At 63.5% G+C, this 226,096-nt stretch carries 227 protein-coding genes, 2 tRNA genes and 1 pseudogene (2 of these 230 running past the window's edge); 120 read left to right on the top strand and 110 right to left on the bottom strand.

Features of this window, described 5'->3' with window-relative positions; translation table 11 throughout:
• From IM737_RS11110 to IM737_RS11120, 3 genes are all read left to right on the top strand, one after another.
• Positions 1 to 540, top strand: partial view of an ABC transporter ATP-binding protein gene (locus IM737_RS11110; protein ID WP_236893952.1) — the 3' portion only. 198 nt of this gene lie to the left of the window's left edge; only the last 540 of its 738 coding nucleotides appear in the window; its start codon lies beyond the left edge, outside the window; the stop codon is at positions 538 to 540.
• 96 nt (positions 541 to 636) lie between these two features.
• Positions 637 to 1,464 (top strand): DUF72 domain-containing protein, encoded by an 828-nt coding sequence (locus IM737_RS11115; RefSeq protein WP_236893953.1) that lies wholly within the window; start codon positions 637 to 639, stop codon positions 1,462 to 1,464.
• Between the two features lie 81 nt (positions 1,465 to 1,545).
• Positions 1,546 to 2,055, top strand: coding sequence for a disulfide bond formation protein B (locus IM737_RS11120; RefSeq protein WP_236893954.1), 510 nt, complete (start codon positions 1,546 to 1,548; stop codon positions 2,053 to 2,055).
• A 1-nt stretch (position 2,056) separates the two neighbouring features.
• On the opposite strand, the gene IM737_RS11125 is transcribed toward IM737_RS11120, so the two are convergent.
• The 5 genes from IM737_RS11125 to IM737_RS11145 all read right to left on the bottom strand — a co-directional run bounded on the left by IM737_RS11125 (position 2,057) and on the right by IM737_RS11145 (position 4,669).
• The gene (locus IM737_RS11125) at positions 2,057 to 2,377 is read right to left on the bottom strand and encodes a type II toxin-antitoxin system RelE/ParE family toxin (RefSeq protein ID WP_236893955.1); all 321 of its coding nucleotides are present in this window, start codon (positions 2,375 to 2,377) and stop codon (positions 2,057 to 2,059) included.
• Positions 2,346 to 2,618, bottom strand: a complete 273-nt coding sequence (locus IM737_RS11130) for a type II toxin-antitoxin system ParD family antitoxin (RefSeq protein ID WP_236893956.1) — start codon at positions 2,616 to 2,618, stop codon at positions 2,346 to 2,348. Before IM737_RS11130 ends, IM737_RS11125 begins: the two co-directional genes overlap by 32 nt.
• Positions 2,619 to 2,675: 57 nt before the next feature.
• Positions 2,676 to 3,233, bottom strand: coding sequence for an HNH endonuclease (locus IM737_RS11135; protein WP_236893957.1), 558 nt, complete (start codon positions 3,231 to 3,233; stop codon positions 2,676 to 2,678).
• Between the two features lie 90 nt (positions 3,234 to 3,323).
• Entirely contained in the window at positions 3,324 to 3,983 is a 660-nt protein-coding gene (locus tag IM737_RS11140; protein WP_236893958.1) for an alpha/beta hydrolase, read from the bottom strand.
• Positions 3,980 to 4,669, bottom strand: a complete 690-nt coding sequence (locus IM737_RS11145; RefSeq protein WP_236893959.1) for a DNA-3-methyladenine glycosylase family protein — start codon at positions 4,667 to 4,669, stop codon at positions 3,980 to 3,982. The genes IM737_RS11140 and IM737_RS11145 overlap by 4 nt, the downstream gene beginning before the upstream one ends.
• On the opposite strand from IM737_RS11145, the gene gluQRS reads away from it, so the two are divergent.
• Positions 4,654 to 5,511, top strand: a complete 858-nt coding sequence (gene gluQRS, locus IM737_RS11150) for a tRNA glutamyl-Q(34) synthetase GluQRS (protein WP_236893960.1) — start codon at positions 4,654 to 4,656, stop codon at positions 5,509 to 5,511. The genes IM737_RS11145 and gluQRS overlap by 16 nt on opposite strands.
• On the opposite strand, the gene IM737_RS11155 is transcribed toward gluQRS, so the two are convergent.
• Entirely contained in the window at positions 5,508 to 6,455 is a 948-nt protein-coding gene (locus tag IM737_RS11155) for an NAD-dependent epimerase/dehydratase family protein (RefSeq protein WP_236893961.1), read from the bottom strand. The genes gluQRS and IM737_RS11155 overlap by 4 nt on opposite strands.
• Positions 6,456 to 6,540: 85 nt before the next feature.
• On the opposite strand from IM737_RS11155, the gene IM737_RS11160 reads away from it, so the two are divergent.
• Genes IM737_RS11160 through IM737_RS11170 form a run of 3 tightly spaced genes read left to right on the top strand, consistent with a single transcriptional unit; the run spans position 6,541 to position 8,260 of the window.
• Positions 6,541 to 7,431: a LysR family transcriptional regulator gene (locus IM737_RS11160; RefSeq protein WP_236893962.1), complete on the top strand. Its 891-nt coding sequence runs from the start codon at positions 6,541 to 6,543 to the stop codon at positions 7,429 to 7,431.
• Positions 7,432 to 7,451: 20 nt separating this feature from the next.
• Positions 7,452 to 7,655 (top strand): twin transmembrane helix small protein, encoded by a 204-nt coding sequence (locus IM737_RS11165; RefSeq protein WP_236893963.1) that lies wholly within the window; start codon positions 7,452 to 7,454, stop codon positions 7,653 to 7,655.
• 8 nt (positions 7,656 to 7,663) lie between these two features.
• A complete protein-coding gene (locus tag IM737_RS11170; RefSeq protein WP_236893964.1) occupies positions 7,664 to 8,260 on the top strand; it encodes a cob(I)yrinic acid a,c-diamide adenosyltransferase in 597 nt (198 codons plus the stop codon).
• Between the two features lie 69 nt (positions 8,261 to 8,329).
• On the opposite strand, the gene IM737_RS11175 is transcribed toward IM737_RS11170, so the two are convergent.
• Positions 8,330 to 8,818 carry a hypothetical protein gene (locus IM737_RS11175; RefSeq protein ID WP_236893965.1) on the bottom strand — a complete coding sequence of 163 codons (489 nt, stop codon included), beginning with the start codon at positions 8,816 to 8,818 and terminating at the stop codon, positions 8,330 to 8,332.
• Between the two features lie 96 nt (positions 8,819 to 8,914).
• Entirely contained in the window at positions 8,915 to 10,057 is a 1,143-nt protein-coding gene (locus IM737_RS11180; RefSeq protein WP_236893966.1) for a GGDEF domain-containing protein, read from the bottom strand.
• Between the two features lie 218 nt (positions 10,058 to 10,275).
• Between IM737_RS11180 and IM737_RS11185 the strand changes: the two genes are divergently transcribed.
• Together IM737_RS11185 and IM737_RS11190 are read left to right on the top strand one after the other, a co-directional pair.
• Positions 10,276 to 10,458 carry a putative motility protein gene (locus tag IM737_RS11185; RefSeq protein WP_236893967.1) on the top strand — a complete coding sequence of 61 codons (183 nt, stop codon included), beginning with the start codon at positions 10,276 to 10,278 and terminating at the stop codon, positions 10,456 to 10,458.
• Between the two features lie 17 nt (positions 10,459 to 10,475).
• On the top strand, positions 10,476 to 10,697 hold the full coding sequence (locus tag IM737_RS11190; protein ID WP_236893968.1) for a hypothetical protein: 222 nt from the start codon (positions 10,476 to 10,478) through the stop codon (positions 10,695 to 10,697).
• Here IM737_RS11190 and IM737_RS11195 read toward each other — a convergent pair.
• Positions 10,694 to 11,347: a TlpA disulfide reductase family protein gene (locus tag IM737_RS11195; protein WP_236899911.1), complete on the bottom strand. Its 654-nt coding sequence runs from the start codon at positions 11,345 to 11,347 to the stop codon at positions 10,694 to 10,696. The two genes, IM737_RS11190 and IM737_RS11195, sit on opposite strands and share 4 nt — an antisense overlap.
• A gap of 24 nt (positions 11,348 to 11,371) precedes the next feature.
• Between IM737_RS11195 and argH the strand changes: the two genes are divergently transcribed.
• The 4 genes from argH (at position 11,372) to IM737_RS11215 (ending at position 16,206) form a co-directional block, all read left to right on the top strand.
• Positions 11,372 to 12,820 carry an argininosuccinate lyase gene (gene argH / locus IM737_RS11200; RefSeq protein ID WP_236893969.1) on the top strand — a complete coding sequence of 483 codons (1,449 nt, stop codon included), beginning with the start codon at positions 11,372 to 11,374 and terminating at the stop codon, positions 12,818 to 12,820.
• 53 nt (positions 12,821 to 12,873) lie between these two features.
• Entirely contained in the window at positions 12,874 to 13,593 is a 720-nt protein-coding gene (locus IM737_RS11205) for a gamma-glutamylcyclotransferase (protein ID WP_236893970.1), read from the top strand.
• A 189-nt stretch (positions 13,594 to 13,782) separates the two neighbouring features.
• Positions 13,783 to 15,042, top strand: coding sequence for a diaminopimelate decarboxylase (lysA, locus tag IM737_RS11210; protein WP_236893971.1), 1,260 nt, complete (start codon positions 13,783 to 13,785; stop codon positions 15,040 to 15,042).
• A 63-nt stretch (positions 15,043 to 15,105) separates the two neighbouring features.
• Positions 15,106 to 16,206 (top strand): winged helix DNA-binding domain-containing protein, encoded by a 1,101-nt coding sequence (locus IM737_RS11215; protein WP_236893972.1) that lies wholly within the window; start codon positions 15,106 to 15,108, stop codon positions 16,204 to 16,206.
• A gap of 139 nt (positions 16,207 to 16,345) precedes the next feature.
• Here IM737_RS11215 and IM737_RS11220 read toward each other — a convergent pair whose 3' ends face one another.
• Together IM737_RS11220 and IM737_RS11225 are read right to left on the bottom strand one after the other, a co-directional pair.
• On the bottom strand, positions 16,346 to 16,756 hold the full coding sequence (locus tag IM737_RS11220; protein WP_236893973.1) for a response regulator: 411 nt from the start codon (positions 16,754 to 16,756) through the stop codon (positions 16,346 to 16,348).
• Entirely contained in the window at positions 16,756 to 17,727 is a 972-nt protein-coding gene (locus IM737_RS11225) for a zinc-ribbon domain-containing protein (protein ID WP_236893974.1), read from the bottom strand. The genes IM737_RS11220 and IM737_RS11225 overlap by 1 nt, the downstream gene beginning before the upstream one ends.
• Before the next feature lie 219 nt (positions 17,728 to 17,946).
• Here IM737_RS11225 and ftsE point away from each other — a divergent pair, with 219 nt between their 5' ends.
• The 5 genes from ftsE (at position 17,947) to IM737_RS11250 (ending at position 21,416) form a co-directional block, all read left to right on the top strand.
• Entirely contained in the window at positions 17,947 to 18,609 is a 663-nt protein-coding gene (gene ftsE / locus IM737_RS11230) for a cell division ATP-binding protein FtsE (RefSeq protein ID WP_236893975.1), read from the top strand.
• Positions 18,602 to 19,531: a cell division protein FtsX gene (locus tag IM737_RS11235; protein WP_236893976.1), complete on the top strand. Its 930-nt coding sequence runs from the start codon at positions 18,602 to 18,604 to the stop codon at positions 19,529 to 19,531. The genes ftsE and IM737_RS11235 overlap by 8 nt, the downstream gene beginning before the upstream one ends.
• On the top strand, positions 19,528 to 20,043 hold the full coding sequence (locus IM737_RS11240) for a YcxB family protein (protein ID WP_236893977.1): 516 nt from the start codon (positions 19,528 to 19,530) through the stop codon (positions 20,041 to 20,043). The genes IM737_RS11235 and IM737_RS11240 overlap by 4 nt, the downstream gene beginning before the upstream one ends.
• A 77-nt stretch (positions 20,044 to 20,120) precedes the next feature.
• The gene (locus IM737_RS11245) at positions 20,121 to 20,930 is read left to right on the top strand and encodes a lysophospholipid acyltransferase family protein (RefSeq protein ID WP_236893978.1); all 810 of its coding nucleotides are present in this window, start codon (positions 20,121 to 20,123) and stop codon (positions 20,928 to 20,930) included.
• Positions 20,931 to 21,059: 129 nt separating this feature from the next.
• On the top strand, positions 21,060 to 21,416 hold the full coding sequence (locus IM737_RS11250) for a hypothetical protein (protein WP_236893979.1): 357 nt from the start codon (positions 21,060 to 21,062) through the stop codon (positions 21,414 to 21,416).
• Between the two features lies 1 nt (position 21,417).
• On the opposite strand, the gene IM737_RS11255 is transcribed toward IM737_RS11250, so the two are convergent.
• Positions 21,418 to 21,978, bottom strand: a complete 561-nt coding sequence (locus tag IM737_RS11255) for a gamma-glutamylcyclotransferase (RefSeq protein WP_236893980.1) — start codon at positions 21,976 to 21,978, stop codon at positions 21,418 to 21,420.
• A 156-nt stretch (positions 21,979 to 22,134) separates the two neighbouring features.
• Between IM737_RS11255 and IM737_RS11260 the strand changes: the two genes are divergently transcribed.
• Positions 22,135 to 23,106, top strand: coding sequence for a DUF2125 domain-containing protein (locus IM737_RS11260; RefSeq protein ID WP_236893981.1), 972 nt, complete (start codon positions 22,135 to 22,137; stop codon positions 23,104 to 23,106).
• Here the strand turns inward: IM737_RS11260 and IM737_RS11265 are convergent.
• Positions 23,103 to 24,074 (bottom strand): prephenate/arogenate dehydrogenase family protein, encoded by a 972-nt coding sequence (locus tag IM737_RS11265; RefSeq protein ID WP_236893982.1) that lies wholly within the window; start codon positions 24,072 to 24,074, stop codon positions 23,103 to 23,105. The two genes, IM737_RS11260 and IM737_RS11265, sit on opposite strands and share 4 nt — an antisense overlap.
• A complete protein-coding gene (hisC, locus tag IM737_RS11270; RefSeq protein ID WP_236893983.1) occupies positions 24,071 to 25,165 on the bottom strand; it encodes a histidinol-phosphate transaminase in 1,095 nt (364 codons plus the stop codon). Before hisC ends, IM737_RS11265 begins: the two co-directional genes overlap by 4 nt.
• Before the next feature lie 673 nt (positions 25,166 to 25,838).
• Between hisC and IM737_RS11275 the strand changes: the two genes are divergently transcribed.
• The 4 genes from IM737_RS11275 to fdxA all read left to right on the top strand — a co-directional run bounded on the left by IM737_RS11275 (position 25,839) and on the right by fdxA (position 30,463).
• A complete protein-coding gene (locus IM737_RS11275) occupies positions 25,839 to 28,880 on the top strand; it encodes a helicase-related protein (protein WP_236893984.1) in 3,042 nt (1,013 codons plus the stop codon).
• 3 nt (positions 28,881 to 28,883) lie between these two features.
• The gene (locus IM737_RS11280) at positions 28,884 to 29,291 is read left to right on the top strand and encodes an RNA-binding S4 domain-containing protein (protein ID WP_236893985.1); all 408 of its coding nucleotides are present in this window, start codon (positions 28,884 to 28,886) and stop codon (positions 29,289 to 29,291) included.
• Between the two features lie 144 nt (positions 29,292 to 29,435).
• On the top strand, positions 29,436 to 30,008 hold the full coding sequence (locus IM737_RS11285) for a GNAT family N-acetyltransferase (RefSeq protein WP_236893986.1): 573 nt from the start codon (positions 29,436 to 29,438) through the stop codon (positions 30,006 to 30,008).
• Positions 30,009 to 30,124: 116 nt separating this feature from the next.
• Positions 30,125 to 30,463: a ferredoxin FdxA gene (fdxA, locus tag IM737_RS11290; RefSeq protein ID WP_236893987.1), complete on the top strand. Its 339-nt coding sequence runs from the start codon at positions 30,125 to 30,127 to the stop codon at positions 30,461 to 30,463.
• A 40-nt stretch (positions 30,464 to 30,503) separates the two neighbouring features.
• On the opposite strand, the gene IM737_RS11295 is transcribed toward fdxA, so the two are convergent.
• Both IM737_RS11295 and rpmB read right to left on the bottom strand, forming a co-directional pair.
• On the bottom strand, positions 30,504 to 31,190 hold the full coding sequence (locus tag IM737_RS11295) for a queuosine precursor transporter (RefSeq protein ID WP_236893988.1): 687 nt from the start codon (positions 31,188 to 31,190) through the stop codon (positions 30,504 to 30,506).
• Positions 31,191 to 31,316: 126 nt separating this feature from the next.
• A complete protein-coding gene (rpmB, locus tag IM737_RS11300) occupies positions 31,317 to 31,601 on the bottom strand; it encodes a 50S ribosomal protein L28 (RefSeq protein WP_236893989.1) in 285 nt (94 codons plus the stop codon).
• Between the two features lie 205 nt (positions 31,602 to 31,806).
• On the opposite strand from rpmB, the gene IM737_RS11305 reads away from it, so the two are divergent.
• Positions 31,807 to 32,589 carry a DUF3108 domain-containing protein gene (locus IM737_RS11305; protein WP_236893990.1) on the top strand — a complete coding sequence of 261 codons (783 nt, stop codon included), beginning with the start codon at positions 31,807 to 31,809 and terminating at the stop codon, positions 32,587 to 32,589.
• A gap of 383 nt (positions 32,590 to 32,972) precedes the next feature.
• On the opposite strand, the gene IM737_RS11310 is transcribed toward IM737_RS11305, so the two are convergent.
• Positions 32,973 to 33,704, bottom strand: coding sequence for a class I SAM-dependent methyltransferase (locus tag IM737_RS11310; protein ID WP_236893991.1), 732 nt, complete (start codon positions 33,702 to 33,704; stop codon positions 32,973 to 32,975).
• Positions 33,705 to 33,811: 107 nt separating this feature from the next.
• On the opposite strand from IM737_RS11310, the gene gloB reads away from it, so the two are divergent.
• The 3 genes from gloB to IM737_RS11325 all read left to right on the top strand — a co-directional run bounded on the left by gloB (position 33,812) and on the right by IM737_RS11325 (position 35,524).
• Complete coding sequence (gloB, locus tag IM737_RS11315; protein ID WP_236893992.1) at positions 33,812 to 34,579, top strand: hydroxyacylglutathione hydrolase; 768 nt, start codon at positions 33,812 to 33,814, stop codon at positions 34,577 to 34,579.
• Between the two features lie 2 nt (positions 34,580 to 34,581).
• On the top strand, positions 34,582 to 35,133 hold the full coding sequence (locus IM737_RS11320; RefSeq protein WP_236893994.1) for a GNAT family N-acetyltransferase: 552 nt from the start codon (positions 34,582 to 34,584) through the stop codon (positions 35,131 to 35,133).
• 139 nt (positions 35,134 to 35,272) lie between these two features.
• Positions 35,273 to 35,524, top strand: a complete 252-nt coding sequence (locus IM737_RS11325) for a hypothetical protein (RefSeq protein ID WP_236893996.1) — start codon at positions 35,273 to 35,275, stop codon at positions 35,522 to 35,524.
• A gap of 21 nt (positions 35,525 to 35,545) precedes the next feature.
• On the opposite strand, the gene IM737_RS11330 is transcribed toward IM737_RS11325, so the two are convergent.
• The 5 genes from IM737_RS11330 to IM737_RS11350 all read right to left on the bottom strand — a co-directional run bounded on the left by IM737_RS11330 (position 35,546) and on the right by IM737_RS11350 (position 39,533).
• Entirely contained in the window at positions 35,546 to 36,004 is a 459-nt protein-coding gene (locus IM737_RS11330) for a hypothetical protein (RefSeq protein ID WP_236893998.1), read from the bottom strand.
• Positions 36,005 to 36,119: 115 nt separating this feature from the next.
• Complete coding sequence (locus IM737_RS11335; protein ID WP_236894002.1) at positions 36,120 to 36,779, bottom strand: L,D-transpeptidase; 660 nt, start codon at positions 36,777 to 36,779, stop codon at positions 36,120 to 36,122.
• 208 nt (positions 36,780 to 36,987) lie between these two features.
• Positions 36,988 to 38,388: a class II fumarate hydratase gene (fumC, locus tag IM737_RS11340; protein ID WP_236894004.1), complete on the bottom strand. Its 1,401-nt coding sequence runs from the start codon at positions 38,386 to 38,388 to the stop codon at positions 36,988 to 36,990.
• 119 nt (positions 38,389 to 38,507) lie between these two features.
• A complete protein-coding gene (gene rpmF, locus IM737_RS11345) occupies positions 38,508 to 38,687 on the bottom strand; it encodes a 50S ribosomal protein L32 (RefSeq protein ID WP_236894005.1) in 180 nt (59 codons plus the stop codon).
• Between the two features lie 129 nt (positions 38,688 to 38,816).
• Complete coding sequence (locus tag IM737_RS11350) at positions 38,817 to 39,533, bottom strand: transglycosylase domain-containing protein (RefSeq protein ID WP_236894006.1); 717 nt, start codon at positions 39,531 to 39,533, stop codon at positions 38,817 to 38,819.
• Positions 39,534 to 39,778: 245 nt separating this feature from the next.
• Between IM737_RS11350 and IM737_RS11355 the strand changes: the two genes are divergently transcribed.
• The 5 genes from IM737_RS11355 to IM737_RS11375 all read left to right on the top strand — a co-directional run bounded on the left by IM737_RS11355 (position 39,779) and on the right by IM737_RS11375 (position 42,819).
• Positions 39,779 to 40,681 (top strand): polyprenyl synthetase family protein, encoded by a 903-nt coding sequence (locus IM737_RS11355; RefSeq protein WP_236894007.1) that lies wholly within the window; start codon positions 39,779 to 39,781, stop codon positions 40,679 to 40,681.
• A gap of 2 nt (positions 40,682 to 40,683) precedes the next feature.
• The gene (locus IM737_RS11360) at positions 40,684 to 41,316 is read left to right on the top strand and encodes an MOSC domain-containing protein (protein ID WP_236894009.1); all 633 of its coding nucleotides are present in this window, start codon (positions 40,684 to 40,686) and stop codon (positions 41,314 to 41,316) included.
• An 8-nt stretch (positions 41,317 to 41,324) separates the two neighbouring features.
• Positions 41,325 to 41,810 (top strand): YbaK/EbsC family protein, encoded by a 486-nt coding sequence (locus IM737_RS11365; protein WP_236894011.1) that lies wholly within the window; start codon positions 41,325 to 41,327, stop codon positions 41,808 to 41,810.
• 147 nt (positions 41,811 to 41,957) lie between these two features.
• Positions 41,958 to 42,314: a hypothetical protein gene (locus IM737_RS11370; protein WP_236894013.1), complete on the top strand. Its 357-nt coding sequence runs from the start codon at positions 41,958 to 41,960 to the stop codon at positions 42,312 to 42,314.
• 1 nt (position 42,315) lies between these two features.
• The gene (locus IM737_RS11375) at positions 42,316 to 42,819 is read left to right on the top strand and encodes a GNAT family N-acetyltransferase (protein ID WP_236894014.1); all 504 of its coding nucleotides are present in this window, start codon (positions 42,316 to 42,318) and stop codon (positions 42,817 to 42,819) included.
• Position 42,820: 1 nt separating this feature from the next.
• Here the strand turns inward: IM737_RS11375 and IM737_RS11380 are convergent, their stop codons facing one another.
• Positions 42,821 to 43,198, bottom strand: a complete 378-nt coding sequence (locus tag IM737_RS11380; RefSeq protein ID WP_236894016.1) for a hypothetical protein — start codon at positions 43,196 to 43,198, stop codon at positions 42,821 to 42,823.
• The gene (gene ispG / locus IM737_RS11385; protein ID WP_442874126.1) at positions 43,198 to 44,472 is read right to left on the bottom strand and encodes a flavodoxin-dependent (E)-4-hydroxy-3-methylbut-2-enyl-diphosphate synthase; all 1,275 of its coding nucleotides are present in this window, start codon (positions 44,470 to 44,472) and stop codon (positions 43,198 to 43,200) included. The genes IM737_RS11380 and ispG overlap by 1 nt, the downstream gene beginning before the upstream one ends.
• Before the next feature lie 93 nt (positions 44,473 to 44,565).
• Between ispG and IM737_RS11390 the strand changes: the two genes are divergently transcribed.
• From IM737_RS11390 to IM737_RS11400, 3 genes are read left to right on the top strand one after another with little or no spacing between them, the layout of a single operon-like run.
• Entirely contained in the window at positions 44,566 to 44,775 is a 210-nt protein-coding gene (locus tag IM737_RS11390) for a DUF4287 domain-containing protein (protein ID WP_236894020.1), read from the top strand.
• A complete protein-coding gene (locus IM737_RS11395) occupies positions 44,772 to 45,740 on the top strand; it encodes an arabinan endo-1,5-alpha-L-arabinosidase (protein WP_236894022.1) in 969 nt (322 codons plus the stop codon). The genes IM737_RS11390 and IM737_RS11395 overlap by 4 nt, the downstream gene beginning before the upstream one ends.
• 50 nt (positions 45,741 to 45,790) lie before the next feature.
• Positions 45,791 to 46,093, top strand: a complete 303-nt coding sequence (locus tag IM737_RS11400; protein ID WP_236894024.1) for a YkvA family protein — start codon at positions 45,791 to 45,793, stop codon at positions 46,091 to 46,093.
• 208 nt (positions 46,094 to 46,301) lie between these two features.
• Here IM737_RS11400 and pyc read toward each other — a convergent pair whose 3' ends face one another.
• From pyc to IM737_RS11415, 3 genes are all read right to left on the bottom strand, one after another.
• Complete coding sequence (gene pyc / locus IM737_RS11405) at positions 46,302 to 49,742, bottom strand: pyruvate carboxylase (protein ID WP_236894026.1); 3,441 nt, start codon at positions 49,740 to 49,742, stop codon at positions 46,302 to 46,304.
• Positions 49,743 to 49,844: 102 nt separating this feature from the next.
• Positions 49,845 to 50,258: a TIGR01244 family sulfur transferase gene (locus IM737_RS11410; protein ID WP_236894028.1), complete on the bottom strand. Its 414-nt coding sequence runs from the start codon at positions 50,256 to 50,258 to the stop codon at positions 49,845 to 49,847.
• Positions 50,259 to 50,370: 112 nt separating this feature from the next.
• Positions 50,371 to 51,435, bottom strand: coding sequence for a glycine betaine ABC transporter substrate-binding protein (locus IM737_RS11415; protein WP_236894030.1), 1,065 nt, complete (start codon positions 51,433 to 51,435; stop codon positions 50,371 to 50,373).
• Positions 51,436 to 51,665: 230 nt separating this feature from the next.
• Here IM737_RS11415 and IM737_RS11420 point away from each other — a divergent pair, with 230 nt between their 5' ends.
• Complete coding sequence (locus IM737_RS11420; protein WP_236894032.1) at positions 51,666 to 52,868, top strand: ABC transporter substrate-binding protein; 1,203 nt, start codon at positions 51,666 to 51,668, stop codon at positions 52,866 to 52,868.
• A 66-nt stretch (positions 52,869 to 52,934) separates the two neighbouring features.
• Positions 52,935 to 53,528 (top strand): class I SAM-dependent methyltransferase, encoded by a 594-nt coding sequence (locus tag IM737_RS11425; protein WP_236894034.1) that lies wholly within the window; start codon positions 52,935 to 52,937, stop codon positions 53,526 to 53,528.
• Between the two features lie 10 nt (positions 53,529 to 53,538).
• Here the strand turns inward: IM737_RS11425 and IM737_RS11430 are convergent, their stop codons facing one another.
• The 18 genes from IM737_RS11430 to IM737_RS11515 form a co-directional block, all read right to left on the bottom strand.
• A complete protein-coding gene (locus tag IM737_RS11430) occupies positions 53,539 to 54,822 on the bottom strand; it encodes a branched-chain amino acid ABC transporter permease (RefSeq protein ID WP_236894035.1) in 1,284 nt (427 codons plus the stop codon).
• Positions 54,819 to 55,823, bottom strand: coding sequence for a branched-chain amino acid ABC transporter permease (locus tag IM737_RS11435; RefSeq protein ID WP_236894036.1), 1,005 nt, complete (start codon positions 55,821 to 55,823; stop codon positions 54,819 to 54,821). Before IM737_RS11435 ends, IM737_RS11430 begins: the two co-directional genes overlap by 4 nt.
• Positions 55,824 to 55,826: 3 nt before the next feature.
• On the bottom strand, positions 55,827 to 56,531 hold the full coding sequence (locus IM737_RS11440) for an ABC transporter ATP-binding protein (RefSeq protein WP_236894037.1): 705 nt from the start codon (positions 56,529 to 56,531) through the stop codon (positions 55,827 to 55,829).
• Positions 56,531 to 57,301 carry an ABC transporter ATP-binding protein gene (locus IM737_RS11445; RefSeq protein WP_236894038.1) on the bottom strand — a complete coding sequence of 257 codons (771 nt, stop codon included), beginning with the start codon at positions 57,299 to 57,301 and terminating at the stop codon, positions 56,531 to 56,533. Before IM737_RS11445 ends, IM737_RS11440 begins: the two co-directional genes overlap by 1 nt.
• Positions 57,302 to 57,421: 120 nt before the next feature.
• On the bottom strand, positions 57,422 to 57,796 hold the full coding sequence (locus IM737_RS11450; RefSeq protein WP_442874203.1) for a methylglyoxal synthase: 375 nt from the start codon (positions 57,794 to 57,796) through the stop codon (positions 57,422 to 57,424).
• 24 nt (positions 57,797 to 57,820) lie between these two features.
• On the bottom strand, positions 57,821 to 58,201 hold the full coding sequence (locus IM737_RS11455; RefSeq protein WP_236894040.1) for a DUF1801 domain-containing protein: 381 nt from the start codon (positions 58,199 to 58,201) through the stop codon (positions 57,821 to 57,823).
• 74 nt (positions 58,202 to 58,275) lie between these two features.
• Entirely contained in the window at positions 58,276 to 60,525 is a 2,250-nt protein-coding gene (locus IM737_RS11460; RefSeq protein WP_236894042.1) for a methyl-accepting chemotaxis protein, read from the bottom strand.
• Between the two features lie 275 nt (positions 60,526 to 60,800).
• Entirely contained in the window at positions 60,801 to 62,519 is a 1,719-nt protein-coding gene (locus tag IM737_RS11465) for a methyl-accepting chemotaxis protein (RefSeq protein WP_236894045.1), read from the bottom strand.
• Positions 62,520 to 62,615: 96 nt separating this feature from the next.
• Positions 62,616 to 62,765: a hypothetical protein gene (locus tag IM737_RS11470; protein WP_236894046.1), complete on the bottom strand. Its 150-nt coding sequence runs from the start codon at positions 62,763 to 62,765 to the stop codon at positions 62,616 to 62,618.
• A 126-nt stretch (positions 62,766 to 62,891) separates the two neighbouring features.
• The gene (locus IM737_RS11475) at positions 62,892 to 65,306 is read right to left on the bottom strand and encodes a methyl-accepting chemotaxis protein (protein ID WP_236894048.1); all 2,415 of its coding nucleotides are present in this window, start codon (positions 65,304 to 65,306) and stop codon (positions 62,892 to 62,894) included.
• Positions 65,307 to 65,458: 152 nt separating this feature from the next.
• Entirely contained in the window at positions 65,459 to 67,543 is a 2,085-nt protein-coding gene (locus IM737_RS11480) for a methyl-accepting chemotaxis protein (protein ID WP_236894049.1), read from the bottom strand.
• A 215-nt stretch (positions 67,544 to 67,758) separates the two neighbouring features.
• Positions 67,759 to 69,831, bottom strand: a complete 2,073-nt coding sequence (locus IM737_RS11485) for a methyl-accepting chemotaxis protein (protein ID WP_236894051.1) — start codon at positions 69,829 to 69,831, stop codon at positions 67,759 to 67,761.
• Positions 69,832 to 70,096: 265 nt separating this feature from the next.
• Positions 70,097 to 72,637, bottom strand: a complete 2,541-nt coding sequence (locus tag IM737_RS11490) for a methyl-accepting chemotaxis protein (protein ID WP_236894053.1) — start codon at positions 72,635 to 72,637, stop codon at positions 70,097 to 70,099.
• A 304-nt stretch (positions 72,638 to 72,941) separates the two neighbouring features.
• Positions 72,942 to 73,331 (bottom strand): response regulator, encoded by a 390-nt coding sequence (locus IM737_RS11495; RefSeq protein ID WP_236894054.1) that lies wholly within the window; start codon positions 73,329 to 73,331, stop codon positions 72,942 to 72,944.
• A gap of 115 nt (positions 73,332 to 73,446) precedes the next feature.
• Positions 73,447 to 74,496, bottom strand: a complete 1,050-nt coding sequence (locus tag IM737_RS11500) for a protein-glutamate methylesterase/protein-glutamine glutaminase (RefSeq protein WP_236894056.1) — start codon at positions 74,494 to 74,496, stop codon at positions 73,447 to 73,449.
• Positions 74,493 to 75,341, bottom strand: a complete 849-nt coding sequence (locus tag IM737_RS11505; protein WP_236894058.1) for a CheR family methyltransferase — start codon at positions 75,339 to 75,341, stop codon at positions 74,493 to 74,495. Before IM737_RS11505 ends, IM737_RS11500 begins: the two co-directional genes overlap by 4 nt.
• A gap of 44 nt (positions 75,342 to 75,385) precedes the next feature.
• Positions 75,386 to 76,903: a methyl-accepting chemotaxis protein gene (locus tag IM737_RS11510; protein WP_236894060.1), complete on the bottom strand. Its 1,518-nt coding sequence runs from the start codon at positions 76,901 to 76,903 to the stop codon at positions 75,386 to 75,388.
• Between the two features lie 301 nt (positions 76,904 to 77,204).
• Positions 77,205 to 77,795, bottom strand: a complete 591-nt coding sequence (locus IM737_RS11515; RefSeq protein ID WP_236894062.1) for a chemotaxis protein CheD — start codon at positions 77,793 to 77,795, stop codon at positions 77,205 to 77,207.
• Positions 77,796 to 77,960: 165 nt separating this feature from the next.
• On the opposite strand from IM737_RS11515, the gene IM737_RS11520 reads away from it, so the two are divergent.
• A complete protein-coding gene (locus IM737_RS11520) occupies positions 77,961 to 78,314 on the top strand; it encodes a hypothetical protein (RefSeq protein WP_236894064.1) in 354 nt (117 codons plus the stop codon).
• A 193-nt stretch (positions 78,315 to 78,507) separates the two neighbouring features.
• Here the strand turns inward: IM737_RS11520 and IM737_RS11525 are convergent, their stop codons facing one another.
• Together IM737_RS11525 and IM737_RS11530 are read right to left on the bottom strand one after the other, a co-directional pair.
• Entirely contained in the window at positions 78,508 to 80,130 is a 1,623-nt protein-coding gene (locus tag IM737_RS11525; protein ID WP_236894066.1) for an ABC-F family ATP-binding cassette domain-containing protein, read from the bottom strand.
• 137 nt (positions 80,131 to 80,267) lie between these two features.
• Complete coding sequence (locus IM737_RS11530; protein WP_236894068.1) at positions 80,268 to 80,669, bottom strand: winged helix-turn-helix transcriptional regulator; 402 nt, start codon at positions 80,667 to 80,669, stop codon at positions 80,268 to 80,270.
• A 105-nt stretch (positions 80,670 to 80,774) separates the two neighbouring features.
• Here IM737_RS11530 and IM737_RS11535 point away from each other — a divergent pair, with 105 nt between their 5' ends.
• The gene (locus tag IM737_RS11535; protein WP_236894071.1) at positions 80,775 to 81,788 is read left to right on the top strand and encodes a zinc-binding alcohol dehydrogenase family protein; all 1,014 of its coding nucleotides are present in this window, start codon (positions 80,775 to 80,777) and stop codon (positions 81,786 to 81,788) included.
• A gap of 85 nt (positions 81,789 to 81,873) precedes the next feature.
• On the opposite strand, the gene IM737_RS11540 is transcribed toward IM737_RS11535, so the two are convergent.
• The 5 genes from IM737_RS11540 to IM737_RS11560 form a co-directional block, all read right to left on the bottom strand.
• Positions 81,874 to 82,914 carry a L,D-transpeptidase family protein gene (locus IM737_RS11540; protein ID WP_236894073.1) on the bottom strand — a complete coding sequence of 347 codons (1,041 nt, stop codon included), beginning with the start codon at positions 82,912 to 82,914 and terminating at the stop codon, positions 81,874 to 81,876.
• Positions 82,915 to 83,041: 127 nt separating this feature from the next.
• Entirely contained in the window at positions 83,042 to 83,530 is a 489-nt protein-coding gene (locus tag IM737_RS11545; protein WP_236894074.1) for a chemotaxis protein CheW, read from the bottom strand.
• A gap of 52 nt (positions 83,531 to 83,582) precedes the next feature.
• Positions 83,583 to 85,910, bottom strand: coding sequence for a chemotaxis protein CheA (locus tag IM737_RS11550; protein WP_236894075.1), 2,328 nt, complete (start codon positions 85,908 to 85,910; stop codon positions 83,583 to 83,585).
• Between the two features lie 33 nt (positions 85,911 to 85,943).
• Positions 85,944 to 86,312, bottom strand: coding sequence for a response regulator (locus IM737_RS11555; protein WP_236894076.1), 369 nt, complete (start codon positions 86,310 to 86,312; stop codon positions 85,944 to 85,946).
• Positions 86,309 to 86,599, bottom strand: coding sequence for an STAS domain-containing protein (locus IM737_RS11560; RefSeq protein ID WP_236894077.1), 291 nt, complete (start codon positions 86,597 to 86,599; stop codon positions 86,309 to 86,311). Before IM737_RS11560 ends, IM737_RS11555 begins: the two co-directional genes overlap by 4 nt.
• 151 nt (positions 86,600 to 86,750) lie before the next feature.
• Here IM737_RS11560 and IM737_RS11565 point away from each other — a divergent pair, with 151 nt between their 5' ends.
• The gene (locus IM737_RS11565; protein ID WP_236894079.1) at positions 86,751 to 88,067 is read left to right on the top strand and encodes an NAD(P)H-dependent oxidoreductase; all 1,317 of its coding nucleotides are present in this window, start codon (positions 86,751 to 86,753) and stop codon (positions 88,065 to 88,067) included.
• Here the strand turns inward: IM737_RS11565 and IM737_RS11570 are convergent.
• The gene (locus IM737_RS11570) at positions 88,064 to 89,032 is read right to left on the bottom strand and encodes a zinc-binding dehydrogenase (protein ID WP_236894082.1); all 969 of its coding nucleotides are present in this window, start codon (positions 89,030 to 89,032) and stop codon (positions 88,064 to 88,066) included. The two genes, IM737_RS11565 and IM737_RS11570, sit on opposite strands and share 4 nt — an antisense overlap.
• 147 nt (positions 89,033 to 89,179) lie before the next feature.
• On the opposite strand from IM737_RS11570, the gene IM737_RS11575 reads away from it, so the two are divergent.
• The 4 genes from IM737_RS11575 to IM737_RS11590 all read left to right on the top strand — a co-directional run bounded on the left by IM737_RS11575 (position 89,180) and on the right by IM737_RS11590 (position 91,634).
• Complete coding sequence (locus tag IM737_RS11575) at positions 89,180 to 89,983, top strand: siderophore-interacting protein (protein WP_236894084.1); 804 nt, start codon at positions 89,180 to 89,182, stop codon at positions 89,981 to 89,983.
• 495 nt (positions 89,984 to 90,478) lie between these two features.
• Positions 90,479 to 91,039: a hypothetical protein gene (locus IM737_RS11580; protein WP_236894085.1), complete on the top strand. Its 561-nt coding sequence runs from the start codon at positions 90,479 to 90,481 to the stop codon at positions 91,037 to 91,039.
• On the top strand, positions 91,036 to 91,440 hold the full coding sequence (locus tag IM737_RS11585; protein ID WP_236894087.1) for a DUF1304 domain-containing protein: 405 nt from the start codon (positions 91,036 to 91,038) through the stop codon (positions 91,438 to 91,440). The genes IM737_RS11580 and IM737_RS11585 overlap by 4 nt, the downstream gene beginning before the upstream one ends.
• Positions 91,440 to 91,634, top strand: coding sequence for a hypothetical protein (locus tag IM737_RS11590; RefSeq protein WP_236894088.1), 195 nt, complete (start codon positions 91,440 to 91,442; stop codon positions 91,632 to 91,634). The genes IM737_RS11585 and IM737_RS11590 overlap by 1 nt, the downstream gene beginning before the upstream one ends.
• Here the strand turns inward: IM737_RS11590 and IM737_RS11595 are convergent.
• Positions 91,631 to 93,025, bottom strand: coding sequence for a M20/M25/M40 family metallo-hydrolase (locus IM737_RS11595; protein WP_236894089.1), 1,395 nt, complete (start codon positions 93,023 to 93,025; stop codon positions 91,631 to 91,633). The genes IM737_RS11590 and IM737_RS11595 overlap by 4 nt on opposite strands.
• A gap of 113 nt (positions 93,026 to 93,138) precedes the next feature.
• On the opposite strand from IM737_RS11595, the gene IM737_RS11600 reads away from it, so the two are divergent.
• Positions 93,139 to 93,906 (top strand): FadR/GntR family transcriptional regulator, encoded by a 768-nt coding sequence (locus IM737_RS11600; RefSeq protein WP_236894090.1) that lies wholly within the window; start codon positions 93,139 to 93,141, stop codon positions 93,904 to 93,906.
• 12 nt (positions 93,907 to 93,918) lie between these two features.
• Here the strand turns inward: IM737_RS11600 and IM737_RS11605 are convergent.
• The 6 genes from IM737_RS11605 to IM737_RS11630 all read right to left on the bottom strand — a co-directional run bounded on the left by IM737_RS11605 (position 93,919) and on the right by IM737_RS11630 (position 98,745).
• Positions 93,919 to 93,994 (bottom strand) — tRNA-Ala (locus IM737_RS11605).
• A 76-nt stretch (positions 93,995 to 94,070) separates the two neighbouring features.
• The gene (locus tag IM737_RS11610) at positions 94,071 to 95,084 is read right to left on the bottom strand and encodes an SDR family oxidoreductase (protein WP_236894091.1); all 1,014 of its coding nucleotides are present in this window, start codon (positions 95,082 to 95,084) and stop codon (positions 94,071 to 94,073) included.
• A gap of 69 nt (positions 95,085 to 95,153) precedes the next feature.
• On the bottom strand, positions 95,154 to 96,158 hold the full coding sequence (locus tag IM737_RS11615; protein WP_236894092.1) for a Gfo/Idh/MocA family protein: 1,005 nt from the start codon (positions 96,156 to 96,158) through the stop codon (positions 95,154 to 95,156).
• 426 nt (positions 96,159 to 96,584) lie between these two features.
• Positions 96,585 to 96,881 (bottom strand): hypothetical protein, encoded by a 297-nt coding sequence (locus IM737_RS11620; RefSeq protein ID WP_236894093.1) that lies wholly within the window; start codon positions 96,879 to 96,881, stop codon positions 96,585 to 96,587.
• Between the two features lie 35 nt (positions 96,882 to 96,916).
• Positions 96,917 to 97,768 carry a carbohydrate kinase family protein gene (locus tag IM737_RS11625; RefSeq protein ID WP_236894094.1) on the bottom strand — a complete coding sequence of 284 codons (852 nt, stop codon included), beginning with the start codon at positions 97,766 to 97,768 and terminating at the stop codon, positions 96,917 to 96,919.
• A 29-nt stretch (positions 97,769 to 97,797) separates the two neighbouring features.
• Positions 97,798 to 98,745: a pseudouridine-5'-phosphate glycosidase gene (locus IM737_RS11630; protein ID WP_236894095.1), complete on the bottom strand. Its 948-nt coding sequence runs from the start codon at positions 98,743 to 98,745 to the stop codon at positions 97,798 to 97,800.
• Between the two features lie 446 nt (positions 98,746 to 99,191).
• On the opposite strand from IM737_RS11630, the gene IM737_RS11635 reads away from it, so the two are divergent.
• From IM737_RS11635 to purU, 6 genes are all read left to right on the top strand, one after another.
• A complete protein-coding gene (locus tag IM737_RS11635) occupies positions 99,192 to 100,283 on the top strand; it encodes a polyamine ABC transporter substrate-binding protein (RefSeq protein ID WP_236894096.1) in 1,092 nt (363 codons plus the stop codon).
• Positions 100,284 to 100,338: 55 nt separating this feature from the next.
• Positions 100,339 to 101,487, top strand: coding sequence for an ABC transporter ATP-binding protein (locus IM737_RS11640; protein WP_236894097.1), 1,149 nt, complete (start codon positions 100,339 to 100,341; stop codon positions 101,485 to 101,487).
• The gene (locus IM737_RS11645; RefSeq protein WP_236894098.1) at positions 101,484 to 102,443 is read left to right on the top strand and encodes an ABC transporter permease subunit; all 960 of its coding nucleotides are present in this window, start codon (positions 101,484 to 101,486) and stop codon (positions 102,441 to 102,443) included. Before IM737_RS11640 ends, IM737_RS11645 begins: the two co-directional genes overlap by 4 nt.
• Positions 102,444 to 103,253: an ABC transporter permease subunit gene (locus IM737_RS11650; protein WP_236894099.1), complete on the top strand. Its 810-nt coding sequence runs from the start codon at positions 102,444 to 102,446 to the stop codon at positions 103,251 to 103,253.
• 13 nt (positions 103,254 to 103,266) lie between these two features.
• Positions 103,267 to 103,662: a hypothetical protein gene (locus IM737_RS11655; RefSeq protein ID WP_236894100.1), complete on the top strand. Its 396-nt coding sequence runs from the start codon at positions 103,267 to 103,269 to the stop codon at positions 103,660 to 103,662.
• A 322-nt stretch (positions 103,663 to 103,984) separates the two neighbouring features.
• The gene (gene purU / locus IM737_RS11660; RefSeq protein WP_236894101.1) at positions 103,985 to 104,839 is read left to right on the top strand and encodes a formyltetrahydrofolate deformylase; all 855 of its coding nucleotides are present in this window, start codon (positions 103,985 to 103,987) and stop codon (positions 104,837 to 104,839) included.
• Between the two features lie 146 nt (positions 104,840 to 104,985).
• On the opposite strand, the gene IM737_RS11665 is transcribed toward purU, so the two are convergent.
• On the bottom strand, positions 104,986 to 105,414 hold the full coding sequence (locus IM737_RS11665) for an RrF2 family transcriptional regulator (RefSeq protein ID WP_236894102.1): 429 nt from the start codon (positions 105,412 to 105,414) through the stop codon (positions 104,986 to 104,988).
• An 804-nt stretch (positions 105,415 to 106,218) separates the two neighbouring features.
• Positions 106,219 to 108,075: pseudogene (locus IM737_RS11670) on the bottom strand (cation:proton antiporter domain-containing protein); the annotation flags it as partial.
• A 243-nt stretch (positions 108,076 to 108,318) separates the two neighbouring features.
• On the opposite strand from IM737_RS11670, the gene IM737_RS11675 reads away from it, so the two are divergent.
• A complete protein-coding gene (locus IM737_RS11675) occupies positions 108,319 to 109,155 on the top strand; it encodes a transglutaminase-like domain-containing protein (protein ID WP_236894103.1) in 837 nt (278 codons plus the stop codon).
• Here the strand turns inward: IM737_RS11675 and IM737_RS11680 are convergent.
• The 4 genes from IM737_RS11680 to IM737_RS11695 are packed head-to-tail and all read right to left on the bottom strand — an operon-like array spanning position 109,152 to position 112,864.
• Positions 109,152 to 110,042, bottom strand: coding sequence for a transglutaminase family protein (locus tag IM737_RS11680; protein WP_236894104.1), 891 nt, complete (start codon positions 110,040 to 110,042; stop codon positions 109,152 to 109,154). The genes IM737_RS11675 and IM737_RS11680 overlap by 4 nt on opposite strands.
• A complete protein-coding gene (locus IM737_RS11685; protein WP_236894105.1) occupies positions 110,039 to 111,127 on the bottom strand; it encodes an ATP-dependent DNA helicase in 1,089 nt (362 codons plus the stop codon). The genes IM737_RS11680 and IM737_RS11685 overlap by 4 nt, the downstream gene beginning before the upstream one ends.
• A complete protein-coding gene (locus IM737_RS11690; protein WP_236894106.1) occupies positions 111,127 to 111,810 on the bottom strand; it encodes a fumarylacetoacetate hydrolase family protein in 684 nt (227 codons plus the stop codon). Before IM737_RS11690 ends, IM737_RS11685 begins: the two co-directional genes overlap by 1 nt.
• On the bottom strand, positions 111,803 to 112,864 hold the full coding sequence (locus IM737_RS11695; RefSeq protein ID WP_236894107.1) for an aldo/keto reductase: 1,062 nt from the start codon (positions 112,862 to 112,864) through the stop codon (positions 111,803 to 111,805). The genes IM737_RS11690 and IM737_RS11695 overlap by 8 nt, the downstream gene beginning before the upstream one ends.
• A gap of 251 nt (positions 112,865 to 113,115) precedes the next feature.
• Here IM737_RS11695 and IM737_RS11700 point away from each other — a divergent pair, with 251 nt between their 5' ends.
• The 15 genes from IM737_RS11700 (at position 113,116) to IM737_RS11770 (ending at position 134,872) form a co-directional block, all read left to right on the top strand.
• Positions 113,116 to 113,979, top strand: a complete 864-nt coding sequence (locus tag IM737_RS11700; protein WP_236894108.1) for an EamA family transporter — start codon at positions 113,116 to 113,118, stop codon at positions 113,977 to 113,979.
• 208 nt (positions 113,980 to 114,187) lie between these two features.
• Positions 114,188 to 114,559, top strand: a complete 372-nt coding sequence (locus IM737_RS11705) for a YciI family protein (protein WP_236894109.1) — start codon at positions 114,188 to 114,190, stop codon at positions 114,557 to 114,559.
• On the top strand, positions 114,559 to 115,827 hold the full coding sequence (locus tag IM737_RS11710) for an RNA polymerase sigma factor (RefSeq protein ID WP_236894110.1): 1,269 nt from the start codon (positions 114,559 to 114,561) through the stop codon (positions 115,825 to 115,827). Before IM737_RS11705 ends, IM737_RS11710 begins: the two co-directional genes overlap by 1 nt.
• A 171-nt stretch (positions 115,828 to 115,998) precedes the next feature.
• Positions 115,999 to 121,494, top strand: coding sequence for an alpha-2-macroglobulin family protein (locus IM737_RS11715; RefSeq protein ID WP_236894111.1), 5,496 nt, complete (start codon positions 115,999 to 116,001; stop codon positions 121,492 to 121,494).
• A gap of 403 nt (positions 121,495 to 121,897) precedes the next feature.
• Positions 121,898 to 124,072 (top strand): penicillin-binding protein 1C, encoded by a 2,175-nt coding sequence (gene pbpC / locus IM737_RS11720; RefSeq protein ID WP_236894112.1) that lies wholly within the window; start codon positions 121,898 to 121,900, stop codon positions 124,070 to 124,072.
• Between the two features lie 298 nt (positions 124,073 to 124,370).
• Entirely contained in the window at positions 124,371 to 125,297 is a 927-nt protein-coding gene (ytfQ, locus tag IM737_RS11725) for a galactofuranose ABC transporter, galactofuranose-binding protein YtfQ (protein WP_236899912.1), read from the top strand.
• A gap of 167 nt (positions 125,298 to 125,464) precedes the next feature.
• Positions 125,465 to 126,982: a sugar ABC transporter ATP-binding protein gene (locus IM737_RS11730; protein ID WP_236894113.1), complete on the top strand. Its 1,518-nt coding sequence runs from the start codon at positions 125,465 to 125,467 to the stop codon at positions 126,980 to 126,982.
• A complete protein-coding gene (locus IM737_RS11735) occupies positions 126,979 to 127,983 on the top strand; it encodes an ABC transporter permease (protein WP_236894114.1) in 1,005 nt (334 codons plus the stop codon). Before IM737_RS11730 ends, IM737_RS11735 begins: the two co-directional genes overlap by 4 nt.
• Complete coding sequence (yjfF, locus tag IM737_RS11740) at positions 127,980 to 128,954, top strand: galactofuranose ABC transporter, permease protein YjfF (RefSeq protein WP_236894115.1); 975 nt, start codon at positions 127,980 to 127,982, stop codon at positions 128,952 to 128,954. The genes IM737_RS11735 and yjfF overlap by 4 nt, the downstream gene beginning before the upstream one ends.
• A gap of 1 nt (position 128,955) precedes the next feature.
• Complete coding sequence (locus tag IM737_RS11745) at positions 128,956 to 129,693, top strand: FadR/GntR family transcriptional regulator (RefSeq protein ID WP_236894116.1); 738 nt, start codon at positions 128,956 to 128,958, stop codon at positions 129,691 to 129,693.
• A 75-nt stretch (positions 129,694 to 129,768) separates the two neighbouring features.
• Positions 129,769 to 130,725 (top strand): hypothetical protein, encoded by a 957-nt coding sequence (locus IM737_RS11750; RefSeq protein WP_236894117.1) that lies wholly within the window; start codon positions 129,769 to 129,771, stop codon positions 130,723 to 130,725.
• Positions 130,722 to 131,597, top strand: coding sequence for a HesA/MoeB/ThiF family protein (locus IM737_RS11755; RefSeq protein ID WP_236894118.1), 876 nt, complete (start codon positions 130,722 to 130,724; stop codon positions 131,595 to 131,597). The genes IM737_RS11750 and IM737_RS11755 overlap by 4 nt, the downstream gene beginning before the upstream one ends.
• On the top strand, positions 131,594 to 132,799 hold the full coding sequence (locus IM737_RS11760) for a hypothetical protein (protein ID WP_236894119.1): 1,206 nt from the start codon (positions 131,594 to 131,596) through the stop codon (positions 132,797 to 132,799). Before IM737_RS11755 ends, IM737_RS11760 begins: the two co-directional genes overlap by 4 nt.
• A complete protein-coding gene (locus IM737_RS11765; protein ID WP_236894120.1) occupies positions 132,786 to 133,892 on the top strand; it encodes a GNAT family N-acetyltransferase in 1,107 nt (368 codons plus the stop codon). The genes IM737_RS11760 and IM737_RS11765 overlap by 14 nt, the downstream gene beginning before the upstream one ends.
• Positions 133,889 to 134,872, top strand: coding sequence for a hypothetical protein (locus IM737_RS11770; protein ID WP_236894121.1), 984 nt, complete (start codon positions 133,889 to 133,891; stop codon positions 134,870 to 134,872). The genes IM737_RS11765 and IM737_RS11770 overlap by 4 nt, the downstream gene beginning before the upstream one ends.
• On the opposite strand, the gene IM737_RS11775 is transcribed toward IM737_RS11770, so the two are convergent.
• From IM737_RS11775 to IM737_RS11790, 4 genes are all read right to left on the bottom strand, one after another.
• A complete protein-coding gene (locus tag IM737_RS11775) occupies positions 134,859 to 136,544 on the bottom strand; it encodes a c-type cytochrome (RefSeq protein WP_236894122.1) in 1,686 nt (561 codons plus the stop codon). The genes IM737_RS11770 and IM737_RS11775 overlap by 14 nt on opposite strands.
• Before the next feature lie 7 nt (positions 136,545 to 136,551).
• Positions 136,552 to 137,538: an SDR family oxidoreductase gene (locus tag IM737_RS11780; protein ID WP_236894123.1), complete on the bottom strand. Its 987-nt coding sequence runs from the start codon at positions 137,536 to 137,538 to the stop codon at positions 136,552 to 136,554.
• Between the two features lie 104 nt (positions 137,539 to 137,642).
• The gene (locus tag IM737_RS11785; RefSeq protein ID WP_236894124.1) at positions 137,643 to 138,629 is read right to left on the bottom strand and encodes a phosphoribosylaminoimidazolesuccinocarboxamide synthase; all 987 of its coding nucleotides are present in this window, start codon (positions 138,627 to 138,629) and stop codon (positions 137,643 to 137,645) included.
• Positions 138,630 to 138,778: 149 nt separating this feature from the next.
• Positions 138,779 to 140,662, bottom strand: a complete 1,884-nt coding sequence (locus tag IM737_RS11790; protein ID WP_236894125.1) for an alpha/beta fold hydrolase — start codon at positions 140,660 to 140,662, stop codon at positions 138,779 to 138,781.
• A 246-nt stretch (positions 140,663 to 140,908) separates the two neighbouring features.
• On the opposite strand from IM737_RS11790, the gene hisD (IM737_RS11795) reads away from it, so the two are divergent.
• Positions 140,909 to 142,189, top strand: a complete 1,281-nt coding sequence (hisD, locus tag IM737_RS11795; protein WP_236894126.1) for a histidinol dehydrogenase — start codon at positions 140,909 to 140,911, stop codon at positions 142,187 to 142,189.
• A gap of 60 nt (positions 142,190 to 142,249) precedes the next feature.
• Here the strand turns inward: hisD (IM737_RS11795) and IM737_RS11800 are convergent, their stop codons facing one another.
• From IM737_RS11800 to IM737_RS11850, 11 genes are all read right to left on the bottom strand, one after another.
• Positions 142,250 to 142,951: an RraA family protein gene (locus IM737_RS11800; RefSeq protein WP_236894127.1), complete on the bottom strand. Its 702-nt coding sequence runs from the start codon at positions 142,949 to 142,951 to the stop codon at positions 142,250 to 142,252.
• A 151-nt stretch (positions 142,952 to 143,102) separates the two neighbouring features.
• Positions 143,103 to 144,140, bottom strand: a complete 1,038-nt coding sequence (locus IM737_RS11805) for a cupin domain-containing protein (RefSeq protein ID WP_236894128.1) — start codon at positions 144,138 to 144,140, stop codon at positions 143,103 to 143,105.
• A gap of 133 nt (positions 144,141 to 144,273) precedes the next feature.
• The gene (locus IM737_RS11810) at positions 144,274 to 145,344 is read right to left on the bottom strand and encodes a LacI family DNA-binding transcriptional regulator (RefSeq protein ID WP_236894129.1); all 1,071 of its coding nucleotides are present in this window, start codon (positions 145,342 to 145,344) and stop codon (positions 144,274 to 144,276) included.
• Positions 145,329 to 146,093, bottom strand: a complete 765-nt coding sequence (locus IM737_RS11815; RefSeq protein ID WP_236894130.1) for an SDR family NAD(P)-dependent oxidoreductase — start codon at positions 146,091 to 146,093, stop codon at positions 145,329 to 145,331. Before IM737_RS11815 ends, IM737_RS11810 begins: the two co-directional genes overlap by 16 nt.
• A 4-nt stretch (positions 146,094 to 146,097) precedes the next feature.
• Positions 146,098 to 147,426, bottom strand: a complete 1,329-nt coding sequence (gene hisD / locus IM737_RS11820) for a histidinol dehydrogenase (RefSeq protein WP_236894131.1) — start codon at positions 147,424 to 147,426, stop codon at positions 146,098 to 146,100.
• 94 nt (positions 147,427 to 147,520) lie between these two features.
• A complete protein-coding gene (locus IM737_RS11825; protein ID WP_236894132.1) occupies positions 147,521 to 149,062 on the bottom strand; it encodes an amidase in 1,542 nt (513 codons plus the stop codon).
• Between the two features lies 1 nt (position 149,063).
• Positions 149,064 to 150,122, bottom strand: a complete 1,059-nt coding sequence (locus tag IM737_RS11830; protein ID WP_236894133.1) for an ABC transporter ATP-binding protein — start codon at positions 150,120 to 150,122, stop codon at positions 149,064 to 149,066.
• 8 nt (positions 150,123 to 150,130) lie between these two features.
• A complete protein-coding gene (locus tag IM737_RS11835) occupies positions 150,131 to 151,018 on the bottom strand; it encodes a carbohydrate ABC transporter permease (protein WP_236894134.1) in 888 nt (295 codons plus the stop codon).
• Position 151,019: 1 nt separating this feature from the next.
• Positions 151,020 to 152,051, bottom strand: a complete 1,032-nt coding sequence (locus tag IM737_RS11840) for a carbohydrate ABC transporter permease (RefSeq protein ID WP_236894135.1) — start codon at positions 152,049 to 152,051, stop codon at positions 151,020 to 151,022.
• Positions 152,052 to 152,266: 215 nt separating this feature from the next.
• Complete coding sequence (locus tag IM737_RS11845; protein WP_236894136.1) at positions 152,267 to 153,505, bottom strand: ABC transporter substrate-binding protein; 1,239 nt, start codon at positions 153,503 to 153,505, stop codon at positions 152,267 to 152,269.
• A gap of 269 nt (positions 153,506 to 153,774) precedes the next feature.
• On the bottom strand, positions 153,775 to 154,290 hold the full coding sequence (locus IM737_RS11850) for a DUF6428 family protein (protein ID WP_236894137.1): 516 nt from the start codon (positions 154,288 to 154,290) through the stop codon (positions 153,775 to 153,777).
• Positions 154,291 to 154,337: 47 nt separating this feature from the next.
• On the opposite strand from IM737_RS11850, the gene IM737_RS11855 reads away from it, so the two are divergent.
• From IM737_RS11855 to arsK, 5 genes are all read left to right on the top strand, one after another.
• The gene (locus IM737_RS11855; RefSeq protein WP_236899913.1) at positions 154,338 to 154,700 is read left to right on the top strand and encodes an ArsR/SmtB family transcription factor; all 363 of its coding nucleotides are present in this window, start codon (positions 154,338 to 154,340) and stop codon (positions 154,698 to 154,700) included.
• Positions 154,690 to 155,223, top strand: a complete 534-nt coding sequence (locus tag IM737_RS11860) for an arsenate reductase ArsC (RefSeq protein ID WP_236894138.1) — start codon at positions 154,690 to 154,692, stop codon at positions 155,221 to 155,223. The genes IM737_RS11855 and IM737_RS11860 overlap by 11 nt, the downstream gene beginning before the upstream one ends.
• A gap of 78 nt (positions 155,224 to 155,301) precedes the next feature.
• Positions 155,302 to 156,000: an aquaporin gene (locus IM737_RS11865; RefSeq protein ID WP_442874127.1), complete on the top strand. Its 699-nt coding sequence runs from the start codon at positions 155,302 to 155,304 to the stop codon at positions 155,998 to 156,000.
• Positions 155,997 to 156,419, top strand: a complete 423-nt coding sequence (gene arsC / locus IM737_RS11870; protein WP_236894140.1) for an arsenate reductase (glutaredoxin) — start codon at positions 155,997 to 155,999, stop codon at positions 156,417 to 156,419. Before IM737_RS11865 ends, arsC begins: the two co-directional genes overlap by 4 nt.
• 112 nt (positions 156,420 to 156,531) lie before the next feature.
• Positions 156,532 to 157,746 (top strand): arsenite efflux MFS transporter ArsK, encoded by a 1,215-nt coding sequence (arsK, locus tag IM737_RS11875; protein WP_236894141.1) that lies wholly within the window; start codon positions 156,532 to 156,534, stop codon positions 157,744 to 157,746.
• A gap of 24 nt (positions 157,747 to 157,770) precedes the next feature.
• On the opposite strand, the gene IM737_RS11880 is transcribed toward arsK, so the two are convergent.
• Positions 157,771 to 157,860, bottom strand: a tRNA-Ser gene (locus IM737_RS11880).
• A gap of 290 nt (positions 157,861 to 158,150) precedes the next feature.
• On the opposite strand from IM737_RS11880, the gene IM737_RS11885 reads away from it, so the two are divergent.
• The 18 genes from IM737_RS11885 (at position 158,151) to IM737_RS11970 (ending at position 173,006) form a co-directional block, all read left to right on the top strand.
• Complete coding sequence (locus tag IM737_RS11885; RefSeq protein ID WP_236894142.1) at positions 158,151 to 158,930, top strand: MBL fold metallo-hydrolase; 780 nt, start codon at positions 158,151 to 158,153, stop codon at positions 158,928 to 158,930.
• Positions 158,931 to 159,143: 213 nt separating this feature from the next.
• Positions 159,144 to 159,740 carry a 50S ribosomal protein L21 gene (gene rplU / locus IM737_RS11890; protein WP_236894143.1) on the top strand — a complete coding sequence of 199 codons (597 nt, stop codon included), beginning with the start codon at positions 159,144 to 159,146 and terminating at the stop codon, positions 159,738 to 159,740.
• A gap of 12 nt (positions 159,741 to 159,752) precedes the next feature.
• Complete coding sequence (gene rpmA, locus IM737_RS11895) at positions 159,753 to 160,019, top strand: 50S ribosomal protein L27 (RefSeq protein WP_236894144.1); 267 nt, start codon at positions 159,753 to 159,755, stop codon at positions 160,017 to 160,019.
• A 117-nt stretch (positions 160,020 to 160,136) separates the two neighbouring features.
• Positions 160,137 to 160,667, top strand: coding sequence for a GNAT family N-acetyltransferase (locus IM737_RS11900; protein ID WP_236894145.1), 531 nt, complete (start codon positions 160,137 to 160,139; stop codon positions 160,665 to 160,667).
• The gene (locus IM737_RS11905) at positions 160,664 to 161,182 is read left to right on the top strand and encodes a GNAT family N-acetyltransferase (protein WP_236894146.1); all 519 of its coding nucleotides are present in this window, start codon (positions 160,664 to 160,666) and stop codon (positions 161,180 to 161,182) included. Before IM737_RS11900 ends, IM737_RS11905 begins: the two co-directional genes overlap by 4 nt.
• A complete protein-coding gene (locus IM737_RS11910; RefSeq protein WP_236894147.1) occupies positions 161,179 to 161,706 on the top strand; it encodes a GNAT family N-acetyltransferase in 528 nt (175 codons plus the stop codon). Before IM737_RS11905 ends, IM737_RS11910 begins: the two co-directional genes overlap by 4 nt.
• A complete protein-coding gene (locus IM737_RS11915) occupies positions 161,703 to 162,239 on the top strand; it encodes a GNAT family N-acetyltransferase (protein WP_236894148.1) in 537 nt (178 codons plus the stop codon). The genes IM737_RS11910 and IM737_RS11915 overlap by 4 nt, the downstream gene beginning before the upstream one ends.
• Positions 162,236 to 163,279 (top strand): GTPase ObgE, encoded by a 1,044-nt coding sequence (gene obgE / locus IM737_RS11920; RefSeq protein WP_236894149.1) that lies wholly within the window; start codon positions 162,236 to 162,238, stop codon positions 163,277 to 163,279. The genes IM737_RS11915 and obgE overlap by 4 nt, the downstream gene beginning before the upstream one ends.
• Positions 163,279 to 164,424, top strand: a complete 1,146-nt coding sequence (proB, locus tag IM737_RS11925) for a glutamate 5-kinase (RefSeq protein WP_236894150.1) — start codon at positions 163,279 to 163,281, stop codon at positions 164,422 to 164,424. Before obgE ends, proB begins: the two co-directional genes overlap by 1 nt.
• On the top strand, positions 164,411 to 165,691 hold the full coding sequence (locus IM737_RS11930; protein ID WP_236894151.1) for a glutamate-5-semialdehyde dehydrogenase: 1,281 nt from the start codon (positions 164,411 to 164,413) through the stop codon (positions 165,689 to 165,691). Before proB ends, IM737_RS11930 begins: the two co-directional genes overlap by 14 nt.
• Before the next feature lie 48 nt (positions 165,692 to 165,739).
• Positions 165,740 to 166,339, top strand: a complete 600-nt coding sequence (locus tag IM737_RS11935) for a nicotinate-nucleotide adenylyltransferase (protein WP_236894152.1) — start codon at positions 165,740 to 165,742, stop codon at positions 166,337 to 166,339.
• Positions 166,340 to 166,516: 177 nt separating this feature from the next.
• Positions 166,517 to 166,909: a ribosome silencing factor gene (gene rsfS, locus IM737_RS11940; RefSeq protein ID WP_236894153.1), complete on the top strand. Its 393-nt coding sequence runs from the start codon at positions 166,517 to 166,519 to the stop codon at positions 166,907 to 166,909.
• A gap of 9 nt (positions 166,910 to 166,918) precedes the next feature.
• Entirely contained in the window at positions 166,919 to 167,401 is a 483-nt protein-coding gene (rlmH, locus tag IM737_RS11945) for a 23S rRNA (pseudouridine(1915)-N(3))-methyltransferase RlmH (RefSeq protein ID WP_236894154.1), read from the top strand.
• Between the two features lie 109 nt (positions 167,402 to 167,510).
• Entirely contained in the window at positions 167,511 to 168,959 is a 1,449-nt protein-coding gene (locus tag IM737_RS11950) for a murein hydrolase activator EnvC family protein (RefSeq protein WP_236894155.1), read from the top strand.
• Positions 168,960 to 168,966: 7 nt separating this feature from the next.
• The gene (locus IM737_RS11955; RefSeq protein WP_236894156.1) at positions 168,967 to 170,424 is read left to right on the top strand and encodes a S41 family peptidase; all 1,458 of its coding nucleotides are present in this window, start codon (positions 168,967 to 168,969) and stop codon (positions 170,422 to 170,424) included.
• A 78-nt stretch (positions 170,425 to 170,502) separates the two neighbouring features.
• Entirely contained in the window at positions 170,503 to 171,627 is a 1,125-nt protein-coding gene (locus tag IM737_RS11960) for a divergent polysaccharide deacetylase family protein (protein ID WP_236894157.1), read from the top strand.
• Positions 171,628 to 171,634: 7 nt separating this feature from the next.
• On the top strand, positions 171,635 to 172,174 hold the full coding sequence (locus IM737_RS11965; RefSeq protein WP_236894158.1) for an RNA pyrophosphohydrolase: 540 nt from the start codon (positions 171,635 to 171,637) through the stop codon (positions 172,172 to 172,174).
• Between the two features lie 145 nt (positions 172,175 to 172,319).
• Positions 172,320 to 173,006 (top strand): aspartate/glutamate racemase family protein, encoded by a 687-nt coding sequence (locus IM737_RS11970; protein WP_236894159.1) that lies wholly within the window; start codon positions 172,320 to 172,322, stop codon positions 173,004 to 173,006.
• Here the strand turns inward: IM737_RS11970 and IM737_RS11975 are convergent.
• The 9 genes from IM737_RS11975 to IM737_RS12015 form a co-directional block, all read right to left on the bottom strand.
• Positions 173,003 to 174,910, bottom strand: a complete 1,908-nt coding sequence (locus IM737_RS11975) for a methyl-accepting chemotaxis protein (RefSeq protein ID WP_236894160.1) — start codon at positions 174,908 to 174,910, stop codon at positions 173,003 to 173,005. The two genes, IM737_RS11970 and IM737_RS11975, sit on opposite strands and share 4 nt — an antisense overlap.
• A gap of 67 nt (positions 174,911 to 174,977) precedes the next feature.
• Positions 174,978 to 176,846, bottom strand: a complete 1,869-nt coding sequence (locus tag IM737_RS11980; RefSeq protein WP_236894161.1) for a methyl-accepting chemotaxis protein — start codon at positions 176,844 to 176,846, stop codon at positions 174,978 to 174,980.
• 59 nt (positions 176,847 to 176,905) lie between these two features.
• Positions 176,906 to 177,502 carry a hypothetical protein gene (locus IM737_RS11985; RefSeq protein ID WP_236894162.1) on the bottom strand — a complete coding sequence of 199 codons (597 nt, stop codon included), beginning with the start codon at positions 177,500 to 177,502 and terminating at the stop codon, positions 176,906 to 176,908.
• Between the two features lie 105 nt (positions 177,503 to 177,607).
• The gene (locus tag IM737_RS11990) at positions 177,608 to 179,779 is read right to left on the bottom strand and encodes a methyl-accepting chemotaxis protein (RefSeq protein ID WP_236894163.1); all 2,172 of its coding nucleotides are present in this window, start codon (positions 179,777 to 179,779) and stop codon (positions 177,608 to 177,610) included.
• A 688-nt stretch (positions 179,780 to 180,467) separates the two neighbouring features.
• Entirely contained in the window at positions 180,468 to 180,893 is a 426-nt protein-coding gene (locus IM737_RS11995) for a F0F1 ATP synthase subunit epsilon (RefSeq protein WP_236894164.1), read from the bottom strand.
• Between the two features lie 58 nt (positions 180,894 to 180,951).
• Positions 180,952 to 182,391, bottom strand: coding sequence for a F0F1 ATP synthase subunit beta (gene atpD / locus IM737_RS12000; RefSeq protein ID WP_236894165.1), 1,440 nt, complete (start codon positions 182,389 to 182,391; stop codon positions 180,952 to 180,954).
• Between the two features lie 21 nt (positions 182,392 to 182,412).
• Complete coding sequence (locus tag IM737_RS12005) at positions 182,413 to 183,297, bottom strand: F0F1 ATP synthase subunit gamma (RefSeq protein WP_236894166.1); 885 nt, start codon at positions 183,295 to 183,297, stop codon at positions 182,413 to 182,415.
• A gap of 23 nt (positions 183,298 to 183,320) precedes the next feature.
• Positions 183,321 to 184,856, bottom strand: a complete 1,536-nt coding sequence (gene atpA / locus IM737_RS12010) for a F0F1 ATP synthase subunit alpha (protein ID WP_236894167.1) — start codon at positions 184,854 to 184,856, stop codon at positions 183,321 to 183,323.
• Entirely contained in the window at positions 184,857 to 185,399 is a 543-nt protein-coding gene (locus IM737_RS12015) for a F0F1 ATP synthase subunit delta (RefSeq protein WP_236894168.1), read from the bottom strand.
• Positions 185,400 to 185,680: 281 nt separating this feature from the next.
• Here IM737_RS12015 and IM737_RS12020 point away from each other — a divergent pair, with 281 nt between their 5' ends.
• Both IM737_RS12020 and IM737_RS12025 read left to right on the top strand, forming a co-directional pair.
• A complete protein-coding gene (locus tag IM737_RS12020; RefSeq protein ID WP_236894169.1) occupies positions 185,681 to 186,139 on the top strand; it encodes a DUF4189 domain-containing protein in 459 nt (152 codons plus the stop codon).
• Positions 186,140 to 186,273: 134 nt separating this feature from the next.
• Positions 186,274 to 186,639, top strand: a complete 366-nt coding sequence (locus IM737_RS12025) for a hypothetical protein (RefSeq protein WP_236894170.1) — start codon at positions 186,274 to 186,276, stop codon at positions 186,637 to 186,639.
• Here the strand turns inward: IM737_RS12025 and IM737_RS12030 are convergent.
• Positions 186,632 to 188,800, bottom strand: a complete 2,169-nt coding sequence (locus tag IM737_RS12030; RefSeq protein ID WP_236894171.1) for a primosomal protein N' — start codon at positions 188,798 to 188,800, stop codon at positions 186,632 to 186,634. The genes IM737_RS12025 and IM737_RS12030 overlap by 8 nt on opposite strands.
• 123 nt (positions 188,801 to 188,923) lie before the next feature.
• Between IM737_RS12030 and IM737_RS12035 the strand changes: the two genes are divergently transcribed.
• The 5 genes from IM737_RS12035 to IM737_RS12055 all read left to right on the top strand — a co-directional run bounded on the left by IM737_RS12035 (position 188,924) and on the right by IM737_RS12055 (position 193,727).
• Positions 188,924 to 189,115, top strand: coding sequence for a hypothetical protein (locus tag IM737_RS12035; protein ID WP_236894172.1), 192 nt, complete (start codon positions 188,924 to 188,926; stop codon positions 189,113 to 189,115).
• A gap of 41 nt (positions 189,116 to 189,156) precedes the next feature.
• A complete protein-coding gene (locus IM737_RS12040; RefSeq protein WP_236894173.1) occupies positions 189,157 to 190,086 on the top strand; it encodes a tyrosine recombinase XerC in 930 nt (309 codons plus the stop codon).
• A gap of 341 nt (positions 190,087 to 190,427) precedes the next feature.
• Entirely contained in the window at positions 190,428 to 191,369 is a 942-nt protein-coding gene (locus IM737_RS12045) for a DMT family transporter (RefSeq protein ID WP_236894174.1), read from the top strand.
• 121 nt (positions 191,370 to 191,490) lie between these two features.
• Positions 191,491 to 193,119 (top strand): hypothetical protein, encoded by a 1,629-nt coding sequence (locus IM737_RS12050; protein ID WP_236894175.1) that lies wholly within the window; start codon positions 191,491 to 191,493, stop codon positions 193,117 to 193,119.
• 182 nt (positions 193,120 to 193,301) lie between these two features.
• Positions 193,302 to 193,727, top strand: a complete 426-nt coding sequence (locus IM737_RS12055; protein ID WP_236894176.1) for a PACE efflux transporter — start codon at positions 193,302 to 193,304, stop codon at positions 193,725 to 193,727.
• Here IM737_RS12055 and IM737_RS12060 read toward each other — a convergent pair.
• Positions 193,724 to 193,969, bottom strand: a complete 246-nt coding sequence (locus IM737_RS12060) for a hypothetical protein (protein WP_236894177.1) — start codon at positions 193,967 to 193,969, stop codon at positions 193,724 to 193,726. The genes IM737_RS12055 and IM737_RS12060 overlap by 4 nt on opposite strands.
• 3 nt (positions 193,970 to 193,972) lie before the next feature.
• Positions 193,973 to 194,518 (bottom strand): hypothetical protein, encoded by a 546-nt coding sequence (locus IM737_RS12065; protein WP_236894178.1) that lies wholly within the window; start codon positions 194,516 to 194,518, stop codon positions 193,973 to 193,975.
• Between the two features lie 125 nt (positions 194,519 to 194,643).
• Between IM737_RS12065 and ppa the strand changes: the two genes are divergently transcribed.
• Positions 194,644 to 195,177 carry an inorganic diphosphatase gene (gene ppa, locus IM737_RS12070; RefSeq protein WP_236894179.1) on the top strand — a complete coding sequence of 178 codons (534 nt, stop codon included), beginning with the start codon at positions 194,644 to 194,646 and terminating at the stop codon, positions 195,175 to 195,177.
• A 38-nt stretch (positions 195,178 to 195,215) separates the two neighbouring features.
• Here the strand turns inward: ppa and IM737_RS12075 are convergent, their stop codons facing one another.
• The gene (locus IM737_RS12075) at positions 195,216 to 195,752 is read right to left on the bottom strand and encodes a cytochrome b (RefSeq protein WP_236894180.1); all 537 of its coding nucleotides are present in this window, start codon (positions 195,750 to 195,752) and stop codon (positions 195,216 to 195,218) included.
• Between the two features lie 74 nt (positions 195,753 to 195,826).
• On the opposite strand from IM737_RS12075, the gene IM737_RS12080 reads away from it, so the two are divergent.
• Together IM737_RS12080 and IM737_RS12085 are read left to right on the top strand one after the other, a co-directional pair.
• Positions 195,827 to 196,276: a MarR family winged helix-turn-helix transcriptional regulator gene (locus IM737_RS12080; RefSeq protein ID WP_236894181.1), complete on the top strand. Its 450-nt coding sequence runs from the start codon at positions 195,827 to 195,829 to the stop codon at positions 196,274 to 196,276.
• Positions 196,273 to 197,154, top strand: a complete 882-nt coding sequence (locus tag IM737_RS12085; RefSeq protein ID WP_236894182.1) for a heme-dependent oxidative N-demethylase family protein — start codon at positions 196,273 to 196,275, stop codon at positions 197,152 to 197,154. Before IM737_RS12080 ends, IM737_RS12085 begins: the two co-directional genes overlap by 4 nt.
• On the opposite strand, the gene IM737_RS12090 is transcribed toward IM737_RS12085, so the two are convergent.
• Both IM737_RS12090 and IM737_RS12095 read right to left on the bottom strand, forming a co-directional pair.
• Positions 197,151 to 197,705: a dihydrofolate reductase family protein gene (locus IM737_RS12090; protein ID WP_236894183.1), complete on the bottom strand. Its 555-nt coding sequence runs from the start codon at positions 197,703 to 197,705 to the stop codon at positions 197,151 to 197,153. The two genes, IM737_RS12085 and IM737_RS12090, sit on opposite strands and share 4 nt — an antisense overlap.
• 712 nt (positions 197,706 to 198,417) lie before the next feature.
• Entirely contained in the window at positions 198,418 to 198,993 is a 576-nt protein-coding gene (locus tag IM737_RS12095; RefSeq protein WP_236894184.1) for a dienelactone hydrolase family protein, read from the bottom strand.
• A 220-nt stretch (positions 198,994 to 199,213) separates the two neighbouring features.
• Here IM737_RS12095 and IM737_RS12100 point away from each other — a divergent pair, with 220 nt between their 5' ends.
• Entirely contained in the window at positions 199,214 to 200,209 is a 996-nt protein-coding gene (locus IM737_RS12100) for a P63C domain-containing protein (protein WP_236894185.1), read from the top strand.
• Positions 200,210 to 200,316: 107 nt separating this feature from the next.
• Here the strand turns inward: IM737_RS12100 and IM737_RS12105 are convergent, their stop codons facing one another.
• From IM737_RS12105 to argC, 4 genes are all read right to left on the bottom strand, one after another.
• Entirely contained in the window at positions 200,317 to 202,458 is a 2,142-nt protein-coding gene (locus IM737_RS12105) for a sodium-translocating pyrophosphatase (RefSeq protein ID WP_236894186.1), read from the bottom strand.
• 293 nt (positions 202,459 to 202,751) lie between these two features.
• Positions 202,752 to 203,066 (bottom strand): DUF167 family protein, encoded by a 315-nt coding sequence (locus tag IM737_RS12110; RefSeq protein ID WP_236894187.1) that lies wholly within the window; start codon positions 203,064 to 203,066, stop codon positions 202,752 to 202,754.
• A 5-nt stretch (positions 203,067 to 203,071) separates the two neighbouring features.
• Complete coding sequence (locus tag IM737_RS12115; RefSeq protein WP_236894188.1) at positions 203,072 to 203,362, bottom strand: YggT family protein; 291 nt, start codon at positions 203,360 to 203,362, stop codon at positions 203,072 to 203,074.
• Between the two features lie 528 nt (positions 203,363 to 203,890).
• The gene (gene argC, locus IM737_RS12120) at positions 203,891 to 204,844 is read right to left on the bottom strand and encodes an N-acetyl-gamma-glutamyl-phosphate reductase (protein ID WP_236894189.1); all 954 of its coding nucleotides are present in this window, start codon (positions 204,842 to 204,844) and stop codon (positions 203,891 to 203,893) included.
• 135 nt (positions 204,845 to 204,979) lie between these two features.
• Here argC and deoD point away from each other — a divergent pair, with 135 nt between their 5' ends.
• The 5 genes from deoD to IM737_RS12145 all read left to right on the top strand — a co-directional run bounded on the left by deoD (position 204,980) and on the right by IM737_RS12145 (position 209,163).
• Positions 204,980 to 205,690: a purine-nucleoside phosphorylase gene (deoD, locus tag IM737_RS12125; protein ID WP_236894190.1), complete on the top strand. Its 711-nt coding sequence runs from the start codon at positions 204,980 to 204,982 to the stop codon at positions 205,688 to 205,690.
• A 77-nt stretch (positions 205,691 to 205,767) separates the two neighbouring features.
• On the top strand, positions 205,768 to 206,391 hold the full coding sequence (locus IM737_RS12130) for a hypothetical protein (RefSeq protein WP_236894191.1): 624 nt from the start codon (positions 205,768 to 205,770) through the stop codon (positions 206,389 to 206,391).
• A gap of 234 nt (positions 206,392 to 206,625) precedes the next feature.
• On the top strand, positions 206,626 to 207,978 hold the full coding sequence (locus IM737_RS12135) for a hypothetical protein (RefSeq protein ID WP_236894192.1): 1,353 nt from the start codon (positions 206,626 to 206,628) through the stop codon (positions 207,976 to 207,978).
• The gene (locus tag IM737_RS12140; protein WP_236894193.1) at positions 207,975 to 208,787 is read left to right on the top strand and encodes a hypothetical protein; all 813 of its coding nucleotides are present in this window, start codon (positions 207,975 to 207,977) and stop codon (positions 208,785 to 208,787) included. Before IM737_RS12135 ends, IM737_RS12140 begins: the two co-directional genes overlap by 4 nt.
• Positions 208,788 to 208,872: 85 nt before the next feature.
• Complete coding sequence (locus tag IM737_RS12145; RefSeq protein WP_236894194.1) at positions 208,873 to 209,163, top strand: hypothetical protein; 291 nt, start codon at positions 208,873 to 208,875, stop codon at positions 209,161 to 209,163.
• A 51-nt stretch (positions 209,164 to 209,214) separates the two neighbouring features.
• Here IM737_RS12145 and IM737_RS12150 read toward each other — a convergent pair whose 3' ends face one another.
• Complete coding sequence (locus IM737_RS12150; RefSeq protein WP_236894195.1) at positions 209,215 to 210,225, bottom strand: LLM class flavin-dependent oxidoreductase; 1,011 nt, start codon at positions 210,223 to 210,225, stop codon at positions 209,215 to 209,217.
• Positions 210,226 to 210,411: 186 nt separating this feature from the next.
• Here IM737_RS12150 and IM737_RS12155 point away from each other — a divergent pair, with 186 nt between their 5' ends.
• Both IM737_RS12155 and IM737_RS12160 read left to right on the top strand, forming a co-directional pair.
• Positions 210,412 to 211,008 (top strand): acyloxyacyl hydrolase, encoded by a 597-nt coding sequence (locus IM737_RS12155; protein ID WP_236894196.1) that lies wholly within the window; start codon positions 210,412 to 210,414, stop codon positions 211,006 to 211,008.
• A 99-nt stretch (positions 211,009 to 211,107) separates the two neighbouring features.
• Positions 211,108 to 211,668 (top strand): hypothetical protein, encoded by a 561-nt coding sequence (locus tag IM737_RS12160; protein WP_236894197.1) that lies wholly within the window; start codon positions 211,108 to 211,110, stop codon positions 211,666 to 211,668.
• Here the strand turns inward: IM737_RS12160 and IM737_RS12165 are convergent.
• A complete protein-coding gene (locus IM737_RS12165) occupies positions 211,665 to 212,855 on the bottom strand; it encodes an NAD(P)/FAD-dependent oxidoreductase (protein ID WP_236894198.1) in 1,191 nt (396 codons plus the stop codon). The genes IM737_RS12160 and IM737_RS12165 overlap by 4 nt on opposite strands.
• Before the next feature lie 457 nt (positions 212,856 to 213,312).
• On the opposite strand from IM737_RS12165, the gene IM737_RS12170 reads away from it, so the two are divergent.
• The 4 genes from IM737_RS12170 to IM737_RS12185 are packed head-to-tail and all read left to right on the top strand — an operon-like array spanning position 213,313 to position 216,596.
• Positions 213,313 to 214,359 (top strand): aspartate-semialdehyde dehydrogenase, encoded by a 1,047-nt coding sequence (locus IM737_RS12170; RefSeq protein WP_236894199.1) that lies wholly within the window; start codon positions 213,313 to 213,315, stop codon positions 214,357 to 214,359.
• 22 nt (positions 214,360 to 214,381) lie between these two features.
• Complete coding sequence (locus IM737_RS12175; RefSeq protein WP_236894200.1) at positions 214,382 to 214,828, top strand: GNAT family N-acetyltransferase; 447 nt, start codon at positions 214,382 to 214,384, stop codon at positions 214,826 to 214,828.
• A gap of 17 nt (positions 214,829 to 214,845) precedes the next feature.
• Positions 214,846 to 215,721, top strand: a complete 876-nt coding sequence (locus tag IM737_RS12180; protein WP_236894201.1) for an EamA family transporter — start codon at positions 214,846 to 214,848, stop codon at positions 215,719 to 215,721.
• Positions 215,721 to 216,596, top strand: a complete 876-nt coding sequence (locus IM737_RS12185; protein ID WP_236894202.1) for an EamA family transporter — start codon at positions 215,721 to 215,723, stop codon at positions 216,594 to 216,596. The genes IM737_RS12180 and IM737_RS12185 overlap by 1 nt, the downstream gene beginning before the upstream one ends.
• Before the next feature lie 51 nt (positions 216,597 to 216,647).
• Here IM737_RS12185 and IM737_RS12190 read toward each other — a convergent pair whose 3' ends face one another.
• The 4 genes from IM737_RS12190 to IM737_RS12205 form a co-directional block, all read right to left on the bottom strand.
• Entirely contained in the window at positions 216,648 to 217,025 is a 378-nt protein-coding gene (locus IM737_RS12190; protein WP_236894203.1) for a hypothetical protein, read from the bottom strand.
• 152 nt (positions 217,026 to 217,177) lie between these two features.
• A complete protein-coding gene (locus IM737_RS12195) occupies positions 217,178 to 217,471 on the bottom strand; it encodes a hypothetical protein (protein ID WP_236894204.1) in 294 nt (97 codons plus the stop codon).
• Between the two features lie 110 nt (positions 217,472 to 217,581).
• A complete protein-coding gene (locus IM737_RS12200; RefSeq protein ID WP_236894205.1) occupies positions 217,582 to 217,821 on the bottom strand; it encodes a hypothetical protein in 240 nt (79 codons plus the stop codon).
• 389 nt (positions 217,822 to 218,210) lie between these two features.
• Positions 218,211 to 218,855, bottom strand: coding sequence for a carbonic anhydrase (locus IM737_RS12205; protein ID WP_236894206.1), 645 nt, complete (start codon positions 218,853 to 218,855; stop codon positions 218,211 to 218,213).
• Between the two features lie 72 nt (positions 218,856 to 218,927).
• Here IM737_RS12205 and IM737_RS12210 point away from each other — a divergent pair, with 72 nt between their 5' ends.
• Positions 218,928 to 219,134 carry a DUF1737 domain-containing protein gene (locus IM737_RS12210; protein WP_236894207.1) on the top strand — a complete coding sequence of 69 codons (207 nt, stop codon included), beginning with the start codon at positions 218,928 to 218,930 and terminating at the stop codon, positions 219,132 to 219,134.
• 71 nt (positions 219,135 to 219,205) lie between these two features.
• Here the strand turns inward: IM737_RS12210 and IM737_RS12215 are convergent, their stop codons facing one another.
• Both IM737_RS12215 and pobA read right to left on the bottom strand, forming a co-directional pair.
• Complete coding sequence (locus IM737_RS12215; protein ID WP_236894208.1) at positions 219,206 to 219,793, bottom strand: NUDIX domain-containing protein; 588 nt, start codon at positions 219,791 to 219,793, stop codon at positions 219,206 to 219,208.
• 86 nt (positions 219,794 to 219,879) lie between these two features.
• Positions 219,880 to 221,037 (bottom strand): 4-hydroxybenzoate 3-monooxygenase, encoded by a 1,158-nt coding sequence (gene pobA / locus IM737_RS12220; RefSeq protein ID WP_236894209.1) that lies wholly within the window; start codon positions 221,035 to 221,037, stop codon positions 219,880 to 219,882.
• A gap of 85 nt (positions 221,038 to 221,122) precedes the next feature.
• On the opposite strand from pobA, the gene IM737_RS12225 reads away from it, so the two are divergent.
• Positions 221,123 to 221,968: a helix-turn-helix domain-containing protein gene (locus IM737_RS12225; protein WP_236894210.1), complete on the top strand. Its 846-nt coding sequence runs from the start codon at positions 221,123 to 221,125 to the stop codon at positions 221,966 to 221,968.
• Here the strand turns inward: IM737_RS12225 and pcaQ are convergent.
• Complete coding sequence (gene pcaQ, locus IM737_RS12230) at positions 221,965 to 222,888, bottom strand: pca operon transcription factor PcaQ (RefSeq protein WP_236894211.1); 924 nt, start codon at positions 222,886 to 222,888, stop codon at positions 221,965 to 221,967. The genes IM737_RS12225 and pcaQ overlap by 4 nt on opposite strands.
• Before the next feature lie 148 nt (positions 222,889 to 223,036).
• Here pcaQ and pcaD point away from each other — a divergent pair, with 148 nt between their 5' ends.
• The 5 genes in view from pcaD to IM737_RS12255 are tightly spaced (at most 15 nt apart) and all read left to right on the top strand, a layout consistent with a single transcriptional unit that may run on beyond the window.
• Positions 223,037 to 223,834: a 3-oxoadipate enol-lactonase gene (pcaD, locus tag IM737_RS12235; RefSeq protein ID WP_236894212.1), complete on the top strand. Its 798-nt coding sequence runs from the start codon at positions 223,037 to 223,039 to the stop codon at positions 223,832 to 223,834.
• Positions 223,824 to 224,207 carry a 4-carboxymuconolactone decarboxylase gene (pcaC, locus tag IM737_RS12240; RefSeq protein ID WP_236894213.1) on the top strand — a complete coding sequence of 128 codons (384 nt, stop codon included), beginning with the start codon at positions 223,824 to 223,826 and terminating at the stop codon, positions 224,205 to 224,207. The genes pcaD and pcaC overlap by 11 nt, the downstream gene beginning before the upstream one ends.
• Positions 224,204 to 224,950 carry a protocatechuate 3,4-dioxygenase subunit beta gene (pcaH, locus tag IM737_RS12245; RefSeq protein WP_236894214.1) on the top strand — a complete coding sequence of 249 codons (747 nt, stop codon included), beginning with the start codon at positions 224,204 to 224,206 and terminating at the stop codon, positions 224,948 to 224,950. Before pcaC ends, pcaH begins: the two co-directional genes overlap by 4 nt.
• Positions 224,950 to 225,570, top strand: coding sequence for a protocatechuate 3,4-dioxygenase subunit alpha (gene pcaG / locus IM737_RS12250; RefSeq protein ID WP_236894215.1), 621 nt, complete (start codon positions 224,950 to 224,952; stop codon positions 225,568 to 225,570). The genes pcaH and pcaG overlap by 1 nt, the downstream gene beginning before the upstream one ends.
• Before the next feature lie 15 nt (positions 225,571 to 225,585).
• Positions 225,586 to 226,096, top strand: the 5' portion of a protein-coding gene (locus IM737_RS12255; protein ID WP_236894216.1) for a 3-oxoacid CoA-transferase subunit A. 209 nt of this gene lie beyond the right edge of the window; only the first 511 of its 720 coding nucleotides appear in the window; it begins with the start codon at positions 225,586 to 225,588; its stop codon lies off the right edge, out of view.

Below are 226,096 nucleotides of genomic sequence, written 5' to 3' on the forward strand. Positions count from 1 at the left end.
CAACCGGTAGATCGCGATCGCACACGCGACCAGCTGCTGTTGGCACAAATGGTCTTCCAGGACCCGTATGGCTCGATCCATCCCCGCCATCGGATCGCCCGCGTCTTGGCCGAGCCCCCGCGCGCCATGAAGACCGGCGATGGCTGGAGCGGCGTCGGGCCAGCGCTCGAGCTTGTCGGTCTGCCCGCCGCATTTGCCGAGCGATTCCCGCACGAGCTATCCGGCGGACAGCGTCAACGTGTGGCCATTGCCCGGGCCCTGACGCTTCAGCCGCAAATCCTGTTGCTGGACGAGCCCACTTCGGCTCTGGATGTGTCGGTTCAAGCCGAAGTTTTGAACCTACTGTCAGACCTGCGCGAGCAACGAAACCTGACCTATGTACTGGTCAGCCACGACCTCGCCGTCATCGCCCATATGTGCGACCGCGTGCTGGTGATGAAGGATGGGGTATTCGTCGACGAGCTGGACAGGTTGGCGCTGCAGACCGGCCGCACCAATCACGACTATTCGCGTCAGCTCTTCGAAGCGAGCTTCGTATAGGCGAAAAACCTGGCTTGGCACCTGCCGGCAACGACCCCATGGGCAGGCGCCGCACTATCCGCTATCAACTGAGGACAGATGATGGCGGAGGCAGGCATGGTGGGGATTGCGCGCACCGGAACGGCGGGGTGGGTCTATGAGCCCTGGCGCGGTGTGTTTTTTCCCGAGGGCCTGGTGCAGAAAAAGGAGCTGGCCTATGCCAGCTCGCGCCTCGGTACGATCGAGATCAATGCCACCTTCCGCGCTAACCAGAAGCCGGAAAGCTTTGCCAAATGGGCCGGCGAGGCCCGTACCGGCTTCGTCTTCTCGATCAAGGGTCCGCAGTTGGTCACCCATATCAAGCGGCTCAAGAACTGCGAACAGGAGCTGGCCAACTTCTTTGCCTCGGGCCCATTGGCGTTGGGTGCCAAACTCGGGCCGTTCGTGTGGCAGCTGCCGCCCAATACCAGCTACAACAGGGATGTGCTGAGCGCCTTCCTGGCGCTGCTGCCCAAGACGACGGCGGACTATGTGGCGCTTGCTGGCAAGGCCGACGAGCGGCTGAAGTCCACGCCCTATCTCGCCACTAACGGCGTCGGCGCGATCCGGCACGCCATCGAAATGCGCAATGCCAGTTTCGATGTGCCTGAGGTCAATGCGCTGCTTGCCGAGCACAATGTTGCCCGCGTCATCGCCGACACCGCCGAAAACCCGGCACGCGCGCTGACAGCCGACTTCGCATATTGCCGCCTGCAAGGGCCTGCTCGCGGTGACGCCGAGGGCTACAAAGCGGCCGATATCGCTGACTGGGCCGGTACCGTCAAAGCCTGGACCGATGCAGGCAAGGACGTCTTTGCCTACTTCGTGCACGAGGACAAACTGCACGCCCCGGCCAATGCCATCGCCTTGCGCCAGGCGCTCGGCATTGCCTTGCCCGACGACTGATCACAAGCCTGTTTCCCGCTGGAAATCGCCGCAATCGCGGTCTATCCACCCATCACTTCAGCGTCACCGAAAGTCCCCAGCATGGCCGCATCGATCCTCCACCCGCTCGACAAGAAATCGGCGGGGCTCGCTTTTGTGCTCGGACTGGCGACCATCCTCGGCGCCCTGGGATCGCAGGTGTTTGGCGGGCTGCAGCCCTGCGAGCTCTGCCTCGAACAGCGCCTGGCTTACTACTACGGCCTGCCCATTCTGCTGGTGGTCCTGATCACCTGGAACCGTCTGCCGCTGGCGGTCTGGTATATCGCCATGGCCATCGTGACCGCCATCTTCGTCTGGGGCACCTATATGGGCGCCTTCCATGCCGGCGTCGAATGGGGCTTCTGGCCGGGCCCCACCGCCTGCACCGGCGTTGGCGGCGGGATGAACTTCGACGACCTCAACAACCTCACCCCCGTCATCGGCTGCGACGTGGTGCAGTTCAGGTTCCTGGGCATTTCGCTGGCGGGGTATAACGCGCTGGTGTCGCTGGCGATCGTGGTGCTGCTGGGGGTGTCGATCCTGGCGCAGATGGGGCGGGGCAAGCGGGGCTAATTCAGCCAAGCACCGTACTAAGGTCCATCGCATTCGATACGACACGCAGAACTTGGATAGTGTCAGCATCGATGCGGTAGATAATGGAATAGCGGCCGTGGACACGCCGACGCAGGGCGCTTGTCTCAAATCCGGGCAGCAACGGAAAGCGCAGAGGCCGATCCGCTAGGCCGTTGCAGGCCTCTTGCAGTTCATCCGCAAAGCTGAGAGCCCGATCCGGGTTGTCCTCCGCAATGTAAAGCGCAATATCAAGCAAGTCAGCTTCGGCAAATGCTGAAAGCGCGACTGCATTACGACGCCTTGGACGCTTTTCGCGCGGCAACCTCTGCTATCCGGTCTCTGATGCGATCGAACACCTCATCGGCCGGAGACACGCGGCCTGCTGCAATATCATCCATACCGGCTTGTAGCTTGGCCTCAAGTGCCTTGAACTGCGCCTCGCGCTCCTGAACCAGCCGGACGCCTTCGCGCAACACTTCGCTCTTGGAATTGTAGCGGCCGTTCTCGACGAGATCCGCTACGACCTTTTCTAGATTTTCACCCAGTTCCGCGCTGATGGCCATGGCCGTGCTCCCAGAGGACAATCCAATAATAGTTATTGGCCACCCCTTCGGCAAGTCCTACGGCTCCAGCTCGATGTCCCAGTACAAATAATCCAGCCAGCTCTGGTGCAGGTGGTTGGGGGGGAAGGCGCGGCCGTTATTGTGCAGGTCATGCACCGTCGGATGATAGGGCGCCTGGTGCGGGAACATGCGGATTTCGCTCGGCATCCGGTTGGCCTTGCGCAGGTTGCATGGCGCGCAGGCCGCGACGACGTTTTCCCAGGTGGTCTGACCACCCTTGGAGCGGGGAATGACGTGGTCGAAGGTCAGATCGTCCTTGCTGCCGCAATACTGGCACTGGAAGCGGTCGCGCAGGAACACGTTGAAGCGGGTAAAGGCGGGATGCCGCGCCGGCTTCACATAGTCCTTGAGCGAGACCACGCTGGGCAGCTTCATCTCGAAGCTGGGCGAGTGGATGACCGTGTCATATTGCGAGACAATGTTCACCCGATCCAGGCACACCGCCTTGATCGCATCCTGCCAAGACCAGAGCGACAGAGGGTAATAGCTGAGCGGCCTGAAATCGGCGTTCAGCACAAGCGCGGGACAGGCCTCAGGCGACACGTGGATGGTCACTTGAGTCTCCCGGAACGGGAATCGAGTAAGTCCATAGCTCCCTTATACTAAGCCGTTTGTGTCACGGCTGTGAAGCGGGGAGCTGCGGGATTATTTACCTGCAACGCGAGCGATGAATTGCGTCGCGAAATCGAGGCCATCTGGGGCTATGCCGTGCCCGACACCTTCGCTGACGTGATAGCTCACGTCACAGCCCGCCAGTCGCAAAGCCAGTTCGGCATCGGCGCTGAGGTCTGGATCGACCACCTGGTCCATGTCGCCGTGGATCAGGCAGACCGGCGGTTGTGCGAAGGCTGTCGAGCCAAAACCTTCCGGTGGCACGAAGGCCCCGGAAAATGCGATGATGCCCATCAGCCGTTGCGGCAGCGACAGGCCCACATGCAGCGCCATCATCGCGCCCTGGCTGAAGCCGGCCAGAAGAGTGTTTTCGGGCGTGACGCCGGTTTGGCTCCACAGATCGTCGAGAAATTCCACCAGCACGGGTCGCGCCTTGAGCACCCCCATCTGGCGGCTCGCCAACCGGTCGCCGTCAAAGCTGACATCGAACCACTGGAAGCCGGAGGCCAGCTGCCGGCATTGCTCCGGCGCATTGGGCGAGATGAACACTGCATCGGGCAGCACATCCTGCCAATGCGGCGCCAGCCCAATGAGGTCGGCACCATCGGAGCCATAGCCATGCAGCAGGATTACGGCCTGCCTGGGTTCGCCACCAGAGGCGGGCGGCAACATGGGGCCCGATAGCTTGGTCACAGAAGAATTCCTTCCCGGTCGCGCATGACGGCGAAATAGCGCCAGAACAACAAGGCCGCCGCCGAGCGATGGGGCGCCCAGCCAGCAGCGATGGCGATCATCTCCCTGATGGTTGGCCGAGCGTCAAGCCCGAGACCATGCTGTACCGCCTTGAGCAGCGCCAGGTCACCAGCCGGAAACACGTCCGGATGTTGCGCGCAGAACATGAGATAGACCTCGGCGGTCCAGGGACCGATGCCCTTGTGGGCGACGAGATAGGCCACGGCCTCCTCGGCAGAAAGGGTTTCGAGATGATCGAAATCCAGCGTTCCCGCCACCACGGCCTCGGCAATGGCCCGCACCGTGCGGAACTTGCCACCGGAAAACCCGGTGGCTCGAACCGCTTCTTCGCTCAGTGAGAGGTAGGTCACGGGATCCAGCGCGCCCGACAGCAGTTCGAACCGGCTCCAGATTGCCCGGGCGCTGGCCACCGACAATTGCTGGCCGCAAATGACCTTGGCGATACCAACAAAACCGGGTGGGTTGACGCGCGGCTGCACCTCGCCGGCAAAGCCGCGCACAGCAGCAAGGCGCGGATCGATGCCGACCAGCGCCTCGATATGGCTGGCGATCGTGCCGACGGTGTCGAGCCGCGGTGACGGCGCAAGCTGGCTCGTGTTAGGAAGCCCTGGTGCCGCAGAATTCATCCAAACCCATCCTTCGTTTCGCCCCCAGCCCCAATGGCCGGCTGCATCTAGGGCATGCCTATTCGGCAGTGCTGACCTGGCGCGCCGCCGCGCAACTTGGCGGCACGGCGCTGCTGCGGATCGAAGACATCGACACCGAGCGCTGTAAACCCGAATTTGTCGACGGCATCTATGAGGACCTGCATTGGCTGGGCCTGAACTGGCCTGAGCCGGTGATGGTGCAGTCGGACCGTTTCGATATCTATGCCCGGGCCGGTAACAGGCTACGGCACCTGAATTTGCTCTACCCCTGCTTCTGCTCCCGCGCCGAGATCGCTGCGGCAGCCGACGGCACCGACCCGGACGGCGCGCCGCTCTACCCGGGCACCTGCAAGCATCTGCATCGCGGCGAGCAGATCGAGCGGCTGCAACGCGGCGATCCCGTGCAGTTCCGGCTCGATATCGAAGCGGCCAAGGCGCGGGTCGGCATGCTGACCTTCACTGTGGTCGGACCTGTTGTCACCGACCGCCCGCAGATTCGCTACGCCCGGCCGGAGCGTTGGGGTGATGTGGTGCTGCAGCGCAAAGGCACGCCGACCAGTTATCACCTCAGCGTGGTGGTCGATGACGCGGCGCAGGGCATAACCCACGTGACGCGCGGCCGCGACATGGAGGCCGCGACCGATATCCATGTCCTGCTGCAGATGCTGCTCAGCCTGCCCTCGCCGATCTACCATTTCCACCGGTTGATCCTGGATGATGAGGGCCGCAAACTGGCCAAGTCCAAGGGATCGGAAAGCCTGGCAGACCTGCGGGCCAAGGGGTGGACGCCTGACGATGTCAGGCGGGCCGTCGGACCCTAAGCTGCGGCCTTCTGCGCGAGAAACGGCTGCACGGTGGCCGCTACCGCCACCTCGAACGGCGTGCCGAAATCCGGCCCCAGGATCGAATCGAGCCGAGGATCGACCAGTTCCATGGCGCTGTTCCAGAGGTAGCGCATCTTCACCACCTCGCGCAGCACGCCATTGGCCAAACCCATGGCCTGGAGGAAAATCCACGGCAGCGGCGCCACCTTGAGTGGCACTGGCGATGCCTTGACGACGGCATCCATCAGCGCGCCGTGGGTGACATAGTGCCCGGAGAAGTGGAAATTCTCGAAGCTGCCGAACTCACCACGCTTTTCACCCAACACGGCAAAGGCGCGACCCAGATCGGGCAGGTAGGCCCAGGCGTGACCGAGCTTTAGATCGGCCATGTGGTAGATCTTGCCCTTGCGGGCTTCCATCATCATGGCCTGGTCGTACCAGTCGCCGGTATTGTTGGGGGCATAGAAGTCGCCCGCGCGGATGATGATGGTCTGGAACTTGCCGGCTTTCGAGGCCGCCGCCAGCATCTCTTCCTGCCTGACCCGGATAGCGCCGCGCGGGGTTTGCGGGCGCTGTGGCGTCGATGGCGAGATACGACGGTCGCTGGCCGAATAGTTGTAGATATTGCCCGGGAACATCAATGTCTTGCCGCTATCGCCCATGGCGGCGATGACCGTGGCAAGCTGGGCCTCGGCGCGGCCCTTGTCCCATTTGTCATAGGGCAGGTTCAGCGCGTTGACGACGATGTCGGCGTCGGTGATGGCCGCCTTGATGTCATCGAGGCTGGCGGCATCGCCCTGGATGAACTTAATCCCCGCGATCGGGTGGCGGTTAGTGCGGCCAAAACCCGTCACCGAAAACCCAGCATGCTGGAAGGCTTGCGCTGCGTGATGGCCGATATGGCCGTTGATCCCCAGAACCGTGACGTTACCCTTGCTCATGTCGCTCTCCATTGTCGATGGACACAACATCATCCATTCACTAGCGTGGCGACAGCCCAAGAGTTCGGAGGTTGACCATTCAATAATGAATAGAGAACCTGATTGGGCGCTATGGCGCAGTTTTTCGGCCGTGGTCGCCAATGGCTCGCTGTCAGCAGCTGCCCGAGAGCTGGGAATCAGCCAGCCGACGGTCGGGCGGCATATCGAAACCCTGGAATACGACCTGGGCCTGACCCTGTTCGAGCGCACGCTCAACGGCCTCAAGCCCAATACGACAGCCCTGCGGCTTTACGAACCTGTCGCCCAAGCCCAGGCTTCGTTGGCCGAGGCCGCCATCATGGCCGAGGGCGCGCAGGCCGATTACGGCGGTACGGTTCGGATCACCGCCAGCACCGTCATGTCCAACTATGTGCTGCCTGGCCTGCTCGTGCCGATCCGCGAGCGCTACCCCAACATCGCTATCGAGACCGTGCCCTCGGACTCAGCCGAGAACCTGCTGCTGCGCGAGGCCGACATCGCCATCCGTATGTTCAGGCCGACGCAGCTCGAACTGGTGACCAAGCATCTGGGCGACCTGGATATCGTACCGGCGGCGCATCAGCGCTATCTCGACAGGCGCGGGACGCCGGCCAGCGTCAACGACCTGTTCGGCCATGACTTGATCGGGCTCGACCGCTCTGATCTCATCATCGCCCATGCGCAGAAGTTGGGCCTGCCGCTGCGGCGCGAGCATTTCACCATTCGCTCCGATGACCAGACCCAATTGTGGGAGCTGATGCGCGCCGGACTGGGCATCGGTTTTGCCCAGGCGAGCCTGGTGAAGCACGCGCCCGGCATGGTGGCTTTGCCGATCGATCTCTCGATTCCTCCGCTGCAGGTGTGGCTCACCACACACAGGGAATTGTTCACGTCCCACCGGATTCGTGCCATCTATGACGCACTGTCCGAGGGGCTGAGTTCGTATATAGAGGGCTAGCAACCTCTACGGGGAATCCCATGCAGACCGCCCTCAATATCGCCATCGCCCTTGCCCTGCTCTTTGTTGTCGTGGTGCTGGGCATGGGCCTGTGGAACATGCTCAAGGGCGGCCCGGGCAATACCAGCCAGAAGCTGATGCGCCTGCGTGTCATCGGTCAGGCGGTTGCGCTGGTGCTGCTGATGGGCGCCCTGTTCTTCTTCGGCAGCGGCGGCAGGGGCTGATCGGCGCCATGGTCAAGCTCAACCGCATCTACACCAAGACCGGTGACGACGGCACGACGGGCCTGGTGCGCGGCCCCCGCCGGCCCAAATTCGACCTGCGGGTCGAGGCCTATGGCACGGTGGACGAGGCCAATGCCACCATCGGCCAGGCCCGGCTGCATACTGGCTCGATGCCCAAGGTCGACATGATCCTGAGCCGGATCCAGAACGACCTCTTCGATGTCGGTTCCGATCTGGCCACACCGGGCGCCGACGATCCGGCCGCCGAATATCCGTCGCTGCGCGTTCGCCCGGTGCAGACCGAAGCGCTGGAAAAGCAGATCGACCAGTTCAATGCGGGCCTGGCGCCGCTGACCAGCTTCGTTCTGCCGGGCGGCAGCCCACTGGCCGCGGCTTTGCATGTCGCGCGCACCGTCACCCGCCGCGCCGAACGCATCACGGTGGAACTGACGGCGGCCGAGCCCGACACAAATCCGGAAGCCGTGCGCTATCTCAACCGGCTATCCGACCTGTTATTCGTGCTGGCACGCGTCGCCAATGGCAATGGCACCAAGGACGTGCTCTGGGTGCCGGGCAACAACGGTGATGTGAAGAAGGGTGGATAAGAACCCTGCCAGCGCTACAGACCGCAGCTCGTCTCCGGCAGGTCCCGCGGACCCTGACTTCCAAGTCATTCAGCAACGGGTGAGATGCATCATTTCAAAGTTGTCCTTCTCCTGCTTTGGAACAATAGAGATTGGAACAAGCCTGCCCTCGTTGCTGGCATCCCAAACGATGTGATCACCGTTGGAAAAGGTCAACGTCACAGGATTGCTGCCGCTGACCGTATATGGGCCGATGGGCAACGTGCCGAGGATTGACACGCTGCTGATGTTGGAGCCGTCAAACTGGATCTTCATTTTCGCCGCGTCGCAAGATTGGCCGTTAGCTGCCCAAATGCCGGTTAGCAGGTACCCGCCCGAGGACACGGCATCTGCGGTGGTCGAAACCGGCGGGACCCCTGGCGATCGAGTAAGGATCAACGCTCCTCCGATCAGCGCGATTGCAAATCCAGCAACAAGCACCGCCACCACGGGAAAAGCCGTGCCACGCGCCGAAACCGGCGCTGGCGCTGCCGGACTCGCACCCCTCTTGCCAAACGCGACTTGCTTCGCTGCGGGCATCAATGAACCTCCGTGTTCGGAAATGGCTTGCCTGACTTCGGCCTTAGAAAGCGTAAATGAAAAGGTTGCAAACGGCCGACGATGGGCACGACGCTGCTAGGCGGCGCGTGAGGGCGGCACCGCCATTTGCACCGAGCCGATGCCCATCGATGGCCGCAGCAGCATTTCGCCCGACGAAACGACGCGATTGCGACCGCCGCGCTTGGCGGCATAGAGCGCCGCATCGGCCTGCACGAACAGCTGCTCAGCCGGCAGAGCGCCCGACGCCACGGCGACGCCGATGCTGGCAGTGATGGCGATATCCCGACCCTCCCAATGAATGGTCAGTGCTTCGACAGCCGCCCGCAGCCGCTCGGCAATCTGCTGCGCCTTGAACGAATCCGTATCGGGCAGCAGCACCGCCAGCTCCTCGCCGCCCAGCCGTGAGGCGAGGTCGCGGTTGCGCATATTGGCGCGCAGGATCATCGAAACTTGCTGCAGCACATAATCGCCAGCCGCGTGGCCATAGGTGTCGTTGACCACCTTGAAGTGGTCGAGATCAAGGATCAGCAAGGCGGCGTCTTTATCATCCGGACGCAGGCCGGCAATACCACGCTCGAAGGCGCGTCGATTGGGCAGGCCCGTCAGCGGATCGGTGAGGGCACGCGCCTTCCAGCTTTCTTCGCGGTCAATCTGGTTCAGCTCGCGATCGACGAACAGCCCGAGCAGGACCGAGGCGAAGACCGAAGCCGAAACCATATAGGGCGCGATCATGCTGAGCAGCGACCACATGCTCGCATAGCCCAGGACGATGCCGCTCAACAGGTAACAGGAGATGACGAGGCCCAGCACCACCAGGTGGCGCGCCTTGATCCGGGTGCGCGGGCGCAGGAAATAGCGCCAGCCCAGACCGAGCAAGGCGGCGACAGCGATGCCGGCTGCGCCGGGAAATGCGCCCATACCGCCCAGCCACAGCCGGTAGCCACCACCGATCGCCACAGCGATCAGGGCCGCCGGCCAGCCACCGAAAGCGGCGGCAAAACCAATGATGATTGCGCGGGCATCCACCATCACGCCGGTGCCGATGTGCGCAGGGGCCATCATGGCGATGATGGCGCCGAGCCCGAAGATTGCGCCCTGCACCAATGACCGCACCGGCCGCGGCCAGTCCTGCCGCTCGACCATGCCGAAGCTGATCGCCAACAGCGCCAGCAGGCTGACGCCATGGATCAGAGCGAGAAACAGTTCCTGTAGCAGCATGGGGTTCCGAGGGCAGCTGGTTTGGCCCATCTGGCAGGACAATCGTAAGGGATGCGTGAAAACACGGTGGTCATGGCACCAACACTGACCGTCGCCGTTAATGGCCGGTAAACGGCCGGAAGCAGCCAAGTTTCATAAAGTTGCCACGATTGGCCAAGGCTTTGTTTACGTCTCGTTGATAGTTTTGGTCTTGGACATCAAGCGAAAGGAGGTCCGGAATGAACACCGATCTCTCGATGCAGATGCTCACGATGAACTCGGCCAAGCTGCAGAACAGCGTGCAGGTCGCCGTGTTCAAGAAGGCCCACGAGATGCAGTCGGACCTGCTCAATTCCCTGATGCAGACCGCCCTCTCGGCACCCCCGCCGGGACAAGGCCTTCGGGTCGACAAGCAGGCCTGAACGAAGGGAGACCACGATTGAGCAATGCTCTCGGAATCGGCCCAGCTGTCATGATCAACCGCATCGCCGACCGCCAGGGCACGCCAGCCGGCGCGCTACTGGGCAAGGTCGCCGAATTGCGCATGGACCTTCAGGTCGCGCTTGAAGACGAGCAGGCCAAGGCCGCCGATCTGAGCCCGACGGGCGAGGCTGATGCCACCGTCGTCAGCTCTGGCGCCGTGGTCGATCGCCTGATCTAGGCGCCCAGTTCCAGTAATTTCTCGATCACCGCCTCGCCATCGGGCGTGTCCCAGTGGGCCGGTCCCTGCAGAACCGCCAACTCGCAACCGTTTTCGTCCAGCACCAGTGTCGCCGGCAGGCCCACCGCCACCGCCTGCTGCTTGAGCCGATCGAAGGCCGCAAAGGTATTGTCGGCATAGAGCGGCAGGTTGGCGAAGCTGTTTTCGTCGAGGAAGTCCTGCGCCTTCTCGAGTCCGCCCTCGCCTATGTCGAGATTGATGGGAAGGACCATGAAGGCATCGGAATTATACTTGGTCGCCAGCGCATCGAGCGCGGGCATTTCCTCGCGGCAGGGCATGCACCAGCTGGCCCAGAAATTGACCAGCAAGGCCTTGCCCTTGAAATCGGCAATGGTCATGGCCGTGCCGGCGGCGTCCTTGAACGCCAGGGTCGCGTAACCGCGCCCTTCCCCGGTGCCGTTGAGCGCCGCCAGCTCCCCCACCGCCGCATCGCCGATGGCCGCCGCGTCTTCTGCCTGCACTGGGCATTCGCGCGCCTGCCCGGCATTGCCGAGCCAGACCCACGCGGCTATAGCTACCGCCAATCCCGTCAAGCCCAGGATGACCCACAGCCGGACCCGGCTCGTCGCTCCCGGGCGTGGCGCTTGCATATCGGTCAATTGAGGTCTCCGGAAATGAGCAACAAGATGTGGGGCGGCCGCTTCGCCACCGGCCCCGACGCCATCATGGAAGAAATCAACGCCTCGATCGGTTTCGACCAGCGCCTGTTCCGCCAGGATATTGCCGGCTCGATCGCCCACGCCACCATGCTCGCCGAGACGGGCATTCTGACAGGGGAAGATCGCGACAGCATCATTGCCGGTCTAACCGAGGTGCTGGCGGAAATCGAGGGCGGCAGTTTCACGTTCTCGCGGGCACTGGAAGACATTCACATGAATGTCGAAAGCCGGCTGCGCGAAAAGATCGGCGATGCTGCCGGCCGACTGCACACCGCCCGCTCGCGCAACGACCAGGTGGCGACCGATTTCAAGCTCTATGTCCGCGACACCATCGATACGCTGGTGGTGCAGGTGAACACTCTGCAACTGGCTTTGGTCACCAAGGCCGAGGACGAAGCCGAGACCATCATGCCCGGCTTCACCCACCTGCAGAGTGCCCAGCCGGTGACGTTTGGCCATCACCTGCTGGCCTATGTCGAAATGCTTGGCCGCGATGCCGGCCGGCTGCTCGATGCGAGGAAGCGCCTCAATGAATCGCCTTTGGGCTCGGCGGCCCTTGCCGGCACGCCCTACCCGATCGACCGGCACATGACGGCGGAAAAACTGGGCTTTGACCGGCCGACGGCCAATAGCCTCGACGCCGTCTCCGACCGCGACTTCATCCTCGAAACACTGGCCGCCGCCTCGATCTGCGCCATGCATCTGTCGCGCCTTGCCGAGGAAATGGTGATCTGGTCCTCCGCCCAGTTCGGCTTCGTGCGGCTGAGCGACAAGTTCACCACCGGCTCCTCGATCATGCCGCAGAAGCGCAATCCGGATGCCGCCGAGCTGGTGCGCGCCAAGATCGGCCGCATCCTGGGCGCGCTGACCGCCTTGCTGGTGGTGATGAAGGGCCTGCCGCTGGCCTATTCCAAGGACATGCAGGAAGACAAGGAAGTCGCCTTCGACGCGCTGGATTCGCTCAGCCTGTCGTTGGCGGCGATGACCGGCATGGTCAGCGACATGGTGCCCAATCGCGAGCGCATGCGGGTCTCGGCGGCGGCCGGTTTCTCGACGGCAACCGATATCGCCGACTGGCTGGTGCGGCAGGTCAACATTCCCTTCCGCGACGCCCATCACATTACCGGGCAGATCGTGGCGCTGGCCGAACAGAAGGGCTGCGGGCTGGAAGGGCTGACTATCGAGGACTTCAAGTTCATAGACCAGCGGATCGACAGCCGCATCCACAAGGTGCTGACGGTCGAGGCTTCGGTGGCTGCCCGCCAGAGCTATGGCGGCACGGCACCGGCCAATGTGCTTGTTCAGGCCGCCCGGTGGAAAACCGAACTCACCGGCCAGCCACATGAGCCACGGCCGCTGGGCAAGAAGAAGCATGGCGGCCATGGCGATGGCGGGGTTGAATAAAACTTGCTGAGGCATACCGTATTGGCACCCCTTGCTGATTTGGACACGCGCTGATGGCCGGCAGACTTCGACAGATGCGTCTCACCGAGCGTCATGTCGGCTATTTGCAACCGGTCGATACCTCCGACGTGCTGCCGCCTCCGCCCGAGGGCATGCGCGAGGCGACCCAGGACGATTACGCCAGGATCCTGGATGAGCTGCTGGGGCCCGAGCGCGGCGAAGACGAGGTCTGGATCTTTGCCTACGGCTCGTTGATCTGGAAGCCAGCCTGCGACTTCGTAGAAATGCGCACTGGGCTGGTCCGCGGCTGGCATCGCGCCTTTTGCCTGGGCTGGAACAATCGCTGGCGCGGCTCGGACGAAAATCCCGGACTGATGCTGGCACTCGATCGCGGTGGCGCTTGTAACGGCGTGCTGTACCGGCTGCCACCCGGCCAGATCGACGACAACATGACCAAGCTCTTGCAACGCGAAATGGGCTGGCTGCCGTCGTCGTTTCCGCCGCGCTGGGTCAATGTCAAATCCGGCGACCGTACCATCCGCGCCATCACCTTCTGCATCGATCGCCATTCGGGGCGCTATGTCTCGGGCCTGACGGTAGAACGCGTTGCCGAAGTGCTGGCCAAGGCCGTCGGCTCGCGCGGCTCGATGGCCGAGTATCTCTACGCCACCGTGCGTCACCTAGAAGACATGGGTATCCACGATCCCCATCTCTGGCGGCTGCAATCGCTGGTAGCCGCCGAGATCGAGGCCGCTTATGAGGCCAATCGATAAGTCTTGCTTTTGTTTTCCGGCGCGCTGCATTAGGGCATTACCCAATATTTCCACACCCACGGTGTCATTCCGGCGCAGGCCGGAATCCATGCGCTGAACCAGCCGCATCCTCGATGTGTGGCGATGCGGACCTGGATCCCGGCCTTCGCCGGGATGACATCGAGGATAGGCCAACACCAGGATAAGACTGTGGTCCATCATTTCCACCACCGCGACGAAACCCTTTACGCCGAGGACGTCAATCTCAACGACCTCGCCGCCAAGGTGGGCACGCCCTTCTATGTCTATTCGAGCGCGACATTGCGCCGGCATGTGCGGGTGGTGAAGCAGGCTTTCGAGGGCATTCCGACGCTGCTCGCCTATGCGATGAAGGCCAATTCCAACCAGGCTGTGCTCAAGCTGATGGCATCGGAAGGCGCCGGCGCCGACGTGGTGTCGCTGGGCGAACTGGAGCGGGCGCTGGCCGCCGGCATCAAGCCCGACATGATCGTCTTTTCCGGCGTCGCCAAGACCATTGCCGAGATGCGTCGCGGGCTTGCGGCCGGCATCAAGTGCTTCAATGTTGAGAGCGAGCCCGAGCTTGAGCGGCTATCCATGGTCGCCTCGGATATGGGCGTGACGGCCCGAGTTTCGGTGCGCATCAACCCCGATGTCGATGCCCGTACCCATGCCAAGATTTCCACCGGCAAGGCCGAGAACAAGTTCGGCATTCCCTATGTCAGAGCCCGCGAGGTCTACCGCCGCATCGCCGATTTGCCCAATGTCGAGGCTGTCGGCGTCGACATGCATATCGGCAGCCAGCTGACCGATCTCGAACCCTTCAGCACCGCCTTTGGCCTATTGGCCGAACTGGTGATGGCCCTGCGTGCCGATGGCCATGATATCCACCACGTCGATGTCGGCGGCGGCTTGGGCATTCCCTATCACCACGACCAGGAGGCGCCGCCGGCGCCGGAAGCCTATGCCGCCGTGGTGCGCGACAAGATCGGGCAGCTCGGCTGCACGCTGGTGATCGAGCCGGGGCGCCTGCTGGTGGGCAATGCCGGCATCCTCGTCACCAAGGTCGAATATGTGAAGGAGGGCAGCACCAATTTCGTCATCGTCGACGCGGCGATGAATGATCTGATCCGCCCCACGCTATACGAAGCCCATCACGACGTGGTGCCGGTCAACCATTCCAACCTGGCGCCGATCACGGCCGATATCGTCGGCCCTGTCTGCGAGACCGGCGATTACCTGGCCAAGGCCCGCACCATGCCTGGCGTCAAGGAGGGCGACCTGCTCGCCGTGATGAGCGCCGGTGCCTATGGCGCGGTGATGGCCTCGACCTACAATTCTCGGGCGCTAATCCCCGAAGTACTGGTGGATGGCGACCGGTTTCACGTGATCCGCCCGCGCAAGTCGCTCGAGGATCTGATCGCGCTCGACAGCGTGCCGGACTGGGTTTGATCGCGTCCTGACACCCCTTGTCATGGTGATCGAAGCATATTCTCCTGACGCAAGGAGATCGCCATGCCGCAGATGTTGACCAATCGCCAGCTCAACCGCGCGACGCTGGCCCGGCAATGGATGCTGGAGCGCGCCGATATCGCCATTCCCGATGCCATCGCCTTCCTGCTGGGCCTGCAGGCGCAAACCAGCGGCGGGCCGTATCAGGCCTTATGGAACCGGCTGCGCGGCTTCCGACATGAAGATCTCACCACGCTGATTGTGGACAAGTCACTGCTGCGGGCCACCTCGATGCGCACCACGCTGCACCTGCATACCGCGGCCGATATGCGCGCGATCCGGCCGGTCATGCAGCCGGTGCTGGATCGCACATGGCAGACCACCTTCGGCAAGAAAATCGGCGGGGCCGACCGGGCCGAGGTGCATCGGCACGGCGTTGAACTGCTCGACCAGTCGCCGCTGACCAGCGGCGAGCTCGGCAAGCGCCTCGCCGAAACCTGGCCCGCTGCCGAGCCACTGGCTTTGGCGCAGGTGCTGCATTGCAGCGAGACGCTGATCCAGATTCCACCGACCCGGATCTGGGGCCATGGCGGGCCGCCGCTGCTGAGCCGCATCGAGACCTGGGCTGGCACCCCGGTCGGACCGGCCATCGAGCTCCCTAACCTGGTCTTGCGCTATCTCGCCGCCTATGGCCCGGCCAGCGTGATGGACATGCAGACCTGGAGCGGCCTGACCAAGCTGGCGCCGGCCTTCGAAGCGATCGCAGATCAGCTGGTGACCTTCGAGGGCGAGGATGGGCGGGTGCTCTATGACCTGCCCGATGGCCCGCGGCCTGATCCGGATACGCCCGCGCCCGTCCGCTTCATGCCCGAATACGACAATGTCTGGCTGGGCTTTGCCGACCGCTATCGCATCCAGCCCGAGCTGGCGCGCGACCGCATGGTGCTGGTCAACGGCTATGTCGCCGCCTACACGGTCGACGGCCTTATCGCGGGGAATTGGACGCTGAAACGCAACAAGGGCGACATCGCGATCACCATTCTGCCATTCCGCACACTGACCAAGTCCGAGACGGCGGATGTCGAGGCTGAGGCCCATGCGCATGGCGCGTTCCTGGCCGATGGCAAGGGGACGGTGAGTGTTGCATGGGAGGCGGTGGCCTAGCTGGTGTCACGCCCTCGTGGTTCGAGGGTCGCAAGAGCTCCCACCTCACCATGAGGGCTACTGTGAACTCGGTGTATCAACAGCACTCATGGTGAGATGCGCTTCTTCAGCGCCTCGAACCACGAGGGCGTGGCACCAACTATTCCTCGCGCGCCCGGCGGCCGAGCGACACCACTTCCACCGGCTTGCCCGCCAATGCATCGTCGATCTTGGTGATGAGATCGGCCAGGGTGAACGGCTTGACGATGACGTCGTAGATCAGCGCGTCCAGGCCATGGGCGCGTTCGCGCTGGTCGGCGAAGCCGGTCATCAGCACGATGATCATGCTGGGATATTTGGCCGCGACATGCAGAGCCAGCGCGATGCCGTCCATGATCGGCATCTTGATGTCTGACAGCAGCAGGTCGAAGCGACCGTTCTCGGCATCGACCGTCTCGGCAGCAAGCCCGCCATCCTCCTCGGCGACCACCTCGTGGCCCTTGATGGTCAGAGCGCTCACCACGAAGGCACGCACGGAGGGATCGTCTTCGGCGACAAGAATGCGGGCCATCAATGATGCTCCGGTGTAGCGTGTTCGGTTGGGGCAGCAGCGCCATGTTCGGCTTCCGCTGCGACAGGGTGTTCTTCTTCGGCGGCTGGCGCTTGCTCGACCGCGCCATGGTCCTCAGTGGCAGGTTGCGCCGTGCTCTCGCGGATGCTGCTGCCACCGGCAAAGCTCAGACGCACGCTGGCCGCGTCGCCCGGCGGCAGGGTCAGCTGCGTATCGAAGGTCGCGCGCTCGCCCGCCATCAAGTCGCGGACCGAAGGGGTGACGCTCCACTCGTAGACGCCGTGCCCCTTGCTGTCGATCAACGTCACGACCACCGCTGGCACCGGCGCCGGCTCGGGCATCATCCCGATGATCTGGGCCGAGACGATCAGCACTTCCTTGCCGTCGCGCAGCGTGCGCAGTGTGGTGACATTGGAAAAGTCGAGGCCGATGACATTGACGCCCAGGCCAACCGCTTCATAGACGCCGGCCATGGCGGGATAGCGCTGCACCACCTGCACGCGGCCGAAATAGGCAATGGCCAGCACGGCAGCCAGCGCCAAAGCCCCGGCAATGCGCGCGGTGCGGCGCAGGCGCGCCAGGGGCTGTTCGGCGAGGATGGCATTGTGCCGGCGCTTGAACGCCCTTTGTCGGTTGCGGATGACGGCCGGATCGACCTTGCCGGCCTCAGTCTGACGCCGCGCATCCTCTTCCTTGACGGCTTCCTTGGCCTTTTCCTTGGCGAGCCGCTTGGAAACCTCGGCCGCGACGGCCTTCTCCTCGGCAGCCAGGGCTTCGTCAAGCCCGTCTTCCTCGATAGCTTGAAAGGCCTGCTTGGCTTGAGGCGTCGGCGGCGGTTCTTCTTCGGGGGTCAGTGCCCCCTGTTGCCAGGCTTCCTGGCAATGAGCGCACTGGACCTTGCGGCCAGCCGAACCAATGGCGTCGTAGGTCACCTGGTACTTGGTCTGGCAATGTGGACAGGTAATGATCATCGGGCCAGACGGTGAGCGAACGCAATACGACGGCTCCGACCCTAGCCTGAGGGTGTTAAGACTCCTCAAACCCGTCGGCCATCAGGCGCAATCCACCACATTTGTGCCGCTTATGGCCGCCAAGCACAGCACCGTGCCGCATCGGACGACAGGCGCTGTTATGATGCGCGAACGCCTGATTCGCCGGGCGACAAAACCTCCATTGGGGAGCCAGCCGGTTTGATCGAGTTTTCCGATGTGGGATTGCGCTACGGCAACGGTCCGGAAATCCTGCGGGACCTGACCTTTTCGGTCGAGCCGGGGTCGTTCCACTTCCTCACCGGGCCCTCCGGCGCCGGCAAGACCAGCCTGCTCCGCCTGCTGCTGCTATCGCTCAAACCCTCGCGCGGCCGCGTCACCATGTTCGGCGAGGATGTCAGCAACCTGAGCCAGGATCGCCTGCTGCAGATGCGCCGCCATATCGGCATCGTGTTCCAGGAATTCCGGCTGCTCGACCATCTGACGACCTTCGAGAATGTCGCCTTGCCGCTACGCGTGCTTGGCCAGCCCGAGAGCGAATATCGTCCCAATGTCACTGAACTGCTCGAATGGGTGGGCCTGGGCGAACGCATGAATGCGCCTCCGTCGCTGCTGTCGGGCGGCGAGAAGCAGCGCGCCGCCATTGCCCGCGCCGTCATTGCCCGGCCCAAGGTGTTGCTGGCGGACGAGCCGACCGGCAATGTTGACCCGGAACTGTCGAGCCGGTTGGTGCATCTGTTCGCCGAGCTTAACCGCACGCTGGGCATGACCATAATCCTCGCGACCCATGAACTGCCGCTGCTCGACCAGTTTAACTATCCGCGCATGCTGCTGCAAAAGGGCGAGTTGACCATCCATGATTGAGCGCGTGCTTGCCTTCCTGCCGCGCCGCAAGGGCGCTGCCCCGATCGTCCCCGAAAAGAGCGTGGCCGGTCGCACCCTGCTGCTGATGATTACCATCATGAGCTTTCTCTCGGCGGTGACGCTGGGTGGGGTGGTGCTGGTGCAGAAATCGGCCATTGCCTGGTCGGCTGATGTCGGCCGCGAGGTGACCATCCAGATCCGCCCCGTCGAGGGCGAAGTGATGGACAGCAATATCCGCACCGCGGTCTCGCTGGCCGAATCGACGCCAGGCGTCGCCTCGGCGCGCGCCCTGACCATCGAGGAAAGCCAGAAGCTGCTCGAGCCCTGGCTCGGGGCCGGCCTCGACCTCACCGCCATCGAGATACCGCGGCTGGTGGTGGTGCAACTGTCCGACCCGGCCGATGCCGATATCGAGGCCCTGGGGCGGAATCTCGCCGCCATCAAGGGCGCCAGCCTCGATACGCACGCCGCCTGGCGGCAGCAGCTCAACACCATGGCCGGCACTATTGTGCTCTCGGGCCTGCTGGTGCTGGTGCTGATCGGCGCCGCCACCGTGCTGGCCATCATCTTCGCCACGCGCGGCGCCATGGCGACCAACCGCGAAATCGTCGATGTGCTGCATTATATCGGCGCCTCAAACAAGTTCATTGCCGGCGAGTTCCAGGGGCGGTTTCTGTCGATCGGTTTGCAGGGCGGTCTGCTGGGGTCCGTCGCGGCCTTGCTGTTCTTCGTGCTGATCGGCACGGCCGCCGGCAACATGCTGTCGAGCGAGGCCGGCGCCCAGGTCGGCGTGCTGTTCGGACGATTCGCCCTCGGCATTGACGGGCTGATCGGCGTTGCCGCCGTGGTGCCAGTCATTGCCGCGCTGACCGCCATCACCTCGCGCCTGACCGTGCGGCGCTATCTGAGCCAGACGTCGTGAGCCTTGTGCGCAGCACTGGCACCTTCCGGCTGACGGCCGAGGATATGGCTGGTGCGGCCCTTCTATTTACCAGGGTGAGCTATTCGCGCCCGCGCGTCTGGATGATTTTCGGCCTGCTTTGGTTGGCCTTCGTGGCCTTCCTGATCGCTTTTGCCGATGGATTGTCAAACATCGCGCTGACGCTCGGCCTCGCATGCCTTCCCTTCATCGTCATGCTTGGCCTGACGCCGTTGATGACGCCGATAACAGCGCGCCGCAATTTTGCACGGCAGAGATCCCTGCAGGGCGACCTGACCTTGTCCTGGTCCGAGGCCGGCCTGCGAACGGTTTCCGAATATGGAACATTCGAAATCCCCTGGAGCCACTTCAACCGTCGGGCCGAGAACGGCAATCTGTTTCTGCTGTTCGAGTCTGATCGGCTGTATCGCCTCATTCCCAAGCGTGTGCTGACCACCGAGCAACAGGCCGACGTCCGAAGCTTGATCGAAAGCGTGGGCCGCTCAGGCGTCTGACAACGGAACTGCCTCGCCAAGTTCGTATTTGCCCGCTATGACGCTCGAAATGCGGTGAGGTGCCGCCGGAGACACACATGGCGGCTATCCAGGCAGTTCGTACGGCGCTGTTCTATCTGCTGTTCATCGGCCAGACCGCGCTGGTCGCCATCACCATCGGCATCATCGCGCTGATCAGCGGACGCACACCGTTTACCTGGGCCCTGGCCAAATACTGGTGCCGTTCCAACCTGGCATTCCTGCGCTTCATCACCGGGGTCAAGACCAAGGTCAGCGGCGAAGAGAATATCCCAGCGGGCGGCTGCATCATCGCCGCCAAGCACCAGAGCGACTGGGACGTGTTCTCGATCTTTCCGTATTCCGGTCGACCGGCCTATATCGTCAAGAAGGAGCTGATGCAGATCCCCTTCTTCGGCTGGGCCGCGCGTTCCCTCGACTGTATCGAGGTCGATCGCAAGAAGGGCGCCGAGGCCATCCCTTCGATGATGAGGCAGGCCCATGCCGCCATCGAGCGCGGCTGCCGTATCGTCATCTTCCCCGAGGGCACCCGCAAGGCGCCGTTGGCGCCGCCCGATTACCGCCAAGGCATTGTCCGCCTCTATATGGAACTCAACGTGCCGGTGGTGCCCGTCGGGCTCAATTCGGGCCTGTTCTGGGGCCGCAACAGCCTCGTCATCTGGCCGGGCACGGCCGAAGCCAGGTTCCTCGAGCCGATCCCGCCAGGGCTGGCGCCGGACGTGTTTCTCGACCGACTCAAAAAAGCCATCGAATCCGAATCGGATGCCCTGATTCTCAAGGCCGAGGATCAAGGGCTTGTTCGACCTGTCGATTCCGATCTCCGTCGCAAGCTCGATGCTGCCAGGCAGGCCCGGTCAGCCCAGGCCTGACCACCACATATTGACGGCCAGTACGAACAACCCCATAGATGTAGATGTCGAGCAATGGACAGCTTGACATGCTGTGTATTTTGTTCTATTTTTGTTCTTGTTCGATCGAACGCTGTGGGGATAGCGTAAATGGCTGCTAGCGAGAACAGGATCGTCAACTACACCTTCAGCCGCCAGAGCCATTGGCAGGGCCGTTCCGGTCGCGCCTATGATCTGGTCAGCGAAAATCTCGAGCATTTCGCCATGGGCGATGCCGAACTCTATGTCATCGCCAAGGGCAACCACGTGCTCTGGGTTGGCTCGACCGGCGAACTGGTCACCGATCCCGTCAGTCGCTCGCGTTTTCGCCTCGCGCTCGATTGCGCCGACCGCGTGTTGCGCCTAGTGACGCCGGGCCTGGCCGCCGAGCGCATGAGCACGATCTGGGATCTGGAAGGCGCGGAGCCTCGTACACCCCTCCCTTTGGCGGAAAGGTCGGCGGCGTAGCCTAGGCCGCCGCCACCGCATCCTCGCGCATCAGCATATCGGCCAACGCCATCAACTGCCGGTCGCGAATGCCCAGTTCGCGCAGATGCTGCGCGGTATTGAGCACATAGTCCACATTGCGACCCGAGAGCCCGACACCGGCCCGCACCATGGCCAGTTGCTGGTCGAGGCTGAGATTGCCGGCAAACTGCTCGTGGCGCTCGTCAACCAGAAAGGCCAGCGCGTTGACCTTGCGACCATCGCTGAGATGCACCGGTCGCATGACGTCGCGATAGACCGCCGTGACCTGTTCCCGCTCGTGGAGATACGCTCGGACCGTTTGCCAATCGCTGTCAGCAACCTCGAACACCATGCCGCGGCAGGCGCCGCCGCGCGTCAGCCCGAACACCAACCCGGGTCGTTCGAGCGTACCGCGATGATAATGGGAAACGATGGAAAGGCTGCGATGCGCACCCTTGAGCAGGCCCTGCTGCGCCGAGACATGCGCAAAGCCCGGATTCCAGATCAGCGATCCGTAACCGAAGACCCAATGAGTCGTGCTGTCTGTATTTCGTTCGAGCATCGCCATAACCTGAACATCAACCTAGGTAAGCCTGCCGATCATGGCAATTGCCGGGCCGGTGATACCTGCCCTGCAATCGTAGAACGACCCGGATTTACCGCCGGGGAATAGGACCGATGATGGCGTATTGCCGTAGCCACCGCTAAGAAAGCCGCCATGAAGAAGCGAATCATCATTCTCGGCAGTGTCGTGGTTGTGGTCATCGTGCTGTGGAGCGCGGCCTGGCTGGCGCTATCCGGTGTGGTCAAGCAGAACATCGATGCCCTGGCACTGGCCGATGGCGTCAGCGCGCCGCGCATCACCTGTGGCACGCTCGATATCGGCGGCTTCCCCTTCCGTTTCGATGTCGAGTGCACAACGGCGCAGATCGCCACCGGCGATATTGCCATCGACGTGCCCGATATCCGCGCCAGCATCCGTGTCTATGCGCCGACGCATCTGCTGGCTTCGGCCACCGGCCCCGTGCAACTGACCGATACGTTCACGGGCAGTCGCAACGCGGTCGATTGGTCGGCGCTCGATGCCAGCATCCGGCTCGACAACTGGCGCATCGCTCGCGCATCGGTCTCCGGCAAGGATGTGGTCTGGTCCGATGCGCTGATGGGCGAAGTCATCATCGCCGAAGCGCCGCTGGCCGAGGTGCATCTATTCGACATTCCCGAGCAGCACGATGCCGACAGGCATCTGGCGGCGCTGTCGGGCTATGTGCGGGCCGAAGACATCGTCTATCCGGCCATAACGCTCAGCGATACCAATGCCGAAATCCAACTCGAACTGACCGGCCTGCCCGACGATGTCAGGAACTGGGGCGATCCGAACCTGCTGCCGGCAATGGCAGCCAATGGCGGCACGCTCAATATCGTGGCCATCAGGGGCACCGACGCCGCCTCGACGCTCGACGCCAGTGGCGCGCTCAAGCTCGATCCGCAGGGCCAGATCGATGGGCAGATCACCATCGCCTCATCAGGCGTGGCCGAGCGCATCGGCCCGCTATTGGCGGAACCATGGCGCACGCTGGTGCTGGGCACGCCTGGGGCCGATGGCGCCTATTCCAACCAGCTCAACTTCCGCGCGGGGGGGATCTATTCAGGCCTGGTGCCGATCGCGACGCTGCCGCCGCTCTACTAGGCGTCGTCCCCGCCGCCATGCTCGCGCACCACGGGCACGTCGGGTACCGGCGGCGTTTCGTGCGGGCGGCCAAAGTCGGCTGCGGCCGTTTCCTGGCCAGCCGAGATGATCGAGCGGCGGATGGCGCGGGTGCGGGTGAACATCGCCTCGAGCGCCGGACCATCGCCGGTGCGCACGGCGCGCTGCAACACGCTCAGGTCTTCCGAGAAGCGGCCGAGCATTTCGAGCACGGCATCGCGATTGGTCAGGAACACGTCACGCCACATGACCGGGTCGGATGCGGCAATTCGGGTAAAGTCGCGGAAGCCGGAGGCCGAGAACTTGATGACCTCGGACTGCGTCGCCGCTTCGAGATCGGCCACCGTACCCACGATATTATAGGCAACCAGGTGCGGGATATGGCTGGTGATGGCCAGCACCATGTCGTGGTGCCCGGCATCCATCACCTCGACCTGGCTGCCCATGGCGCGCCAGAACCCGGCCAGCTTCTCGGTCTTGGCCGCATCGACTTCGGCGCCGGGCGTCAGCACGCACCAGCGACCGGCGAACAGCTCCGGGAAGCCGGCGGAGGGGCCGGAATGCTCGGTACCGGCGATCGGATGGCCGGGGATAAGGCTGACGCCAGCGGGAACATGATCGGCCAGAACCTTGACCACATGACCCTTGACCGAGCCCACATCGGACAGGATGGCGCCCGGCTCCAGCGCTGGAGCGATGGCCTGGATCACCGCTTCATAGGCGCCCACGGGCGTACAGATGATGACGAGATCGGCGCCACGCACCGCCTCAGCCGCGTCGAGCGTATAGACATCGCCCAAGCCAAGCTCGCGCGCTTCGTCCAGCGTTTCCTGCTTGCGGGTGGCGATGGAGATGACCTCGACCAATCCCTGCCGCCGCGCTGCCAGCGCGATGGACGAACCGATAAGACCGATGCCGATAAGGGCGAGTTTGCGGAAATGGACGCTCATGCGATCTGAACCAATGCCTTGAGAATGCCGACGACGCCGCGCATCGCCTGCTCGGAACCGATGGAAATGCGCAGCCCATGCGGGATGCCATAGGATGCCCCGATTTCGCGCACGATCAGCCCGCGCTCCATCAGCGTATTGAAGGCCAGGGCCGCATGTTCCGCATCGGGGAACAGCACCATGACGAAATTGGCCTGGCTGGGCACCACATGCATGTGGTTGGAATCGAGCTCCTGGGTGATCCAGTCGCGCCATTCGGCATTGTAGACCTTGAGCCGTGCGGTGAACGCGACATCGCGCGTGGCCGCCGCACCGGCCAGCTGCGCCGGCAGGTTGACGTTGAACGGCCCGCGAATGCGGTTGATGGCGTCGACCACATGATCAGGCCCGACCATCCAGCCGATGCGCGCCGCCGCCAGCCCCATCTTGGAGAAGGTGCGCACCATGACGACATTGCTCGCCTCGCCGACAAGGTCGAGGCCGACCGAGTAGTCGGCAGCGGTGACATATTCGGCATAGGCGCTGTCGATGACGAGCAGGATATCGGGTCGCAGACCGGCATGCAGGCGGCGGACTTCGGCATCGCTGAGATAGGTGCCGGTGGGATTGTTCGGATTGGCCAGCCAGATGACCTTGGTCTTGTCGGTGACCGCCGCCAACAGCAGGTCGACATCGGCGGTGTAGTCGGTCTCCTCGACCATGACGATCCTGGCGCCTGCCGCCTTGGTGATGATCGGATAGACCGAAAAACCGTAGCGGTTCATCACCGCCTCGTCGCCGTCGCCGAGATAGGTCTGGGCCAGCAGATGCAGCAGATCGTCCGAGCCGTTGCCGCAGACGATCAGCTCGGGATCGATGCCATGCACCTCGGCCAGCGCCGTGCGCAGGATGCGCGAGGAGCCTTCGGGGTAGATTTCGAGATGCTCGGCGGCCGAACGGAAGGCTTCGATGGCCTTGGGGCTGGCGCCTAGTGGGCTTTCATTGGCCGACAGCTTCACCGCATTGCTGCCTGGCGCGCCGGACTTGCCGGGCAGGTAGGGCGCAATATCGAGAATGCCGGGCTGCGGAACGGGACGGATATCGTCGGACATGATGCCAATCTGGGCGGAAAAACCGCGCGGACCATAGTCAAACGGACGCCAGATGGCAAAGCGGTTCTATGCGCAGAAGTTCTTTGGCACGCGGGACATCCCGGCACACCCCCTCATCCGCCCTTCGGGCACCCGCGAGGGGAGAAGGCGACGCCCAAGATATCTCAGTCGGGTCCCCTTCTCCCCTTGCGGGAGAAGGGGACGCGCAGCGCCGGATGAGGGGGGTGGCACAGTCCCCGGAACCTCGGCTGTCTCGCATTGGGACGGTCAACCAGGTTTATTCTCAATTTGTCGCGGCAAGACCCAGTCTGGCCGGACGTCCAATCGGCAACATGTTGAAAATCTTCGACCAGAGTTCGTTTACGTTGTGGTTACGAAGCCGCGGATTCGACCGAAATTTACTGTCTGTTAGCGGAGTTGAAGGGCCCAATATCGGGTCAGGGCCAAACGCAGGCGCACATTTCTCGCCTAGTGGCTTGCCCGATAGAATCGCCACCAGCCCTAGCCGTGAACGAACCCGCATTTGTTGATTCTCGCCGATTCGGTTCCGTTTCGTTCCGGTCTCGTTCTCAGCGTTAACCACGGTGACAAAAGCGTCGCATTTGCTGTCCTTTCTTGGGACAAGCTATCCTGGCCCTCGCAACATCAGCCATCACCTCCTACATTGGCGTCGATGACCTTTCCGCCCGCCCAATCGGTCAAGGCGATTCTTGGCCCGACCAATACCGGCAAGACCTATTTTGCCATCGAGCGCATGCTGGCCCATCCCACCGGGATGATCGGCCTGCCGCTGCGGCTGCTGGCGCGCGAGGTGTATCAGCGCTGCGTCGAACGCGTCGGCGAGCAGGCGGTCGCCCTGGTGACGGGCGAAGAACGCATCGTTCCGGCCAAGCCGCGCTACTGGGTCTGCACGGTCGAAGCCATGCCTGTCGATATCCGCGTCGACTGCGTCGCCATCGATGAAGTCCAGACGGCCATCGACTTCGACCGTGGCCACGTCTTCACCGACCGCATCCTGCATGCGCGAGGGATGCATGAGACGCTGTTGCTCGGGGCTGCCACCATGGCGCCTGTTATCAAGCGGCTATTGCCGCATGCCGATATCATCGATCGCCCGCGCTTCAGCCAGCTGACCTATTCGGGATCAAAGAAAATCTCGCGCCAGCCGACGCGCTCGGCAATCGTCGCCTTCTCGGCCAAGCAGGTCTATGCCATCGCCGAACTGATCCGCCGCGAGCGCGGCGGCGCCGCCGTGGTGATGGGTGCGCTGAGCCCCCGCACCCGCAATGCCCAGGTCGAGCTCTACCAGAATGGCGATGTCGATTTCCTCGTGGCCACCGACGCCATCGGCATGGGGCTCAACCTCGATATTCATCACGTCGCCTTCGCCGATGACAGCAAGTTCGACGGTCGCATGAGCCGTGATCTGACCCCGGCAGAGATCGGCCAGATCGCCGGCCGCGCCGGCCGCCACTCGCGCAATGGCACCTTTGGCGTGACCGGCGGCACCGAGGGATTCGACGAAGAACTGGTCGTCCAGCTCGAAACACACGACTTCGATCCGATCAAACTGCTGCAATGGCGCAACAATCAGCTTGATTTCAGCTCGATCGCCGCCTTGCAGCATAGCCTCGATGCGGTACCCGAGCATCGCAGCCTGACCCGCGTGCCCATGGCCAAGGACCAGCATGCCCTGGAGTTCGTGTCGCGCAACGAGGCCGGGCAGTTGGCGCGCGGCCTCGATGGGGCGCGCCTGCTGTGGGAATGCTGCCAAATCCCGGATTACCAAGGGATTTCGCCGGCAAACCACGGCGAAATCGTCACCCGAATTTACTCGGACTTAGTCAAGCGCGGCAAGGTCGACGCCGATTGGATTGCCGAGCAGGTGCGCTTTTGCGACAATACGAGCGGCGATATCGATACACTGAGCAACCGGATCAAGCAGGTTCGCACCTGGACCTTTGTCGCCAACCGCAAAAACTGGCTTGCAGACCCCGCTCATTGGCGCGAAAAGACCCGGGATATTGAAGATCGGCTGAGCGATGCGCTGCACGAGCGCCTAACCCAGCGGTTCGTCGACCGGCGCACCAGCGTGCTGCTTCGTCACCTGAAAGACAAACGTATGGCATCTCCCGAGATCAATGAGCGTGGCGAAGTGCGGCTGGAAGGCCATCTCATCGGCACGCTTGAAGGCTTCCGCTTCACCATCGCCCGCAACGACGCCGACGCCGACGTCAAAGGCATCCGTGCGGCGGCCGACCACGTCGTCTCGCCCGAAATCCACAACCGGGCTGACCGGCTGGCCGGCGCGCCCAACGAGGAGATCGTGCTGGCGACCGACGGGCGCCTGCGCTGGAAGGGCGATATCGTCGCCGAGGTGATCGAGGGTGACAGCCTCTACCGTCCGCGCATCCTGATTCTGGCTGACGAGACCCTGACCGGCACAGACCTGGAGCGCGTGCAGGACCGGCTCAACCTCTGGCTGCGCCACCACATCAATACCGTGCTCGAAAGCGTCATGGCGCTTGAGGCTCCTGCCGATATCGAAGGCGCCGCCCGCGGCATCAGCTACCAGCTGTTCGAGCATCTGGGGCTCATCCCCCGCAATCAGGTCTCCGACGAGGTCAAGAATCTCGACCAGGACGTGCGCGGCAAGATGCGCAAGCTGGGCATCAAGTTCGGCGCCTACCACATCTACCTGCCGCTCTCGCTCAAGCCCGCCCCGCGTGAGCTGGCGCTGATCCTGTTCGCGCTCAAGCATGGCGGCATCCGCCAGGCTGGCGTCACCGACATTCCGCATATCGTGCTGAGTGGTCGCACCAGCTTCGTGGTCGATCCCGAAGTCGATACGCGGCTTTACGAGATCGCCGGCTTCAAGGTGGCCGGCAAGCGGGCCGTGCGCGTCGATATCCTCGAGCGCCTGGCCGACATCATCCGTCCGCTGATCGCTCTCGATCCGACGCGCCACCAGGGCGAGTTGCCCGCTGGCGCCGCCGAGGGCAATGGCTTCCGCGTCACGGTGGAAATGACCTCGCTACTGGGCTGTTCGGGCGAAGACTTCGCCTCGATTCTCAATTCGCTGGGCTATCGCGTCAAGCGCATCCCCAAGGTCGCGGCGCCTGCCGTAGCGGCGGAGGCATCGGCCGAAGCGCCGGCGCTCGAAGAGATGCTGAGCGAGAACCCAATATCGACTGATGCCGTGGACGAAGCGCCGGTCGAGGCAACCATTGCGCCCGAAGCCGAGGTGCTGGCGACCGAGATACCAGCCACGACCATTGTCGAGGCTGCGCCCGAGACGGCCGAATCCGCGCCCGCCGCTCCGGCTGAGCCGGAATTCGACGAAATCTGGTCGCCATCAGGCAAGCGCACGGACAACAAGCGCCACGACAACAATCGTCGCCGTCCCGAAGGCGAGGGCCAGCAGGCCCGCGCCCCGCGCCCCGAGCGCAATCACCGCCCGACCGCCCCGCGCCGCCCCGAAGGCGAAGTGCAGGATCTGACCAAGGCCCGCCATCTGCAGCCCAAGCCTGAGGGCCGGCCGCGTAACGACAACCGCCGCCCCGACGACCAGAAGGGCGAGCGCGCCAAGTTTGAACGGCCGCGCGACGACAAGCCCAAGTTCCAGCAGCCGCGCGAGGAGCGCAAGGAGAAGGCATTCGATCCGGATAGCCCCTTCGCCAAGCTGATGGCGCTCAAGGCGCCCAAGGGCCAGTAGAGGTTGCCAGGAACCGTCGAACCCGTCCGCAAAGAGCGGCTCGACAAGTTCCTGTTCTTTTCGCGCGCCCTCAAATCGCGCACGCTGGCACAAAGGGTCATCGAGACCGGCGCCATCAGGGTCAATTCCGAACGCACCATCCGCTCCGACCACAAGGTCGGGGCGGGCGATGTGCTGACCATGGCGCTGCAGAACCGCATCGTCATCTGGCGTATCATCGATTGCGGCACGCGACGTGGGCCGGCGACCGAGGCACAGGGGCTGTACGAGGATTTGTCACCTGCACCGCTGCCCAAGTCGGAGATGTCGCCCTATGAGGCGGCCATTGCGCAGCGCGACGACGGCGCGGGGCGGCCGACGAAGAAGGAACGGCGGGAGACGGATCGATTGCGGAGTGGGGATGATGATTGAGGCACCAGGTCGCCAAACACGCGATCGTCACCCTCGGGCTTGACCCGAGGGCACTGCACTTACCGGACGTTGAGCAAGTATAGAGCCCTCGGGTCAAGCCCGAGGGTGACGGCCGGTGGTTTGAACGGCATAAGGGATAACACCATGAGCATCCCCACCCTCACCACCACCCGCCTCATCCTCCGCCCGCCGGTCTATGCCGATTACCCAGCCTATGCCGCATTCCTGGCCTCGCCGCGCTCTGCCTATATGGGTGGACCCTTCGCCGGCTGGGCTGCCTGGGGCATGTTCGGGCATGACATCGCCTGCTGGCACCTCTTCGGCCATGGCGCGCTGATGATCGACCTGCGCGAAACCGGCCAATGCATCGGCCAGGTCGGCATCAACCACGGGCCGCCTTTCCCCGAGCAGGAACTGGGTTGGCTGCTCTATGACGGCCACGAGGGCCGCGGCTACGCCACCGAGGCCGCCGCCGCTTTGCATCGCTGGGCCTTCGAGATCCGCAAATTGCCGACGCTGGTCAGCTACTTCGACCCGGCCAATGTCGCCTCTATGGCGGTCGCCACCCGCCTGGGCGCGACACGCGATGACACAGCAGCCAAGCAGGATCCCGAAGACGTGGTCTATCGCCACCGGCCCACACTGCCCGAAGACCTCAACCTGGCCAGAGGTCGATGGGGTAATCGATGCTCCCCATACCCCCTCGCCTTGGCATGAGCGACCCTTTGTCAGCCTTGCAGCAAGGCCAAAAAAAGTTTAGCACCGACCCGTTGAGACCTGCCGGCCTGCGGCCCCCTCCCGCATCTGGCTTTCCGTTCGGGACCCGCCCCTAGATGACCTATATCGTCACCGACAATTGCATTGCCTGCAAATACACCGACTGCGTCGAAGTCTGTCCGGTGGACTGCTTCTACGAAGGCGAGAACATGCTGGTGATTCACCCCGACGAGTGCATCGACTGTGGCGTCTGCGAGCCCGAATGCCCGGCCGAGGCGATCAAGCCCGACACCGAAAGCGGGCTCGACCAGTGGCTCGAGATCAACACCCGCTTTGCCTCGATCTGGCCCAACCTCACCGAACGCCGCGACCCAATGCCCGAGGCCAAGGAAAAGGACGGCGAAACCGGCAAGCTGGAGAAGTACTTCTCCGAAGCCCCCGGCGAAGGCGACTGAGGCTTTCTTCACCCCTCCCTTGGGGGAGAGGTGAAAGCGACTAAGCCAGCGCCCCAAGCGGCGGCAGGGGCTTGAGCTTGCCCATCAGGGCGCGGTAGGGCGCCAGCAGCAGCAGGGCGGCGAGGAACTTCACAAGGAAGTCGCCCGAGGCCAGCGAGACCCAGAGCGGCACTTCTGGCCCGACACCCAGCCATGGCGCCGGGAAGCCCAGCGAATTGTCGCCCATGCCGAACAGCGCATCGATGCCGGCCAAAGCGGGGGCAAAAGCGACGGTGAAGAAGATCGTCGTATCGATCAGCGAGCCGAACAGCGACCCGGCCAGCGGCGGCAGGAACCAGGCCTTGCTGGCGCGCAGGCGCGAGAACACGGCGATATCGAGCAGTTGGCCGACGAGGAAGGCCGTGGCCGAGGCCAGCGCGATGCGCTGCGTCGTCGCCGGATCGCCACCGAGGTTCCAGGGCAGCGGATTGTAGCTGAGATAGACCGAGAGCCCCAGGCCGACCAGGAAACCCACCAGCACGACCAGCCGCGCCTTGCGCGCCCCGTCATAACGGTTGGTGAGGTCGGTGACGAGGAAGGCAAAGGGGAAGGTGAACGCGCCCCAGGTGAGGAGATCGGCCAGATTGACCGAACCGAGCTGCACCTGCAGCGGATAAAGCACCAGGATATTGGACGCGGCCACAACCACGACCATGGCGGCAACAGCCGCCAGGAAACGAGCTAGCATCAGAATGCACCTCAATGTAACCGCCACCCGGCAAAAGACCGGAGCGGATTGCGCCGTGATTGGCACAAAAGAAAAACCGCGCGGAGATTACCCCACGCGGTGAAATCCTGAAGTCGAACCGGTCGCTTAGGCAGCGAGAGCGGCGCGCACTTCCTTCTTGATGCCCTGGGCCAGCGGCGACAGGGTGTCGTCGCTCTGCTTGAGCAGGAAGGCATCGAGGCCACCGCGATGCTCGACCGAGCGCAGGGCGTAAGCCGAAATGCGCAGCTTGACCGGGCGGTTGAGCGCGTCAGAGATCAGCGTGACGTTCAGCAGGTTCGGCAGGAACCGGCGACGGGTGCGGTTGAGGGCGTGCGAAACGTTGTTGCCAACCATAACGCCTTTGCCGGTGAGTTCGCAGCGACGGGCCATTTTAGATATCCTATTTGTGTAAAGGTCCTGCGTGGCGGAGAAGTCCGCGACGGGCCTCGATTGTCATGAAATCTGCGGGCTCTTTAGAGAAAATGCACCCGCGCGTCAACCCAAGCGGGGTCTCAAACGCCCGCGAGTGCCTTGCGCGCGCCCTATCACCACGGCACTTTCGTCCAATGAGCTGATTCGCAGCAGAGACGCCACCTTGACCCGATTTCGCCTCGCCACCCTCGCCGCCCTGGCTTTGACCGCCGTCCTGCCCGTTGCGGCCGCCGAAGTCGATGCCACGGCCAGCTATATCGTGACCCTGGGTGGCATCAACATCGCCGCCATGGATGTCGATCTCAATGACGATGGCTCGCGCTATAGCCTCGATCTCAAGGCCAATGTCGCCGGCTTTGGCGCGGTCGTCGCCAGTGGTACCGCCAGCGCCAGCGCCGCCGGATCGTCATCCGGCTCGACGCTGGTGGCACAGGATTTCGAGCTCAAGACCCGCGCCAATGGCGAGACCTTCACGGTCGACGTGTCCTTTTCCGGCCGCAACGTGGAATCGTTCAAAGTCGAGCCACCCATCCTCGACAACTACGATCGCGTGCCGCTGGAGCGGGCCCACCTGACCGGCGTCGGCGATTTTCTCTCGGCCTTCGTCATCAAGGGCGGCGCCCTCGACAAGAGCATCTGTCAGCGTCGTACCGGCATCTTTACCGGCGTCGAGCGTTTCAACATTGCCATGAGCTATGCCGGCGAGGACGTCGCGACCTCCGCCCGAACCGGCTACCAGGGGCCGGTGATCCTCTGCTCGGTGGATTACGACCCGGTCTCGGGCCATTTCACCACGTCCGAGATCACCAATTACCTCGCCGACAGCGATCGCATCGTCATCTGGTACGCCCCGCTGGGCGAGACGGGCTATTTCATCCCCTATCGCGTGCTGATCGGCACCAATATGGGCGACCTGTCCATGGTCCTGACCGGGATGAAGTATTAGGCGATCCACCCGTCCCGCTCTGGGACGGTCAACGGGTTTATTGCCAATTTTGCGCGGCCACAGGCCCGCATTCCCGCCACCAAGACCTTAACACGCTCGGCACTGGCTCGCGTCAGCGCCTTCTCAAGTCATTGAGATTCTGTCCATTTTCGGCAAAATTAACGCTTCGGTGACACAGCTGAAGACGATTTCGGCTGAAACGCGTCACCCGAGCGGGGACGCGGCCATTCTTGTGTCCTCATGCCGCCGCCACACCACATATCGCCGTGAACGAACCCGCATTTGCGCGTCACGCTCGATTCGCCCCCTGTTCGTTCCGGCTTTGGACCAAAGGTAACCGTCGGCTGCATTGGCGGCGGCAATCCGTCCCGTCGCGGGACAGTTCAGCCCTGCCGCGCCGTGGCCGTGTTCATCCCCGGCACGCGCACGAATCGCTCCTCGCGCTTGCGTCGGGGAATGGCCGGGAAGGCTTCCTTGCGGGCGCGCACGCAGATGACCCCGCTCATGGCGGGCCCAAACAACCGCCCGACCCGCTCGAAGAAGCGCGTCGACTTGAGCACCAGTGAAGACTGGAACGGCGGCAGGAACAGCCCGTCGCGCCAGGCTTCCGGCACGAAGCTGTGGTCGCGCAGCAGCTTGTCGAGCTGCCCACCCGAATACGGATTACCCTGCCCGAACGGCGTATTGTCGCGCTGCGCCCAGATTCCGCGCCGGCGCGGCACGACCAGGATCAGGTGGCCATTGGGGGCGGTAATGCGCCAGAGTTCGCGCATCAGCTCCTCGGCATCGGCGACGTGCTCGATGGCATGGATGGCGATGGTAAGATCGATGGCAGCGTCGGTCAGCGGCATTTCGAGCGGGTCACATAGCACGGTGTGCGACGGACCCTCGCGCGGCCAGGCCGAGGCGCCCTGCCGCGCCGGCATGAAGGCCAGTACGCGCTCGGCCTGATCCAGCGTGAAGCGCAAATAGGGCGTTGCAAAACCCAGCCCCAGCACGCGCTTGCCTTTGACGTCGTCGGCCAGCCCCATCACCTGCTCGCGCACCAGCGTGCGGGAAATCCGGCCAAGGGGCGACTTGTAGTAGGCGATCAAGCGGGTGACGTCGGCGGTCATGTGCGCAACTCTGCCGCTTTCCCGAAGACTTGTCTAATGGCTGGTTGTCATGTCAGGTCGCCCTCCCTAGCTTTCAAGCTGTTCGGATATCTATCAGGAGTTGTGCCATGGCTGTGATCGTCGACGTCTTCGGGGCCCGGAGCGACAATTTCGGTTATCTGGTGCATGACACCGGCACGGGCCGAACAGCGGCCATCGACGCGCCCGAGGCAGCCGCCATCAAGACGGCGCTGATCCATCGCGGCTGGAACCTCACCGACATCTTCATCACCCACCACCATATCGACCATGTGGAAGCCATTGCCGAACTCAAGGCAGAGTTCGGCACCCGCGTCGTCGGCCCCCGCGCCGAAGCCGACAAGATTGCCGGGCTCGATGTGCTGGTAGCCGGCGGCGAGACGGTGACGCTGGGCGATACCGTGTTCGACGTCTACGACACGCCGGGCCACACGCTGGGCCACATCGTGTTTCACGACAAGGCGGGCAAGCACTTGTTCAGCGCCGATGCGCTGTTCTCGCTGGGCGTCGGCCGCATGTTCGAAGGCACGCCGGGGCCGATGTGGGAGGGCGTCAAGCTCCTGCGCGCGCTGCCTGATGACACGCTGGTCTATTGCGGCCACGAATATACCGCCAGCAATGCCAAGTTCGCGCTGTCGATCGATCCGGATAACAAGGCCCTGAAGAAGCGGGCGGCCGAGGTGACGGAATTGCGGGCAGCCGGCAAGGCGACCATTCCGTTCCTGCTCGGTGAGGACAAGGCGGCCAATCCCTTCCTGCGCGCCGACGATCCTGTGCTGGCCAAACATTACGGCCTCGAAGGCGCCGACGCTGCCGATGTCTTCGCCGCCATCCGCAAGGGCAAGGACAACTTCTAACCATGCCAACCAAGCTGACGTTCAAGCCGGTCACGGCCAAGACGATCGGCGATTTCGAAGCTTTGTTCGGCGCCCGTGGCGGCCCGAACTGGTGCTGGTGCATGGCCTGGCGCGCCACCTCAGCCGAGCTCAAGGATGCCAAGAGCCCGGCGCGCAAGCAGCAGATGCTGGACCGGATCAATGACGGCGTGCCGGTGGGCCTGCTGGCCTATGACCGGGGCACACCGGTCGCCTGGGTCTCGGTGGCGCCCAAGGAGACATTCCAGAAGGGGCTGGGCGGCCTCAAGGACATCGACAAGGTCTGGTCGCTGACGTGTCTGTGGATCGCCGGGGATCATCGCAAGCAGGGGCTGAGTGCCCAACTGATCGAGGCTGCGGCCAAGCACGCCCGGAAGCACAAGGGGACGGTGCTGGAGGCCTATCCGGTCGATCCCGATTCCCCCAGCTATCGGCATATGGGCTTCGTCCCCGCCTTCAAGCGGGCCGGCTTTGTCGCACATGGCATGGAGGGCACCCGGCGCCATGTGATGCACCTGGCACTCGATCCGAAGTAACCATTCACCCATTTGGGATCGGAAATCGTTAACAAATCGTTAGCGTCTGGCACGCGGATTGCCCCTTATAGGGCATAGGGCCAGATCGTCTGTTTCATTTCGAGACACACTGGCCCGCTCTGATACAGGCGAGGCGAGAATGGCCGATTTTGAAACGGAAACGCCGGGGCTCCCTATGGTGATCGAAGCCGCCCGCCCGCGGCCGTCGCTTTATCGCACAGAGACCCGCGCCGCCTTCGTCAGCCATTTGCTCGCCGCCCGTGCCAATCTGGCGCCGCAGCGCGCGCGCCGTCGCGGAACGGCAGAAGGCGCCATCGGGGCTTATGCCGACGGCGCCAGGGTTGCGGTCAAACGGATGCCGATGGGCTATCGGACGACGATCGTCGCCTAGCGGCGACGATCGCAATCGGCCTTAGTGGCCGGCCATGCTCATGTCGCGCGTGGCCGAGGTGATGGACATGGTGAAGCCGGCGACCACGTCGATCAGAGCCATGACCAGCAGGATAAAGAAGACCGAGCTGGAGGCGGCGCCGATCAGCAGGAATTCGATCAGGATCAGCACGAAGACCACCATCGAGAGCATATGCTCGAGGATCGACACCGAGCCGATGCGGGTGGACTTGAGCAGTTCGAAAAACAACAGGATCAGCGAACCGACAACCAGCAGGTCGCCGACCGAAACGGCCCATGGCACGCCCGAGACCATCGGCACGGAAAAGGCAGTATTGCTCCAGCCGGCCGGATTGCCGCCGAAGAAGATGAACGCCACCAGATTGTAGATCACGAAGGACGCGATCAGCAGTGGCGGAATGAACGGCCCGGTGGGGCGCCGCGGTGTACCGGCTGGTGGGACATAGACATGTTCGACCAAGTTGAGCTCTCCTTGTTCCCTCGTGCGCGGACCATGCCAGATTGCAGGCTTGCCGCAAAGTGCGTGTGGCAGGTGCAGGATGAACAGAAGCTGAGCAGGATTAGCCGCCCGGTCCCTATGCCTTGAGCACGATCACCTTGGTATTAACGGGTGTCTTCTCGTAGAGGTCGACCATGTCCTGGGTCAGGAGCCCCACGCAGCCGCTGGACACGCCCCTGCCAATGGTTTCGGGCATGATCGTGCTGTAGATGGTGAAGAGCGTGTAGGCGCCGTTCTGATAGAGATAGAGCGTGCGGGCGCCGAGCGGGTTGTTGAGGCCTGGCGGCATGCCATTGGCGTAGGGCGCCGCCTCAGGCTGGCGCGCGATCATCTCCTTGGGCGGCGTCCAGACCGGCCATTCGGCCTTGCGGCCGATATAGGCTTCGCCGCTCCAAAGGAAACCGGCGCGGCCGACATTGGCGCCATAGCGGGTCGCCAGACCGTCGCCCTCGATGCGGTACACAAAGTAGCGGGCCGGGTCGACGATGATAGTGCCCACCGCCTCGTCGGAAGGGTAACGTACCGTCTGGCGCAGATATTTGGGGGCGACCTTGGCGAGGTTCACAGCCGGGACCGGGAAGCGCTCGTTCGGCAGCGGCCCATAGACTCGCTCGGCCTCGGCGGGGCTGAGGCCGGCAATGGTGGTGCAGCCGGCCAGCGCCAGCGTGCCGAGCGCTGCGGCACCGAAAAGGAATGCCCGGCGACCGATACCTGTGTTCGTATTGTCCGTGGTCATGGCCCATCCCCCAATGCGATGCGAGAGATTGGCCCCGCGCAGCGCGCTTGGCAAGCATCGCAGAAGCATCCCACCCACGGTGTCATTCCGGCGAAGGCCGGAATCCAGGTCCGTGGTCATCCGCGCAAACCGGCGTCGTGGCGAAATGCGGACATGGATCCCGGCCTTCGCCGGAATGACATCGCGCGTGTTGAGCGGTCAGGCCGCCCTACTTCTTGAGCTTGAGCGGTCCGACCATCTGTTCCGGCTTCACTTCGGCGTCGAACTCTTCCGCGGTCAGCAGGCCGAGCGCGATCGCCGTCTCCTTGAGCGTGGAGCCGTTCTTGTGCGCGGTCTTGGCAATCTTGGCGGCGTTGTCGTAGCCGATCTTGCGGTTGAGCGCGGTGACCAGCATCAGCGACTTGTCGACCAGTTCCTGGATGCGGGCGCGATCGGGCTGGATGCCGATGGCGCAGTTGTCGTTGAAGGAGCGGGCCGAGTCCGCAAGCAGCCGTACCGACTGCAGGAAATTGTAGGCGATGACGGGCTTGAACACGTTGAGCTCGAAATTGCCCTGCGAGGCGGCAAAACCGATCGCCGCGTCATTGCCCATCACCTGGGCGACGACCATGGTCATGGCTTCCGACTGGGTCGGGTTGACCTTGCCCGGCATGATCGAGCTACCCGGCTCATTCTCGGGGATGGTGATCTCCCCCAGGCCCGAACGGGGGCCGGAGGCCAGCCAGCGCACGTCGTTGGCGATCTTCATGAAGGCCACGGCCAGCTGCTTGAGCGCGCCCGACGTGCCGACAAAGGCGTCGTGGCCGGCCAGCAGCGCAAACTTGTTGGGACCGGTGACGAAGTCGTGGCCGGTCAGCCCGGCGATCTCCCCGGCAACGGCAACGGCATAGTCGGGATGGGCATTGAGGCCCGTACCGACGGCGGTGCCGCCCAGAGCCAGTTCCTTGAGCTGGGGCAGCGTCGCCTTGATGGCGGCGACGGCATAGTCGATCTGGGCGACCCAGCCGGAAATTTCCTGGCCCAGCGTCAGCGGCGTCGCATCCTGCAGATGCGTGCGGCCGATCTTGACCACATCCATGAACTCTTCTGCCTTGGAATGCAGCGTATCGCGCAGCACCTGGACGCGTGGGAACAGATAATTCTCCAGCGCCTCGACGGCAGCGATATGCATGGCCGTCGGATAGGTGTCGTTGGACGACTGGCTCATATTGACGTGGTCATTGGGATGTACGGGCTTCTTGGAACCCATGGTGCCGCCTGCCATTTCGATGGCGCGGTTGGAGATGACCTCGTTGACATTCATGTTGGACTGGGTGCCCGAACCGGTCTGCCACACCACCAGCGGGAAGTGATCGGCCAGCCGGCCGGCAATCACTTCATCAGCCGCGGCGACGATCAGGTCGCGCGTCTTTTCGTCGAGCAGGCCCAGCTTGTGGTTGGCCAGGGCCGCCGCTTTCTTAAGGATGCCAAAGGCATGGATGATCTCGGTGGGCATCTTCTCGCCGCCAATATCGAAATTGGCCAAGCTCCGGGCGGTCTGCGCGCCGTAATATTTGTCGGTGGGCACGTTGATGGTGCCCATGGTGTCCGATTCAACGCGCATCGTCATGGCAGTCTCCGAAGATGGGACGCCGCCCCCGGCGGCATAAAGAAAAACGGCCGACCCTGTTCAGAGGATCGGCCGCCTGGATATCAGCAAGGAGCGCATCGCGCCGCCTGACTTTAGTTTTACTTCTTGGCTTCGAGAACCTGGCGACCGCGATACATGCCGGTCTTGAGGTCGACGTGATGCGGACGGCGCAGCTCACCGGAGTCCTTGTCTTCGACATAGGACGAGGTGGCAAGAGCGTCGGCCGAACGGCGGAAGCCACGCTTCATCGGCGAGGTCTTGCGTTTTGGCACTGCCATGATCGGTACTCCGAATTCAATATCGTTGCGCCGCCAGAGCGGCCCAGAGACTTATCTCTGATGGGATTGACCGGCTCTATAGAGGAGAAGCGACGGCTTGGCTAGTGGGATTTGTGGACGCAGATCAAGCTACAAACTGAGCCGACCGCCCTCGCCCACGCAACTCGCCCGCTCGCCGAATTCTGCCACGCGGCCCTCGATGATGCCGGCGATCCGAACCATCCCCGCCGATGGCCGGCCCGGCTGGCGCAGCATGGGATTGGGCAATGCGGTAACAAGTAGTGTCGCCGCGCGCCAGTCCAGGTTCTGCGGCACGATGCCGAAGGCGCGCTCGGCCCCTGCCGCCACGCCGAACTGCCCCTCCGGCCCCCATTCGGCGATGTTGAGATAGATTTCCATGATGCGATGTTTGGGCAGGATCAGGTCGACATAGAAGGCCAGCGGCACTTCCAGCGCCTTGCGCACCACGCTCTGGCCATTCCACAGGAAGAGGTTGCGCGCCACCTGCATGGTGATGGTCGAGGCGCCGCGCGCATCCTCGCCCTCCATGTAGCGCTCTACCTCTTCGCGCAGCGCGCCCAGATCGACACCCCAATGGCGGCAGAACTGGCCGTCTTCGGAGAGGATCACCGAGGCCTTGAGGCGGTCGGAAATGTCAGCCATGTCACGCCATTCGCGCACCACTGGCCGGCCGGTGAGATACCGTTCGAGCATGGGGACGGAGACGGGGTCGACGAAGAGGTAGATCGGGGTCAGGATAACAGGGATGGCGACAAGCACTGCCAGCGCATAGACCGGCCAGCGCAGAATGCGCCAGATGCCCGTGGATTTGCGCCGTCTTGCCATGCGCTTTCCATAGCCACGCAAGTCATGCTGAGGAAGCGGGAATTGTCCGTTGCGGTTAAGGTGGCTACCGAACACGCCCTGCCCCGATCGTCACCCTCGGGCTTGACCCGAGGGCTCTATACTTGTTGCACGTTTGGTAAGTGCAGTCCCCTCGGGTCAAGCCCGAGGGTGACGGCCGGTGGGTGCAGCAAGCGCCTGCCATGCACCATCTTGCCGCTCCCGCGCCAAACCGCTAGCAACAAGCCATGTACGATTTTCCCGCCGACCTGGCCGATTGTGCCAACGCTGTTGAAACCGCGCTGGACAGCCGGCTCGATGCCGCGCGCCTGTCCGGCCCCGGCCCTGCCCCCGAACGCCTTGTTTCAGCCATGCGCCATGGCAGCCTGGCCGGCGGCAAGCGGCTCAGACCGTTGCTGGTGCGCCAGGCAGCCGCGATCTTCACCGTGCCTCCGACGGCTTCGCTGACCGCCGGGCTCGCCGTCGAAATGGTACATTGCTATTCGCTGGTGCATGACGACTTGCCGGCCATGGACGACGACGATATCAGGCGCGGCCGGCCCACAGTCCACAAAGCCTATGACGATGCCACCGCGATCCTGGCCGGTGACGCCCTGCTGACCCATGCCTTCGGCCTGCTGGCCGATCCCGCCTGCCACCCTGATCCCGCCGTGCGCATCGCGCTGGTCGCCGAGCTGGTATCCGGCTCCGGCGGCGGCGGCATGGTCGGCGGGCAGATGCGCGATATCGAGGGCGAGGCCGCCGGCCTCTCCGGCGACGAGATTTCCACCATGCAGGCGATGAAAACCGGCGCGCTGATCCGCGCCAGCGTCCGCATGGGCGCCATCCTGGGCGGCGCCGACGCCCGCGCACTGGCAGTGCTCACTGCCTATGCCGAGGCGGCGGGCCGGGCCTTCCAGCTAGCCGACGATATTCTCGACGTCACCGCATCAGCCGAGACCATGGGCAAGGCCACCGGCAAGGATGCCGACCGGGGCAAGCAGACGCTGGTGGCAACGCTGGGCCTGGATGGCGCCAAAGCGCGGCTCAATCAGACCGTCAACGACGCGCTGGGCTGCCTGCGCACCTTCGGTCCCAAGGCCGATGGACTGCGCGCCACGGCCCGCTACTTCGCCAGCCGGGAGCACTAGCCATGGCGGAACTGCTGAGCGTCAACCGCGGCACAGCTGAGCACATTGTGGGCTACGCGCCACTGACCGGCATCCACAAGCGCTCGCTGGAACGGGCCCGCATCGAGCGCCTGGGTCTCGTCGGTGACGCCGTCTGCGATCCTAAGCACCATGGCGGACCGGATCAGGCGATCTACGTCTACTTCGCCGACGACTACCAGTTCTGGGCCGACCAGTTGGGCCGCCGGCTCGAACCGGGGCTGTTCGGCGACAACTTGACCATTTCAGGTGTCACCGGCCGCGAGGTGGCCGTCGGCGACCGCTTCGCCCTCGGCGAAGTGCTGCTCGAGGTCACCTATCACCGCACGCCCTGCATGACCTTTGCCGCCCTGATGGGCGACAAGATGTGGGTCAAGACCTTCCACCGGGCCAACCGCCCCGGCGCCTATTGCCGGGTGCTGTCGCCGGGCGAGGTCACACCAGGCATGGCGGTGGACCACCGGCCCTTTGCCGGCGAGCGCGTCACCGTTAGCGAGCTGATGAGCTTTGACGGCGCCAAGGAGATACCTGGCGACTTCATGCGCCGTGCCCTGGCCACCCCGATCCGCGAAAAGACCCGCTTCAAATACGAAACCCGCCTCGCCGACCTGTTCTGAGAGTCTCCATGTCCCTCGCCTCCGTCCAAGCCGATCTCGCCGCCCGCGCCCCAGACCTCGTGGTGGAGGTCACCGAGGGATCGACCGCCACGGTGCAGCTCGCCGCGGTGGTGCATGGCGTTGAACCCGGCCAGATCGCCAAGACCTTATGCATTCGCGTCAACGGCGAAGAACTGCTGCTGGTGACCCGCGGCGATGCGCGGCTGGACAACCAGAAATCCAAAGCCGCCTTTGGCGGACGTCCGCGCATGCTGGGCCCCGAGGACGTGCTGCGCCTGACCAGCCACCAGGTCGGCGGCGTCTGCCCTTTCGGCCTGCCGGCACCGCTGCCGATCTATCTGGACGCCTCGATCAAGGTCTATGATGAGATGATCCCGGCGGGTGGCGACACCCACGCCTCGGTGCGGCTGAGCGTAGCGCGACTGGCCGCGCTCTGCGGCAACAAATGGGTCGATGCCTGCCAGCCACCGGGCGTGGCGGCCGACACGGAATGACGATCACCACAGATCGTCACCCTCGGGCTTGACCCGAGGGCTCTTCACTTGCCGAGCGTTTGGTAAGTACAGTGCCCTCGGGTCAAGCCCGAGGGTGACGTCCGGTGGGTGTGGCTTTACCAAAAGGCCCAATCAGAGGAAGACCAGATGCTCGCGCTGCTCATCATCGTCACCGTCCTGGGCGCTGCCATCGGCACCGGCTTTTGTGTGGCGGGGATCTTCTTTCCCGGCTTTATCGTCAAGGATGGCGAAGGCACCCCTACCGCGCGCGTCTTCGCCTATTACGGTGCCGCGCGTTCGGTCGCTCTGCTGCTGGTGATCCTGCTCGCCGCCTTTCGCGCCGATGCCAATGCGCTGGTCTGGCTCGGCCTGCTCTCCGGTATCATCCAGCTGATCGACGCCGCCGTGGGCACGCAGACCGGCAAGCAATATGCGGTCTGGGGCCCGCTTGGCGTCGGAGCGGTACAGCTGCTGGTGGTTCTGATCGCGGCGTGGCTGCTCTGACATGACCGCCGATCCGATCATCCGGCCACTGCAGCCCGGCGATTCCATCCCCGCTTTGACGCAGTTGCTGCACCGCGCCTATGCGCCGCTCGCCGCGCAGGGCCTGCGTTACATGGCGACCCATCAATCCGACGACGTGACGCGCGAGCGTGTGGCCAGTGGCCGGTGTTTCGTCGCCGTCACCGATGGCGTGATCTGCGGCACGATCCTCTACCGTCCGGCCGACAGGACCAAGGGTTCACCCTGGTATGACCGGCCTGATGTCGCCTCCATCGGCCAGTTCGCGGTCGAGCCGGGCCTGCAATCGCGCGGCCTCGGGCTACGCCTGATGGCGCTGGCCGAAGACCAGTGCCGGGCCGATGCCACGCCCGAACTGGCGCTCGACACCGCCGAACCGGCCACACATCTGGTTTCCTGGTATGGGCGGCAGGGCTATCGCTTCATCGAGCATGCGCAGTGGGGGCATACCAACTACAGCAGCGTCATCATGAGCAAGACGCTCTAGGTTATTCCGGCGGGCGCACGGTGAGGTAGCTCATGGGAACAAGCGAACTCTCGCGCTCGGGGCCCGAGAGCTGCGCCGGATCGTAGAAATCACCATTCTCAGCATCGTAGAGCATGAAGTGGTCAGGTTCGACGTGAACCACCGAAAGCCCCGAGACGTCACTCCAACCGGCCGCCTTGCGCGGCTCGCCGATATCCCAGCCAAGCGCCGACAGGACGCCGGTCAGCTCTTTCCACGTGCTGTAGTGGACGTCTTCGGGAGCCCAGCCGATCATGCCAGCCAGGGCGTCATAGGACTTGCCCGTCAGCATCTGCAACACGACCACGCCGCAGCCATCATCGCGCGGTTGCTGGGTGATGAAGGGGAACCGGGGTGGCATCACTCCGCCGCCGATTTCTGCCCCGTCCCGAACTTGCGCTCGATATAGTCCGCAACCATCACCTTGAACTGGTCGGCCACATCGGCGCCGCGCAAAGTCGCAACCTTTTCGCCATCGACAAACACCGGTGCAGCCGGGGTTTCACCCGTGCCGGGGAGAGAGATGCCGATATTGGCGTGCTTGCTCTCGCCGGGGCCGTTGACGATGCAGCCCATCACGGCCACCGACAGCGTTTCCACGCCCGGATAGCGTTCCTTCCAGTCGGGCATTGAGGCCGTCAGGTGATCCTGGATATCCTTGGCCAGATGCTGGAATGTGTCGGACGTGGTGCGGCCGCAGCCAGGGCACGCCGCGACAACAGGCAGGAACTGGCGGAAGCCCATGGTCTGCAGCAGCTCCTGCGCCACCTTGACCTCGGTGGTGCGATCGCCGCCCGGCTCGGGTGTCAGCGAGATGCGGATGGTGTCGCCAATGCCCTGCTGCATCAGGATGCCGAGCGCCGCCGACGAGGCCACGACGCCCTTGGTGCCCATGCCGGCTTCGGTGAGGCCCAGATGCAGCGCATAGTCGCAGCGGGCGGCGAGATCCTGATAGACCGCGATCAGGTGCTGGACGTCGCTGACCTTGGTCGAGAGGATGATCTTGTCGCGCCCCATGCCGAGCTCTTCGGCGCGGCGGGCAGATAGCAATGCCGACTGGATGATCGCCTCGCGCTGCACGGCGGCGGCCGAAATCGGCGTTGCGGAGGCGGCATTCTCGTCCATCAGCTTGGTCAGCAATTCCTCGTCGAGCGAACCCCAGTTCACCCCGATACGGACCGGCTTATTATACTTGTTGGCGATCTCGATCAGCGTCGAGAACTGCGTATCGCGCTTGGCCTTGAAGCCGACATTGCCCGGATTGATGCGGTACTTGGCCAAGGCCTCGGCGCAGGCCGGGTGATCGGTCAGCAGCTTGTGGCCGATATAGTGGAAATCGCCCACCAGCGGCACGTCATAGCCCAGGACGGCAAGCCGATCGCGGATGATCGGCACCGCGGCCGCGCTCTCGTCGCGGTCGACCGTGATGCGCACGATTTCCGAACCGGCGCGCGCCAGTTGCATCACCTGCTTGACCGTCGCATCGATATCGGCGGTATCGGTATTGGTCATCGACTGGACGACGACGGGCGCCCCACCGCCAACCATTACGCCGCCGACACTGACGCCTACCGAATGCCTGCGCGGCGCTGGACCGGACATATCGCTACCTCTGCCTACCTGATGACGACACATAAGCCTCTGAGGTTGAGCGCGCAATATTGCCGGAGCATGTCGATGTTTTGCCACCCGGTTCGTTGTTGCTATGAATGGAGCGAGGAGACCGCCATGACCTTCCAGGCTTATATCGACAATATCGAAAAACAGACCGGCGTCGGCGCCGATGAATGGGTGAACCTGGCCAGGGCCAAGGGCCTGACCGCGCCCGGCACCAAGGCAACGCCGATCACCGACTGGCTCAAGGCCGAGTATAAGCTGGGTCATGGCCATGCCATGGCCGTGGTGAAGCTGCTTCGTGATCGCGGTGAATTGACATGATGCGCTTCGGGCTGGCGCTGGCCGCAGCGCTGTTCGTCGCCCCTGTTTTCGCACAGGGCCTGACTGGCAACATCGCTATCCACGACCCGACGATTGCTGTGCTCGACGACGGCTTTGCCTCCTTCGCCACCGGCGTCGAAGGCTCGAGCGACGGTGGGCAGATTCGCACCAAGACGTCGCCAGACGGCATCGACTGGCAGGAGGCCGGCGCTCTTCCGGGCAAGATGCCGCAATGGGTCATCGACATCTTCGGCTACCCGCCCAAGAACATCTGGGCCCCATCGGTGACCGAGCATGACGGCACCCACTACATGTATTATTCGGTGTCGAGCTTCGGCAAGAATACCAGCGTCATCGGCCTGATGACCAATGACGACCTCAAGGCCGCGGACCCGACGTCCGGCTGGGTCGATCAGGGTCTGGTGCTGCAATCGGTCGTGTCAGACAATTTCAACGCTATCGACCCTTTCCGCATCGACAGCGGCGAGCGTGCCTGGCTGACTTATGGCTCCTATTGGCAGGGCATTCGGCTGGTCGAAATCGACCCGGAGAGCGGCATGGTGCTGGAGGGTGCGCAAGCCAGCTTCATCGCCTCGCGCAAGGGCGACGCTGTGGAAGCCCCGGCCATCCTCGAACACGATGACAAGTTCTACCTCTTCGTCTCGTTCGACGCCTGCTGCCGCGGCATCAACTCCACCTACCGCATCATGGTCGGCCGCGCCGACACGATCGAGGGGCCTTATCTGGACAAGGACGGTAAGCCGATGCTCGAAGGCGGCGGCAGCGAACTGGTCAGCACGCAGGACCGCTTCATCGGCCCCGGCGGCCAGGAAGTCTTCCAACGCGATGGCGCGCCTTGGCTGGTGTTTCACTTCTACAACCGGCTGCAGGGCGGCACGCCGAACCTGTATTTGACGCCAATCGAATGGGAAGACGGCTGGCCGACCATCGCGCCATTGCAATGATGTGATCGCCCCGGCCTTGAACCATCCCGGCTAAGGACCATTTATCACCCATGATGAACATGCTCCTCCCCCGCCTCGTCCTCTTTCGCAAGGAAGTCGTCCAGCTCTGGAAGGCCTTCTTCGCGCCCGAAACCCCGCTCTATCTCAAGGCCGCGACACTGTTCACGGCGTTCTATCTGGTCAACCCGATCGACATCATCCCCGATGTCATCCCGTTCCTCGGCTGGGTCGACGACATCGTGCTGGTGCCACTGATGGTCAGCTGGATCGTGTCGCGCCTGCCGGTCAAGGTGAAGGCCGATCACCGCGAGCGCAACGAGCGCACGATTGATGGGCGGGCGCGCCGGCTTTAGGCTGCCACGCCTCGTGGTTCGAGGCGCCAAGTGGCGCACCTCACCATGAGGCTACTGGGATACCGAGCCCAGCCTGTCCGCGACCAAGACCAAGACAAAGACAAAGACAAAGAGTAACCTCATGGTGAGGTGCGAGTTCTTCACGAGCCTCGAACCACGAGGGCGTGGCAAGGTGAAGCAAAAAGGCCCGGTCTCCCGGGCCTTTCGTTTATTCGAACCGGACCAGCAGGTCCTTCGCGTCGATCTGGTCGCCCGGCTTGATCAGCAGTTCCGCGATCACCCCGTCGACCTCGGCATGGATGGCCGTTTCCATCTTCATCGCCTCGATCGAGCACAGCACGTCGCCGGCCATGACCTTCTGGCCTTCCTTGACGTTGAGCGTCGAGATGACGCCCGGCATCGGCGCGCCGACCTGCTTGGCATCGCCGAGCGCTGCCTTGGCCCGCACCTTGACCTCGCCGACCTTGAGGCGATCCGGCACCAGAATGGTGCGCGGCTGGCCGTTGAGGTCGAAGAACACGCGGACCTCGCCCTTTTCATTGGTCGGGGCGCGGCCGAGATATTGCAGGACCAGCGTCTTGCCCTTCTCGATATCCACGAACAGCTCGTCGCCTTCGGCGAGACCATAGAAATAGACCGGCGTCGGCAGCGCTTCGGTCGGACCGTAGCGGTCCTGGGTTTTTTCGAAGTCCGAATAGACCTTGGGATACATCAGGTAGGACGCGAGGCGATAATCGTCGATCGGATGCCCAACCTCGTCCGCGATCTTCTTGCGCTCGGCTTCGAGATCGATCGGCTTGAGATAGGAGCCGGGACGTTCGGTCAGCGGTTCGCGGCCCTTGAGCACCTTCTTCTGCAGCGCCTTGGGGAAGCCGCCCGGCGGCTGGCCCAGATCGCCAGCAAAGAAGCCGACGACCGAGTCCGGGAACGCGACATCCCTATTGGGATCTTCGACATCGGCGCGCTTGAGGCCGGCCGAGACCATGGCCAAAGCCATGTCGCCGACCACCTTGGATGATGGCGTCACCTTGACGATATCGCCGAACATCTGGTTGACGTCGGCATAGGTCTGCGCGACCTCGTGCCAGCGCGATTCAAGGCCGAGCGAACGCGCCTGCTCCTTGAGATTGGTAAACTGGCCGCCCGGCATTTCGTGCAGGTACACTTCGGACGCACCGCCCTTGAGATCGCTCTCGAAGGCACGATACTGCGTGCGCACCGCCTCCCAGTAGAACGAAATCTGACGGATCGCCTTGGCATCGAGCCCTGGATCACGGTCGCCGCCGGCCAGAGCCGCGACGATCGAGCCCAGCGTCGGCTGGCTGGTCGTGCCCGAGAGCGCGTCCATTGCCGCGTCGATCGCGTCCACACCCGCATCCACCGCCGCCAGCACCGTGGCCGAGGCCGCCCCTGACGTATCGTGGGTGTGGAGGTGGATCGGCAGGTTGGTCTCGTTGCGCAAAGTCGCGATCAACTTCTTGGCGGCAGCAGGCTTGAGCAGGCCGGCCATGTCCTTGAGGCCGAGCACATGCACACCAGCCTTTTCCAGCTCCTGCGCCAAACCGACATAGTATTTGAGGTCATACTTGGCGCGATCGGGATCGAGCACGTCGCCAGTATAGCAGATGACGCCCTCGGCCACCTTGCCAGCATCGATCACCGCGTCCAGCGAGACGCGCATATTCTCGACCCAGTTGAGGCAATCGAAGACGCGGAAGATGTCCACGCCACCCTTGGCCGCCTGCTCGACGAAGAACTTGACCACATTGTCGGGGTAATTGGTGTAGCCAACGCCATTGGAGCCGCGCAACAGCATCTGCGTCAGGATGTTGGGCGCGCCCTCGCGCACCTTGGCGAGCCGCTCCCATGGGTCTTCGTTGAGGAAGCGCATCGACACGTCAAAGGTCGCGCCACCCCAGCATTCGAGCGAGAACAGGTTCGGCAGGCCACGGCTATAGGCCTGGGCGATGCGGGTAATGTCGAAGCTGCGCATGCGAGTCGCCAGCAGCGACTGATGCGCATCGCGCATCGTCGTATCGGTAAACAGCACGCGGGACTGCTTCTTCATCCACTTTGCCAGCCCTGCCGGGCCGTCACGATCCAGGATCTGCCGGCTGCCCTCGACGACGCTAAGCGCCGGGAATTCCGGCAGCACCGGCGCCGCGGCTTCGGCCGGCGGACGGGGCCGGTCACGGACCTCAGGATGGCCGTTCACCGTCACGTCGGCGATGTAGCTCAGCAGCTTGGTCGCGCGATCCTTGCGCGGCTTGAAGTTGAACAGCTCCGGCGTCGTATCGATGAAGCGCGTCGTGTAGCGGTTCTCGACGAAGTCCGGATGGGTGATGATGTTTTCGAGGAAGGCCAGGTTGGTCTGCACGCCGCGGATGCGGAACTCTCGCAGGGCGCGATGCATGCGGGCGATGGCCTCTTCAGCCGAGGGCGCCCAGCAGGTGACCTTTTCCAGCAGCGGATCGTAGAAGCGGGTGATGACCGCGCCGGCATAGGCCGTGCCGCCATCGAGGCGCACGCCGAAGCCAGTGGCGCCACGATAGGCGGTAATGCGGCCATAGTCGGGGATGAAGTTCTGCTCGGGGTCTTCGGTGGTCACACGGCACTGGATGGCATTGCCGTTGAGGTGGATATCCTCCTGCAAAGGCACACCCGATTCCGGGGTACCGATGACAGCGCCGTCGAGCAGGTGGATCTGCGCCTTGACGATGTCGATGCCGGTCACTTCCTCGGTGACGGTATGCTCCACCTGGATGCGCGGGTTAACTTCGATGAAGTAGAACTTGTCGGTATCGGCATCCATCAGGAATTCGACCGTGCCGGCACCGCGATAGCTGGCAGCATTGCCGAGGCGCACCGCCGCGTCGGTCAGCTCCTTGCGCGTTTCGGTGCTTAGGTATGGCGCCGGCGCCCGCTCCACCACCTTCTGGTTGCGCCGCTGCACCGAGCAGTCGCGCTCGAACAGATGCACCAGATTGCCGTGATCGTCGCCGATCAGCTGCACTTCGACGTGGCGGGCGCGCTCGACCAGCTTCTCGAGATACATCTCGTCCTTGCCGAACGCAGCCTTGGCCTCGCGCTTGCCTTCACTGACTTCGCTCAGCAGCGAGCTTTCATCCATGATGCGGCGCATGCCGCGACCACCGCCGCCCCAGCTCGCCTTGAGCATCAGCGGGTAGCCGATTTCGGCGGCGAGCTTCTTGATCTGCTCGGGGTCATCAGGCAGCGCCTCGGTGGCCGGGACCACCGGCACATTGGACGCGATCGCCATATTACGCGCCGCAACCTTGTTGCCGAGGTCGCGCATAGTCTGGGCGCGCGGGCCGATGAAGATAATGCCGGCATCCTCGCAGGCATCGACGAACTCCGGCGATTCCGACAGCAGGCCATAGCCGGGATGGATCGCATCGGCCCCCGAAATGCGGGCGATGCGGATATATTCGTCGATCTGGAGGTAAGCCTCGACTGGGCCCTTGCCCTTGCCGATCAGATAGGCCTCGTCGGCCTTGAACCGGTGCAGCGCCAGCTTGTCCTCTTCGGCATAGGCGGCCACCGTCTTGAGCCCAAGCTCATTGGCGGCGCGGAACACGCGGATGGCGATTTCGCTGCGGTTGGCGACGAGGATTTTCTTGATGGGCATATATATACCGTTCCGAGCAGGAGGGGTTGAGGACCATGAAGGTCGGCTCAGGTAACTACGGACGGTCAGGACGGTTGCCCGTCACAACCGTCGAATTCAAATCTAGCGGCTGAGATGCCCGGCGAGATGGCTCATGTCGTAGCCGGCCTCGGCCGCCTGCGAAATGATCTCGCTTGCATCCGCCTCACCGGCCTGGCTCAGCGCCCACAACGTGGTCGAGCGCGTCCCCGAACGGCAGAAGCAGAAGACCGGACCGGCGCTCCCCTCGAGCACCGATTTGGTCTTTTCGACCATGTCGGGGGAAACCCCTTCACGGCCCAGCGGGATGGCATAATAGTCGAGCCCGGCGGCCTTGGCGGCCGCTTCGATATCGGCGCCCGGCGGCTGGTCGGGTGATTCCCCGTCCGGACGATTGTTGACGATGGCGACGAAACCGGCGGCTTTGAGCGCTGCGACGTCCTGGGGCTGGATCTGCCCTGAAACGCTGACGTGATCGTTGATCCGCTTCAAATCCAAGTCACTACTCCCGCTGCCACGTAAGGCTTCCCCACGCCCCTTATATCCGTCGCCTTGCACAGGACGCAACTGCGACGAAGGTCCGCCTGTCGCGAAGCTGTCATGCGGCGGTCTATGGCGCCCCCGCCCCGACCCAGGCACGCCAGATATCCTCGCGTTCGGCGACGAACTTGTCGGCTATGCCCTCGACCGTCGCGCCGGGCTCGTTGAGCTGGGCCAGCAGCACATCCATTTCGCGCAGGGGCAGGCTGGTGCGCTGGAAATAGGCGGCGATAGTGGGGATGTCGGTGAACACCCATTCGCTGAGTGCCACCACCACGCTTTCGGCTGGAAAGGCACTGGGCACCGGTGTCGGGCAGGCAAGGCGCGCCAGGCACTTGGCGGCTTCTTCCTCATAGGCGCCCATATCGAGCGCCAGGAAGCTGAACTGCGCCAACACGGCATTGGGCTGCCAGTAATAGAACAGCACCGGCTCGCTTTTGCCCACCGCTTCGGCGATCAGCGTATCCATCTCGAACCGGTTGGCCGGCTCGACGATATCAACAAGACCCGACAGGCCATAGGCCGCGATCAGGTTGCGGTTGATTAGCGAACAGCCCCAGTCGATCGGACAGGAGATGAAACGCACCTTGGCGCCGGCATTGAGCGTCGGCAGCGCTGCGGCCAGCCCGGCGGCTGTGGTCAGCTCTGTATGCGCGGCTGCAACATAGTCCGGAATGTACCAGCCTTCGAACTGACTCTCGACATAGGTCGGCGTGGCCGGACGCAGCATCTGCGCCTCAACCCCGGCATTCCACACTTCGGCGACGCGGGTCGTCCACATTTCGGGCGCCACCGCCGGCTGGCCGGTCGAGCCCATGGACGAGCCGGTGGCCGCCAGATCGCCCGGGGTTACCCGCACCTCGCAGCCGAACTCGCGCGCCAGCAGACGCGCATGGATTTCCGCCAGCAGCTCGGCCGATGGCCAGCTCATGCGGGCGATGTTGAAGGGCTGGATGCCGCATGGCGGCGGCGGCGCGTCCGGATCGACCGGCGCCGCCCCGGCTTCAGTTTCGGCGGGCACCGGCTGACCGGCCGCGTCCTGCGCCTGATCGAGAACCGTGATCTGCGCCTGGGCCGGCCCTGCTGCCAGCGCCGCCAAGACCAGCATCGCGCCGCCCCATCGCCATGCCGTCATGTTATCACCACTCCCGCCCAAGCCCTTCACTCTATGCAAAAACCTGCCCCGTTAAGCAACAGTCGCGGCGGCTTGATTTGCCAATCAAAACCCGGTGACTCCGGCTTAACAAATGTGCAACAGTCGCCGCCAGCGGGGCGCGGGTTGCGCCCCCTTTATCGCGTTGTTCCGTATGGAAGACTGGCTCATGCAAGAGCCGCCCCACGGAATGACCCAGCAGAGGGACGTAAATGCTCAATCTCAAGAAAACCCTGACCCTGGCCGTTGCCGCCTCGACACTCGTTGTCGCCGCGCCCGCCATCGCTCAGGACACCGGCGCGACCATCGGTTTCATCGGCGGCTTCACCGGCCCGATCGAATCCCTGACCCCGCCGATCTTTGCCGGCGCCGAACTGGTCGTGAAGCAGATCAACGAACAGGGCGGTATCCTGGGCGGCGAACTGAGCCTGATCTCGGCTGACGGTGCCTGCGACGCGACCGCCGCTGCCGCTGCTGCCGACAAGCTGATCAACACCGACAACGTCACCGGCATCGTCGGCGCACTCTGCACCGGCGAAACCATCGGCGCCTTCAACGGCTCGGGTCTGTCGGGCAATGTCGTGTTCATCTCGCCGGCCTCTTCGGCTCCGGCCCTGACCACGCTGGAAGACAACGACCTCGTCTACCGCACCACCCCGTCGGACGCGCTCCAGGGCGTGAAGCTGGCTGAGCTGCTGATCGCCAAGGGCGTGATGGACATCGCCATCACCTACGTCAACAACGACTACGGCAAAGGCTTCGCCGATGCCCTGAGCGCTGCCTATACCGCAGCCGGCGGCACCGTTGCTGCCAACGTCGCGCATGAAGAAGGCAAGGCCGACTACCGCGCCGAGCTGGGCAACCTGACCGCTTCGCAGAACCTGGTCATCCTGGCCTATGCCAACGCTTCGGGTAACACCGTGCTGCGCCAGGCCGTCGAATCCGGCAACTTCACCACCTACGTCGGCGGTGACGGCATGGTCGGCGACGACCTGCTTTCCGGTATCGACGCTGCTGCCGTCGAAGGCCTGATCGCCACCCGCGCCGGTGCCCCCTCGGGCGCTTCTGTCGACATCTACAACGCCTTCACCAGCGACGGCTTCGTGGCCAACGCCACCTACGCTCCGCAGGCCTATGACGCCGCGTTCCTGCTGGCCCTGGCCATCGCCAAGAACGGCTCGGCTGACCGTGAAGGCCTGGCTGCTGCCCTGCGCGAGGTCGCCTCGGCACCCGGCGAGAAGATCCTGCCCGGCGAATGGTCCAAGGCTGCCGAGCTGATCGCAGCCGGCACCGACATCGACTATGAAGGTGCCGGTGGCGCCCTCGATTTCGACGCAGCCGGCGACGTTGACGGCATCATCGTCGAACTCGCGGTCGAAGGCGGCGCCTTCGTCGAGAAGGGCCAGATCCAGTAGTCTGGATTTCGCCTGAATGATTTGAGGCCCGGGAGCGATCCCGGGCCTTTTTGTTTGGAGATGTCGATGCCTGATCGGGATACCCTGAAATTCTACGCCGACAATGCCGCGACCTATGTGCAGCATGCTGATCGCCCGACGCCGCAACTTGCGGGCTTTCTGAAGCTGTTGGCGCCGGGCGCCACCGTGCTCGAATTGGGAACCGGCAATGGGCGTGACGCCGCCGCCATGCTGGCCGCGGGCTTCGCCGTCACACCGTCGGATGCATCGCCGGAACTCGCCGCCGAGGCAGAACGCCGGATCGGCGTGCCCGTGCGGATCATGGCGTTTCACGAACTGTCAGACATCGCCGCCTATGACGGCGTCTGGGCCTGCGCCTGTCTGTTGCACGCTCCGCGCGACGAGTTGACTGACGACCTCGCGCGCATCTTTCGTGCCCTGCGCCCCGGTGGCCACCTGGTGGCCAGTTTCAAAGCCGGTGGCGGCGAGGGGCGCGACCAGCTTGGTCGCTACTACAATTATCCGGATGCCGCTGAACTCCGCGGCCACCTGACCCAGGCTGCCACTTGGGCCAGCATCGACATCAGCGAGAACGATGGTTCAGGCTACGACGGCAAACCAACGCGCTGGCTATGGGTTCATGCCGGAAAGACGGCCTGAAGTCTCTGACTTAAGCGTCTCGCCGCACCACTTCGGGGATCAGGCCCTTGGGCGCGAATCTGAGCGCGATGGTGATCACCAGACCCAGCACGAAGACGCGCATCTGCGCCGAGCGCGACTCGATTTCCGGAATGGCACCCCAGCCGAAATTGGTCGACCAATAGCTGACATTCTCAAAGGTCACCTTGGCCAGCGGCTCGGAAACTACCCAGACCAGCCAGATCAGCACCGCGCCAAACACCGCGCCCCAATTGTTGCCGGCGCCACCCACAATGATCATCACCCAGATCAGGAAGGTGTGGTTGATCGGCTGGTAGCTGGAGGGATCGAAGATCTGCGTGAAGCTAACCAGCATGGCGCCGCCAATGCCCATCAGCACGGAGCCGAAAACGAAGATCTCGAGCTGTCGGGCCGTGACATTCTTGCCCATCGAGGCCGAGGCGATGTGATTGTCGCGGATCGCCCGCATCATACGGCCCCAGGGGCCAGCATAGGCGCGCGAAATCAGCCAGATGGAGATCGCCAGCACCAGCAGCGCCAGCAGCAGGAAGCCGCCGCGCGCCAGCAGCAGCGAGCTGAACTGATCTGAACCGGTCGCTTGATAATCCTGCGGCAGCGGCGTCGGCCATGGGATCGGCGAAACGGTCAGCGTGCCGCGCGTCAGCCAATCCATGTTCTTGATCAGCGCGCGGATAATCTCGGAGATACCGATGGTGGCGATGGCCAGGTAATCGGTGCGCAGACCCAGCGCGATCTTGCCCACGATATAGGCGATCACAGCGGCCAGCACGCCGCCGAACAGCCAGCCGAAAATCGGATGCGCGCCCAGGCCACCGACAAAGCCGGCATTGGCCTCGATATAGGCGGCCGCGGGATCAATCTGGCTGCGATAGATGCAGTAGGCGGCGAACCAGGCGAGCACGGTGAGGAAGGTCTTCCAACCCCCACGAATGCCCAGTCGATCGCTTTTGCGCGCTCCATAGACGAGCAACGCGCCGGCAGCGAAGGCAATGAGCGCCCGCCCCAGCATCCACGGGCCATCAGAGCCCCAGAATTGCGGATTGATCGGGTAGGAGATGAAGGTGACGGCAAAGCCGCCCAGCATCAGAAAGCCCATGATGCCGAAGTTGAACAGCCCGCCATAGCCCCACTGGATATTGAGCCCCAGCGCGATCAGCGAATAGGCGGTGGCTTCGACGAGGCGCGACGAGGTGAAAGGCAGGCCCATGGCCCAGCCGATCACCAGGATCAGCACGAACAGGCCGGCAAACAGGGTCAGCGAACGCCGGATCATGACGAGGCTCCCTTGAAGATTCCGGTGGGTCGGACCAGCAGCACCACCACCAGGATCACGAAGGCCACGGTGAGCTTGTATTCGGTCGGCACCAGCGCCAGCGTCGCGGGCAATTGCAGCCATTCCGGCAGCACGGCATTGAGCGGCCGCAACACCATGGTCCAGTTGAACACGGCCAGCGACTCGGCAAACCCGATCAGCAGGCCCCCGGCAATGGCGCCATAGGCCTGGCCTAGACCGCCGACGATGGCGGCGGCAAAAATCGGGATGATGATGTTGAACGCCAGGTCCGGCTTCAGCGTCACGTCGAGCGCCAGCATGGTACCGGCCATGCAGGCCAAGGCCCCGGCGACGATCCAGGTCACCCGCACCACCAGCGCTGTGTTGATACCCGACACCTGCGCCAGATCGGCATTATCAGCCATGGCGCGCATCGCCTTGCCTAGCCGCGAGCGCGTGAGGAAGAAGTGCAGCGCCAGCACCGAAACGACGGTGACGATGATCATCAACAGCTGCGGCTCGGTGATGACAAGCGGACGGGTGGAACCGAGGAACGAGGTGTCGATGCGGAACACTTCCTTGGTCTCGGTCTCGAAGAACGAGTAGGAGCCGGCGCCGAAAAACAGGCGGATCAGACCCTGCACCATCAGCGTCACGCCGATCGAGGCGATCAGCAGGATGACCGGCTTGGCGCCGCGCTTGCGCAAGGGGGCGTAGAAGCCCTTGTCGATGCCCAGCGCGAAGATGGCAGACATGACCATGGCGATGGGCAGCACGACAAAGCCCGTCGGAATGGGCGTCACGACACCCCAGCTGGCAAACATCGCCGCCAGCAGGAAGGCAAAGAAGGCGCCCGACGTCATCAGCTCGGAATGGGCGAAATGGGCAAAGCGCAGGATGCCGAAGATCAGCGTGATGCCGACCGCGCCCAGCGCGTAGATGCAGCCGAGGACCGCGCCCGAGATGACGACCTGGTTGATGAAGAAAACGAGTTCGGTCACGGCTCAGCCCCCGAGGAAACTTTTGGCGACTTCAGGGTCGGCGATAAGCTCTGGGCCCGTGCCGGTGAAGCGGTTCTGGCCCTGGGCCAGCACAAAGCCCTTGGAGGCAAAGGCCAGCGCCTGCCGGGCGTTCTGCTCGACCATCAGGATGCCCACGCCCTCTTTGTTGACGCGCACGATGGTCTCGAAAATCTCGATCACATAGCGCGGCGACAGGCCAGCCGAGGGTTCGTCGAGCATCAGCAGCTTGGGCTTGCTCATCAGCGCCCGGCCCATGGCCACCATCTGCCGCTGGCCGCCGGAGAGTTCGCCCGCCGGCTGGCGGCGCTTTTCGGCCAGCACCGGGAACATCTGGTAGACCCAGTCCATCGTGCCCTTGAAATCGTCGCGCCGCGTAAAGGCGCCCATTTCGAGGTTCTCCTCGACGCTCATCGAGGTGAAGACGTTCTTTTCCTGCGGCACGAAGCTCAGGCCCTTGGGCACCAGCTTGTCGGGCAGCGAATTGGCGACGTTCTCGCCGCCGAACTCGATCGTGCCGCCGGTGACCTTGAGCAGGCCGAAAATCGCCTTGAGCGTCGTCGACTTGCCGGCGCCATTGGGGCCGACGATCACGCCGATATCGGATTGCTCGATGGCCATGTTGACGCCATTGAGGATCGGCGCGCCGCCATAGCCGCCCACGACGTGTTTGAGTTCGATCAGGGGCATTACGCAACCTCGACGGGCGTGCCGAAATACGCTTCGACGATTGCAGGATTGGCGCGGATTTCGGCCATCGGGCCTTCGGCGATCTTCTCGCCCTGCGCCATGACGATGACCGGATCGCACAGGCGCCCGATCAGGTCCATGTCGTGCTCGATGACAAAGAAGGTGTAGCCCAGCTCCTTGTTCATCCGCTCGATATTGCTGGCCAGATCATTGAGCAGCGTGCGGTTGACGCCGGCCGCCACTTCGTCGAGCAGCACCACCTTGGCATCGACCATCATGGTGCGGCCCAGCTCGAGCAGCTTCTTCTGGCCGCCGCTGAGATTGCCCGCCAACTCGTTGCGCACATGGCCGAGCTTGAGGAAGTCGATGACGTCGAGCGCCTTCTTGCGCACCTCGGTCTCGCGCGACTTGCTGAGGCCGGGCCGGAACCAGGCATTGCCGAGATATTCACCCGGCTGGTCGCCTGGCACCATCATCAGGTTCTCGACCGCCGTCATGTTGGAGAATTCATGCGCGATCTGGAAGGTGCGCAGCATGCCAGTGCGGAACAGCTGATGCGGCTTGAAGCCGGTGACGTCGGTGCCGTCAAAGATAACCGCGCCTTCATCGGGCACGATATTGCCGGCCACGATGTTGAACAGCGTCGACTTGCCAGCCCCGTTCGGACCGATCAGGCCCGTCACCGAGCCGCGGCGAACCGACAGCGAGCAGTTGTTGACGGCCCGAAGACCGCCAAAGCGTTTGCTGACGTTGCGAACGTCAATAACCAAGTCAGAGGACACCAAACCCGTCCCGTTTTCCCAATGCCACCGAACCCGGTTCAATCCGGGCTATTTTGGGGCATCTGTTCATAAGGTGACCCTAGGGTCAACCGGGAGTTGACTGGCCAGTCAAAGATAGGCGAGCACCGCGTCGGCTGTGGATTTGTTGTTGGCGCAGGGCACGTCATAGAGCGTGGCCAGCCGCGTCAGCGCTTTCACATCGACATCATGCGGCTGCGCCGAGAGCGGGTCGATGAAGAAGATCAACACATCGAGCTTGCCCTCGGCGATCATGGCGCCGAGCTGCTGGTCACCACCCAGCGGACCGCTTTTGAGCAACGTCACCGGCAAACCGGTCTCCGACATCACCCTTCCGCCGGTCGTGCCGGTGCCCCATAGCTCATGCTCGCTGAGCTTATGCTTGTGATGCACCGCCCAGGCGCACATCTCGTCCTTCTTGTCGTCATGCGCCACCAGGCCAATCCGCGCCATGCTGCCCTCCAGGTAGAGGCAACTTACAAGCATGCTTCAGGCAAACAGGGCAATGGCCTCGCCGAGCAGGATGCCGATCGGATCGACAGGAATGTCGTCGCCGGGCACCAACCGCAGGTAACGGCCCTTCTTGAGCCCGTCGCCGATGAGCAGGCCATCGCCCTGGCTGAGCAGTCGTCCATGCTCGAAATAGAGCGTCACCCGGTCGACCTGCGGAAATACCGAACACACATGACCGGCGGCGGCATGGCGGAAATTGATCGATTTCCACCCGGCCATCACCTTGCCGGTGAGACCGGGATGGGCGGCGACCAACGCCACCAGCCGCGCCGTCAGCGCCTGGACCGGTTCCGGCAACGGCGCGATCAGGTCGGCAAATGCATGGGAATAGACCGGATCGACAACGGAGGTCAGCATGGCAAAAGCCCCGGGTTTGACGCCGGGGCTTTGTCGCATGGCCTGCTGACAGGAGGAGTCAGGAGGCACTGTTGCTAGAACTCGTCCCAATCCGGCGCAATCGCCACATTACCCACAGTGCGGAGCACCGGGGCGGCCCTTCGAACTTGGATTGGAGGTGCCAATGCAACTGCCGTAGCGAGCTTGAACACTTCAACGATACCGTCCAGTTCCCCGGCCTGAACCTCAGTCTGTTCGATCGCCGCGTTAGTCTCTTCCACCAACGCGGCGTTGTGCTGGGTCATCTCGTCCATCTGGCGTACGGCGACAGTGATCTCTTCGAGTGCCGAGGACTGTTCGGCATTGGCCTGGGCGATCGAATTGATCAGGGTCGAGCTTTCCTGTGCACCCCCCAGGATGTCGAGCAGTTTATCGGCTGCCTGGCCGACCAGTTGCGAGCCGTTGCGCACCTCGTCGGCGCTGGCTTCGATCAATTGCTTGACCTCGGCCGAGGCACTGGCGGCCGATTGGGCCAGCCGCCGCACTTCGACCGCCACCACCGCAAAGCCCTTGCCGGCATCCCCTGCCCTTGCGGCCTCGACCGAGGCGTTCAGGGCCAGCAGATTGGTCTGGAACGCCACATCGTCGATCAGGCCGATGATGTTGGAGATCTTGGCCGAGGACGCGCTGATACGCTCCATGGCCGCCGTTGCCTCCGTCATCACCGAGCCACTCTCGGTCGCCTTGGCCGATACGGTCTGTGCCTTTTGGCTGGCCGTGCCAGCGCGCCTGGCATTGTCCTGCACCGCCACCGACAACTGTTCGATGGCTGCCGTTGTCTCCTCAATATTGGCAGCCTGCCGCGTCGTCCGATCGGCCAGATCATTGGCGCCCGACAGGATTTCACCCGTCGCCGTCTTGAGCGAACGCGAGGTCTGCTGCAACTGGCCGACGATTTCGCTCAGCCGGTCGCTGACGGAGTTGATGTCGCCCTGCAATTGCGCGAACGCTCCCCGGTAGCTGCCGGACATGCGCTGCGTCAGGTCGGTCCGTGCCAACGCGTCCAGAACATGTCCGGCCTCGCCCAGGCCGCCCGCCACCGTTTCGACCATGCGGTTAAAGTTCGCCGCAATCCGTTCGATATCGGCATCCTGGAACTGATGCTCGATGCGCTTGGAGAAGTCACCCTCGAGCGTCGCCACCACCACGGTCTCAAATGCGGACTGGAAGCTCTCCATCGTCTTGGCCCTTTGCAGGCGCCGCACATTGGCCCGCTGTTCCTCGGCGGTGAAGTCGGCAACCCTGATGCCATTCTGCTTGAACACTTCTACTGCCGCCGCCATCTCGCCGATTTCGTCGCGGCGGTCGGCATAGGGCACTTCGGCGGCCAGATCGCCATCGGCAAGCCGCTTCATTGCCCCCGTGATCTGACCGATCGGCCGTGCCACCTGGGCGATGACGACCCAGAAGGTCAGCACGGCCAATCCGATGCTGGCAAGCAGCACCAGCCCCTGGATCGCCACCATCACATGTGCCTGGCTCGCCTCGGCGGCGGCCACACTGGAGGCGGAGCGGGTCGTCTGCGTCGCCATGGCCAGCAGCGTATCGATGGCCTCGGTGGCCTGGGCAATCCATGCGTCGCTATCGAGTTGATAGCCCGCGCCCGCCGCACCCTGCGCATAGACCGCCTGCCGTGTCGCTTCGAACGTCTCAAAAAATCCGCTCTGCACCGCCGCTGCGGCCTGCGCCACGCCTGGGTCCGCCACTTCGGTTTCGAGATAGGCCTCGACGCCCATCCAGGCCTGTTCCACCCGGCCCCGATAGGTCGCCAGCGTCTGCAACTTGGCGGGATCCAGCGGCGCCGCTGCGGCTATGGCCGCCCCGATCAAAGCCCGTTCGCGCCCGGCGAACTCGCTCATCACCCAGACAGAGTTCTTGACGTCTTCGAGCAGCAGCACCTGTATTTCCATGCTTTCGGGCAGGTAGCGCGCTGCCAGCCGCAACCGCTGTGAATGCATGATCAAATCGGTCAAAGTCGGCACCCAGCGCGAGGCCAGCTCGGCCGGACGGCCGGCAGCCGGCAGTGCCAGGGCGGCGTCGGCCTCGGCCCGCAGGGCCACGATGGCCTGGAAGCGGGACTTGGCCCCCTCGATCAGGCTGTCGCGATCCTTGAAGGCGGGTCCGTCGGCGAGGTCGATCAAGGCCGCCGAAAACGCTTCATCCGCCGCCAGGCGCCGGGCCGCGATCACCGCCAGCGTTTCGGCATTGGCCGGGTCTGGCTGCGCCAGCGCCGAATTGGTCGTGCCACGCTCCACGGCCCAGTTTCCGGCGCTGGTCAGCAGCATATCGGAAACTTCCCCACTTCGACCGATGCTGTCGGCTATCACAGCGTCTCCCCAACTCTTGAGAGCACCGCCGCCTGCAAAGATCATCACCGCCAGGCACAGAATTGACGCTAGTGCTAGCAATCTGCCCCGCACACTACCAAGAAGATGTCGCACAATGGCCCCCAAAAGCCTGTTGGATTCGATTTAGTTCGAGTCCCGAACTTGTGACGCACGCTTGGTTAAAATTCACTGAAATCGTTTACGAAACCGATCCGTCGGACGCTTGACGCAAACTATGCCCGCAATTTGCGAAGGGGCTCTGGGTCGGCTCGCCGCCCGAGCCGGTCGGTGGCCCCGATCCGGAAGGCATCGACGATCCCATCCACCTCGGCTGCCTGCGCTTCGGTCTGCTCGATGGCGGCATTCGTCTCTTCCACCAAAGCCGCATTGTGCTGGGTCATCTCGTCCATGGCGCGGACCGCAACGGTGATCTCTTCCAGCGCAGAGGACTGTTCGCGATTGGCTTGGGCGATCGAGTCGATCAGCGATGAACTCTCCTGCGCCCCAGTCAGGATAGCGAGCAGCTTCTCGGCCGCCTGCCCGACAAGGCGCGACCCGTTTTTGACCTCGCCGGCGCTGGCCTCGATCAGCACCTTGATCTCACTCGATGCCTGCGCTGCCGATTGCGCCAGCCGCCGCACTTCTACGGCGACCACCGCAAATCCCTTGCCGGCATCACCCGCACGGGCGGCTTCCACCGAGGCATTGAGCGCCAAAAGATTGGTCTGGAAGGCAATATCGTCGATCAGCCCGATGATGTTGGAAATCTTGCCCGAGCTGGTTTCGATCGCAGCCATTGCCGCATTGGCATTGGTCATCACCGTGCCGCCCTCGCCGGCGCTGGCCGACACGTCGCGCGCCTTCTGGCTGGCGGTGGCTGCGCGCTTGGCGTTCTCTTCCACCGCGCTGGACAGCTGCTCGATCGAGGCCGACGTCTCCTCGATGGTTGCCGCCTGCTTGGTGGTGCGCTCGCTGAGATCATTGGCGCCAGCCAGGATTTCGCCCGTTGCGGTCCGGAGCGAGCGCGACGTGCTCTGCAGGCTGGTGACAATATCGAGCAGTCGTGCCAGCGACTGGTTGAAGGCCAGCCGCAACTGTTCGTACTGCCCGGTGAACCGGGTATCGATCCGCCCGGTCAGATCGCCCTCGGCCATCTTGGCGAGACTGGATGTCAGGTCGGCGATGATGCCTTCGGCCCGCTTGCGCTCGGTGATGTCGGTGGCGAACTTGACCACCTTGATCGGTCGGCCCAGCGCATCCAGAATCGGGTTGTAGGAGGCCTGGATCCAGACCTCCTTGCCGCCCTTGCCGAAGCGCTGGAACTCGGCGGCGACATATTCCCCGCTGCGCAGCCGCTCCCAGAACTGCGCATACTCGGCGCTACCGGCATAGACCGGATCACAGAACATGCGGTGATGCTTGCCCACGATCTCGTCAGCCCGATAGCCGACCGTGCCAAGAAAATTCTCGTTGGCCTGCCGGAGCGTTCCGTCGAGATTGAACTCGATCACCGCCTGTACGCGGCCGATGGCGGCGATCTGGGCTTCGTGGTCGGCGGATTTGTTCTTCTGCTCAGTGATATCGGTGGCGAACTTGATTACCTTGACCGGCTTGCCCGCCTTGTCCAAGACAGGGTTATAGCTCGCCTGTATCCAGATCTCGCGGCCGCCCTTGGCGATGCGCCGATAGGCAGCAGCCTGGAATTTGCCGGCGGCAAGATCGGCCCAGAACTGCTTGTATTCGGGCGAGACGGCATCATCAGGATCGACGAACATGCGGTGATGCTGGCCGGCAATCTCACCAAGCGTATAGCCCAGCGCCGCGAGGAAGTTTTCGTTGGCGGTGATGATGGTGCCATCGAGCTTGAACTCGATGACCGCCTGGCTGCGCATAATCGCATCGACCTTGGCGCGGTCGTCATTCCTGCTATTGCTGCCGAAAAATCCGGTCATCGAAAAAAGGCCCTCCAGCCCCTGCCCTCGCCCGTCCTGGACGCGCAGCTATCGTAAAAAACATTGGCTAAGAGGGGCCTGTGGCGCGCATTACGACTACTGCGTAGCTGCCGTGTCGATGACGATGGCCATGCGATCACCAGTCGGCTCAAAATGCTGGCCGTCGGTAATCGTCGCGATGAGTATTGACCGGGCATGGATGATCGTCTGCGTTCCACGGCGATCCCCACCACCGCGAATATACATGATCTGCGTCCATGGATGAGGCTACGCCCGCATGGTTAAATGGGCGTGAAGAACAATCCATGGCGGAACAAGAAGGGCGCCTCGTGGGCGCCCTTGATATCCATCCTCGTTACGGGGATCACGCGGTCAGAGACGACCGCCGGCGACGGCCCTCGGTCTTGCCACACCCCCGCCCTGAACCGCCTGCCCGCCCAGCGTGAACACCCCGATCACCCGGTCCAGTTCATTGGCTTGGGCTTCAGTCTGTTCGATAGCGGCATTGGTTTCTTCCACCAGGGCCGCATTGTGCTGGGTCATTTCGTCGAGCTGACGCACCGCGACGTTGACTTCGTCGATCGATGCCGCCTGCTCGCGGCTGGCCCTGGCAATGCCTTCGAGCAGGACAGCGTTAGCCTCGATGGCCGCTTGCACCGCCACCAGCCGCCCCGCGGCATCCGTGACCAGGCGCGTGCCGCCCCTGACCTCGCCAGCACTCTGTTCGATCAGCACCTTGACGTCAGACGACGCCTTTGCCGCCGACTGCGCTAGCCGCCGCACTTCCACCGCTACCACGGCAAAGCCCTTGCCGGCATCGCCGGCACGGGCGGCCTCCACCGAGGCGTTCAAAGCCAGGAGATTGGTCTGGAAGGCGATGTCGTCGATCAGGCCGATGATGTTGGAAATCTTGTCGGACGACTGGGTGATGCGATCCATCGCCGCCGTCGCCTCACCCATGACGGCGCCACTCGCCTGCGCTTCGGCCGAGACCGAATGGGCCTTGTGACTGGCGCTTTCGGCCCGATCCGCATTGTCGACGACCGTACGGCTCACCTGCTCGATGGCAGCCGACGTTTCTTCGATGGTCGCCGCCTGGCGCGTCGTCCGCTCGCTGAGATCGTTGGCACCCGACAGGATTTCGCCGGTCGCCGTCTTGAGCGCCCCGGACGTGCCGCGCAACTGCGTCACGATCTGGCTGAGCTGCTCGGCGACGGCATTGGTATCGCCCTTGAGCTGCCCGAAGGCGCCCTTGTAGTCGCCAGTCATCCGCACGCTGAGATCGGCGCGGGCCAGGGCAGACAGCACAGCACCCGTCTCCACCAACCCGCGATCGACGCTTGAAACCAGCAGGTTGACGTTCTCGGCCAGCCCGCGCAGTTCCGGGTCTGGCTGGTTCGCCGGGACACGCTGCGAGAAATCGCCCTCGATCGCCGCACCCACCACGGCGCCAATATCGGCCTGCAACGCCTGGATCACGCCGACCTGGGACGCGCGCTCCTCGCTCATGTCGAGTTCGGCGGCGCGAAGGTCGCGCATCTTGATGCCATTGCCGCGGAACACTTCCACGGCCTCAGCCATATAGCCCAGCTCGTCGGCACGCTCGAGGCCGGGTACGGCAATATCAAGCCGGTCGGCGGCGATCTCGGCCATCGCATCAGTGAGACGCGACACCGGCCTTGTGATGGTGCGGGCAAAGATCAGGCTGGCCATGGCGGCCAGCACCAGCATGATGCCGCCGATAACCAGCATGGTGTTGCGCAGGCCCGTCGAGGGCGCCTGGATATCAGCCTGGCTTTCGAGTGCCACCACAGCCCAATTGGACCCACCAAAACTCAGGGGCTGGCTCGCCGCCACATAGGGCGCGCCATCGTGATGCGTGATCTCACCCAATGCCGGATTACCAGCCAGACCTGCGGCGATCGGATCGCCGTGCAGGGCCAGCATCAGCACGTCATTGTCTGCCGTCACCGGCGTATCGTTTCGAACGAGGTCGTCCTGCCCGACGAGGAACACCTCGCCACCGCTGCTCAACCCCTGGGTACGGCCAAGCACCTCGCCGATCAGCGCGGTCGGCATCTGGAAGGCAATGACCCCGATCAGGAAGCCCTGATCATAGACGGGCGAGGCGATGAAACTGGCCGGCGCGCCAGCACTGGGGCCATAGGGCGCGAAATCGGAGAGGAAAACCTGCCCCTCTTCGCCGGCCATCGCCGCTCTGACCACCTTGCCCAGGTCGGTATCGGCCCAGGGCCCACCGCCCTCTGCGAAGTTGGTTGCGAAATCGGCTTCCTTGAACACCGTATAGACGTTGTTGAAATCGGTATCGAACAGGAAGATGTCGTAATAGCCGCGCTTGAGCAGCAGGTCGCGGAAATCGGCATGCTGGGCCCGATGCGTCAGGTCGTAGACCGGCAGCTTGTCGGACGTATCGAGCAGCAGCTTCTCCCCGGCCGGATTGGGGTTCTGCGTGATATAGGCATCCTGCAGCAAGGCCGTCGGATCGCCCTGCCCCTTGAGCGACCGCATGGCGCCGGAAAACGCATCGATCGCCCCGCCGATTTCGGCGCGTCCGGCAAACAGCGTCAGGTCTTCGGCGACCTCGTTGAGATAGGCCTCGAGCGACGACTTGGCATTACTCGCTGCCGCGGTCAGCCGATGCTCGGCTTGCGCGGTCACGGTCGCGTTGCTGACGAGATAGGCGGCCAGACCCAGGCTCGCGCCGGTCGCGAGCGCAATGGCAACCACCATTGCCGGTAGCTTGAAGGCGAGTTTGAGCTGGGACATCGTCGGGCATCCGGAGTTGGGCAGAACTGCCGCCATTCAGGGGCACGTCCGCAGCTCCCCTTCCGCGACCATGATAAAAAATTCTATGAATACAATGGTTAAGGAAGCACTTCCGGCAGGGACTGGGGCGACAGCGTGTCGCCCCGGTTTGATCAAAACTCCGACCAGTCCTTCGAGATCGCCGCATTGCCGTCGCTCAGATATGCCCGGGCGGCCGACTTGAGCTTGTCGGCGCTTCCCCGCGGCGGAGCCGCCTGCGGACGGGGCGCTGCTCGCGCTGGCGCGGGCGCCCCCTTGGCCTCGATGGTGAAGACATCCACCACCCGGTCCAGTTCGCTGGCCTGAGCCTCTGTCTGCTCGATGGCCGCATTGGTCTGCTCCACCAGCGCGGCATTGTGCTGGGTCATCTCGTCGAGCGTCCGCACCGCCACCGACACTTCGTCGATTGCCGCCGCCTGCTCGCGGCTCGCCTTGGAAATGGCCTGCATCAGGCTGGCATTCTCGTTGACGGCATTGAGCATCGCGGCCAACTGGTCAGCCGCGTTGGAGACGAGCTTGCTGCCGCCCTTGACCTCGTTGGCCGACTGCTCGATCAGCGTCTTGACGTCCGCCGAAGCACTGGCTGCCGATTGGGCTAGGCGCCGGACCTCCACGGCCACCACGGCAAAGCCCTTGCCGGCATCGCCGGCGCGGGCTGCTTCGACCGAGGCGTTCAGCGCCAGCAGGTTGGTCTGGAAGGCGATGTCGTCGATCATGCCAATGATATTGGAAATCTTGGCGGAGCTGGAGGTGATCCGCTCCATCGCGGCATTGGCTTCGGCCATCGTCGTGCCGCTCTGCGTAGCGCTGCCGGACACGGCCTGGGCCTTGCCGTTGGCATCCTCGGCCATGCGCGCATTCTCGGCCACGGTGGCCGCCAGCTGTTCCATCGCCGCCGAGGTTTCCTCGATCGTCGCGGCCTGCTTGGTGGTACGCTCGGAAAGGTCGTTCATGCCCGACAGGATTTCCCCCGTCGCCTGCTTGAGCGAGCCCGAAATCTGCTTGGCGCCACCCACCACTTCGGTCAGCTTCTCGGTGACCAGGTTGGTGTCGCTCTTGAGCCGCGCGAAGGCGCCCTGATAATCACCCTGCATGCGCTTGGTGAGATCGGTATCGGCCAGCGCCGCCAGCACGAGGCCGGTTTCGCCAATGCCGCGATCGACCGTCTCGACCAGGTTGTTGACGCTGCTGGCAAGCGAGTTGAGTTCCGGATCGGCAAACTGGGCATGCACGCGCTTGGAGAAGTCGCCGGCGATGGCGGCATCCACCACTTCGCCAAAGGCGGCCTGCAGCGCCACCATCATGTCGGTGCGTTCCACCCGGCGGCGCAGCGACGCGGCGCGCTCTTCCTCGGTCATCTCGCTCATCTTGAGACCGTTTTCGCGGAACACTTCGACGGCGCGGGCCATCTCGCCCACTTCGTTGCCACGGCCGGTATAGGCGACCTCGGCGGCATAGTCGCCCTCCGCCACCAGCTTCATGGTCTTGGCGAGACGCGGAATAGGCGCCATCATGACGCGCGACAGCACATAGCCAATGGTACCCAAAACAGCCAGGGTCACCAGACCAACCATGAGCAGCAGCTTGAGCGTATCGGAGACCACCGTCTCGACCACGGCCTTGTCGATGCCGACGAACAGGATGCCGACGGCCTTGCCGGCCTGGTCGACGATCGGCTGATAGGCGGTGTAGTAGGGACGGCCGACGATATTGGCCTCGCCGAAATAGGTCTTGCCCTCCATCACCGGGCCATAGGCCGCGCTGGCCTGGCCCAGCGGGGTACCAACAATGCGGGCGCCGTCGGCGCCGACAATCGTCGTCGTCATCCGGACAAAGTCCTGGCTGGCCTCGTCCCACACGAACAGGGTCGCTGCCTCGCCCGTCACCCGGCCGATCGAATCCACTAGGTCGTTGTTGAGGAACTGCTGCGGCATGGCCCAGACGGTGATCTTGTCGATGCCGCCAGTGTCCGCCCACGTCACCGTCGCGCCGGACATGCCGGCCTGGACGATCGTGGCAGCAGTCTTCAGATTGGTGGTTTGCTGCTTGAGGGCCGCTGCGCGCGTCGAGGTGCTCAGGTTGATGTAAGTGGCCGTTGTCACCACCGCCACAGAGACGATGATGGCGGCAATGACCAGCGCGGCAATCATCGTGGTCAGCTTGATATTGCCAAAGAATTGGCCGACGCGTTTCAACATATCAGTGTGCCCCAGAGCCCGCGCGCAAGTTCAGCCAGTTCCGAATCCTGCACAACTAGTAGGGAAAATTACCAGTCGAGGCTTAATCGAGTGTTTAACATACTGGTGTCAGGGCTTTTTCCCTCGTAGTGCATTCAAATCGTTGCCAAAAAAACGAAAACCCCGCGACGCCGGTGGCATCGCGGGGTTCGATTGATACACTTGGTCAGGCGCGCCTAGAACTCGTTCCAGTCCGTGGCGACTGCGGCATTGCCGTGGGTGACCAGCCTGGCCGATGCCGATGCCAGGCGTTGCTGCAGGCCTCGGGCACCCCCGGCCGGAGCTACCCGCTGTTCGCGCACTGGCGCTTCCTGCCGGCCGATCTGGAATACGTCCACGATGCGGTCGAGCTCAGTGGCCTGCGCCTCGGTCTGCTCGATAGCCGCGTTGGTCTGTTCCACCAGCGCCGCGTTGTGCTGGGTCATTTCGTCCATGGTGCGAACCGCCGTGGTCACTTCCTCGATGGCCGAAGCCTGTTCGCGGCTGTCATTGGCGATGGATTCAAGCAGTCCATTGTTACCGCGTGCAGCATCGAGCATGGCGCGCAGCTTGCCCGCAGCCTCGCCGACCAGCTTGGAACCGGAATTGACCTCGCCGGCCGACTGCTCGATCAGCACCTTGACCTCGCTCGAGGCCTGCGCCGCCGACTGAGCCAGGCGCCGCACTTCCACGGCCACCACGGCAAAGCCTTTGCCGGCATCGCCGGCACGCGCCGCTTCCACCGAGGCGTTGAGTGCCAGGAGGTTGGTCTGGAAGGCGATGTCGTCGATCATACCGATAATGTTGGAGATCTTGGCCGAGCTCTGCGTGATGCGTTCCATCGCCGAAGTCGCCGCATCCATCACCAGCCCGCCTTCTTCGGCGGTACGGGTCACCTGCGCAGCACCCGCGCTGGCATCCTTGGCGCGCTGGGCATTCTTGAGCACGGTCGAAGCCAGCTGTTCCATCGCCGCCGAGGTTTCCTCGATGGTGGCGGCCTGCTTGGTCGTGCGTTCGGAAAGATCGTTGGCGCCGCTGAGAATTTCGCCCGTGGCCGTCTTGAGTGAGCCAGACGTGTGCCGCAGTTGACCGATCACTTCGGTCAGCTTGTCGGCCACCGCATTGATATCGGCCTTGAGCGTGGCGAACGCACCTTCATAGTCGCCTTCCATCCGCAGGGTGAGGTCGGTATTGGCCATGGCGCCGAGCACCTGGCCAATCTCGGTCACGCCGCGATTGAAGGTCGACACCAGGTTGTTGACGCCACCGGCCAGCGCATTGAGTTCAGGATCGGGAAATTCGACGGTAACCTGTTTGCTGAAGTCGCCGGCCACGGCCGCATCGACCACGACGCCGAACGCGCCCTGCAGCTCGCTCATCATCTTCTGCCGGTTTTCCTGGTCGGCGATGATGCGGGCAGCCTCGGCCTCGGTCATCTGGCTGACGCGCAGCCCGTTCTGGCGGAACACTTCGACGGCGCGGGCCATGCCGCCCACTTCGTTGCCCATTTCGGTATAGGGCACGTCGTTCTCGTAATTGCCCTCGGCAATGGCTTCCATCGAGCTGGCGAGCTTGGGGATCGGCTTGGTGATCAAGCGCGAAAGAATGAAGCCTATCAGACCCAGGCCAACAGTCACCGCGCCGCCCACCATCAGGATCAGGCTGAGCACGCTGGTCGCCTGCGCTTGTACATTGGCCATTGGGGTGCCGACAAAAATGGCGCCCATGACTTCGCCGCTCATCTTGGTGATGGGCTGCAGGGCCGCCACGTAGTTTGTGCCCGCCACGTCGAAATCACCGACGAAGGTCTGGCCGGCCATCAGCGTGGCATAGGCCGGGTTCGCGGCATCAATGGCCAGGTCGACCAGCCGCGCGCCGTCGGCGCCAGCAAGACTCGTGGTCTTGCTCATCAGGTTCTGGCTGGCCGAGTCCAGCACATAAATCGTGGCATCCTGCTTGGTGACGCGCGTCACCGAGTCGATGACTTCAGTGTCGTAGAACGGGGGCACGGCCCAGCTCTGGAACGTGGCCATCGTTCCGTCCTCTGCCCAGTTCAGTACCGAGCCCGAAATACGCCGCTCGAGAATTGTCGCGGCCACACCCAGATTGTTGGTCTGCTGCGCCTCGCTGTTGGCAACCGACTGGTTGTACAGCGACATATAGATCGTGCCGGAAACGGCAGCGATCGAGCCGATAATGGCAACGAACACCAGCACGGCAATCGTGGTGGTCATTTTGATGTTGCCGAAGATCTGGCTGATCTTGCGCATGGCGTCTTTCCCCCAAAACGCCCGGACCGCCCCTATCGGCGCATATCCCATCCGGACCTTAGCTTCAGGAAAATTACGGCAAAGCCGTTAATCGATCGTTGTCCACGCGGGGCCTGTATCGTTTCCGCTGCGCAAATATTGCGCCAACGCGCAGGATTCACACCGCCGCTCTCACCGCATTGTCGTGGCGGAGAGTGTCCTGCCGTCGCCCAAATGAAAAGAGGCGCCATCTGGCGCCTCTTGAAACCTGTACTGCAAGACCCCCTCAGAACTCGTTCCAGTCCTTGTCGACTGCGGCATTGCCGTGGCTGAGATAGGATTTGGCAACCGTCTTGAGCTTGTCCTGCAGGCCACGTGCCCCCTGGGCGAGCGCGCGAACGGGCGAGGCAGCAGCCGGCTCCGGCGCACGGCGCTGCGCGGGCGCCCTATCGTCGGTCGAGAAGATATCGACGATGCGATCGAGCTCGGTGGCCTGAGCCTCGGTCTGTTCAATGGCGGCATTGATCTCTTCGACCAGCGCCGCATTATGCTGGGTCATCTCGTCCATGGTGCGCACAGCCGTATTGACCTCGTCGATGGACGACGCCTGTTCGCGACTTTCCTTGGCGATGCCGTTCATCAACTCGTTCGAAGAACGGGCGGCCGACAGCATGGATTCGAGCTTGGCCGCAGCATCGGAGACGAGCCTGGAGCCGCCCCTGACCTCATTGGCCGATTGCTCGATCAACGCCTTGACGTCGCTCGATGCGCTTGCGGCCGATTGCGCCAGGCGGCGGACTTCCACGGCCACCACGGCAAAACCCTTGCCGGCATCACCGGCGCGAGCCGCTTCCACCGAAGCATTGAGCGCCAGCAGGTTGGTCTGGAAGGCAATATCGTCGATCAGGCCGATAATATTGGAGATCTTGCCCGACGACTGGGTAATCCGCTCCATGGCTTCGGTCGCCTGATGCATCACCTGGCCGCCCTCTTCGGCGGTGCGGGTCACCGTCGAGGCGACACTGCTGGCCTCATTGGCGCGCTCGGCATTCTGCAACACCGTCGCCGCCAGCTGCTCCATGGCCGCCGAGGTCTCTTCGATCGTTGCCGCCTGCTTGGTGGTGCGTTCGGACAGATCGTTGGCACCACTGAGGATCTCGCCGGTCGCGGTCTTGAGGGTGCGCGACGTATCCTTGAGCTGGCCGACAATGTCGGTGAGCTTTTCGGCCACCGCATTGGTGTCGGCCTTGAGCTTGGCGAAGGCGCCCTGATAGTTGCCTTCCATCCGCTTGGTGAGGTCGGTATCGGCCAGCGAGGCCAGCACGTCGCCGGTTTCACTGACGCCACGATCGACAGTCGCCACTAGGTTATTGACCGAGCGGGCTAGTGTATTGAGTTCGTCGTCGGGGAATTCGGCCTCGACGCGCCTGGTGAAGTCGCCGGCAATGGCCGCATCCACCACGGCGCCAAAGGCCCGCTGCAGGTCCTGCATCATGGCGGCACGTTCGGATTGGCTGCGGATGATCTGGGCGGCTTCCGCCTCGGTCATCTGCGCCACCTTGAGGCCGTTCTCGCGGAAGATTTCCACGGCGCGCGCCATGGCGCCGATCTCGTCCTGGCGCTCGGCGCCGCGCACCTCGACATCGAGGTCGCCGTCGGCGAGCTGTTCCATTGTCGTGGTCAGGCGGCTGATCGGGCGGCTCACCGAGCGGGCAAAGAAATAGCCAACCAGCGCGGCAAGCGCCAGCAGTCCACCACCGACGGCCAGGATCATGTTGCGCATATCGGTGATCGGGGCGAAGGCCTCGTTCTCGCCGATGGCAGTGACCACCGCCCAATTGGCGCCACCAAAGCTCAGCGGCTCGGCCGTCAGCATCATGCTCATATTGCGGTAGTCGGTCGATGTGCCGACTGCGCTGGTGCCGGCAAGAGCCGCTTCCACCACCGGGCTCTGGAAGGTCGTCACCAGAGAATCGTCACCCTCCGAAAAGCGCGAATCCGAGCGCATCAGGAAATCAGGGCCGACAAAGAAGCTTTCGCCGGTCTCACCCAGCCCCTCGGACTTGGCCATGATCGCATTGACCGACGCCGTCGAGACCGCAACGGCCAACACGCCGACCAGCTTGGCGCGGTTGTCAAAGACCGGCGTCGCCATGAAGCTTTCGACCTGCCCGCCTGGGGCATAGGCCGAGAAATCCTGGAACGACACCTGGCCGCCCTCGGTCATCGCGGCGGCAGCCTGGAATGCCAGGCCCAGGCCGGTCGCGCCACCGGGACCGCCGGCGGCGAAGTTGGTGGCGAAGTCGTCGCGCTTCTTGACCGAATAGATGAGATCGCCCGCCGGGCTCAGCACCATCAGGTCGGCGTAGCCACGTGCCTGCAACTGCCGGCGGAAGGCCGGATGAATCTTGGAATGGGTGAAGTCATAGTTCGTCCGCTTGTCGGCGGTCGACACGTCGAGCAGTTCGCGATTGGCCGGATCGGGATTGTTGGTGATGTAGGCCGTCTGCAGCGCCACAATAGGGTCCGTCGCCAGCGAGCCGGTGAGGAACTGCCCCCAGTTGATGTTAAGATCGCGCAGCACGGTCTGCGTCGATTCTGCGGCCGAGGTAATGGTCAAATCCTTGGCGATGCCATCGAGATAGGAGCCCAGCTCCCCCGAAGTCTGCGTCGCGATCGTTTCGATCTGGCGCTGCGTCAGCTGCTGCACCGCCGAGGCGCCGATGACGTAGCTCGCAAAGCCCACGCCGGCGCTGACCAGCAAGGCCGAACCGACCAGCGCCAGTGGCAGTTTTTGAGCGATCTTGAACTGCGGCAAAAATCCCATTGAAAACTCCAGCTCCTCGCGGACTGCCCGCTCGCGCGTTCTTCCCGCGCGTACGGCCTGCGCAGGCCAATGGCACGCGCAGCGGCAGTCGTCCCCCACGTCTCGGTAAATGACCGATCGCTGCAAACGATACACATGCCAAATTAACCACTCCTTACGGATAAATGCGGCTGGGCACGGATAAATGCGGGCGGGCCGAAAAAATCGTCATTTGCTCAATGTACAGGCAATTGCTCACACCAATCACCGCCAGAAACGAAAAAGGCCACCCGAGGGTGGCCCTTTCGAATTCGTCACAAGGCGATCAACTGAGTGCGCCGATCACCGCCTCGATGCGCTTCTTCATGGTCGACGCGTCGAATGGCTTGATGATGTAATTGTTGACGCCAAACGAGATGGCTTCCTTGACCTGTTCCTTGTCGGAACGGCCAGTGGCCATGATGAAGGGCATCGCCATCGTGCGCGGATGCTTGCGGATCACCTTGAGCAGCGTCAGCCCGTCGATATCCTCCATGTTCCAGTCGGAAATGATGAGATCGACATTGGACTTTTCGAGCTTGCCCAGCGCATCGCGACCGCTCTTGGCCTCGATGATATCCTTGAAGCCAAGTTGCGTGAGGATGTACTTGCAGATACCGCGCATGGACTGCTGGTCATCGACGATTAGAACACTGACCGCGCTGGCTTTAGGCATCTTTTAGTTCACCTTCTTGGTGTCCGGGGATAGAGCCCCGTTATTCTCGGAAACACTAGGCAACAAGCGTTACAAATCTCTCAATCGGCAGTGCGGCATTGTGCCGGACGCCGTTTCAGGCCGCCGATTTGAGCCGCACCAAGGCATTAGCCAGGCGCGCCGCGATCGCTTCCACCGGCGCTTGCTCGACAACCGCACCCTCTTCGAAGGCCACACGCGGCATGCCATAGACCAGCGACGAGGCCTGGCTCTGCCCGATCGTGTAGGCGCCGGCATCGCGCATGAGCTTGAGCCCGCGGGCGCCGTCGCGCCCCATGCCGGTCAGGATTGCCCCTACGGCCATGGCGCCAACGATCTTGGCAACCGATTCGAACAGCACGTCGACGCTGGGACGGTGGCCCGATTCCAGCTCATCCTGCGCCAGGCGGCACTTGAGCTGCCCCGAGGTCCGCTCGACGCGCAGGTGATAGTCGCCCCGCGCCACATAGGCATGGCCGGCCAGCAGCGGCATGCGGTCTTCCGCTTCCACGACCTTGAGCGCACACAGTTCATCCAGACGAGCGGCGAAGCGCCCGGTAAAGCCCGGCGGCATATGCTGGGCAATGACGATGGGTGGGCAATCGGTCGGCATCTGGGTCAGTACGGCACGGATGGCTTCGACGCCCCCGGTTGATGCACCGATCGCGATCAGTGAACCTTCCGGTGCCGCGGCCGTCTTGATGGCGACCTTGGGCGCCTCGGCGCGACTGGCGGAGCGGCCGCGCACATCCGACTTGGCGGCGGCGCGGATCTTGTCGCGCAGGCCGGCGCCAAAGGCTTCGATGCCGCCTTCGAACTCGGCGCTCGGCTTGGCCACGAAATCCACCGCGCCCAATTCGAGCGCCAGCAGTGTTTCGCTGGCGCCCTTCTTGGTCAGCGTCGAGACCATCACCACCGGCGTCGGCCGCAGCCGCATCAGCTTTTCGAGAAACTGCAGCCCGTTCATGCCGGGCATTTCGATATCGAGCGTCACCACATCGGGGTTGAGCTGCTTGATCTTCTCGCGCGCGTCGATCGGGTCGGTGGCGGTTGCCACGACATTGATGTCGCCGTCGCGTGTGAGCATGCGCGTCAGCACCTCGCGGATCAGCGCCGAATCGTCGACGACCAGGACCTTGATGCTCATGCTGCTTCTCGCTTGCTCAGTTTCAGCTTGGATTGATAAATGGTCTTGCCGACCAGGCGGAAGCCTTCCCCGCCCGATCCAAGATTCTCGGAATGCCCGATATAGAGGAAGCCTTCCGGCGCCAGCAGCTTACCCAGCCGGCTGAACACCTCGCCCTGCGTGGGCTTGTCAAAATAGATGGCGACGTTGCGGCAGAACACGGCGTCGAACGGACCCTTCATCGGCCAGTTCGGCCCGATCAAATTCAGCGGCTTGAACGACACCAGTTCGCGCACTGCAGCCGGAATACGGATATTGCCGTCGCCGGCCTTTTCAAACGGCCGTGCGCGCTCGCTGCTCAGCCCGTTGAGTTCATTGGCCGGATAGACGCCGCCCGCCGCCTTGGCGATGACGGCCGTATCAATGTCGGTGGCCAGGATCTTGAAGTCCCAGCGCTTGAGCTCCGGAAACGCTGCCAGCAGGTCCATACCAACAGTATAGGGCTCCTGCCCGGTCGAGCAGCCCGCCGACCAGATGCGCAACCGCGCTCCGCGCGGCTTCTCGGCAATCAACCCGCCGACATAGCTGCGCAGATGTTCGAAATGGTGATCCTCGCGGTAGAACCGCGTCAGGTTGGTCGTCAGCGCATTGACGAAATTCTGCCCGTCCTGTGCCGAGCCGCCACGCTCGAGAAAATCGACATAGGCGTCAAAGCTGGGCAGCCCCAGACCGCGCACGATCTTGGAGAGGCGGGAAATGACGAGTGTTCGTTTGGCATCGCTCAGCGAGATCCCGGCGACCTGATAGACCCGGTTCTTGATCCGCGAAAACTCGCGTTCGCTGAGGGAGATTTCTCCCTGTTCCATGCGGCACACCCCAATTGCCCCGAGCCTCCATTCTGGATGCTCGTCTAAGCGTTCGCGCGCCGCACGGCCCGAATTGAGGGTTCCGCCGGCTCGCCGAACGACGCCATCCGCCCGGTCAGACGGTTCAATGCCGTCTCACCCTGGCTCAGGGTCTGGGCGATAGTGTCGGTTTCATTACTTAGATTGCGTAAATGCGCCTCCAGTTCTGCAATCATTTTTTGCAGCGAACTGGCTTCGGCCACGCCGGTTTCCGACTGGGCGCGGCCGCGTTTGACCACCGCGCGGATATCCTTGGCCGAGCGGTTGGTCAGTTGCGCCAGCTGGCGCACCTCGTCGGCCACCACGGCAAAGCCCGCGCCCTTCTCACCGGCCCGCGCCGCCTCGACGGCTGCATTGAGCGCTAACAGGTTGGTACGGAACGAAACGTCCTCGATGGCCTGAACCATCTTGTCGATTTCGGAGGTCATCTGGTCGATCTCGCCGACCACCACATTGGTGCGCCGCGCCGCCAGTTCAGCCGCTCCGGCCAAGGTCTGGGCGTCACGTCCGATCGTCTGCGCCTGCCGCAAACGGCCGCCGCCGTCTTCGAGCGCCCTGCCCATGGCCCCGGCATCGTCACGATTTTCTGCGGTGAGCGTTCCCATATGCGCCAGGCGCTGCTCGAACCCCTCGACCAGCCGCCCCACCTGCGCCAGCCGTGATTCCAGCCGGGCGCGAATACCCTGCTCTTCCTCAAGTTGCTCGACGATGGCCTGGGAAAAATCATTGAGCCGCATGGCCAGCGAGCCAAGCGGTCCATGCAGCGCATCGGGCAGTTCACCGCTACCCGAGGCAACACCCTCCAACTGCTTGAGGCCAGCATCGAGCGCCGCCAGCCCGCTATTGAGCGCCGCCAAAGCCGGATTGCGCGCCAGCACGCCAGCCTCGAAGCGGAACCCGGTCTGCCCGCCGGCCAGTGCCCCGGCAAATGCGTCGAGCTCGTCATCTTCTATATACGCACCGGCCGGCACCAGCTCGAGCAGGTACCGGTTGCTGGCAATGGTGAAGCGCCGCACGGCGAACCGCTTGCCACCGAACACCGCCATACTTTCTTCGGCCGCGCCGCCGCCGGCATCTAGATAGCCTTGGCCGAACAGGGCATCGAGCGACACCCCCTCGATGGCGCCTTTGGCCACCCGCGCCACCCCGGCACTGGCCGCCAGGATCAGCCCATTGTCATCCACCACCACCACAGGCTGGTGGATCGCCGCAATGGCACTCTTGAAATGATGCGCCCGCTCCAGCCGTTTGCCGAGCCGGGTGACGATACTGGCAATGCTGAGGCTCTCGTCGGTCGTCTGGCTGAGCCCTGCGGCCAGCGCGACCGCGGCCAGCGCCCGATTATCGCGCTGGTCGAGCAGGAATGCCACAAGCAGGCTGCCGATCAGCGCCGTTGCCACCAGCGCTCCGGCGGCGCCATACCAGGCCGGACCCAGGCCCCATGCCATGGCAAGCCCGACCGCCAGCGCACTGGCGCCCAGCCAGATGGCTCCGGCAAGCAGCGCTAGGCGCAGATGGGGCATGTGCCTGATCCGCAAATCAGCAAAGAGGGGTCCAACATGGTGCGGACCCTAACCCCGGAATGGTTAACCAAGTCTATAAACCCCTCAGGGCACGTAAGACTTTGCTAATCCAGATTGTCACAACGTGAATAATCGTCCCGTTTCGGGACCCGTTCCTGGCACGAAATCGCGAAGAGACTTGCGTCAGGCCGAGGCGCAACCGGAATGCATCGAGCACCGAAGTGCAGCGTACTCTGGTACGTGAGCATCGGAGCGGAGATGGATGCCGGTTGCAGCCCGGCACGCAAGTCTCGAAGCGATTTTAGAAGAGTTCGATGTCGTCGACTGGCGCCGGTATGACCACGCGGCGCTTGGCGATCGCAATTTCCTCGCGCGCCACATTGGCGCCGGCATCGCTGTCCAGCCGCTTGACGAAGGCCCGGCCGGAATGCGGCTTGAACATCACTCGGCGCGCATAATTGCCGCCTAGGTCCTCGCTCATCACCGCATAGCCTTCATCGGCCAGGAACTGACGGACGAATTCGATATTCTTGAGGCCAACGTCATCGAGTGCCGAATTGATCTTGCCGCCGCCAAAGACCTTGATCTCGAGGTTGGACTTCTTGCCGGTACCCTTGGTCAGCACCTTGTTGATCAACTGCTCCATGGCAAAGGCGCCATAGCGGGCCGAGGCGCCGTAGCGATCCTTGGCCGCGCCGGACTGTTCGGCCAGCAGGAAGTGGTTCATGCCACCGACATTGGCCACGCGATCCCGCACGCAGGCGGAGATGCAGGAGCCCAGCACCGTCGAATAGGTGAGGTCCGTTGCATCGGAAACGTGGCAGTCGCCCTGGTGTACGGTTGTCACCACCCCGCGATCGAATTCGGGTGGCAGAGAGTTCGGCAGTGCCATTTGTCGTATCGAAACCCCAAAGCGCCTATTGTTCCGATGGTAACTTTAAACTCGTTAGCCAATTGCTAACCACGACGACGGAGTGACCCCCACCCCCATCAAATTGCAAGAAGTGCTTTAGGAATAGCACGCTAGTGTCGAAATACGGGGCTAGGATTGTTTCATATGTCACTGCAGAAACTCGCGAGAGAACTCGATGAGACGGCGCGCCAGACGGCGGCGATGCTAGAAGGCATCACGGAAGCGCTCGAACTTCTTGCCGACAAGAATTTGACCAAGGACGCCTCGATCCGCGAAGCGGTACAGATGATCGTCACGGCCATGCAGGGTCAGGACCGTATCGAGCAGCGCTGCCACAACATGGCCCTGGCCGTCCGCCAGTTCGCCTTGCTGCCGGCCACTGCGCCCGACAGCGTCTATGAAGAAATCTGGGCCAGCCTCACCCTCGACGAGTTGCGTGTCCCCTCGCTGTCAGGCATCGCCGCCCACCAGAGCCACGGCGACGCCGAACTGTTCTAGCCGAAACCCAGCATGAAGCCTGACCAAAGCGCCGCAAGGCGCATTTGTGTTTTGGGTGTCATGCCACGCCCTCGTGGTTCGAGGCGCTGAAGAAGCGCACCTCACCATGAGGGCTGTTGTTTCACCGAGCAAATAGTAGCCCTCATGGTGAGGTGCGAGCTCTTGCGAGCCTCGAACCACGAGGGCGTGGCACTTAACTCCGCAACCCCGGCGCTTCTTGCCCGGTGCTCTGCACATATTCGGTATAGCCACCGCCATAGACATGCACACCCTCGGGCGTCAGCTCCAGCACGCGGTTACTGAGCGCCGCGAGAAAATGACGGTCGTGGCTGACGAACAGCATCGTGCCTTCATAGGCGCTGAGCGCGGTGATCAGCATTTCCTTGGTAGCGATGTCGAGATGGTTGGTCGGCTCGTCCAGCACGAGAAAATTCGGCGGATCGAACAGCATCATCGCCATCACCAGCCGCGCCTTCTCGCCGCCCGACAGCACCCGGCACTTCTTCTCGATCTCGTCGCCGGTAAAGCCAAAGGCCCCCGCCAGAGCACGCAGTGGCGCCTGACCCGCCTGCGGGAATGAGCTTTCCAGCTGCTGGAACACCGTCAGGTCGCCATCGAGCACATCCATGGCATGCTGGGCGAAATAGGCCATCTTGACCGACGGACCGCGCGACACCGTGCCTTGATCGGGATCAGCCGTACCGGTCACCAGCTTGAGCAGCGTCGATTTGCCGGCGCCGTTGACGCCCATAATGCACCAGCGCTCACGCCGCCGAACATGGAAATCGAGCCCGTCATAGATCGTGCGGCTGCCATAGCTTTTGGAAACATTCTTGAGCAGGGCGACGTCCTCGCCCGAACGCGGCGCCGGGCGGAATTCGAAATCCACCACTTGGCGCCGCTTGGGCGGTTCGACACGGTCGATCTTGTCGAGCTTCTTAACCCGGCTCTGCACCTGCGCGGCATGCGACGCCCGCGCCTTGAAGCGGGCGATGAAGTCCAGTTCCTTGGCCAGCATCGCCTGCTGGCGCTCGAACTGCGCCTGCTGGTTCTTTTCGGCGATGGCGCGCTGCTGCTGGTAGAATTCGTAATTGCCCGAATAGCTGGTCAGCGAGCCGGCATCGATCTCGATGATCTTGGTACAGATGCGATTCATGAATTCTCGGTCATGGCTGGTCATGAACAGCGCGCCGGCATAGTTCTGCAGGAACTCCTCGAGCCAGATCAGGCTTTCGAGATCGAGATGGTTGCTCGGCTCGTCCAGCAGCAGCGCATCGGGGCGCATCAGCAGGATTCGCGCCAAAGCCACGCGCATCTTCCAGCCGCCACTGAGCGCGCCCACATCGCCATCCATCATCTCCTGGGAAAAGCCCAGGCCATCGAGCACTTCGCGGGCCCGGCCATCCAGCGAATAGCCGTCCAACTCCTCGAACTGGTGCTGCACCTCGCCATAGCGCTCGATGATGGCGTCCATCTCGTCGGCCTTGTCAGGATCGCCCATATCGGCTTCCAGCGCCCGCATCTCTGTGATCAGCGCGCTGACCGGGCCGGCACCGTCCATGGTCTCGGAGACGACACTGCGCCCCGCCATCTCACCCACATCCTGGCTGAAATAGCCGATGGTGAGGCCCTTATCGACCGACACCTGGCCCTCATCGGGCTGCTCCTCGCCGGTGATCATGCGGAACAGCGTCGTCTTGCCCGCGCCATTAGGCCCCACCAGTCCGACCTTCTCGCCCTTGAGCAGCGTGGCCGACGCATCAATGAAGACGATCTGCTTGCCGTTCTGCTTACCGATGGATTCAAGACGGATCATGCTGGGGAGACCTGCAATAGTGGCGGCAGAGGGTGTCGCCGCAAGAGGCAGTCCGTTAAGCACTCAGCCGGCAATCGCGCAAGCAGGAATGGCGCATTGGCGCAATGCGCGCAGCAAACTGGCCACTTTGGCCTCGCTTAGGCGCGACTGGAAAGCCCACGATCAATCGCGGCGATCGGGCCGTCCTGTTTTTCTGGCTTGCCGTAGAGACCGATATTCAGGTCGCCCCAGGCCTTCAGGGATAGCAGTATTGGCTCCATGCTTCGTCCCAGCGGAGACAGCGAATACTCCACCTTCGGCGGCACCTGGGCGTAGACTGTCCGTATGATCAGTCCGTCCTGCTCCAGTTCGCGCAACTGATTGGTCAGCATGCGCGGCGTCACCTGGCCCACGGCACGCTGGACCTGATTGAAGCGAAGCGTGCCATCGAGCAACTGGAACAGGATCACGGACTTCCACTTGCCGTCGATAAGCCCGATCGCTGCCTCAACGGCGCATCCGGGATTGCAGTCGAAACGCGAGTGGCGGACCTTGGCCATTTACACTACCTCTTTCGATACTATAGGCGTTTTTTGTAAGTATTGCCCCGAAGGCATCATAGGGACATCTCTTGCCTGCATCAACGTGCAGAAAGAGTAAGACCCATGAAAGCAATCGGATACAGGACGCCAGGCGCACTGGAACGAAACGACGCACTGGTCGACATCGAGATTGAACGGCCAACGCCGTCCGGTCGGGACCTTTTGGTTGAGGTCAGCGCGATCTCGGTAAATCCCGTCGACACCAAGGTTCGGCGCAGCGCGCCACCCGAGCCTGGCCAGTGGAAAATCCTGGGCTGGGATGTGGCAGGGCGTGTCGTGGCCAGGGGCGACGGCGCGACGAACTTCGCGATTGGCGACGAGGTCTACTATGCTGGCGCGATCACCCGTCCGGGCGCCAACAGCCAGTTTCATCTGGTCGACGAGCGTATCGTCGGACGCAAGCCGAGCACACTGACGACGGCCGAAGCGGCGGCCCTCCCGCTGACGGCCATTACCGCTTACGAGATGCTGTTTGATCGCCTGGACATCCGCAAGCCGGTGCCCGGGGCGGCAGATGCCGTCGTGATCATTGGTGGGGCGGGAGGCGTGGGCTCCATCGCCATCCAGTTGGTGCGTGCCCTCACCGATCTGACCGTTATCGCGACAGCATCGCGGCCAGCAACCAGGAGCTGGGTGACCGCTCTGGGCGCCCATCATGTCGTGGACCACAGCGCGCCATTGGCGGCGCAGATCGCTGCACTCGGCATTGGTGCGCCAGCATTCGTCTTCTCGACGGCCGAAACCCACCGGTACCTCGGGGAAGTCGTCAAGCTCATTGCCCCTCAGGGCCGGTTCGGGCTGATCGACGATCCCGATGCCCTGGACATTCTTGCCTTCAAGCGCAAGGCGGTATCGATCCACTGGGAATCCATGTTCACCAGGTCGATGTTCGAAACGACCGATATGGGTGAACAGGGCAAGCTGCTGGACCTGGTTGCCGGACTTGTCGACGACGGCAAGATCCGCACCACCGCAACCGAGACTTTGCAACCGATCAATGCGGCCAATCTCAAGCAGGCTCATGCCAGCATCGAGACAGGCCGGACCATGGGCAAGATCGTCCTGAAGGGCTTTTAGCGCAGGCGCGGCAGAGCCATCCCTTTACCGGATGGACTCTGCCGCAACCGCTTTAGACCAGAGGCGCCGCTCCTCGCGCCATCCGCTAGAGAAAATCGACGACGACGCCCGGCGACACCATGGCCCCCAGCTCCTCGGCATCCCAGTTGGTGAGACGCACGCAGCCATGCGAGCCCGTCTTGTCGATGCGGGCCGGTTCCGGCGTTCCATGAATACCGTAGGTCGGCTTGGACAGCGCGATCCACATGCTGCCGACCGGCCCGTTCGGGCCCGGCGGAATGGTGAGGACCTCGGTATTCTCGCCCTGCTGGAAGTTGATCCTGGGGTTGTAGGTATAGTTCGGCATCGGCGCGACGACCTCGACCACATAGCTGCCGCTGGGTGATGGATTGTCCTCACTGCCAATGGTTGCGGGATAGGCCGCCAGCAGCATGCCCTGGGCATCATAGGCCCGCACCTGTCGCAACATCTTGTCGGCCTCGATCCGCGCCACCAGGCCGGTGCGGCCGGCGCCGGTTACGGCCACGGCGATGGTCTCGCCTGCGGTGAAGGTCGCGCCGGGGTTGAGCACCCTGAGGAAATCGACATCCATATGGAAGCGTTCGGACAGCTTTTCGGCGACGCTGGCATAGCCCAGAAAGCCCATCTGCGCCTTTTCGGCATAGTCGACGGGCGTTGGTCCGGTGATCTCGCTGAGGTCTTCGGCGGTGATGACATAGGCAGCCATGACCGGCAGGCCGGTTTCCAACAATCCGACGGTTTGAGCGTCAAGCGTGCCGGTAGCCTGCATACCGGCCATGGCCTGGAATGCCATCACCGCCTTGCGCACATTCTCCCCGTCATAGCCGTCGATAACCCCCGGGGAGGCGCCAAACTGATCGAGCAGGATTTGGGTCCGAACGATAGCGGCGCTGGGCAAAAGGGGCGTTACAGAGGCGCCGTCCTCGACTGGAAGGGCAGGCTCGGGAGAAAAGATATAGGGCCTGTCGTCGATGGCCAGATCGGTCAACAGATTGGCCGCATTGATCCCATTGGCGTCGAGCAGTACGGCGGGAACCTGCGCAGAGACGGAGGAACCCCACCCCACGATCAGGGTGAAGGCAATCAGGGGAACCAGTTTCTGCATTGAGACCTCTTATCTGCATCCAGAAGAGGCAGGCAGTTCAAATGGTTCCACAGATCGATAGCTATCGACACGTCCAAACAAAAAGGGCGCCTCACGGCGCCCTGTTCAGTTCCAAAGATCGGGTCGCCTACGCGTCCATCTTGGCGCCGGAGACCACGGCATGCAGGTCGATCAACCCGACCATGCGGCTCTCATGGGTCACGATGCCGTTGAGCAGCTCGGTATCGATCGAATTGCCTTCGGGCACATTGTGGATGTCGTCGCGCGATACGGTCAGAATATCGCTCACGGCGTCGACCAGGATGCCGACCCATTTGTCGCCGACGCTCATCACCACCACGACATGGTTCTTGGTGGGCGAAGTCTGGCCATCGCCGAAGCGGGCGCGCAGATCGAAGATCGGCACGATCGTGCCGCGCAGGTTGATCACCCCACGCACGAATTCGCGGGTATTGGGCAGGGGCGTCGCCCCGTTCCAGGCGCGGATTTCGCGCACTGTGGTGATCTCCACGCCATAGGTCTGCTCGCCGATCGAAAAGGCGATCAACTGCAGGGAATTCTGGGCGGCGATGGCCGACTTGTCGCCCATCTCGTCGCGCATACCGAGCGCTTCCATTCTCAAGCCTTTCTGCCGCCCTTCTGGCCGGCTACGCATTTACAAGCGGTGGTTAAGCCGCATTCTTATGAACGATCGCAGTCTTAAGGCCCTGCACGTCGACGATCAGCGCGACATTGCCGTCGCCCAGGATCGTGCCGCCGGCAATGCCGTCCACGCGTTCGAAATTCTCTTCCAGCGATTTGATCACGACCTGCTGCTGGCCGATGATGTCGTCGACGATCAGCGCCACCTTGTGGCTGCCCTCGGCCTCGCACAGCACCACGAACCGGTTTTCCGGATCCGTCTCGGTGACCATGTCGAAGCGCTTGGCCAGATCGATGACCTGCACATATTCGCCGCGCACCTGCAGCACCTGACCGCCCGATGGCACGCGTTCGAAGCTGGCGCGCGAACACTGGATGGTCTCCACGATCGAGGAGAGTGGCACGACATAGGGGCTGTCGCCGACCTTGACCAGCATGACGTCGAGCACCGCCAGCGTCAGCGGCAGGCGCAACGTCATGCGCGTGCCCTTGCCGGTCCAGGAGCGGACATGCACCGAGCCGCCGATCTTCTTGATGTTGGAGAGCACCACGTCCATGCCGACGCCGCGGCCGGAAATGTCGCTCAACGCCTCGGCCGTCGAGAAACCGGGGGCGAAGATCAACTGGTCGATCTGCTCCTCGGTCGGATTGACGTCTGGCGCCACCACGCCCTTGTCGCGGGCAACCTGCAGAACGCGTTCGCGGTTGATGCCGGCGCCGTCATCCTCGACGATGATGAGGATATTGCCACCGGCCTGCTCGGCCGACAGCCGGATCGTGCCCGTATCGGGCTTGCCACGCGCCAGCCGCTTTTCCGGCGTCTCGATACCGTGATCGGCCGAGTTGCGGATCATATGCGTCAGCGGATCGGACAATTGCTCGATCACCGTCTTGTCGATTTCGGTATTCTCGCCGATCGTCTCGAGCTTGATCTTCTTGCCGGTCTTGGTCGCCAGCTCGCGCACCAGGCGCGGCATGCGGGAAAACACCGACTTCACCGGCTGGGCGCGGATCGCCATCACCGAGTCCTGCAGGCCACGCGTCGTCTGCGCCAGCACTTCGAGGCCGCGCACCAGTTCGGTATAGCGCGCCCGCAGCGTCTCATCCATCTGCTGGGTCAGCATCGACTGGGTGATGACCAGCTCGCCCACCATGTTGACCACGCGATCGACCTTGTCGAGATCGACGCGGATCGACTGCACGCCATTGCTGCGGCTTCCACCCTCTTCGCCCTCGGCGACGGGCGCAGCGGCCAAAGCCGTCGGCTTGGCCATCGGGATGGGCGCCGCCTTGATAACGGGCGCTGCCGGCTTGATGGTCTCGGCCAGCTCGGCAAAGCTGAGGCCAGGAGCCTCTTCGAACGTGTCCTGGACTGCGGCGGCCGGGGTCGGCGCCGGAGCGGCAGGTTCAGGCGCAAAATCGAGCAGCCCGGCAACTTCGTCATCAGCCAAAGCCAGCAGATCGTCCGGTTCGGACGGTGCGGCAACAACGGCCTTGGCGACCGGCGCCGGCGCGACAGTGTCTTCAGCCTGGCCAATTGCAGCGGCGCCGACCTGGGCCACGCTGATGTCGCAGTCGCCCTCGACGAATTCGAAGACCTCGCGGATCATCGCCTCGGTCAGATCGGGGGAAACCATGGTGATTTCCCAGGAGCAATAGACGGCAAAGGGCTCGAAATCGCTGAGCGGCGGAATTTCCTGCAGCACCGCCCGCACATGCATCTGCCCCAGGGCCGCCAGCTCGCGGAACAGCAGCAGCGGGTCATTGGCGCGGGCATAGAGCGCGCGGTGTGGGGTAAACTTGATCTCCCAGTGGCCCGATTCGATCTGCATCGGCGCCATGTCGAATGCGTCGTCGACGGCCGCTTCGCCCGAAGCGTGGATGGCATCGAGATTGACCATCACCGGGGTGAAGTCGATGTCGAATTCGTCCGGACCTTCGCCGTTGTCGTCATCGTCGGCGATCGATTCGCCACGGGCCAGTGCGTCGAAGCGGGTCTTTTCGTCGATACCGTAATCGGCGGGCAGCGCCTCGCCGGTCTGGGCGGCCTTGACGTGATCGGCCACGATATCGTTGGCGCGGATGCACAGCACAACCACGTCGTCGGTCAGCTCGATGCGGCCGTCGCGCACATAGTCCAGCAGCGTCTCATAGGCATGGGCAAAGCCCACCAGCGCCGAGAATCCGAAGGCCCCGGCGCCTCCCTTGATCGAATGGATGGCGCGGAACACCGCGTTGAGTCGGTCGCTGTCGCGCTCGCCCGCTTCAATCGCAGCGAATTCCTCCTCAAGCGCTGTCAGCAGCTCGGAGCATTCGTCGAAGTACGTGGCCTTGAAATCGTCGAGATCGCTCATGCGAAACGTCCAACCCTTCTGGGCGCCAAAGTCTTAATGCACGACCCGGTTGATGACCGAGATCAGCTTTTCGGGATCGAATGGCTTCACGATCCAGCCCGTACCACCCGCCGCCTTGCCCTGGTCACGCTTGTCCTGGGAGGTTTCGGTGGTCAGGATCAGGATCGGCAAGCTCTGATGGTTGCCGGTCGCCCGCACATGGCGGATGAACTCGATGCCGTCCATGACGGGCATATTGATATCGGTGATCACCACATCAACCTGCTCGTTCTTGAGCACGTCGAGGCCCTGTTTGCCGTCCTCGGCCTGCAATACCTCAAAACCGGCATTGCTCAGGGTGTGATGCAGCATGGCGAGGATCGTCCTCGAATCGTCCACCGTCAGAACCCGCAAAGTCGTCATCCTCTCATCATCCCTGAAAACTGGACGCCCAAGCCCAGTCGCTCGATCGCGGTCGTCAATGCCGCGCTCGGCTGCTCAATAGCGAACTCAAAATGGTTTCTCCGAGCGGTCTCGGCCGCGCTGATCAGCATGAACAGCGCATTGGTGCTCACACGTTCGACAGCGCCGGCGGCAATGCTCACCGGCCCTTCCTCGACAGCATCGAGCAGACCGTCCCTGATGCCATCGAGCGAGTCGAGATCGATGATCGCTGGCAGAGCGACGGATTTCTTGGCCTTGTTGACCATGGCGAATGAGAGCCCCCGGAGTTTTCTCCGAGTGTCAGTTTCCACGGTAACGGTTTAAGAACCTTAAACATGGCTGTCGCGGGGCACTTTCTCTTGCCTTCATCTGTTGTGGAGGGGTAACCCATCAGTCAAATTTGTGCCGGACCCCGCCATGACCACAAAGATTGCCCTGACCGGCCTCGCCCGCGACCTGGCCGCCCGCGCTGAAACCGGCAAGCCGATCCGCGTCGGCGTCATCGGCTCGGGCGAGATGGGCACCGACCTCGTGACCCAGATGTCGCTGATGACAGGCATCAAGATGGCAGCCATCGCCACCCGCCGCCCCCATACCGCGCTCGAAGCCATGACCATCGCCTATGGCGAGGATTCCAAGGGCAAGGTCGCCGACAGTCCGGCGCAAGCTCTCGCCGCCATCGAGGCAGGCAAGATTGCCATCACCTCCGCCGAAACGCTGGTCACTACTGAGGGCATCGACGTGGTCATCGATGCCACCGGCAAGCCGGGCGTCGCCGCCGACTACGATCTCATCGCCATGGAGCACGGCAAGCATCTGGTGATGATGAATGTCGAGGCCGACGTTACGATTGGCCCCTACCTCAAGGCCCAGGCCGACCGGCTCGGCGTGGTCTATTCTGTCGGTGCCGGCGACGAGCCCAGCTCCTGCATGGAACTGATCGAGTTCGTCTCGGCCCTCGGCCTGCCCATCGTCGCCGCCGGCAAGGGCAAGAACAATCCGCTCAAGCACGATGCCGTGCCCGACGACTATCGCGAAGAAGCCACCCGCCGGAACATGAACCCGCGCATGCTGGTCGAGTTCGTCGACGGCAGTAAGACGATGGTGGAAATGTGCGCCATCGCCAATGCCACCGGCCTCGTCCCCGACGTGCCGGGCATGCACGGGCCCAAGGCCGACCGCGACGACATGGCGAGGGTTTTGATCCCCAAGGCCGATGGCGGCATCCTCAACAAGATGGGCGTCGTCGATTTCACCGTCGGCAAGGGCGTCGCCCCCGGGGTTTTTGTCATCGTCAAGGCCGAGCATCCGCGCATCATCGAGCGCATGGACGATCTCCATATCGGCCATGGCCCCTATTACAGCTTCTTCCGCCCCTATCACCTGACCAGCCTCGAAGTCCCGCTGACCTGCGCGCGCATCATGCTCTATGGCAAACCCGACATGGTGCCGCTGCCCAATCCGGTGGCGGAAGTCTGCGCGGTCGCCAAGCGCGACCTCAAACCCGGCGAAACCTTCGATGCCATCGGCGAGACCTGCTACCGCAGCTACACCATGACCATCACGGATAGCCGCGCTGCCAGCGCCGTCCCCGTTGGTCTGCTCGAAGGCGGCAAGGTCACAGCTCCGGTGAAGAAGGGCGAACTGCTGACCTCTGCCAACAGCCAGCCCGATACCAGCACGCGCCTCTATGCCTTGCGCGGCCTGCAGGACAAGATGCTGGGGCTGGTCTAGCCCTTCAGCACGACCTTGCCAGCCCGCCCCGCCTCACCGCTGGCCTTGACGGCCTCGGCGATCTGATCGAAACCGAAGACGCCATCGACGGGCAATTCGAGTTCACCCTTCGCGGCAGCGCTCACCAGTTCGCCGATCATCCGGCCAATGGCCTCCGGCTTCTGATTGGGCTTCATGCCCCAGAAGCCTCGGACGGTGAACTGCCGGAACAGCAGCAGCGCCGGCGTGATGCGCAGTGGCCGCCCACTCATCGCGCCGAAATTGACGATCGTGCCGCCATCGGCCATCGCCTCGGCCAGTTGCAGCGGACCATCGCCGCCGATGGAATCGAGCCCATGCTTGATATCTGCGCCACCAGTCAGCGCCTTGGCTTCTTCCAGCCAGTTCGCGCTGTCGGTCGAAACCACATGCTCTATACCAAGCGCCTTGAGTTCATCCACTGCCGCCTGCCGCCGCACGAGGCTCAGCACATGAATGCCCTGCTCCCGCGCGAAGCGCGACACGAGCTTGCCCACCGCACCATTGCCGGCATTCTGAACCAGCCATTCGCCCGGTTTCACGCCCAGGTCGACGATGATCATCTTGGCGCTGAGCGGCATGGACAGCAGCTGGCACGCCGTTTCGTCGCTGATGCTGTCCGGCACCACCAGCGCCCGCGCCGCGTCGACCAGATAATACTCTGCCCAGGTCTGCGCGGCTCCACCGGCAACGCGCTGCCCGATACTGAGATTGCTCACGCCTTCGCCTAGCGCCTCGACCACCCCCACGGCCTCGGTGCCACCGACTGCTGGCAGGGCTGGCTTGATGCCATAGCTGCCCGCTGCGGTCATCAGATCATGATTATGGATTGGCGACAGGCTCATTCGCACCAGCGCCTGCCCCTGACCGGGCACCGGCTTGGGACGGTCACCCAGCTTGAGCACCTGTTCGGGGACGCCAAAACTCTCATAGACTACGCTGCGCATGGTTTTTCCTAGGTTCTGTCCAGCCTAGATAGGCCGTCCCGGCAGCGCTGCAACCCACGATGCGCCAATCGGGCACCGGTCTTGCCCCGTTTCGGCCAATCGACTAATCCTGACGAAACTATTCATATATCGCTGAGAGCTGTTTTCATGTCCGAGACCGTCGACCCGCGCGCCATCCGGCGCCATCGCCACGAAACCCGCATGCGCCTGCTCGAAGTGGTCGCCGTCACCGACATTACCCCCCTGATGCGCCGATTCCGCCTCGGCGGCGACATGGCTGGCTTTGCCTCGCTCGGTCATGCCGATCATATCAAGGCATTCTTCTTCCCCGAAGGTGTCGAGCCCGCTTTGGCCCCCATCGGTCCCAATGGCGCCGAATGGGTCGGAGAGCGCCCGCAGATGCGCGACTATACCCCGCGCCAGTGGGATGTGGCCGCAGGGTGGATCGACCTCGATTTCGTGCTGCATGGCGATGGCCCCGCTTCGTCCTGGGCCGCTACGGCAAACGTCGGCAGCAAGTTGGTGATCGGTGGTCCGCGTGGCTCCCAGGTCGTCCCCGCCGCTTTCGACTGGTATCTGCTGGCCGGCGACGAAACCGCCTTGCCCGCCATCGGCCGCCGCATCGAGGAACTGCCCACAGGCAGCAAGGTCATCGCCATCATCGAAGTGGCCGACGCTGGCGAGGAACAGAGCTTCGAGACAAGCACGGACCTGTCGCTGACCTACGTCCACCGCTACGGCGCCGCGGCTGGCACCACCAGCCTGATCCTCGACGCGATCAAGGCCACACGCTTTCCTGACGGCACCGCCTACGCCTACCTTGCCGGCGAAAGCACCATGAGCAAGGCGGTCCGCGAGCACCTGACCAGCCAGCGCGGTTTCAACCCCGAATACGTCAAAGCCGCCGGCTACTGGCTGCTGGGCGTCGCGGACGCACAGGAACCGCATTAAGTCCAAACATTGGTCCAGACCCACACCCCTCCCAGCCTTGATCGCTCAAATCGCTCTACTGGAGCGATTTGTCCCTCCGGGCCGCTCCAAGCCCATCAAGGGGGAGGTGCTGTCCTGTGGGTTGAACTGGTTCGCGCCAAACGAGTGGAGGGACACCTCCCCCTAGATGGGGGAGGTAGTGCAGCTAGGCCCATAGGGCCGTAGCGAAACTAGGATGGGGTGAAGCCATACACACCGCCCCCTCGACTTATCCATCTTCTCCCCACCTCAGAATCCTCAGCCATAATCCCCCACGTCACCCCACGCGGCGGCCTGCAGGCGAACAGTGGTGGGTTGAGCCGGGTGGGGGTTTTGCCTCTCCCACAGGTTCCAAGTTCGGTCACGACAGGGCGAGCGTCCCCAAGGACCGGACAGTTCCAAAAACCGGCACCCCGAGGCGAACTTCGCCTCACCTTTTACTTTACCAGGGGCGAAAGCCGTCTCGGGGTCCGCTCAATGTCCGGAACCGCAGGCATCCTTGCCGGGCGGCGCCTCGGCATGCCAGAACCACCACAGGAGGATTTGCCGATGAAGCGCCTGTTTGCCACCACCGCCCTGTGCCTTGCCCTTGCCACGCCGGCCTATGCCGACGGCAAAATCTATGTGCAACTCCCCGATCTCACCTCGTATCGCGGGGCCGAGGCAGAGACGTTCCTGACGGAACTGGTCATGGCCAATATCGTCTCGTCCAACTGCGCCGGCTACGAAGTCACCGACGAAGAGTGGTCGCTATTGACCGATTCGGCCGACCTGATCGCCTATGGCCAGCTGGGACTGACGGTTGATGATACCGACACCGTCTATTACGGCCCGGCTTTCGCGGCTCTCGATCAGCCCGATACCTGCGCCGAATACGGTCCGAAGGTCGAGCCCATGCTGCAGCAATTGGTCGACCTGGGCGGTGCACGCACGGCCCTGCCGGACCAGGATGCAGCCTACGCAGCGCATCAAGTCCTGCAGGCAGAATGGGATGCACGCGCCGGACAAGGCCCCGTTGGAAAGACCAAGACCAAATGAACATTATCTCGACCATAGCCAGCATAGTCGTCTGGGCCATCGCCCTGCTGCACGTCTATATCCTGGTCCTCGAAATGTTTCTCTGGACCACGCCGCGCGGCCGCAAGGCCTTTGGCCTGACGCCGGAATTCGCCCAGCAGACCAAGGCCCTGGCCGCCAATCAGGGTCTCTACAACGGCTTCCTCGCCGCCGGTCTGATCTGGGGCTTGCTGCATCCCGATTTCTGGACCGGCATCCAGGTCCAGCTCTTCTTCCTGATCTGCATCGCCGTGGCCGGCGTCTATGGCGCCCTCACCGCCAAGCTTTCGATCCTGTTCATCCAGACCTTCCCCGCCATCCTCGCCATGGGCCTGCTGGGTGCCAAGTTTTATTTCGGCTTCGCCCAGGTGGCGCCGGTCTGATGGCAGCGCCTGCTCTGGTGGAGATCGAAGCGACCGTCGAACGTATGGAACGGCGCTATGCCGGGTCCATCCATTTTGCGGCCTATCGTGCCCTGTGCCTGCGCTTTTCTGCCGATCTCTCTGCTGCCCGCGATCTTGCACTGGCGAAATCGGGAGCGCTCATGCTGATCAAGCAACTCGAGGGGGATGGCTAGTTCGCCAGCGACGCCAATACCCGCACCCACGACCGGATACCGCGGTGGAAGCTTTCGAGATCGTATTTTTCGTTGGGGCTGTGGATCTGGTCATCCACATGGGCAAACCCGATCAGCAGCGTATCGAGACCCAGGATGCGCTTGAAGTCACCGGCCACCGGGATCGACCCGCCCGAGCCGGTGATGACCGCCTGCTTGCCCCATTCGCCCGAAAGCCCTTCGAGCGCCTGGCGCAGATGCACGCCATCGCTGGGTACGGTGATGGCCGGCGAGCCGCCATGCGCATGGAACGACACCGAGCAATCGGCCGGAATCAGCGCCTCGACATGCTTGCGGAACGCCGCCCGGATCTTCTCCGGCTGCATGCCCGACACCAGACGGAACGAAATCTTGGCGCTGGCCTTGGCCGGAATGACGGTCTTGAAGCCGTCGCCGGTATAGCCGCCGATCATGCCATTGATCTCGCAGGTCGGCCGCGCCCACAGCATTTCAAGCACCGATCGGCTTTGCTCGCCGGCTGGCACCGACAGGCCAGCCTCGCCCAGGAACGCCGCCTGGTCAAAACCGAGCCCGGCCCACTGCGCCTTCAGCTCCGGACTGATCTCGGCCACGTCGTCATAAAACCCCGGAAGTGTCACCGACCCATCCGGGGCACGCAGGCTGGCGATGATCTCCGCCAGCACCTGGTTGGGATTGCGCGCCGCATTGCCGAACATGCCCGAATGAAGGTCCTTGTTGGCACAGGTGATCTCGATCTCCTCGGCCACCAGCCCGCGCAGCATGGTGGTGATCGACGGCGTCTGCCGGTCCCACATGTCGGTGTCGCAGACCAGCGCAATATCGGCGGCCGCCAGTTCGGCGCGATTGGCCTCCATGAACGGCGGCAAATTCTTGCCGCCACTCTCTTCCTCGCCCTCGAGCATCAGCGACACTTTGACCGGCAGCGCCCCCGTCGCCGCCTTCCAGGCGCGGCAGGCTTCGATGAACGTCAACATCTGCCCCTTATCGTCAGACGCACCCCGCGCCACGATGATCTGCCGTCCATTGGTATCGGTCTTGAGCACTGGCTCGAAGGGATCGGTGTGCCAGAGATTGAGCGGATCGACCGGCTGCACATCATAGTGGGCATAAAACAGCACATGCGCGCCCGGCTGGTCGGGTCCATGCGCCACCACGACAGGATGACCGGGCGTCGGCCGCGCCGCCGCATCGAAGCCGATGCCACCGAGCTCGCCCACGATCCAGTCCGCCGCGCGCTGGCATTCGGCCGCATAGGCCGGGTCGGTCGAGATGGACTTGATGCGCAGCAGCGCATAAAGCCGTTCGAGGCTCTGGTTAAGCCCGGCATCGACCTGGGCGAGAACGGCATCGAGATTGGCGGCAGCTTTCATGGCAGCGATTCCTTTTTGCCGCCACCCTCGCCAAACCCGATGGCGCTGTCCAGCGCCCGGTATTGTCATACTTTTGGACGCGTGCTTAGTTGCCCGCCATTGGGGACCGGAAAATGGTAGCGCGCCAGGCGCCTGAAACGACGACGAGCGAGCTGATCGCGACCATTTCGGGTCGCGTGCCGACGCGTAACCTGCATTCGCTGGTGCTCTGGCAGCTCGGCGTCGCCATTGTCGGCGGCGATTATCCCGAGGGCTCGATTCTTCCCTCTGATACCGAATTGCTCGCCCGCTTTGCCGTATCCCGCACGGTGCTGCGCGAGGCGCTCAAGACATTGGCCGCCAAGGGCATGATCGAGGCCCGCGCCCGTATCGGCACCCGCGTGCTGCCGCGCCGGCGCTGGAACCTGTTCGACGCCGACGTGCTGGCCTGGCATTTCGAGACCGGCCCCGATGTCGATTTCCTGCGCAGCGTCGCTGAAGTCAGGATTGGCATCGAGCTCCAGTCCGCTGCCCTTGCCGCCGAACGGCGCAGCGAAGCCCAGGCGGCCCACCTGGTCGCCCTGGCCGACGCCATGGGCGAAGCCACCACCGCCCAGGAATTCGCCCGCGCCGACCTCGCCTTTCACCGCGCGGTGGCCGAGGCGGCCGACAATCCCTTCATGGCCTCGATCAGCACGCTGGTCGAAGTGGCCCTCACCGCCGTCTTCACCATCAGCTCGCCCGTCAACGACGGAACCAAGCTCGCCGAAACCGCCGCCGCCCACGGCGCCATCGCCCGGGCCATCCACGATCGCGATCCGGCCAAGGCCCGCGACGCCATGCGCGCCGTCATCAGCGACGGCTTCGCGCGGTCGGCGGAACGGATGGCAGCACAGGGCTAGGAAACATCGGAATGGTGGAGCTGAGCGGGATCGAACCGCTGACCTCGTCATTGCGAACGACGCGCTCTCCCAACTGAGCTACAGCCCCGTTCCGACCCTGCTGATATGGACAATATCAGGGGCGCCGACAAGGGGGATAAGTTCCGTCCCGACCCCGCCCGCCATCAGACCAGGCCATACTGCACCAGGCTCTTGCCGGTCGCGATAGAGGCCTCGGCGGCCGTGATCAGCCGGCGGCCCAGGCGCTCGCTGCCGCGACGGCCATCAATGCGCTTCATTGCGCCCATTTCATGCATGTTGTCGCGCACGTCGCGATCGAACAATGCCACCACCCGCAGCAGCAGCGTCGGCAATTCCCCTGTCGGCACGCGGCGATCGGGGAAGGCGGGCTTCAGCATCTTGCCCATGTCGCTCATCCAATAGGTGCCTTCGGATGCCACGCAGCGCTGGCCGCCAGCAGCCGGGTTGGTCATGGCATCGACCTGCAGCGCGGCGACGTCGCGCACATCGACAACCGACATGGCGAGCTTGGGTACGGCCGGCAGCTTGCCGTCGAGCAGGCGGCGGACCAGCGTCGAGGATGTGCCGGGGTCCTCATCGAGCAACGGCCCGAAGATGCCGGCCGGATTGATGACGGCAAGGTCGTCGTGCCGGCCGGCCGCATCCATCAGGCGCCAGGCTTCGCGTTCGGCAAGGGTCTTGGATTTGGGATAGGCGCCGGTGGTGGGGCTATCGACATCGGTCCAGTCCGCCTCGGTCATGAGGCGCGAGTAATCGGCGTGGCCATACTGAATGGCGGCGATCGAAGAGGTGAGGACTATGCGCTCCACCCGACTCGTCAGGGCAGCCTCGATGGCTCGACGAGTGCCGTCCACCGCCGGTCGGATGAGTTCGTCCGGGTCCTTGGGCGTTTCGAGAATGAAGGGCGAGGCGGTGTGCTGCAGGTAACGCACTCCGTCCATGGCCTCGACCCAGCCCGCATCATCAAGTAGGTCCAGCGCTACGAATTCCAGCCGCGCAATGTCGGCGCCGGCTCTGCTCAGCGTGTCGCGGACCTTGTCGGCTTTCGACAATTTGCGCACGCTGCCGCGGACGGTGTAGCCAGCATTGAGCAATTGCAGGGCGACATGGCCGCCGAGGAAGCCGGATATTCCGGTGACGAGGACACGGCCGGACATGCAGGCTCCTTTTGAACACCTCGGGACAATGCCCGCTGCCCCGCTATATGGGGTGCCTTCGGCCCGGCGCTAGACCTTCGCCCACGCTCCCGTCTTCTCGCTGGCGAACACCGCGTCGATCACCCTCATGCTGGCGATCGCATCCTCGATGCCCCAGGGCAGCGGCTTTTCGCCAAGTACGGCCAGAGAGAAGGCCTCGGCCTGTTCGGTATATTGATCGACGGCCGGCAGGATCTCGCGGCGGGCCAGCGAGCCGTCTAGCGCGCTGCTCAAATCCACGGTGATGGCGGTGTGCTGATTGGGCGGCGCGTTGAACGGGATGATGATCTCGAGCTTGCCCTTGCTGCCCAGCACCTGCACGCGCTGATGACCTGCGGTCTGGGTTGAGCAGATGAAGCTGAGCTGCCGGCCATTGCCGAAATCGGCGAGCACGCTGGCGAGGCGGTCGGTGCGGAAATTGGGATCGCGCTCGACCAGCGACACCACGCGCTGCGGTTCGGCCTCGAACAGGTAGCGCGCCGCGGTGATCGGATAGCAGCCTATATCCATGATGCCGCCACCGCCGATATCGGCCTGATTGCGCACATTGGCCGGGTCGTCGTTGAAATAGGTGAAGACCGCATTGATGGCCCTGACATCGCCCAGTTCGCCTGAGCGGATAATCTCGCGGGCGCGCTGCCATTGCGGGTGGAAGCGCACCATGAAGGCTTCGAGCACGATGCGGTCGGGCGGGCATTGGCGCAGGGCTTCGGCATCGGCGGCGTTGAGCGCAATGGGCTTTTCGCACAGCACATGCTTGCCGGCCTTGGCGGCGGCAACGGTCATCGGCACATGCAGATGATTGGGCAGGGGATTGTAGATGGCGTCGATATCGGGGTCGGCGAAGAGCTCTTCATAGGAGCCATAGGCCTTGGCGATGCCGAGTTCCTTGGCGGCAGCCTGCGCCTTGCCGAGATCGCGCGAGGCGATAGCGGTGACCTGGGAATGCGCGGAGGCCATGATGCCCGGCGTGACCTTCGCCATGCCGATATTGGCGGTGGACAGGATGCCCCAGCGGACCTTCTTGGTGCTCATGCGTGTCTCCTCATTTGTGTCAGGCTTAGCGGTGACGGAGCAGCTTGGCTAGTATGGCAGGCATGCGGAAGCGCCGCCTGGGTTGCGGTTGTCATTGGTCGCATGCCCAAGAGGGCAGCGAGGGCGGACCCCGAGACGGCCTTCGCCTCGTGATTAAAAAAAGAGACGGAAGCCGCCTCGGGGTGCCGGTTTTTGGAACGTTTCCAGCGGCGGGAAGTCATAGCAACCCACGGCCGAAACGCGAACCTGTGGGAGAAGGCAAAATCCCCACCCGGCTCACCCCACCACTGTTCGCCTGCAGGCCGCCGCGTGAGGTGATGTGGGTAGGATACGCGAGATTTTGGGGGTGGGGAGAAGATGGACAACTGGCTCCACAGTCGACTTCCCTCCCCCTTGCGGGGAGGGAGGGATCGGTGCCTCAACCCCCTACGGACAGGCCGTAAACCCCAACGTCTGGTTGTTCTTGCTCTCCTTGACCCAGAAATAGATCGGCTGGTCAGCCGTCTGGGCGGCGCACATCAGCGTGACGCGGCCTTCGCCGGTTGGCGGCGTGGCGGCGCAGGTCTCCGGCCAGTCGCGGAGCTCCTGAGCGGTGGCCTCGACGACCTGCGGGAAACTCGGATCGGCGGTGAAGATGGCACGGGCGACCTGCAGACAGGTTTCCGAAGCCATGGCGGGCGTTGCAAGCAGGACGGACAGAACGAGCGCGAGGGCTCTGGACATAGCGGTAGTTCCCAATGAATTGCGGACGATCGGCACTATGCCGGTTGTCCGCCGATCGACTGCACGGCCCTTGCGCCGGCGGCAATGCCCTTGGCCAGGGCAGAGGCTTCGTCGTCGCCAGCCAGATGCGCCGCGATGAACCCGGCGGCGAAGGCATCCCCGGCTCCGGTGGAGTCCACAACAACCACTTGCGGCGCCGGTTGTTCCACACGCACACCGTCACGTCCGCCCAAAGCCGCGCCGAGCCGGCCCCGCTTGATCAGCACCGTATCGAACCGCTCGCCCAGTACGCGCATCTGCGCCTCGTAACCGGCAACGCCAGTCAGGGCTTCGGCTTCGCTCTCATTGGCGAAGATCCAGTTGGCGCCTTGGGTCCAGTCGAGGAATCGCGGCGCACCCACTTCGAGCAGAAAGCCCACCGAGGCCGGATCGACGGCTACGGCGATGCCACGCGCCTTGGCCGCCGCGAACAGCCGCTGCACTGCGGCACGCGGGCCGGGGGCGAAGAAGCTATAGCCCGAGACCATGACCATGCCGACATCGTCGAGCAGGGTCTCCGACAGATCGTCTGGACTGAGATTGAGATTGGCGCCGCGGTCGGTCAGGAAGCTACGCTCGCCATCGGGATCGACGATGGTGACGAGCACGCCCGAGGGCTGCTCGCGGTCGCCGGCCAGGATGGCAACGACATCCAGACCCCGGAAATAGTTCTCGTACATGGTCTTGTCGGCGTGACCGACACGGGCGGCAAACACCACGTCGGCGCCCATGGCGCCCAGCCACACCGCCTGGTTGGCGCCCGAGCCACCGGGGCGGCTACGCACCGTGGCGCGACGATCGCTGCCTTTGACGATGGGGCCCTCGGGGACGACGATGACATCGGTCATCACGTCTCCGACGACAAGAATGCGCCGCTTCATGCGCGCAGCACGGCCGGCTTGGGCGCATTACGCGCCGCCAGCGCGACGGCGATCTGCGCGGCGACCTTGGCATTGTTTTCGACCAGCGCAATGTTGGCGACCAGCGACTTGCCGTCGGTCAGCTCGAAAATGCGCTTGAGCAGGAACGGGGTCAGTTCCTTGCGCGATACGCCTTCCTGTTCGGCGCCACGGATGGCCTCGGCAATGCGGGCCTCAATGGCGGATGGGTCGAGCGCGTCGGCCTCGGGGATCGGATTGGCGACCAGCACGCCGCCCATGCCCAGATCGGCCTGCATGGCAACGACCCTGGCGATATCAGCGACATCGTCGAAGCGGTGATCGACCTTTTGGCCGCTCTTGCGCGCCCAGAAGGCCGGGAAGTCGTCGGTGCCATAACCGAGCACGGGCACACCATTGGTTTCGAGCACTTCGAGCGTCTTGCCGATATCGAGGATCGACTTGGCGCCGGCACACACCACCGCAACAGGCGTGCGGCTCAGCTCTTCGAGGTCGGCGGAGATATCGAAGGTTTCCTCGGCACCGCGATGCACGCCACCAATGCCGCCCGTGGCAAACACATGGATGCCGGCCAGCGCGGCAATCTGCATGGTGGTGGCGACGGTGGTGCCGGCGATCTCGCCCTTAACCAGTAAAGCCGAGACGTCGCGACGGCTGGCCTTGGCGGCTTTGCCGCCTTCCAGGGCGAGGCGTTCGAGATCGTCGCCCGAAACGCCGACACAGAAGCGGCCATCCATGATGGCGATGGTGGCCGGAACGGCGCCATGCTGGCGGATCACCGCCTCGACATTGTTGGCCATTTCCAGATTCTGCGGATAGGGCATGCCATGGGTGATGATGGTCGATTCCAGCGCCACGACGGGCTTGCCATCGGCCAGCGCCTTCTTGACTTCGGGGCTGATGGACAAATAGGCCTTGGCGCTCATCGGATCGGTCTCTTGCAGCTGGCGGATAGGGGGCGCGACGCCCCTGTTGCAGCGGGTTTTGCGCCTTGTTGCCCAATGGCGTCAACCCCGGATGCGGCAAGCCGTCGTCCCTGCAAAATCTTGGCGGCAAGGCGCTTGTCCAAGCCCCTTTTTGGCTCTAGGGTCGCCTTCGTTACCCCAGCGGGAAAGGGCACTTCGCTGCAGAAGACCAAGATTGATCGCGTGCTCTTCGCGGATCGATATGCGCCCGGCTCCGGGCCCAGCTCTGCCACTTGCCCCAGCGCTTTCGAGCGCTCTGATTGCGCACAATCATTTCAGGCCGGATCGACCCATCCGGGCACTCAAAGATGAGCGCCCGACGCTGACCGCGCGCGCCAATGGCGCATCTCCAATTGCGGCTCGCCCGCAACGACAAAGACCAAATAGCGAATAGGAGCTTTATACAGATGAACAAGTCGCTCGCACTTGCCCTTGGCGCCCTCATGGTCGCCAGCCCCGCGCTGGCCCAGGAAGAGGCCGTGCTCAACGTCTATAACTGGTCCGACTATATTGCCGAGGACACGATCGCCAATTTTGAGGCGGCGACCGGCATCAAGGTCAATTACGACGTCTACGACAATAACGAGATCGTCGATGCCAAGCTGCTGGCCGGCAGCTCGGGCTATGACATCGTCGTGCCCTCGGGCAACTTCCTTGAGCGGCAGATCCAGGCCGGCCTGATCCTGCCACTCGACAAGTCCAAGCTGACCAATCTGGGCAATCTCGACCCCGCCGTGATGGCCACCGCCGCCGCGCAGGACCCCGACAATGCCCATGCCGTGCCCTATATGATCAACACGATCGGCTATGGCTATAACGTCGCCAAGGTCACAGAAATCCTAGGCGCCGATGCGCCCACCGACAGCTGGGACCTGATCTTCAAGCCCGAATTTGCCGAAAAGCTCTCTGCCTGCGGCATCAGCCTGCTCGACAGCCCGTCCGAAGTGATCGGCATCGCGCTCAACTATCTGGGCCTCGACGCCAATTCCGAGAGCGAGGAAGACCTGGCCAAGGCCGAGGAACTGATCAACTCGGTCAAGCCCTTCATCCGCTACTTCAATTCGAGCCAATATATCGACGATCTGGGCAATGGCGAAACCTGCGTCGCCCTTGGCTATTCGGGCGATATCTTCATCGCTGCCGATGCCGGTGCTGCTGCCGCGACGCCCGTCGAAGTGCAGTATGTGATCCCCAAGGAAGGCGCGGCGACCCTGTTCGACTTCCTCGCCATCCCGGTCGATGCGCCGCATCCTGACAATGCGCACAAGTTCATCAACTACATCCTCGAGCCCGAGGTCGTGGCCGCGATCACCAACTACGTGTTCTATGCCAACCCCAACCTGCCGGCGCTCGAATTTGTGGCTGAGGAAGTCAAGTCCAACCCCGGCATCTACCCGCCGGCCGAGACCATCGCCAAGGCCTTCGTGATGAAGGCGCATAGCCCCGATTTCGAAGAGGTGCTGACCCGCACCTGGACCCGCATCAAGACCGGTCAGTAAACGACGATCCGGGGGGCGGCACTGCGCCGCCCCTTTAGCTTATAAAGAGTGCGTCATGTCCAAAAAACCGCAGGTCGCCGCCGATACCCGCCCCTGGCGCGATCCCGCCGCCAAGCCCTTTGTGCGCATCAAGAACGTCACCAAGAAATTCGGTGACGTCTTCGCCGTGTCCGATGTGTCGCTCGACATTTACAAGGGCGAACTGTTCTGCCTGTTGGGCGGCTCGGGTTCGGGCAAATCGACCCTGCTGCGCATGCTTGCCGGCTTCGAGCAGCCGACATCAGGCACCATCGAGATCGATGGCCAGGACATGACCGCGGTCGCGCCCTACAACCGACCGGTCAACATGATGTTCCAGTCCTATGCGTTGTTTCCGCATATGAACGTGGCGCAGAACATCGCCTATGGCCTCAAGCGCGACGGCCTGCCCAAGGCCGAAATCGATGCCCGCGTCGCCGAATTGCTGACGCTGGTCAAGCTGCAGGACTATGGCGCCCGCAAGCCGCATCAGCTGTCGGGCGGCCAACGGCAGCGCGTGGCTCTGGCCCGCGCTCTGGCCAAACGGCCCAAGCTGCTGCTGCTCGACGAACCGCTCGGCGCGCTCGACAAGAAGCTGCGCGAGGAAACCCAGTTCGAGCTGGTCAAGATCCAGGAGACGCTGGGCGTGACCTTCATCGTGGTCACCCACGATCAGGAAGAGGCCATGAGCCTGGCCACCCGCATCGGGGTGATGAACTACGGCGAAATCGCCATGATCGGCGAGCCGACCGATATCTACGAATTCCCCAATTCCAAATTCGTCGCCGGCTTCATCGGCTCGGTGAACATGGTCGAGGGCGTGGTCACCGAGGACGAGCCGGGCCATGTCCGCATCCGCTCGGCCGAACTGGGCTGCGACATCTATGTGGCCCACGGCGTCGATTGCGCCCCCGACCAGATCCTGTGGTGGGCCATCCGCCCGGAAAAACTGCAGCTCAGTCGCGACAAGCCCGATGGCGTGTTCGATGCAAATGTCACCACCGGCATGGTGGAAGATATCGGCTATCTGGGTGATATGAGCGTCTACCAGGTGCTGCTCGACAGCGGCAAGCGCCTGCGCGTCACCCAAACCAACAGCGTGCGCGGCAACCCTGACGCGATCACCTGGGACGAAAAGGTCTATGTGACCTGGGGCGCCACCTCTGGCTCGGTGCTGACCGTATGAGCAGCTTCGACGCCGATCACCCCGCTCCGCGGCGCCGCGCCTGGACCGGCGTCGAGCGCGCGCTGGCAGCCGTCGGTCTGTCGGGCAAGGCACTGGTCATCGCCGCACCGGCGATCTGGCTCACCGTCTTCTTCCTCATTCCGCTAGCGGTGGTCTTTTCCATCTCGCTGACCATCAAGCAGTTTGGTCGCCCGCCCTATACGCCGCTGCTGACCAATGAAGACGGCACGGTGCAGCTGACCCTGCACCTCAACAACTATATCCGCCTCTTCACCGACAGCCTCTATGTCGCGGCCTATCTCAATTCCATCAAGATCGCGCTGATCTCGACGGTTATCGCCCTGATCATCGGCTACCCCATGGCCTATGCCATCGCCCGGGCGCCCGACCAGTGGCGCAATATCCTGCTGATGCTGGTCATCCTGCCGTTCTGGACCTCGTTCCTGCTGCGCGTCTATGCGCTGACGGGCTTCATGCGCGGCAACGGCATCATCAACCAGTTTCTCGGTCTTTTCGGCATAGAGCCGCTGGTGATGATGCAGACCGATTTCGCCGTCTATGTCGGCATCGTCTACACCTATCTGCCCTTCATGATCCTGCCGCTTTACACCAATCTGGTGAAGCTCGACGGCGCCCTGCTCGAGGCCTCCGCCGATCTCGGTGCCAAGCCGGTGCGGACATTCCTGTCGATCACCCTTCCGCTGTCCATGCCCGGCATCATCGCCGGCTCGATGCTGGTCTTTATCCCGGCCATCGGCGAATTCGTCATTCCCTCGTTGCTCGGCGGACCGTCGACGCTGATGATCGGCCGGGTGCTGTGGGACGAGTTCTTCGCCAATACCAACTGGCCGCGGGCCTCGGCGGTCGCCGTCGCCATGCTGATCGTCGTCGTCGTGCCCATCATGCTGCTGCAACGCGCACAGGATGCGGTGCAGGACAAGGAAAGGGCCAAGTAGATGCGGCGCGGCTGGTTCCTTCCCATCGCGGCGACGCTCGGCTTCGCCTTCCTCTATGCCCCCATCCTTTCGCTGGTGGTGTTCTCGTTCAACGAGAGCGAACTGGTCACCGTCTGGTCGGGCTTTTCCACCAAGTGGTACGGCGAAGTCCTGAGCGATCCGCAGTTGCTCGGCGCGGCCTGGCTCAGTGCCCAGGTCGCCTTCTGCGCCGCCACCATCGCTTTGGTGCTGGGCACGCTGTGCGCCGTCGCGCTGACCCGCTTCCGCAAGTTCCGCGGTCGCACCATGCTGGCAGGCACGGTCTCGGCGCCATTGGTGATGCCCGACGTCATCACCGGCCTCGCGCTGCTGCTGCTGTTCGTGGCCATGGAGGCCTTGATCGGCTGGCCCGCTGGCCGGGGCATCGTCACCATCATCATCGCCCACTCGACCTTCTGCATGGCCTATGTGGTCGTGGTGGTGAATTCGCGCCTCTCCGATCTTGATCTCAGCCTCGAAGAGGCGGCGATGGATTTGGGCGCGACGCCGGTGCGAGTGTTCTTCGACATCACCCTGCCCATCATCGCCCCGGCTTTGGTCTCGGGCTGGCTACTGGCCTTCACCCTGTCGCTGGACGACCTGGTGATCGCCAGCTTCGTCTCCGGCCCCGGCTCCTCGACCCTGCCCATGGTGATCTTCTCCAAGGTCAAGCTCGGCGTCTCGCCCGACGTGAATGCGTTGGCGACAATCATCATTGGCATCGTGGCGCTGGGCGTTCTGGCCGCGACGATCTTCCAGCTTCGTTCGCGCCCAAAGAAGGCGCGGGCCTGACAAGAGGCGCGCAATGGAAAGCTTCGTCGCCTATATCCGCCAGCATCGGCTCAGCCTCCGCTACGGCGTTGCCCTCGCCTTCGTTTTGGCCGTCCCGCTGCTGCTGACCCTGACCGGCGACCCGCCCGAGTTGCGCGGTATCAAGACGATTGCCTCGATACCCGTCATGATCGTTCTGTTCAGCCTGCCATCCATCTTCGGCGAGCAATCCACCATCGCGTTCACGCCGAGCTTCATCGAACGCGGCGCTCTGACGGGAATGGTGATCGCCTGCTGGGTTGCCGTCTTGTCCTGGAACCCGACATTCGAGCCGCTACGCATCATCCTCCTGACCCTGCTCGGCTTCGCCACCTATTTCGGCCTGCACATGCTGCATGGCCTGCGCCGCCGTCGTCCGGACAATCCGTGACTGGACAACACGTAAAAACGGGAGCACCATTCCTGTCATGTTCAACCAACGTGAAGGAGGTGATCCAATGTCTTATGAGATTACGGCGCTCGAAGAAGGTTTTGGGTTTGTGGTGCTGGTACGAGGTAGCCTCGGCTAGCAGCTCCTCCTGAGGCCCCGAGCGTCGGCTTTGTCCGACGCATTCGAGATCTAGAGCGTACTGCGCTCTATAGGCCGAGACTCAGGAACGGTCGTCCTTCGGGGCGACCGTTTTTGTTTGCGGCTTGACGGGGCACACCAAGCCATTGATACCGCTGACCAGATGTCTTCGGAGGCTTGATCCTTGTCCTCGGCCAATTTTGTCCTGACCCTCAGCTGCGTCGATCGCCCCGGCATCGTCGCTGCCGTCACCACCGAGCTGGCGGCGCTCGACGCCAATATCGCCGAATCCAACCAGTTCTGGGATCGGGAAACCGGCCGCTTCTTCATGCGCCTGGCCTTTACCGCCCCCGATGGCATCGGCCGCGATGCCATCGAGCGAGCCCTGAAATCCCCCATCGAGCGCTTCTCGATGAAGACCGCCCTGGCCGACGAAAACCGCAAGAAGCGCATCGTCATCCTGGTCTCCAGGTTCGACCACACCCTGCTGCATCTGCTCTACCAGATCCGCGTCGGCTGGCTCGATGCCGAGGTGGCCGCCGTTATTTCCAACCACGAAGACGCCCGCAAGATCGCCGAGGATGCAGGCATCCCCTTCCACCTGCTGCCGGTGACCAGGGACACCAAGGCCGCCCAGGAGGAGCAGGTGCTGGCCCTCGTCAAGCAGAGCGGCGCCGACCTTGTGGTGCTGGCGCGCTATATGCAGGTGCTGTCGGACCAGCTGTCGACGCGCCTGTTCGGTCAGGTGATCAACATCCACCATTCCTTCCTGCCCAGCTTCAAGGGCGCCAAGCCCTATCACCAGGCCCATGAGCGCGGCGTCAAGATCATCGGTGCCACCGCCCACTACGTGACGCCCGACCTCGACGAAGGCCCGATCATCGAACAGGAAACCGCCCGCGTCACCCACGCCATGAGCGCCGACGACCTGGTCGCCGCCGGCCGCGATATCGAAAGCCGCGTCCTGGCCCGCGCGGTGAAACTGCACTTGGAAAGCCGCGTCATGCTGAACGGGAAGAAGACGGTGGTGTTCGGATAGGGCTTTCTTACCTCGCCCCTCTGGGGAGAGGTCGACCCGCCTTCGGGTCGGGTGAGGGGTCTGCCCCCGAACGCCTCACCCAGTAAAGACCCCTCACCCGGCAGCTCCGCCGCCGACCTCTCCCCAGAGGGGCGAGGTAAAAAGAGCTAAACCGGCAAATCCTCAAGCCGCAGCGAATCCGCCAGCGTGGTCTGGTCCAACACGGCGCGCGTCGCCAGCGTCACCCGCTCGAAGACGTGGCGGATTTCGCAGCTGGCCTCGTCGCGACAATCTTCGCATTTGCGATAGGCAATCTTGGAGAGGCAGGGCAGGGGCGCGATGGGGCCGTCGATCAGCCGTAGCACTTCGCCGAACATGATCTGTTCAGGGGTCTTGAGCAGTTCATAACCGCCCGAACGGCCGCGACGACTGGCCACGAAGCCAGCCCGTTTCAGTTCGAGCAGGATTTGCTCGAGGAACTTCTTGGGAATGGCCTGTTCCTTGGAAATCTCGCCAATCATCATGGTTTCGCCGCGCCCGGCCCGGGCCAGAGCCACCAGTGCACGCAACGCATATTTGGCCTTTTGCGAGATCATCTGTCCACAGCACCCCCGACCCGTTCGACCGCTCGCCGCTACCGACCGGCGCGGGAAAAACCGCGCCGGGAAAAGCTATGCGCCTACGGCCAAGTCTTTGACAAGACCCTAGCTTTTGGGCTCGGGCACCACCGGCGGCACGCTGCCATCGGCGGGCTTGTCGGCCTTAGGCTCGGGAGCGGCGGCGTCACCAGCTTTGGGCTCTTCGGCCGGTTCCGGACCGTCTGCGTCGGCCGGGGCCGGACCGTCCTCTTCGGCCGGGGCGGGACCACCTTCGCTGACCTTGTCGGCTTCCTGCTGGGCCAGCTCTGCCTCGGCTTCCTCAGGTGTTTCCACCGCCGCGTCGTCCGCCTCTGCAACAGGCACGGATGGGGGCGCAAGCGTGATAACCTCGTCGATCGCGGCCGGCGCCTCGCCAACCTCAGGCGTCGTCGCCACGGTTTCGAGCGTCGCCGCTGGCAGCGCTTCCTCAGCCTCAGGCGGCGGCAGGATGATCACGTCATCGGCAGGCGTGGCCTCCACCACGTCGAGCACGACAGGATCGGCAGCCGGTTCGACCACAGCGGGGTCCGCCTCGATGGCGGGGACTAGGCCGCCTTCATTGACTTCTGCGGCTTCCTGCGCTTCCAGCTCGGCCTCTGCCTCAGCAGGCGTTTCCGGCGGGGCATCGGGCAGTTCCTGCTCCGACACCGCTGCAGACTCTGCCCTCGCTTCGGCAGCAGCCTCAGCATCGGGACGCGCCTCCGCCGCCATGGCAGCTGCTGCGGCGGGCGCAGCCGCAACCATTTCGAGCAGGTTGTCGCTGGGCGGCAGCTTGGGTTCGAGCGGCTTGGCCTCAGGCGCCTTGTCGTCGACGCGGTCGCCGCGCAGCCAGGCCAACATGCCCAGGCCGATTTCGCGCTCGCCCATGATGACCGTATCGGCACCCCATTGGCGCAGATGCGCCTCTTCCTCGTCGGAATGGGCCCGGGCGATGATGCGGATGGACGGGCTAAGCTTGCGGCCGACTTCACAGACCGTGCCGGCCTCGAAGCCATTGGGGATGGCAATCATCAGGCACTGCGCCCGCTCCAGATTGGCCAGCTTGAGCACGTCGACGCTGGCGGCATTGCCCACCACCACCTCGATGCCGGCAGCACGGGCAGCCGCGACCGAATGATCGGAATCCTCGATCACGACCACTGGCGCGCCGGCAGCATGGAGGCCCTCGCCCACCACGCGTCCGACCCGGCCAAACCCGACCAGCACCGTATGATCGGTCTGCCGCGTCGGCTCGTGCGTATCGTCGTCGGCGCCGGGCGCCCCGATGTCGATGCCGGGCTGGCTCGGCGCATCTGTGGTGATGGGGCCATCGGAGGCCTCGGATGTCTCGGTGGGCTCGACACGCACGCCGTCGCGCTCGTATTTCTCGGCCTTGCGCTGCGCCGCCTTGGCTTCGAAGCGCGGCTTGACCAGATCGACCGCCCAGAACACCACCGGGTTGAGCACGATCGAGATCAATGCCCCGGCCAGGATATAGTCCTGTCCTTCCGGCGGCAGGATGGCGAGCGACACGCCCATGCTGGCCAGGATGAACGAGAACTCGCCGATCTGCGCCAGCGACGCCGAAATAGTCAGCGCCGTACCGACCGGCCGCTTGAACAGCAGCACGATGGCAAAGGCGGCAGCCGATTTGCCGATGACGATGATGAACACCGTGGCGATGACAGGCAGCGGGTTGGTGATGATGATGGTCGGGTCGAACAGCATGCCGACCGAGACGAAGAACAGCACCGCGAAGGCGTCGCGCAGCGGCAGCGTTTCCTGCGCCGCGCGATGCGACAGCTCGCTTTCCGACAGGATCATGCCGGCAAAGAAGGCACCCAGCGCCAGCGACACGCCGAACAGCACCGCCGAACCCAAAGCCACGCCAAGCGCGATGGCCAGCACCGCCAGGCGAAACAGCTCGCGGCTGCCGGTATGGGCCGTGCCATGCAGGGCCCAGGGGATGACGCGGCGGCCGACCACCAGCATGAAGCCGACAAAGGCGGCGACCTTGAGGACGGTCAGGGCAAGCACACCCCAGATACCCACCGAGCCGCCGACGATGCGCTCGACGAAGGACACGAATGGGTCGTGCACCGCATTTTCGCCGCCACCCAGGCTGGCCAAAGCCGGGATCAGCACCAGCGCCAGCACCATGGCGAGGTCTTCCACGATCAGCCATCCGACCGCGACGCGGCCCTTTTCGGTTTCAATCAGGCGCCGATCCTGCAGCGCCTTGAGCAGCACAACGGTCGACGCGACCGACAGCGCCAGGCCGAACAGCAGGCTGGCGCCCAACTCCCAGCCGAGCAAAAGGCCGAGGCCCGCACCCAGAAGTGTGGCAAAACCCATCTGCGCCACCGCGCCTGGAATGGCCAGGGCGCGGACGCTCATCAGGTCCTTGAGCGAGAAATGGAGGCCCACGCCGAACATCAGGAGGATGACGCCAAGCTCGGCGAGCTCGGCACCCAGCGCCTGATCGGCCACGAAACCGGGCGTATGCGGCCCGACTAGAATACCGGCAAAGAGATACCCCACCAGCGGCGGCATCTTGAAGCGATTGGCGATCATGCCAAAGATAAAGGCCAGCACCAGACCCGCGACGATCGTTGAGATCAGGGGGGTATCGTGGTGCATTTTGCCTCCGCCGTTGGTTTATCGACCTGATATGGTTGGAAATCTCTATTGCCAAGATGGGGTATAGAGGCGCGTTGTGCAAGCGCCAGCGCGACCGGAAATGTCAGCAGTTTGGCTGACTTGGACGAAAGACTTCACAGGTTCGGATGCAAGAGCCCAAGTTTGTCTTTGTTATGTCGTGTGACGCACGGAACTTGATGCCCGCCAGCGGGGTTCTCGGCTGGAAACGACAAGGGGTGCGCCGTGCGGTTTTCGGTTGGATGCGAGATTGGCTATGACGTTACCGAGGCGGCGACGCTGATTTTCAATATCGAGGCCATGCGCGGCGGCCGCCAGCGGGTGATCAGCGAACAGCTGACCATCACCCCCAATCTTGCCGCCGACGAAAAGACCTCAGAGGAAACCGGCAACCGCTATCTGCGGCTGACGGTGCCGCGCGGGTTGGTGCAGATCCGCTATGCCGCTGAAATCGAACTCGACTCGCTGCATCAGGCGCCGGCCATTCTCAACGAAGTGCCGATCGCCACGCTGCCGCTCGACACCCTGCCCTTCCTGAACCCGTCGCGCTATTGCCCCTCCGACCAGTTGGCGCGCTTCGCCAACCGGGAATTCGGCAATATGACGCCCGGCTTTGGCCGAGTGGTCGAGATCTGCAACTGGATCAATGCCGAGGTGGATTACCTGTTCGGCACCAGCGATACCACGACCACGGCCGCCGACACCTTCTCGCTCCGGGCCGGCGTCTGCCGCGATTTCGCCCATCTGGGCATCACCTTCTGCCGCGCACTCGGCATCCCGGCACGCTTCGTGAGCTGCTACGCTTGGCAGCTCGAACCGCAGGATTTCCATGCGGTGTTCGAGGCCTATCTCGGCGATCGCTGGTATCTGTTCGACCCCACGCGCATGGCGGCGCTCGACGGCATGGTGCGCATCGGCTGCGGCCGCGACGCCGCCGATACGGCCTTTGCCACCATCTATGGCGGCGTCAACCCACAACCGATCCGGGTGTGGAGCGAGGCCGTAAATGGCGACAAGACCGAGCAATGGACCACCGATGCGGTCAGCGTGGTGCGCAACTAGCCCATCCCGTCCTGCGGGCTCACCACCCGCTCGACCACCACTTCCACATCCATGCCCAGGTAATCGTCCTTGGCGCCGATGAACGTGCCGCCGATGGGGATGGCCTGCCGCGGCTCGCGGGCGACGCCGACGCGGATCAGGTCGCGGGTGCCGATAATGCCATTGGTCGGGTCGAACTCGACCCAGCCGGCACCCGGCAGATAGACCTGGCACCAGGCATGCGTCGCGCCACCACCGCGATGATTGCCATCACGGGCCGGCGAATAGAGATAGCCGGTGACAAAGCGCGCCGCGAGGCCCAGCGAGCGCACCGCCTCGATCATCAGCAGCGCAAAATCCCGGCAGGTGCCGGCTCGCGTCGCCAGCGTGCGCGACGGTCGCTGCGTGCCCGGATCGAAGCGCCGGAGATACTTGAAGCTCTCCTTGATGCCGATGGTGATATTGGCCAGCAGGTGCCCGGTATTGGTGACGCCGCGCGGATCGAGGAACCGCTTGGCCCAGGCATCGACTTCGGTTTCTTCGGGGAATTGCCGGCGCAGGTTGGGCGACAGGTCGATGGCGTCGATATCGCCATAGTCGAACGGAAAATTGGTGACGCGGGCGTCGATCTCGAAGGCCGGGGTCAGCTCGGGCGTATGGTCGAGCACCATATTGGCGACGATCCGCAATTCCTCGGCGCCCTCCTCGAAGGTCGCGATGGCAATGCCATTGCCGAAGACATCGTGGATCCAGCGGATCGATGCGGGCCTGGGGCGGATGGCCAGGGCAAAGCTTTCCAGCGTCTGCTCCATGCTGTCGCGCGGCCGCAGCAGCATGCGATGCTCGCCGAACTTGACCGACCGTGCGTAGCTATAAACGGTCTCGTGCCGTACCGAGAGCAGGGTCACGAGACGACCGTGATTTTTTCGGCGGCGCGGGTGATGCCGGTATAGAGCCAGCGCGCCCGCTCCTCGCGGAACACGAAGCTCTCATCGAACAGATAGACATTGTCCCACTGGCTGCCCTGCGCCTTGTGGACGGTGAGGCAGTAGCCAAAGGTGAATTCGTCGAACTGCCGCCGCTCGGGCCAGCTCATGCCGTCTTCCTCGCCCGACAGGAACGCCTTGTGCGTCAGCACCCGCGTCTCGCCCTTGCCCTCGTCATCGGCCAACAGGAGGCTCCACTTGCCATTGGTGCGACGGGTGGCCTCGGTGACAATCCAGATCTGGCCGTTAAGTAGTTTCTTGCGCGGATTGTTCCGCAGGCAGACCATGCGGTCGCCCAGCACGGGCTCATGGAACGGCAGGCCCTTCAGCTCACGCAGCCGGTCATTGTATTGCAGCCGCGTCTTGTTGCGGCCCACCAGTACCTGGTCGGCTTCCAGCACCGCATTTCGATCGACATCCTCCCGCCCGACCACGATGGACTCGCCATAGCGGCCGCGCTCGATGAAGCCGCCTTCGCGCACCTGCATGGAGAGGTGGATGATGGGATTGTCCGCCGCCTGCCGGTGGATTTCGGTCAGCATGATGTCGGGCTCGTCGGCGGTGAAGAAGCCTGCCCCCTGAACGGGCGGCAGCTGGAACGGATCGCCGAGGACCAGCACCTTGGTACCGAAACTCAGCAGGTCCTTGCCGAGTTGCTCGTCGACCATCGAAACTTCGTCGATGACGATGAGATCGGCATCGGCAGCCGGGCTTTCGTCGTCGAGCACGAAGCGCGGCTCGCCTTCCTTTTCGCTGACCAGCGTATAGATCAGGCTGTGGATGGTCTGCGCGCCCTTGCAGCCGCGCTTGCGCATGACCAAAGCCGCCTTGCCGGTGAAGGCGGCGTATTTGACGCTCTTCACATCCTGCGCCAAGTGCACCGCGAGCGTCGACTTGCCAGTCCCCGCCCAGCCGAACAGGCGGAAGACCTGCGGGCCGTCCTTGTCCTTGAGCCATTTGGACACGGCGATGAGCGCCTCGTCCTGCTGGGGCGACCAGACCGGCATCAGATGATCGAAGTCTTTACGGTACCGACGCCGGCAATCGAGCCTTCGAGCACATCGCCCTTGACCACGGCGCCAACCCCGGCCGGGGTGCCGGTCATGATCAAATCACCGGCGCGCAACGTGACGAACTGGCTGAGATGGGCGATGGCCTCGCTGACGCTCCAGATCTGGTCGCCGAGGTCGCCGGTCTGCCGCACCGCGCCGTTGACCGAAAGGCTGATCGCCCCCTTGGCCGGGTGGCCGATCGTGCTTGCCGGTTCGATCGTGCCGATTGGCGCCGAAAGGTCAAAACCCTTGGCCATTTCCCATGGGCGCCCCGCCTTCTTGGCCAGTGCCTGGAGGTCGCGCCGGGTCATGTCGAGCCCGGCGGCATAGCCATAGACGTGGTCCAGCGCCTGCTCGACGGGAATATCAGCCCCGTCTTTGCCGATGGCCACGACCAGCTCGATCTCGTGATGGAAATCCGCGGTCTTGGGCGGATAGGGGATGGCCGCGCCGCCAACCACCACCGCATCGGCTGGCTTGGCAAAGAAGAACGGCGGGTCGCGCGTGTCGTTGCCCATCTCGACGATGTGCTCGGCGTAATTGCGGCCCACGCAATAGACCCGGCGCACGGCAAAGAGGCCACCACGGGCGATCGGCACGGACACGGGGGCATGCGGCTCGAACAGGAAATCAGCCACGCTTGAAGTCTTCCACATAGGAGGAGAGGAGATCGCTATCGATAGGCCCGAGCCGATCGTTGGCGGTAAAGGTCTGGTGCCAATAAGGGTAGAGCAGCGGTGGCCGGCTGACGGCATCGAGCCGCACACGCTCGTCCGGCGTCAGCTTGAGATCGGCCGACGCGATATTGTCCTGGAACTGCGCCTCATTGCGCCCGCCGATGATGACCGAGGTCACGCCCGGCCGGCCGAGGGCCCAGGCCAGCGCCACCTGGGCACCGGACACGCCATGCGCATCGGCGATCCCCACGACGACATCGACAATGTCATAGAGCCTTTCCCAATCATAAACCGGCGGCTCGCGGTGACCACCGACATGGCGGCCCGACTTCGGCCCGCCATCGCGCCGATACTTGCCCGACAGAAGCCCACCGGCCAGCGGCGACCAGATCAGGATGCCCAGCCCCTGATCCTGCGAAATCGGCACCAGCTCATACTCGGCTTCGCGCGAATGCAGCGTGTAGTGGATCTGCTGGCTGACGAAGCGTTCGCCATGCCGCGCCCCAGCAGCGGCCAGCGCCTTGCTGATATGCCAGCCCGAATAGTTGGAGCAGCCGATATAGCGGACCTTACCGGATTTCACGAGCGTATCGAGCGCCTCCATCGTCTCTTCGATGGGCGTCATGCCGTCCCATTCGTGCACCTGGTAGAGGTCGATGACATCGGTCTTGAGGCGACGCAGGCTGGCTTCGACCTCGGCAATGATGTGATGCCGCGACAGGCCGATCTGGTTGGGGCCGTCGCCCATTTTGAAGCGCACTTTGGTGGCGATCAGCGCCTTCTGGCGCCGCCCGCTTTCGCCCAGCGCCACCCCGATCATCTCTTCTGACACGCCGGCATTGTAGACATTGGCCGTGTCGAGCAGGTTGATCCCGGCATCGAGGCACAGGTCGATCTGGCGGTTGGCATCGGCCTGCTCAGTATGGCCGACCTTTTCCGAACCGCCGAACGTCATCGTGCCCATGGTCAACACGGAGACCTTGAGGCCCGAGCGGCCCAGATAGCGGTATTCCATCGCCATTCCTCGTTTGTTCTTGCCGCGATAGCGGTAAGGGGTGATGAGAGTTGGGTCAATGTGCTCCGTGCCACGCCCTCGTGGTTCGAGGCTCGCGAAGAGCTCGCACCTCACCATGATGGCTACTGATACTGCGAGCTAGCAACAGCCCTCATGGTGAGGTGCGCTTCTTCAGCGCCTCGAACCACGAGGGCGTGGCGCGATGTTGGAAACGCTGCTAGAGCAGCCAGACTCGTTCGAAAGCCCATCCCTTGCGGCCGCAATCCGTCATCCTGCCCGTCGCCCTGGTCACCCTGGGCATGATCTTCACCCAGCTTGGCGCCTCCTTCGCCAAGATGCTGTTTCCGCTGGTGGGTGCAGCCGGCGCGACTACTTTGCGATTGACGCTCGCCGCTATCGTGCTCGTCACCCTGTTCCGCCCATGGCGCCACCGGCTCAGTCCGGCGCAGTGGCGCGACGTGCTGATCTATGGCGGCATGATCGGCGTGATGAACCTGCTGTTCTACGCCTCGCTGACCTATATTCCCCTCGGCATTGCGGTCGCACTGGAGTTTACCGGGCCACTGGCCGTCGCCTTGGTCGGGGCGCGCAAACCGCTCGATTTTGCCTGGATCGTGCTCGCCTTTGCCGGCCTGGCGCTGCTGCTGCCGCTGGGTCAGGGCGAAGGCGATATCAGCCTGATCGGCGTGGCCCTGGCCCTGGCGACGGGCGTCTGCTGGGCTGGCTACATCATCTTCGGCCAGCGCGCCGGCACGGGTGGCGGTCCGCATATCACCGCACTCGGCGTCGCCATCGCCGCCATGATTGCCTTGCCGTTTGGCGCGGCCACGGCGGGCACAACCCTGCTCGATCCCGCCATTCTGCCGCTTGGCCTCGGCGTGGCCTTGCTGTCGAGCGCCATCCCCTACGCCCTCGACATGGCCGCCTTGCCGCATATGCCATCGCGTCTCTTCGGCATCCTGATGAGCGGCCAGCCGGCCTTGGGCGCGCTATCCGGCTTCCTGATCCTCCACGAAAAGCTGAGCCCGTGGCACATCGCCGGCATTGCCGCGGTGATCGTCGCCTCGCTGGGCGCGACGGTGACCATCGCGCGGAACGCGCCGCCGAAGGTCTAGTGCCACGCTCTCGTGGTTCGAGGCTCGCGAAGAGCTCGCACCTCACCATGAGGACTACTGATACTCCGAGCTAACAACAGCCCTCATGGTGAGGTGCGCTTCTTCAGCGCCTCGAACCACGAGGGCGTGCCACGATCGGCAGAAAACCCTTCACCCGCTGTCTGAATTGGGCATAGTCGCTCGTCATGTTTCCGACGAGGGTTCTGAAATGCTGTATGCCGTCCTCTGCTACAACGATGAAAATGCCGTCACCGCCTGGTCCCAGGAGGAGGATGACGCCGTCATGGCGCGCCTCGCCAAGGTCGAAGAGGGCATGAAGGCCAAGGGCAAGCTGGGCCCGGTGGCACGGCTGCTGCCCACCACCTCGGCCACCACATTGCGCAAGGCGAGCGGCGAAGCCCTCATCATTGACGGCCCGTTTGCTGAGACCAAGGAGCAGTTTCTCGGCTTCTACATGGTCGATTGCGACTCGCTGGACGAGGCTATCGCCTTCGCCAAGGATTTAGCCGTGGCCAATCCGGGACTGGGCGGCTACGAGATCCGGCCGGTTGGCGTTTTCCATCCCAGCGAGATTGGCTGATGGTCGACAACGCCTGGATAGCAGCGGCCCTCACGGCGGCCCGGCCCCAGGCGTTGAGCGCCCTGCTGCGCTATTTCCGCAATCTCGACATCGCCGAGGAGGCATTCCAGGAGGCGTGCCTCCGCGCCATCAGGACCTGGCCCGACAAGGGCCCGCCGCGCGACACCGTGGCCTGGCTGATCTTTGTCGGCCGCAATTCGGGCGTCGACGGGCTGCGCAAGACCCGCCGCCAGGTCGCCTTGCCATCAGAGGAGGTGCTGTCCGATCGCGAGGACGCCGAAGCCGATATGGCCGAGCGGCTCGATGGCGAGCACTATCGCGACGACATCCTGCGGCTGCTCTTCGTGTGCTGCCACCCGGACCTGCCGGCCAATCAGCAGATCGCCCTGGCTCTGCGCGTGGTGGCCGGCGTGCCGCTCAAGCAGGTGGCGCGGGCGTTTCTGGTCAGCGAAGTGGCCATGGAACAGCGGCTGACCCGCGCCAAAGCCCGCATCGCCGCCCATCCCATGCCGTTCGACCCACCCGATGCGCGTGCCCGGCTGGAGCGGTTGGGCACCGTCGCCGTGATGCTCTACCTCGTCTTCAACGAGGGCTATTCACGCGGTCATGCCGATCCGGCGGCGGCCCAGCTCTGCGACGAAGCCATCCGCCTCAGCCGGCTGCTGCTGCGCCTGTTCCCCACAGAGCCCGAGATCATGGGCCTCTGCGCGCTGATGCTGTTGCAGCATGCCCGCAAGGCCGCGCGCACCGATGCGCAGGGGGCGATCGTGTTGCTGGAGGATCAGGACCGCAGCCTGTGGAGTGCCGCCATGATATCCGAGGGCCGGGCGCTGGTTGAAAAGGCCCTGCGCCATCAGGAGCCTGGCACCTATCAGGTACAGGCCGCCATCGCCGCCCAGCATGCCCGCGCCCGGACCGCCGCTGATACCGATTGGGCCAGCATCGACCGGCTTTACCAAACGCTCGAAGTGCTGCAGCCCTCCCCCGTCGTGACGCTCAACCGCGCCGTCGCCGTGAGCAAGTCGCGAGGGCCGGCAGCCGCGCTCGCCCTGATCGCGCCGCTGGCCGACAAGCTCGACGGCTATTTCTTTTTCCACGGCGTCCGTGGCGGCTTGCTGATGCAGCTGGGTGACGCGCCCCAGGCCCGCGAAGCATTCAACCGCGCCATAGCACTGGCCTCGACACCGTCGGAAGCCGCCCATATCCGCACCCATATCGATCGGCTCAGCAGCATCGTGCTACCTGCACCCATCACGGCGGCAAAGTAAGCCCTTCGTCCAATTCTGGCGAAATTCGGGCAGTGGCACCAGAGACTTGGGGCTTTTCTTAACGATAGCTGAACAGTTGTAGTCCGGCCAAAATATTCGCCGTCGCGACGCTCTTGCTTTCTCGTCTGCCTTGCCATCCATATGCCGCCCAATGAGGCTTGGGAGGGCAGCATGCTGCACCGTTTTGCGTCGATCCGGGGTTTGGTTGCAGCTGCGATGCTGGCGCTATCCATAGCGTCACCACAGGCGCAGGATGCCTCGCGGATAACCCTGCTCGAAAACACCGACCTGCCGGGTTTCGATTACTCGACCATCAAGGACACGGACCTCGACGCCTGCAGCGCTGCCTGCTCCGCCGACAATATCTGCCGCGCCTTCACCTTCAACGAAGAGGCCGGCTGGTGCTTCCTCAAGGGCACGGCGGGCGAAGAGACCGTGTTCGACGGCGCGACCTCGGGCCGCGTCAGCCGCGCCCCATCGCCGGCCGTGACCGAAGCCGTCCGCCAGGCAGAAATCCCCTTCCCTGCCCAGGGCATCATCGACTCCGCCAAGCGCCTCGCCGCCGAACTGCCGACATCAGACGCACCAGCCCCCAAGGCGGTCTATGCCGATCTCGTGGCGTCGGGCGATGAGGCGCTGGCTGCCGACAATGACGCTGCCGCCATCGTCGCCTACCGCCAGGCACTGGCGATCAATGCCAATGACCGCAATGTCTGGCAGGCCCTGGCCCAGGCCAGCCTCGCCCGCGCCGAAGCAGTCAAGGGCAAGTCCGAGGGCGACAACAGCTCTGACCTGGCCTTCGCCGCCACTTCCGCCGCCATGAACGCCTTCCTGCGCTCGACATCAAAGGAAGACCGCGCTGCCTCGCTCGCCGCTTTGGCTGCCGGCATGGAATATCGCGACATGTGGCGCGAGGTGATCGCCACCTACCGCCTGAGCGTGAAGCTCGCGCCCAATGAGGGCGTCGAAGCGCACCTTGCGGACGTCGTCGCCCAGAACGGCTTCCGCGTCACCAGCCACGAAGTCGATGCCGAAGCCGCCTCGCCGCGCATCTGCGCCGTGTTCTCCAACCCGCTCGGCAGCACCGATCTCTCCGCCTATGTCGTGATCGCTGGTGCGCCACAGCTATCGGTCGAAACCGAGCAGGAGCAGATCTGTATCGAAGGCGTGCTGCATGGCAGCCGCTATGACATCAAGTTCCGCGCCGGCCTGCCGTCTTCGGATGGCGAAGTGCTGGCCAAGGACATCGACCTCAGCGTCTATATCCCCGATCGCTCGCCCTTCGTCGGCTTTGCCAACAATGCCTATGTGATGCCAGCCGGCCTCGGCGGCGGGCTGCCGATCACCTCGGTCAATGCCGAAACCGCCGAAGTCATGATCTACCGCATCGGCGACCGCTCCATCGCCACCGCCGTGCGTGACGGCGTGTTCCAGGGCAGCCTCACCGAATATTCCGCCGAGGACATCGCCTATCGCTATGGCGAAGAGGTGTTCAAGGGCGAGGTCGACCTGGCCCAGGGCGACCCCAATGCCCTCACCACCACGGCCATCCCGGTGACCGAAGCGCTCGGCGATATCCCCGCCGGCGCCTATGTCGTGACCGCCAAGGTCAAGGGCGCGCAGGGCGACGAATATTGGGACGATATCGCCACGCAGTGGTTCATCGTCACCGATCTCGGCCTCACCACCATTGCCGGCGACGATGGCGTCCATGCCTTTGTCCGCGGCCTGACTGATGCCCAGCCCGTGGTCGGCGCCACGGTGCGCCTCGTCGCGGTCAACAACGAAGTGCTCGGCGAAGCCACCACCGATGCCGACGGCCAGGCTGTATTTGCCCCGGGCCTCGCCCGCGGCGAGAACGGCAAGGCTCCGCAGCTGCTGGTCGCCGAAACCACGGATGGCGATTACGCCTTCCTCGATCTTTCCAAGCCCGCATTCGACCTAACCGATCGCGGCGTCGAAGGCCGCCCGTCGCCGGGTCCGCTCGACGTCTTCGCCACCACCGAACGCGGCGTCTATCGCCCCGGCGAAACGGTCTATCTCACGGCCCTCTTGCGTGACGAACGCGCCCAGGCCGTCGCCGGCCTGCCGCTGACGCTCGAAGTCGAGCGCCCCGATGGCGTCGTCGCCGATACGCAAGTGCTGAACGACCAGGGCGCCGGCGGTTACTTCACCGCTTTGCCCATGGTCAGCGAAGCCATGCGCGGCTCCTGGACCCTGCGCCTCTATTCCGATCCCAACGCCGAAGCTTTGTCCTCAACAAGCTTCCTGGTCGAAGATTTCGAGCCTGAGCGCCTGGCCTTCGAGATCAGCGCCGCCGAAGGTCCGTTCATCTCAGGTGAGATCAACGCGATCGACGTCGCCGCCAAGTATCTCTACGGCGCCACCGCACCCGACCTCTCGATCGAGGCCGACGCGATCCTCCGTCCGCGCACCACGCTCGACGCCTTCCCCGGCTATACCTTCGGTCGTCTCGACGACACCATCGAAACCACCCGCGAGCCGCTTGGCACTGTTGGCATCACCGACGAAGCCGGCAATGCCGTGGCCGAAGTCACCCTGCCCGAGGGCCAGGTGACGACGCGTCCGCTGGAAGCCCAGGTGCTGCTGCGCCTGGTCGACACCAATGGCCGCACCCTCGAACGCAGCATCACCCGCCCGGTCAAGGCAACCGGCGACCATATCGGCATCAAGCCGGCTTTCACCGATGCCTCGGGCATCGAGGAAGGCAGCGAGGCGCAGTTCGACATCGTCGTCGTGTCGCCTGATGGCGAAGCCGTCGCGAAAACTGGCCTCACCTGGACGCTGTCGCGCGTCGAGACCAACTACCAGTGGTACCGCAACGGCTCCACCTGGCAGTGGGAAGGCATCACCACCACCCGCCAGGTCGCGACCGGCACCGCCGATACGCCCGATGGCGGCTCGGTGACGGTGGGCGGCAATGTCGATTGGGGCCTCTACCAGATCGAAGTCGAAACCACGGGCGAAGGCGCGACCTCGTCGAGCTACGAATTCTATGCTGGCTATTACTATGCCGATGCCGGTTCGGACACGCCCGACACGCTGCAGGTCGCCCTCGACAAGCCCGCCTACAAGGTCGGCGAAACTGCCCAGCTCAAGCTCGATCCGCAGTTTGCCGGTACGGCTCTCGTCATGGTCGTCGACAACCGCGTCATCGCTATGCAGGCGGTCGAGGTTCCCGAAGGTGGCACCACCGTGCCGCTTGAGGTGACCGAGGAATGGGGCCCCGGCGCCTATGTGACGGCGATTCTCTATCGTCCATCCGACATCGACGAAAAGCGCATGCCCTCGCGTGCTCTGGGTCTGGCCTTCGCCGATGTCGAGCCGGGCGACCGCAAGCTCGACGTCACCATGACCACTCCCGAAGTCACGCTGCCACGGCAGAGCTTCACCACCACGATCGAGCTGGGCAACCTGGCCGCCGGCCAGACCGCCTATGTCGCCGTGGCGGCCGTGGACCTGGGCATTCTCAACCTCACCAACTTCAAGGTGCCGGATCCCGATGGCTGGTATTTCGGCCAGCGCCAGCTCGGCATGGAAGTGCGCGATCTCTATGGCTCGCTGATCGACCCGACCCAGGGCGCCGCCGGCGTGCTGCGCTCCGGTGGCGACGGCGGTTCGTCTCGCCTCGGCACGCCTCCGCCCACTTCGGTGCTGGTGGCGCTCCATTCCGGCATCGTCAAGGTCGATGCCGATGGCAAGGCCACCGTGACCTTCGACATGCCCGACTTCTCGGGCACCGTGCGGGTCATGGCCATGGCCTGGACCGATACGGCCGTGGGCCACGCCTCGGCCGACGTGATCGTCCGTGACCCAGTCGTCGTGACCCTCAGCCCGCCGCGGTTCCTCCGTGTCGGCGACGAGTCGCGCCTGCTGGTCGAGATCAACAATGTCGACGGCGCCGCCGGCACCTATGGCGTTGCCCTCTCGACCGGCGAAGGCATCGCCACCCCTGCCGAAAACACCGATGTGGAGCTCGGCGAAGGCGATCGAACATCGCTCAACCTCAGGCTCAACGGCATGCAGATCGGCGATTGGCCGATCGTGCTGACCATCACCTCGCCCGATGGAACGACGCAGACCAAGGAACTGCTGCTGGGTGTTCGCCCGGTCAGCGCGCCGGTGACGACGAGCAAGATCATCCCGATCGAAGCCGGCGCCACCGTCACGGTCGGCACCGACTTCTTCGACAGCTTCATGGCCAATACCGGCCAGATGACGCTGGCGATTGGGCCGCTTGCCCGCTTCGACGTGCCGGGCCTCCTGCTCTCGCTCGACCGCTACCCCTATGGTTGCGCCGAGCAGGTTTCGAGCCGTGCACTGCCGCTGCTCTACCTCAACGACGTGGCCAAGCTGATCGGCACCGCAGGTGACGAAGAGCTGAGCCAGACCGTCAAGGATGCCATCGCCAACCTTCTGGCCAAGCAGACCTCCGGCGGCGGCTTCGGCCTCTGGAGCCCCTTCGATGGCGGCGATTTCTGGCTCGACGGCTTCGTCACCGACTTCCTGCTGCGCGCCAAGGCGGCAGGCTACGACGTGCCGGAACTGGCCATGAGCATGGCGCTGGACAACCTGGCCAACCAGCTCAGCTACGCTACCGACTTCGACAATGGCGGCGAAGACATCGCCTATGCGCTCTACGATCTGGCGCGTGCCGGTCGTGCCGCCATGGGCGACCTGCGCTACTACCACGAAGCCCGCCTGCCGAACTTTGGTTCGCCGCTTGCAAAGGCCCAGCTCGGCGCCGCTCTTGCCCTTTACGGCGACAGCACCCGCGCCGCCTCCGCCTTCCAGGCGGCGGTCGAAGCCCTCGCCGCCAAGGACGACAGCCGTCGCTATCGCGGCGACTATGGCAGCCGCCTGCGCGATACCGCCGGCGTGCTGGCTCTGGCGGCCGAGTTCAAGCCCGAGGGCGTAGACCTGACGGCTTTGGCCAACGACCTCAGCAAGCTGCGAGACCGCACCCGCTACACCTCGACCCAGGAGGACAGCTGGACGCTGCTCGCCGCGGCCGCGGTGGGTGCGTCCTCGACCGATGGCTCGATCACGCTCGATGGCGAGGCCCTGACCGGCCAGGTCTATCGCAGCTACGAGCAACAGGCCTTTGTCCCGGTCGAGATCGGCAATAACGGCACCGCGGCCACCGAGGCCAAGGTGACCGTATCCGGCTATCCGTCGGAGGCCCCGGCTGAATCGAGCAACGGCTTCTCGCTCTACCGCGACTACTATCTGCCCGACGGCACCCAGGTTGATCCAACGGTCGATCCGATTGCCCAGAACGAGCGGCTGGTGGTGGTGGTGACCGTGCGGCCGCATGCTCTCGGCTCCGGCCAGTATGTGGTGGCCGATCCGCTGCCCGCCGGGTTCGAAATCGAAAATCCGAACCTGTCGGCCGGCGACGGCGCCTCGGACTTCAGCTGGGTCCAGCTCGATGGGGCAGCCCATATCGAGTCCCGCACAGACCAGTTCGTCGCCGCCTTCCGCTACTATTCGGACACCGGCTCGTTCACCACGGCCTACATCGTCCGCGCCGTCTCGCCAGGCACCTTCGTGCTGCCTGGCACGACAGTGGAAGACATGTATCGCCCCGAATACCGGGCGAACCTGGGCGCGGCGTCCATCGAGGTTACGTCGACCGGACCATGAACGGGCATCTCAAGCATCAGGGTGGAGGGCACTTGCTCTCCTCCCAACCGAACCCCACCCTCCCCCTTGTGGGGAGGGCAAGCAAAGCTTGGCGCGCAGCGCCTAGCGGCGCTCGGAAGGGGGGATGGGAGCCCCGATATCGCGGCCAACCCACCCCCACCCTTGATCCCTCCCCACAAGGGGGAGGGAGACGACTGCGAACCTTGCAAAGCGCTTCCACCACCCACCGGCCGTCACCCTCGGGCTTGACCCGAGGGCCCTACACTTGCGGCGCCATCGGCAAGTGCAGAAGCCTCGGGTCATGCCCGAGGCTGACGACTGATGGATTGGTCGTCCTCTCTTCACCTCTCCCTTTGGGGGAGAGGTCGGATCGCTCTTGCGAGCCGGGTGAGGGGGCCTTCTCTTGAGCACCGAAGCAAGGCCCCCTCACCCGCTCCTGCGGGGCGACCTCTCCCCCAAAGGGAGAGGTGAAGACGGCACCGCGCCAAGACAATGGCTCCGCTGGCTCACCCTCACCGGCTTCTCGCTCTTCGCCCTCGCCTGCGCCGGCGCCATCCAGCTCAATTCCATGGTCATCGACGCGCAGGCCACCCTGCCGCCCACGCCGGTTCCGGCCGGGCTGCCGGTTTCGGCCTCCGTCACCGATCGCAACGGACTGCTGCTGCGCCCCTTCACCACCGCTGACGGTCGCTGGCGCCTGCCGGTCAACCGCACAGCGGTCGATCCGCGCTTCATCAAGATGCTGATCGCCTATGAGGATCGCGGCTTTGCCACCCATGACGGCATTGCCTGGAGCTCTATGGCGCGCGCCGCCAGCCAGTTCATCATGGCCGGTGGACACGTCGTGTCCGGCGGCTCGACCCTGACGATGCAGGTCGCCCGCCTGATCGAGGGCGAACCCACCCGCAATGGCTGGGGCAAGTTCCGCCAGATGGTGCATGCCACCGAGCTGGAGCGCGACCTCGACAAGGACGACATCCTCGATCTCTACCTGACGCTCGCCCCCTACGGCGGCAATATCGAGGGCATCCGCGCCGCGACGCTGGCCTATTTCGGCAAGGAGCCGAACCGGCTGACCACTGCGGAAGCCGCCTTGCTAGTGGCCCTGCCGCAATCCCCCGAAGCCCGCCGTCCCGACCGCGACCCGGTCGCCGCCCGCGCCAGCCGCGACATGGTGCTCGACCGCCTCGTCGCCCTCGGCGCCCTCGACGCGGAAGAGGCCATCGCCGCCAAGCTCGAACCCGTGCCCACGGCCCGCCGCGAATTCCCCATGCTGGCCGCCCACATGGCCGAGGAGGCGGTGAAGGCCCAGCCCGAGGCGCGCACCGTGGCGCTGACGCTGGACAAACGCCTGCAGGACGCGCTCGAACGCCTCGGCGCCGCGCGGGCACGGCTGATTGATCCCAAGGTCTCTGTAGCCATCGTCGCCGCCGATATCGAGACCGGCGAAATCCTCGCCTCGGTCGGCTCGGCCGGGCTCTTTGCTAGCCAGAGCAACGGCTATGTCGACATGACCACGGCCATCCGCTCGCCCGGATCGACGCTGAAACCTCTCATCTACGGCCTCGGCTTCGAGCTGGGCCTCGCCCATCCGCAAAGCCTGATCGAGGATCGCCCCACCGCCTTTGGCGGTTACGTTCCGGTCAACTTCGACGGCTTCAGCCGCGGCACGGTGACCATCCACGATGCGCTGACCGAGTCGCTCAACATCCCCGCCGTGGTGGTACTCGACGCGGTCGGTCCCGCCCGCCTCGTTTCGCGCCTGCGCCGCGCCCATGCCGATCCACGCCTGCCGGTCGACACGGCGCCCAGCCTCGCCGTCGGCCTCGGCGGCGTCGGCATCACTTTGCGCGATCTCGTCTCGGTCTATGCCGCCATCGCCCATGGCGGCGTGCCGGTGACTTTGCGCGATGGCATCACGCCAGCGCTGCCACCGGCCATCGAAGCCCCGGTGCTCGATCCCATTTCGGCCTGGTACGTCGCCGATATCCTCGCGGACGTCCCACCGCCGCTCAACGGCACCCCCGGCCGCATCGCCTACAAGACCGGCACGTCCTATGGCTATCGCGACGCCTGGGCCATCGGCTTTGATGGCAAGACCGTGGTCGGCGTCTGGGTCGGCCGCCCTGATGGCGCACCGGTCCCCGGTCTCTCCGGCATTATCGGCGCCGCGCCGATCCTGTTCGAGGCCTTCGACCGCCTCGGCGATCGCCGCACGCCCTTGCCCAAGGCGCCACCGGGCGTGTTGGTCGCCTCCAATACCGAGTTGCCGACCCCTCTCCGCCGCTTCCGCCACCCCGACGACGACCGCGTGTCGCGCGACCCGGCGCCCGAAATCGCCTTCCCCGGCGATGGCGTCGATGTCGATCTCGGTCTGGCGTCCGGCGACAGTTCCCCGCTCATGGTCAAGGTCCGCAACGGCGTCCCGCCCTTCACCTTCTTCGCCAACGGCGCCCCCTTCGGTCGCCCCAATTTCGCCCGCCAGGACAGCTGGAACCCAGACGGGCCGGGCTTTGTGACCCTGTCGGTGGTCGACGCAGAGGGGCGTGGCGACACCGTCACGGTGTTCTTGAATTAGGTTCGAGGGCCGCTTGCTTCATACCGACACACCCACGACGTCATTCCCGCGAAGGCGGGAATCCATTCTCGGTTCCGCGTGCGAGAAAGAGTGGATTCCCGCTTTCGCGGGAATGACGCGAGGGACAAAATGGACGGCGAAGGCCTCCTCACCACCTCGTGAGAATCCCTATTTACATATAATAGTACTTTATATAGCGTCCTCTCATCGCCGCAGGTGAACACGCCGTGGCGTCCATTGGGAGGACATCGTGAAATTCATCACCACGCTCGCCATCGCGGCGAGCCTCACTACCGCTTTGACTTCTGTTTCCTTCGCCCAGGAAAACCTGAGCGGTCTGGTCATTGGCTTCAGCCAGATCGGTTCTGAGTCCGGCTGGCGCGCTGCCGAGACCTCGGTCACCAAGCAGCAGGCCGAAGCCCTGGGCATCGACCTCAAGTTTGCCGATGCGCAGCAGAAGCAGGAAAACCAGATCAAGGCCCTGCGTGGCTTCATCGCCCAGGGCGTCGACGCCATCCTGGTTGCCCCCGTGGTCGCCACCGGCTGGGAAGACGTGCTGACCGAAGCCAAGGAAGCCGAAATCCCGGTCATCCTGCTCGATCGCGGCGTCGATGCACCTGAAGACCTGTACCTCACCTCCGTCGCCTCCGACCAGGTTCTCGAAGGTCGCGTTGCCGGTGAATGGCTGGTTGCCGAAGTCGGCGATGCCGACTGCAAGGTCGTCGAACTCCAGGGCACCGTCGGCTCCACCCCGGCCATCAACCGCAAGCAGGGCTTCGAAGAAGCGATTGCCGGCCACGCCAATATCGTGATCGCCCAGAGCCAGACCGGTGACTTCACCCGCGCCAAGGGCAAGGAAGTCATGGAAGCCTTCATCAAGTCGTCCAACAATGGCGCCGACATCTGCGCGGTCTATGCCCATAACGACGACATGGCCGTTGGCGCCATCCAGGCCATCAAGGATGCTGGCCTCAAGCCCGGCACCGACATCAAGGTCGTCTCGATCGACGCCGTCCCCGACATCTTTGCCGCCATGGCTGCCGGCGAAGCCAATGCCACCGTTGAACTGACCCCCGATATGGCCGGCCCGGCCCTCGCCGCTCTCTCGGCTTTCCTCGCCGACGGCACGGAACCGGAAAAGTTCATCATCACCGAGTCCAAGCTCTACACCCCTGCCGACGATCCGCAGGGCGAGTATGACCGCCGCAAGGGCCTGGGCTACTAAGCTCGGATTATCACTTGCCACCGGACGGCACCTCCCCCTTGATGGGGGAGGTTGGGAGGGGGTGTTGAGAGCCACAATATCGGGGCTCCCGCATCCCCTTCCTCGATCTCTCCCCATCGCGGGAGGGGGTCGACTGATCGCTCGGTGGTCACCAGGGGGAGCGGCGCATGGCGGATAGCAACTACGTGCTCGAAGCACGCGGCGTCATCAAGATTTTCGGCAATCATGTCGCGCTCGACAACGTCGATTTCGGCCTCAAACCCGGCGAGGTCCACGCGCTTCTCGGCGAAAACGGCGCCGGCAAATCCACCCTTATCAAGATCCTGACCGGCGCCTACCAGCCCGATGGCGGCGGCGTCTATGTGGACAATGCGCAGGTGTCGCTCGACAACCCGCTGCATGCCCAGACCTTCGGCATCGGCACGGTCTATCAGGAGGTCAACCTCCTGCCCAACCGCTCGGTCGCCGAAAACCTATTCCTCGGCCACCAGCCGCGCCGCTTCGGCCTCGTCAACTTCCGCAAGATGGAAGCCGACGCCCGCACCATCCTGGCCAATTACGATCTCACTATCGATCCATCGAGCGAGTTGGGCAGCCACTCGGTCGCCGTGCAGCAGATCGTCGCCATCGCCCGCGCCGTCCAGCTCTCCGGCAAGGTGCTGATCCTCGACGAACCCACCGCCAGCCTCGACCGCAACGAAGTCGAGCGCCTGTTCGAGGTGATCCGCGGCCTCAAGGCCAAGGGCCTCGCCATTATCTTCATCACCCATTTCCTCGATCAGGTCTTCGCCATCGCCGATCGCGTCACCGTCTTGCGCAATGGCAAGCTGATCGAAACCCGCCAGCTCGACGGCGTCACCCGCACCGATGTCGTCCGCCTGATGCTGGGCAAGGACATTGCCTTTTCCGGCGCCACCGACGTCGAGCCCGACGCCACGCTCGACGAGGTACTGCTCGAGTTCAAGGGCTATGGCCGCAAGCGCAGCGTGCTGCCCTTCGATCTCACCATCCACAAGGGCGAGGTCATCGGCGTCGCCGGCCTGCTCGGCTCGGGCCGCACCGAGATGGCGCGGCTGATGTTCGGCGCCGATGCGGCCGATCAGGGCAGCGTCACCGTCAACGGCAAACCCACCGCCATCCGCAAGAGCACCGACGCCATCAAGCACGGCTTCGGCTTCTGCCCGGAGGACCGCAAGGCCGAGGGCATTCTCGGCGACCTCAGCGTGCGCGAAAACATCATCATCGCTTTGCAGGGCAAACTCGGCTGGTTCCGCGCTCTCAATCGCGACGAACAGCTCGAAATCGCCGGCAAGTTCAGCGAAAGCATGGACATCCGCGCCGCCTCGCTCGACATGCCCATCAAGCTCCTGTCCGGCGGCAACCAGCAGAAGGTCATCCTCTCCCGCTGGCTCGCCACCGATCCGGCCTTCCTCATTCTCGACGAGCCCACCCGTGGCATCGATGTCGGCGCCCATGCCGAAATCGTCCGCACCATCAACCGGCTGCGCGACGACGGCATGGCCATGGTGGTCATCTCATCCGAGCTCGACGAAGTCGTCGCCTATAGCTCGCGCATCGTCGTCATGCGCGATCGCGAAATGGTCGCCGAACTGCGCGGCAAGAACATCAATCCCGGCGTGATCGTGCAGGCCATCGCCAATAACCCCGACGAGGCCGTGGCATGAAACGCCTGCATCTCGAACGCCTGGCCAATCCGCAATTGCTGGCTTTGGCCGGCGTGCTGCTCATCAACTGGCTGCTGTTTCCCAACTTCTTCCGCATCACCTGGCAGGACGGGCGCCTGTTCGGCAGCCTGATCGACGTGCTCAATCGCGGCGCGCCAGTGGCGATCCTCGCCATCGGCATGACCGGGGTCATCGCCACCAAGGGCGTCGACCTCTCCGTCGGCGCCATCATGGCGGTGTGCGGCGCCGTCGCGGCCACCATGGTCGTGGCCGGCTATCCGACGCCGATCGCCGTCATCGCCGCGCTCTCGGTTGGTCTTGTCTGCGGCCTGTGGAATGGCTTCCTCGTCGCCGTGCTCGATATCCAGCCCATCATCGCCACTTTGGTGCTGATGGTGGCCGGTCGCGGCATCGCCCAGCTGATCACCGAAGGCTATATCGTCACCTTCAACGACCCGGCGCTGATTTTCCTGGGCACCGGCTCCTTCCTCGGCTTCCCCATGGCCATTGTCATCGCGCTTGTGCTGATGATCCTGGTGTCACTGCTGGTGGGCAAGACCGCGCTGGGCCTCTTCATCCAGGCCATCGGCGTCAATCGCGCCGCCGCGTCTCTCGCTGGCATCCATAGCCGCATGCTGCTGATGCTGGTCTATGCGCTATCCGGCTTCTGCGCCGCCATTGCCGGCGTCATCGTCGCGGCCGATATCCGCGGCGCCGATGCCAACAATTCCGGGCTCTGGCTCGAACTCGACGCCATCCTCGCCGTGGTCATCGGCGGCACCTCGCTGCTCGGCGGCAAGTTCTCCATCCCGATGGCCGTTGTCGGCGCCCTGATCATCCAGGCCATGAATACCGGCATCCTGGTTTCCGGCTTCCGGCCCGAATTCAACCTGGTGGTCAAGGCCGGGATGATCATCATCATCCTGCTGATCCAGTCGCCGTTTGCCGCGCAATTGTTCACCCGCCGCAAGCTGGTGCCGACCAAAGGGACGTCAAAATGAAGCGCAGCCTGCGTCCACTGGCGGCGACCGCCCTCATCTTCATCCTCGCCTATGCCTTCAGCGTCCTGCAGTTTCCCAACATGCTGTCGACCCGCGTGCTGGGCAACTTCCTCACCGACAATGCCTTCCTGGGCATTGCCGCCGTCGGCATGACCTTCGTCATCATCTCCGGTGGCATCGACCTGTCGGTGGGCGCCGTCATCGGCTTTACCGGCGTGTTGATCGCCGTTCTGGTCAGCTGGCTGGGCTTTCACCCGCTCGTCGCCTTCGCTATCGCCCTGGGCGTCGCGGCCCTCTTCGGCGGCGCCATGGGCGCTGCCATCCACTACCTCCAGGTGCCCAGTTTTATCGTCACTCTGGCCGGCATGTTCCTGGCGCGCGGCGGCGCCTCGGTCATCACCCAGGATTCGGTGCCGATCGAGCATGACTTCTATCGCCTGCTGTCCGATCTCGTCATCCGCCTGCCCGGTGGCGGCCGGCTGAGCTTCATCGGCATGCTGATGGTGTTGGTCTTCCTGGTCGGCGCACTGCTGGCCCACCGCACCCGCTTCGGCTCCTATGTCTATGCCCTGGGCGGCAATACCACTTCAGCCTCGCTGATGGGCGTGCCGGTTGGGCGCACGACCGTACAGATTTACATGCTGTCGAGCGTACTCGCGGCTCTGTCGGGAATCGTCTTTTCGCTATACACATCGGCGGGTTATCCGCTGGCAGCGGTGGGCGTCGAGCTCGATGCCATCAGCGCGGTGGTGATCGGTGGTACACTGCTGACCGGCGGCTATGGCTTCGTGCTGGGCACCTTTGTCGGCGTCATGCTGCTGGGGCTGGTGCAGACCTACATCATCTTCGACGGTACGCTGTCGAGCTGGTGGACAAAGATCGTCATCGGCGTGCTGCTGTTCTTGTTCATCGTGCTGCAGCGGATCATATTTGCCGCCTCCGCCCCCGGAGAGAAGTCCGAGAAAGCGTAGCATGATCGAAGCAGGCAGCCTTATTCGCTCGTTATCCGGGCGACCTGCTGCACGGAATTTCCATACCTTCGTCATCAACGAAATCGGCCTGGGCATCGTCACCGGCAAGTTTCCGGTCGGCTCTATCCTGGCCAGCGATGCCGCCATGATGGAGAGCTACGGCGTGTCGCGCACGGTGCTGCGCGAAGCGCTCAAGACGCTCGAAGCCAAGGGCATGATCGAGGCCCGCCCCAAAGTGGGCACCCGCGTCTCGCCGGCCAGCCGCTGGAGCTTCTTCGATCCGCAGGTGCTGAGCTGGCATTTCTACGCCAAGCCCGACCGGCGCTTCTACGAGAGCCTGTTCGATATCCGCCTGTCGCTCGAAACCCGCGCGGCGCAGCTGGCCTGCGAGCGCCGCACCGCCGACAATATCCGCCTGATGAAATACTGGCTGCACCAGATGGACCTGGCCGAGGACAACCTCGAAGCCCACGGTCTCAGCGGCCTCGAAATCCACCGCGCCATCGCCGAAAGTTCCGGCAACACCCTGCTGCGCTCGGTCACCGGCATTGTCGAACTAACGCTGGCTCTGGCGCTCAAGTCGCTTGGCGATACCACGACGTCGGACTACCAGAAAACCGCGCTCGCCGCCCATACGGCACTGCTGACCGCGATCGAACACAACAAGCCATCCGACGCATCGACGGCCGTCGAACAGATCATCGCCCTCGACAATGCGCGGGCGACGACGCTGCTTTAGCCTTCCCCACCACGACCTGCCTTGTGCGGATTGAACCGCCTCGGCAATCTGCTATCCATCAGCAGGACCACCACAATGGCGGCAGGCAGCATGGAACGACGCTTTCTCGATCTCAGCCTGCCCGTCGGCCAGAGCCGGCGCATGCGCATCGTCGAGCGCCCGGGCCTATGGATGGCGCCCGATGCCCTGGCGAAGCTGGTCGCGCAGGTCCGCCAGATCGCCTCGCGCACGCTGGCCGACAAGGATCTCGAATATGGCATCTTCTCGGGCGACAAGTCGCGACTGGAATCGACCTTCATCACGCTTGTCACCGACAGCAAGACCGGCGCGCCCATCGCTTTCAACGCCCTGCCGGTCATCCCGCTCGAACTCGACGGTCGGCCGGTCGAGCTGCTGCATCTGGGCCTGGTCATGGTCGATCCCGAACAGCGCAGCAAGGGCCTGAGCTGGGTGCTCTACGGCCTCACCTGCTTCCTATTGTTCATCCGCAATCAGGGCCGGCCGATATGGATTTCCAACGTCACCCAGGTGCCCGCCGTGGTCGGCATGGTCACCGAGACCTTCTCGGAGGTCTATCCTGATCCCAAGACCAATGCGCCGCGCAAATTCCGCCATCTGGTGCTGGTCCGCCAGATCATGCGGTCGCACCGCTACGTCTTCGGCGTCGGCCCCGAGGCCGGCTTCGACGAAGCGACCTTCATCATGACCAACTCCTATACCGGCGGCTCGGATAACCTGAAGAAGACCTTCGAAGCGGCGCAGAAGCACCGCCAGCCGGTGTTCAACGACTTCTGCCAGACCCACCTGGACTATGTCAGGGGCGACGACGTGATCCAGATCGGCAAGCTCGACCTGGCCGCCGCCCGCCGCTACCTCACCGACATGGTGCCCAAGGGCGCCCTCGGCTTCGTCCTCGTCGCCTCACTGATGGCGCTGGTCCAGCGCGCCATCCTGCCCGTGGTGCAATGGCTCGACGCCGACCGCGAATTCGGCCGGTTGCGGCCCAGGAAGCCAGGAGCGAGCAAGCCATGAGCTTCACCTACGCCGAATTCACCAACCGCAATCTGGGCTTCATCGATGCGGCGGGGCAGGAGAAGCTGCGCCAGGCCACCGTCTTCGTCTGCGGCACCGGCGGCATGGGTGGCGCCGCCGTGCTGGCCCTGGCCCGATCAGGCGTCGGCAAGCTGATCCTGGCCGATATCGACACGTTCGAAATCGGCAACATGAACCGGCAGGTCTTCGCCTTCATGGATACCGTCGGCCAGCACAAGGCCGAGGCCACCGCCGAGCTGATCAAGACCATCAATCCCGAGATCGAAACAACAGTCTACAAGGACGAGTGGCCCGACCATGCCGAGGCCAGCATTCGCGCCAGCGCCGTCACCATCAACGGCACCGACGATCTTGCCGCCAGCCTCCTGCTCTATCGCACCGCCAGGTCAGCGGGCAAAACCATGATCGACGCCTATGCCTCCTCGCTCCCCTCGGTCTATGTCACCCGCCCCGGCGACCCCATGCCCGAGGAACGCCTCGGCTACCCCACCATTGGCACCGCCTGGAACGCCCTGACATCAGAGCAGCGCGGCGAGGCCTTCATGCGCGAGATCGAGCATGTGATGGTCCATTCCTCGGCCCGCAAATATATCGACATGGCCCTGGCCGGCGAAATGGCATCAGGCAAGCGCAAGCGCATGTCGTTCGCCCCCATGGTGATCACCACAGGCATGCTGATGGCCTATGAAACCATCGCCATCATCCTCGGCCAAAAGACCAAAACCGACTGCCGCGGCTGGTTCTTCAATCCCTATGAGGGCAAGGTCGAACGGCCCCTGCCCGGCATTCTCTCCGCCATCATCACCCCGATCGCCCGCCGCGAAATCGCCAAGCTGGTGAACGCCACGTGAGCGTCGAGCACTCGCTTCTCGCCGATAGCGTCGTATCCGGCACTGCCCTTGCCGGAACGCTGGCCGCCATCGTGGTCATCCGCGCCCGCGCCACCATGGACGGCCTGTCGAGCCGCTTCGTCTATGCGCTTGTCGTCGTCGCTCTCGTGCTTGCCATGCGGCTCCTGTCCTGGAATCTGCATCAGGGCATCTTCGAAACCCTGACCCGGCTCTTTGCCGCCTGGATACCGCTGGCGGCTCTGGTCGTGATTGAGGGCCTGCAGCGTCGCCATGCGCCGCAACTCCTCAAATATGCCGCGCTGATCGGCGGCATCATCTTCTCGCTCTTTGCTTTCCTCAGCGGCAATCTGGGCTTTCCGCTGTATTTCCTTCTAGCCTTCCAGCTCGCCGGCTTCGCTGCCATCTATCTTCTGGCGCTGTTCGGCAGCAATGAGGGACTGACCCAGCAGGAAAACCGCGTCATCGCCCGCATCCGCTTCGCTTTGCCGATCCTGGTGATCTTCCTCGCCAGCGACTACGGCATCTTCGAACAGGTCCTGCCGATCCGCGCCTCGGGCGTCGCCATCCTGTTCTTCTGCTGGATGGCCATCGGACCCACCAGCGCGACAACGGGCCGGCAGGAAGCCGCCTTCGCCTTCGCCGTCACGGCCCTCCTCGCCATCATCGTCGGCGCCGCGGCCACCAACATGTCGCAGATGGATTGGGGCTTTGCCGTACAGGTCTCGGCCATGGCCCTCTGCACCGGCATCCTGGCTCTGGTCCTCAACGAAGCCATGCGCGCCTTCGCCGAAGGCCGCCGCGACGACGTGCTCAAGGCCCTCGCCGCCGCCGACACATCCGATGTCCGCGCCTTCATGACCTCGGTGGCTGACGCCTCGCCCCTCGAAGGCTCGACCCTGCTCGACGACGACGAACTCTCCGACTTCGACGCCACCGCCCTGCGCGCCGCCTTCGCCAGCAAACCGGTATTGAGCCGCCGCGACCTACCGCTCTTTGCCGACGATGTCAGGCAACAGCTCGACAGCCTCTTCATCACCTATGACGCCACGCACCTCATCCTGCTCTCGGATACGCCGCTGATCCTGGTTGCCACCACGCTCCCCTCGGTGGGCCGCAATTCGGCAGTCGAAACCGAGCTGGCACTGGTCCAGCGCATGGCCATGCTCGTCTCGACCCGCGAGGCCCGCAATGGAACTGCGTGAGGGCGATTTCGAAGCCTTCTTCGCCGCCCCCTTCGCCGCCTATGGCGACACCACACCCTACGTCTCGCCGATGAAGTCCGACCTTCGCCGCTTCTACACAGCCGGCGAAAACCCGCTCTTCCCGACCTCGGACAATTTCGCCCTCTTCACCGCCCATCGCGACGGCCAAATCCTGGGCCGCATTGGCGCCCATGTTCACCCCGCCTCCAACGAGACCCACGGCACCAACAAAGCCTACTTCGCCTATTTCGATTGCGCTGATGACGCCGAGGCGGCCGCCGCTCTGCTGCAAGCTGCTGAAAGCTGGGCCCGCAAGCGCGGCTTCGACACCCTGGCCGGCAACTTCAACCTCACCGCCATGCAGCAGATCGGCGTCATGACCGGCGGCTTCGATGGCGTGCCCTATGTCGATCAAGTCTATGGCCCGCCCCACATCGCCAAACTGCTCGAAGCCAACGGCTACGAGGCCTATTTCCCGATGCAGACCTTCGAGACCGATCTCGAAGCCTTCCAGCCCTCCAGCATGCTGGGCCCGGCACAGCGTGAAATCCTCGCCTCACCCGACTGGAGCTTTGCCCCCGTCACCGGCAAGGACATCCCCGCTCGCCTCGACGACGCCCGCACCCTGCTCAACAGCGGCTTCGCCAACAACCCGATGTTCGTGCCCTTGACCCGGGAGGAATTCGACTTCCAGGCCAAGGAGTTGAAGTGGATCATCGACACCCGCATCACCTCCGTCCTGCACTATCAGGGCCAGCCAGCCGGCGTCGTCCTGGTCATCCCCGACCTCAACCCCTTCATCCGCGCCACTCGCTCGCGCTTTTCATGGACGACACCCTGGCATTTCCTCGTCAACCGCCTCCGGCGCGACCGGGCGCTGGTCGTCTATCTCTCGGTGCGCAGCGACCTGCAGGGCAAGGGCATCATGGGCGCCATGCTGGCCACGCTGCTGCCGAAGATGCGCGAGGCCGGCTACAAAAAGCTCGGCATCACCTGGATCTGGGACGAAAACCACGGCAGCCTGCGCCAGATGGAGCGCATTGGCGCCAAGCCGCTGCATCGCACCCATCTCTTCCGTAAGGCGCTCACATGACCCGCCTCGCCCCACCCGACCTGCTCGCCCTCGCCGCTGAGGCCAACCTCGCGCCCAGTGTTCACAACACCCAGCCCACCCGCTGGCGCCTTGAGCCCGGTGGCGACGTAACCCTCATCGCCGACGAAAGTCGTCGGCTGAAAGTCGGCGACCCCGCCGGCCGCGACCTCCGCGTCTCGCTCGGCGCCGCGCTCGAGGCCACTGTGATCGCACTGTCGGCCCGCGGGCTGACCTGGCAAACCGCTCCACTCATCGATCGAGCCGAGGCCAGCGGCAGCCTCCGCGAGGGCGCCACGACCGATCCCCTGCATACCGCGATCCCGAACCGCTTCACCTGGCGCCGCCCGTTTGCACCGGCGACAAGCCAACAGGCGCAGTCCCTTGATGGCTGGGCCGCGACCCGCGACGACATCACCCTCGTGGACCACGACGGCCTGGCTGCTATCTCCGAATTCAACGAACACGCCAGCCTCGGCTTCTTCCGCAATGCCAGCTATCGCGCCGAGCTGTTGTCCTGGATGCGCCTCTCCGCCAGCGACCCATGCTTCGGTCGCGATGGCCTGTCGGCGCCCGCGCTCGGCATGTCCAGGCTAGAAGCCCTGGGCGCCGGCGTGGTCTTGCGCGACCCCTGGTTTGGCCTCCTCGACCGCGTCGGCCTGGCGCCCTCACTGATCTCGGAGCACGCCCGCACGAAGACAGCGACCGCCGTCCTGTTGTTCCACCGCCCCGACGGCGAGAACCCGGCAGAGACCGGTCGCGCGCTCTATCGCCGCTTGCTCGAAATCACCACGCTGGGCTTTTCCACCTGGCCCATGGCCGTGCTCGCCGACGATCCAGATACCGCAGCCCAGCTCAAGCGCCGCCACGGCATTCCGGACGGTCACCGCCTGATCAATGCGTGGCGCACCGGCATCGTCCCGCAAGGCGCAGCAACGCCCCGCCGCGAACGGTTGCCCGCCGAAGCGCTCATAACAGCTTGAGATATTCCAAGAGCGCCGCCTTGTCCGGCTCGCTCATCGTATCAAACGGCAGCTCATGCCCCGTGGCATTGAGGCCCGGCACCGCCGTATCGATCCGCACCGGCTCGGCCCAGGGCACATAATCCGGCGGCGTCGCCCAAACGCCGCCCTGCATCACGCCCGCCACGCCGACCCGCGTCAGGTCCAGCGCATGCCCGCCCACATCGAAGGCAGCGGGCCGCTGGTCCGGATGCATCAAGTGCCATAGCGTCGGCACACTGCCATTATGCAGATAGGGCGCACTCGACCACAGCCCCGTCAGCGGCGGCGCCACATAGTCCGGCGCCAGCCGCCCCTTCAGCAGCCCGTCATAGCCCAGCCCGTTGACCACATCGACGGTGGCCTGGTCGAACAGCTCGATATAGGTCCGGTCCGTCCCCACATCGCCCTGCCAATTGGGGAATTCGACCAGTTCTGGCGCAACCACACCCGCGCCGTAGGCCCCGTGGCAGGCCGCGCAGGCATCGGCATAAACCGCGCTGCCGCGCTCAGCCAAAGCCGCGTCGATTGCCCCAGGAAACGGTTGCGGCTTGTATTGTTTGAGCCAGGCGAAGATATGCGCCCCATCCTCAACATGGCCAGCCGCCGTTGCCGGGCTGGTTCCCATGCTCGGCACGGTGAAGAACGCCGTCAGTCCCGCCAGCGCCCGTAGATGTGCATCGGTGATGTCCTCGGCCCGGACCACCCGCTGCGGTTCCTCGCCCGGCACGCCATAGGCGCCCGAGGCCAGGAGCGATGACCGCCATATCCGGCCCCCCAGTTCCGGCACCGAGATCGGTGCGTTGCGCTCGGTCATCTGGTCGATGGAAATCACGCCGAAGCGGGCCTGCAGCGCCTGAAGCCCATTAGTGGCACCCGAAGTGCTGACCTCGAACGGCAGCAACCGCCCGATCGTCGTCTCCTGCTGCGCTACCAGCGCATCGACCTTGGGCAGGACCACGGTCTTAAGCGCCAGCCATTCCCGCCAGTCGGTATCGGGATAGAGCTTCTCCACCGCCGCCCAGATGAATTCGTCGTCCTCAGGCCGGTCGCGCAGGGCCGCATAGAGCTCGGTCACATAGCGCTGCAAGTTGATCGAGCCATTGGGCGTGCCCAGCCACACCGCCGACGTATCCGGCCTGCCATCGGCGCCGTAGAACACGCTGGCATGGCATCCAGCGCAGGAAATATTGCTGATCGTCAGGCCAACCGGCGGCAACACCCGCCCGGCAAAGCCGATATTCTGCCCCAGCGGTCCCGACAGTACCGGCTCGGTCAAATCCTCCGGCCAGTTGGCGATCCGTGTCGGCGTCACGAAGCCATAGCTGCGGAACATCGCCGTCACCACATCGGGCGTTACGCCATCGAGATGCCCCCCGGCGTGGCGCAAGGCCAGCAAAGCTGTCGCCAGCTTCCACGGCGATGCCGACACCTCCAGTGCCTCAGAGCCCAGCGCCGAAAAATCGCCAAACGCGAAATAGACCGCACCCTGCTGCTCTGGTGTCAGCGCGACGCCGTCGAATTGCGCCATTGCCGCGCTGCGGGCTTGTAGGTGTCCCGTCAGCGCCCCGGCCGGATCGCCATCGACAACGAGGCCCGTGGCGAGCAAGCCAGCCAAGGCGACCACGGCAATGACGACTATCCGCTTGATCATGCCGACGCTAAGCCTGTCCCAGCGCCGACTGTTCGCGACAAATACGATCGACCAGTGCGTCGAACTCACCCTTGGGCGGACGATTGGCGGCAAGCCGCTGCCTGAGATGCGCAATCGGCTCGGCCAGGATCTCGTCGAGCGTATCGGCGCAGGTGAAGTCGCCTGCCACTTTCTTGACCTTGGAATTGTCGAAGATGGCGCACCACCCCTTGTCGCCGGTCAGCGGGCCGATCCACTCAGGATTGTAGCGCACCAGCGTATCGGTCGGCACATGCACGATCTTGGCCTCGACACCCAGCAGCCGCGCGATGGCCTTCTGGATATCGTCCCAGATGAAGGCCTTGTCATTGGTGATGTGGAACGCGTCCATGAGCGCCCGTTCGTTGCAGAAGAGGCCGACAAACGGCACCGCAAAATCCACCGACCGCGTCAGCGTCCACGGCGTATGCCCGTCGCCGGCCACGATGGTCGGTTCGCCATCGAGCATGCGGCGGGCCATGATGTCGCTATCGCCCATCATGATGGGCAGGCCGGTGCGCACGGTGTGGCTCGGCCGCACGATGGTCCAGTTGAGGTTCTGGCTGGCCTCAAGCAGCTTTTCGCAGGCGATCTTGTTCTGGCTATAGGGCCAGTAGGGATTGATCGCCGGCGTCTTCTCGGTGATCACATAATGGCTGGCCGGCTTCTCATAGACCGAGGCCGAGGAGATGAAGATGTACTGCCCGCAATGGCCGGCAAACACCTCGATATCGCGCGCCACCTGATCGGGCGTGAAGGCGATGAACTGGCACACCACATCGAAATTCGCGCGCGCCAGATCGGCATATTCCGGTCCGGCCAGCTCACCGACGATGGAGGTCACGCCATCGGGCAGCGCCTCGCCGCGCTTGCCGCGATTATAGACGCTGACCGCATGGCCCTGCGCCACGGCGCGCTCGACGCAGGGGTAGGAAATCTGGCCGGTCCCGCCGACAAACAGAATACGCAATGCCATCTGAAAAACCTTCAATCAAACCGAGTTAAGTCCACTGTTCTAGCCCGGAAACGGTCTTGTCGCGAGGCGTCCCGCGTGATGCGGCTGCGGGAAATGGAGCCGCATCAACCAGCGTGTAACATCCGCAACGCCGACAGGACGCGCTCCTGTACCGGTGGCGTGGGCGCCGGCGGCTCGAAGCTCTGCCCGGTAATCCGTTCATAAGCGTCAACGTAGGTCAACGCCGTCTTCCAGATCAGCTCGGGCGGAATTTCAGGCACTTCGGCGCCATACGGATCGCATCGCGCCGCGACCCATTCGCGAACCACGTCCTTGTCGAAACTGTCAGGGCGCTTTCCGGCAGCAAGGCGTTCGGGATAGGTGTCCGCCCGCCAGTAGCGGCTGGAATCGGGCGTATGGATTTCATCGGCCAGGCGCAGGTTGCCCTCCGCATCGAGCCCCAACTCATACTTGGTATCGGCGAGGATCAGTCCACGCTCGGCGGCCAGCGCCTGCCCCCGGGCGAACAATGCCAGCGCCGTTTCACTGACCTGTTGCCATAGCGCCGGGCTGAGCAATCTCCGCTCGACGATCTCGCTTGCCGTAAGCGGCTCATCATGGGCGCCATCGGTCGCCTTGCTGGTCGGGGTGATGATCGGCGTCGCCAGCTTCTGGTTGTCGACCAGGCCATCGGGCAGCACCTGCCCATACATCTGCCGGCGGCCGGCCCGATACATGGTCAGGATAGACGTGCTGGTCGTGCCCGCCAGATAGCCGCGCACCACCACCTCCACCGGCAGGATGTCGAGACGTCGGCCCACAACGATATTGGGGTCGGGATAGGCAAGCACGTGGTTGGGGCAGATATCGGCGGTGTGCTCGAAGGCCCAGCGGGCGATGCCATTGAGCACCTGCCCCTTGAACGGGACACAGCACAGCACCCGGTCAAACGCCGAAAGCCGGTCCGACGTGATCAGAATACGCCGCCCATCCGGCAGGTCGTAATTGTCCCGGACCTTGCCGCGATAAAGGCCCGGCAGACCGGGGTCGATCGCCTCCCTCAGTACCTGGTGGCGGCTTGCCTCCAGCCTGGTTTGGTCGATCGTGGACATGGCGGTCTCCCTGGCGCGGCAAATAAAATCGTCCGGCGAGCTGTCACGCAGGAGCCGGCGAAACATGCTGCAGACGCCACAGCAAAGTCCAGGGTTTAGTCGTGGCAATGGGCCGGCAGGTCGTCACCCACCGGCCCTCTTGGTTGATGCTATGCCGCTTCGGCGAGCTGGCCGAGCTTGACCTGAACCAGCAGGCTCAGCTCGTCATAGACGTTCCACTCGTCGACGATCTTGCCGTCTTTCCAGTGGTAATGGCTCATGCCCATCACCTGCACGCGCTTGCCGGTCGGATCGCCCAATTCGCCCAGGATGCCGTAGCCGAGGTGGTGGCCTTCCATGATCCAGCGCACGGCAACCTTGGTGCCGCCTTCGTCGCAGGGATTGGACGCCACATGCTGGACTTCGTAGCTGGCATCCGGCAGCGAGCCGATCAGCCCCAGATGCTGGTGGATGATGGCCGCGACGCCATAGAGCTCCTTCATCAGCGGACCATGATATTGCGCATTGGGCGCATAGTCCTGGGCGATGCGCCCGAACATGCGCTTGGTGAACACCTCGTGCAGCATCTCGATGGTCTGGGCTTCCACATCGTTGTGCGCCAGCGACGTATCGGCCTTCTCATTGGGCGGCGTCTGGCCGAGGAAGCGGCGGTTCTCGCCGATATCGAGTGAGGTGAGGCCAGCATCGAATTTCTGCTTGGCCGTCCGTGCTGCGAAGTGGTTCGGATCGAGCCCAAGCTGCTTGATGATGGCCATCTGGTCGGCCACCACCCACTCGCGATAGATCTTGTTGCGATGGATCATGCAGTCGGCAATCGTCCGGCTGACGAAGGGCTTGAAGGTCGGCTGGCCGAGATGGCCATACTGGGTGTGGCGGCCAGAACCGGTCACCAGATGGCTGGTGTAGAAGCCGTCCTGGTCATTGCCGTTCCAGATCACCTGCGTACCCATGCCGCGCCGCTCGGGGAACGAGACCAGCCGCTGGATGGTGTCGCGCACCACATCCTCGCGATTGTAGATCGTGCCGGTCGTGCCATAGAGCACGCAATTATGCGTGTAGTGGGTGTAGATCAGCCCGATATCGCGCTCGTCCCAGATCTTGTGGGTGCAGCGGATGATGTAGTCGACGATGTCGGTATAGATGTCATCGAAGCCATCGAGCGACTGGCTGCGCGGGCGATCGTTCGGCGCCAGGTCGGGATAGTCGCGGCGCTCGACCTGCAGTACATTTTCTGAGTTGCGGAGAGACGGAGAGCCGCCCTTGGCTTTGGGGTTGGTCTCATTGTCGCTCATGATTGCTCCTTGGTCGTCTGCCGGAATGGCGTGATCAATATCGGTCCAATCCAGCCACTGGCGCACATGACGCGCCACTGCGGCCGAATTTTCAAGCGGAGCGAAATGCCCCGCCGCTGGAATGGTAAAGAACCGGGCGCCCGGAATGGCTTCGGCCATCTCGCGATGCGCCTCAAGCGGGCACACCTGCTCCGCCTCGCCGGCCAGGATCAGCGTCGGCACACTGATCGCGGCCAGCCGTGTCCGGCTGTCGACGCGATGGATCGCCACCTCGGACTGGCTGGCCAGGAGATCGGCGCCCGCATCAACCGCCATGGCTGATATCACCGCCTTCAGGTCGGCGCTGCCGACATTCACAGGCGCGACCAGCCTGCTCCAGCTGTCCGCGATATAGCCCGCCATCCCGTCCACACGCGCCTTTGCCACGGCCGCATGGCGCGTCGCCGCATTGGCCTCCGGATCGGGTCGCGGCGTCGTATCGATCAGCGCCAGCCGCGCGATGCGCTCCGGCGCCTGCGCCATCATCTCCAGCGCCACGATGCCGCCCAGCGAAAATCCCAGCAGCGAGAACCGCTCCGGCGCATGCCTGAGGATGCGCGCGGCGAGATCAGGCGTCGATGCCGCGCCGCTCATGTCGACCACGGTGGCGATCGGCACGCCCAAACGCTGCAGCATCGGTTCGAACAGCCTGATATCGCAGACCGTGCCCGGCAGCAGCAATAGCGGCAGGGGCACCGTCACGGCACCCTCCAACTCAACCGATGCGGGGATAACTCTATTCATCGCCATCCGTTCGCCTCGACCATCGAGGCCCACCCCGACCAATGGCCGAGACCGATTTCACCAAAAAACTCTGGCAAAATTTGAATACGTATGCAAGATCAAAATCGGTTGGTCACCGAGCACTGTTTTGGCCGACCAAGAGCATCAAGACCTCCAGCATGCTTGCTGCATGCCGGTGACATTTCGCAATTCGGAGTTCCTGCGATGACCACCTCACCCTTCCCCGGCGTCACCTATGTAAAGGCCCCCGAGCGCTCTTCCATCGGCGACAATGCTCCGGTCGAGGCGCTGGTCAGCGAGATCATCGCCAATGTCCGCAAGAACGGCGATGCAGCGGTCAGGGAATATTCGGCCAAGTTCGACAAGTCCGACATTGCGGCCTTCGAAGTCACCCAGGCCGAGCGCGAGCAGGCTTTGGCCGAGCTCGACCCGCAGACCCGCAAGGACACCGAGTTTGCCATTGAAAACGTTCGCAAATTCGCCCAGGCCCAGCTCGCCACCATCCTGCCGCTAGAGGTCGAAACCCTTCCCGGCGTCCATATGGGCCACCGCGTCATTCCCATCCAGCGCGTCGGCTGCTATGTCCCAGGTGGCCGCTATCCCCTTCTGTCGGCTCCGATAATGACCATCGTCCCAGCCAAGGTCGCCGGTGTCGACGAGGTCGTCGCCTGCCTGCCACCCAACGCCCACAAGGCCATGATCGCCGGCTGCCACCTCTCCGGCGCCGATCGCATCTTCAAGATCGGCGGCGCCCAGGCCATCGCCGCCATGGCCTATGGCACCGAGACCGTCCCATCCGTCAATAAGATCGTCGGCCCCGGCAATGCCTTCGTCAACGAGGCCAAGCGCCAGGTGTTTGGCCCGGTCGGTATCGACCAACTCGCTGGCCCGTCAGAGATTTTCGTCGTGGCTGATAGCACCGGCGATGCCGAAATGATCGCCACCGACCTTCTTGCCCAGGCCGAACACGACATCCGCACCCGCGTCGGCCTGATCACCACAGACCGCGCCCTGGCCGAAGCCACCCTGGTCGAAGTCGAAAAGCAGCTGCAGACCCTCTCGACCGCCAATACCGCACGCGAAGCCTGGATCAACTACGGCGAAATCACCGTCTGCGAAGACGAAGGCGCGATGATCGCCTATTCCGATCTCATCGCCGCCGAACACCTGCAGGTCCACACGGCAGACGCCAAGGGCTTTGCCAAAAAGCTGCGCAACTATGGCAGCCTTTTCATCGGCGAACTGGCCAGCGTCGTCTATTCCGACAAGTGCAGCGGCACCAACCACACCCTCCCCACCATGGGGGCGGGTGCCTATACCGGTGGGCTGTGGGTCGGCGCCTATGTCAAGATCGCCACGCATCAGTGGCTGAGCGAAGACGGCGTCAAGCAGGTGGCGCCACCGGCTGCCAGGCAGTCGGCGAGCGAGGGGCTTGAGGGCCATCGCCGGGCGGCCCAACTGCGACTGGATCGGATGCAGGCATAGTTCTCGCAGTCGGGAATCCTCTCCCGCTTGCGGGAGAGGGGGACCACGCGTAACTGCGAGCTACGAGATATTATCCGCCTCGCCCCAAGCCGCCCTCAGCTTCTCGACCGTAAACCCCGGCGCCCGGGCAGCAGTGAGTATCGGCACTTCCTTGCGCATCACCACGTCGATCGCCCAGGCCATGCGCTCGATATGCTCGGCCGGAATCACGACCGCGCCGTGCCGATCGGCGTGGATCAAATCCCCTGGCCGCACTGTCATCCCGAACACCGTCACCGGACAATCGAGCTCGGTCACATGCACGAAGGCGTGGCTCGGTCCAACCGCCCCGGCAATCACCTGGTAGCCCTCGTCGAGCATGCCCAGGTCGCGCAGCACACCGTTGGTCAATGTCCCCGCAATGCCCAGGCCCTTGTGCTGCGCCACCTGCATTTCGCCCCAGAAACCGCCAATGACATGTGGGTAATCGGTGTCCTCGATGACCACAACGTTGGGGCCATCGCCACCGGCAACATACTCATAGTAGTGCATCCGCAGCGCCCGCACCTCGGCCGCAGGCTTCTGCGCTGGTGACGATGCGCGGATCTTGGCGGTGCGGGCAAAACCCACCACCGGCGGCAGGGACGGGTCGGCACAGACGACGGGGGTCTTGGTGAAACCCTCAGCGGTGCGACCGCCCATGACGTGTTCCAGGGCGTTGCAGACGGTGGGGGTGTCAGCCTTGCGCAGAGCGGTCAGGACTTCGGGTGAGATAGATGGCATTGAGGTTCCTCCTTGCAGGGAGGACCACTACGCCAGCCACACCCCGGATCGTCACCCTCGGGCTCGACCCGAGGGCTCTGTACTTGTTGCGCGTTCCGTCAGCGCAGTGCCCTCGGGTCAAGCCCGAGGGTGACGTGCTGTGGGTAGCTGGCTACTCCGCTGCCTGTGCGGTCGCGAACTGCGGCGCTGCCGGAGCCGCCGCCCCGCGCACCACGAACGCAATCGCATCAGCTGAAGCCGGGTTGCGGAAGCCATGCGCCAGGCCGATCGGAACGGTAAGGGTATCCCCCGCCCCAAGGATCAGCTTGCCGTCGGCCCAGTTGACCTCCAGCGTGCCCGATTGCACGAACAACACTTCCTGTTCCGCGCGGCTATGCGCGGGAATGGTCGCGCCGGTCTCAAGCTTCAAGCGGCGCAGCGCAAAGCCATGGTTCCAATGCCCGACGATGGGCCCGGCCTTGAAGCCATCGGCGGCGTCGACGTCGCCGATGAGAGCGGCCTCTTCGACACCCTCGCCGGCCAGGGCCGAGCCCGGATTGACCTTCATATCGGCGGCCTTGACCGCATACTTGGTCAGTTCCGACATCGGCGGCGTCGCCAGTTCCCTGAGCTTTTCGGCGGTCGGGGGCTGCTCGAGTTCGGCGCCCTCAGGCACCTTCTCGCCCAGCGTGGTGTCGATCAGCTTGCCGCCCTTGAGCAGTTTGAGACCGAAATCCTCGGCCATCTTGAACACTGATGGAGCCCAGACCACCTTGCCCGGATCGTCGTGGCCGAGCACGACATAGAGGAAGCCGGTGCCCTCGTCGCGCTTCTCGAAGCCGCGGAACATGTGGGTCGGCACGGTCGCCACATCGCCCGGCTCGACGTCGAGATAGCCCTCATCCTTGTTGGCGCCGAAGACAAAGCGCCACTTGCCGGTATGGACCACGAAGGTCTCGGCCGTCAGGTGCGAGTGCTGCGAATTGGTGCAGCCAAAGGGCTGCCGCGCGGCGCCAACGTTGAAGCCATGCGCCTCGGGGATATGCACCACCTGCGCCGGATTCTCGCTCACGCCCGGCCCGATGATGGTGAAATTCTCTTTCCGGTCCGAACCGGGCGTCCGCGCATCGATGAAGGCGTTGCGCAACCCCTTGAGGTCGGCATAGCGCACCAGGCGCTTTTCCATTTCGGTCTGGGTCCACTTGGTCATGGGGTCGGTCCTTTCACTCGCAAGACGGGGATAAGATGGATAGATTTTGCATACGTATGCGCAGCGCGCGCTAGACGCATGGAATCGTTGACAATCTGGCATGCGGTCGAAGAGGCGACGAGAAGTACAAGCATCACGCCTCCTTGGGCCGATAGATCTGCTGACCGTCGCGTTCGACGATCCCGGTCTTGGGCAGGCGCGCCGAGGTCCGCACGATCAGGTCGCCATTGAGAATGCGGTGCTCGGCCTCGATCTCGCCGCTGGCGATCTGGTCCATCAGGATGTCGATCGTGGCCTCCACCATGCGCTTGAGCGGCTGGCTCATCGAGGTGATGCCATAGGAAGTCCAGCGTGCCGGGCCGACATCGTCATAGCCGATGATCGACAGGTCCTCAGGCACATTCAGTCCGAACTCGTGTCGCGCAACATCCATGACAGCGACGGCCATATGGTCGTTGGCCACAAACAAAGCTTCGGGACGGTCGGGTCGCGCCAACATCTTGCGGGCGGCAGCTTCGGCGTCAGGGCGCGAATAATTGCCGGTTTCGATGATGACATCGGCAAATCCCGCCGCGGCCAGTCCTTCGATATAGCCTTGCTGGCGATCGCGATTGGTCGATGAATTCTCCAGACCCGCAATATAGCCGAAGCTCTTGTGGCCGCCGGCCACGAGGAATTCGGCGATGCGCTTGCCGCCTTCCCGGTTGCGGGTGGTGACGCTGGATACGGCGTCGCGCTCGGTCGTGCGGTTGAACAGCACCACCGGAATTCCGGCCGTGGCGCATTCTTCCGACAGTTCCGACGACAGCGAGGTCGAGGCCAGGATGATGCCGTCGACGCGATATTGCATGAGCTGGTCGAACACCGGATCGCTGTCGCGATCCTTGAAGCCGGTGAACAGCAGCAGGTGGTAATTCTCCGCCGACAGCGCCCGGCCCAGTTCCTCGAGCACATCGGGGTAGAACAGGTTTTCCAGATACGCCATCACTACCGCGATAATGCGCGAGCGGTTGGTGATCAGCGAGCGGGCGATGGCATTGGGCCGGTAGCCCAGCTCCTTGGCCGAAGCCAGCACCTTGGTACGGGTCTTGGAGGAGATCGAAGCACCCGGTGTAAAGGTACGCGAGACAGCCGACTGCGAGACGCCGGCATGCTCGGCGACCTGGCTGGAGGTAACGCCCGGCTTTTTTACTCCGATGTCCATCCGCCATCCACCAATAGAGAGGCGCCAGTCACCAGCGCAGCGGCATCGGACGCCAAAAACACGATCGGCCCCATAATGTCCTCGATCCGACCCAACCGTCCAAGCTTGATCTTGGACAGCACCCACCCGCGGAAATCGGGATCGCTGAGGTTCTTGGCCGTCAGCTCGGTCTCGATGAAAGTCGGGCACACTGTATTGACCCGGATATTATGAGGCCCCAGCTCGATAGCCATGGCCTTGGAGAGCCCTTCAACAGCAAACTTGCTCGCGGCATAGACGGCGCGGCGCGGTCCGCCGACATGGCCCATCTGCGACGAGATGTGGATGATCGACCCGGGCAGCCCCTGCCCCAGCAGCCGCGCCACCACCGCCTGCGAAACGAACAGCGTGGCTGAAAGGTTGAGGTCCATCACGGCCTGATAGTCCGCTGGCGTGATGTCACCAAAGCTCGAATGGCGCGCCGTTCCCGCCGAATTGACCAGCACCTGGAACGGCTCGACATCGTCAATGAAGGTCTTGACCGCCGCGACATCGGTGATGTCGAGCGCCACGCCCTCGGCTGACAGACCAGCAGCAGCCATCTCGTTGACCACGGCCTCGATATCGGTGGCTGTCCGCGCAGCAATCGTCACCGCGGCACCGGTTTCGGCCAAAGCCACCGCCGCACCCAGCCCGATGCCGCGCGTGCCCCCGGTGACGAGGGCGCGCTTGCCATCAAGACGGAAGCTGGGGGTGCGTGGCAGGCCCATTTTGTTACTCGGCAGCCTCGGTCCGTGGCGTGGCGCCCGTACCATAGGGGATGTTGCGACCACCATAACGGCGCACACGCACGTTGGCTTGCTCGGCATGGCCGACAAAGCCCTCCAGCATGCTCAGGCGCGAGCCATATTCGCCGATCATGGCCGAGGCCGCGTCGGTCGTGACGGTCTGCCACGTACAGGTTTTCATGAACTTCCCCACCCACAGGCCACCCGTATAGCGCGCTGCCTTCATCGTGGGGAGAGTGTGATTGGTGCCAATCACCTTGTCGCCATAGGCGACGTTGGTGCGCGGCCCGAGGAACAGCGCCCCATAATTGGTGAGATTGTCGCGGAACCACATGTCGCGGTCGGTCATCACCTGCACATGCTCGGACGCGATGCGGTCGGCCTCGACCAGCATCTCCGCATAGTCCTCGCAGACGATGATCTCGCCATAGTCGGCCCAGCTCTTGCGGGCGATCTCGCCGGTGGGCAGGATTTCGAGCAGGCGCTCGATTTCTGCCATCGTGTCGCGCGCCAGCTTTTCCGACGTGGTCAGCAGAATCGCCGGCGTTGTTGGACCATGCTCGGCCTGCCCCAGCAGGTCGGTGGCGCAGATTTCGCCATCGACGGTTTCGTCGGCGATAACAAGTGTCTCGGTCGGACCGGCGAAGAGATCGATGCCGACGCGGCCAAAGAGCTGGCGCTTGGCTTCGGCGACGAAGGCATTGCCCGGACCGACCAGCATGTCGACCGGCGCAATGGATTCGGTGCCGATCGCCATGGCGCCAATGGCCTGGATACCACCCAGGACGTAGATTTCATCGGCACCGGCCATCGCCTGTGCGGCAACGACAGCCGGTGCCGGCTTGGCTCCAAAAGGCGGAGCGCAAGTTATGACGCGCTCGCAGCCGGCCACCTTGGCTGTAATGACAGACATGTGGGCCGAAGCGAGTAGCGGATATTTGCCACCGGGGACGTAGCAGCCCACGGCGTTGATGGGGACGTGCTTGTGACCGAGCGTGACGCCAGGCAGCGTCTCGACCGCCAGATCGGTCATGGTCGCGCGCTGCGCCTGGGCGAAATTGCGCACCTGGGTCTGGGCGAATTCGATGTCGGTCAGGTCCTGGTCGGTGAGCTGCGCCATGCAGTCGTCGATTTCGCGCTGGCTCAGGCGGAAATCTGTGCGTTCCCATTTGTCGAACTTGGCGCTGAGCTCGCGAACCGCGATATCCCCGCGCTTCTCGATATCGGCCAGAATGGCTTCCACCGTCGCCCGGACCTGCCGATCCGCCTCGGCCCGCTCCTCGACATCCTTACCGCGCTTGAGCCAGACTGGCATGTGCCGCTCCCGTATTCTTGTTGATCTCATGTTGCATACGTATGCAAATTTGTAAACTGAGACGATGGTCGGGGGCGTTTTCCCCCGGGAATCGTCAGGTGATCTGAGGTGGTCGCTGCACCGAATGGTCGGTGGCGCGCTCGAAGGCGTCGCCGATCTGCACGATCCGCGCTTCGTCATGATGCTTGCCGATCAGCTGCATGCCGATGGGCAGCCCTTGGTGAAACCCTATGGGCAGGGCCAATACCGGATGGCCGCTGACATTGAAGCCGATCGTCCGCATCGGCGTCCACACTGCTTCCTTCTCGAAGGGCGCAGCCGGCAGTGCGGTGGTCAGGGCACCGATGGTAGCCAGCGCATCGCAGCGCGACAGCAGTTTGTCGATCTCGGTGCGGAAGGTGGCCCCTGCCCGCTTAGCAGCGGCCAGTTCATCGTCGGTCACTGCGACCCCTGCGGCGAGGCTCAGGAACGTGCGGCGGCCATAGGCCTTTGGATTCTGCCGCAACTGCTCGGCGTGATGATCGAAGCTTTCCTTATGCAGGATCGCCGCTGCTGCCACCTCGATGGCGAAATAGTCCGGCAGATCGACCTCTTCGATCACAGCGCCCAGCTGCGATAGGGTCGACATGGCAGCGTCCATGGCGTCGAGCACATCAGGCATGGTTTGCGGATCATTCGCAAACCAGTCGCGGGCGTAGCCGATGCGCAATCCCACCACCGACTGACCCAGCCGGGAGGCGGCGGCCGAATGATCGGCGATGACATCCAACGTTATCGCCACCTCAGCGACCGTAGCGCTGATCGGCCCGACGTGATCCATACTGGATGACATGGCGAGGACGCCCGCAGTCGGCACAGAATTGAAGGTTGGCTTGAGGCCGACAACGCCGCAGTAAAAGGCCGGGCCGCGTAGCGAGCCGCCCGTGTCGGTGCCCAGCGTGGTCCGCAACAGGCCTCCGGCAATGGCAACGGCGCTGCCGGAGGACGACCCGCCGGTAATGTGGTCGAGGCTCCAGGGATTGCGGGCGGGTGGAAACAGCCCGCTCTTGTCCGGTCCTACGGTGCCCCATTCATAGGTTGCGAGCTTGCCGATCAACACCGCGCCGCCGGCCCGCAGCCGCTCCACCACGGCCGCATCGGCGGAGGCAATTGCATCCGCACGTCCCGGCGCATCGGCCGTGGACGGCAGGCCAGCCACGTCGATCAGGTCCTTGATGCCAACAGGGATGCCATGCAGCGGACCGCGATCCTGTCCGGCGGCAAGCTCGGCGTCTGCCCGAGCCGCGTCGGCCAGGGCGCGCTCGCCGGTGACAACATAGAACGACAGATATGCACTATCGCGCTGCTCGATACGATTGAGATGGGCCTGCACGAGCGCCACCGAAGTCAACCGTCCGTCGCGTAGCATCCGGCCCTGCTCGACGAAGCTCAGATCGAGCGCGGTAGCTGCATCGACAAAACCTGCCCTGCCATCGAGCCGGCCGACACCCTCGCTGAGCCAGTCGGCGAGCTTGTAAACGCTGTCGCGTTCGCCGTCCGAGAGAGCAAGGCCATGGCGTGCCACTGCAGCGTCGAAAGCGGCGCGGCGCTCTTCTTCATTGGGGTCGATGGCCAAGGCGGATACCTGCGCAGACATGTCAGTTGGCAGCGATGATACGCTGACCGCTGGCGCGATCGAAGAGGTGACAGGCCGCCGGTGCGATATTGACCTTCACGCCGTCACCGATCTCGGCGCGATAGTCCTTGCCGACCTTGATCGACACCAGTTCTCCGGCCACCCGCATAGAGATCATCGTCGCTTCGCCGAGCAGTTCCACCGAATAGATCGGCGCTTCGATCTGGCCCTGTTCGCCGGCCAGAACGGCGTCTTCGGCGCGGAAGCCCAGGGTCACCGGGCCTTTGACGGACCTGGACAGGCCGTCGACGCGGATGTGATCACCCGTGAACACGCCATCGGCGATGTCGCCGTGGACGAGGTTCATGGCGGGCGAGCCGATGAAGCTGGCCACGAAGGTATTGGCCGGGCGGTCATAGATTTCCATTGGCGTGCCGACCTGCTGCACCAGCCCCTTGCTCATCACCACGACGCGATCAGCCAGCGTCATGGCTTCGATCTGGTCATGCGTCACATAGATCGTCGTACGCTTGAGCGTGTGGTGCAGGTTCTTGATCTGGGCACGGGTCGAGACGCGCAGTTTTGCGTCGAGGTTGGACAGCGGCTCGTCCATCAGGAAGGCATTAGGCTCGCGCACGATGGCGCGGGCCAGGGCAACACGCTGGCGCTGTCCACCGGACAGGGCCGCCGGGCGACGCTGCAGGAAGTCGTCGAGTTCCACCATCTTGGATGCCGCCATCACCTTTTCATGGTGCTGTTCCTGCGGCACCTTCCGCACCTTCAGTGGAAAGCGGATGTTCTCGTAGACGGTCATGTTGGGATAGAGCCCGTAGCTCTGGAACACCATTGAGATGTCGCGGTCCTTGGGCTCGAGCTTGTTGACCAGCCGGTCGCCGATCCAGATTTCGCCTTCGGTAATATCCTCTAGCCCGGCGATCATGCGCATGGTCGTGGTCTTGCCGCAGCCGGACGGTCCGAGCAAGACCAGGAATTCCTGGTCGGCGATATCGAGGTTGAAATTGTCGACACCGACGAAGTTGTGCCAGCGCTTGGAAACGTTCTTGAGACGGATCTGGGCCATTTTCTGGATCAGCCTTTCACTGCGCCGGCGGTGAGCCCGCTGACGATCTGGCGTTGGAAGAAGAGCACGAGGATGAAGAGCGGCACGGTCGCAGAGACCACCGCGGCCACCGCGAACATGACGTTGCCCTGCTCCTGCACCGAGCCGAGGAAGCTCGAAATCTTGGGCACCATGGTCTGGTTGTCGGCGCTGAGCAGCATCGAGGTGGTCGCGAAGTCGTTATAGGCAAGCAGGAAACTGAACAGGCCCGTCGTCACCACGCCCGGCCACATCACTGGTATGATGACCATGCGGAAAGCCTGAAAGCGGGTACAGCCGTCCACCATGGCGCTTTCGTCGAGGTCCTTGGGAATGCTCAGGAAAAATGAGTGCAGCATCCACAGCGTGAAGGGCTGGTTGATCGCCACCAGCACGATGATCGAGGTGGGTAGCACGCCCCAGATATTGAGCTGGAAGAAGGGCAGGAGATAGCCCGACACCAGCGTGATATGCGGCATGGCCCGGAACACCAGGGCCGCAATCAAAATCCAGAACGCGTAGCGCTGGCCGGACCGGGCCAGAGCATAGCCGCCCAGCGTTCCGAGTGTCAGCGAGATAACGGTGACGGACACGGTTACGACGAGCGTATTGCCGGCTGCGCGCCAGAATTCGCGGGTTATCCAGGCGCCGTAGTAGCCGTCGCCGGTAAAGGCCGCGCCGGTCTGGATCTGGGTATAGGTCCCGACGATGGCGTTCCACCAACTCTCGCGGGAGAAGAAGTCCGGTTCGACCTTGAACGATCCCCACACCGTCCAGATGAAGGGGAAGGCGGCCAGGCCAACCCAGACCACGAGAAAGACAGTGATCAGCAGCCTGAGCGGCAGCGGTCGGCGTTGCGTCAGCACAGCTTCGGACATGTCACACCACCTTGTGGTTGAATTCGCGCCAGGTGCGGATCAGCACCGGCATGAGGAGGACGATCACGCCGGCAATGGTCAGCACCGAAGTGGCGCCGGCCGAACCGAAGAGCTGGGCATCTCCCGAGAGATCGTTGAAGATCAGCCAGCTCAACGAGGTCGCATTGGCCTCGGCGGAGAAGCCGACGATCGGCTCGAACACGCGGAAATTGTCCATCAGCTGCACCAGCGCCACGAAGGTCGCGAGCGGCGCCAGATGCGGGATGATGACGTAGCGGATGCGCTCCCAGCGCGAGGCGCCGTCGATCATCGCCGATTCCAGCGTGTCGCCCGGCACGGTCTGGAGGCCCGCATAGAACACCACGAAGCTGAAGGGTGCATTGGTCCAGACGCCATAGAATAGCAGCGACGCCCACGTCAGCACCGGCGAGGCGCGCAGTGACAGGGTCGGGTCATTGAACAGGTTCTGCAGGCTGGCGCCGATGATGCCATTGGCCTGGATCATCCAGTAGAGGATCAGCGAGCCCACCAGCGGCGTGATGATCATCGGCAGCAGAGAGAAGAAGATCACTGGTCCCTTGATCATCTTGGGGATGGCATTGACTGCCAGCGCGATGACAAAGCCCAGGCCCATGGCCAGCGGCGTTACCACGAAGCAGAACACCAGCGTGAAGGCCAGGGCCTTGTAGAAGGGGAGGTTGTAGATGCGGGCGACGACATCCCCGAAGCCGCTATTGCTGGACAGGATGGCGCCGATCTCGTTGACGGCAAGATGGCCGCGATTCAGATAGGTGCCGAAGCCGTTGAACTGGCCCATCGGCTGCTCGGCCTGCAACTGCGCCATGGCGGCGCTATTGACCTGCATTTCCTTGGTGCAGCCACCGAACGGCTGGCAGTTCTCAACCTCGACCATCACCCGCGGATGCTCGACATGAAAACTCTGCACCACCACCGAGACAATCGGCAGCGCGATGAACAACACCATCGCAATCAGCGAGGGCAGGATGAAGGCAAAGAATGTCTTATGCGGCATCGAAGCCCCCTCGGAAGCAAAGCTGGCGAGTATGCACTGAGATCGGTGCGCCGATGTCTCAGTCGACACCCTCCCCCTTGTGGGGAGGGATCAAGGGTGGGGGTGGTTTGGCCCACAAATCGGGGCTCTCGCCACCCCCTCCCAACCTCGCCCATCGAAAGGGGAGGTGCCGTCTGGTGGATGCGGCGCGATCACGCCGCATCCGGATCGTAAGCCTAGAGGAAGCCGCCTTCCTTGGCAGCGGTGTCATAGGCAGCCTTGACGTCGGCCAGAGCCTGTGCGGCGTCTTCTGTGCCGGCCATGAACTCGGCCAGTTCGGACGACAAAGCCGTGTGCAGCAGGCCCATATAGGGCTGCATCGGATAGGCACGGGCACCGCCATTGGCGGTAGCGATCACGCCAACGGCTGCCGGGCCGGGCTCGTAGCCGGCGACCAGCCAGGTGGCGACGGCGGGATTGGCAGCGACCATTTCCGGGCTGATGCCATGCACCATGGCCTGGAACGAGGCCGCGGCGTCTTCGTCCGAGATGTTCTTGGCGATGGTGAAACCGTCCCACCACAGCGCAACCGCCGGGATCGAACCGCCACCGATGGTCGGCGCAGCGGCCAGCACGGTGTTGGCGACGACGCCTTCGGCAGCGCCTTCCTCGTCGATGGTGGCGCCAGCGAGCGAGCCCCACTCGACCATCATGGCGGTGTTGCCGGCTTCATACTCGGCCTTGATGGAATTGGCATCGAAGGTCAGGTAGTCCGGGTCCATATAGGCGGTGAGGGCGCGCATGGTCTCGAGAACCTTGAGCCCATTCTCATTGTCGATCGCCAGCTCCGCCGAGCCGGGCGCGAAGAAGTCGGCGCCGGTGCCGAGATAGGCGTTGACGAATTCAGCGGCGAGATCCCAGCCTGGCTTCACCGAAGCGGCGACTGGATATTCCATGGCGCCCGATGCCTTGATGGCTTCGGCTGCCGCGAGGATGTCTTCGTAGGACTTGGGCTCGGCAACGCCAGCGGCGTCCAGGACGTCCTTGCGGTAGAACAGGTGCTGGGCATTACCCATGAAGGCGATCGCCATCACCTTGCCGTCGATCTTGATTAGCTGGTTAGGTTGGAGGCTGGCACCATACTTGGCGACCAGATCGTCGAGCGGACGGATCAGGTCGTCGTTCAGCAGTGGCACGATGGAATTGTTGGCGACCACGGCGACGGTATATTCAGCCGGGTTGATCGAAAGCGCCGGAACCTGCAGGTTCTTGTGCTCGGCATTCGCATTGGCCGTAACGGTCACGCCATCGGCGGCGCATTCTTCGGCAGTGGTGTTGACGAGGCGCAGGGCCTCGAAGTCGTTGGACAGGATCCGCACCGAACCGGCGCCTTCGATCCCGCAGTCGGCGAAGGCGGCGCCGGCGGTGAGGCACAGGACCCCAAGCGATACAGTCGTCTTCAACATTAGCTTCATGAAAGTTCTCCTGACGGCTGAACGGCGCTCACTGGGCCAGATGCGCCTGCCATCCCCTGTTGTCGTTACGCTCCCGCGGCTGGCGTGATCCAAGCTCAACTTTCGACCGGCGCCAGCCTTTTGTCTTCCGCACGTCACAATTCGTAGCAGGCCTGCATACGAATGCAACACACTTTTGCATGCGTATGCAAAAGTGTGTTGCACCGACTGTGTCGCCTTGGATCAGCGAGGCGCGCCACCGGCTCGCTTGGGGCCGAAAGTCCGGCAGACTAGCAGCAGCCCGCTGCCTTCAGCGATGGCGCGCAGCAGGCTGCAGCCCCAGCCTGCTGCGCACGGTGCCGCGGCTTGCAGATGGCGGCTCGAACACCCAGCGTCAGGATCGCAGAATCCTCGGCGATGGCCAGGTCCGCAATATCGAAAACCTTCATGGCCTCGCCAGGCTGGCCGATCTCGATGGTGAGCCGGGCGTCGTGGTCAAGGCGTACCTTCCTGTCCACTTGCGCCAGAATGCTGCGGAACTTGCCGGCCGTCATCATTGGCCGGTCGTCCGTTGCCGGGATATCTTCGACCTGCAGCACCGTTTCCTGCCAGGCATCGGGATTGCCGCCGCAGTCGAGGGTCACAAACGATCCGGCCTTTACCTCTGTGACATGGTAGCCGGCCTGTACGACCCGGCCATCATAGGCAATCGACAATGCCTTCTCGTCATGACCCTCCAGCCGGGCCAGCACGGCAGCAAGCGTGGATTCAACTTCCTGAAAGGGAGTGGTTGCAAGCGCGTTCATGTTCGGATATCCGTTGTTTCAATAATCATTGAGATATTGAGATGAAATTGGACGAACCGCAAGCCCTTGATGCCTTTGGCGCCCTGTCGCAGGAGACACGGCTCCGCATGGTGCGCGTCTTGGTGCAGGCCGGACCCTCCGGATTGGCGGCCGGCGCCGTCGGCGACGCCGTTGGCGCGTCATCCTCCAGCGCCTCGTTCCACCTTGCACATCTGGAGCGCGCGGGCCTCGTCGCCTCGCGCCGCGAATCCCGCTCCATCATCTACACCGCGAACTTCGAGGGCCTCGGCGCCCTGGTCGAGTTCCTGATGCGCGACTGCTGCTCCGGCCACCCCGAAATTTGCGCGCCCGCGGCCGCCGTCGCTGCCCAATGCACCCCAGCCCAGAAGGAGACCGCCTGTGCCTGCTGATGACCGCATCTACAACGTCCTGTTCCTCTGCACCGGGAATTCTGCCCGCTCGATCCTGGGTGAAGCCATTCTCAACCACGTCGGCCAGGGCCGTTTCCGCGCCTTCTCGGCGGGCTCGACGCCGAAAGGGGCCGTCCATCCGATGACGCTGGAGACCCTCGCCAAGGTCGGCATCCCCACCGATGGTCTGCGCTCCAAGGCCTGGGACGAATTCGCCCTGCCCGGCGCGCCCCAAATGGATTTCATCTTCACCGTTTGCGACAACGCGGCCGGCGAGACCTGCCCCTACTGGCCCGGCCAGCCAATGACCGCCCATTGGGGCATCGAAGACCCGGCGGCCGTTGAGGGCCCCGAGTTCAAGCAGCGCGCGGCGTTCGAAGATGCTCTGCGTTATCTCCGCAACCGCATCGGCGCGTTCACCAACCTGCCGCTGGCCAGCATCGACCGCATGGCCCTGAACTCGAAACTCGAGGGCATCGGCGCCATGGACGGCACCACCACCAAGTCATCGAACGTTGCCTGATGCTGGTGTCGATTTCGTTCCGGCGAATGACTGGTCGCTGGGTCGTCGCGCTTCCCAATGCTGGAAAGACCGCTCCAGATGAGTGACCTGCCACGCCGTCTCGTTGCCGAAGCCCTCGGCACCGCTCTTCTGGTTGCGACCGTGGTGGGGTCGGGCATCATGGCCGAAACGTTGACCACTGACACCGCGCTGGCCTTGCTGGCCAACACGATCGCCACAGGGGCCATTCTCGTCGTGCTTATCAGCACGCTCGGCCCGGTTTCGGGAGCACACTTCAATCCGGCGGTGTCGCTGATTTTCGCTCTACGCCGGGATCTGCCACATCGCGACGCCGGGCTCTACGCCATCGTGCAGGTCATCGGCGGCATTGCCGGTGCCGTCGTCGCCCACGCCATGTTTGCGCTGCCCCTGCTCCAGGCCTCCACAAGGGTCCGCACGGGAGGGGCACAATGGTTCTCGGAAGGCGTGGCTGCCTTCGGTCTCGTTGCCATCATCCTTGCGGGGATCCGCTTCGAGCGGAAGGCGGTGCCGATGCTGGTCGGCCTCTATATCACCGCCGCCTACTGGTTCACCGCCTCGACCTCGTTCGCCAATCCGGCGGTCGCCATCGCCCGCTCGTTCACTGACACCTTCTCGGGCATTCGCCCGCTCGACCTGCCGGGTTTCATCGCAGCTCAACTGGCCGGCGCCCTCGTCGCGCTCGCGCTGATGTCGTGGCTGCTGCGGGCACCAGCCGGCAGTGACCTCCCTATCAATCCGGAAGACACATCCCCATGACCGTCACCATCTACCACAACCCGGACTGCGGCACCTCCCGCAACACGCTGGCCATGATCCGGCAAAGCGGGGTCGAGCCAGTCGTCATCGAATATCTGAAGACGCCGCCAGACCGCGCCCGCATTATCGCACTGGTGACCGCAGCAGGCCTGACCCTGCGGCAGGCGATCCGCCAGAAGGATACGCCCTATGAGTCGCTCGGGCTGGCGGACACCACCGTATCCGATGACGCACTACTCGATGCCATCGGCATGCATCCCATCCTGCTCAACCGTCCGCTTGTCGAAACGACCCTGGGCACGCGCCTCTGCCGCCCCTCCGAGGTCGTGCTGGATATCCTCGAAAACTCCAATATCGGCCCCTTCACTAAGGAAGATGGCGAAGTCATCATCGACGCCGGGGGCAAACGCCTTGTCTGATCTGCGCATCAACCGCAGCGTGGCCGGGTACCTGACGTCCCGCTACAGCGCACGCAAAGAGGCCGCAGGCAAACTCGAGGAGCGGGTCGGCCTCAAGGCGATCTGACAATCCATGCCTGCCACCACCCATTCCAACGCCGCCGCCATCTGGGCGCTCGGCGTTACGCAGGTTATCGGCTACGGCACGCTCTATTACAGCTTCAGCATTCTGGCTCCTGCCATCGCGGCGGAGTTCCGTGTTGCGGTCGAATGGATCTATGGATCGATCTCGCTGGCCCTGCTGGCCGGCGGGCTCATCTCGCCCTTTGCCGGAGCACTGGCCGACAAGCACGGCGCCGCGCGCGTTCTGTCGATCGGCTCGATCGCGGCTGCGGCATCACTGGTGGTGTGCGGACTGGCGAGCAGCGCCTTTCTGTTTCTTGCCGGCCTGATCCTCGTCGAGTTGGCATCCGCCTTTGTGCTCTACTCGACCGCCTTCGCGCTGCTGGCCCAGACCACGGGAACACAGGCGCAGCGCAGCATCACCTATCTGACCCTGATCGCCGGCTTCGCCTCGACACTCTTCTGGCCGCTGACGACCTGGATGCTGCAATCGCTCGACTGGCATCAGGTCTATTTCGTCTTCGCCGCCATGCATCTGCTGGGATGCCTGCCATTGCACCTGTGGTTGACCCGCTTCGCGCGGATCGCGGCCACGCGTCCGGTGGAAACCTCCACGCCGCCGCCGTTGACAAGCTCCGCTTCGGGCAAATTCACCTTCATCCTCGTGGTCATCGGCTTCTCACTTGCCGGCTTCGTCTCCGCAGCGACGCTTTTCCACCTCGTGCCGCTGCTGGCCGTGCTCGGACTTGGCACCAGCGGGGTGCTGGTCGCGTCACTGTTTGGCCCGGCCCAGGTTACCAGCAGGTTGGTCAACATGGCCTTCGGCAAGGACTTGCCCGCGCCGACGCTGGCGGTGATTTCCGCCGTGTTGATGCCATGCGCCCTGGTCGTGCTTGCCCTCACGGCCCCCTCGATCGCGGGCGCCGTTGGTTTCGCGGTCATCTTCGGGCTCGGCAGCGGGCTTTTCAGCATCGTATCGGGCACTTTGCCGCTTGCCCTCTTCGGCAAGGCGGGGTTCGGCAGGCGACTGGGCTGGATCAGTCTGGGACGTCTCGGCGTAGCAGCCGTTGCGCCGTTTGCGCTGTCGGTTGCCTTGGGCGCGACAGGCCCCCGCGTCTCGGTCTGGATGCTCGCTGCCGCGGGTCTCGCCTGTGTCGCGGTATTCGCCGATATATGGCGCCGCTTCAGGACATCATCCAGTCCCACAGGACTTGATGTCTACTGAACCTGGAACTCTTGAGGCAGTGAATGGCGGAGAGAGAGGGATTCGAACCCCCGATGGAGTTGCCCCCATGCCGCATTTCGAGTGCGGTGCATTCAACCACTCTGCCATCTCTCCGCAGATCGAAACGGACACCCTGGCGGGTGCCGGCTGGTCGACACGGGCGGGCTTATGACATAGCATTCGATGTGTCGCAACACCCTCGGGCAATATGCGCACATTGAGTGACCGCTAGTTGTGACAGTTCCTCCCCTGTTCCTTTTCGGCAGCGCGCGCGGCTCCGATATTCTTGCGGCCGTGGTCGAACGGGCGCGGGGCGCTAGCAGTCACATTTTCGTTGGTGGTGAACCTCCGTCATCAGCGATGCGTTCGTTGAACGCATAATTGGACGCAAAGGGAGAACTCGATTGGTACATCGTCGTAGCGTGGTTGCCGGCATGGCAACATTGCCGCTGGTCAGTGGGTTTCTGGGCGGCGGATTTCTGGGCAGCGCCCTGGCGCAGGAGGCGGCCCTGGAGGGCGACGCGGTCGCCACATCAGATGGCGACATCATCATTCACCCGGTCGATCATGCGAGCCTGCTGCTCGGCTTCGGCGATCAGGTGATCTATGTCGACCCCGTAGGCGGAGCGGCCCGCTACGAGGGCCTGCCGGCACCGACGGCGATCCTGGTGACCCATGGCCATGGCGACCACTTCGATCTGCCCACGCTGGAGTCCATAGCCGGTTCGGCACCCATCTTCACCAGCCAGGAAGTGTTCGACAAGCTGCCCGACGGCCTCAAGGCCAATGCCAAGGCCATCGCCAATGGCGGCGAGGACAGCCTCAATGGTATCGCCGTCAAAGCAATCGCGGCGCACAATATCACCGAGGACCGCATGAACTATCACCCGGTCGGCGTGGGCAATGGCTATGTGCTCACACTGGGCGACAAGCTCGTCTATGTGGCCGGCGACACCGAACCGACCGAGGACATGCTGGCTTTGACCGGCATCGAAGTCGCCTTCCTGCCGATGAACCTGCCCTATACGATGACGCCCGAGCAGGCTGTGGAAGCGATCAACACCTTCAAGCCCAGGATCGCCTATCCCTACCACTATGGTGACAGCGACCTCTCGGTGCTGGAAACCGGCGTCGGTGCTGATACCGAAGTCCGGCTGCGCAACTGGTACCCGAACGGCGCCTGACCCTTGACTCCACGGGCATTTGCCCCGATAAGCGCCACTGAAACACGCGCCGGCTTTGCTGGCGCGCTTTTCTTTGTTTGAAAACGCTGTTCGAGGCTGCCCGCTGGTTTGATCGCCGGCGCATGCAAGAAGACCGCAGGATCTGGGCTTTCACCTGCGGCGCCACAGAGCGCGACACAATGGGACCGGGCGTTTGACGCTCCCGGTTATGCAATGACTTTCGCCGTGATCAAAACCGGTGGCAAGCAGTACAAGGTTGCCGCCAACGACGTTCTCAAGATTGAAAAGCTCGATGCCGAAGCCGGCACGATCGTCACCTTCGACCAGGTGCTGATGATCGACGGCGAAGTCGGTGCCCCGCTGATCGAAGGCGCGCTTGTCGCCGCCGAACTGCTTGAGACCAAGAAGCAGAAGACGGTCATCATCTTCAAGAAGAACCGTCGCCACAACTATCGTCGCCGCAACGGCCACCGCCAGCTGCTGTCGACCGTGCGCATCACCGAAATCCTGACCGGTGGCGCCAAGCCAACGATCAAGGCCGCCGGTGCTATCGCACCCGCAGAAGCCGCGGTTTCGACCAAGCCTGCCAAGGTTCGCGCTGCTGCCAAGGCAGCCGCCGCGACTGAAGCCAAGCCCGCTGTCGCCACCGAGGCCAAGGCCCCGGCAAAGAAGGCAGCTCCCAAGAAGGCCGCTGCTCCCAAGGCTGAGCCCAAGGCCGCTGCCGCGACCACTGAAGACACCGCCGCTGCAAAGCCGGCGAAGAAGGCCCCGGCTGCCAAGAAGGCAGCTCCCAAGGCCGACAAGGAATAAGGAGCTCTAGAGATGGCACACAAAAAAGCAGGCGGCTCATCCCGCAACGGTCGTGATACCGCTGGCCGTCGTCTTGGCGTGAAGAAGTTCGGTGGCGAAGCTGTCGTCGCCGGCAACATCATCATCCGCCAGCGCGGCACCAAGTGGCACCCCGGCACCGGCGTCGGTCTGGGCAAGGACCACACCATCTATGCACTCGTCGACGGCAACGTCACGTTCCGAACCCGTGCGAACTCGCAGGTTTTCGTCAACGTCGCCCCGGCAGAGGCCGCCGAATAACCCGGCAGGTTTCTCGAACCAGCCGGTGACCAGTTCCCCGGCTCGTGTTCGCACCATGCGACATATCAAGGGGAACCGGTCCGCCGGTTCCCCTTTTCGCATTCTGGAACACGTAAAATGGACAGCATCAAGGACCGCCTCCCCGCCTCGATCACGACGGATCGCCTTGAGCTGACCACCCCGACCATGGCGCATGCGTCCGCTATCGCACGCCTCGCCAACAACCGGCGTGTGCATGAGATGATGGCGCGGTTGCCGTTTCCATATACCGACGCCGATGCACGCTTCTTCATCGAAGAGATCGTACCGACCGAGACCGAGCATTGCCTGGCCATAATGCTGGGCGGCGTTGAGTTCATAGGCATTGTCGGCCTGAGCTTTGGCGACGATCCGGCGCCCGAGCTTGGCTATTGGCTGGGCGAGCCCTATTGGGGCCATGGCTACGCGACCGAAGCGGCGATAGCGCTTGTCGCTGCGACCAGAAGCGCCGGATACGCAGCCCTGCGGTCGCGCGCTTTGCTGCACAATGCGCGCTCGCGCAACGTGCTGCGCAAGGCCGGCTTCACCGAAATCGGCGAGGCAACCGAAGCCACCAACAATCTTGCTGGGCAGCAGATGATGCTGATGCGGTTGGAGTTCGACAGATGATGCCGATCCACACGCAGCGTCTGATCCTGCGGGAATGCACGCTCGACGACGCGCCCTGCTATGCGCTTGGCGTCGGCGAATATGAGGTGGCCCGTTTCCTGACGCCGGTGCCCTATCCCTATACTTTGGCCATGGCCATCGACTGGTTGCGCCAGGCCCGGCCGGCGACGCCGGAAAAGTCCATGCTGATCGTCGATCTGCCCGGCAAGGGCGTGATCGGCTGCGTGTCGCTGCTCTCGGAACTGGGTTTCTGGATCGCGCGGCCGCACTGGAACAGGGGTTATGTGACCGAGGCGGCAACCGCCCTGCTGGACTGGCATTTTGCTGGTACCGATGCACAATCGGTGCCGGCAAGCGCGCATCACAACAATGTCGCCTCGCTTGCCGTGCAGAAGAAGCTCGGTTTTGTGACAACGGGACGAGAAATGCGGTTCAGCCAGACGTTGCAGCACAATGTCGAGCATGTGGTGACCAGCCTGTCGCGACAGGCCTGGCAGGCACGAGGTGCGCGATGACGCTTAAGCACCAGCTGCCCGAGACGGTTCGGACCGAACGGCTGACGCTGCGCGCGCCGGAGCCGAGCGACGTAGCCGATTTGGTCGCCATGGCCAACAATGCCAATGTATTCGCGACGACGGCCACCCTGCCCTTCCCCTATACGGTCGCGCATGCTGAAGGGTTTGTCGCCAACGCGGCGGCCAACCCTGACGTCAAAGCCTATGTGATAACGAGCGACGATGACCGGCCTATGGGCGTGATCTCGTTCAAGCTTGCGGCCGGGCCCTTGCCTGAACTGGGCTACTGGCTGGGCGAACCGCATTGGGGCAAGGGCATCGTCACCGAGGCCGCTATCGGCTTGCTGGCGGCGGTGGGGGACACTCCCGAATTCGCCGAGGTCGATGCGCGCGTGCTGGAAAGCAATATCGCATCGGTTCGCGTGCTGGAAAAGGCCGGATTCGTCCTGTTCGAATGCTTGGCCGGCATATTGGAGCGCCATCGCGGCAAGCCCATCTTCCTCATGCGGTGGAGGCGCAGATGAACGTCACACTCCGTACACCCCGTTTCATCCTGCGCCAGCCGCAGGTGGGTGATGCCGAGCCGATCGCCCGCTTCCTCAACGACTTCGCCGTGTCGGGCAATCTGGCGCGCGTACCGTTTCCCTATCACCTGAGCGATGCCAAGGCCTGGCTGCGCACCCGCGTGCCCGGCCTGCCGGTGGAAAACAGCAACTTCGCCATCGAACTCCCCGGCGAAGGGCTGGCCGGCCATGTTGGTTTCCACCCCGGTCCGCAGGGACCGGTGCTGGGCTACTGGCTGGGCCAGCCGTTCTGGAATCGCGGCATCATGACCGAAGCGGTCATTGCCAGCCTCGACTGGTTCTTTTCCGCCAGCCAGGCACCTGCAGTCTATTCGGGCGTCTTCCACTTCAATGCGGCATCGCTCGCCATTCAAACCAAGCTCGGATTTACCCAAACCGGGCGCTCCACCCTGCTCTGCCTTGCGCGCGGCGCCGAGGTGGAGCATATCGACACAATCATGACGCGTAGCGTCTGGAAGGCCAGACCGAAATGAAATTTCTCGACCAAGCCAAGGTTTTTGTCCGCTCCGGCGATGGCGGGGGCGGCTCCGTGTCGTTCCTGCGCGAAAAGTTCGTCGAATTCGGCGGCCCCAATGGCGGCAATGGCGGACGTGGCGGCGATATTGTCGTCGAATGCGTCGACGGCCTCAACACGCTGATCGACTATCGCTACCAGCAGCACTTCAAGGCGGATACAGGCACCCATGGCATGGGCAAGGACCGGGCCGGGGCCAATGGCGAGCCGACGGTGCTGCGTGTGCCCGTGGGCACCCAGATCTTCGAGGACGACAACGAAACGCTGATCGCCGACATGACCGAAGTCGGCCAGCGCATCGTGCTGCTCAGTGGCGGCAATGGCGGCTTCGGCAATGCGCATTTCAAGACCAGCTCCAACCAGGCGCCGCGTCACGCCAATCCGGGCATGCCCGGCGTCGAAAAGTGGATCTGGCTGCGTCTTAAGCTGATTGCCGATGCCGGACTTGTCGGCCAGCCCAATGCGGGCAAATCGACCTTCCTCGCCGCCGTTTCGGCAGCCAAGCCCAAGATTGCCGCCTATCCGTTCACGACGCTGCACCCCAATCTGGGTGTTGTGTCGATTGGCGAGCGCGATTTTGTTTTGGCCGATATTCCCGGCCTGATCGAAGGGGCCAGCGAAGGCATCGGCATCGGGGACCGGTTTCTGGGCCATATCGAACGCTGCGGTGTGCTCATCCATCTGATCGATGGGACGCAGGACGACGTCAAGCACCTCTATACCAGCGTGCGCCATGAACTGGCTGCCTATGACGAAAGGCTCGGCGAGAAGCCGGAAATCGTGGTGCTCAACAAAGTCGACGCCATCGAGCCCGACGATCTCAAGGAAAAACTCAAGATCCTCAAGAAGGTCAGCAAGCAGGATGTATTGCTGGTCTCAGGCGTCACCGGCAAGGGCACCGACATGGTGCTCTATAAGGTCATCGAGACGCTGGACGCAGAAAAGGCAGCCAGGCTCGAGGCTGCGCGGCGCAAGATCGAGCCGAACTGGGCCCCCTGATGAGCGCCAATGCCCTCGCGCCCTATAGGCGCCTGACCATCAAGATCGGCTCAGCCTTGCTTGTCGACAAGACCGGCAAGCTGCGCGCTGCGTGGCTGGCCGATCTGGCCGCCGACATCGCTGTGCTGAAGGCAGGTGGTTGCGAGGTGGTGATCGTGTCCTCGGGTGCGATCGCGCTGGGGCGCGGGCTGCTGGGATTGTCGGCGGTGGCACTGACGCTGGAGCAGTCGCAGGCGGCGGCGAGCGCGGGACAGATTGCGCTGAGCCAGGCCTGGGCGGAGGCGCTGGGACGGCATGAGATCGTGACGGGTCAGATTCTGATCACACCCAACATCACCGAAGAACGGCGCTACTATCTCAACGCCCGCACCACCATCGCGACGTTGCTGGGGCTGGGCGCCATTCCGATCATCAACGAGAATGACTCGGTGGCCACGGCGGAAATCCGCTATGGCGACAACGATCGGCTGTCGGCGCGCGTCGCCACCATGATCGAGGCCGATTGCCTGGTGCTGTTGTCGGATGTCGACGGACTCTATACCGCGCCGCCGGCCAAGGACCCCAATGCCAGCCACCTGCCGGTGGTCAAGGCGATCACATCAGCCATCGAAGCCATGGCGGGTGGGGCGGCGAGCCACCTGTCGCGCGGCGGCATGACCACCAAGGTCGAAGCCGGAAAGATCGCGACGCAGGCCGGCACGGCGATGATCATCGCCAAGGGCACCGAAGCCCATCCGCTCAAGGCGCTGACCGAGGGCGGGCGGCATACGCTATTCCTGCCCGCACAGAGCCGGGCACAGGCGCGCAAGCGCTGGATCATGGGCACACTGGCCGTATCGGGCACGTTGCAGGTCGATGCCGGTGCGGCGCGGGCTTTGCTGACCGGCAAATCGCTGCTGCCGATTGGCGTCACCAAAGTCACCGGTGAATTCGAGCGTGGCGATGCCATCGCTGTGACCAACCCTGACGGCGTCGAGATCGCTCGCGCCCTGGTCGGGCTCGATAGCGATGAGGCGCGGCTGGTGATGGGCAAGCGCAGTGACGCGGTGGTGGAACTGCTAGGCGCCGGCAACCGCGCCGCGCTGGTGCATCGCGACAATATGGTGCTGGTTGGCGCCCAGGAGGACAGCAATGAGCGCGCTTGAGGCTGAACAGTCCGTGACACAGATCATGGCCGAGATCGGCCGCAACGCCCGGATCGGCGCCAAGGCGTTGGCCATTGCCACGCCCGAGCAGAAACGTCGCGCGCTGGCTGTTGCGGCGGGCGCAATCAACGCGCATCGCAAGGCGATCCTCGCCGCCAATGCGCAGGACATGGCGGCAGCCGGGGTCAAGGGCATTTCCAAGGCCTTCCTCGATCGCCTGCTGCTGACGGATGCGCGCATCGATGGCATCGTCGAGGCGGTCAAGACCATTGCCGAGCTGCCCGATCCGGTCGGCGCCACCATTGCCGAATGGGACCGGCCCAACGGCCTTCATATCGAGCGCGTGCGCACGCCGCTTGGTGTCATCGGCGTGATCTTCGAGTCCCGGCCCAACGTCACCGCCGATGCCGGCGCGCTCTGCATCAAATCGGGCAATGCGGTGATCCTGCGCGGCGGCAGCGACAGTTTTCATTCGAGCAAGGCCATCGTCGAATGCATGCTGGACGGACTGCATGCCGCCGGGTTGCCGGTGGAGTGCCTGCAGCTCGTGCCCACCACCGATCGCGCCGCCGTCGGCGAAATGCTGCGCGGGCTCGACGGCAATATCGACGTCATCGTGCCGCGCGGCGGCAAGACACTCGTCGCCCGTGTGCAGGACGAGGCGCGCGTGCCGGTCTTTGCCCATCTTGAGGGGCTGGTGCATGTCTATATCGACAAGACGGCCGACCTGGAGAAAGCGGTCAATGTCACGCTCAACGCCAAGATGCGGCGGACGGGTGTGTGTGGCGCGGCCGAGACACTGCTGGTGCACAAGGATGTGGTCGCGACCCATCTCAAGCCCATCATCGAAGCGCTGATATCGAAGGGCTGCGAGATTCGCGGCGATGCGCAGGTCATGTCGCTGATCCCGACCGCCAGGCCCGCGACCGAGGAAGATTGGCGCACCGAATATGAGGATGCCATCATCTCGGTGAAGGTGGTCGACAGCGTCGAGGCCGCGATCGCCCATATCGAGCGCTATTCGAGCCACCACACCGAGGCGATCATCTCGGAAGATGCAGCTTCGGTCGAAAAGTTCTTCAACCAGATCGACTCGGCCATCCTGCTCCACAATGCCTCGACCCAGTTCGCCGATGGCGGCGAGTTCGGCTTTGGCGGCGAAATCGGCATTGCCACCGGCAAGATGCATGCCCGCGGGCCTGTTGGCGTCGAGCAGCTGACGAGCTTCAAATACCGCATCCGCGGCAATGGCCAGACGAGACCCTGATCCCTTTTGACCCTGCGCCATCCCATCCGCATCCCCGGAATAACCGAAATGCCGCCTTCCGGGGCCGGCATGCGCATCGGTCTGTTCGGCGGCAGCTTCAATCCGATCCATGAGGGGCATCGGCTGGTCGCCGAGGAGACCTTGCGCCGGCTGGAGCTGGACCAGCTCTGGGTGCTGGTGACGCCGGGCAACCCGCTCAAGAGCCACAGCGAGCTGGCGCCATTGGCCGATCGGGTCGCGGCGGCGCGGGCACTGCTCGACCATCCGCGCATCCGCGTCACCGGTTTTGAGGCGGCGCATGGCTTCACCTATTCCTGGCAGACCATCCGTTTCCTCACTGGCGCCATGCCCGACCGGCGCTTCGTCTGGATCATGGGGGCGGACAATCTGGTGCAGTTCCACCGCTGGGAACGCTGGCGCGATATCGCCGCCATGGTGCCCATGGCGGTCTATGTCCGGCCCGGCTCCGGCTCGCGCGCCCCGGTCTCGCCGGCAGCCCAGGCGCTGGCTCGCTGGCGCCTCGATGAGGACGATGCCGGCCGCCTCGCCATGCTGCCGGCACCGGCCTGGGTGTACCTGCATGGCAGGCAATCCCAGCTTTCGTCTTCGGCGATAAGGGCAAGGCGGCAACACGTTAAGTCAAAGTGAAGGCCCAATCTTGCGAAACCGTCATCAAACGCGCATATTGTAGTGCGTGATTTATAGTCACCAGAACAGGACTGAGTGCTTGTCGTTTGCCAAACGCCTGCAACATTCCGATCAACAACCAAGGATGCTGATCCCCCGCATGACCCATGCAACTGCATGGGCGGAAGGCCATTGCTGATGGCCGCGCTGCCCGAGAACACCGCCACCCGCCCCGAAGCGCCCGTCGCTGCCCCGGACCGTTCCATGATCGATGTGATCCTCACCTGCCTTGACGATGCCAAGGCCGAGGAAATCGTCGCCGTGGACATTACCGGCAAGTCGTCGCTGGCCGACCACATGGTCGTCGCCTCCGGCCGCAGCCAGCGCCATGTCGGCGCCGTCGCCGACCAGATGGTCACCGCCTTGCGCGAAGCCGGTTACGGCAAGCCGCGCATCGAGGGCCTGCCCCATTGCGACTGGGTGCTGGTGGATGCCGGCGACGTCATCGTCCACATCTTCCGCCCGGAAGTGCGCGAGTTCTACAATATCGAAAAGATGTGGCAGGCCGATTTCGCGGCCGACGCGCACTAAGCTTTTCGCATGCGGATCACGATCGCGGCTGTCGGCCGAATGAAGGCCGGGCCGGAGCGGGAGCTGGTCGCCCGCTATCTTGATCGCGCCGTCGGTGGCGGCAAGCCACTGGCGCTTGTTGGTTTCGACGTCATCGAACTCAGCGAATCGCGCGCCTCCTCTTCGGCCAGCCGCAAGGCCGACGAGGCCAAGGCCCTGCGCGCTGCTTTGCCCGACGGCATTGTCGTGGCGCTCGACGAGCGCGGCAAAGCCATCGGCTCGGAGGCCTTCGCCAAACAAATTCTCCGCTGGCGCGACGACGGCCGCCCGGCCGTCAGCTTCATCATCGGTGGCGCCGACGGCATCGATCCCGACTTCGTCAAATCCGCCGACCTCGTGCTGAGCTTCTCGCCCATGGTCTGGCCGCATCAACTGGTCCGCATCATGCTGGCCGAGCAGCTGTATCGAACGACCACGATCCTGAGCGGACATCCGTACCATCGCGGCGATTGACCGACAGGCAATCACCACATGGTTAAGCAACGTTAACCTGTGCTTTCCGGCGGGCTTGCTATGGTGCGCGGATTGATTCGGGTGCGTTGCGCCCCCTGCTGGAGACATCATGGCGCTGAGGCCGGGCAAGAGAGTGGGTCTGTTGTTGACCAGCGCACTGCTGGCGGGCATTTCGACCCTGCCATTGCTGGCGCAGAGCGAGACCGCAACACCCCCAGTCGACACGCCCGTAGCCCCCGAGGCAAGCCCGGCTGCACCTGCCGTTGCTGACCCGGTGGCGCCGGTGGCCCAGCCGGTTGAGAATGCGCCGGACCAGCCCGCTACGCCCGCCGCAACTCCAGCTGCCGTCCCCGCCGATCCGGTCGCTGCCCAAACCGACCTCGAAACCGTCGAATCCTCGATCACACTCAGCCAGACCCGCATTGACGAGCTCAAGGCCGAGATCGCGGCGATGGAGGGCGATCGGACCAAGCAGAATGCGGCCCTGATCGCTGCCGCCCAGCGCGTCAAGCTGGCCGAGATCGAAGTGGCCGATGTCGAGGAGCGGCTGTCGACGCTGATTGTCGACGAGCTGCAGGTGCGCGGTCGCCTCGATGGCTCCAATGCCGAGATTGCCAATGTGCTGGCAGCGCTGGAGCGCATCTCGCTCAATCCGCCACCCGCCCTGATCGTCGACCCCGCCGACGCCCTGGGCTCGGCCCGCAGCGCCATCCTGATATCAGCCATCGTACCGCAATTGCGGGCCAAGGCCGACTCCGTCACCGCCGATCTCAAGGCCCTGACCGACATCAAGATCGCGGCTTTGGCGGAAGAGGCGACGCTCAAGGCTAACTATTCGGTGCTCGAGGAAGAGCAACTCCGCATTGCCACTCTGATCGCGGCCCGCAAGCAAGGCATTGGTGTGCGCACCGCCCAGCTGGAGGCCGAAGAGGCCGAGGCCGTGGCGCTTGCTGCGCGGGCGACGACGCTCAAGGACCTCATTGACAGCCTTTCGGCCCAAGTGACCTCGGTCTCCACGGCCGTCGCCGCATCCAACGCCGCCGTCGATCCCGACGCCCCGGTCATGACCGCCGAGGCGATCCAGGTCGCCCTCGCAAATTCCGCCCGCACCGAGCCGGCTGTCCCCTTCGGCGCCGCCAAGGGCTATCTCACCATGCCGGCCAATGGCGTCAATGTCGTCGATTTCGGCGCTGGCGACGGCTTTGGCGGCATCAGCCAGGGCATTTCCGTGGTCACCCGCGCCGAGGCGCAGGTGGTGGCGCCAGCCGACGGCTGGGTGCTCTACAAGGGCCCCTACCTTAATTACGGCCAGATCATCATCCTCAATACCGGGCAGAACTACACCGCTTTGCTCGCTGGCCTTGAAACCATCACCGTCGATATCGGCCAGTTCGTCCAGATGGGCATGCCGCTAGGCACCATGGGATCACGCACAATTGGCCGCACGGTGACCACCAATGCTGGCGCTGACCAGCCGACCCTCTATATTGAACTCCGACAAAACAACGAGCCCGTCGATCCCACCGGATGGTGGGCGACCCCGACACAGAGTGGATAGAACCCTCATGCGCCTTACTCCCCTTCGCGCCCTCGCCGTTATCCTGGCGCTGTCGCTGCCCGTCGGCCTGCTGATCGCTCAGGAAGAGCCGGCGCCGACACCCGCCGAGGAAACGCCGGTTCCGACCGAAGCGCCTGCGCCGCCGGCCGAACAACCGGCAGAACCCGCACCCGGCGGCGAAGAGCCCGAACCGACTCCGGCCGAGGAAGCCGCCGCGCCGCGCGATCCGCTCGAAATCTATGCCGACCTCAACCTGTTCGGCGAAATCTTCGACCGCATTCGGGCAGAGTATGTCGATCCGCCGGACGAGCAGGAGCTGATCCGCGCCGCCATCCAGGGCATGCTGACCTCGCTCGACCCCCATTCCGGCTATCTGCCGCCGGCCGACTATGACGACATGCGCGAGGATACCTCGGGCGAGTTCGGGGGCCTCGGCATCGAAGTCACCATGGAAGAGGGCGTGATCAAGGTCGTCTCGCCTATCGATGACACGCCCGCCGCCAAGGCCGGAATCATGGCCAACGACTTTATCGTCGAGATCGACGGCGTGCAGGTGCAGGGCCAGACGCTGGACGATTCCGTCGCCAAGATGCGTGGCCCGATCGGCACCTCGGTCAAGCTGACCGTGGTCCGCGAAGGCGTCGATGCGCCGCTGACCTTCGAGCTCAACCGCGCCGTCATTGCAATGCGCGCCGTGCGCTGGAGCATGGAAGGCGGCGAAGAGGAGGGCACCGGCGACGTCGCCGTGCTGCGTCTCAGCCGCTTCTCCGAGCAAGCCTTTGTCGGTATCGAGAAGGCCCTCAAGGACATCTATGCCGCCCGTGACGGCGTGGCGCCCAAGGGCATCATCTTGGACCTCCGCAACAATCCCGGTGGCCTGGTCGACCAGTCGGTCTATGTCGCCGACGCCTTCCTCAAGCAGGGCGCCGTCGTCTTGACACGCGGTCGTATCCCCGAGGAAAGCGCCCGCTACGACGCGCAGCCCGACGCGCTCGACGCCCAGATCGCCGATGTGCCGCTGGTGGTGCTGATCAATGGCGGTTCGGCATCGGCCTCCGAAATCGTCGCCGGTGCGCTGCAGGATCACAAGCGCGCCACGCTGGTGGGCACCCGCTCGTTCGGCAAGGGCTCGGTGCAGTCGATCATCTCGCTTGGCCCCGATGGCGCCATGCGGCTGACCACGGCGCGCTACTACACGCCCAACAACCGCTCGATCCAGGCGCTGGGCATCACACCCGATATCGAGATCAAGCAGGTCGTGCCCGAGGAATTCCAAGGTCGCGACGAGATCATCGGCGAGGCCGGTCTTGCCGGTCACATCACGATCGAGGGCCAGGAAGAGACCAGCGTCGGTTCCTCGGTCTATGTGCCGGTGGAGAAGTCCGAGGACACCCAGTTGCAATACGCCATCCGCCTGATCGATGGCGAAGAGACCAACGAGGCCTTCCCGCCCAAGGCGGAATAGGCACTGGCTATGCTATGAAATTGAGGGGCGAGGCGGCTGATTCGCTGCCTTGCCCCTCTCCTCTTTGGGACCATGCCTTTGGCCAATGACCTCAGCACGCCCCTGACCGGCCGCAAGCGCAAACCTGGCGCCAAGCGGCACCTGCCCATCGCGCGCACGTTGTTTGCCGTGCTGGCGTTGATCGGCATAGCCTTTGCCATAAGACTGGTGATGGTGGACGATCCCGATGGTGGCCGGCCCAGCGAGGAGGTGGCTATCACCACCACGCGCAATGCCAACGAAGTGGCCAATGCCGTCTCGACCGAGCCGGTGACCATCACCGCCGATCCGCAGCAATTTCCTGCCGGGAGCTCGATCACCGCAGTCGATCCCGGCACAAGCAGCGCCGGTTCGATATCGGGCCTTCCCGACATGTTCGGCGCCCTGCCCGATCTGAGCGAGGAAACGGCAGATGGCCCCATCCCGCGCATCTCTGCCGCGGGGATGAAACCCTTCGACGCCTATGCTCGCCCGGCCGTTGCCGCTGTGGCCAGCGGCAGGCCGATGATCGCTATCGTGGTGACGGGCCTGGGCATCAACGAACAGGGCTCGCTCGATGCCATCGACCAGATGCCCGAGGATGTGACCCTGGCCTTTGCCCCCTATGGCAAGACGCTGACCACCACCGTCGCGGCCGCCCGCGCCGCCGGCCACGAAGTGCTGCTCGAAATTCCGCTCGAGCCGTTCGACTACCCGCAGAACGATCCCGGCCCGCAGACACTGCTGACCGGCGAACCGCCCCGCGCCAATCTCGACAAGCTGTTCTGGCTGATGGCGCGCTTCGGCGGCTACGTTGGTCTGATCAACAATATGGGGGCACGCTTCACCGCTTCCGGAGCCGATTTCTCGCCCGTCATGGAAGAATTGGGCGCGCGCGGGCTTGGCTATCTTGATGACGGCTCGTCCAATCGCTCGCTGGCGCCGCAGCTGGCACAGGGCAATCGCGTGCCATTCTCGCGCGCCGACCTGGTGATCGACGCCAATCCGTCCCGCCAATCCATTCTCGCAGCGCTTGCCAGCCTTGAAGCCAAGGCGGTGGAGAATGGCCACGCAATCGGTATTGTCAGCGCCCTGCCCATATCGATCGCCGCTGTTTCGGAATGGTCGCGCGAACTCGAAGCCAAGGGCATCATGCTGGTCCCGGCCAGCGCTCTCATGAAATAGGTTTGCCATGTCCACCCAGCGCCCCGACCGCCAGACCCTGCCCTATCGCGACTGTGTCGGTGTTGCTGTGTTCAACAGCCAGGGCAATGTCTTCATCGGCCGTCGCAAGCCGGACGAGAGCACCGAGGATCGCTCGGAAGTGGAGGCCCCCTGGCAGATGCCGCAGGGCGGCATCGACAAGGGAGAAGACCCGCTGCGCGCCGCTTTGCGCGAGCTGCATGAGGAAACCAATATCGTCTCGGTGAGCCTGCTCGCCGAGGCGCCGGAATGGATCTATTACGACCTGCCCGACGAGGCCCTCGGCATTGCGCTCAAGGGCAAATTCCGCGGCCAGCGCCAACGCTGGTTCGCCTTTGCCTTTACCGGCAAGGACAGCGAGATCGACGTGGCAAATCCCGGTGGCGGCAAAGTGCCGGCCGAATTCGACGCCTGGCGCTGGGAAAAGCTCAGCCGCACCCCGGCGCTGATCGTGCCGTTCAAGAAGGATGCCTATGACAAGGTGGTCGACGCCTTCGCCGATATCCCGCAGCGCTTTACTCACACCTAAACTGCTTCGAGCTTGGCGCCGGGGGCGGCCTGCAACGGGCAATCTCCTGCGCTTCCGGTCCTCACGTACCTGATGTACGCTCCGGTCCGGTTCTCGAAGAGCGCCCGTTTCGACTCGCCCCAACGCCAATCTCAGCGCAGTTACCATGAAAACGATAGGCCTCATCGGCGGCATGAGTTGGGAATCGACCGCCCACTATTACCGCGTGCTCAACCAGGAAACGGCGGCCCGGCTGGGCGGCCTGCACTCGGCGCCTGTGATCGTCCATTCGGTGGACTTTGCGCCAATCGCCGCGATGCAGTCGGCTGGCGACTGGGACGGCGCCGGGCAAGAACTGGCGCGGATTGCGCGCGGTTTGCAGACGGCCGGCGCCGAGGTGATTGGGCTGGCCACCAATACGATGCATATCGTCGCCGATCAGATCACCGCCGCCATTGATGTACCCTTCGTCCACATCGCCGACCCCACAAGCGATGCCCTGTTGGCGGATGGCTTTGCCACGGTGGGCCTCCTGGGCACCCGCTTCACCATGGAAATGGGCTTTTACAAGAACCGATTGGCCGAGCGCGGACTGACCGCGCTGATCCCCGAGGTCGATCGGACCAATCTTAACGGCATCATCTATGAGGAACTCTGCCGCGGCATTATCCGCGACGAGTCGCGGCATATCTACGTCACGGCCATCGAACGACTGGCGGCGCGCGGCGCCGAAGCGGTGATCTTGGGCTGCACCGAAATCACCATGCTGATCGACGATGCCGTAAGCCCGCTGCCGGTCTACGACACCACCGATCTCCACGCCAAGGCGCTGGTCGAGGCCGCGCTGACCTAAGCCGCGCGACGCCCGGACTGCACATTGCCGATCTGGAAGACCGCCACGATGCGGTCGAGCTCGCTGGCCTGGCCTTCGGTCTGTTCGATCGCCGCATTGGTTTGTTCGACCAAGGCGGCGTTGTGCTGGGTCATCTCGTCCATGGTGCGGACAGCGATGTTGACCTCTTCGATTGCCGAAGCCTGTTCGCGGCTGGCCCGGGCAATCGCATCGAGCGCCTGGTGGTTGTCGGTCACCGAGGCCAGCATATCGGCCAGCTTCTCGGCGGCTTCCGACACAAGCTTGGAGCCGCCCGCCACTTCATTGACCGACTGCTCGATCAGCGCCTTGATGTCGGACGAGGCAGACGCCGCCGACTGTGCCAGACGGCGCACTTCCACGGCCACGACGGCAAAACCCTTGCCGGCATCGCCGGCACGGGCCGCTTCCACCGAGGCGTTGAGCGCCAGCAGATTGGTCTGGAAGGCAATATCGTCGATCAGCCCGATGATGTTGGAGATCTTCGTCGAGCTCTCGGTGATGCGCTCCATGGCGGCAGTTGCCTTGCTCATCACCGCGCCACCCTCTTCGGCACTGCGCGACACGCCACCGGCCTGACGGCTGGCAGCTTCAGCCTTGGCAGCATTGTCGACCACCGTGGACGACAGCTGCTCCATTGCGGCCGAGGTCTCTTCGATCGTCGCGGCCTGCTTGGTGGTGCGTTCGCTCAGATCGTTTGCACCCGACAGGATCTCGCCGGTCGCGGTCTTGAGGGCGGACGAGGTGCCGCGCAGTTGGGTGACGATATCGGTCAGCCGGTCGGCCACCGCGTTGGTATCGTCCTTGAGGCGTCCGAAGGCGCCCTGATAAGCGCCGCGCACGCGCTGGTCGAGCTCGGCCCGCGCCAACGCACCCAGCACGCTGCTGGTCTCGTTGAGGCCGCTATCGACCACACCAACCAAATTGTTGACCGCACCGGCCACCTCGCGCAGCTCGCCATCCTCGAAGCCGGCATCGACACGGCGCGAGAAATCGCCGTTGGCGGCGGCGCCGACCACTTCGGCTAGGCTCCGGTTGAGCTGCAGCGACTGGCTGGCACGGCGGGCGTTGAGTTCGGCCGCTGTATCGGCATTGGCAGTGAGTTCGGCGCGGCTGCGCAAGGCATCGCGGAACACGCCGAGCGTGACAGCCATGGTGGCAATCTCGTTCACTGGCTGGTGTTCGGGGACCGGCACGTCAAGTTTGCCATCGGCCAGGCCTTGCATGCTCGAGGTCATGGCGGACATCGGCGCGATCACGAAGCGGCGGCTCAGCAGCAGCATGGCACCGGCCAACAGCAATATCGTCACCATGCCGACAACGTTGGCGATGCGCGACATCAGGATGGCCGAGGCCACAGCCTCGCCATTGCGTGTGTTGCCGGCTTCAATCGTGTCGGAAACGCTTTCCATTGCACCTTCAAGGTCACCGAAGCTGGTCTCGAAGCCGGCGAGCGCCACCTTGGCGCCGTCAATGTCGCCACCGGTCGACTGGGCGACAATGGCCTGCGACGAAGCGATATAGGCCTGCAGCACGGTCGCCACGCCATCAAGGGCTGCCCGAATATCGGCCGGCAAGGCCAGCGCCTTCTGGGCGTCGATGGCGGCAATGAAATTGTCGCCATATTCAACGATTTCGGCCTGGGTCTCGGCGGCAATGGCAGCGTCACCGGTACTCGCCGCATAAAGCGAGCGATAGACCACGCCCCGCATGGCGTCGTGCATCATGTCGGCAAACATCTGTTCGCGCATGGAGTGCATCAGCGTGGCCGATTCGGTACTGGTGGCCTCGAAGGCTCGGCCTACATAGTAGCTTGAGCCCACAAGCAGGGTGCCGGTGACGAGAACGGCGCCGCAAACGCCGGCCACAATGGTCGCAAACTTCATTTGGTGACGCCCTCGTTTCAGTTTGGGTCAGTATGGACCTAACTGCTTAACGAATAGGCAACCATGATCAGGCGGCGCGTCGGCCCCGGATCGGCGTTGCTTCTTCGTCAAGCGTGAATACATCGACAATACGGTCGAGCTCGCTCGCCTGTCCTTCGGTCTGTTCGATGGCGGCATTGGTCTCTTCCACCAAAGCCGCATTGTGCTGGGTCATCTCGTCGAGCTGGCGCACCGCGATATTGACCTCGTCGATAGCCGAAGCCTGTTCTCGGCTGGCCTGGGCAATGCCCTCGAGCAGAACGGTGTTCTCACGAACGGCATCACGCACGCCGTCAAGACGGCCAGCCGCTTCGGCAACAAGCCGCGAGCCGGCAGCCACTTCGCTGGTCGAGCGTTCGATGAGCTGCTTGATCTCTGCGGATGCACCGGCGGCAGACTGCGCCAGGCGACGCACTTCGACGGCCACCACGGCAAAACCCTTGCCGGCATCGCCAGCTCGGGCCGCTTCCACGGACGCATTGAGGGCCAGCAGGTTGGTCTGGAAAGCGATGTCGTCGATCAGCCCGATAATATTGGAGATCTTGGCCGAGCTTTCGGTGATGCGCACCATGGCCTCGTTGGCCTGGCTCATCACGGTGCCGCCGGCTTCGGCAGAGCGCGAGACGGCTTCAGCCTTGCTGCTGGCTTCGGCAGCATGGACCGCGTTCTGTTCGACGGTGCCGGCAAGCTGCTCGACAGCAGCCGAAGTCTCCTCGATGGTCGCGGCCTGCCGCGTCGTGCGTTCGGAAAGGTCATTAGCGCCGGTGAGAATTTCACTAGTGGCGGTCTTGAGCGCGCGCGAGGTCTGGCGCAGTTGGGTGACGATATGCGTGAGCTGTTCGCCCACCTGATTGGTGCTGTCCTTGAGGGCACCAAAGGCACCACGATAGTCGCCGGTCATGCGGACCGTCAGATTGGTGGTAGCAAGCGCGGCCAATACCCGTCCGGTTTCCGCCAGACCCGTATCAACCGTGGCGACCAGTTCGTTGACGCTGGCAGCCAGATCGTTGAGTTCGTCGTCAGGGAAGCTGGCATCGACGCGCCGCGTGAAGTCACCCGCCACTGCTGCGTCGACCACCTCGCCAAAGGCGGCGCGCAGCGACGACATCATGGCGGCACGTTCGCTGGCGACCCGGCTACGCTGCTGCGTTTCGGCCAAGCCCATCTCACCAACCTTGACGCCATTGTCCCTGAACACTGCCACGGCGCGGGCCATCTCGCCCAGCTCGTCTTTGCGGGTCATAGCCGGCACGGCTTCGACCGATGCCGGATCCTGCGCGATCTGGGTCGCGGCCCGGACCAGGCCCAGCAGCGGTCCGGTGACTGTGAGACGGATGAAGAAATAGAGGGCGATGATCATCGCCGCGATGACGGCGACGCCGACCATTGCCGCAGTAATCACGGTCTGGCCTTGTCGCGCCAGGCTCTCGGTCATATCCCACGCAAAGGCGGCGGTGCCAACCACGGCCTTGTCCGGCCCGAACCGAGCGGGCACTGCCACATAGATGATAGCGCCCTGGGAGTGCGCCTCGACAGCGCCACTGGCCAGGGCCTTGGCAGCCACGCCGTCCAGAGCGGCGGTATGGTCCGCACCATCGGCGGTCGCCGCGATCATGGCGCCCTGCGGGTCGTAGCTGGCACCGGCGGCGAACTGCGCGCCGAGCGAGGTCTCAAGGCCATCGTAGACGGCCAGAACCGTATCGGCCTTGCCGAAACGGATGCCACCAGCAAGCTGCTCGGTGCCGGCAATCGACACTGTGACATTAGCCTGCTCCAGTTCACTCTTGAGCAAGTTGGCGTTCTGGCTGGTAACGGCGTAGCTGATGGCGGCGGAGCCGACGATCAGCGCCAACAGCACGAGGCCGACGATCTTGCGGGCGAGAGTGAGCTTGAACATGTGCAGGTCTCTAGGCGGAGAAAGGGCACGGCCGCCAGTCAGTGGCGGCCGTAGAGGGATCAGAGCATGGAAACGTCGACGCCCACGGTGATGGCGCCGATAACCGCGCCGGTAGCCGGGTCGGTGATCGGTACAGACACCTGGCTCTGGAATATCTGGGTGCTTTCGTCCTGCTCGATCTCGCCGATATGGACGGCATCGGCACCGGCGCCGAAGCTGGCGGTGAACTTGTCTTCGTCGCCCTGCCAGTAGTCGGAGGTCAGCGTGCTCTGGCCAACATTGAGGCCCTTGGCATCCATGGCGAAGATTTCGGTGTACTTGCCAGCCGAGGCTTCCTGTACGCCGGCCAGATACTGCGAGGCAGCATTGGCCAGGGTGGCATCGATCAGCGGCTTGCTGGCAGCGCCCACTTCAGCGCGCCACTGCGTATCGAGCGCGTCTATCTGAGCCTGGTCATAAGCACCGGTAACGGCATTCTGCGCCGCGATAGCGGCAATCAGCGCCGGGTCGCTTGCGAAGGCAGCGATTTCGCCCTTGGCCAGCTCGGTCAGCGGCGCGGTGAATTCGTCCTGGGCGAAAGTTGCCGTGCCCAGTGACAGCACGGCGGCAAGGCCAAGGCCCATCAGGGCCGGACGCAAAAGGGTATGCATAGTCATCAGCTCATCTCCTCCGCCGCGCAATGAGCAACGGCTTTGGAGATGAGTATTGGCCACTACAGTAAAGAGTCGGTGAATTCCCTTAGTCGTAGAAGTTTAGAAACGTCATGCCGCGCGGTATCTGGGTCTTTCTTGGCCCGTCAAAGATGTTTGACCATCGGACAAAACGAAGATGTCGACGATGCCATCAAGCGTCCGGGCTTCCGCCTCAGTCTGCTCGATTGCCGCATTGGTCTCTTCCACCAGCGCCGCATTGTGCTGGGTCATCTCGTCGAGCACACGCACCGCGCCAGACACCTCCTCGATCGACGAAGCCTGGTCGCGACTGGCGCGGGCAATGGCCTGGACCAGCGCGCTGTTCTCGCGAGCCGCTTCCAGCATCTCGGCAAGGCGCGTCGCAGCATCGGACACCAGCTTGCTGCCGCCGCGGACTTCGCTGGCCGATTGCTCAACCAGGGTTTTGACATCGGCCGAGGCACTGGCCGCCGATTGGGCCAGGCGTCGCACTTCCACCGCCACCACAGCAAAGCCCTTGCCGGCATCACCAGCTCGAGCCGCCTCGACCGAGGCATTGAGCGCCAGCAAGTTGGTCTGGAAGGCAATATCGTCGATCAACCCGATGATATTGGAGATTTTCGCCGAGGACTGCGTGATGCGCTCCATGGCGGCATTGGCCTCGGTCATCACAGTGCCGCTTTCACCGGCGGTCTTGGACACGGCCATGGCCTTGCTGGCGGCATCGTCGGCCATGCGGGAATTGCCTGCCACCGTGCCGGCCAGCTGTTCCATGGCCGCCGAGGTTTCCTCGATGGTGGCGGCCTGCCTTGTGGTGCGCTCGGAGAGGTCGTTGGCGCCGCTGAGGATTTCGCCGGTCGCGGAGCGGAGCGAACGAGAGGTGGTGCGCAGCTGGCTCACCACGTCGGCAAATCGCGCGACGGTGCCATTGAGGGCATGGCGCAGCTCTTCAAATTCGGGCTGGAAGGCAGTCTCGATACTCTGCGTCAGGTCGCCCTTGGCCAGTTCGACTAGGCTCGCGCCCACGCTGGCCACCGCCTGCCGGCGCGCTGTGACATCGGTAGCGAACTGCACGACCTTGTAGGGCACGCCATCGAGCCCCAGGATCGGGCTGAACGTGCTCTGGATCCAGACCTCGCGGCCATCACGGGTCCGGCGGCGATATTCGCCGCTCTTGAACTGGCCCGCCGCCAGGTCGAGCCAGAATTGGCGGTAACTGGCTGACGTTGGCTCGGCATCGAACAGGAATTGCGCGTTGGGACGGCCGGCAATGTCGGCCAGCCGGTAGCCGAGCAGCTCCAGGAAGTTTTCATTGGCGGTGATCACGTCGCCGGTCATGGTGAACTCCACCACCATCTGCGACATAGAAATCGCGTTGAGCTGGCCTGTATGATCGGCGGCGGTCACCAAGTGGCGGCCGGTCTCTTCACCGAGCTCGGCGACGCGCTGCGAGTTGGTGCGGAACACTTCGACCGCACGCGCCATTGCGCCGATCTCGTTACGATTGCCGGTATAGGGGACCTCCGTCTGGAGCTCGCCCTCGGCGATGGCGCTCATCACCCCGGACAGGCGGGGGATCGGTCGCGTCAGGGCCCGCGACAACAGCAGCGCGATGACGCCCATGATCAGCAGCGCAGCGCCGCCGACGGCTACCAGGATGACAAGGTTCTGGCCGATCACGGCCTCGATCGGCGCCCGCGCGACGGCCACCAGCATGGCGCCGATGACCGTGCCATCGGCCATGGCAATGGGTTGATAGCGCGTGAAATAGCCGACGCCGTTGATGGTCTCTTCGGCCTGGACCGGCGTATTGGCCATCATCGCGTCGAACAGCGGTGTGCCGGCAAGGATCGGTGTGTCGAGCTGGCGCTCGCCGTCAGCCTTGAGCAGGCTCGATGTGCCGACCACGAGGTCGGGGCTGACTTCGGTATTGTAGACATAGACGGCGGCATCCTGCCCGGCCACCCGGGCTATGGTGTCGATCACGTCATGCGTGCGGAAGCGTGGCATGGAGCGCATGGTGAGCGCTGCGACATTGCCGGCCTCGTCGGAGGTAATTTCGAGGCTTGGCAGGTTGACCTGGAGGATGGATGTGCTGATGCGCGTAGCGCTGGCCACTTCATGGACCGCGTCGGCGCTGGCGGTATTGGAGAGACTGATAAAGAGCCCGGCGATCACTGCCGCGATGGCAATCGCCAGCGAGCAGATCGACATGGAGGCAATGGCAAAGGTGAGGCGAATATTGCCGAGCAGCGAACCCATTCTGTGTCTCCGGTAAGCCGGCGTCCTTCTGGACGCACTTTGCCTCTTCCCCGGCAGGCAGAGTGCCTTGTCTTCCTTAAGCGAGTGTTGATATTTGCATTTTTCGCATGCGGATCAATGAGTTGCTTAAATCTTGTGCACCCAACGACTTAGCGGTGAAGTCGCGTGCCAAAGCGCCGCCTGTGACGCGGTTATCGAATGGCGACGCATGCCAAGATGGCAGCGAGGGCGGGCCCCGAGGCGGCTTTCGCCCCTGAGTTTTAGTTTAGTGAGACGATCACCGCCTCGGGGTGCCGGTTTTTGGAACGTTTCCGGCGGCGGGAGGTCATAGCCTCTCACGGCCGAAACGCGAACCTGTGGGAGAAGGCAAAATCCCCACCCGACTCACCCCACCACTGTTCGCCTGCAGGCCGCCGTGTGGAGTGATGGGGAGAGTGTCGCACGGGTTTAGGGGGTGGGGAGAAGATGGATAAGTTGGGCCTCCGAGTGTGTGGCCCCAAGGGGGAGGTGTCCGCTCCACTCGTTTAGCTCGATGCAGTTCAACACACAGAACGGCACCTCCCCCTTGAAGGGGGAGGATGGGAGGGGGTGGTGGGTTGGACCCGATACCAGTGTCGTCGTTGGCTCGATCAAAGCAAAACGCCCGCGGATCGCTCCACGGGCGTTTCAAAATCCAGTAGCGCTGTCCTTAGTGGACGTGGCCGCCGTTGATCTGGCCGGCTTCGATGGCCAGGTTCAGCAGCGCCGAGACGATTTCCTGGGCGTAGGACTTGTCTTCCGGCGTCGCGGCGGTGGCCAGCTCGGCTTCGGCAGCCTTGATCTGGGCAGCGAGGTCGGCGTGATCGAATTCGGCGAAAGGCGAAGACTGTTCGGCCAGGATCGTCAGGCCCTCGGGAGAGACGTCGGCAAAACCGCCCTTGACGAAGTAGATCGCGTCCTGGCCGTTGAGGCCATTGACGGTGATGAAACCGGGACGCAGCGTCGTCATGAACGGCGCATGGTCGTCCATCACGGTGAAATAGCCTTCGGTGCCCGGAACGGTGACCGAGGTCACGACTTCCGACAGCACCAGCCGCTCGGGCGACACGATCTCGATCTTGAGGCCATCAGCCATTGTTTGGGTCCCTTAGCGGAAGAGAGGCTCGCCGCGTGCGACGAGCCCGATTGGTAGATTAGGCAGCCTGAGCAGCCAGCTTCTGGGCCTTCTTGACGGCGTCTTCGATGGTGCCGACCATGTAGAAGGCAGCTTCCGGCAGGTGATCGTATTCACCCTTAACCAGGCCAGCAAAGCCCTTGATGGTGTCTTCAAGCTGCACGAACACGCCCGGCGAGCCGGTGAACACTTCGGCCACGTCGAAAGGCTGGCTCATGAAGCGCTCGATTTTACGAGCGCGAGCAACCGTGAGCTTGTCCTCTTCGGAGAGCTCGTCCATGCCCAGGATGGCGATGATGTCCTGCAGCGCCTTGTACTTCTGCAGCACTTCCTGCACGCGGCGGGCAGTGTCGTAGTGCTCCTGGCCAACGACCGACGCATCGAGGATGCGCGAGTTGGAAGCCAGCGGATCCACGGCCGGGTAGATGCCCTTTTCCGAGATGGCGCGGTTCAGCACGGTCGTCGCGTCAAGGTGGGCGAACGAGGTCGCCGGTGCCGGGTCGGTCAAGTCGTCGGCGGGCACGTAAACGGCCTGCACCGAGGTGATCGAACCCTTGTTGGTGGTGGTGATGCGTTCCTGCATCTGGCCCATGTCGGTGGCCAGCGTCGGCTGGTAACCCACGGCCGATGGAATGCGACCCAGCAGAGCCGACATTTCGGCGCCGGCCTGGGTGAAGCGGAAGATGTTATCCACGAAGAACAGCACGTCCTGGCCCTGGTCGCGGAAGTTCTCGGCGACGGTGAGACCGGTCAGCGCGACGCGGGCACGGGCGCCCGGCGGCTCGTTCATCTGGCCGAACACCAGGGCGCACTTGGAGCCGGCAGCCGAGCCACCGTTCTCATGCGGGTCCTTGTTCACGCCCGATTCGATCATTTCGTGGTAGAGGTCATTGCCTTCGCGGGTGCGTTCACCCACGCCAGCGAACACCGAATAACCACCGTGTGCCTTGGCGACGTTGTTGATCAGTTCCTGGATCAGCACGGTCTTGCCCACGCCGGCGCCGCCGAACAGGCCGATCTTGCCGCCGCGTGCATAGGGAGCGATCAGGTCCACAACCTTGATGCCGGTCACCAGAACCTGGCTCTCGGGGGACTGGTCGACGAAAGCCGGGGCTTCCTGGTGGATTTCGCGCTTGGCGGTCTCGCCGATCGGGCCGGCTTCGTCGATCGGCTCGCCAATGACGTTCATGATGCGGCCGAGGGTTTCAAGACCAACCGGGACCGAGATGGCCGCGCCGGTGTCGCTGACTTCGGCGCCGCGAACCAGACCTTCGGTCGTGTCCATGGCGATGGTGCGCACGGTGTTTTCACCCAGATGCTGCGCCACTTCCAGAACCAGGCGCTGACCGTTGTTGACGGTTTCGAGCGCGTTGAGAATTGCGGGCAGGTGACCGTCAAACGTGACGTCGACGACGGCGCCGATGACCTGCGATACGCGACCGGCCTTTTTGTCTGCCATTTGTTCGTCCTCGCTTGTGCGTTAGAGCGCTTCCGCGCCCGAAATGATTTCGATGAGTTCTTTGGTGATCTGGGCCTGGCGCTGGCGGTTATAGCTCAGCTGCAACTTGCCGATCATTTCGCCGGCGTTGCGGGTGGCATTGTCCATCGCGGACATCTGCGCACCGTAGAACGAGGCGGAGTTTTCGAGCAAAGCGCGCAGGACCTGCACGGCAATATTGCGCGGCAGCAGATCTTCGACGATCGCCTCTTCGCTCGGCTCGTATTCATAGGGCACGGCCGAGGTCTCGGCAGCGCCTTCGGCCTTGGCAGGGAGCTTGGCTGGGATGATCTGCTGGGCCGTCGGCACCTGGCTGATCACGCTGCCGAACTTGGCGAAGTAAAGCGTCGCCACGTCGAACTCGCCGGCATTGAACATATCGAGCACCTTGTCCGCCACCAGCTTAGCCTGGGTAAACCCAACCTGCTTGATTTCGCGGAAGTTGAAGGTGTCGACGATCAGTTCGGGATACTGGCGCTTGAGAATATCGTTGCCCTTGCGGCCAACGGTCAGGATCTTGACTGTCTTGCCCTGGCTCAGCAGCTTGGCGGCATGCTCACGCGCCAGGCGGGCGATCGACGAGTTGAAACCGCCGGCCAGGCCGCGCTCACCGGTGGCGACCACCAGCAGATGCACCTGATCCTTGCCCGTGCCGCCAAGCAGCACAGGAGCGTTTTCCTGACCGTCATAGACCGCGCCGAGAGCAGCCAGCACCTTGCCCATGCGTTCGGCATAGGGACGCGCCGCTTCGGCCGCTTCCTGGGCACGGCGGAGCTTGGCCGCCGCGACCATCTGCATGGCCTTGGTGATCTTCTGGGTCGATTTGACCGAGTCGATCCGGTTCTTCAGGTCCTTTAGCGAAGGCATGGGCCTAAGATCTCCTGCTGGCCTTAGGCCGCGTAGGTCTTCTTGATATCGTCGAGGGCGGCCTTGAGCTTGGCCCGCGAGTCATCGGACAGCGCCTTCTCGGTGGCGATGGTCTTGAGCAGCTCGGCATGCTTGCCGCGCATGGCGCTCAGCACCGTCTTCTCGAAATCGGCTACCTTGTTGACCGGGATCGAGTCGAGATAGCCGTTGGCGCCGGCAAAGATCACCGCAACCTGCTCTTCCGTTTTGAGCGGAGAGAACTGGGGCTGCTTGAGCAGCTCGGTGAGACGGGCACCACGGTTTAGCAGGCGCTGGGTCGAGGCATCGAGGTCCGAACCGAACTGGGCGAAAGCCGCCATTTCGCGGTACTGGCTGAGCTCGCCCTTGAGCGAGCCGGCAACCTGCTTCATCGCCTTGACCTGAGCGGCCGAGCCCACGCGGGACACGGACAGACCCACGTTCACGGCAGGGCGGATGCCCTGGAAGAACAGGTTGGTCTCAAGGAAGATCTGGCCGTCGGTGATCGAAATCACGTTGGTCGGGATATAGGCCGACACGTCGTTGGCCTGAGTCTCGATCACGGGCAGTGCAGTCAGCGAACCCAGACCGTGGTCTTCGTTCAGCTTGGCAGCGCGCTCGAGCAGACGGGAATGCAGGTAGAACACGTCGCCCGGATAGGCCTCGCGACCCGGCGGACGACGCAGCAGCAGCGACATCTGGCGGTAGGCAACGGCCTGCTTGGTCAGATCGTCATAGGCGATCACGGCATGCATGCCATTGTCGCGGAAGAACTCGCCGATGGCGCAGCCGGTGAACGGCGCGATGTACTGCAGCGGCGCCGGATCGGAGGCGGTTGCGGCGACGATCACTGAATACTGCAGGGCGCCGGCTTCTTCGAGCTGACGGGCAAACTGTGCCACGGTCGAGCGCTTCTGGCCGATAGCGACGTAGATGCAATAGAGCTTGTCGGTTTCCGACGCGTTGGCGTCGTGGGCCGGCTTCTGGTTGAGGAACGTGTCCAGGATGATGGCGGACTTGCCGGTCTGACGGTCACCAATGATCAGCTCGCGCTGGCCACGGCCGATCGGGATCAGCGCGTCGATGGCCTTGAGGCCGGTCGACATCGGCTCGTGCACCGACTTGCGCGGCAGGATGCCCGGCGCTTTGACGTCGACGCGGCGGCGTTCGGTATGCTCGATCGGGCCCTTGCCGTCGATCGGATTGCCGAGGCCGTCGACCACGCGGCCGAGCAGGCCCTTACCGACAGGGGTGTCCACGATGGAACCGGTGCGCTTGACGACATCGCCTTCCTTGATGGAACGGTCGTTGCCGAAGATCACGACGCCGACATTGTCGGATTCGAGGTTGAGCGCCATGCCCTTGATGCCACCAGGGAACTCGACGAGCTCACCGGCCTGCACATTGTCGAGGCCATAGACGCGGGCGATACCGTCACCGACGGAAAGCACCTGACCGACTTCGGAAACCTGGGCTTCCTGGCCGAAATTCTTGATCTGGTCCTTGAGGATCGCAGAAATTTCCGCGGCTTTGATGTCCATTTATCCGACCTCTTTCATGGCGATCTTCATCGCGGCGAGTTTTGTCTTGAGGGAAGAGTCGATCATCTGGCTGCCGACCTTCACCTGAAGGCCGCCAATGAGCGATGCATCGACGAATTGATTGAGCGTGACGGTCTTGCCGATCTTGGCCTTGAGCGTCTCGCTGAGCGAGGTGACCTGATCGGCGCTGAGCGGCGCAGCCGAGGTCACATCGGCGGTGACTTCGCCGCGGGCCTTGGCTGCCAGCTCGCGGAAGCCGACGATGATGGCGTCCAGCGCGAACAGGCGGCCGTTTTTGGCCACGAGCTTGAGGAAGTTGCCGACCAGCGGATTGACCTTGGCCTTGGCGAGCAACGCATCGAGCGTGGTGGCCTTGGTGTCGGCGGTGATGACGGGCGAGCGCAGGAAACGCGCGAAGTCGGCGCTTTCCCCGATCAGGCGGGAAACGTCGGAAAGCGACGTCTCGACCGATGCCAACTGGTTCTCGCTTTCAGCGAGATCGAACAGAGCCGACGCATATGGCCGGGCGATCTGGGTAAGCACTGAATTCTGCGCTGCCAATGCCGCTACACCCTCTAGGTTGCCTGCCTGCTTAGCCGCCCCGTTTTGATCGGAAATCCGGGCGGTCGCTGACGCTTGTTCTTATCTGGGAAAGGGGACGTCCGGAGACCCCTTCAAAGTCGCGCCCGCTCTAGCACAGGCCCCGCGCGGCTTGCAAGGCTTGGGGGGCCGATTCAAATGCGGCGAAAGTGTCGCAGGCTCCGAGCCGTCCGTAGGCAAATCGCTCCAGTGGAGCGATTTGAGGCGAGGAGGCCATGAGGGCTATGCCCGAATGGCCGGCAACCCGGCTTAAGCATGACCAGCGCGATCGCTGGCAAGGCCATTCGATCCGGCGTAGCGTCGAGCACCATCTGGAGGGTCTGGCCGTGCTGAGGAATATCGTCGTCGTTGCTCTGCTGCTGTCGGCCACCATGGTGGGCCAGGCCGCCGAATGGGGCTCCATCGCCTATTCGCCGCGAACCGGCGCGACCGGCTATAGCTATAACTACGACACCAAGGGCATCGCCCAAGCCTGGGCTATGAGCTACTGTAAGGAGAGCGCCAGCGACTGCCGCATCGTGGTCAATTTTCAGAACGCATGTGGGGCCGTCGCCGTTGGCCGCAATGGCGGCTGGGGCGCCGACTGGGGTCCAAGCCGTCGCAGCGCCGAGGCCAACGCGATCTCGGTCTGCCAGGCCCATGATCGCGGGTGTCGCACCAAACGCTGGGTGTGCAGCCAGTAGCTACGTGTGGGACCGCCTCAGGGTGAAGTGTCTCAGGCCTTGCCCATGTCCAACCACCGGTTGATTGCGCTCCGCTGCCTTTTCGCGTCATGTGCTTTGGCTGGGTTTGCAGCAGGCGGGGCGGTCCGTGCGACATGGAGTATTTTGGAGTTCTCGGGGCCATCATTGTCGGAACGCATGTTCCGGGACTGATCGCCATGTGGCTGGTATGGCACGGGCTGCAATACCACTTCGGCTCTCGGTTCTTGTTGCTGGGTGCCGTCGGCGTGCTGCTCGCCACCCTGTTGGGTTGTGTGGTAGTGGGCTACTTTGACTTCATCACCTTGCAGGACCTGTACCCGGACCTATACCGGGACGCTAATTTCTGGGCCACCGTATTGACCAGGGCAATGCTCTGGTACGGGATATTCTCTGTGCCCTTGCTGGTATTTCTTGTCCTGATTGCAACCCCTGTCGCAGCCTTGGCTGTTCGCTTTAGCAAGACGCGCCGGGCTACATAAAGCTCATCGGATCGATATCCACCTGCACCCGCAGGTTGCCCGTCACTTTCTCAGCTGAGCCGATCCAGAATCGGACATAGCCCGACAGGTCGAAATCCTTGCCGGATTGGGCCAGAAGCCGCACGCGATGGCGGCCGCGCACCATGGCGATGGGGGCGTCGGCGGGGCCGAAGAGCTTGACGCCATCGGCCATTGGGGCGGCGGACAGCAGCTTTTTGGCGAAACCCATAGCGACGTCGTGCTCATTGGCGGAGACGATGAGGGCAGCCAGCCGGCCGAAGGGCGGCAGGCCGCCGGCTTCGCGGGCCAGCAATTCGTGAGCGTAGAAGGCCTCGCGGTCGCCCGTCACCATGGCCCGCATCACCGGGTGGTCCGGATGATAGGTTTGCAGGAACGCCTTGCCGGTCTTGGAGGCGCGGCCGGCGCGGCCTGCCACCTGCGTCAGGATCTGGAAGGTCTTCTCAGCCGCGCGCGGATCGCCATGCGCCAGACCCAGATCGGCATCGAGCACACCAACCACAGAGAGCTTTTCGAAGTGATGACCCTTGGAGACCAGTTGCGTGCCGATGATGAGATCGAACTCGCCGCGCTCAATTTCGGCGAAGCGCTCGCGCAATTGGGCATTGCTGCCCATGTCGGACGACAGGATGACGCGTCTTGCATCAGGGAAGCGCGCTGCCGCCTCTTCGGCAACCCGCTCGATGCCCGGGCCGACAGCGATCAGCGCATCGGCCTCACCACAGGCGCCGCACAACTTGGGCGTACGGATTTCGTGGCCACAATGGTGGCACAACAGCACGCCACGAAAGCGATGTTCTACCATCCAGGCCGAACAGTCCGGACATTGGTACTGATGTCCGCAGGAGCGGCACAGCGTCAGCGGGGCATAGCCGCGACGGTTGAGGAACAGCAATGCCTGCTCGCCGCGGTCCAGCGCGGCAAACACTTCGCGCGCCAATTGCGGGGCGATCCACTGTCCCTTTTCCGGACCGTCGACGCGCATGTCGATGGCGGTGATATTGGGCATGGCCGCCTCGGCATAGCGCGAGGTCAGCAGCACATGCGCATAGCGCCCGGTATTGGCGTTATTGCGAGTCTCGACCGACGGTGTGGCCGACGAAAGAATGACGCGGGCATTGGCCAGATGGGCGCGCACCACGGCCATGTCGCGGGCGTGATAGGTGATGCCGTCGGCCTGCTTGTAGGCGCCATCATGCTCCTCATCGAGCACCAGCATGCCCAGTTCGCGGAACGGCAGGAACAGTGCCGAGCGGGCTCCGACCACGGCGCGCACCGTGCCGTCGAGCACGCCGCGCCAGACTTTTGCCCGTTGTGCGGGCGTCATATCGGAATGCCACTCGGCAGGGCGCGTGCCGAAGCGTTTGGTGAAGCGGGAGATGAAGGTATTGGTCAGCGCGATTTCGGGCAGCAGGATCAGCGCCTGCCGCCCGGCGCGCAGCGTATCGGCCACCGCCTCGAAGAACACTTCCGTCTTGCCGCCGCCGGTGACGCCGTCGAGCAAGGCCACCCCGAACTGATGCGGATCGAGTGCGGTGATCTCGGCCAGTGCCTTCTGCTGATCTTCCGACAGCGTCGCCACGGCACCATCCGGATCAGGCGGCAACACGATGGGTGGCGCGGCCATTTCGAGCCGTTCCACCGCCCCTGCCCGCTCCAGCCCTTCGATCACCGAAGGCGAAACACCCGTTGCGCCGACCAGCGCCGCCTTGGGCCAGGTCATGTCGTCCATCAGCGCATCGAGCACGCGCAGCCGTGCCGGCGTCAGCTTTTCCGGATCGTGGCCGGTGCGGCGATAGCCGATGACGGGCTTGGGCGCATCGAGCGCTTCGGTTGAGCGCAACACCGCGCGCAGCACCTGGCCCGGCGCGGCCAGCGTATAGCGGGCGACCCAATCGACCAGCTTGAGCAGTTCTTCGCTCAGCGGCGGCACATCATAGGCATAGGCGATGTCGCGCAGCCGGTTATGGGCCACCATGTCCTTGGGTGGACCCCAGACCACGCCGAGCGTCAGCCGTGGACCCAGCGGCACGGACACGATCGAGCCGCGCGTCACCGCCATGCCGGGCGGGATGCGATAGCTATAGGGGCCCTCGACGGCCACGCCCACCATGACGGCGACAATGTCTGGACGGTCTTCCATTTGTGCCCGTTCTGTTCGCACCCGAACATAGGAAGCGCAAGTGATTCTGCCAAAGGCCGTCGCTGCTGACACGCTCTGTCAGCGGCTGGGCAGAGAGTGTTTCTCCAAGCACAGGAGGACGCCATGACCGATATGACCGCTCGCCACTCCACCGGCCAATCACTGCTCGACATCGTCGAGCGCGCCAGCCTCTTTGCCCTGCTGCAGCAGGCGCTCGAGCACCAGAAACTCCCGCCTGAGGTTCCGCGACGGCTTTATGACGACCTCGGTATTCCGCCCAGCCAGCGGCCGGATTTCGACACGCGCTTTCGCTGAGGCTTAACGATTTTTATCGTCGCACCGGCTAGGGTTGGCGCATGGTCGACTCAGCCTTTGCCACCGATGAATTCATCCGCGCCCAGATCGGGGCGTGGCAACGCGAGCTGGGCTCGATCAAGCGCCTCACCGCCAATACGCTCGAAGCCTATGGCCGCGACATTGACCAATTTCTGCAATTCCTCGCCGGCCACCACGGCGGACCGGTCACCCTGAGCACGCTGAAGGAATTGCGTGGCGCCGACATCCGCGCCTTCATGGCGCAGCGGCGCAATGAGAGCCTGGGCTCGCGCTCGCTGGCCCGGGTGCTGTCCGCGCTCAAGAGCTTCTTCCGGTTTCTCGAGCGCGAGGGCGTGCTGACGACCGAAGCGCTCAACGTGATTCGCACGCCGAAGATCCCCAAGTCGCTGCCCAAGGCGCTGACGGTGATCGAGGCACGGGCCACGACGACCGAAGTCCGGAACGAAGGCGAGGAGCCCTGGGTCGCGGCGCGCGATATGGCCGTGCTGTCGCTGTGCTATGGCGCGGGCCTGCGTATTTCTGAGGCGTTGGCTGTGACCAAGGGCGACCTCGAAAGCCAGGTCATCCGCGTTACGGGCAAGGGCGGCAAGGTTCGTATGGTGCCGTTGATAGAGCCGGTGCGAAAGTCGATCGACCTTTATCTCGAACTCTGCCCGTTCAAATCCTGGCCCGAAGAACCGCTGTTCCGTGGGGTCAAGGGCGGTGTCCTGTCGCCGCGGCTGATCCAGTTGCGGATGGTGAATTTGCGTAGCGCACTCGGCCTGCCGCCCTCGGCGACACCGCATGCCCTGCGCCATTCCTTTGCTACCCATCTGCTTGGCCGAGGCGGCGATCTCAGGGCGATCCAGGAATTGCTGGGCCATGCCAGCCTCTCGACAACGCAGATCTACACCGCGGTCGACACCGATCGGCTGCTCGATAGCTATCGCAAGGCCCATCCGCGCGGGTGAATTGCTCCGATGTCATCCCGGCGTAGGCCGGGATCCAGGTCCGCATCCATCGACAAGCCTGAATTTGCGGAGAACAACGGATATGGATTCCGGCCTTCGCCGGAATGACATCGCGGTTTGGACCCGGCACCGAACCGATATCGGCCGGTCAGCCTTGTCAGTCCCGTATCGGCAGCGCTACGACTCACCCATGCGATCGCCCGCCACTATTCTCCTTACGATTTGGCTTTCTGGCTCCCCTTGGGACCGGAACGAGCGCTGATACCCAGCTTTTCGTCATCCGGACCCGCCTTCAGGCGCTCCGGTGACACTGACAGGCGGGACCGTTCAGGAACCGCTTCATGTCGACGACCACGCCTGCCCCATCCAGCAACGACCCTCTCGGCTATGCCTTTGCCGTCATGGGGGCGATCCTGTTTTCCACCAAGGGCATCTTCATCAAGCTCGCCTATGGCCATGGCGTGTCGACCGAGATGCTGCTTAGCCTGCGCATGATCGTGGCGCTGCCGGTTTATCTCATCATCCTGGCCACGCTGCTGCGGCGCGAGGATAACCTGCGGCACCTGCTAACGCCGCGCATCGTGCTGGCGAGCATGGCCGTCGGCATCTTGGGCTATTACCTATCCAGCTATCTTGATTTCATCGGGCTCAATTTCGTCACCGCGCAATATGAACGGCTGGTGCTGTTCACCTACCCGTTCTTCGTGCTGCTGTTCGGCGTGTGGTTCTTTGGCGACCGCATGGTCTGGGGCGTAGTACCCTCCATGCTGGTCTCCTATGCTGGGCTGTTGGTGATCTTCGGCTGGAACCTTGCCATCAATCCGGACGGCCTGGTGATCGGCACACTGCTGGTGCTGGGCTCGGCCATCACCTTTGCGCTCTACCAGCATCTGGCCAAGCGGCAGATGCTGGTGATGGGTGCCGGGCTCTTTACCTGTATCGGCATGTCGACGGCGGCGGTCTGTGCCATTGCGCAGAACCTGATCCTGGCTGGTCCCGTCAGTTACCTGACGCTGGAGCCGGAAATCTGGGCCTATGGCCTGGCATTGGGTGTCCTGGGTACGGTGCTGCCGAGCTTCCTGATGAATGCCGGCATGGCGCGGATCGGAGCCCGGGCCACCTCCTCGACCGCCGCCTTCGGGCCTGTCGTCACCATCATCATCGCCGTCATCGTCCTGTCGGAACCCTTCACCATCTTTCACGCAGCAGGAACCGGACTGGTCTTACTGGGCTCTGTTCTATTTACCCGAGCTGAACGACGGGCTCGGAAAGCGTTCAAATGATTCTCTCTATTGGGCTTTTGACCGCCGCAAAGCCGCTGTAATGTACAGTCACGACTTGCGGCATACATCCGGGAAGGGACAACCGATGAACGCATTCTCTAGACTGTTGGGGGGCACAACATTGGCGCTCCTTCTCGCCGCTGGCCTCGCGGCCCCGGCCATGGCCGCCAAGATCGACAATAGCGGCGGCACACCGGCCACCACCGTCGCTCCTGCCGGAGATATCGACTTCGGCGACGATACCAGCGAGTGGGCCAATGACGGCGAGTGCGACGATCCGCGCTTCTCGGGCACCGGCTCTGCCGCCGAAACCCTCGATGCAGACATCCTCAAGGATGCCACCGACTGTAAGGCTGCCTATGACGCCGGCACGGTAACTTTCGTCGACGGTGGCGATGCCCCGGTCGCCACCACAGGCGCGGTCGAATTCGGCGACGATTCTTCGGAATGGGCCAATGACGGCGAATGCGACGATCCACGTTTCTCGGGCACCGGCTCTGCTGCCGAGACCCTCGACGCCGATATCCTCAAGGATGCGACCGATTGCAAGGCAGCCTATGACGCCGGCACCGTGACCTTTGACGGCGGTGACGCCCCGGTCGCCACCATCGCAGCTGTCGAGTTCGGCGACGACTCCTCCGAATGGGCCAATGATGGCGAATGCGACGACCCGCGTTTCTCGGGCACCGGCTCCGCTGCCGAGACCCTCGAAGCCGACATCCTCAAGGACGCTACCGACTGCAAGGCAGCCTATGACGCCGGCACCGTGACTTTCGTGGAGGGTGGCGATACCCCGGTTGCAACGGCGGCCGTTGATTTCGGCGACGACACCTCCGAATGGGCCAATGACGGCGAGTGCGACGACCCGCGCTTTCAGGGCACCGGCTCTGCCGCCGAGACGCTCGACGCCGATATCCTCAAGGACGCAACCGACTGCAAGGCAGCCTATGATGCTGGCACGGTGACTTTTGTCGGCGATGACGCTCCGGTTGACGTTGCCGATATCGACTATGGCGACGACACCAGCGAATGGAGCAATGACGGCGAGTGTGACGACCCGCGCTTCACCGGCACCGGTGTTGCCGAAACTCTGCTCGAAGCCGACCAAGGCCATGACGCCACCGACTGCCGCGCTGCCGTAGAAGCCGGGACTGCCACCTTCAATGGCGGCACGACCTCTGTCGACTACGGCAACGACACTGCCGAATGGGCCAATGACGGCGAGTGCGATGACCCGCGTTTCTCGGGTACTGGCGTCGCTGACGAGCCGCTGCAGGAAAATATCGGCCGCGATGCGACCGACTGCCAGGCTGCTGTCGAAGCAGGCACCGCCACCTTCAATGGCGGCGCTGCCACCACGCCTGTCGGCGTCTTCGACTATGGCAGCGACTTCAGCAAGTGGGCCAATGACGGCGAATGCGACGATCTCCGCTTTGCCGGCGAAGGCGTCGACAAGAAGCTGCTGTTGGAAGACATGCAGGGTGATGCCACCGACTGCAAGGCACTGGAAGCCGAAGGCAAGGTAACCATCAAGCAGGTCTATACGCCTGAATATGCCGCTGGTGGCCCCTACAGCACCGCCGGCATCTCGTTTGGCGACAATAGCTCCAGCTATGCCAATGACGGCCAGTGCGACGACCCGCGCTTCGAAGGTCCGGGCACCGCTTCGACCCTGCTCGACGGCGATCTCGAACATGACAGCGTCGACTGCATCCAGGCCTACGAAGCCGGCACGATCGTGCTGCGCTAACGTTCGGCCGCAATGACTGAGCGGCGGGGAGCGATCCCCGCCGCTTTTGTTTGAGGATATGGCGGAGCACCTACCGCCCTTGACTTCACGCCCCCCATGTCCGACATAGGCCGCAAGCGAGGACGACCTCCGCCCTGTCGGCACTTTTGTTCGGGACGCCCCGAATGCCCAAGGGGATTGTCATGCGCACGACGCGCGATCGTATTCGTCACGCCATCAGCTTTGAAATTATCGGCCTCCTGCTGGTCACGCCGCTTGGCGCGCTGGCCTTCGGCATGCCGCTACATGATATCGGGGTCGTTGTCCTGGGTAGCGCCACCATCGCGACCGCCTGGAATTATCTCTACAACCTGCTGTTCGACCGCTTCATGGCCTGGCGCTTTGGCTCAACCCGCAAGACCGTGGTGGTTCGGGTGGTGCATGCGCTGCTGTTCGAGGGTGGCCTGCTGGTCGCGCTCGCACCATTCATCGCCTGGTATCTCGGCGTCGACCTCTGGCACGCGCTGATCATGGATATCTCGTTCGCGCTGTTCTACCTCGGCTACGCCTTCGTCTTTAACTGGGTCTATGACGTGGTTTTTCCGGTGCCGACAGCAGCCGAGGCCTAGACGGACCAGACCGGCGCATTGTCCTCGATGTAGAACTGGGCGTCATTGGCCCTGCACCAGTGCTCCAGCTCGGTGCGGAGCTGGGGCCACAGGTCGATGGCCCATGCCGGCGCCTTGCCAGGCCAGGCTTCCTCGGTGGGAAGACAGGCCGAGAGGATCCCCATCGGCAGCTCCAGCACGAAGCTGCCGCCGGGACCGCTGACGACCAGCTCTTCCTTCCAGCGCGGCGAGAAGGTGAACATGGCTCAGTAAGCCGTGAAATCGCCGACGATCTCGACCTCGTCCGTCGCACAGTCGAAATCGCCGGCTTTGTCCGCCGCCTCGCGCGCCAGCTCGTTCGCATTGGCATTGGCCAGCGCGTCGACATAAGCGATGTGGCAGGTATTGCCATCGACCAACTGCGTCACGACAAGCACCTGTCCCTTGTCCTCGCCGGTTTCCGGATCGGCGGTGAAATAGCGCACGATGGTGGCGATGGGCATCCAGCGGCCGAGATCGTTGCTGAGCCGCCATTCGAGCTTGGAGCCCAGATTGTTGAACGGCGGCAGCGTCTGGAAGCCCGAGCTTTCGTCCTGGTTGAAGCCATATTGCAGCGAGAAGCGCAGGTCGCCCTCGCTGACCCGCAGCGGATAACCCTTGTAGCCGGGGCAGGACCAGGTCGCGCCGAAGTCGTCGGCATCGAGAACCAGGCACTCATCGAGATTGAGATCGGTATAGGCGCTGGTGAAGCCGGCATGGGCCGGGCTGACAAGCGTCAAGGCGACGAGCGCGCCGACTAGGACAGGTTTCATGGGTTTCCTCCGGGGCGTAGGGTGGCAGGACAAGGCTCTGTTGCACCAAACTGGCTTGCCTTTACGGCCTGTTCTGGGCACAAGTCCGCCACTTTGTCGCTCCTCCCGATGAACGAGACCTGAAAATGAACATCGACGCCATCCCCACCGGCAAGAATCCGCCAGACGACCTCAATGTCATTATCGAAGTGCCCATGGGCGGCGAGCCGATCAAGTACGAGATCGACAAGGCCAGTGGCGCGCTGTTCGTCGACCGCTTCCTCTATACGCCGATGCGCTATCCGGGCAATTACGGCTTCGTGCCCCATACCCTGTGCGGCGACGGCGACCCGCTCGACGTCATCGTGATGAACTCGCGCCCGCTGGTGCCCGGCGCGGTCGTGCGCTGCCGCCCATTTGGCGTGCTGTTCATGGAAGACGATGGCGGCCAGGACGAGAAAATCCTCGCCGTGCCGGTCAGCAAGCTCACCAAGATGTATGACGCCATCAAGGATATCGGCGACATGCAGGCCATCCAGGTCGAGCGCGTGAAGCACTTTTTCACCCATTACAAGGATCTCGAGCCCGGCAAGTGGGCCAAGATCAGCCATGTTGGCGGCTATGAGGACGCCAAGAAGGTGATCCTCGACTCCATCGAAATGCACAAGAACGCCAAGTAGGACCGATGGGGGCACGCGCTGCCCCCATCTCCACCTGACTAGCGACCGACGCCCATGCGGGCCAGCAGGTGGTCGCGCTTGACGAATTGATGCCACAGCGCCGCACCGATATGGCCGATCAGCAGGGCGATCAGCACGCGCGCCAGGATGCCATGCACGGTGAAGGGTGGCGCCAGGCCGAAATCGGGCAAGGGCAGCGGTGCGGCGCCGAAGAGCTGCAGGTTGGCGCCGGTGAGGATGACGGTGGCAAAGCCGCTCGACACCATGATTAGGATGACGGCGTAGAGCCCGTAATGCACGACATGGGCGGCGAGCGCCTGACCGCGCGACAGGCCAGCCGGATCGGCCGGGCGGCGATCGAGGAACAGCCACCAGACGATGCGGAGCACGGTGAGCACACCGAGGAGGCTCCCCATGACAGCGTGACCGCGCAGCAGCGTCAGCTTGGCAGCATCATCGGTCGCATTGGCGGCCAGCAGCCCGCTGATCAGCATGCCCAGGATGGCGAGGGCGGTGATCCAGTGGATGGCAATGGCGACGCTGCCATAGCGGGTTGGACTGCTCTTGATCGACATTGCACGCTCCTTGCGACTGCCGCATTTGCGCGATATAGATAGCACACTATGTATTTAGATAGCAAGCTATGTAAATGGCGCTGAGCCGCGAGACCTCGGCCGGTTACCTGACCAACTGGGCCGCCCGGCTGTTTGCCCGCGAGCTGGAGCGGCAGCTTGCGGCCAGCGGTATTGCCTCGGCCTATATGCCCGTCATCTTCGCCCTCGCCGATGGCAGCGCGCTGACGCAAAAGGAACTGGCCCGGCGCGCGGCGGTGGAGCAGCCCACCATGGCCTCGACCCTGAACCGGATGGAGCGCGACGGCTTCATCACCCGCCGACCCGATCCGGTGGACAAGCGCAGCGCCCTGGTGGCGCTGACGCCGCTGGCGCTGGGCCATGTCGAGACGGTGGAGCGCATTGTCAGCGCCATCAATTCGCTGGCCCTGGAACAGCTCGATCCCAATGAGCGACGGCAATATATGAGCCTGCTGCGCCGCGTCATCGCTGTGCTCGAAGCGCAGGACAAGGATCTGGCGCCGTGAGCCTGCTGACGCCCTATGATGGCAGCGCCCGCCTGTTTCAGATCGGCATCAAGCCGCTCGACCCCACCGAATGGATCGACGCCGATGAGAGCCTCGTCGCGCAGCTGGCGGAAAAACGGCGCGTGCTGGCGCAATATCCGGAAAAGACCTTCGTTGCGCAGGCGGATACCGAACACTCCCAGATCGAACTCCTGCACCTGCTGGCAAGCCATCTCCCCACCCGCTTCCCTGATATCTACCGGCGCGAGGGGGAGTGTATCGCCATCCGGCCCAGCGGGGACAAAGTCGATCTGGCCGCAAGACCGGCGCTGCTGACGGCGGCGCATCTGGTGGCCGAAGACCTGGTGCTGCTGCGCCGGGACGACAGCGGCTGGCGGCTCGTCGCGGCGGCCCTGGCCTTTCCGTCGAGCTGGGTGCTGGCGGAGAAATTCGGCCAGGTGATGCACGACATCCACGCTTCCGTCCCCGGCTTCGGCGCCGGGACGCGGCCCAGCCAGCTTATCGAGCGCATGTTCGACAATCTGCGCGTCGAGCAGCCGCTGATCCGCTGGAACTGGTCGCTCTATGGCGACGACAGGCTCTACCATCCTGATAGTGCCGGCCCGCGCCGCTTCGGCGAGGGTGATAGAGCCGATCCGGTGTTTCTGCGGGTCGAGCGGCAGACCCTGAGGCGGCTGCCCGAGAGCGGCGACATCGTCTTCACCATCCGCATCCATGTCGATCCGCTGGAGCGGCTGGCGGCGCATCCGCAGGCGCCGGCCATTGCGACCGCCTTGATCGAGCAGGTGACGGCCCTGAGCGACGAACAGGCCGACTACAAGGGCCTGACGCTGGAGCGGCCGCGCCTGTTGGCGCGGCTCGCCGAACTGGCGGGTTAGTCGGCGCGCTTCGCATAAGTCAGCACGACATTGCCCTTGGAGGTCTGCTGGCTGCTGACGAGGCTCAGCCGCGTGGTGGGCGTTGCGGCATCGAACAGGCGCCGCCCCTTGCCGCTGATGACAGGATGCATGATCAACGTCAGCTCATCCATCAGGCCCGAGATCAGCAGCTGCCGCACCAGCGACATGCCGGCCATGGCCGAAATGGTGCCGCCCGGCTGCGCCTTGAGCTCGCGCACGAAGGCTTCGAGCTCGCCCTCGATCAGGGTGGAATGGCTCCAGGCCATGTCTGACGGCTTGAGACTGCGCGAGGCGACGAATTTGGGCACGGCGTTGATGAAGCCGGCGAAATCCATGTCCTGCCCGGCATTGGGCCAGTAGCCGGCCCACTCCTCGTAGCCCTGGCGGCCCATCAGCACCGTATCGACCTCGGCCATGACGCCGCCGAGCATCTGGCCCAGTTCGTCGTCAAAGCTGTCGAACTGGAACTGATCGGGCGCCTCGGCAACGCCATCGACGGAATAGAACAGGCCGGCTGTGAGTTTACGCATATGAAGTCTCCCGTGTGTCTGGCCGTCCCTCTTGGTGGCCGTCTGACCAAGCGACGAGCGGCAGGGCGTGGCTTCGACATTTTGCGGCGGATTTTTCTGCGCACCGTTTGGGCGTGCCAGAGCGCCGCCTGCAATGCGGTTGTCCATAGGTCGCATGCCCAAGAGGGCAGCGAGGGCAGACCCCGAGACGGCTTTCGCCTCTGGTAAAGTAAAAAATGAGACGGAAGCCGTCTCGGGGTGCCGGTTTTTGGAACAGCACGGGAGGGTCGCGCACACGCTTCCGTCCGGGCCCGAACCTGTGGGAGAAGGCAAAATCCCCACCCGGCCCACTCCACCACTGTTCGCCTGCAGGCCGCCGTGTGGGGTGATGGGGGGAGTATGGCTCAGGATTTGGGGGCGGGGAGAAGAGGGATAAGTCGGTGCACTTGGCCTACCCCCACCCTCACTCCCTCCCCACAAGCCTGGCCGGCGCTACCCCGACTGTCTTGCCACGGACCGAGGCCTCCCTCCCCCTTGTGGGGAGGGATCAAGGGTGGGGGTGGTTTAGCCCGGATATAGGGGCTCTCATCCCACCTATGGAAATCGTTCCATGTTGCCACACACGCGATCGTCACCCTCGGGCTTGACCCGAGGGCTCTACACTTGCGGAGCGCTCGGTAAGTACAGTGCCTCGGGTGAAGCCCGAGGGTGACGGCCGGTGGGTATGGCAGCACTAGACCCCTGCCAGAAACGCCAGCACCCGCTGCATCACCAGCGCGGCTGCGTCCGCGTCATAGTCCGCCAGCGACGTGTCGGTGAACAGGTGCCCCGTGCCGGGATAGAGGAACATTTCGCCGTCCTCGGCCTCGGCCACGATCGCGCGCGCCGCGTCGATATCGCCGCTATCGACGAATTCGGGGTCGCCATCCATGGCGTGAATCTGCACCGGAACCTGGACGGGCCAGTGCGGCGAGAATTCGCTGACGGTTATGGCGCCGTGGAGGAAAATGGCGGCGCGGGCGCCGGGGCGGGTCTGCGCCAGATACTGCGCCGGGAGCACGCCCATCGACATGCCGAGATAGACGATGTCGGCAGGGAGGCTCTCCGTCGCTGCGGCGCCGCGGGCGATGATGGTGGAGAAGCCCAGCGTCTGCACATGGGCCATGCCATCGGCGATGGAGGCGAAGCGCTGGCCGTCGAGCAGGTCGGGCGTGTGGACGGTATGCCCGGCGGCTCGGATTGCGTCAGCGATGGCGATGACGCCGGGGGTTAGGCCTTGCACGTGGTGGAGGAGGAGGATGGTGGGCATGGCTGTCTCCTGTGTCGTTAAGAACGAGACGTTGAGAGTTCGGTGAAATCACCCGTCCCCCCATAAAGGGGAGGTGCTGTCTGGTGGGTGGGTGAGATTGTGCCACTCGGACCACTGAGCAGGCAAGCGCGATAGCAAGCATGGTGTGGCTGTTTTGTCTTTATGCTTGCAATATTTAGCAAGCATGCTATCCGTCATTCAGCAAGCATGGAGACGATTCGTGGACACACCTCAGAGTAAAGGCGGCAAGGCTCGCGCTGAACGGCTGACCGCCACTGAGCGCGCTACAATAGCTAGTCAGGCCGCTAAGGCACGGTGGGCAGAGACTGCAAATTTGCCTAAGGCCACACACATGGGGTCGCTGGTGATTGGCGACGCCGAAATCCCCTGTGCGGTCCTCTCGGATGGAACGCGTTTATTAACACAAGCAGGATTTCTTGGCGCACTAGGCCGCTCCACCAAGCCAAAGGGACGATCTCAGCAGGTAACAAACGATCTCCCCCCTTTCTTGGCAACTAAGAGCCTCCACTCGCTAATTACCCAGGAAATAATCGACGAAACCGTTCCCATTGCTTTCGTGACCACCACCGGCGGTAAAGCCTTGGGATACAGGGCGGAGTTGTTGCCAAAGGTCTGTGACCTCTTCCTTGAGGCGAGGACTTTGAACTTGCTGACGCCGCAGCAGAGTTCGATCGCAGAGAGCAGCGAGATGCTGGTTCGATCTCTCGCGAAAGTTGGCATTGTGGCCTTGGTGGATGAGGCCACTGGCTTCCAGACTGATCGTGACCGGGACGCGCTACACAAGCTGTTGTCAGCGTATCTTGTTGAAGAAAGATTGGCTTGGGCGAAGCGCTTCCCGGACGAATTTTACAAGCAGATATATCGGCTAAAAGGATGGGCTTGGCCCGTCAAAAACGCAAAAACCCCACTGCTTGGTCATATTACAAATGATGTTGTCTATGATCGCCTACCTGAGGGAGTTTTGCCTAAATTGCGTGAACTCAATCCCACGGACGAGGATTCAAAGCGCCGGAAATTCAAGCATCATCAGTTTCTCTCACAGGAGGTTGGTCAACCAGATCTGCGTGACCACATTCTTCAGATCCTACCCATCATGAAGATCTCCAAAGACTGGAAAGGCTTTAAGCGCCATCTCGACGTAGCCTTTCCAAAGGCCGGTGAGCAGATTGAACTAGATATCGATGACGAGAAATAGAAGGCCCGGGGTTTCCCCCGGGCCTTCTTCATTCCAGTCCCGCCGCCCTCGTGGTTCGATAGGCTCACCATGAGGGCTGCATCGGGGCTAACCCAGATGCGCCTGGGCTAACCCAGATGCGCCAGCACCGCCAACAGCAACAACGCCACGATATTGGTGATCTTGATCATCGGGTTCACGGCCGGGCCGGCCGTGTCCTTGTAGGGGTCGCCGACGGTGTCGCCGGTGACCGAGGCCTTGTGGGCGTCGCTGCCCTTGTGATGCACCACGCCGTGGCTGTCGGTGAAGCCGTCTTCAAAGCTCTTCTTGGCATTGTCCCAGGCGCCGCCGCCGGCGGTCATGGAAATAGCCACGAAAAGTCCGGTGACGATGACGCCCATCAGCATGGCGCCCAGGGCCGAGAAGCCGGCGGCGGGGCCGGCGATCCAGTTGATCAGGAAGAACACCACGATCGGTGACAGCACCGGCAGCAGCGACGGTACGATCATTTCCTTGATCGCCGCCTTGGTCAGCATGTCGACGGCCCGGCCGTAGTCGGGCTTTTCGGTGCCGAGCATGATGCCGGGACGCTCCTTGAACTGGCGGCGCACTTCCACCACCACCGATTGCGCGGCGCGGCCGACGGCTGTCATCGACATGCCGCCGAAGAGGAAGGGCAACAGGCCACCGAACAGCAGGCCCACCACGACATAAGGGTCGGCCAGCGAGAAGGTGAGCGTGCCCATGCCCTTGAAGATTTCGGGGGCATCAGGGAGCGAGGAGAAGTAGATCAGGTCCTGCGTGTAGGCGGCGAAGAGGACGAGGGCGCCCAGGCCCGCCGAACCGATGGCATAGCCCTTGGTGACGGCCTTGGTGGTGTTGCCCACGGCATCGAGCGCGTCGGTATTGTGGCGCACTTCCTTGTCGAGGCCAGCCATTTCGGCAATGCCACCGGCATTATCGGTGACCGGACCAAACGCGTCGAGCGCCACCACAATACCGGCAAGAGCCAGCATGGTGGCCACGGCGAAGGCGATGCCGAAGAGGCCCGCGATCGAATAGGTGACGATGATGCCGGCGATGATGACGAGCGCCGGCAGGGCGGTGGATTCGAGCGATACGGCAAGGCCCTGGATGACGTTGGTGCCATGGCCGGTGACCGAGGCTTCGGCGATGGAGTTGACCGGGCGACGGCCCGTGCCGGTGTAATATTCGGTGATGACGATGATGAGGCCGGTAATGACCAGGCCCACCACGCCGCACCAGAACAGGCTCATCGGGGTGAAGGTCTTGTCGTTGGCGGCGATCTCGACATTGAGGTCGCCGAAGACGAACCACAGCACCGGGAGCAGGGCGATGAGCGACAGCACACCGGTGGCGATGATGCCCTTGTAGAGCGCGCCCATGATGTTGTTGTCGGCGCCGAGTTTGACGAAATAGGTGCCGATGATCGAGGTGATGACGCAGGCGCCGCCGATGGCCAGCGGCAGCACCATGCCCATCAGCTTGAAGGCGTCGGGCAGGATGATGGCGGCCAGCACCATGGTGGCGACGATGGTCACCACATAGGTTTCGAACAGGTCGGCGGCCATGCCGGCGCAGTCGCCGACATTGTCGCCCACGTTATCGGCAATGGTGGCCGGATTGCGCGGATCGTCTTCCGGAATGCCGGCCTCGACCTTGCCCACCATGTCGCCGCCGACATCGGCACCCTTGGTGAAGATGCCGCCGCCCAGACGGGCGAAGATGGAAATCAGCGAGGCGCCGAAGCTGAGGGCCACCAGCGCATCGATGACGGTACGGCTGGTGGGCGCAAAGCCCATGCCGGTGAGAACCATGAAATAGATGGTGACGCCGAGCAGGCCCAGGCCAGCCACCAGCATGCCGGTAACCGCGCCGGACTTGAAGGCGAGGTCGAGACCCTTGCCGAGCGAGGAAATCGCCGCCTGGGCGACGCGCACATTGGCGCGCACCGAGACGTTCATGCCGATGAAGCCGGCCGCGCCCGAGAGCACAGCGCCGAGCAGGAAGCCAATGGCGGCATAGATGCCGAGCAGGAAATAGGCGGCGACAAGGATCACCACGCCGACAATGGCGATGGTGGTATATTGCCGCTTGAGATAGGCCGATGCACCTTCCCGGACGGCTGCCGAGATTTCCTGCATGCGGGCCGACCCCTGATCGGCATTGAGCAATTGCTGGGTGGTGTATGCGCCATAAACGATAGCCAGACCGCCACAGGCGACGATCAGCCAGAGTGCCAAAGTCATAGAAAGTCCCTCTAGATTTCCTCCAGGGACTCGACTGCCGGCCCGCCGGTCCTCCAACCGGTGTGGTGCCTGCCCTCCTACGAGCCCCTTCCAGCGTGGAAGATTAGCCAGATTGAGGGGTTAAGCAATGGATATTGCGATGATTTGTCGCGGTGGGTTGGTGCCACGCCCTCGTGGTTCGAGGCTCGCAAAGGGCTCGCACCTCACCATGAGGGCTACTGGGACACCGCACCAGGAGTAGACCTCATGGTGAGGGGGGAGCGTAGCGACCCTCGAACCACGAGGGCGTGGCACTAACCGAGCCCGCCGAGCAAGGCAGCCAGCGCCGCACCATCCCCCACCACATCAAGCGTCTTGAGCCGCGCCGTCCCCCCGCTCGTCACGCTCACCGCCGATTTGGGCACATCGAGCGCCTTGGCCACCAGCGCGACGACCGCGGCGTTGGCCTTGCCCTTGTCGGGCACCGCGCTCACCCGCAATCGCAGCACGGCCGTGCCATCGTCGCGGATCTCGACACCCTCGATGGCGTCGCGACCTGCATTGGGGGTGACGCGAACAAAAAGGCTCAGCCCGTTGGGGCTGAGCCGGTAGCAGAGCGGCGCGGTCAACGGCCTTAGAACACGTTGGGATAGATGTAGTAGGCGATGATGCGCTGGATGAAGAAGATGATGATGAAAAGGATGATCGGGCTGAGATCGAGCCCCGAGATATTGGGCATGATCTTGCGGATCGGGCGCAGCACCGGCTCGGTGAGCTGGTTGAGGATGCGCCACACCGCCTCGACGAACTGATTGCGCGTATTGATCACGTTGAAGGAGATCAGCCAGCTCATGATGATCATGGCGATCACGATCCACCAGTAGAGATCGAGGATCAGAAGAATGATGTCGAGCACGGCGCGCATGGGCGTCTCCGGAAAGAGCGTTCGCAGCAAAAGTGGCTGCCGGTTTTGCGTCCGCGAGAGCGGCCGACTTGGGTCCGGATTTATCTAGTGAATCGCGCGGCTGGCGGCAAGGGTGGGACGGAAAAGCATAGGGCCCCGCTCCGGTCGCACGGAACGAGGCCCCAATGACTGACTATCCGGTACGCAAAACAACACTCTCCGGACAGGCCTTCTAGTGCACGAAGCGTGCCAGTTGCAGGAGGTCCGGAAACCGGGAGGCAGAGATTAAAGTGTTGTCAACATTCGCATTTCAGCCCGCAGGCTGCGATGCAGAATGCGAGGGGATTCGCATTTTGCGAGTGTGTGAACTGTAGTCCCAGTCGACACCCTCCCCCTTGTGGGGAGGGATCAAGGGAGGGGGTGGGCAACGCGCACAGAGCTCGCGGAGAGATACCCCCACCCTGCTCGATTTACGGACTTAGCAAACGCTTAGTCCTATCTCGCTTCCCTCCCCACAAGGGGGAGGGTGGGCCAACTGATGGCGTAGTTTCAGGCGGCCAGGCTTTCCTTGGCACTCACACCCAGCATCAAGTTGAGATTTTGCACGGCGGCACCAGAGGCGCCCTTGCCGAGATTGTCATAGACGGCGACCAGCACCGCCTGCGCGCGCGCATCGTTGGCGAAGACATGCAGCGTCATGGTGTTGGTGTCGTTATGCGCCTGCGGATCGAGATCGGGTGTCTTGCCCAGGCTCGGATCATAGGGAGCGACGGCGACGAAGCTGTCGGGGATGGCGGCGAAGTGGTCGGCAATCGCGGCGTGCAGGTCCTTGCCCGATGGCACCTTGGCCAGGTGCCCAAGCTGCAGCGGCACGAAGGTGGTCATACCCTGGGCGAAATCGCCGACGGTGGGGACGAAGAGCGGAGCAACCTTGGTGCCGGTATAGGCGGTCATTTCAGGCACATGCTTGTGCTGGAAGGTGAGGCCATAGGGCATGAAGTGGCTGGCGGCGTCGCCCGCAGCCTCATACTCACCGATCATCGCCTTGCCGCCGCCGGTATAGCCGGAAATGCCGTTATAGCTCAGCGCATAGTCGGCTGGCAGCAAGCCGGCCTCGATCAATGGGCGCACATTGGCGATCAGCCCCTGCGGCCAGCAGCCGGGATTGGCGACGAAGCGCGCATTGGCGATCACTGCGCTCTGGGCCTTGTCCATCTCGGCAAAGCCATAGGCCCAGTCGGGGTGGACACGGAAGGCGGTGGAGGCATCGATGACGCGCGTGCTGCCGTTCTCGATCAGCGACACGCTCTCCTTGGCTGCATCGTCGGGCAGGCAGAGGATGGCGACGTCGGCCTCATTGAGCAGCCGTTTGCGCTCGTCCTGATCCTTGCGCTTGTCGGCGGAGATTGACAGCACTTCTAGGTCGCGCCGGCCGGCCAGGCGCTCGCGGATCTGCAGACCCGTGGTTCCGGCTTCCCCGTCGATGAAAATCTTGGCGACCATTGGCATTTCTCCAGTGCGGCAGCGTAAATGGACCTCTGATATGTCGAGGTCAAGACGCAAGCGGCCTCATGGTTGCAGTGCGTGCCGCGCAATGGCATTGCTTTGACCAACTGGACAAAATCGAGGGAGATCGACATGACGCCGCATAATCACGCCAAGCCGGGCGACTATGCCGAGGCTGTGCTGCTGCCGGGCGATCCGCTGCGCGCCAAATGGATCGCCGAGACGTTCCTGGAGGACGCAAAGCTGGTCAATTCGGTGCGCAATTGCCTGGGTTATACCGGCACCTGGAAGGGCAAGCGCGTTTCGGTGCAGGCCACGGGCATGGGGCAGCCATCGCTGTCGATCTACGTGCATGAGCTGATCAATGTTTATGGCCTCAAGACGCTGATCCGCGTCGGCACCTGTGGCGGGCTCAATGCCAAGGTCAAGGTGCGCGACCTGATCCTGGCGCAGGCGGCCTCGACCGACAGCGCCATCGTGCGCGACCGCTTCGGCGCCTATAATTTTGCGCCGATCGCCGATTTCGGTTTGCTGAGATCTGCCGCCGAGAAGGCCGAAGCGGCGGGCATGCGTTACCATGCCGGCAATATGCTGAGCTCGGACATTTTCTACCATGCCGACGGCATGGCGGGTTACGACAAGCTGCCCGACCATGGCGTCATCGGCGTCGAGATGGAAGCGGCAGCGCTCTATACGCTGGCAGCACGCTTCGGCGTCAAGGCGCTGACCATCTGCACCATGACCGACTGCCTGATCACCAAGGAAGAGATCGACGCGCAGGAGCGGCAGACCTCGCTCAAGGAGATGGTGACGGTGGCACTGGATGTGGCGGTGGAGGCTTAGGCTCCAGGGCTTGAGGTGTCGGCCCACAACCACCATGTCGGGTTGGGCTGCACTATCGCCGCAACACGAGACCACCAATGACCGTTCTCGACAAACTCTCCGGCGCTCTCGATCGGCGTGACGAGGCGCCCAACGTCGCGCTGGCTGAAACCATTGCAGCCAGCGGCGACCTGGCGGCTATCGCCGAACTGGCCGATGCTGTGCGCTCCGGACCGACCCGCCAGGCCAATGACGCCATCAAGGTGTTGTACGAGATCGGTGCCCGCAATCCCGAGCTGATCGCGGCGCAATGCCCGGTCTTCGTCGAGGCCTTGCGCAGCTCCAACAACCGCCAGGTCTGGGGCGCCATGTCGGCGATCGACACCGTAGCCGAGCGCCGGGCCCATGCTCTGGTCAACGAGTTGCCGGCCATCATTGCCGCGGCCGACAAAGGCTCGGTGATCGCCAAGGACCACTGCAATTCCATCCTGGTGAAACTGGCGCGTGCCGGCTATGGCGAGCTGGCCGTGCCCATCCTGGTGGAGCGACTGCGGACAGCCGCGCCCAACCAGTTTCCGACTTATGCCGAAGAAATCGCGCCGGTGCTAACGGCGGAAGCCAAGCCGGGCTTTTTGGCAGTGCTGAAGGATCGACTCGCCGGTCTGCTGCAGGAGAGCAAGCGGCGGCGGGTGGAACGGGTGATTGCGAAGCTGAATGGGTAGTTCGAGAAGCGCAGTGTCATCCCGGCGAAGGCCGGGATCCATGTCCGCATCCATCCCCTCCATCGGCGCTGCGAAAATATCCTGACGTGGATTCCGGCCTTCGCCGGAATGACATCGCGTTTAGTGAACCCGTCGTGCTCGCTCACGCCACCGTCATTAACCCCTGGCCGATCCCGCCCACATCTTGCCGCCATCGCTGTGTTAACGTGGTCTTAATCCTCGGGGCCCCGACACATGCAGCTCAAGCCGAACGCCTATCGCCTCAACGAAACCGTCAAGGGCGTCGAGACGATGACCCGCTTTGCCCTGGCCGTGCTGGCACTGGCCTCGGGCGTCTATACGTATCTCGGGGTGCGCGGCATTCTCGATGGCTCGGCGACCTTCGTGTTTTTCGCCGCCATCATCTATTCGGCGGCGGTATCGGTCGCCATCTATGCCTTCTGGAGCTTCATGCTCCGCTTCGTTCCACTGGTGACCTCAGGCGTGCAGCGCATCGGGCTGTTCATCACCATGGCCATCGGCTGCGCCATGATCATGGCGATGAGTTCCTGGCTCAATGCTGCGGCTTTGGCCGGTTCGGCGGCCACCGAACAGCATATGGCGGTGACGCTGCAGGGCTATGCCGAAGATCTCGACCTCGCCCATGCCAACGCCCTGGGCGCCCAGAGCCTGCTGCCCGACGTGCAGCGCGCCGCGGAGCGCTTTACCGGGCTGGCCAATGACGAGCGGGAATCGGGCGCCCTGACCGGCACCACCGGTTCGGGCAGTGTCGTGCAGTTGCTGACCCAGATGGGCACGCAGATGAACCAGCTAGCCACCACCATTACCGGCAGCCGCGACGAAGTGGCGGGCCTGTTCGAACAGGGGTCGCAGCGCCTCGCCACCATGCGCGAACTGGTATCGACCCCCGGCGCGGTCGAGCCGCGTGCCGACAGTTTCCAGTCCGAGGCGGTCCAGCTCTCGGCGGTCATCGCAGCGTTGCAGCAGACGGGCGTCGCCGCGTCGGTGAAGCGGGCCTCGGCCGACCTTTCAGCCGGCTTCATTGCGCCGGTCGCCGATGGCGGTTCCGCCGACCTGGCGAACCGGCAGGACCAGGTGATGGAGACGGTGCGGGCCTCGGTCGCCGCGCAGTCGGCAGCGCTGAGCGCTGCGGCCGACGAAATCCTCGCTACGCCGCAAGTCGAGCAGCGCCGCTTTGTCCCCCTGTCCAGCGCCGAAGCCGTATTGCGCTACTGGCAGGATTTCATTCCGAGCTGGGCCGGCGCCATTTCCATCGACCTGCTGCCGGTGGTGCTGGTGCTCGTGCTGATGATCGTGAACGACGCCATGCGCAAGGATTCCGAATCCCTGGAAGAGGCCGAGAACATCACGGCGGCAGAGATGCTGCGGGCCATGGCGCTGTTCCGCCAGATGGAGGCGGCGGGCATTGATGTGCCCACGGGACAGCCGCGTCCGGTGGCAGAGCCCCTGCCCGAGGCCGAGCCTGTCGATACGCCAACAGCCGCCGAGTTGCCACCCGACGATGGCACAGTAACCCCGATCAACGCCGCCCAGCGGCAACGTACCGACGGACCGCGCCCGGCATGAAGACGCAGGCTAATGCCCGCGCCACGACGCAGGATGGCCCGTTCTATCGCGGGCTGATCGCGCGCGTTGCCGCGCTCGATGACGGCAATATCCTGCGCGTCGCCTTCTTCGGCCTGCTGCTGGGCACGGCATCGGTGCTTTATGTCGACTACCGCGAGCTGACGGCCAATGAGGGGTCGGCGCTGTCGTCCCCCATGCAGCCCATCCTGCCGCCGGCATCGGATGGTCCATCGCAAGGACCCATGCCAAATGTAACGACCGGTCCGGATGTGCTTGAACAGCCTCTCGAAATCACGCTGGGAACCGGTGGACAACTGATGCTGACTGGCACGGTCGACCTCGGTTCGGCCGAGCGGTTTGCCACCGAGATTGCCGCAAGGGGCGAATACGTTCAGACTGTGGTTCTCGATTCGCCCGGAGGGTCGGTCGTGGATGCGCTCGCCATAGGCAGTCTGATCCATGAAAAGGGCCTTGCCACCAAGGTCGCCGCGGGGTCCCTTTGTGCCTCGTCCTGCCCTATCATTTTCGCTTCGGGTGCCACGCGCATCGCCAGCAACGAGGCGGCGATCGGGGTGCACCAGATCTATGCGGCGGCCCTGGCGGGCGATCCGCAAAACGCTTTGCGCGTTGCCGGCGCGGCAATGAGCAACGCGCAAACGACGACGGCCACGATCATCAGCCACCTGACCGAAACGGGCGTAGACCCGGCTTTGTGGCTGCATGCGCTCGAGACGCCGCCGGACCGGCTCTATTATTTCACACCAGAGGAGATGCAGCGTCTCAGGCTTGTCACTGAGTTCTCGGATTAATTGCGCAGGCGATGGAACCGGTGGAGGACCGGCACCGTTCGTGTTGGTTAGAGGGTTAACCAATGCCCCTTGGAGGAGAGGCCACATGACACAGATTCACACGCTCACGCGACATCGCGACATCCAGAACTGGGTGACCGACCGGCAGGGCATTCCCGCCATAACGAGGGTGCGCAATCGCTTCGGCGAGGAACACGCCCAGCTCAAGCTGAGCTTTCAGAAACGCGAAAAGGCCAAGCTAGAGAGCCAGGACGACGGCATGAGCCCTTGCTCATGGACGGCCTGGCTGGCCGAACTCGATCGCCAGCAACTGGCGCTCAAGGTCGACCTGGGTGCGGACGATTTCGAACTGGTCGAGCGGCGCGAGGCGAACTAGACGTCGCGACATCTGATCTGAGGCGTCGGCTGGCGGAGCCGGCGCTTCGTCTTATCCGCGCGGCGTCACCCCGAACGCCTCGGCAATCAGTGCGTAGCTCCGCCGCCGCAGCGCGTAGCTGTGGATGGTGGTGGTGATCATCACTTCGTCGGCCGCGCAGCTCTCGGCTTTGGCGGCGATGGTGTCGCGAACCGTGCTGGGCGAGCCGACAATCCACAGGCTCGACTGGTGGTCGATGACCGCCTGCTGCTGCGGCGTCAGCACGCGGGCATGGGCGTCTTCAGGGCTCATCAGCTTACGCTGTTCGCCGGTCGTGAACAAAGCCCAGCTCACCGCTTGCGAGCGCGACAGGTACTGCGCTTCTTCGTCCGTGGGCGCACAGATCACCGAAACACAGAGCATGGTGCGCGGTTTGGGAAAGGCTGCGTTGCCGGCAAAGGCGTAGCGATAGGCCTCGAAGGCCGGGGCCGGTGGCGTGTGGCTGAAATGGGCGGCAAAGGCATAGCCGATGCCCAGCTGCCCCGCCGCCGACGCGCTGGCGCCCGACGAGCCCAAGAGCCACATCGGCGGCAGCCGGATACCGCCCGGCGACACCGGCACGCGCGAGAAAGGGTGCTCAGGCGGAAAGCTGTCGTCGTCGAAGGCCATTAGCTCGGCCAGATAGGCCGAAAACTCCTCGCCGCCGCCGCTGCGCAAAGCGCGCATCGCATAGCCATCGCCACCGGGCGCGCGACCAAGCCCCAGATCGATACGGCCCGGATGCAGCGCTTCGAGCGTGCGATAGGCTTCGGCGATGCGCAGCGGCGCATGGTTGAGCAGCATCACGCCGCCCGAACCGACACGGATATTCTTGGTATGCGCGGCGGCGCTGCCGATCAGGATTTCCGGCACCGAGGAGGCGATGGAAGGCATGCCGTGATGCTCGGCGTACCACAGCCTGGTATAGCCGAGCTGGTCGGCAGTCTTGGCCAGGCGAATGGTTTCGGCCATCGCCTCCGATGTACTGGTGCCCTCGGCAATGGGGGCGAGATCCTGGAGCGACAGGGCAAAGGGTGCGGTCATTAAATGTTCCGGAAGGCTTATATCGGTAAATGCCGATGATAACGCAGATCGGCAGCGGAGGAAACGGCAATCGCCGTGCCCATGCTGCACCACTCACATCAAACGTTCAGAGTTGACGTGGTACCAGTATTGACTTGAAGCATGACTTGGCGGCTTGGTATGGCCGACTTTGAAGGACTATGGCGTATGAATTGCTTGCATGCATCTGTCTTGGCCGTGGCGCTGACCACTGCTGCAATCGCCCCGAGCGTTGCTCAGGATTTGATGTACTCGCCCAATCCGATTGCCGACGTGGTGAGCGAGCTGCGCATCGGCGGGCATATTCACGACGTCCACTATGCCATGCTGCCCTTCATGGTGAACGAATGGGAATACGACAATATCGGCGACATCAGCTTCGACGTGCTGTTCCGCACGCCGGACCTCGATGCCTTCCGCTGGATCGGCTCGCCCCGCCCGGAAATCGGCGCCACGATCAGCCTCAACGGCTATGAGAGCCTGGCCCATCTCGGCCTGACCTGGCAGTTGCCGGTTTTCGATACGCCGATCTATCTCGAAGGTACGTTCGGTGCAGCCATCCACAATGGCTACCTGACCAATGCACCAGTGGGCTATTCGAGCTTTGGCTGTCGCGTCAATTTCTACGAGCGTTTCGGCATCGGCGCCCATGTCAGCGATAATGTCACCGCGACGCTGACCTATGAGCACACGTCCAATGCGGGCCTGTGCAGTGACAATGCCGGCCTCTCCAATGTGGGCCTGCGCGTCGGCTGGAAGTTCTAGGCGGCCTCGTCGTTAACGCGCGGTTAGTGACAATTTTAAGCAAATCTTGCCTGTGATGGCCGATGGCTGCGCAATTGCCCTTTGACGAGGGTGATGGCCATGTTCGGGTTTGCAAATAGACTGTTCTGGGCGCTGGCCGCTCTGCTCGCCCTCTCGGCCCCGACATTTGCCCAGTTCAACTTCCTGCCAGAGGTCCGCGTCGGCATCGGCGCCCGAGGCATTGATGATGGCGCCACCCTGCTCGACCCCAAGCGTATTGGCGACGCCAATGTCGAACTGCTGTTTACCGCGCCCGATCTCAATGCCTGGACGGTGGTCGGCGAGCTGCGACCGCATCTGGGCGCCACGGTGAGCTTTCGCGGCAAGGACAGCTACGGCTATGCCGGCCTGAGCTGGACTTTTCAGGCGCCGGTGCTGCCGGTATTTGTCGAGGCGAGCCTGGGCGGCGTGGCGCGGACATCGATGGTCACCGCGCCCGAGGGCGACCCGTCGCGCAATTTCGGCTGCGGCATCGGCCTGCGCGCCGCCGGCAGCGTCGGCGTGAACCTGCCAGCCGGAACCTCGCTGATCGCCACGGTGGAGCACTTGCCCGATTTCGGTACCTGCGGCGCGCCACGGGCCAACACCAATCTCGGCGTGAGACTGGGGTTCCGGTTCTAGGCCACCTGCCCGGCGGCCCAGCCCGAGGCCCAGGCCCACTGGAAATTGTAGCCGCCCAGCCAGCCGGTGACGTCGACGACCTCGCCGACGAAATAGAGGCCCGGCACATTGCGTGCCGCCATGGTCTTGGCATCGAGGTCGCGCGTGTCGACGCCGCCAAGCGTCACTTCGGCGGTGCGATAGCCCTCCGAGCCGACGGGCTTGAGCGTCCAGGCCTTGAGCATGGCTTCGACGGCGGCCAGCTTCTTGTCGGAGAAATCGCCGATCATGCCGGGCAGATCGAGTTCGTCGCCCAACAGTTGCGCCAGCTTCTTTGGCAGCATGCCACCCAGGACGGTCTGCACCTGTACCTTGGGATTGGCCTTGCGCGCCGCGCGCAGCTGTTCGGCCGCGTCCTGATGCGGCAGGAAGTCGATGGCGATGCTGTCGCCCTCGCGCCAATAGGATGAGATCTGCAGGATCGCCGGACCGCTGAGGCCGCGATGGGTGAACAGCAGCGCTTCCTCGAATGCCGTCTTGCCGTGGCTGACGATGGCGTCGGCGGCGATGCCGGAGAGCTCCTTGAGCTTTTCCAAAGCGCCGGTCTCGAAGGTCAGCGGCACCAGACCCGGACGCGTATCGGTGAGGCGCAGGCCGAACTGGGTGGCGAGCTGATAGCCAAGACCCGTGGCGCCCATCTTGGGGATGGACTTGCCGCCGGTGGCGACCACAACGCTGTCTGCCGTGATCGAGGATGTCGAAAGCTCGACCGCAAATCCCGTTTCGACCTGACTGACCCGCTCGACCGCGGTTTCGAGCACCAGCGTTACGCCGGCCTTGCGCATTTCGCCCAGCAGCATGGTGTTGATCTGGGTGGCAGGACCATCGCAGAACAGCTGGCCCAGCGTCTTTTCGTGGAAGGCGATGCCGTGTTCGCGCACCATGGCTATGAACATGTCGGGCGTGTAGCGGCTGAGCGCCGACAGGGCGAAACGCGGGTTCTGGCTGAGGAACCGATCGCGGCCCTTGTCCGTGGTCGCGTTGATATTGGTGAAGTTGCAGCGGCCGCCGCCGGAAATGCGGATCTTCTCGCCTGCATATTTGGCGTGATCGACCACCAGTACCGAACGGCCGCGCCGGCCGGCCTCAACGGCGGCCATCATGCCCGCGGCACCGGCGCCGAGAACGATCACGTCATAATGGGGCATGGTTTGGCGCCTCTAGTGAAGAAGTGCCACGCCCTCGTGGTTCGAGGCTCGCGAAGAGCTCGCACCTCACCATGAGGGCTGCTGATACACCGCGTTCAAAGTAGCCATCATAGTGAGTTGCGCGTCTTCAGCGCCTCGAACCACGAGGGCGTGGCAGCTGTGCTTTAGTCCAACCTTGTCCCCACCGCAAATTCATTGACTCTTTCCTATTTGAGAGTATGACTTCGCCTGCTTTTCAACCAAAGCAGTCACAGATGCGCAGCGCTTTCGACAGTGTCGACATGCCGACCACCCAGGCTTTCGCCGGTGGTAAAGCTGCCCTCATGACCAAAACCACCAAAACCGCCTGACGCTTTTCCCCGGGTCAACTCCCCGCCGGGGAGAGGCTCAAAAGCACTGACCGCAGCGCCAAGGCGTTGCGCGGGGGCGGAAATGGTAAGGGACTGGAGTTCCAAAAATGGGTTATCGCGTCGCTGTCGTCGGTGCCACGGGCAATGTGGGCCGGGAAGTTCTCAATATTCTGGCCGAACGCAAGTTCCCCGCCGACGAGGTCATCGCCCTCGCCTCCTCGCGCTCGATTGGCCGCGAGATCTCTTATGGCGACAAGATCCTCAAGGCCAAGAACCTTGACGATTTCGACTTCAAGGGCGTCGACTTCGCCATCATGTCGGCCGGCTCGACCATTTCCAAGGACTGGGGTCCGCGCATTGCGGCAACCGGCTGCATCGTCATCGATAATTCCAGCTTCTGGCGCTACGATTCCAACGTGCCGCTGATCGTGCCTGAAGTGAACGCGCATGTGCTCGAGGCTTGGCTGGCCAACCCGACGCGCCTCAACATCATCGCCAACCCGAACTGCTCGACGGCCCAGCTCGTCGTGGCGCTGAAGCCGCTGCATGACTTCGCCAAGATCAAGCGCGTCGTCGTCTCGACCTATCAGTCGGTTTCGGGCGCCGGCAAGGAAGGCGTCGACGAGCTGTGGAACCAGACCAAGGGCATCTTCGTCAATGACAGCCCGGGCCCGGGCAACAAGTTCCCCAAGCAGATCGCCTTCAACGTCATTCCCCATATCGACGTCTTCATGGAAGACGGCTCGACCAAGGAAGAGTGGAAGGTGATGGCCGAGACCAAGAAGATCCTCGATCCCAAGATCAAGGTGACTTGCACCGCCGTGCGCGTGCCGGTGTTTGTCGGCCATTCGGAAGCCGTCAATATCGAGTTCGAAAACCCGATTTCGCCCGACGAAGCCCGCGACATCCTGCGCGAGGCGCCGGGCGTTTCGGTCATCGACAAGCGCGAGCCGGGTGGCTATGCGACGCCGGTCGAAAGCGTGGGCGAATACGACACCTTCGTCAGCCGCATCCGCGAGGACGCCACCATCGAGAATGGCCTCAATATCTGGGTCGTCTCGGACAATCTGCGCAAGGGCGCCGCGCTCAACACCATCCAGATCGCCGAAACGCTGATCGAACTGGGCCTGCAGTCGCGCAAGGCTGCGGCTTAAGCTAAACAGCAGGGTGGCGCTGATGGACGGCATCACCCTGCGACAAGCCAACGCCGAGGACATCGCTGATGTGGCCGGGCTGTTCGCCCGGTCTCGCGCCGTCGCCCTGCCGTTTCTGCCGGTGCTGCATAGTGGCGCGGAAGACATCGCCTTTCTTGCCGGCTACCTCGAGCGCGGGCTACTGACCCTGGCCGAGAGGGACGGCAGGCTGCTCGGCTTCCTCGCCGAGACACCCGGCTGGATCGAACAGCTCTATCTTGAGCCCGATCAGCGCGGGCAAGGCATCGGAAGCAGGCTTGTCGACGCCGCGAAACAGCGGCAGAACCGGCTCGAACTTTGGTGCTTTGTCGACAACCATGCCGGCCGGGCGTTCTATATCAGGCACGGCTTCATCGAAATCCGGCGCACCGACGGCGACAACGAAGAGAAGTTGCCCGATATTCTTCTTGGCTGGCAGCGTCCGGCCTGACCACGACGGAACATCCCTTGTCCTTCCGCGACTTAGCTCTCGCCCTTGGCGTCGTCCTCATCTGGGGGCTGAATTTCGTCGCCATCAAATGGGGCGTCGATGAGGTTCCGCCCTTCCTGCTGACCGCCCTGCGTTATATCGGCTGCGCCCTGCCCGCCGTGTTCTTCATCCGCAAGCCGCAGGTCGGCTGGCCGATGCTGATCGCCTATGGGCTGACCGTCGGCGTGCTGCAATTCAGCTTTCTCTTTTCCGCCATCAAGCTGGGCATGCCGGCCGGGCTGGCGAGCCTGGTCATGCAGATGCAGGTGTTCTTCACCATGGGCCTCGCCATACTGTTCCTGCGCGACCGGCCGACGCCGGCCCAGTTGGGTGGCGCGGCCATCGCCCTGGCGGGTCTTGCCACGATTGGCGCCGAGCATATTGGCGGCGCAGTCTTACTGCCGCTGCTGATGACGCTGGTAGCGGCCGGGTTCTGGGCCATCTCCAACATCGTCACCAAGCGCGCCGGCAAGGTGGACATGTTCGCCTTCGTCATCTGGGGGAGCCTGGTGCCACCACTGCCCATGCTGGCTTTGTCGCTGATTGTTGAGGGACCGCAAGCGGTGACGGGTCTGCTGGCGATCAGCCCGCAGGCCTGGTTCTCGGTGCTGTTCATCGCCTATGGCTCGACGCTGCTCGGCTATGGCGCGTGGGCGGTGCTGCTGGGACGCTATCCGGCAAGCATGGTGGTGCCCTTTGCGCTGCTGGTGCCGGTGGTGGGCTTTGCGGCGGCCTTCGTGTTTCTGGGCGAAGCGGTCACGCCGCTCGAAATTGCCGGCAGCCTGCTGATCTTCGTTGGGCTGGTGCTCAACGTCTTCGGCCCGAGGCTCGTGGCAAGGTTACGGGCAGCCTGATGCCGATCCGCCATATCCTCCTGGCCCTGCTGGTCGTCGCCATCTGGGGCTTCAACTTCACCGTCATCAAGCTCAGCGTCGAGGCTCTGCCGCCCCTGCTCGCCGCTGCGTTGCGCTTCTTCTGCGCCGCCCTGCCGCTGGTGTTTTTCATCAAGCCGCCCAAGGCCGATTGGCGCCTGGTTGTCGGCTTTGGCCTGTCCTTCGGCTTCCTGCTCTACGCCTTCCTCAACCTCTCGATCGCCTGGGGCATGTCGGCGGGGCTGAGTTCGCTGGTGCTGCAGGTGCAAGCCTTCTTCACCATGGGCCTGGCCTTCCTGATCCTGGGCGAGCGGCCGAGCCGCTTCCAGGTCATCGGGGCGCTGATCGCCTTTGGCGGCATCGCCGTGATCGCCACCGAACGGCTGGGCGCCACTGCCCTGCTGCCGCTGGGCCTCAACCTGCTGGGCGCCTTTAGCTGGGGCCTCGCCAACGTGCTGACCAAGAAGGCCGGCAAGGTCGATGCTTTGGCCTTCACCGTCTGGGGCGCGCTGGCCGCGCCGCTGCCATTGCTGGCTCTGTCGTTGCTGGTCGAAGGTCCGCAGACGGTGCTGACCGCGCTGGCCGGCTTCAACTGGTCCGACGCGGGGCTGATCGCTTTCCTCGCCTATCCGGCGACGCTGCTGGGTGGCGCGATCTGGAGCTGGCTGCTGGGCCGGCACCCGGCGACGACTGTCGCGCCATTCACACTGCTGGTGCCAATATCGGGGCTGCTCTCGGGCTATCTGGTGCTGGGCGAAACCATCACGGCGATAGAGATAATTGGCGGGTTGCTGGTCATCGTCGGGTTGGGCGTGACGGTGTGGCGGAGACGGCCCCTCCAGATCGAGAAGCCGTGAAAAAGGCCACCCCGCCCAGGCGGGATGGCCTTCAGATGGACCCGTTTACGCTTAGTCGCCGGCGGTCGGGCTGAGCGATTCGGTGCCTTCGGTATCACCCATCGTGGAATCCTCATTATCGTCATCGGCAGGCGTACCATCCGAACCGGAGGGATTGCCCACGCTGCCCGCTCCGGTGGAAGCGGCTGGGTCGCCGGTCATGCCGGTGCTGATTGCTGTCAGTTCATCGGCGCTAAGGCCGCCGCTTGCATCGGTATCAGCTGCGGTGAAGGTCTCCTGGGTGAAATCGGGCCAGAAAACCTGCAGTTCGACGAGACTGGCATCGCCGCTCGTATCAGTGTCGATATCGGCAAAGGTCGCCGTCGTCTGGGCAAAGGCCATGGTGCTGGACAGGCCAAGAATGGCCGCGGTCAAAATGATCTTACGCATGAAATTTCTCCGTAATGATGGTCGAAACGACCACGAAAATTACTGCTCCGGAGGAGAGGGGCGTTTTTTTCAACGTCTAGGATCAGCCCCTGTTCCCCTGTGCACCTCACGCCTTCGCGAGGCGTGAGGCGATCTGGATTTCGGGCTGCCGGTCAGCCGCCGGCATTCGGAACCGGCTCGGCAGGCGCTTCGGGGGTAGCCGGCACCGCAGGAACCGCTGATGGCTGCAGGCTGTTGAGTTCGTCGGCCGTGAGACCGCCGCTCTTGTCCACATCGGCGACGTCGAATTCGGCCTGGGTCAGGTCGGGCCAGGCCACGACCAGTTCGGCAAAGCCAAGCTCACCATTGGCGTCGGCATCGACATCGGCAAAGGTGGTCGGCGTCTGGGCAAAGGCAACAGTGGCTGAAAGGCCGGCAATGGCAAAGCTGAGGGCAATCTTGTTCATGTCAGGTATCCAATGGACTGTGGAGGGGGCCGCAGACCGGCCCGAACTGAAGAAGCCACCCCGGGAGGCGAGGGGTGGCTTCAGGAGCGCCCTTGGGACGGGCGTCAGCTCTACATAGCCGGGGCGGGCGCCACGACTGCATACTCTTCGGCTGACAGCTCGCCGTTGGCGTCAACATCAGCGGCCGTGAAGGCCTCCTGGGTCAGGTCGGGCCATGCCACTTGCGCTTCAGCGAGCGAAATGCCGCCGCTCGCATCGGCATCGACCGAAGCGAAATCCGTGGCTGCCTGGGCGAAGGTCGCCGACGACAGACCAAGCACGATAAGGGAGGAAACAATGATCTTCTTCATGGGAGTTGAGCTCCAATGTTGGTGGAGATGTAAGCGGCGACCGGTTTGCCAGCCTCCGACGGGTCGCTCTCCGGCAGCCCGTGGAATGAACAATGATGTGGCAATGTGTTCCGTGCGGGTCCAGAAATCGACGCTGGCCAGGAGATTATTGGGCTAAATCCGGGCAGTATGCCTAGGGATCAGGCATAGTGTATCTTAGTGCGGTATTGCCGCATGACTGCTTCGGCGGGAAATATAACTGTCGCGATGTACTGAACAGTACTGCGACATTTATGCTCGCGTCGGAACAGTTGTCTGATTGTTGAACAGACTTTTGTTTGAAGCAGGAGACGGCACAGCACGTCGACTACTTCACGGCGCCGTGAAGCCAAGTAATGCGGCGGAAAAGATCAGAGCTGGGGGCGGACGAAGTCGCCAGTATCGCCATCCATCACCCAGAGCTCGCCGGTCGAAATGTCGAACCAGGCGCCGTGGACCGAGAGCTTACCGTCAGCCTCGAGATCGGCCACATAGGGGAAGGTGCGCAGGTTGCGGATGGAATTGCGGATGGAGATGCGCTCCATCGCCCGCTGCCGCTCGCTTTCGGTGAGCAGGCTGCCGCTCTGACCCAGTTGGCTGGGCAGATCGCCGAGCATGCTCATCCACTTGCCGATGAAATCCCCGGTATCGAGCGGGGTCGAACCGGGATTGAGCGCTGCCTTGATGCCACCGCAGCGGCCATGACCCATGATGACGATATGGGAGATGCCCAGCGCCTTGACGGCAAATTCGATGGCTGCAGACGTACCGTGCTGGCCGCCATCGGGCTGGTAGGTCGGCACCAGATTGGCGACGTTGCGCAGCACGAAGACTTCGCCCGGCCCCGAATCGAAGATCATTTCGGGCGCCGCGCGGCTGTCGCAGCAGGCGATGATCATGGTGGACGGGTTCTGGCCTTCGGTCGCCAGATCGCGAATCCGGTCTTTCTCGCGAACGTAGCGGCCTGCCATGAAATTGGCGTGGCCCTTCAGCAAGTGATCAGGAAACCGATGCATGGCGTTTCGATTAGCGCTAAGGAACAAGAAGATCAACTGGGGCGCACACGCGCCTGTGCATTGGGGCCATGCATGCTCATCTACCGCTTCCTCACCGGCGAGGACGACGCCGCCTTCTGCCACCGCGTCACCAAGGCACTTTCGGAGGGCTGGGAGCTCTACGGGCCGCCAAGCCTAGCCTATGACAGCCACAACAAGAAGATGAAGGCCGGTCAGGCGGTGACGCGTGTCGCCAAGGACCAGCCTTACGATCCGGACAAGAGGCTGGTGGACTTCTAAGCGGCCGAAGGCAAAATCACGCCAGTGGCGTGATTTTAGCGAAGAAGGCTATAAGGGCTAAGCCCGAATGGCTAGACTGCTTTGCCGCGCGCCAACCGCAGGGCCAGCGCCTGCAGCATGAGGATGGTCTTGGCATCGACGATCTCGCCGCTCTCCACCATGGCCAAAGCCGCGTCGAAGCCGAGTTCGAACACCTCGATATCCTCGCCCTCGCCGATGACACCGCCGCCTTCGGCGACCTTGATACCCGGACGATAGCGGCCGAGGAAGCAGGCGCATTTTTCGGTGAGCGAGCCGGGGCTCATATAGGCGTTGAACAGGAAGACCAGGCCTTCGGGCGCATAGCCGGTCTCCTCGATCGCTTCGCGATGGGCGGCCACGGCAGGCGCTTCGCCGTCGAGCATGCCAGCGGGTGCCTCGATCATCCAGGCCGGATCGCCATTGAGATGGGCCGGCAGGCGAAACTGGCGCGCCAGCACGACCGTGCCCTGCTCGGCGGAGTAGAGCAGCACTGCGGCAGCGCTGCCATGGTCATAGACCTCGCGCTTAACCGTCTGCGTGCTGCCATCGAGCCGGGCATGGGAAACCAGGTAATTGTCGAAGCGCCCCCAATTATGGCTGAGCTTGGTGACGCTTTCGATGATGACCCTGTCGTTCATGCGGCTAGCCCTCCATGCGCCGGAGCTATGCCGCAAGGGGCGCGCAAGCGCCAGTCCTTGTCATAAGGCGAGCTGCGCAGGACCCCCTAGAGGGGAAGGCCCAGATAGTTTTCCGCGAAGCTTTGCTGGGCCGAGACGGAGCCGGCCAGATAGTCGAACTCGGCGCGCTGGATGCGCCGGCCAAAGGCGCCATTTTCTGGAAACGTGTGCAGCAGATTGGTCATCCACCAGCTGAAGCGTTCCGCTTTCCATATCCGTCGCAAGACCTTGGCGGAATATCCATCCAAGGCAGCCAGAGACGAGTCGACATAGTGTTCGATAAAGGCATCTGCGAGGGCGGCGACGTCGCTCATGGCCAGGTTGAGGCCCTTGGCGCCGGTCGGCGGGACAATATGGGCGGCATCGCCGCACAGGAAAAGCTGACCGAAGCGCAATGGCTCAGCCACGAAACTGCGCAAGGGGGCGACGGATTTTTCGATGGATGGCCCGGTTCGCAAGGCTTCCGCGCTTTCCGGATTGAGCCGGGAACGCAGTTCGTCCCAGAAGCGGGCATCGTCCCATGCATCCGCCTTCTCGTCGGCGGGCACTTGAACATAGTAGCGCGATCGTGTGGCGGACCGCTGGGAGCACAGGGCAAAACCGCGTTCGTGATGCGCGTAGATGAGTTCGTCGGCAACCGGCGGCTGATCGACCAAAACGCCAAGCCAGCCAAATGGGTAGGTGCGTTCGAAGGTGGTGATGGCCGTTGGCGGAACGCTGGCGCGGGCAACTCCGTGAAAGCCGTCGCAGCCAGCGATGAAGTCGCAGTCGATGCGATGGGTCACCCCGTTCTTTCGGTAGGTCACCCAGGGTCTGCCGTCAAAGTCGTGAACAGAGACATCGTCAGCCTCATAGATGGTCATTGCCTGACGGGCTGCCATGAGGTCGCGAGTGACCTCCGTCTGGCCGTAAACCATGACATGACGACCCATGAGCTGCGTGAAATCAAACCTTTGGCGGTCACCATCAAAGCTGAGCTCCACCCCATGATGGATGAGGCCTTCGGCATGCATGCGGGCACCGGCCTGGGCGCGGTCCATCAGGTCGATGGTACCCTGCTCTAGGACGCCGGCGCGGATGCGGCCAAGCACGTATTCCGGGCTCTTGCGCTCCAGGATGACGGCGTCGATACCCGCCAGTTCGAGCAGGCGACCCAGCATCAACCCTGCCGGTCCGGCTCCAATAATCACAACCTGAGCGCGCAATACGATCTCTCCCTTTTGCGCTAGCATGCGTATGGGGGGCGGTTTGTGAATGGACACGACACGCAATCTATTGGACTATCCGAACATGAAGTCCATCCCAAGCTACGCCTTGTATGGCGAAGCCGATACCAGCCCCGAGCAGGATTGGCTGCATTGGGAAACCATCCAGTCGCGCAGCCGGCTGCATGGCTACCGCATCGCGCCGCATCGGCATGAGCAGTTCTTCCAGGTGCTGCAACTGACCGCTGGCCGGGCCACGGTATCGATCGACACCGTGCAGCACGAACTCGAGGCGCCGGCCGTGGTGGTGGTGCCGGCACTGACGGTGCATGCCTACGACTTCAGCGACGACGTCGATGGCGTCGTGGTCACGCTGATGGACCGAGACATGCGGGCCGTGGGCGCAGGCGAGATGCCGGCGGCCGTGTTCGGCGGTTCGGTCGATGTCGGCGAAGCCATCGACCGGCTGATCGCCGAGGCCGACCGGCCTGGCTCCGGACATGGGGTGGCCATGCGGGCGCTGATTGCGCTGTTGTTGGTGGCAATTGGCAGGGCACGGCAAGCTTCAGAGACGCTGGAAAGTATGGCGAGCAGCCGCAGCGTGCTGCATGCACAGGCCTATCGCTGGATGGTCGACCAGCGCTTTCGCGAAACACGACGGATCGCCGATTATGCCATGGCACTGGGCATCAGCCCAACCCATCTCAACCGGGTATGCCGCGAGGTACTGGGTGCCTCGGCGCTGCAGGTGATCGAGCGGCGTGTCGGATTGGAAGCGCGGCGGCAGTTGCTGTTTTCCGGCCTGCCGATCAAGCAGATCGGGGCAGAACTCGGCTACGACGACCCGGCGTATTTTTCGCGCGTGCTGGCGCGGGTACTGGGCATGGCGCCGGGGGCGTATCGGGACCAATCCCGCAGGACGGATCGCTAAAGCAGTCGCTGCGACGTCAGCCGAACAGCCTGCATGAAGGTTGTCGCGGCCAGGGTCGGGGTGGTGTCGGTGCGCGTGGTGAGGCCAACAGGTCCAATGGTCTCCCTGGTATCGAAGGGCAGCACGCTCAGCATCCCATCGGCGAGGTCTTCGGCAACGACGCCTTCGGAAATGAACCAGATGGCGTCGGTCTGGCGGACATAGGAGCGACCGAAAGCGTTGGAGACCGTCTCGACCTGGTCGCGCAGGTTGGTAACGCCCTGGGCCAGCAACATGCGCTCGACCACACGACGGATCACGGAGTCCGGCGTGGGCATGAGGCTCTGGTAGGCTTCGATCATGCCCAGGTTGAAATTGCGCTCTTTCAAGAGGGGATGGCCCGGACGGACAACCATCGCGATGCGCTCGGAATAGAGGTGTTCGAAGGAAAAGCCGAGCATGATATCAGGGTCCGCCATGCGGCCAATGACCAAGTCGACATCTCCGGTGCGCAGCAGCGACAACAGATAGGCGTTGGGTCCGGTAATGATGCGGGTGTGACAGCCGGTGCCATCGGCGGTGAACGCCTGGACAGCACTGGGCAGGATGCGCGCGGAGACTGTGGGCAGCGCGCCGACCTTTACAATGGTCGCCTCATGGCTGCCCCTGGCCGCGTCGATGCCCTGGCGCAGCGCAGCAAGACTGGTGGCGGCATAGCGATAGAACACTTCACCGAACTGGGTCAGAAAGAGGCTGCGGCGGCTGCGGTCGAACAGGGCGGCACCTAGGATTTCTTCGAGTTCCTGGATGGTCTTGGAGGCCGCGGGCTGGCTGATATTGAGCGCTGAAGCGGCGTTGACGACGCTCTTCAAACGCGCCACTTCCAGAAAACAGCTCAGATGGCGCAGCTTGACGCGAGGATCGATGGCACGCTTGGCCATTTGTCGACTCCGGTTATGTTATGGTCACAATTTGCCATGAAATCGAGTTTTCCGCATCAAATTTATAATCTGATGGTTATGTGATGCACCGAACAAATCATTTTACTTGCGCCCTGTCACCGCCTTAGATCGACGGGAGCGAGGGATCATGAGCTTTGTGCGGATCAAGGATGTGCTGCTGCACTATCGGGTAGACGGCAGCGCCGCCGCGCCCGTGCTGGCGCTGGTCAACTCCCTGGGCACCGATGCGCGCATCTGGGACGACGTCATTACCCTGGTCTCCGATCGCTTCCGGGTGATTTCCTATGACAAGCGCGGCCATGGGCTGAGTGACGCGCCTGCGGGCGACTATACGATCAACGATCATGTCGATGACCTCGAGGGGTTGCTGGACCACCTGGCGATCGATCGGCTGGCGCTGGCTGGCGTGTCGATCGGCGGGGTCATCGGGCAAGCCTTTGCCCTGCGGCATTCGCAGCGGTTGAACGCCCTGGTGCTGTGTGACACGGCGGCCAGGATCGGCGATACGGTCATGTGGAACGGACGGATGGCAGCCGTGCGCAGCGGCGGACTGGGCAGCATTGCCGGCGCCGTCATGGCGCGCTGGTTCACCGAGGCGTTTCGGCATGGCAAGCCCGATGACCTGGCAGGCTGGCAAACCATGTTCGAACGGATGCCGGTGGAAGGCTATGCCAGTTCCTGCGCCGCCTTGCGCGACGTTGACCTGACAGAGGCTGTGGCGGGGATCACGACGCCAACTCTGGTCGTGGCGGGTGACCAGGATCTGTCCACCCCGGTCGACCTGGTGCGAGCAACGGCCGAGAAAATACCCGGAGCGCGCTTCGGGATCATTGCCGACGCAGGCCATATTCCTTCGATCGAACAACCACGAGCGCTGGTGGCCTTGATGACAGAGTTTTTTGAGGAGGTTGGCCATGGCCGATGAGCGTTTTGAAATGGGTATGGCCGCACGGCGATCGGTACTCGGCGACGCGCATGTCGACGCCGCCACGGCGCGCATGACAGAAGTCGACAGGGACTTTCAGCGCTTCATTACCGAAGGTGCCTGGGGTTCGGTCTGGTCTCGGCCCGGCCTCAGCAAACGCGAGCGTTCGATTGTCACCATCGCGCTGTTGGCAGCCCTCGGCCACGACGATGAGGTCGCCATGCATGTTCGCGCCACCGTGAACACCGGTTGTTCGCAGCAGGATATAACCGAGGCCCTGATGCATGTGGCGGTCTATGCCGGCGTACCAGCCGCCAACCGCGCCTTCAAGATCACCAGGGAAGAGCTCGCAAAAAGGAATTCAACCCCATGAGCGGCATCATTTTACCGGGCGGCGACGGCATGCTCTTTCCACGCGACCGCGCCTGGCACCCACCAGCCGCCACGCCCGGCTATAAAAGCTCGACCTTCCGGGCCCCGAAGCACGCGCTGCTGTCGCTGGGTGCCACGGCCTCGGAACTGACAGGGCCAACCTTCGGCCATTCGAGCCTCAACCCGCTCGATAACGACCTGATCCGGAACTACAGCCAGGACGGCAGCGAGGCCATCGGCCAGCGGATGATCATCTACGGCCAGGTGCTCGACGAGAATGCGCGCGCCGTGCCCAATACGCTGGTCGAATTCTGGCAGGCCAATGCAGGCGGCCGCTACCGCCACAAGAGGGAAGCGTATCTCGCTCCGCTCGATCCCAATTTCGGCGGCTGTGGACGCGCCGTAACCGATGCGGACGGATTTTACTCCTTCCGCACCGTCAAGCCCGGTGCCTATCCCTGGCCCAATGGCGGCAATGACTGGCGGCCAGCACACATCCACTTTTCGGTGTTCGGCCATGCCTTTGCGCAGCGCCTGATCACCCAGATGTATTTCGAGGGCGACCCGATGATCTGGCAGTGCCCTATCGTCGGCGGCATCCCCGACAAGGCGGCCATAGACCAGCTTATCGCCCGGCTCGACCGCCACAACACCACGCCTATGGACGCGCTGGCCTACCGCTTCGATATCGTGCTGCGCGGCCGTCGCTCGACCATGTTCGAGAACAAGCTGGAGGGTAACTGATGCTGCACCCGGTTCCGACCCTCAAGGAAACACCGTCGCAGACGGCTGGTCCCTATGTGCATATCGGGCTGACGCCGAACTTTGCCGAGATCAAGGGCGTCTATGCCACCGACCCCGGCAGCACCATGCTGACGCCTGACACCAAGGGCGAGCGCATCGTGGTTTCTGGCAAGATCGTTGATGGCTCGGGGGCGATGGTCAACGACGCGCTGGTGGAACTGTGGCAGGCCGACGCTGATGGCGCCTATGTTGCACCGATGAGCCCGAACTCCAATTCGACACCGGCCTTTACCGGCTGGGGCCGCCAGCCCACCAATGCCGAGGGCGTCTTCAGCTTCGAGACCATCAAACCCGGTCCGGTTCCCGGCCCCGATGGCAAGCCGATGGCGCCGCATGTGGTGCTGTGGATCGTAGCGCGAGGCATCAATATCGGACTGCAGACGCGTCTCTATTTCGAGGACGAAGCCGAGGCCAATGCCAGCGATTTCGTGCTCAACAAGATCATGGACCCGCGCCGCCGCGCCACGCTGATCGCCCGCAAGGAGCCCGGCGCGGTGCCGCGCTACCTGCTCGACATCCACCTGCAGGGCGACAACGAGACCGTCTTCTTCGACGTCTAGTCATAGGAAATTCCAATGGACAAGTCCGTGGCCACTATGGCCGCAGCCATCGCCGACATTGCCGATGGCATGACGATCATGATCGGCGGTTTTGGTGGCTCCGGCGCGCCTATAGAGCTGATCCACGCGCTGATCGACCGCTTCCGCGCGACCGGCAGCCCCAAGGATCTCACCATCATCAACAACAATGCCGGCAATGGCCGGATCGGCATCGCCGCGATGATCGATGCCGGCATGGTCGCCAAGATGGTGTGCTCGTTTCCACGCTCGGCGGATCCGCGTGCCTTTACCGAGAAATACCTGGCCGGCCAGATCGGACTCGAACTGGTGCCGCAGGGCACCCTGGCCGAACGCATTCGCGCCGGCGGCGCCGGTATTCCGGCGTTCTATACGCCCACCAGCTACGGCACCGATCTTGCCGCCGGCAAGCCCACCGCCGAGTTCGACGGCCGCATGTATGTGCAGGAGCGCTGGCTCAAGGCCGATGTCGCGATCATCAAGGCCGAACTGGCCGACCGGCAGGGCA

The organism is Devosia sp. SL43 (genome assembly GCF_021729885.1).
GTDB lineage: Bacteria > Pseudomonadota > Alphaproteobacteria > Rhizobiales > Devosiaceae > Devosia.

Coding starts and splice junctions, on each gene's coding strand:
- IM737_RS11115 (WP_236893953.1), top strand. CDS start 637: ATGGTGGGGATTGCGCGCACCGGAACGGCGGGGTGGGTCTATGAGCCC.
- IM737_RS11120 (WP_236893954.1), top strand. CDS start 1,546: ATGGCCGCATCGATCCTCCACCCGCTCGACAAGAAATCGGCGGGGCTC.
- IM737_RS11130 (WP_236893956.1), bottom strand. CDS start 2,618: ATGGCCATCAGCGCGGAACTGGGTGAAAATCTAGAAAAGGTCGTAGCG.
- IM737_RS11145 (WP_236893959.1), bottom strand. CDS start 4,669: ATGAATTCTGCGGCACCAGGGCTTCCTAACACGAGCCAGCTTGCGCCG.
- IM737_RS11155 (WP_236893961.1), bottom strand. CDS start 6,455: ATGAGCAAGGGTAACGTCACGGTTCTGGGGATCAACGGCCATATCGGC.
- IM737_RS11160 (WP_236893962.1), top strand. CDS start 6,541: ATGAATAGAGAACCTGATTGGGCGCTATGGCGCAGTTTTTCGGCCGTG.
- IM737_RS11165 (WP_236893963.1), top strand. CDS start 7,452: ATGCAGACCGCCCTCAATATCGCCATCGCCCTTGCCCTGCTCTTTGTT.
- IM737_RS11170 (WP_236893964.1), top strand. CDS start 7,664: ATGGTCAAGCTCAACCGCATCTACACCAAGACCGGTGACGACGGCACG.
- IM737_RS11175 (WP_236893965.1), bottom strand. CDS start 8,818: ATGCCCGCAGCGAAGCAAGTCGCGTTTGGCAAGAGGGGTGCGAGTCCG.
- IM737_RS11180 (WP_236893966.1), bottom strand. CDS start 10,057: ATGCTGCTACAGGAACTGTTTCTCGCTCTGATCCATGGCGTCAGCCTG.
- IM737_RS11185 (WP_236893967.1), top strand. CDS start 10,276: ATGAACACCGATCTCTCGATGCAGATGCTCACGATGAACTCGGCCAAG.
- IM737_RS11195 (WP_236899911.1), bottom strand. CDS start 11,347: ATGCAAGCGCCACGCCCGGGAGCGACGAGCCGGGTCCGGCTGTGGGTC.
- argH (WP_236893969.1), top strand. CDS start 11,372: ATGAGCAACAAGATGTGGGGCGGCCGCTTCGCCACCGGCCCCGACGCC.
- IM737_RS11205 (WP_236893970.1), top strand. CDS start 12,874: ATGGCCGGCAGACTTCGACAGATGCGTCTCACCGAGCGTCATGTCGGC.
- IM737_RS11215 (WP_236893972.1), top strand. CDS start 15,106: ATGCCGCAGATGTTGACCAATCGCCAGCTCAACCGCGCGACGCTGGCC.
- IM737_RS11220 (WP_236893973.1), bottom strand. CDS start 16,756: ATGGCCCGCATTCTTGTCGCCGAAGACGATCCCTCCGTGCGTGCCTTC.
- IM737_RS11225 (WP_236893974.1), bottom strand. CDS start 17,727: ATGATCATTACCTGTCCACATTGCCAGACCAAGTACCAGGTGACCTAC.
- IM737_RS11235 (WP_236893976.1), top strand. CDS start 18,602: ATGATTGAGCGCGTGCTTGCCTTCCTGCCGCGCCGCAAGGGCGCTGCC.
- IM737_RS11245 (WP_236893978.1), top strand. CDS start 20,121: ATGGCGGCTATCCAGGCAGTTCGTACGGCGCTGTTCTATCTGCTGTTC.
- IM737_RS11250 (WP_236893979.1), top strand. CDS start 21,060: ATGGCTGCTAGCGAGAACAGGATCGTCAACTACACCTTCAGCCGCCAG.
- IM737_RS11255 (WP_236893980.1), bottom strand. CDS start 21,978: ATGCTCGAACGAAATACAGACAGCACGACTCATTGGGTCTTCGGTTAC.
- IM737_RS11260 (WP_236893981.1), top strand. CDS start 22,135: ATGAAGAAGCGAATCATCATTCTCGGCAGTGTCGTGGTTGTGGTCATC.
- IM737_RS11265 (WP_236893982.1), bottom strand. CDS start 24,074: ATGAGCGTCCATTTCCGCAAACTCGCCCTTATCGGCATCGGTCTTATC.
- hisC (WP_236893983.1), bottom strand. CDS start 25,165: ATGTCCGACGATATCCGTCCCGTTCCGCAGCCCGGCATTCTCGATATT.
- IM737_RS11275 (WP_236893984.1), top strand. CDS start 25,839: ATGACCTTTCCGCCCGCCCAATCGGTCAAGGCGATTCTTGGCCCGACC.
- IM737_RS11285 (WP_236893986.1), top strand. CDS start 29,436: ATGAGCATCCCCACCCTCACCACCACCCGCCTCATCCTCCGCCCGCCG.
- fdxA (WP_236893987.1), top strand. CDS start 30,125: ATGACCTATATCGTCACCGACAATTGCATTGCCTGCAAATACACCGAC.
- IM737_RS11295 (WP_236893988.1), bottom strand. CDS start 31,190: ATGCTAGCTCGTTTCCTGGCGGCTGTTGCCGCCATGGTCGTGGTTGTG.
- rpmB (WP_236893989.1), bottom strand. CDS start 31,601: ATGGCCCGTCGCTGCGAACTCACCGGCAAAGGCGTTATGGTTGGCAAC.
- IM737_RS11310 (WP_236893991.1), bottom strand. CDS start 33,704: ATGACCGCCGACGTCACCCGCTTGATCGCCTACTACAAGTCGCCCCTT.
- gloB (WP_236893992.1), top strand. CDS start 33,812: ATGGCTGTGATCGTCGACGTCTTCGGGGCCCGGAGCGACAATTTCGGT.
- IM737_RS11320 (WP_236893994.1), top strand. CDS start 34,582: ATGCCAACCAAGCTGACGTTCAAGCCGGTCACGGCCAAGACGATCGGC.
- IM737_RS11325 (WP_236893996.1), top strand. CDS start 35,273: ATGGCCGATTTTGAAACGGAAACGCCGGGGCTCCCTATGGTGATCGAA.
- IM737_RS11335 (WP_236894002.1), bottom strand. CDS start 36,779: ATGACCACGGACAATACGAACACAGGTATCGGTCGCCGGGCATTCCTT.
- fumC (WP_236894004.1), bottom strand. CDS start 38,388: ATGACGATGCGCGTTGAATCGGACACCATGGGCACCATCAACGTGCCC.
- rpmF (WP_236894005.1), bottom strand. CDS start 38,687: ATGGCAGTGCCAAAACGCAAGACCTCGCCGATGAAGCGTGGCTTCCGC.
- IM737_RS11350 (WP_236894006.1), bottom strand. CDS start 39,533: ATGGCAAGACGGCGCAAATCCACGGGCATCTGGCGCATTCTGCGCTGG.
- IM737_RS11355 (WP_236894007.1), top strand. CDS start 39,779: ATGTACGATTTTCCCGCCGACCTGGCCGATTGTGCCAACGCTGTTGAA.
- IM737_RS11360 (WP_236894009.1), top strand. CDS start 40,684: ATGGCGGAACTGCTGAGCGTCAACCGCGGCACAGCTGAGCACATTGTG.
- IM737_RS11365 (WP_236894011.1), top strand. CDS start 41,325: ATGTCCCTCGCCTCCGTCCAAGCCGATCTCGCCGCCCGCGCCCCAGAC.
- IM737_RS11370 (WP_236894013.1), top strand. CDS start 41,958: ATGCTCGCGCTGCTCATCATCGTCACCGTCCTGGGCGCTGCCATCGGC.
- IM737_RS11375 (WP_236894014.1), top strand. CDS start 42,316: ATGACCGCCGATCCGATCATCCGGCCACTGCAGCCCGGCGATTCCATC.
- IM737_RS11380 (WP_236894016.1), bottom strand. CDS start 43,198: ATGCCACCCCGGTTCCCCTTCATCACCCAGCAACCGCGCGATGATGGC.
- ispG (WP_442874126.1), bottom strand. CDS start 44,472: ATGTGTCGTCATCAGGTAGGCAGAGGTAGCGATATGTCCGGTCCAGCG.
- IM737_RS11390 (WP_236894020.1), top strand. CDS start 44,566: ATGACCTTCCAGGCTTATATCGACAATATCGAAAAACAGACCGGCGTC.
- IM737_RS11395 (WP_236894022.1), top strand. CDS start 44,772: ATGATGCGCTTCGGGCTGGCGCTGGCCGCAGCGCTGTTCGTCGCCCCT.
- IM737_RS11400 (WP_236894024.1), top strand. CDS start 45,791: ATGATGAACATGCTCCTCCCCCGCCTCGTCCTCTTTCGCAAGGAAGTC.
- pyc (WP_236894026.1), bottom strand. CDS start 49,742: ATGCCCATCAAGAAAATCCTCGTCGCCAACCGCAGCGAAATCGCCATC.
- IM737_RS11415 (WP_236894030.1), bottom strand. CDS start 51,435: ATGACGGCATGGCGATGGGGCGGCGCGATGCTGGTCTTGGCGGCGCTG.
- IM737_RS11420 (WP_236894032.1), top strand. CDS start 51,666: ATGCTCAATCTCAAGAAAACCCTGACCCTGGCCGTTGCCGCCTCGACA.
- IM737_RS11425 (WP_236894034.1), top strand. CDS start 52,935: ATGCCTGATCGGGATACCCTGAAATTCTACGCCGACAATGCCGCGACC.
- IM737_RS11430 (WP_236894035.1), bottom strand. CDS start 54,822: ATGATCCGGCGTTCGCTGACCCTGTTTGCCGGCCTGTTCGTGCTGATC.
- IM737_RS11440 (WP_236894037.1), bottom strand. CDS start 56,531: ATGCCCCTGATCGAACTCAAACACGTCGTGGGCGGCTATGGCGGCGCG.
- IM737_RS11455 (WP_236894040.1), bottom strand. CDS start 58,201: ATGCTGACCTCCGTTGTCGATCCGGTCTATTCCCATGCATTTGCCGAC.
- IM737_RS11460 (WP_236894042.1), bottom strand. CDS start 60,525: ATGCTGCTGACCAGCGCCGGAAACTGGGCCGTGGAGCGTGGCACGACC.
- IM737_RS11465 (WP_236894045.1), bottom strand. CDS start 62,519: ATGACCGGATTTTTCGGCAGCAATAGCAGGAATGACGACCGCGCCAAG.
- IM737_RS11470 (WP_236894046.1), bottom strand. CDS start 62,765: ATGTATATTCGCGGTGGTGGGGATCGCCGTGGAACGCAGACGATCATC.
- IM737_RS11475 (WP_236894048.1), bottom strand. CDS start 65,306: ATGTCCCAGCTCAAACTCGCCTTCAAGCTACCGGCAATGGTGGTTGCC.
- IM737_RS11480 (WP_236894049.1), bottom strand. CDS start 67,543: ATGTTGAAACGCGTCGGCCAATTCTTTGGCAATATCAAGCTGACCACG.
- IM737_RS11485 (WP_236894051.1), bottom strand. CDS start 69,831: ATGCGCAAGATCAGCCAGATCTTCGGCAACATCAAAATGACCACCACG.
- IM737_RS11490 (WP_236894053.1), bottom strand. CDS start 72,637: ATGGGATTTTTGCCGCAGTTCAAGATCGCTCAAAAACTGCCACTGGCG.
- IM737_RS11495 (WP_236894054.1), bottom strand. CDS start 73,331: ATGCCTAAAGCCAGCGCGGTCAGTGTTCTAATCGTCGATGACCAGCAG.
- IM737_RS11500 (WP_236894056.1), bottom strand. CDS start 74,496: ATGAGCATCAAGGTCCTGGTCGTCGACGATTCGGCGCTGATCCGCGAG.
- IM737_RS11505 (WP_236894058.1), bottom strand. CDS start 75,341: ATGGAACAGGGAGAAATCTCCCTCAGCGAACGCGAGTTTTCGCGGATC.
- IM737_RS11510 (WP_236894060.1), bottom strand. CDS start 76,903: ATGCCCCATCTGCGCCTAGCGCTGCTTGCCGGAGCCATCTGGCTGGGC.
- IM737_RS11515 (WP_236894062.1), bottom strand. CDS start 77,795: ATGGCACTGCCGAACTCTCTGCCACCCGAATTCGATCGCGGGGTGGTG.
- IM737_RS11520 (WP_236894064.1), top strand. CDS start 77,961: ATGTCACTGCAGAAACTCGCGAGAGAACTCGATGAGACGGCGCGCCAG.
- IM737_RS11525 (WP_236894066.1), bottom strand. CDS start 80,130: ATGATCCGTCTTGAATCCATCGGTAAGCAGAACGGCAAGCAGATCGTC.
- IM737_RS11530 (WP_236894068.1), bottom strand. CDS start 80,669: ATGGCCAAGGTCCGCCACTCGCGTTTCGACTGCAATCCCGGATGCGCC.
- IM737_RS11535 (WP_236894071.1), top strand. CDS start 80,775: ATGAAAGCAATCGGATACAGGACGCCAGGCGCACTGGAACGAAACGAC.
- IM737_RS11540 (WP_236894073.1), bottom strand. CDS start 82,914: ATGCAGAAACTGGTTCCCCTGATTGCCTTCACCCTGATCGTGGGGTGG.
- IM737_RS11545 (WP_236894074.1), bottom strand. CDS start 83,530: ATGGAAGCGCTCGGTATGCGCGACGAGATGGGCGACAAGTCGGCCATC.
- IM737_RS11550 (WP_236894075.1), bottom strand. CDS start 85,910: ATGAGCGATCTCGACGATTTCAAGGCCACGTACTTCGACGAATGCTCC.
- IM737_RS11555 (WP_236894076.1), bottom strand. CDS start 86,312: ATGACGACTTTGCGGGTTCTGACGGTGGACGATTCGAGGACGATCCTC.
- IM737_RS11560 (WP_236894077.1), bottom strand. CDS start 86,599: ATGGTCAACAAGGCCAAGAAATCCGTCGCTCTGCCAGCGATCATCGAT.
- IM737_RS11565 (WP_236894079.1), top strand. CDS start 86,751: ATGACCACAAAGATTGCCCTGACCGGCCTCGCCCGCGACCTGGCCGCC.
- IM737_RS11570 (WP_236894082.1), bottom strand. CDS start 89,032: ATGCGCAGCGTAGTCTATGAGAGTTTTGGCGTCCCCGAACAGGTGCTC.
- IM737_RS11575 (WP_236894084.1), top strand. CDS start 89,180: ATGTCCGAGACCGTCGACCCGCGCGCCATCCGGCGCCATCGCCACGAA.
- IM737_RS11580 (WP_236894085.1), top strand. CDS start 90,479: ATGTCCGGAACCGCAGGCATCCTTGCCGGGCGGCGCCTCGGCATGCCA.
- IM737_RS11585 (WP_236894087.1), top strand. CDS start 91,036: ATGAACATTATCTCGACCATAGCCAGCATAGTCGTCTGGGCCATCGCC.
- IM737_RS11590 (WP_236894088.1), top strand. CDS start 91,440: ATGGCAGCGCCTGCTCTGGTGGAGATCGAAGCGACCGTCGAACGTATG.
- IM737_RS11595 (WP_236894089.1), bottom strand. CDS start 93,025: ATGAAAGCTGCCGCCAATCTCGATGCCGTTCTCGCCCAGGTCGATGCC.
- IM737_RS11600 (WP_236894090.1), top strand. CDS start 93,139: ATGGTAGCGCGCCAGGCGCCTGAAACGACGACGAGCGAGCTGATCGCG.
- IM737_RS11610 (WP_236894091.1), bottom strand. CDS start 95,084: ATGTCCGGCCGTGTCCTCGTCACCGGAATATCCGGCTTCCTCGGCGGC.
- IM737_RS11615 (WP_236894092.1), bottom strand. CDS start 96,158: ATGAGCACCAAGAAGGTCCGCTGGGGCATCCTGTCCACCGCCAATATC.
- IM737_RS11620 (WP_236894093.1), bottom strand. CDS start 96,881: ATGTCCAGAGCCCTCGCGCTCGTTCTGTCCGTCCTGCTTGCAACGCCC.
- IM737_RS11625 (WP_236894094.1), bottom strand. CDS start 97,768: ATGACCGATGTCATCGTCGTCCCCGAGGGCCCCATCGTCAAAGGCAGC.
- IM737_RS11630 (WP_236894095.1), bottom strand. CDS start 98,745: ATGAGCGCCAAGGCCTATTTGTCCATCAGCCCCGAAGTCAAGAAGGCG.
- IM737_RS11635 (WP_236894096.1), top strand. CDS start 99,192: ATGAACAAGTCGCTCGCACTTGCCCTTGGCGCCCTCATGGTCGCCAGC.
- IM737_RS11640 (WP_236894097.1), top strand. CDS start 100,339: ATGTCCAAAAAACCGCAGGTCGCCGCCGATACCCGCCCCTGGCGCGAT.
- IM737_RS11645 (WP_236894098.1), top strand. CDS start 101,484: ATGAGCAGCTTCGACGCCGATCACCCCGCTCCGCGGCGCCGCGCCTGG.
- IM737_RS11650 (WP_236894099.1), top strand. CDS start 102,444: ATGCGGCGCGGCTGGTTCCTTCCCATCGCGGCGACGCTCGGCTTCGCC.
- IM737_RS11655 (WP_236894100.1), top strand. CDS start 103,267: ATGGAAAGCTTCGTCGCCTATATCCGCCAGCATCGGCTCAGCCTCCGC.
- IM737_RS11665 (WP_236894102.1), bottom strand. CDS start 105,414: ATGATCTCGCAAAAGGCCAAATATGCGTTGCGTGCACTGGTGGCTCTG.
- IM737_RS11685 (WP_236894105.1), bottom strand. CDS start 111,127: ATGCCGGTCTGGTCGCCCCAGCAGGACGAGGCGCTCATCGCCGTGTCC.
- IM737_RS11695 (WP_236894107.1), bottom strand. CDS start 112,864: ATGGAATACCGCTATCTGGGCCGCTCGGGCCTCAAGGTCTCCGTGTTG.
- IM737_RS11705 (WP_236894109.1), top strand. CDS start 114,188: ATGCTGTATGCCGTCCTCTGCTACAACGATGAAAATGCCGTCACCGCC.
- IM737_RS11710 (WP_236894110.1), top strand. CDS start 114,559: ATGGTCGACAACGCCTGGATAGCAGCGGCCCTCACGGCGGCCCGGCCC.
- IM737_RS11715 (WP_236894111.1), top strand. CDS start 115,999: ATGCTGCACCGTTTTGCGTCGATCCGGGGTTTGGTTGCAGCTGCGATG.
- IM737_RS11730 (WP_236894113.1), top strand. CDS start 125,465: ATGGCGGATAGCAACTACGTGCTCGAAGCACGCGGCGTCATCAAGATT.
- IM737_RS11735 (WP_236894114.1), top strand. CDS start 126,979: ATGAAACGCCTGCATCTCGAACGCCTGGCCAATCCGCAATTGCTGGCT.
- yjfF (WP_236894115.1), top strand. CDS start 127,980: ATGAAGCGCAGCCTGCGTCCACTGGCGGCGACCGCCCTCATCTTCATC.
- IM737_RS11745 (WP_236894116.1), top strand. CDS start 128,956: ATGATCGAAGCAGGCAGCCTTATTCGCTCGTTATCCGGGCGACCTGCT.
- IM737_RS11750 (WP_236894117.1), top strand. CDS start 129,769: ATGGCGGCAGGCAGCATGGAACGACGCTTTCTCGATCTCAGCCTGCCC.
- IM737_RS11755 (WP_236894118.1), top strand. CDS start 130,722: ATGAGCTTCACCTACGCCGAATTCACCAACCGCAATCTGGGCTTCATC.
- IM737_RS11765 (WP_236894120.1), top strand. CDS start 132,786: ATGGAACTGCGTGAGGGCGATTTCGAAGCCTTCTTCGCCGCCCCCTTC.
- IM737_RS11770 (WP_236894121.1), top strand. CDS start 133,889: ATGACCCGCCTCGCCCCACCCGACCTGCTCGCCCTCGCCGCTGAGGCC.
- IM737_RS11775 (WP_236894122.1), bottom strand. CDS start 136,544: ATGATCAAGCGGATAGTCGTCATTGCCGTGGTCGCCTTGGCTGGCTTG.
- IM737_RS11780 (WP_236894123.1), bottom strand. CDS start 137,538: ATGGCATTGCGTATTCTGTTTGTCGGCGGGACCGGCCAGATTTCCTAC.
- IM737_RS11785 (WP_236894124.1), bottom strand. CDS start 138,629: ATGTCCACGATCGACCAAACCAGGCTGGAGGCAAGCCGCCACCAGGTA.
- hisD (WP_236894126.1), top strand. CDS start 140,909: ATGACCACCTCACCCTTCCCCGGCGTCACCTATGTAAAGGCCCCCGAG.
- IM737_RS11800 (WP_236894127.1), bottom strand. CDS start 142,951: ATGCCATCTATCTCACCCGAAGTCCTGACCGCTCTGCGCAAGGCTGAC.
- IM737_RS11805 (WP_236894128.1), bottom strand. CDS start 144,140: ATGACCAAGTGGACCCAGACCGAAATGGAAAAGCGCCTGGTGCGCTAT.
- IM737_RS11810 (WP_236894129.1), bottom strand. CDS start 145,344: ATGGACATCGGAGTAAAAAAGCCGGGCGTTACCTCCAGCCAGGTCGCC.
- IM737_RS11815 (WP_236894130.1), bottom strand. CDS start 146,093: ATGGGCCTGCCACGCACCCCCAGCTTCCGTCTTGATGGCAAGCGCGCC.
- hisD (WP_236894131.1), bottom strand. CDS start 147,426: ATGCCAGTCTGGCTCAAGCGCGGTAAGGATGTCGAGGAGCGGGCCGAG.
- IM737_RS11825 (WP_236894132.1), bottom strand. CDS start 149,062: ATGTCTGCGCAGGTATCCGCCTTGGCCATCGACCCCAATGAAGAAGAG.
- IM737_RS11830 (WP_236894133.1), bottom strand. CDS start 150,122: ATGGCCCAGATCCGTCTCAAGAACGTTTCCAAGCGCTGGCACAACTTC.
- IM737_RS11835 (WP_236894134.1), bottom strand. CDS start 151,018: ATGTCCGAAGCTGTGCTGACGCAACGCCGACCGCTGCCGCTCAGGCTG.
- IM737_RS11840 (WP_236894135.1), bottom strand. CDS start 152,051: ATGCCGCATAAGACATTCTTTGCCTTCATCCTGCCCTCGCTGATTGCG.
- IM737_RS11845 (WP_236894136.1), bottom strand. CDS start 153,505: ATGAAGCTAATGTTGAAGACGACTGTATCGCTTGGGGTCCTGTGCCTC.
- IM737_RS11850 (WP_236894137.1), bottom strand. CDS start 154,290: ATGAACGCGCTTGCAACCACTCCCTTTCAGGAAGTTGAATCCACGCTT.
- IM737_RS11865 (WP_442874127.1), top strand. CDS start 155,302: ATGAGTGACCTGCCACGCCGTCTCGTTGCCGAAGCCCTCGGCACCGCT.
- arsC (WP_236894140.1), top strand. CDS start 155,997: ATGACCGTCACCATCTACCACAACCCGGACTGCGGCACCTCCCGCAAC.
- arsK (WP_236894141.1), top strand. CDS start 156,532: ATGCCTGCCACCACCCATTCCAACGCCGCCGCCATCTGGGCGCTCGGC.
- rplU (WP_236894143.1), top strand. CDS start 159,144: ATGACTTTCGCCGTGATCAAAACCGGTGGCAAGCAGTACAAGGTTGCC.
- rpmA (WP_236894144.1), top strand. CDS start 159,753: ATGGCACACAAAAAAGCAGGCGGCTCATCCCGCAACGGTCGTGATACC.
- IM737_RS11900 (WP_236894145.1), top strand. CDS start 160,137: ATGGACAGCATCAAGGACCGCCTCCCCGCCTCGATCACGACGGATCGC.
- IM737_RS11905 (WP_236894146.1), top strand. CDS start 160,664: ATGATGCCGATCCACACGCAGCGTCTGATCCTGCGGGAATGCACGCTC.
- IM737_RS11910 (WP_236894147.1), top strand. CDS start 161,179: ATGACGCTTAAGCACCAGCTGCCCGAGACGGTTCGGACCGAACGGCTG.
- IM737_RS11915 (WP_236894148.1), top strand. CDS start 161,703: ATGAACGTCACACTCCGTACACCCCGTTTCATCCTGCGCCAGCCGCAG.
- obgE (WP_236894149.1), top strand. CDS start 162,236: ATGAAATTTCTCGACCAAGCCAAGGTTTTTGTCCGCTCCGGCGATGGC.
- proB (WP_236894150.1), top strand. CDS start 163,279: ATGAGCGCCAATGCCCTCGCGCCCTATAGGCGCCTGACCATCAAGATC.
- IM737_RS11930 (WP_236894151.1), top strand. CDS start 164,411: ATGAGCGCGCTTGAGGCTGAACAGTCCGTGACACAGATCATGGCCGAG.
- IM737_RS11935 (WP_236894152.1), top strand. CDS start 165,740: ATGCCGCCTTCCGGGGCCGGCATGCGCATCGGTCTGTTCGGCGGCAGC.
- rsfS (WP_236894153.1), top strand. CDS start 166,517: ATGGCCGCGCTGCCCGAGAACACCGCCACCCGCCCCGAAGCGCCCGTC.
- rlmH (WP_236894154.1), top strand. CDS start 166,919: ATGCGGATCACGATCGCGGCTGTCGGCCGAATGAAGGCCGGGCCGGAG.
- IM737_RS11950 (WP_236894155.1), top strand. CDS start 167,511: ATGGCGCTGAGGCCGGGCAAGAGAGTGGGTCTGTTGTTGACCAGCGCA.
- IM737_RS11955 (WP_236894156.1), top strand. CDS start 168,967: ATGCGCCTTACTCCCCTTCGCGCCCTCGCCGTTATCCTGGCGCTGTCG.
- IM737_RS11965 (WP_236894158.1), top strand. CDS start 171,635: ATGTCCACCCAGCGCCCCGACCGCCAGACCCTGCCCTATCGCGACTGT.
- IM737_RS11970 (WP_236894159.1), top strand. CDS start 172,320: ATGAAAACGATAGGCCTCATCGGCGGCATGAGTTGGGAATCGACCGCC.
- IM737_RS11975 (WP_236894160.1), bottom strand. CDS start 174,910: ATGAAGTTTGCGACCATTGTGGCCGGCGTTTGCGGCGCCGTTCTCGTC.
- IM737_RS11980 (WP_236894161.1), bottom strand. CDS start 176,846: ATGTTCAAGCTCACTCTCGCCCGCAAGATCGTCGGCCTCGTGCTGTTG.
- IM737_RS11985 (WP_236894162.1), bottom strand. CDS start 177,502: ATGACTATGCATACCCTTTTGCGTCCGGCCCTGATGGGCCTTGGCCTT.
- IM737_RS11990 (WP_236894163.1), bottom strand. CDS start 179,779: ATGGGTTCGCTGCTCGGCAATATTCGCCTCACCTTTGCCATTGCCTCC.
- IM737_RS11995 (WP_236894164.1), bottom strand. CDS start 180,893: ATGGCTGATGGCCTCAAGATCGAGATCGTGTCGCCCGAGCGGCTGGTG.
- atpD (WP_236894165.1), bottom strand. CDS start 182,391: ATGGCAGACAAAAAGGCCGGTCGCGTATCGCAGGTCATCGGCGCCGTC.
- IM737_RS12005 (WP_236894166.1), bottom strand. CDS start 183,297: ATGCCTTCGCTAAAGGACCTGAAGAACCGGATCGACTCGGTCAAATCG.
- atpA (WP_236894167.1), bottom strand. CDS start 184,856: ATGGACATCAAAGCCGCGGAAATTTCTGCGATCCTCAAGGACCAGATC.
- IM737_RS12020 (WP_236894169.1), top strand. CDS start 185,681: ATGCCCGAATGGCCGGCAACCCGGCTTAAGCATGACCAGCGCGATCGC.
- IM737_RS12025 (WP_236894170.1), top strand. CDS start 186,274: ATGGAGTATTTTGGAGTTCTCGGGGCCATCATTGTCGGAACGCATGTT.
- IM737_RS12030 (WP_236894171.1), bottom strand. CDS start 188,800: ATGGAAGACCGTCCAGACATTGTCGCCGTCATGGTGGGCGTGGCCGTC.
- IM737_RS12035 (WP_236894172.1), top strand. CDS start 188,924: ATGACCGATATGACCGCTCGCCACTCCACCGGCCAATCACTGCTCGAC.
- IM737_RS12040 (WP_236894173.1), top strand. CDS start 189,157: ATGGTCGACTCAGCCTTTGCCACCGATGAATTCATCCGCGCCCAGATC.
- IM737_RS12045 (WP_236894174.1), top strand. CDS start 190,428: ATGTCGACGACCACGCCTGCCCCATCCAGCAACGACCCTCTCGGCTAT.
- IM737_RS12055 (WP_236894176.1), top strand. CDS start 193,302: ATGCGCACGACGCGCGATCGTATTCGTCACGCCATCAGCTTTGAAATT.
- IM737_RS12060 (WP_236894177.1), bottom strand. CDS start 193,969: ATGTTCACCTTCTCGCCGCGCTGGAAGGAAGAGCTGGTCGTCAGCGGT.
- IM737_RS12065 (WP_236894178.1), bottom strand. CDS start 194,518: ATGAAACCTGTCCTAGTCGGCGCGCTCGTCGCCTTGACGCTTGTCAGC.
- ppa (WP_236894179.1), top strand. CDS start 194,644: ATGAACATCGACGCCATCCCCACCGGCAAGAATCCGCCAGACGACCTC.
- IM737_RS12075 (WP_236894180.1), bottom strand. CDS start 195,752: ATGTCGATCAAGAGCAGTCCAACCCGCTATGGCAGCGTCGCCATTGCC.
- IM737_RS12080 (WP_236894181.1), top strand. CDS start 195,827: ATGGCGCTGAGCCGCGAGACCTCGGCCGGTTACCTGACCAACTGGGCC.
- IM737_RS12090 (WP_236894183.1), bottom strand. CDS start 197,705: ATGCGTAAACTCACAGCCGGCCTGTTCTATTCCGTCGATGGCGTTGCC.
- IM737_RS12095 (WP_236894184.1), bottom strand. CDS start 198,993: ATGCCCACCATCCTCCTCCTCCACCACGTGCAAGGCCTAACCCCCGGC.
- IM737_RS12105 (WP_236894186.1), bottom strand. CDS start 202,458: ATGACTTTGGCACTCTGGCTGATCGTCGCCTGTGGCGGTCTGGCTATC.
- IM737_RS12115 (WP_236894188.1), bottom strand. CDS start 203,362: ATGCGCGCCGTGCTCGACATCATTCTTCTGATCCTCGATCTCTACTGG.
- argC (WP_236894189.1), bottom strand. CDS start 204,844: ATGGTCGCCAAGATTTTCATCGACGGGGAAGCCGGAACCACGGGTCTG.
- deoD (WP_236894190.1), top strand. CDS start 204,980: ATGACGCCGCATAATCACGCCAAGCCGGGCGACTATGCCGAGGCTGTG.
- IM737_RS12130 (WP_236894191.1), top strand. CDS start 205,768: ATGACCGTTCTCGACAAACTCTCCGGCGCTCTCGATCGGCGTGACGAG.
- IM737_RS12135 (WP_236894192.1), top strand. CDS start 206,626: ATGCAGCTCAAGCCGAACGCCTATCGCCTCAACGAAACCGTCAAGGGC.
- IM737_RS12140 (WP_236894193.1), top strand. CDS start 207,975: ATGAAGACGCAGGCTAATGCCCGCGCCACGACGCAGGATGGCCCGTTC.
- IM737_RS12145 (WP_236894194.1), top strand. CDS start 208,873: ATGACACAGATTCACACGCTCACGCGACATCGCGACATCCAGAACTGG.
- IM737_RS12150 (WP_236894195.1), bottom strand. CDS start 210,225: ATGACCGCACCCTTTGCCCTGTCGCTCCAGGATCTCGCCCCCATTGCC.
- IM737_RS12155 (WP_236894196.1), top strand. CDS start 210,412: ATGAATTGCTTGCATGCATCTGTCTTGGCCGTGGCGCTGACCACTGCT.
- IM737_RS12160 (WP_236894197.1), top strand. CDS start 211,108: ATGTTCGGGTTTGCAAATAGACTGTTCTGGGCGCTGGCCGCTCTGCTC.
- IM737_RS12165 (WP_236894198.1), bottom strand. CDS start 212,855: ATGCCCCATTATGACGTGATCGTTCTCGGCGCCGGTGCCGCGGGCATG.
- IM737_RS12170 (WP_236894199.1), top strand. CDS start 213,313: ATGGGTTATCGCGTCGCTGTCGTCGGTGCCACGGGCAATGTGGGCCGG.
- IM737_RS12175 (WP_236894200.1), top strand. CDS start 214,382: ATGGACGGCATCACCCTGCGACAAGCCAACGCCGAGGACATCGCTGAT.
- IM737_RS12185 (WP_236894202.1), top strand. CDS start 215,721: ATGCCGATCCGCCATATCCTCCTGGCCCTGCTGGTCGTCGCCATCTGG.
- IM737_RS12190 (WP_236894203.1), bottom strand. CDS start 217,025: ATGCGTAAGATCATTTTGACCGCGGCCATTCTTGGCCTGTCCAGCACC.
- IM737_RS12195 (WP_236894204.1), bottom strand. CDS start 217,471: ATGAACAAGATTGCCCTCAGCTTTGCCATTGCCGGCCTTTCAGCCACT.
- IM737_RS12200 (WP_236894205.1), bottom strand. CDS start 217,821: ATGAAGAAGATCATTGTTTCCTCCCTTATCGTGCTTGGTCTGTCGTCG.
- IM737_RS12205 (WP_236894206.1), bottom strand. CDS start 218,855: ATGCATCGGTTTCCTGATCACTTGCTGAAGGGCCACGCCAATTTCATG.
- IM737_RS12210 (WP_236894207.1), top strand. CDS start 218,928: ATGCTCATCTACCGCTTCCTCACCGGCGAGGACGACGCCGCCTTCTGC.
- IM737_RS12215 (WP_236894208.1), bottom strand. CDS start 219,793: ATGAACGACAGGGTCATCATCGAAAGCGTCACCAAGCTCAGCCATAAT.
- IM737_RS12225 (WP_236894210.1), top strand. CDS start 221,123: ATGAAGTCCATCCCAAGCTACGCCTTGTATGGCGAAGCCGATACCAGC.
- pcaQ (WP_236894211.1), bottom strand. CDS start 222,888: ATGGCCAAGCGTGCCATCGATCCTCGCGTCAAGCTGCGCCATCTGAGC.
- pcaD (WP_236894212.1), top strand. CDS start 223,037: ATGAGCTTTGTGCGGATCAAGGATGTGCTGCTGCACTATCGGGTAGAC.
- pcaC (WP_236894213.1), top strand. CDS start 223,824: ATGGCCGATGAGCGTTTTGAAATGGGTATGGCCGCACGGCGATCGGTA.
- pcaH (WP_236894214.1), top strand. CDS start 224,204: ATGAGCGGCATCATTTTACCGGGCGGCGACGGCATGCTCTTTCCACGC.
- pcaG (WP_236894215.1), top strand. CDS start 224,950: ATGCTGCACCCGGTTCCGACCCTCAAGGAAACACCGTCGCAGACGGCT.